We start from the raw sequence: 230,686 nt of genomic DNA, 5'->3' as shown, positions 1-230,686 counted from the left end.
AAGCTTGCTGAACGCATCGGTGTTACTGCCGCAGCCCGTGAACTCAGCCTGTATGAATCACAACTCTACAACTGGCGCAGTAAACAGCAAAATCAGCAGACGTCTTCTGAACGTGAACTGGAGATGTCTACCGAGATTGCACGTCTCAAACGCCAGCTGGCAGAACGGGATGAAGAGCTGGCTATCCTCCAAAAGGCCGCGACATACTTCGCGAAGCGCCTGAAATGAAGTATGTCTTTATTGAAAAACATCAGGCTGAGTTCAGCATCAAAGCAATGTGCCGCGTGCTCCGGGTGGCCCGCAGCGGCTGGTATACGTGGTGTCAGCGGCGGACAAGGATAAGCACGCGTCAGCAGTTCCGCCAACACTGCGACAGCGTTGTCCTCGCGGCTTTTACCCGGTCAAAACAGCGTTACGGTGCCCCACGCCTGACGGATGAACTGCGTGCTCAGGGTTACCCCTTTAACGTAAAAACCGTGGCGGCAAGCCTGCGCCGTCAGGGACTGAGGGCAAAGGCCTCCCGGAAGTTCAGCCCGGTCAGCTACCGCGCACACGGCCTGCCTGTGTCAGAAAATCTGTTGGAGCAGGATTTTTACGCCAGTGGCCCGAACCAGAAGTGGGCAGGAGACATCACGTACTTACGTACAGATGAAGGCTGGCTGTATCTGGCAGTGGTCATTGACCTGTGGTCACGTGCCGTTATTGGCTGGTCAATGTCGCCACGCATGACGGCGCAACTGGCCTGCGATGCCCTGCAGATGGCGCTGTGGCGGCGTAAGAGGCCCCGGAACGTTATCGTTCACACGGACCGTGGAGGCCAGTACTGTTCAGCAGATTATCAGGCGCAACTGAAGCGGCATAATCTGCGTGGAAGTATGAGCGCAAAAGGTTGCTGCTACGATAATGCCTGCGTGGAAAGCTTCTTTCATTCGCTGAAAGTGGAATGTATCCATGGAGAACACTTTATCAGCCGGGAAATAATGCGGGCAACGGTGTTTAATTATATCGAATGTGATTACAATCGGTGGCGGCGGCACAGTTGGTGTGGCGGCCTCAGTCCGGAACAATTTGAAAACAAGAACCTCGCTTAGGCCTGTGTCCATATTACGTGGGTAGGATCAAGTATGCAGCGGAGACTGAAGCGCCGCAATGCAGGCTTGCCGTGTTGTGAGGTAAGGAGATTTTGGCTTGGTTGGATCTTTACGTGTTGCCTGTAGGCGGCCTGTTCGTATCCAGTTGGTGGCGGTTGGTCTGGATATCTTAAGAAACTGACAGGCCTCATCGAGTGTGAGGCTGTATGATTCCATGGTTACCTCTGCTTTTTGAACGCATGTCACGTAACTTCTTAATGTGTTCTGCCGTTTCGATCTCTTCTGCTATCCGATCTGCATCAGCTTTATTCACAGGTTCAAAGTCATGATTAAAGCGGAACATGCTGGCGATACATGTTCTGCCTTTTCGGATGTAGTGAACTTTGTTGTGGGTAGAACGCAGGATTTTGCAGGGAGTGCCGTGGTGGTCGACGTACCAGGTGTTAGGGTATCGAAAGTCTCCGTGCTGATGTTTCTGCTGGGCGTAAGCGCCTGCAAGTCGCCGCCACCTGTGCAAAGTCAACGACCGGAGCCAGCGGCATGGGCGATGGAGAAAGCCCAGGACTTACAGCAGATGCTGAACTCAATTATTACCGTCTCCGAAGTGGAATCGACAAGATAACCGCGCAGGTTAACTACCTGCAGGAATACATCAGGACGCAATGCCTGAAATAATTTTTTTGCAAATCACAAAGTCCATTTAATGAGCCTCGCGATGCGGGGCTTTTTTTACATCTGAATTTCACAGCGCATCTCACGCGCATATTACATCACCCGAGCCTTTCAGAAAGTTGAGCCTGAGAACTGCCGTATATGGTGGCGACCATCTCGGGGCGGCTTTTCTGTGAGACAGGCTCACTTTCTAAAAGGTAAAGACGCTATGAACCAATTAGAAGAAAAGCTTCAAAGAATGATTTCCTTATACAAGGAAGATAACTGCCAAAAAGTTCCTGAAAACATCGCAGAGTTAATGGAATTGGCAAGTGAATTTTCTGGCATGCTTAAGTCGTCAGGTGTTCGGTCAGCGTTCTTTGTTGAAATGCTGATGCACGGCGGACTTATGGCAACAATGAGACGTGTAATGGAAGACCAGAGAAAAGAACCTCCTCAGGTATACGTTTTGTCATCGAAGAAAACTGGGCTAACCAAAATTGGGTATTCATCCAACATTCCACAACGCATCAAATCGCTTGGCAACTCTGGACCAGACTGCTTGAAGCTTGAGTGCCTGATCCCTGGTGGAAGAGAAACTGAAAACATGCTTCATCGCAAATTTGCCGCAAAGAGAAAGCACGGTGAATGGTTCGCCCTGTCCAAGGATGACATTGAGGGATTGAAATCTGTAGCGATTACTTCTGATGGCTATTAATGCTTGTTTAGAGCAATTTTCATAACAACTCTTCATTACAAAGCCCATCTACTGGTGGGCTTGATAATGAAACCGTGATTTACATCCCCACAATCCGGGTATGTAAAAGATAGTTCAGGCGAGAACGGATTTAACTAAATCTGTGCGCCACCAGTTAACGGCAGTACCACGAAACAACCCAAGCCAGTAAGTGGGGAAATAACACCGGCAGCCACTGAAAGATGAACCTCCTGCCTTATGGCAAAAAAGATTCTTTGTGGTGGCGGACTGATGGAAAGACATCCTAATTTCAGCCAAACATTGAAGGAGTTGTTATGTCAGCAGAAGGTTTCAATAACCCATCAAAATTCCGGGATGAGTGGGATAGCAGCGTAAAGAGTAAGTGATGCCATCACAAAAGCCATTCCCTACAGAGTGGCTTTGATAATGGCTTATACCCTACACGGGATAACTTAACTGATATCCCTTTTAAAGGATAAAGGTATTCAAGCCTGACACATCATGCGCTGTATCGTCGCCGTATTCCCGTATTAACAGAGACCGTAGCCCGACGGGGAACTCCTTCTGCGCGAGTGTGCGGGAATAATCAAAAACGATGCACACCGGGGTTACCGGGTACACATATTTCATCATGCCAGCGAGTCCGGTTCTGGCACGGAAGAAACCGGACGTTATGATTTAGTGCGGAAATATTTGTGTAGTGTTCTGAATGTTCTCAGTAAAGAGTAATGAATTATCAAAGGTATAGTAATACCTTTTGTTTTCGTGGATATTTGTAATCCATCTGAAAACCCCTGCTGTAGCAAGATTTTTCCTGTATTCGTAAAATGATAACTCTCCTGATTTGAATCCTTTTAATGTGGCTTCTATAAGGCATTTATTTTTTGAAAATCTTACATTTACAACCTTACCCTGTCCTTTTATTAAAACCGTATTATCGTTTTCAAGAACAAGATGAATATTCTCTGTGGCTAAATAGTAAATGTAATGTGAGACATTGTGACGTTTTAGTTCAGAATAAAACCAGTGATAGTTTAAATTATTTCGCACTTTATCGAATATTTGTTTAAAAATGGCAACCTGAGCCATTGTAGTACCTTCCATGTGATATGAAGGTACCTAGTCTGCACGATTATCTAAATTGCTTCAATCTGGTCTGACCTGCTTTCTGAGCAATTCAGTAATGTCACTCTTTTCTTTGTTTGCTTCAGGCGAAACTCTTTTTTCTGAGCACAGTCTTCGGCGGCAGGCTTCAATGACCCAGGCTGAGAAATTCCCGGACCCTTTTTGATCAAGAGCGATGTTAATTTGTTCAATCATTTGGTTAGGAAAGCGGATGTTGCGGGTTGTTGTTCTGCGGGTTCTGTTCTTCGTTGACATGAGGTTGTCCCGTATTCAGTGTCGCTGATTTGTATTGTCTGAAGTTGTTTTTACGTTAAGTTGATGCAGATCAATTAATATGATACCTGCGTCATAATTGATTATTTGACGTGGTTTGATGGCGTAGATGCACGTTGTGACATGCAGATGATAATTATTATCATTTTGCGGGTCCTTTCCGGCGATCCGACAGGTTACGGGGCGGCGACCTCGCGGGTTTTCGCTATTTATGAAAATTTTCCGGTTTAAGGTGTTTCCGTTCTTCTTCGTCGTAACTTAATGTTTTTATTTAAAATACCCCCTGAAAAGAAAGGAAACGACAGGTGCTGAAAACGGGCTTTTTGGCCTCTGTCGTTTCCTTTCTCTGTTTTTGTCCGTGGAATGAACAATGGAAGTCAACAAAAAGCAGCTGGCTGACATTTTCGGTGCGAGTATCCGTACCATTCAGAACTGGCAGGAGGCTCAGATTGCGTCCATCAGCCAGAGTGTGGCGCGTTTCTCCTCTGCATCCGGCGTGGAGGTGGACAAGGTCGCTGAAGCCTTCGGGAAGCTGACCACAGAGGGGAATACCAATATCTCCGGTGTCACGGTGGTGTTCCGGGCCGGTGAGCAGGAGCAGACACCGCCGGAGGGATTTGAATCCTCTGGCTCCGAGACGGTGCTGGGTACGGAAGTGAAATACGACACGCCGATCACCCGGACCATCACGTCGGCAAACATTGACCGTCTGCGTTTTACTTTCGGCGTGCAGGCACTGGTGGAAACCACCTCAAAGGGGGACAGGAATCCATCGGAAGTCCGCCTGCTGGTTCAGATACAACGTAACGGTGGCTGGGTGACGGAAAAAGACATCACCATTAAGGGCAAAACCACCTCACAGTATCTGGCCTCGGTTGTGGTGGATAACCTGCCGCCGCGCCCGTTTAATATCCGGATGCGCAGGATGACGCCGGACAGCACCACAGACCAGCTGCAGAACAAAACGCTCTGGTCGTCATACACCGAAATTATCGATGTGAAACAGTGCTACCCGAACACGGCACTGACGGAGGATGATGCCCGTCCGGAGGCTCTGCGCCGTTTTGAACTGATGGTGGAAGAGGTGGTGCGTAACGCGTCCGCGGTGGCACAGAACACGGCAGCCGCGAAGAAGCCAGCCGGCGATGCCGGCACATCTGCCCGTGAGGCGGCAACCCATGCGACTGATGCTGCAGGCTCAGCACGCGCAGCCAGCACGTCAGCAGGACAGGCCGCGTCGTCGGCTCAGTCAGCGTCTTCCAGCGCAGGAACGGCATCAACAAAGGCCACTGAAGCGGAAAAAAGTGCTGCCGCTGCAGAGTCCTCAAAAAGCGCGGCGGCCACCAGTGCCGGTGCGGCGAAAAAGTCAGAAACGAATGCGGCAGCGTCACAACAATCAGCAGCCACTTCTGCATCCACCGCGACCACGAAAGCGTCAGAAGCTGCCACCTCAGCCCGGGATGCGGCGGCCTCAAAAGAGGCAGCGAAATCATCAGAAACGAACGCATCCTCGAGCGCCAGTAGCGCAGCTTCCTCGGCAACGGCGGCAGGAAATTCCGCGAAGGCGGCAAAAACGTCCGAGACGAACGCCAGGTCTTCTGAGACGGCAGCGGGACAGAGCGCCTCAGCTGCGGCAGGCTCAAAAACAGCGGCTGCGTCGTCTGCCAGTGCCGCGTCAACAAGTGCCGGGCAGGCCTCAGCCAGTGCCACCGCCGCCGGAAAATCGGCAGAAAGTGCCGCATCGTCTGCTTCAACAGCCACAACGAAGGCTGGCGAAGCCACTGAACAGGCCAGCGCAGCAGCGAGGTCAGCTTCCGCAGCGAAGACATCCGAAACGAACGCGAAAGCGTCGGAAACCAGCGCAGAATCCTCAAAAACGGCTGCCGCATCGTCCGCCAGTTCGGCGGCGTCATCGGCCTCATCGGCGTCTGCTTCAAAAGATGAGGCGACCAGACAGGCATCAGCAGCGAAAGGCAGCGCCACGACGGCATCCACGAAAGCAACAGAGGCGGCAGGCAGTGCGACGGCAGCATCTCAGAGCAAAACTACTGCTGAATCCGCTGCGACCCGTGCGGAAGCTGCTGCTGATCGTGCTGAAGAGATTGCCGGTGCAGTTGCGATGGAAGACGCAAGCCTTACAACTAAAGGTGTTGTGAAACTTAGCAGTGCTGTTGATAGCACCAGTGAATCGCTGGCCGCAACGCCAAAAGCAGTTAAAGCAGCCAATGACAATGCGAATAGCAGGGTGCCATCTAACCGAAAAGTTAACGGAAAAGCACTGACTGCGGATATAACATTAACGCCGAAAGATATTGGTACTTTAAATTCAGTAACGATGTCTTTCTCTGGCGGGGCTGGGTGGTTCAAACTGGCTACGGTTACCATGCCACAAGCGAGTTCCATCGTTTACATCGCATTGATTGGTGGCGCTGGTTACAACGTCGGTTCCCCACATCAGGCAGGCATTTCAGAACTGGTTCTACGAGCAGGCAATGGAAACCCCAAAGGAATTACCGGGGCTTTGTGGAAGCGTACAGCCGTCGGATTAACGAATTTCGCCTGGATCAACACATCCGGCGATACATATGATATTTACGTTGAGATTGGCAATTATGCGACGAGTGTAAATATCCATTGGGATTGTACTGCAAATGCGTCAGTTTCTGTTTATACCTCGCCAACATATTCAGCGAGTAAGCCTTCCAGCGTTACCTATGGTGTTGTTTATACGATGTATAGCTCACATCAGAAACCTACACCATCAGATATTGGTGCTCATACGCACTCCGTTGCGATTGGTTCACATGGACACACCATCACCGTTAACGCTGCTGGTAACGCGGAAAACACCGTCAAAAACATCGCATTTAACTATATTGTGAGGCTTGCATAATGGCATTCAGAATGAGTGAACAACCACGGACCATAAAAATTTATAATCTGCTGTCCGGAACTAATGAATTTATTGGTGAAGGTGATGCATATATTCCGCCTCATACAGGTCTGCCAGCAAACAGTACCGATATTGCACCGCCAGATATTCCGGCTGGTTTCGTGGCTGTTTTCAACAGTGATGAGGCATCGTGGCATCTCGTTGAAGACCATCGGGGTAAAACGGTTTATGACGTAGCGTCAGGGGACGAGTTATTTATTTCTGAACTCGGTCCGTTACCGGAAAATGTTACCTGGTTATCGCCGGAAGGGGAGTTTCAGAAGTGGAACGGCACAGCCTGGGTGAAAGATGCAGAAGCAGAAAAACTGTTCCGGATCCGGGAGGCGGAAGAAACAAAAAACAGCCTGATGCAGGTAGCCAGTGAGCATATTGCGCCACTTCAGGATGCTGTAGATCTGGAAATCGCAACGGAGGAAGAAACCTCATTGCTGGAAGCCTGGAAAAAGTATCGGGTGTTGCTGAACCGTGTTGATACATCAACTGCACCTGATATTGAGTGGCCTACGAACCCTGTCAGGGAGTAATCATTGGGATTATGCCGCAGCACGTCTTAAGCAAGAACGTGCTGCGGTTGGATGCTATTTTTTCCCTGAAGCGGAAAACATTACTACAGTACCTTGAACCTTGGTTTTAACATTCTCGAAATGCTCTGAGAGTATATGTGTTAAGCCTTCTTCGGAATCTTTTGTGTTTGAAAAGATGCATTTCTGATTGTAAATGTGCATCAGTTTTTGACCGAAGCTATTGTGCACAACTCCATCGCCAAGAATTGTGGCTCCGTATAGAGTTCCATCGTCAGTTAAGGCCTGCGCCGCATTGCGTATTACACAGCTTTTTGTAGATATATTTCCAGGCAGGCAGTGAAGAAGGTAAAACATGGAAATGGAATCAAATTGACCATGTAACGCCGCGGGATAAGGTTCAAAAACATCATGGCTAATTTTATGTTTAATTTTTGATTCCCCAGCCCTTGTAGATGCCGCGTTCAGGCTAGCTTCGTTCAAATCCATTAAAGATATCAGACTACTCTCAGGTACGTGAGTAAGGTAAAACCCAGTTCCAACACCAATATCCAGATGGTTGTTACCTAAATGTTCCAGAAAGTGTGGAAGAAGGTGTTCCTTTGTAGGACATCCCCATGCAAGCCGATTTGATACTCCCAAAACCCACCAGTCATAAAGCTTTAGGGTAAGTGGTGTGTAAATTCTAGCCCCATCATCTGTGTTTTTTTTCATTAATTTCACCATGTTATAGTTTTATTTGTGAATTAAATCAATTATGGCAATGAATTACAAGGGGTTAAATGCTGCCGCAGCATAGCGATATTGAAATAGCCTGGTATGCTTCAATACAGCAGGAGCCGAATGGCTGGAAGACCGTCACCACACAGTTCTACATCCAGGAATTCAGTGAGTATATTGCGCCACTGCAGGATGCTGTAGATCTGGAAATCGCAACGGAGGAAGAAAGATCGTTGCTGGAAGCCTGAAAAAAGTATCGGGTGCTGCTAAACCGTGTGGACACTTCCGTAGCACCAGATATCGAGTGGCTTATTCAACCATAATAAACAGTATGTATATCATAGGTTATTAATTGTGAGTTTTTTCGGTGTGTTATTTGTTTGTTTGATGTTATGCTTTTGCGCCCCAAAAGGTTGTTTAGATGTATTTTATCAATTGATTTTCAATATCGTTTAATAAAGAAAAATTAAGCAAGCTGGATGTTGGTTTTTTGTTAATTGAATGGTTCTAATAATGTTTTTTTACTGTTGTTGAATGTGACTTGATAAGAAATGCAAGTAAAAATGATACTCTTTTTATTTTAAATTCAAACGGTTGACATATATAGCAAGAGGTTTCAGGTGCGTTGTAGTGAGTTTATGTTAATAAAAAGCATAGTAAGCGTTGAAAAATGTAACTTTGAAATACGTTGGAATAAAAAACGATATACATATAATAATTTAATCTTAAATGAAATTTATTAAAATTTGCAAACTATAATTTTGTGTATAAAAATATAAATGCACATCATCCTGATTATGCTTGTGTATTTAATTGGTTGTTATTTGACTACTATCAACTTGTTTTAATTTTATGATAGGTGCAAGATGGATTATGTTTGCTCCGTAGTTTTCATCTGTCAATCATTTGATTTAATTATAAACAGGAGAGTTATCTCGTTCAAAAAAAATTCATTGTTTATTGTAAGCGACAAAATTAGAAGGGAGTTACCAGTATGCCCCTCTAAACTAAGAATTGTTGATATAGATAAGAAAACATGTTTATCCTTTTTTATCGACGTGAATAATGAGCTGCCTGGCAAATTTACTCTTGATAAGAATGGCTATATTGCTGAAGAGGAACCTCCATTATCGCTTGTTTTTTCTCTGTTTGAAGGGATTAAAATAGCAGACTCACACTCCCTTTGGTTAAAAGAAAGACTATGTATATCCTTACTTGCCATGTTCAAAAAACGCGAAAGTGTAAATTCATTTATACTAACAAATATAAATACATTTACCTGTAAAATTACTGGAATAATCAGTTTTAATATTGAGCGGCAATGGCATTTAAAAGATATTGCGGAATTGATTTATACGAGTGAAAGTTTAATAAAAAAAAGATTAAGGGATGAAGGAACGTCATTTACTGAAATATTGAGAGATACTAGGATGAGGTATGCAAAAAAACTCATAACTTCAAACTCTTATTCTATCAATGTCGTAGCCCAGAAATGTGGCTATAACAGTACTTCATATTTCATATGTGCATTTAAAGATTATTATGGTGTCACGCCATCTCATTATTTTGAGAAAATAATCGGCGTCACAGATGGAATAAACAAAACAATTGACTGATAATGTTTATTACAAGTTGTCTACATGTTAATTATAATATTATACAGCGTTTTTTTTGATGTGATATTCTGGAACCATTAATTTTTAATTGGGTTGCTGTCGCCTATTTTATACATACTATAATTGATGGTTTTCTATGTGATTTAGTTAATAACCTTCTGGGTTTATTTTAAGGGTTAATTGTTACATTGAAATGGCTAGTTATTCCCCGGGGCGATTTTCACCTCGGGGAAATTTTAGTTGGCGTTCTTAAAATGTGTACTTAAGACCAGCAGTAGTGATGAAGTTATAGTTTTCTATACCTGCTCCATTTTTGCTGTAGTCTGAAGTGTTATTATTGTGATCATAAAGTGAAGTATTGCCTTTTTTATTCGTAACCCGATTCCATGCGCCTTCAACATAAACTTTTGCGTTAGGTGTGACGTAATAACCTGCATTGACTGCAACAGAATAGTAATTTTGGTCTTTGACCTTACTGCGATAAGTGATTCTTTTTCCCGGGTCATAGTGTTCATCGTTATCAGATGATTCCACCCAGCCGCTGTATTTAAATGTGCCACCGAGTTCAAAATCTTCATAACGATAACTTCCAGTCAAGCCAATGTAGGGCATTTTAAAACGTTGTTTGTAGCCGATTGCCCTTTCTCCATTCGGGAAGGAGCCGATATCATCTCTGAATCCCTCCTCAGAACTGTAGATATAGGAACCACCTCTGGCTGTAAAGCTATAACGGCTTTCCTGATATCCGGCCATGAGTCCCAGGCGGTAATTGGGTTCGTTGAGGAGCCAGCCTTTGATATTCAGATTAAATTCGTTGGCATAATTGAGTTGTGTATCAGGGTGTCTACTTTCATCCGTCCAGGTTCCGGGGTTACTGGAATCCATCCAGTCCTGATCGACCATATTGCCACTTCGGCTGCCGAGAGTTGTCCAGCCAGCAGCCCCGATAGATATCTGGGGCATCAAATCCCAATTAATTGCACCTTTAATAATTGCAGCGTTATTGAATTTCCAGTCGAGTTGACTGACTTTTCGGCCTCCTTCTTCGGCTAGATAAACACGCTCTTTTGTTTTTCCGCTCAGAGTTCCAAGACTAATGTCCGCATTTATGTTGTCAGGAGTAAACGATAAAGTCTCGGTAGAAGCAAAAGAGCTGATCGCAATAGGGGTTGTCAGGAATATTCCCAGAAGTTTCGCCCGCATAAAAGTTCTCCATTCAATCGTTTTAATGATTGAATATGTATTTTTTATATCTAACTTAATGAGTCAATTACATATTGCTCCACTGTTTATATTTTGTTTAGTATTGAATGATTATCACAATGCGCTATCTGTTTTTGGTTTAATTATCTGTTATTGTTTCATATTGCGGTTTTACTGTGTGGTTTTTTTATGCTTTTGTGGTGCTTTTATCTATTTAAGTGCCATGCCTTTAGAGGCATATAAGCGAAAATAGCATGAGGTTTATCCTCAATTACTATGTTTTTTAGTACAAAAAAGAGGGACAAAACTGAGACACATAAGGCCTCACAATGGCTTGCAAGGCTTTACATGTTTTGAGGTAGTGGGACGTGTGAGCGCAGAGATGGCGCGGTAAGTTGTTGACTTAAAATGTCGTTCTAGGAACTTCTAAGTCGTGGGCCGCAGGTTCGAATCCTGCAGGGCGCGCCATTTCTTCTTCATTTATGCCCGTCTTATCCGTTTCCGCTTTGCCCTTCACCACATCACTTTTTGTCGCTGTTTGGCGAGATAATTCAACGGTGTCAGGCCGTAAAACGCCTTAAAAACAGAGATAAAGTACGACGTGCTGCTATAGCCACATAATTGCGCCACCTGAGTGATATTTTTGTTATCCATCAATAACATCTGTACGGCGTAACGCATACGACACTCTGTGACAATCTGGCTATAGCTGGTATTTTCGTTTTTTAATTTCTTTTTGAGCAGGCTGGGGCTTAAACATAGCGAACTGGCGACAATTCGCAGATTCCAGTAGTGCTGAATATCGCTTTGAATAATGCGGCAGACGCTGTCGCGGACGCTGCTGCGTAAGATATACATCAGTAGGGCAATAACCGCGATTGCTCAAGAAAGTTAGACAATACGGTAAAAAGCAATGCGCGCGTCAACTCCGCTTCGCAGGGTTTGCTGGGTTGCTGCTTGCTGTGGTTGGCGGCTAGCCGGAACACTTCCGGTGTACGGCTATGACAAGCGATAACCGGGGTAGCCAGCCGCGACCAGGGCTTTACACAGGTTAAGTTCTTATTTAAAAACAACAGATAATCGTTGATGATGTTACGGTTGATGTGGGTGATTAATACGTGATTTAACGTTGAGAGTTCAATGACGTTATTGTTGCACGCGAAGGCGGCCAGGTAGTTTTTCGGAAGGGTAAACGTAGCATGGTTATTGACGCTTACCTCTACCTCTTTTTCGGTCAGGATCACCACGCAAGGTTTACTGCTGCTCAATTGCATTTCGCACTCCTCAGATATCAGAAACTCCGCTCAAAGGATCTATGCTTCCTGCATGAGTGATCGGCCCGTTCGCCGATAACGATCTTCTTTCTTTAGCACGCTTTTTAGCAATTAATCTTGATGGAATTCTGACGAGAGCGAAAGAGGTAAGCCAGGTCGTACCCGACTTACCTGGAGGAGATTTAATACTCGAGAATGCCGTGCGCGACGGGCAAATAGCGCAGAGAGAAATAGAGAGTGTCTTTACCGCAAGAGGAACGTTTCGCTAACAGCGAGGCAATTTCTGCGTCCGGTTTCGGTTTCGCTGTAAAGGTTTTGCCTTTGCCGGCGACAAACAGTTCATAAACAATGCCGCTTGCTGGGGCGGAGCTTTGGCAATCGGCGCTGGCCTGTAGATAACGTTCACGCTGTTCAGCGGTAAGTTTATCCACGCCGCTGCCATCCTGTACCCAGACATTAACGCCGGTTGCTTTAACGTGTTCCAGCAGTTGGCGATAGCCATCGGGCGACATGTTTCCGGCGAAAAAACTACTGATATAAACCGGTTTTGCTGAAACATCGCTAATCAGCCGCTGCTCGTTGTTTAACCATGTTAGCAAAGGCTGACGGGCGGCTTCGCTGCGCCAGTTCAGGTCGTCAATTTCCGCGCTGATGTACCAGCCATCCGGCGTTACGCCAGGCGCGGCGCTCCATAATCTGGCTTGCTGGAGATCGGCAGCCAGCAGGCGATTAAGATAGCTTTCCAGCGCTGCGGACGACTGTTTCTGGTGCATAAAAAATTCCGGATCGGCGTTCAGCCCGACAATCAGCTTCAGGCCAGCCTGTTGCGCAGCTGCGGCCCGCTTAAACAATAACGCGCGCTGTTCTGGCTGGGTGAATGCATCGCCGTAACGGGTCCATTGCAAAACCAGGGTATCGAAGCCTTGCAAACGTAACTGACTCATCAGCCCCTGCCACTGGGTATCGGTAACCTGACTATCACGGTTTTGTGGTTGCCAGATAATACCTTTCATCGCAAAGGAAAAAGGGCTGACCAAAAGCAGTGTCAGCAATACGAAAATGAACTTACGCATTTACCAGTGCACTCCAATGGTGAGAAACGCGTTGTTGCGCTCTCCGTTACGTTGATTAATCGCCTTAAAGGTATGTTGATACTCGACGCCGAGACTGACTTTGTGCGGCCAGGCGTCGTAGTGCGTCTCGCCGGTCCAGATATTCCAGCGGACCCCGACACCGCCAAGCTGCGCGCCCTGAGTGCCTTTATCACGATAGCCGTTGTCCTGAACGTGAGCGTAAGGCTCAATAGTCTGTCCGTTAGCTACCTTCTGATGCCAGCTGACGCGATAATCTGCCGTCCACGCCTGAATATCCTGGCGGATATATTGCGCCGCATCGAGGTACAGGTTTTGGGCAAACCAGCCTGAACCGTTCGGGTGCCATTCGTCGCTGTATTTGCCGCCATTAAAGAATGAGGCGCTGGCGCGCAGCATGGTATCGGATGCGCCATTTTGCCCGTTCAGCGGCAACTGCTGTTCGACGGCGAGGAAAAAGATCTGATCGCGCAGCGGCTTCCAGCGTAGACCGGTGCCGGACATCGGATTTTTCACCGGCATCATCACCCCGTTTTCTCCGGTATCGGCAAAGACGCGGCTATAAACTGAGAGCAGGTCGCCTTCCAGCAGCATATTGCGTCCGATGCGGTACTCGGCTTCCAGTTGCCCGTAGCTACGATAGCTTTTCCCTGGCGCTGCGCCGCCGACATTATTGTTAGCGGTGCTCATTGCCCCGGAACGCAAGCCGATAGAAGAATCGAAACTGAACGTCCAGCGGCGACCGACCTCCTCATGCAGACGGCGGAAATTGAAGCGTTGCTGATTTTGCTCTGGGGTGAGTGGGTTTATCAGCGCCTGATTATCAATGTCATCAATCACCAGGCGGGCGTAGTGCTGCGTCGCAGGCATGTCATCCAGACGCTGGTTCACATAGGCCAGTTGTCGGATCAGTGCCGGATCGTCCGGTAGCCCTTTATGCGCCTGTTCGAGCATTTCCCGCGACTGTGCGATATCACCGCTATCCCACAAGGCGTAACCAAGCGCTGCATGGATGTTGCTATTATTCGGTTCCAGTTCCAGCGCGGCGCGCAAATCACTCACCGCCGCCGGGACATTATGACGTTGGCGATAAATTGTCGCCCGCGCAACGTAAGCGTTGGCAGAAGGCGCAATATTGATTGAGCGCGTGAGATCGCTCAGTGCGAGTTCCGGCTGACCAGGAATGTAACGTTGCGCATGCAGCCACCAGTAGAGGGCATTGTTTCCCAGTCCACGTTGTTCTGCCTGTTGTAGCCAGCGATCGCGAGCTGCACCATTTCCTGCCGCCTGGGCGGTATTGGCAGCAGCAAGCAGATCCTCATTGCTCATGTCGTGAAGACTGATTTTCTGCCAGGCCGCCAGTGCGGTGGCGTAGTCCTCAACCTGATACGCCTGATAGGCTACCGCACGATGTTGCCAGGCGTTCGGTTGTCGTTGTTCGGCCTGAAGCCATGCATACAAGGCCACACCGGGTAGCGTGTCCCGATAACACTTTGCCAGACGGTTCCAGGCGGCGGCATCGTAGGAAGGCGACATATCGCCCAGCAAGCGAACTATTGCCGGGCAATTATCTGCAATACCCGGCAACTGGCTTTGCCACTGACGTTGCGCCGCCAGCGGCAAGGGTTTTGATAAAATCGCCACCTTCGCTGGAGTTGCCAGGTAAGGATGACTTTCCAGCAGAGACGCCAGTCGCGCCATTAAAGTCTGGCTGACACGCGCATCGCCCTGGAAAGGATAGCGTTGCAGCAATAAATCGGCAGCTTCGCGTGACTGCTCGTTCTGCATCAGTTGCCAGGTCAGTTGATCCAGGCGGGTAAGATTTGCCGGTTCTTGCTGATACAGCAATCGTGCCAGACGCAGAGATTCAGCCTTGTTACGGGTCGCCACGCTGACAGCATAACGCTCCTCAAGCATTTCATTGGCGGGGAGGGTGGCGAGCAGTTTTTGCGCTGCGTCGTACTGACCTTCTTTTAACAGCACCGGTAGCGTCGCGCCAACAACATACTGGCGGTTATCGGCAAACTGCACCGTATAATTCGCCAATGCCTGAACGGGGTTGGCGCTGTATTTAGATAACAGATAGAGCCAACTTTTCTCTTGTGCGTCCGTGGTAAACAGCGGCTTATTTTCAATGAGATAATGCTGGAGGCGTGCTTTTTCGCCACGATAAGCCAGCGCGGTCGCGTAAGTAATATATGACTGAGGATCGGTGAAGATCCCCTGTGATTGCAGTGCCAGGATCCGATCGTCCAGCTGCCCGGCAAGAAGCACGTCAAACCACTGACGGCGTTCTGCCGCGCTTAATGTGTTCTGCTGGCGTGCTTCATTGTATAGCGTATCTGCCTGGGACCATTGTTTCAGGTAGATTGCCCGTTGCAGCAGATCGGTTCGCAGCGTTTTTCCTTCCGGCGATGCAGCAAACGTCGCATCGTTCAGTTGCGCTCTGGCGACAGGTAACTGTGCCAGCCGCAGGGCATTCTGCCCGACTTCACTGCGACAACGCAGGGTCGGCGCAGCATCGCACGCTTTTTGCTGGGCAAGCAGTTCTTCAACAGTCGTAACGCTTTTCACTTCAACTGGAATAGCCGCCAGACTGCGCTCAAGTCGGGCATCTCCTGGGTGACGTTTCAGTTGATCCTCCAGCAACAGCCGCGCCCGGTCATCATGACCAAAATGGCGATAGGCTTCCGCAAGGTATAAAGTCAGCGGAATATTATCCGGCACCTGCTGGTGTATATATTCAAATTCGCGGATGGCGGTTGCTTCGTCGTTATTTTTCTGTGCCTTCAGCGCCTTATCGAGACGGGGATAAATAACAAAATGGCGATAATCGCTCAGCCCCAGCTCTTCTGCGCTGGTGCCGATATTGTCTGCGAGTGCGCTGGTACTCAATAAAGACGTCAGCAGTAAACCAGACCATCCGATGACGCGATTAAGGTTATTCTCCTTCATTTTCGGACTCCAGTTGCGCAACCTGTTCTGTGTTTAAACCTGCTTTGAGTAATAGTGATTGCATCGAAACTTGTAATTCGCGTTGAATTGTCAGGACGCGATCCAACGTTTCCTGGCTGATAACGCCTTCGGTGACCAAAAACTTGCCGAGCGGCAGAGAACTGCGTTCATGGCGCAATAGCAACACGTTAATTGCTGAACGATTAATATGACCGAGCGTGGTCAGTATTTCGGCGAACAGGAACTGATGCGGCACATATTGCCGCCAGATTTCACCGGTCTGCTGTTCCGTGAGCCACTGATGCTGAACCGCATTGTACAACATTGCCCGCGGATCGTGACCGCGTCGGCGTGCATACCAGTGACGTAACCCCGTGACAATTTGTCCCCGCAGAACAATGACGTAACGCACTTTGCGTCCGACTTTACGCGTCAGGGCCGCCAGCGAAACAGGGTCAATACCATCTTCACTGCCGACAATTAACTCATCATTTTCCAGACGCAGCGGCAGTACTGCATAATGCAGCGCCACGGAGGCCGGCATTTCGGCAATCAGCGAGGAAGGGATCTGCCAGGCATCGATGGATTCCCACGCCACGCCGTTTTGCTCTGCCAGCGCCTGTGCCAGCTGCTCGGCGCTAATCAGCCCCTGCATCAGCATTGAACCGCCCAGGCGTAGACCTTCGACGCGATTACGCAGTGCTGTATCGAGTTGTTCTTCAGTGATGACCTGATTTTCCAGCAGAATTTGACCTAACGGGCGCAACGAGCGGGTATCGCCAGTGACGCTGGGGAAGTCATGCGTTGTTTTATCCCACGCGACGCGACGTGGATCGCCGTGTTGAAGTACCTGTTTTAGCGCGCGCCAGTTGGCCATAAAGTTAATCAGGTTGCCCCAGAAAAGACGCAGGACAGATAGCAGCCCCTGCGTCAGACCGTAGTAGCCAGTGACGAAAATCACCCGCTGCACGATGCGGTTAACCATCAAGCCAAAGTTTAGCCACAGCAGGGTCATTAACCATGCGCTGCCGCTAAAAATAGAAAGGAAATGCCAGGCATCGGGCCACAAACTTTCATACGCCAGCAACAGCAAAAGCTGGAGCATCACCAGCATCGCGAGGAAGCTGACAAAGTTACTGATTGCCCCTTTGCGGTCGCGCCAGAGAAAGTAGTTCAGCGTCAGGCTGGAGGTCCATTTGTGGGTTTTAAAGCCCTGGAAAACAATGCCGATGATCCAGCGAGATTTTTGTCGAACTGCAGTCGAAAAGGTATCGGGGAAATATTCGCGCACGCAGATCATGTTTGACGTCCGTGCGTGCTGTAAAAATTTACGCTGCTCGCGTTCTTTGGCTTCGTCCACCACCGGAAAACGGACAAAAATTTCCGTCATACCTTTCTCTTTCAGGCGGAAACCAATGTCGTAATCTTCAGTCAGACTCTGCACGTCGAAAGCAATACCGTCACCGTCAGCTAACAGAGCGGTCACGGCGCGGCGGCTGAAACAGGTGCCGACGCCTGCGCTGGGCACTTGTCCGGCGAGGGCTTCACGCACCGGAACATCTTTGCCATGCAGCTCTGAAAACTCATCAATGTAAGTCATGCTGGTGAAGTGCGTCCATTCGCGTTCGAACGGATACACCGGGATCTGAATCAGATCTTTACGCTCGACCAGATAGTTGAACAGACGCAATTCCATCGGTGAAATCACATCTTCGGCGTCATGCAGAATAAAACCAGCAAAAGCGAAATTGGCGCTACGCTCAAATTGGGTGATGGCGTCCAGCACGTTGTTCAGACAGTCGGCTTTGCTGGTGGGGCCAGGACGCGCGCAGACTACCTTATGCACATTCGGGAAGCGAGCGCACACTTCGTCAACATCACGCTGAGTATCGGGGTCGTTGGGGTAGGTGCCAACAAAGATATGATAGTTTTCGTAGTCGAGCGTGGTCGCCGCCAGCTCGGCCATATTGCCGATGACGCCCGTTTCATTCCATGCCGGAACCATAATCGCTAACGGTTTTTCATCTGGTTTATACAGTTCGCGGTAACTCATTCGCGGGTAGCGGCGATAAACACTCAACTTGCGTTTAATGCGGCGTACCCAGTAGACGACATCAATAAAAAAATCGTCCAGCCCGCTGATGAACATGATGACCGCTAACGTTATCGCGATTACTTTTAAGCCGTAGAGCCAGGTAGCAAAAACATCAAGAAGCCAGTCCACACAAAAACCTTACATTAACGCTGGTTATGTTTAGGGTGGCGTATATTAAGGTTTTTTATGAATTGTGACAGCTTTTTACCATTAATAGGTATGACTATTGCGGCACGTTATTTTTACACTGGTTATAAAAGTTGCCGTTTGCGTAGAATGTAGACAAAAGCATGGTGTCCTGGGACGGGGAGGTTAACGTCATAGTGAAAAGGAGCGGTGGCACCGAGCAGGTCATCATGTAGTGGAAGTGCCTGGAGGAGGTGAGCAGGCAGGGCAAGATTACGAAAGCCTGTTCCCCGCAAGGACTGACGCCAGATAGTTTCTCTCCATGGCTGCTTTTTGCATCTTACGTCTTAACCCTGCCTTGAATACCTTATCATTAGTCAAAATATTAATAGCGATGTGCCGTATCCCTGAAAATAATTCTGCTGCATTTCCTCTTCTTATTTTGCAGTCGTCTTCATTCATTACCACGTCCAGACGCCAGTGCAGCTTATTCTCCACGTGCCAGTGGTTTCGGATTGCTGTGGCGAACTTCTCTGCGGTTAAATCAACAGAACTGATATAATATCTGACCGTCATTTCTGGCTCTTTCTTTTGTTCTGCTATTATGGACCGAAAGGAGACTGCCACGCATAATTTCTTTAGCCCTTTCCATTCAAACGTGAAATCAATAAGTTCATCAGGGACATCGCAAACAATATGAAGACGGATTTCTTCTCTGCCGTGACTCTTTTCACTCATTGCGTAACTGTCATGCTCTGGATTATTTAATTCTTTCAGCGGAAATTTTTCCTCAAAGGCTTTATTTAGCCGCCCCTGGTTTCCTTTTACCGCGAATAAATAATCACATCCCTGTTTTTGTATCTTCTCTGCAATATCTTTCTGGCAACCCATCGCATCGGTTGTGATGATTTTTCCTTTAATATCCAGCATGTTAATAAGTTCAGGGATAGCTGTAATCTCATTAGATTTCTTATCCGTCTTGATCTGTCCGATGACCAGACTGTGCATTGTTGAGAACGCACTAATGACATGAATCGCTCCCCTGCGGTGACTCTTGTCAGAAGAGTGCCGGAGCGTTTTTCCATCAATTGCAATGACGTCTTTATCATCTGAAGAATGACAATCACGCATCAAGTTAATAAAGCACTCGTGAAATTTTGCAGGACTGATACAGGATACAACTCTGGCAATGGTATCGTGAACAGGAATACCATTTTCAAAATCACCATATTGCTTCAAAAAATCGAGATGTGTTTCCCCAAAATCCTCTATATCTTCCCAACCTTCTGCACCAGAAATAACGGCACAAATAGTCAACAGTAGAATATCCGATAATTTATGTTCCACTTTCCAGGGTTGTCTGTAATCGGGGATAATAGAAATATGTTCCATCAATTTTTTAAGTTCCATTTTGTTCTCCTTAATTATGTAAGAAGTATTTGATCATGTATAAGCAATAAAAAACAGCTTCAGGTAATAAGGAATATCTCAATTTTTAAACATAAAATGCGAATTATTTAGTACAAAAAGTGAACTTCTGATGATCTTTCCCTGGTTAATATCCAGGCATCATGTTACGTGACATGGTGTAGCTATTGAAAAACTACGTTAGCGGATATTTGTTTGCCTCCTTTTTTTTACCCAGCATACCCCATCCCAACAATTTGAATTAAATGTCGTAAAATTGATAACTTCTTTACCTTTTGAAAAATATGTTATTGGGCAAAACTCATCTCCACTTAATGGTTTAAAGCTGGTTATTATGTCACAATTTAATTGTTGTGATAGTGATTGAGCGATGAAATCAGTTAGAGATGGAAGATACTTGCTTTCAATCGATGTTGTTGATGTGCCGAAATCAACTTCATAAGAAAAATCAATCTTCGCTAGTAATTCAATATATTCTGCATCTTTGTCAATAAAAGATGTGTCATAAGTAATGTTTTTTTATACTCATTTACATCAAAGTAGTCATATTTTAATATCGAAAAGTCAATGTCTAGAGCATTTACAAACTTATAAATACTATCGGTTAGTTTACTTTTATCTTTATACTCTATGAGTATACTTGATTTGGTGATCATATTTTTAAAATCTCCAAAAAGGTTCTAAAACGGATTGATCAATCACTTCAACTCGAGCTGTTGAATTATTAGGTTTGAAGTTTCCAAAGAATTCATGAAATTCCTCAAGTGTATTTTTGGAATTGGAACTTCTAATTACCAGGACGATACCATTATCTCCCACCAGGCCAACTCCCTTGTTAACATTTTTTACCTCATGATATACCTCATATAATGTAGCATTATTTCTAAGATAAAAATTACGAAGTTCATTGTTAAAAGATGGGTATTGTCCCGTTCTACATATTGGATTAATCTTTTTTTATTTCTTTTTGTAATAAGGCCAATGCACACTCGCCAGCAATAATTTCATCAAATAAGTATTCCAATGTTCCTCTTAACACTAAAGCACGACAATCATTTTCCGTAGTGCGTTTAATAAATAACTCTTTTTCAATATATAACTCTTGCATAACTTCAGAATTTGAAGATAGTAATTGGCAGCGGCATGGGAACTCAAGATGTTCATTGTATAAAACGCTAAAAACTATGTTTCCCGCAATAATAAATATATCTTTTATCGGCAGAATTATATTCATCACAACCCCTTGTCTTTCAATATTTTGAGTATTGCTACATCCTCATCAGATAACCCAAGCATTTTTTTGTGTCTTATCATGAAATCCTTAACGTGCGTTTCTGCACTCCCTAGTCCATAACGTCCTAATTTTTCAGCTATTCCTAGTTTCTCTTGTGTACCATGTAAAAACTCTTCAAGAATAGCGGCTTTACTCGGATTTGAACGAACAATAATCGTCATGTCTAATACCGAAGCTTCGGCTCCAAAATGTTCAAGCATTCTGAATTCATCTGAGCCTGGTAATGCTATTATTAAATGTCTTTTCCGCGATATAGCCGCCAGAAGTTCTGGGGCTGCCTTCTCAACCCCATGAGATCACTGGAGCTATTCATCATTTTAGATAATGAAGCTCCTTTATTTAATCCTAAGGGATCTATCCATCTTAAAGGATTCGGCACATACCGGTAAGTCTGCTCCCCTCCCTGCAACCCCAGTGGATCACTCACCAGGTACATCCCGCTCTCCGGCTCGTAATACCGGAACCGGTTATAGCACAGCCCCGATTCCGCATCCCGCCACTGCCCCGCATACAGCAGGCCGGGGTCGGCTTCCGGGTCCAGTTCCCCGCGCGGGTCCGGGTAGCCGGTGTCTGCGGGCAGGCTGAGTGCCAGCCCCCACAGGCTGGTCTGTCCCGGTCGCCAGACGGTTTTACCTTCACTGTTAAAGAGCATCAGCGGGCGGCCCGTCAGGTCGCTCACCGCATGATTCGTCCGCGTCACCCACTGCGGGGCCACCGACGGATGCGCCTGCCGTACCCGGCTGAACTGCTGGCTTATCAGCTCAAAGCCGTTAAACACCAGGTGCCGTACGCTGTACAGTTTATCATCGCGGTATTCCCGGATTTCCGCAATACTGTCGCCGTCCCACAGGTACGTGAAGCGGATTTTCTTCCGGTCGCAGCGTTTCTCTGTTCGTCTGCCGCTGGCGTCGTGGCGGTATTCCCACTGCTCCCCCTGTGCGCTGCAATACCCGGTCAGCTGGTCCCGGCTGTCCCACCGGAACCGCTCTGTTTCCGGGCGGTAGCCGTCACGGTGTCTGGTGCGGCTGACCATCCGGCCTGCGGCGTCATAGTCATACTGCGTGTTTCCGGCCTGTTTCAGCCGGTGGCCTCCGGCATACTGGTCAGTCTCTTCACTTATCCGGTGCCTGCCCGCAGACTGCGCCTTCAGGTAGCCACAACTGTCATAGCCATAGGACTCATCGCCTTCGCCATAGCCCAGCCCGGTGCCTGAGGCTGTCACCGCCGTGACCTGGCCGTTCCGGTCCAGCCGGTATTCCCGCCGTGTTTCCCGTCCGTAATCTTCCCGGCTGGTGACAGCCGACACATTGCCCGCGCTGTCGTAACGGTACTCCCGTACCAGTGAGGGGAGCAGCCCGCCCCATGTGGTTTCCTCCGGGAAAAATCCGGCGCGCTGGGTGACAAGCTGGCTGGCTGCATTCCAGCCCTGCTCACAGGCAAAACCCCGGTTACTGTGCCGGAACACTTCACGTCCCGCCTCATCACGGCTGAACGTCAGCGTCTCATCCCCCGGCAGAATGACCTCTGTCAGTTCTCCGGCGGCGTTGTAGCGGTACGTGGTTTTCAGCAGGGATTCATCGGGGTGTCTGTCGCGTTCATCTTCCGGTGGCAGGATACAGCGGATATCTGGCTAATCCGCCCCTGATTCCCCTCATCTTCCGGACCGTTCCAGGAATAATCCAGCAGCCAGGCCGGGGCCTCTGCCAGAGTGATTTCCCGGCAGGCATGTTCGGTGTACCCATCAAGTTTGCCCTGGTACAGCGCCAGCGTTTCCTGGTACAGCTCTGGTGTCAGGGTTCCCTGTGGAACGGCTTCGCGGGTAATGACCAGGTTGATGCCACTGTTATCTGTGGACACCAGGACCTGCATTGACTGATCCTGCCATTGAGACGGCAGTTGAATGTGGCCTTCATTAAAAGTGAACTGCATAAAATACTCCCTGATAATCTGAGTGAATCAGTTGATGAAAACAGAACCGCCCACGATGGTGATGCCATCCTTCGACAGCCTGATTACCGTCGATTCCCCGACCTGTAGCTGAATGCCATCCGGCGTCAGCGCAATTTTGCTTTCCTCCACAGCCAGCAAAATTTCCTTAATCGCCGTATAAGCCTGTATACCGTCGCCTTCGCCACCATTGTTTACAGCGTCAACATGCACCGAACCGGCAATCGTGCCTCTGTCCTGAAAGACATCCTCAGATAAAGACCCTTTCAGTACTCCGGTGATCTTGTGGCCTTTTTCCACCGTAAGAAGGCGGTTACCTTCCTGGATCGTGACCGTCTGGTCATTTTTTACGGTTTCGCGGTGATCGTGTTTTACGGTGGTGGTACGGTCGTTGAGCACTTCGGTATCCATGTTCTTCTGCGCGTGGATGTAGACCTGTTCTCTCCCTGTCGCATCATCAAACTTCAGCTCATTAAATCCGCTGCCCATGTACGTTTTGGAGCGGATGGTCATCTGCATCTTTGTTCCCGGCAGGCTGCCGGGGGTGCGGTTTTCCTGGTGGTAGGTGCGCCCCATAATGATCGGCTGGTCCGGATCGCCGTTGAGGAAGTCTACAATCACCTCCTGACCCACACGCGGTATCGCCAGGTGGCCAAAACCGGTGCCTGCCCACGCCTGTGCCACACGGATCCAGCACGAACTGTCTTGGTCTGCCGGGTTATAACGGTCCCAGTTGAACTTCACCCGCACGCGACCATGTTCGTCGCAGAAGATTTCCTCGCCTGCCGGTCCTGTCACGACAGCGCTCTGCGGGCCGTCGACCAGCGGTTTCAGCAACGGCTGTGGTCGCCATGTTCTGTCTGCCGGGATCACCGCAAAATGGTTCTCCAGCGCCGTCCCCGCTCCCTGCCGTCCTGGCACCGCCTGTGGCTGTTCGCCGTGCAGTTCACTTGCCACCACCTGCCATTCCCGGTTCAGGTTCGCCTGCGGATGCCCCGTCAGCACAATTCGCCGTCCCGGCCATATCTCCGGCGAGCGGCCCATTCCCCGCGCGGTTTCTGCGTTGTTTCGCCAGCCGTCCATCTGCCAGCGGGCAAAGTTCTGCCCGTGGGCGCTCTTGAAACGTCCGGGGTAGTCATACACTTCATACTGCGTGCGCTGGTAGTCCTGGTGCTGGCCTTCCTGTTCAAAACGTCCGGCCCAGCCGGGGCGTTTAAAGGTGTAGTCTTTTGTCACCACGGAAGAAGGGCGGATTTGTGCGCTGTAGCGGAACTGGCTGATGCAGAGGGTGCTCACCTCGGTACGGGTGTTCGGGTTCCATGGGATTTCAAAAGATTCGGGCAGATGGCGGACTGTGTCGCACAGCACCAGGCTCTGGTCGGTACTTTTGTAAGCATGCTCCTCATAAAAGAAGATGCCTTCCTCCGCCGCCATCCGGCACAGAAAATCGTAATCAGTCTCACCGTACTGGACACAAAACTCACGGGAAGGATGCGGCTCGCTGAACAGCGGACTCCATTCGGTCACCCCGTTTTCCTGCAACATCGTGCCGAGGATGCTTTTGATGTCCTCGTTCTGGAAGATACGGAAGTTCTGGCGCAGACCGGCACGCCACAGCGGCGGGTGCACCTTCATGCTGTACAGCATCTGGTTTTTGTCGTTCTCCCCGAGTTCAAACCAGGTCACCACGCCTTTCACCCGGCGCTGTACTTCATCGCCCTGCCATATCGTCAGGTAGGCCATTTTGTCCAGCACCTGCGCAAATTCAAGGGAGAGAAACTGCTGGCTGACCAGGGAGAGATCGAGGGAAAAGAGCGAAGAGAGTGACTGGTTCAGATGAAAGGAAACCACCGCAAAAGCATCCGGCGGCAGACCGTCCACTTCCAGTGTGAAACGTAATCCGGTTGACATAGCAACCTCCAGTAAAATGAATAATGATCCGTACCGTACAACTGCGGATAATGTGATAAGCGGGACGACTTCAGACGTTATTAGGGAAGGAACAGAAAATGCTATGGTTATGTGAGAATTTTGTTTAAATATTACTTTACAGAAACGGGTGTCTGTTCAGTCAAAAAAATAATCACAAGCTCAACCTCTTGTTTCTTGGCGTTATTCAGGACAGGTACGCATATCACAACGAGTAACAAAAACGTAAAGTCAAACCAATATTCATAATATATTTTTATTCACAGCAATAAATAATCCAATTAACATTATTAAAATGAATGATTGCATAAGAAATATATGCTACCGCTCCACCCTGATAACATGATCTGCACATTGCACATCTTAACGTTGTTAAATACTGGCTCAATAGTGGATATTTTAAATTAGGAATTTATCAAATTCACTTGATAAATAGATTGAGTGAATAATATAACAATTAATGATGATTAATCGTGATTAAATTATTCATTGCTTTATATGATAGATGGCTTGTTTATAACGATGAAAATTTAGAAAGGGCATTGTGATCTACAATTGGAAGAAACACAGATTTAACTAAGTTTCATATACAAACATCTCGTGAAACTTTGAAAAATAAAAGCCTTCGATATTTCATATGTTTAATAAGTTTTTCTCTAATTTGTTGATCAACAATACCAGGAGGTGATGCACCACGCCCTGAATTTGAACTTAATAATCACTCTCTCTCCGGCAGCATAATCACAAACCTTGTCCCCCGCGCATCTGACGTTACTGCAACCGTGCCTTTATGCGCGACAACAATCGATTTCACTATCGCCAGCCCAATGCCGCTACCTTCGCCTTTTCGCTGGCGGGAAGGGTCAACGCGATAGAAACGGTCAAACAATCGCGGTAAGTGCTCGGGCGCAATGGGCGTACCGGGGTTTTCGACGGAAACTTGCACCTGATGATTGACCGTCTGGCAGCGCACTACAATAGCCTCACTGGGTGGCGTATAACGCAGGGCATTAGAAAGCAGGTTGCTTAACGCCCGACGCAGCATCAGCGGATCGCCCGCAACCTGACATTTGTCGCCAACAAATCGCAACTCCACGCCGCGATCTTCCGCTAACGCCTCGAAAAAATCGAACACTTTGCCGACTTCATCCGCCAGGTTGAGCATTTTCTTTTCGGGGATTAGCTGGTTGTTATCGGCCTGAGCGAGAAACAGCATATCGCTGACCATTTTCGCCATTCGCGTCAGCTCTTCGAGATTAGAGTAGAGCACATCTTCCAGCTCCTTCTGGCTGCGAGACTGGCTGAGGGCGATTTCCGTTTGCGTGATGAGATTGGTAATCGGCGTGCGAATTTCGTGAGCGATATCCGCTGAGAAATTGGACTGGCGGGTAAAGACATCCTCAATACGCTCGATCATATGGTTGAACGACAGTACCAGCTGTTCCAGCTCAATCGGCACGGTCTGCGGGTCGAGGCGAACGTCGAGATCTTTCGAGGTAATATTCTGGATTTGACGGCTGACGCTGCGGATCGGCGCGTGACCTTTATGTACCGCCAACAGTACGATAAAGACGATCAGGATGCTGATTACCGATGCGGTCATAATAAGTTTATTCATCAAATCATTTATGTAATGAAGATGAAAATCGATCGAAAGCGCGATGTAGAGCGTATAAATCGGTTTGCCGTCCACCAACGGGCCAACCGGCAAGTTAATCATCCGCCAGTTGCTGTGTTCCATATGCCCGTGACCGTGGCCTGGCATCATCATCGTCGGGCCGGAAAGGAGATACACCTCGCCACCCTGAGCGTCTTTATCGGGTATGGCGTCACGCGTAAACTCGCGGATATCCGGCGCACCGGGGGAGTGATACACCGTTTTACCCTGACTATCTGCCAGGGAAATCAACACATTGGAATAACCACTGACGATATCTTCCAGCGTCATTAAGCGTCGGGCTTGCGTTTCGTCAGGGTGATTTAGTACCCGTTCAAGGGTGGCGCTAATCTCTTTTAAATCATTAATATCCTGCTCGGCAAAATGAACTTTTACTGAGTGGATCATGATCCATGCAAAGGCGAAAAACGCCGCGATGGTGGCCAGGCTGATAAAAAAGGTCAGGCGGGTTGCCAGCGAAAACGGGCGCTGAAATGGCTTACTGACCATCCGGCACCTCAAGCATGTAACCCACGCCGCGCACGGTCTGAATTAGCTTCGGCTCAAAGTCGTTGTCGATTTTGCCGCGCAGCCGCTTCACCGCCACATCAATAGCATTGGTATCGCTGTCAAAATTCATGTCCCATACCTGCGAGGCGATAAGCGAGCGGGGCAGCACTTCGCCCTGATGGCGAAGGAAGAACTCCAGCAGAGTAAACTCTTTACTGGTCAAAGTGATGCGCGTGCCGCTGCGGGTGACTTTGCGGCTGACGAGATCGACCATCAAATCGGCAACCTGAAACTGACTTTCGATAATCACCGCCGCCCCGCGCCGCAGTAATGTGCGCACCCGCGCCAGCAGTTCAGCAAAAGCGAATGGCTTCACCAGGTAGTCATCTGCCCCCAACTCCAGCCCCTTGACGCGATGTTCAATGGTGCCAAGCGCGGTAAGCAACAGAATCGGCATCCCTTTATTGGCGGAGCGTAACATGCGCACGATATCCCAGCCGTTCACGTCCGGCAGCATAATATCGAGGATTATCAGATCATAATCACCGGTCATCGCCAGATGGTAGCCATTCAGCCCGTTGTCGGCCAAATCGACCACAAAACCGGCTTCGGTTAACCCTTTGGTCAAGTATTCTCCGGTTTTCTTTTCATCTTCGACAATCAACAGTTTCATATTTCCTCCGCATGTTGCCCGGGCAATTCTAGAGTAGCGGGATCAGATGGCAATCGCTTATTGGCAAAATGACAATTTTGTCATTTTCCTGTCACCGGAAAATCAGAGCCTGGCGAGTAAAGTTGGCGGTATAAAATCACCAGAAATTATGAGCCTATGTCTCCTTGTAAACTTCTGCCATTTTGTGTGGCCCTTGCGCTAACCGGTTGTTCACTGGCACCGGATTATCAGCGTCCGGCAATGCCCGTGCCGCAGCAGTTCTCACTCAGCCAGAACGGCCTGGTTAACGCAGCAGATAACTATCAGAACGCGGGCTGGCGCACCTTTTTTGTTGATAATCAGGTGAAGACGCTGATTAGCGAGGCGCTGGTGAATAATCGGGATTTGCGCATGGCGACGCTGAAAGTGCAGGAGGCACGGGCGCAATATCGTCTGACCGATGCCGACCGCTACCCACAGCTCAATGGCGAGGGCAGCGGCAGCTGGAGCGGTAATCTTAAAGGGAATACCGCCACGACACGGGAGTTTTCGACCGGCCTTAACGCCAGCTTTGATCTCGATTTTTTCGGTCGCTTAAAGAACATGAGCGAAGCCGAGCGCCAAAATTATTTAGCCACTGAGGAAGCCCAGCGCGCGGTGCATATTTTGCTGGTTTCTAATGTCGCGCAAAGTTATTTCAATCAGCAGCTAGCGTATGCGCAATTGCAAATAGCCGAAGAAACGCTGCGTAATTATCAGCAGTCATATGCGTTTGTCGAAAAACAACTGTTGACAGGTAGCAGTAATGTTCTGGCGCTGGAACAGGCTCGCGGGGTGATTGAAAGTACCCGCAGCGACATCGCTAAACGTCAGGGGGAACTGGCGCAGGCGAATAATGCATTGCAACTGTTATTGGGAAGCTACGGCAAGCTGCCGCAAGCGCAGACAGTAAACAGCGACAGCCTGCAAAGCGTTAAATTACCGGCGGGATTGTCGTCGCAAATCTTATTGCAGCGCCCGGATATTATGGAAGCTGAACACGCGTTAATGGCGGCTAATGCCAATATTGGCGCTGCACGCGCGGCATTTTTCCCGTCTATCAGCCTGACCAGCGGAATATCAACCGCCAGCAGCGATCTGTCGTCATTATTTAACGCCAGCAGCGGGATGTGGAATTTTATTCCTAAAATTGATATCCCCATTTTTAATGCCGGACGCAACCAGGCCAATCTGGATATCGCCGAAATTCGCCAGCAGCAGTCGGTGGTGAATTATGAACAGAAAATCCAGAACGCCTTTAAAGAAGTGGCAGATGCGCTGGCATTACGTCAAAGCCTGAACGATCAAATTAGCGCCCAGCAGCGTTATCTGGCATCGCTGCAAATTACTTTGCAACGGGCGCGGGCATTATATCAGCACGGCGCAGTAAGTTATCTGGAAGTGCTGGATGCCGAGCGTTCTTTATTTGCAACCCGACAAACTTTACTCGACCTGAATTATGCCCGTCAGGTTAACGAAATTTCTTTGTATACCGCACTTGGTGGCGGTTGACAGCAATATACTCGTCATACTTCAAGTTGCATGTGCTGCGTCTGCGTTCGCTCACCCCAGTCACTTACTTATGTAAGCTCCTGGGGATTCACTCGCTTGTCGCCTTCCTGCAACTCGAATTATTTAGAGTATGACTTTTAACTCCAGGAGAGAATAAATGAAAAAAGCACTGCAAGTCGCAATGTTCAGTCTGTTTACCGTTATTGGCTTTAATGCCCAGGCTAACGAACATCATCATGAAACCATGAGCGAAGCACAACCACAGGTTATTAGCGCCACTGGCGTGGTAAAGGGTATTGATCTGGAAAGCAAAAAAATCACCATCCATCACGATCCGATTGCTGCCGTGAACTGGCCGGAGATGACCATGCGCTTTACCATCACCCCGCAGACGAAAATGAGTGAAATTAAAACCGGCGACAAAGTGGCGTTTAATTTTGTCCAGCAGGGCAACCTTTCTTTATTACAGGATATTAAAGTCAGCCAGTAACCCAGGTTTAATGAGATGAAAAAAATCGCGCTTATTATCGGCAGCATGATCGCGGGCGGTATTATTTCTGCGGCAGGTTTTACCTGGGTTGCAAAGGCGGAACCGCCTGCAGAAAAAACGTCGACCGCAGAACGTAAAATCTTATTCTGGTATGACCCAATGTATCCCAATACGCGGTTCGATAAACCAGGTAAATCGCCGTTTATGGATATGGATCTGGTGCCGAAATATGCCGATGAAGAGAGTTCTGCGTCTGGTGTGCGCATTGACCCGACTCAGACGCAGAATCTGGGGGTGAAAACGGCTACCGTCACGCGCGGACCGCTGACTTTTGCCCAGAGTTTCCCGGCGAATGTCAGTTACAACGAGTATCAGTATGCCATTGTGCAGGCTCGCGCTGCCGGGTTTATCGACAAGGTGTATCCGCTTACCGTGGGCGATAAAGTACAAAAGGGCACACCGCTTCTCGACCTGACCATTCCTGACTGGGTGGAAGCGCAGAGTGAGTATTTACTGCTGCGCGAAACCGGCGGTACGGCGACCCAGACTGAAGGCATTCTTGAGCGGCTGCGACTGGCGGGAATGCCGGAGGCGGATATTCGCCGCCTGATCGCCACGCAAAAAATCCAGACTCGCTTTACGCTCAAAGCGCCCATTGATGGCGTGATCACCGCGTTTGATCTGCGCGCGGGAATGAATATCGCCAAAGATAACGTGGTAGCGAAAATTCAGGGTATGGACCCGGTGTGGGTCACTGCTGCGATCCCGGAGTCTATCGCCTGGCTGGTGAAAGATGCCTCGCAGTTTACCCTCACCGTTCCGGCGCGACCGGATAAAACACTCACCATCCGCAAATGGACGCTGCTACCTGGCGTGGATGCCGCGACCCGCACGCTGCAGCTGCGTCTGGAAGTCGACAACGCCGACGAGGCGCTAAAACCGGGCATGAACGCCTGGTTGCAACTCAACACCGCCAGCGAACCGATGCTGCTCATTCCGTCACAAGCGCTGATTGATACCGGCAGCGAACAGCGGGTGATTACCGTTGATGCCGACGGGCGCTTTGTACCGAAACGCGTTGCTGTTTTCCAGGCATCGCAAGGCGTCACCGCATTACGCTCTGGTCTGGCGGAAGGTGAAAAGGTGGTTTCCAGCGGCCTGTTCCTGATTGATTCCGAAGCCAATATTTCTGGCGCACTGGAGCGGATGCGCTCTGAAAGTGCTACCCATGCGCATTGAGGGAATAACCAATGATTGAATGGATTATTCGTCGCTCGGTGGCGAACCGTTTTTTGGTGCTGATGGGCGCGTTGTTTCTGAGCATCTGGGGCACCTGGACCATCATTAATACGCCAGTGGATGCGCTGCCGGATCTCTCCGATGTGCAGGTTATTATTAAAACCAGCTATCCCGGTCAGGCACCACAAATCGTTGAAAATCAGGTGACTTATCCGCTAACCACCACCATGTTGTCGGTGCCTGGCGCGAAGACTGTGCGCGGTTTCTCACAGTTTGGCGACTCTTATGTGTATGTCATTTTCGAAGATGGCACCGATCCGTACTGGGCGCGTTCGCGGGTGCTGGAGTACCTCAACCAGGTACAGGGTAAGCTGCCTGCGGGAGTCAGCGCCGAGCTGGGGCCAGATGCCACGGGTGTTGGCTGGATCTATGAATATGCACTGGTGGATCGCAGCGGTAAGCACGATCTGGCCGATTTACGCTCATTACAGGACTGGTTTCTCAAATATGAGCTGAAAACCATCCCTGACGTTGCGGAAGTGGCGTCGGTGGGCGGTGTGGTGAAAGAGTATCAGGTGGTTATCGATCCCCAGCGCCTGGCGCAGTATGGCATCAGTCTCGCCGAAGTAAAAAGCGCGCTGGATGCTTCAAACCAGGAAGCGGGCGGTTCGTCGATCGAACTGGCGGAAGCGGAATATATGGTGCGCTCCAGCGGCTATCTGCAAACGCTCGACGACTTTAATCACATCGTTTTAAAAGCCAGTGAAAATGGCGTGCCCGTTTATCTGCGCGATGTTGCGAAGGTCCAGATTGGCCCGGAGATGCGCCGGGGCATTGCCGAACTAAACGGCGAAGGCGAAGTGGCGGGCGGGGTGGTGATCCTGCGATCCGGCAAAAACGCCCGAGAAGTGATCGCCGCCGTGAAGGACAAACTGGAAACGCTGAAAAGTAGTCTGCCGGAAGGCGTGGAGATAGTTACAACATACGATCGCAGCCAGCTCATTGACCGCGCCATCGACAACCTCAGCGGCAAGTTGCTGGAAGAGTTTATTGTGGTGGCGGTAGTCTGTGCGCTGTTTCTCTGGCATGTGCGCTCGGCGCTGGTGGCGATTATTTCGTTGCCGCTGGGGTTGTGTATTGCTTTTATTGTCATGCACTTCCAGGGACTGAATGCCAATATTATGTCGTTGGGTGGCATTGCGATTGCCGTCGGGGCGATGGTCGATGCTGCTATCGTCATGATCGAGAATGCGCATAAACGGCTGGAAGAGTGGCAGCACCAGCATCCTGACGCCACGCTGGATAATAAAACGCGCTGGCAGGTGATCACCGATGCGTCTGTTGAAGTGGGGCCGGCGCTATTTATCAGTCTGCTGATTATCACGTTGTCGTTTATCCCGATCTTCACCCTGGAAGGGCAGGAAGGGCGTCTGTTTGGCCCGTTGGCGTTCACCAAAACGTATGCGATGGCGGGTGCGGCGCTGCTGGCGATCGTAGTGATCCCGATCCTGATGGGCTACTGGATCCGTGGCAAAATTCCGCCGGAAAGCAGTAACCCGCTCAATCGCTTTTTGATTCGTGTTTATCATCCGCTGTTGCTGAAAGTACTGCACTGGCCGAAAACCACGCTGCTGGTGGCGGCGCTTTCGGTGCTGACGGTTCTCTGGCCGCTCAATAAAGTTGGCGGGGAATTTTTACCGCAGATCAATGAAGGCGACTTGTTGTATATGCCATCGACGCTGCCGGGGATTTCCGCAGCAGAGGCGGCGAGTATGCTGCAAAAAACCGACAAGCTAATTATGAGCGTACCTGAAGTGGCGCGGGTATTTGGCAAAACCGGGAAAGCGGAAACCGCCACCGATTCTGCTCCGCTGGAGATGGTAGAAACGACCATCCAGCTTAAGCCGCAGGAGCAGTGGCGGCCAGGCATGACGATGGACAAAATCATTGAGGAACTGGATAACACCGTGCGGCTGCCGGGGCTGGCGAATCTGTGGGTGCCGCCAATTCGTAACCGTATCGATATGCTCTCAACCGGCATTAAAAGCCCCATCGGCATTAAAGTTTCCGGCACTGTGCTGGCGGATATCGACGCGATGGCTGAGCAAATTGAAGAAGTAGCGCGAACGGTGCCAGGCGTAGCTTCTGCGCTTGCCGAGCGGCTGGAAGGTGGGCGCTATATCAACGTTGAGATTAACCGTGAAAAAGCCGCACGTTACGGTATGACGGTGGCGGATGTGCAGTTGTTTGTGACTTCTGCGGTGGGCGGGGCGATGGTTGGCGAAACGGTGGAAGGGATTGCCCGTTATCCAATTAATCTGCGTTATCCGCAAAGCTGGCGCGATAGTCCGCAGGCACTGCGCCAGCTGCCGATCCTGACGCCGATGAAGCAGCAAATCACCCTGGCAGACGTGGCCGACATTAAAGTCTCTACCGGACCGTCGATGCTGAAAACCGAGAATGCGCGCCCGACGAGCTGGATTTATATCGATGCCCGCGATCGTGACATGGTGTCGGTGGTTCACGATTTGCAAAAAGCGATAGCTGAAAAAGTGCAGTTAAAACCGGGCACCAGCGTGGCATTCTCCGGGCAGTTCGAGCTACTGGAGCGCGCCAACCATAAGCTTAAACTCATGGTGCCGATGACGTTGATGATTATCTTCGTGCTGTTGTATCTGGCGTTCCGTCGGGTGGGCGAAGCGTTGCTGATTATCAGCAGCGTACCGTTTGCGCTGGTGGGCGGCATCTGGTTGCTGTGGTGGATGGGCTTTCATCTTTCCGTGGCGACGGGCACTGGCTTTATCGCCCTCGCCGGGGTCGCCGCCGAATTTGGCGTGGTGATGCTGATGTATTTACGTCACGCCATAGAGGCCGTGCCGTCGTTGAATAATCCACAAACATTCAGCGAGCAGAAGCTGGATGAGGCGTTATATCACGGCGCGGTCCTGCGCGTGCGCCCGAAAGCGATGACGGTGGCGGTGATTATCGCCGGTCTGCTGCCGATTCTGTGGGGAACGGGGGCTGGTTCAGAGGTGATGAGCCGGATTGCCGCGCCGATGATTGGCGGCATGATCACCGCACCTTTGCTGTCGCTGTTTATTATCCCGGCGGCGTATAAGCTGATGTGGCTGCACCGACATCGGGTACGGAAATAAAAGCAGGATACCCCGTTTAACCGTGTGGATTGTGTCTTGCGACGATGGGCACTAAATGTTAAAAGGTGCCCCTCAACAAAAAAGACACACAGGGGAAAGGCGTGAAAAACGCGTCAACCGTATCGGAAGATACTGCGTCGAATCAAGAGCCGACGCTTCATCGCGGATTACATAACCGTCATATTCAACTGATTGCGTTGGGTGGCGCAATTGGTACTGGTCTGTTTCTTGGCATTGGCCCGGCGATTCAGATGGCGGGTCCGGCTGTATTGCTGGGCTACGGCGTCGCCGGGATCATCGCTTTCCTGATTATGCGCCAGCTTGGCGAAATGGTGGTTGAGGAGCCGGTATCCGGTTCATTTGCCCACTTTGCCTATAAATACTGGGGACCGTTTGCGGGCTTCCTCTCTGGCTGGAACTACTGGGTAATGTTCGTGCTGGTGGGAATGGCAGAGCTGACCGCTGCGGGCATCTATATGCAGTACTGGTTCCCGGATGTTCCAACGTGGATTTGGGCTGCCGCCTTCTTTATTATCATCAACGCCGTTAACCTGGTGAACGTGCGCTTATATGGCGAAACCGAGTTCTGGTTTGCGCTGATTAAAGTGCTGGCGATCATCGGTATGATCGGCTTTGGCCTGTGGCTGCTGTTTTCTGGTCACGGCGGCGAGAAAGCCAGTATCGACAACCTCTGGCGCTACGGTGGTTTCTTCGCCACCGGCTGGAATGGGCTGATTTTGTCGCTGGCGGTAATTATGTTCTCCTTCGGCGGTCTGGAGCTGATTGGGATTACTGCCGCTGAAGCGCGCGATCCGGAAAAAAGCATTCCAAAAGCGGTAAATCAGGTGGTGTATCGCATCCTGCTGTTTTACATCGGTTCACTGGTGGTTTTACTGGCGCTCTATCCGTGGGTGGAAGTGAAATCCAACAGTAGCCCGTTTGTGATGATTTTCCATAATCTCGACAGCAACGTGGTAGCTTCTGCGCTGAACTTCGTCATTCTGGTAGCATCGCTGTCAGTGTATAACAGCGGGGTTTACTCTAACAGCCGCATGCTGTTTGGCCTTTCTGTGCAGGGTAATGCGCCGAAGTTTTTGACTCGCGTCAGCCGTCGCGGTGTGCCGATTAACTCGCTGATGCTTTCCGGAGCGATCACTTCGCTGGTGGTGTTAATCAACTATCTGCTGCCGCAAAAAGCGTTTGGTCTGCTGATGGCGCTGGTGGTAGCAACGCTGCTGTTGAACTGGATTATGATCTGTCTGGCGCATCTGCGTTTTCGTGCAGCGATGCGACGTCAGGGGCGTGAAACACAGTTTAAGGCGCTGCTTTATCCGTTCGGCAACTATCTTTGCATCGCCTTCCTCGGCATGATTTTGCTGCTGATGTGCACGATGGATGATATGCGCTTGTCAGCGATCCTGCTGCCGGTGTGGATTGTATTCCTGTTTGTGGCATTTAAAACGCTGCGTCGGAAATAAGGCATTCACGCTACATCCGACAAAACGATGTCCGCTCTCATCCATTCGATGAGAGCGGTTTTTTTAATTACTGCTTAAATGCACCCGCCAGAGAGCGAATATCATTGCCGGTTGGCGACTGATGAAGTCGCAGACCAAACTCTTCGACAATCGCAAATATGTGATCGAATATATCAGCCTGAATGCTTTCATATTCCAGCCACACCACGGTGTTGGTAAACGCATAGATCTCGAGCGGTAAACCATTATCACCTGGAGCCAGTTGGCGTACCATTAAAGTCATATCTTTACGAATCCGCGGATGGTTACGCAGATATTCGTTCAGATAGGCACGAAAGGTTCCAATATTGGTCATTCGGCGCAGGTTTAATACCGACTCCGTAGAACCTTGCTGGCGATTCCACTCATTAATTTCCTGATGGCGGCTGGTTAAATAAGGCTTTAACAAATGCGCTTTATTCAGACGTTGCATTTCGTCTTCATCAAGAAAACGAATACTGGTGACATCAATACTGATACTGCGCTTAATACGTCGCCCGCCAGATGCTGACATCCCGCTCCAGTTTTTAAAGGAGTCAGAAACCAGAGACCAGGTGGGAATAGTGGTAATGGTATTGTCCCAGTTACGCACTTTGACGGTGGTTAACCCAATATCGATCACCGCGCCATCCGCGCCGTATTTCGGCATCTCCAGCCAGTCGCCCAGTTTCAGCATATCGTTCGCGGAAAGCTGAATACCTGCCACCAGACCAAGAATCGGATCTTTAAATACCAACATCAGCACGGCAGCCATTGCACCAAGACCGCTGATCAGAATCGCTGGCGACTGACCAATCAGCAGCGAGATCATCAAAATGCCGACCAGAATCGCGCCGATCAGTTTAATCCCCTGAAATATCCCTTTCAGCGGTAACTGAGATGCTGCCGGGAATTTCTGCGCCAGATTCAAAATAACATCCAGCAACGAGAAGACTGAAAGCAGCGCATACATCATGATCCACAACTGCGCGCAGGTAGTCAGAATATCTGCCGCTTCGGTGCCTTTTTGCAGCCAGAATACCGCCTGAATATTGACGATAATCCCCTGCAGGGTAAAAGCTAAACGGTGGAAGAGTTTATTCTGGGTAATGATTTGCAACCAAAGCCGTGAACTGGCGATGGCACGTTTTTCGAAGGTCCGCAGTACCACCCAATGCAAAATAATATGCACCACGACGGCGGTCAGAAAAATAATACCGAAAATCATCACCATCGAGGTGGTGTGATCGATCTCAATACCCGCTAAATCTTCAACCTGGGATATTAAATCCTGCATAACGTCTCCTTTATACAACAGCAGCCTATGATGACGGCTGAAACAGGGTTATGCAAATCAGGAGAATCTGAGGGGAAATAGCCGGGCAGATGCCCGGCAAGAGAGAATTACACTTCGGTTAAGGTGATGTTTTGCGGCAGACGTGATTTCGGCAGCGTAGCGTTAAAATCTTCAACGCTGTGATGACCTACCGGAACAACCACCAGACTGGTGTAGCCTTTCTCTTTCAGACCAAATTCTGCATCGAGGATGGCGGCGTCAAAACCTTCGATGGGTACCGCGTCCAGACCCAGCGCCGCCACGCCGAGCAGGAAGTTACCGACGTTGAGATAAACCTGTTTTGCCATCCACTCTGCATCATCATGCAGATCTTTACGGTGCATATCAGCGAAGAACTTGCGACCTTTATCGTTCGCGGCTTTCGCTTCCGGCGTGGCAAAGCGGCCATCAGCATCTTCCTGGTCAACAACCAGCTTCAGCCAGGCATCGTCCATCGCGGTTTTTGCACAGAACACCACGACGAGCGAGGCATCAAGTATTTTACGTTCGTTGAACACATAATTACCGGCAGCGGATTTGGCAACACGCGCTTTACCTTCTTCCGTGCTGGCAACAATAAAATGCCACGGCTGGGAGTTGGTGCTGGATGGGCTGTATTGCAGGAGAGTTTTGATCTGCTCGGCCTGTTCCGGGGTAAGTTTTTTGCTGGCATCAAATGCCTTAGTGGAATGACGCTTTAAGGCGACAGAAATGATATCCATAAAGACTCCATGTGAAAGTAATTTTGCGTGCCAGCAGATTACAAGGTTCAACGAGAAATGGTAAGCGAGAAAAATGCGCTATAGATTTCCGCTTTAGCCTGGACGCACTCTTTTTTGATCGCGTTTAGCCAGACCATCAACCACCAGATTCCACGAATCGTTGATCAGATCGCGAAGTAACGCTTCGGAGATTTCTTCGCCGGGATACACCGAAATCCAGTGCTTTTTATTCATGTGATACCCTGGCTTGATGCTTGGGAATATTTGCTGATTTAGCAGGGATTTTTGTGGATCGGACTTCAGATTGATAAAGGGGACGCCGCGCAGCTCCGACGACAACATAAAAATCTTGCCGCCAATTTTAAAAACATCGAACTCCGGGCCAAAAGGCCAGCAAAGCTCGACAAAGGGTAACTCAAGGGCCAGGCGTTTCGCCGTTTCGTGCAGTGATTGCTTATCCATAAACGTTCCTTTAGGCGAAGGAGAATAAGCAAAGTATGCCGCGAAGTACGGCGATAATCGACGTTTAATCCGCCAGCGAGAACCAGCGTCGCCAGAAAAAGCGCAGAACAAAATACTCAATAGCGCCCAGCACTAAAAACCACAGACAAAACAATAAAGTGTAAAGCTGACTAAGATCCATCAGATGGAATGTGGTCACCAGTTTTTGTGCCAGCGTCAGCCCCAGTGCGGGGGCGGGCAGCAGCAGACAAGAGAGGAAAGCCATCAGCAAAATGCCTGCTGCGGTGGTCAAGGTTTCTAAAGGGTGTTTCATAACATTGTTAAATGTAAGTTAAAACACCATTGTCAGGGATATTCTTCTGTAAGGCAATTCCCGGCTTAGTCACCGGCCCAGATCTCACAATGCTTTTTCACCAGCCCAATCAGCGAGCCGCCATCGGCGACGAAATCGCGCATCAGCTGCGCTTCATTCAGACCGCTGACGACCTGGCGATGCAGTGCTTCAATTGCGCTCGATGCGCCAATTTTATGTGCGGAAGGGGCGATTTTTTCCAGCAATCGCAAGGTATCTTCCGTTAGCGGTCGACGATCACCAGTGTGCGGATCGGTAATGACGCCTTCCAGCCCATAGCGACAGGCCTGGAAACGGTTGAATTTATACAGCAGGTAATCTTTCTCCTGATGTTTGAACGGGCGTTCCGTCAGTAACCAGTGGGCGGTGGCCTGAATTAATCCCGCCATATTTACCGCGTGGCTAAGGGTTAACGGGGTATCCATCACCCGAACCTCCACCGTGCCAAAATGAGGACTGGGGCGAATATCCCAGTGCAGATCTTTAATGCTGTCGATCATCGTGGTGTAACTCAAACAGCGAAATAGGGCTTCAAATTGTTGCCAGTTACTGACCCACGGCATCGGGCCATTATCAGGAAAGGCGGAAAAAATATTCGGTCGTGAGGAGGCAAAACGCGTATCCGTTCCCTGCATATATGGCGACGCGGCGGAAAGGGCGATAAAGTGCGGCACAAATCGTGACAAGCCGTGCAGCAAATAAATGGCGTCATCGCCACTGGCGCAGCCAACATGGACATGCTGACCAAAAACGGTCGCCTGCTGAATGAGATAACCAAAGTTTTCCAGCGTGCGTTGATAACGTTCGTTATCGCATACCTCCTGACGCTGCCATTTCTGAAACGGGTGCGTGCCACCGCCGCAAATTTCCAGATGATGGTCTGTGGCTGCCTGCAATACGACTTTCTGCATCGCTGAAAACTGCCCGGCAGCCTGGTTGATATCACGGCAAACATCCGTCGCCAGCTCCAGCATACTTTCGGTGATATCGTGCTTTACCTCTCCGGCCGTGATCTTATTTTTAACCGCGTCAATCAGCATTGAAGAGTCCTGGCTTAAGTCATAGCCCGGCGGATTAACCACCTGCATTTCCAGTTCAATACCGAGGGTAAAAGGTTCAGAAACATGAAAATCGGGTAATGGCATAGGTTTCTCTTATGTTGGCGTTTTCTATTCAGTATAGAAGTCGGAGCGGCTGGGCGAGATGCGGAAGTTCTGGAATGTTTCTTTTTTTTGGTGATGGTGAACTGATGGTGCCTGAAGCAATTTGGCTACTTTTGCAATGTGACAAGTTATGGCAGTGCTGACTGGTGGCGAAGAATTTTGACGATTGAGTCATGCAGAAAAAAACGGGTTCAGCTTCAGTTGTACTGCACCCATTTTGTTGGACGATGAAATGGAATAGCCCCTAATATGTCAAAGCCAAAATACCCTTTTGAAAAGCGCCTTGAAGTCGTGAATCACTACTTCACAACTGATGATGGTTACAGGATCATCTCGGCACGTTTTGGTGTCCCCCGAACCCAGGTCAGGACATGGGTTGCCCTCTATGAAAAACATGGAGAAAAAGGTTTAATTCCCAAACCTAAAGGCGTTAGTGCTGATCCAGAGTTGCGTATTAAGGTCGTGAAAGCTGTGATCGAGCAGCACATGTCCCTTAATCAGGCTGCTGCTCACTTTATGCTTGCTGGTAGTGGTTCTGTAGCCAGGTGGCTGAAGGTCTATGAAGAGCGCGGAGAAGCTGGTTTACGCGCGCTCAAGATTGGCACCAAAAGAAACATTGCAATATCAGTTGATCCAGAAAAAGCGGCATCAGCATTGGAGCTGTCAAAAGACCGACGCATTGAGGATCTTGAAAGGCAAGTTCGATTTCTTGAAACGCGGCTTATGTATCTAAAAAAGCTGAAAGCCTTAGCTCATCCCACGAAAAAGTGAAAGTACTCAACGAGCTAAGGCAGTTTTATCCTCTTGATGAGCTTCTCAGGGCTGCGGAGATACCGCGCAGTACGTTTTATTATCATCTAAAGGCTCTCAGCAAGCCTGACAAGTATGCGGACGTTAAAAAGCGTATTAGTGAGATTTATCACGAGAATAGAGGCCGATACGGATACCGTAGGGTAACGCTGTCTCTTCATCGAGAAGGGAAACAGATTAACCATAAAGCTGTTCAGCGCCTGATGGGAACCCTCTCACTTAAAGCAGCGATTAAGGTCAAGCGATACCGCTCTTACAGAGGAGATGTAGGGCAAACCGCCCCTAATGTTCTCCAAAGAGATTTCAAGGCTACGCGGCCAAACGAGAAGTGGGTTACCGATGTTACTGAATTTGCAGTCAATGGGCGCAAGCTGTATTTGTCTCCAGTAATAGATCTCTTCAACAACGAAGTTATTTCTTACAGCCTTTCGGAAAGACCAGTGATGAACATGGTTGAGAATATGCTCGATCAGGCATTCAAAAAGCTTAATCCTCACGAGCATCCTGTTCTGCACTCTGACCAGGGATGGCAGTATCGTATGAGAAGATATCAAAATATCCTTAAAGAACATGGTATTAAACAAAGCATGTCCAGAAAAGGCAATTGTCTGGATAATGCTGTGGTGGAGTGTTTCTTTGGAACCTTAAAGTCGGAGTGTTTTTATCTTGATGAGTTCAGTAATATAAGCGAACTGAAGGATGCTGTTACGGAATATATTGAATACTACAACAGCAGAAGAATTAGCCTGAAATTAAAAGGTCTGACTCCAATTGAATATCGGAATCAGACCTATATGCCTCGTGTTTAACTGTCCAACTTTTTGGGGTCAGTACACCCTGGGGCTGCCACTCCAAACCCGAACAATTTGGATGGTAGTCCCTTCTTCGCATGGAGGCAATATAAACATGCTGACGAAATATGCCCTTGCGGCAGTCATAGTGCTGTGTTTAACGGTGCTGGGATTTACGCTTCTGGTCGGAGACTCGCTGTGTGAGTTTACGGTGAAGGAACGTAATATTGAGTTTAAGGCTGTTCTCGCTTACGAACCGAAGAAGTAGCCGTTGTGCGGGGAGTAATCCCATAAGCGCTAACTTAAGGGTTGTGGTATTACGCCTGATATGATTTAACGTGCCGATGAATTACTCTCACGATAACTGGTCAGCAATTCTGGCCCATATTGGTAAGCCCGAAGAACTGGATACTTCGGCACGTAATGCCGGGGCTCTAACCCGCCGCCGCGAAATTCGTGATGCTGCAACTCTGCTACGTCTGGGGCTGGCTTACGGCCCCGGGGGGATGTCATTACGTGAAGTCACTGCATGGGCTCAGCTCCATGACGTTGCAACATTATCTGACGTGGCTCTCCTGAAGCGGCTGCGGAATGCCGCCGACTGGTTTGGCATACTTGCCGCACAAACACTTGCTGTACGCGCCGCAGTTACGGGTTGTACAAGCGGAAAGAGATTGCGTCTTGTCGATGGAACAGCAATCAGTGCGCCCGGGGGCGGCAGCGCTGAATGGCGACTACATATGGGATATGATCCTCATACCTGTCAGTTCACTGATTTTGAGCTAACCGACAGCAGAGACGCTGAACGGCTGGACCGATTTGCGCAAACGGCAGACGAGATACGCATTGCTGACCGGGGATTCGGTTCGCGTCCCGAATGTATCCGCTCACTTGCTTTTGGAGAAGCTGATTATATCGTCCGGGTTCACTGGCGAGGATTGCGCTGGTTAACTGCAGAAGGAATGCGCTTTGACATGATGGGTTTTCTGCGCGGGCTGGATTGCGGTAAGAACGGTGAAACCACTGTAATGATAGGCAATTCAGGTAATAAAAAAGCCGGAGCTCCCTTTCCGGCACGTCTCATTGCCGTATCACTTCCTCCCGAAAAAGCATTAATCAGTAAAACCCGACTGCTCAGCGAGAATCGTCGAAAAGGACGAGTAGTTCAGGCGGAAACGCTGGAAGCAGCGGGCCATGTGCTATTGCTAACATCATTACCGGAAGATGAATATTCAGCAGAGCAAGTGGCTGATTGTTACCGTCTGCGATGGCAAATTGAACTGGCTTTTAAGCGGCTCAAAAGTTTGCTGCACCTGGATGCTTTGCGTGCAAAGGAACCTGAACTCGCGAAAGCGTGGATATTTGCTAATCTACTCGCCGCATTTTTAATTGACGACATAATCCAGCCATCGCTGGATTTCCCCCCCAGAAGTGCCGGATCCGAAAAGAAGAACTAACTCGTTGTGGAGAATAACAAAAATGGTCATCTGGAGCTTATAGGTGGCCATTCGTGGGACAGTATCCCTGACAGCCTACAAAACGCAATTGAAGAACGCGAGGCATCGTCTTAACGAGGCACCGAGGCGTCGCATTCTTCAGATGGTTCAACCCTTAAGTTAGCGCTTATGGGAGCAATCCCCGCATATCCGGTTGTCAGGTCAGGATGGTAAGGCACCTGCTTTACACTTTCGCCCGTGGTCAGTGATGGCTGCGGGCGAATCGTACCAGATGTTGTCAATTAATCGTGTTGGCACAGCGTTATGACTATCTTTTCTTTTATCTGCCAGTGCACAGCAAACATCTCATTCTCACGATGAATGATGACCTGCTGTTTATTCCAGCTAATTATCTGATAGTCCAGAAAACCTGCATCAGTTTGGATCTCACTTGCCTTAAATGCGCTCTCTTTGGCGGAAAATGCCAGTGTCAGCGCCAGAGAAAAGGCTAAACCGCAGTCTGCGAGTCGCTCGTGTTCTGCTGGTGTAATAATGTTGTCTGTCAATTCGGTCGCTGTTTGCGCAGAAAAAATTTCTTCGATATCAACGCCAATCGGTTGACGGGAAACCACGGCCAATGCCGTAGCCCCGCAGTGGCTAATACTGCCGTATACCTCCGCAGGCCACACCGGTTGGCGTAGCTCGCCGATTGCGGGCACACATTTATAGCCATATTCCCGCAAAGCATAAACAGCAGCGATCCGTCCGGCTAAATGCTCTGTTTTACGTTTACGTCCAGCGTGTTGCAGTTGTGCGTAGTGCGGCAGCCAGAGTAAATCCTGCTCACAAAAATTCGCCGGATCGAACTCAACAAAATGCAGCGTATGTCCGGCAAAGGGGAGGGAGGTATGCGTAGTTTTCATATCGACCATATTCGAGACTGATGACAAACGCAAAACTGCCTGATGCGCTACGCTTATCAGGCCTACATGGTCCTGCAATATATTGAATTGGCAAGATTTTTGTAGGCCGGATAAGGCGTTCACGCCGCATCCGGCATGAACGACGCGCACTTTGTCAACAATCTGACGTTAGCATCAGAAGTGAGTGTTTACGCTCATATACCACGTACGTCCCGGCTCGTTATAGGTATACGCCCCGGCACCGGCGATATAGTTGGCCCCTGCCAAATCGCCCGTGGTCTGGGCATTACCCGCACGCCACAAACGTTTGTCGAACAGATTGTCCACGCCGCCGGTCAGACTGACATTCTTCGTCACATCCCAGGTCGCGCTCAGGCCAACAATGCTGTAAGGACTAATTTCTTTGGTTTCCGGTCCAACCGCTGGCTGACCTTTATAGTTGTACTTCTTCGGCTGCTGCTTGCCGTACCAGGTGAAGGTCGTTTGCATCGACAAATCTTCCCGTGCCTGCCAGCTCAGCGTTGAGTTCAACGTATACTCCGGGATGATCGACAAACGGTCGCCCGTGGTTTTGTTTTCACTCTTCAGCATATAAGTGATGTTATTGGTCCACATCACCGTTTCGCTAACCGGTACGTTTAACGATCCTTCCAGACCTTCAACCACCGCTTTCGGCACGTTATCCCACTGATAGAGATCGGTGCCGACTGCGTTTTGCCCTACAGCCACATAGCCCGCTTCAATCTTATTGCGATAATCGTTACGGAACCAGGTGACGCCCGCCAGCCAGCCGTCGCGTTTGAACTCCAGACCAATCTCTTTGTTGATGCTGGTTTCTGCTTTCAGGTCATCGTTACCTTGCAGATAGCAGCCGCCCGCGCTGGCATAGCAACCCTGACCTTTACTGTAGAGAATGTAGTTCGGGTTAGTCTGGTACAGGCTCGGCGCTTTATAAGCACGGGCGATGCCCATTTTCAGCGTGAAGTCATCGCCTAAACCTTGCGATATGTTCAGCGCCGGGCTCCAGTTATTGCCGACAATACTGTGATGATCGAAACGCAGCCCCGGCGTTACGATGGTGCTGTCAGTCAGCTCCATGTTGTTTTCGGCAAACAGCGAGAAAATTTCTGCTTTTGAATACGGGCTACGGTCGGTGGCACTCACGCCATCAATAGCGCCACCGGTATTCGTTCCGGTCAGTGCCTGGGTGTTGGAACTTAAGTCCTTCATCCGTTGCTGATTCCACTCCGTACCCAGCGTCAGCGTCTGGTTAACGAGGAAATCAATCGGCAGGTTAACTTCGCTATGCAGCATCACGTCATCAAGATCGATATCGACGAAATCCTGTGTCGCTTTTTCGTTAAATTTCCCTTCGGTACCGCCCGCCAGACCTTCCGGAATACGCGAGTTACGGGTGTGTTCGTACTGCACCCAGTTGCTGGTGGTCACGCCGTTATCCCAGCCACCGTTCCAGGTCAGCGCGTAGTTCTGGCGATACAGACGGTTGGTTTCATCGCCATATTTCGAGCGGGTATAGGAATCGGAGTTGGTATTCTGGGTGTCGCCCGCATACAGGTTACCCTGGCGGCTGTAACCTGCTTCCAGTTCCAGCGATTGCAATGGCGCGAAATCCCAGCGCACCACGCCATTAATATCTTTGTTGATTACCCCTTCGCGCCCGGCTGGTAACGTCGTGGCATACGTTCCGGCACGCGCGGACTGATGGCCCTGGTTGATATCCCACGCGTCAGCCTGGGTTTTGTCGAGGTTGCCATACAAACGGAAGCTGAATTCGTCGCCCAGCGGACCGGTCAGGCTAAAGTTAGTGCGTTTGGTGGCACCTTCCTCTTTATGTTCTGGCGCATTGAAATATGCGTCCCAGGAGCCGTGCCACTCGCCGCTGCCTTTTTTGGTAATGATGTTAACCACGCCGCCCGCCGCGCCGTTGCCATAACGCGCAGCTGCCGGACCACGCAGAACTTCAATACGTTCAATCATTTCAGGTGGCACCCAGGAAGTATCACCACGGGTATCGCGCTCGCCACGCCAGCCCTGACGCACCGAGTTACGGCTGCTTACCGGCTTGCCGTCAATCAAAATCAGCGTGTTTTCCGGACCCATACCGCGAATATCAATCTGTCGGTTATTCCCACGCTGACCACTGGTGGAGTTACCGGTCAGGTTAACGCCTGGCATGGTACGGATGATCTCCGACACATCGCGGGCAACCGGGTTTTTGCGGATTTCATCTGCGGTGATGGTCGAAACGCCAGGCGCCTGTAAGTTCTGCTCGGCGGCGGTAACGACAATAGTATCGTCATGTGAAACAGGAGTATCGGTCGGCTCTTGTGCCTGCGCTACCCCATAAATCCCCAGATTGACCAACAAGGCCAGGGAATGAATCTTCTTGTTCATTGTTTTATTCCTGCATTTTTGCCACGAATTGCAACTGTCGGGCATGGTCGTCATCAACACGACGCATCCCGCTACCGCGAAAACCTTTGATCCTGAAAGACACGCAGTGCAGTTGGTTAATTAATGTCCGCGCTTCCCACGGCGCGCCATTACGCTATTGCAAATGCAAATAGTTATCAATAATATTATCAATATATTTCTGCAATCAATGAAAAATTGCACAGTAAACATGGGGTTATGGTGTGACGGCGTTAAAAGTAGGAAGTGAGAGCTGGTGGCAGTCGAAACATGGCCCGGAATGGCAGCGTCTGAATGACGAAATGTTTGAGGTCACTTTCTGGTGGCGTGATCCCCAAGGTTCTGAAGAATACTCGACGATAAAGCGCGTATGGGTCTACATCACTGGTGTGACCGATCACCATCAGAACAGCCAGCCCCAGTCGATGCAGCGAATTGCAGGCACTAACGTCTGGCAGTGGAAGACACAACTCAATGCCAACTGGCGCGGCAGCTACTGCTTTATTCCCACCGAACGCGATGACATTTTTTCTGTACCATCCCCCGATCGCCTCGAATTGCGCGAAGGCTGGCGAAAACTATTACCCCAGGCGATAGCCGATCCGCTGAACCTACAAAGCTGGAAAGGCGGGCGAGGGCACGCTGTTTCTGCACTCGAAATGCCGCAAGCGCCTCTGCAACCGGGATGGGATTGTCCGCAAGCGCCAGAAATACCTGCCAAAGAAATTATCTGGAAAAGTGAACGGTTGAAAAAGTCACGGCGTGTATGGATTTTTACCACCGGCGATGCAACAGCAGAAGAACGCCCGCTGGCAGTTTTGCTCGATGGCGAATTTTGGGCGCAAAGTATGCCCGTCTGGCCAGTGCTGACTTCGCTGACCCATCGTCAGCAACTTCCTCCCGCCGTGTATGTGTTGATCGACGCTATCGACACCACGCACCGCGCCCACGAACTGCCGTGTAATGCGGATTTCTGGCTCGCAGTACAGCAAGAGTTATTACCCCTGGTGAAAGCTATTGCCCCTTTTAGCGATCGTGCCGATCGCACCGTGGTTGCCGGGCAGAGTTTTGGTGGGCTTTCCGCGCTGTATGCCGGACTGCACTGGCCTGAACGCTTTGGCTGTGTATTAAGCCAGTCAGGATCGTACTGGTGGCCGCATCGGGGCGGGCAGCAAGAGGGCGTGTTACTTGAAAAGCTAAAAGCTGGTGAAGTTAGCGCCGAAGGTCTGCGCATTGTGCTGGAAGCGGGTATTCGCGAGCCGATGATCATGCGGGCCAATCAGGCGCTGTATGCGCAATTACACCCCATAAAAGAATCCATTTTCTGGCGTCAGGTTGACGGCGGACATGATGCGCTTTGTTGGCGCGGTGGCTTGATGCAGGGGCTAATCGACCTCTGGCAACCACTTTTCCATGACAGGAGTTGAATATGGCATTCAGTAATCCCTTCGATGATCCGCAGGGAGCGTTTTACATATTGCGCAATGCGCAGGGGCAATTCAGTCTGTGGCCGCAACAATGCGTCTTACCGGCAGGCTGGGACATTGTGTGTCAGCCGCAGTCACAGGCGTCCTGCCAGCAGTGGCTGGAAGCCCACTGGCGTACTCTGACACCGACGAATTTTACCCAGTTGCAGGAGGCACAATGAGCCAGCATTTACCTTTGGTCGCCGCACAGCCCGGCATCTGGATGGCAGAAAAACTGTCAGAATTACCCTCCGCCTGGAGCGTGGCGCATTACGTTGAGTTAACCGGAGAGGTTGATTCGCCATTACTGGCCCGCGCGGTGGTTGCCGGACTAGCGCAAGCAGATACGCTGCGGATGCGTTTTACGGAAGATAACGGCGAAGTCTGGCAGTGGGTCGATGATGCGCTGACGTTCGAACTGCCAGAAATTATCGACCTACGAACCAACATTGATCCGCACGGTACTGCGCAGGCATTAATGCAGGCGGATTTGCAACAAGATCTGCGCGTCGATAGCGGTAAACCACTGGTCTTTCATCAGCTGATACAGGTGGCGGATAACCGCTGGTACTGGTATCAGCGTTATCACCATTTGCTGGTCGATGGCTTTAGTTTCCCGGCCATTACCCGCCAGATCGCCAATATTTACTGCACATGGCTGCGTGGCGAACCAACGCCTGCTTCGCCATTTACGCCTTTCGCTGATGTAGTGGAAGAGTACCAGCAATACCGCGAAAGCGAAGCCTGGCAGCGTGATGCGGCATTCTGGGCAGAACAGCGTCGTCAACTGCCGCCGCCCGCGTCACTTTCTCCGGCACCTTTACCGGGGCGCAGCGCCTCGGCAGATATTCTGCGCCTGAAACTGGAATTTACCGACGGGGAATTCCGCCAGCTGGCTACGCAACTTTCAGGTGTGCAGCGTACCGATTTAGCCCTTGCGCTGGCAGCCTTGTGGCTGGGGCGATTGTGCAATCGTATGGACTACGCCGCCGGATTTATCTTTATGCGTCGACTGGGCTCGGCGGCGCTGACGGCTACCGGACCCGTGCTCAACGTTTTGCCGTTGGGTATTCACATTGCGGCGCAAGAAACGCTGCCGGAACTGGCAACCCGACTGGCAGCACAACTGAAAAAAATGCGTCGTCATCAACGTTACGATGCCGAACAAATTGTCCGTGACAGCGGGCGAGCGGCAGGTGATGAACCGCTGTTTGGTCCGGTACTCAATATCAAGGTATTTGATTACCAACTGGATATTCCTGATGTTCAGGCGCAAACCCATACCCTGGCAACCGGTCCGGTTAATGACCTTGAACTGGCCCTGTTCCCGGATGTACACGGTGATTTGAGTATTGAGATCCTCGCCAATAAACAGCGTTACGATGAGCCAACGTTAATCCAGCATGCTGAACGCCTGAAAATGCTGATTGCCCAGTTCGCCGCGGATCCGGCGCTGTTGTGCGGCGATGTCGATATTATGCTGCCAGGTGAGTATGCGCAGCTGGCGCAGCTCAACGCCACTCAGGTTGAGATTCCAGAAACCACGCTTAGCGCGCTGGTGGCAGAACAAGCGGCAAAAACACCGGATGCTCCGGCGCTGGCAGATGCGCGTTACCTGTTCAGCTATCGGGAAATGCGCGAGCAGGTGGTGGCGCTGGCGAATCTGCTGCGTGAGCGCGGCGTTAAACCAGGGGACAGCGTGGCGGTGGCACTACCGCGCTCGGTCTTTTTGACCCTGGCACTCCATGCGATAGTTGAAGCTGGAGCGGCCTGGCTACCGCTGGATACCGGCTATCCGGACGATCGCCTGAAAATGATGCTGGAAGATGCGCGTCCGTCGCTGTTAATTACCACCGACGATCAACTGCCGCGCTTTAGCGATGTTCCCAATTTAACAAGCCTTTGCTATAACGCCCCGCTTACACCGCAGGGCAGTGCGCCGCTGCAACTTTCACAACCGCATCACACGGCTTATATCATCTTTACCTCTGGCTCCACCGGCAGGCCGAAAGGGGTAATGGTCGGGCAGACGGCTATCGTCAACCGCCTGCTTTGGATGCAAAATCATTATCCGCTTACAGGCGAAGATGTCGTTGCCCAAAAAACGCCGTGCAGTTTTGATGTCTCGGTGTGGGAGTTTTTCTGGCCGTTTATCGCAGGGGCAAAACTGGTGATGGCTGAACCGGAAGCGCACCGCGACCCGCTCGCTATGCAGCAATTCTTTGCCGAATATGGCGTAACGACCACGCACTTTGTGCCGTCGATGCTGGCGGCATTTGTTGCCTCGCTGACGCCGCAAACCGCTCGCCAGAGTTGCGCGACGTTGAAACAGGTTTTCTGTAGTGGTGAGGCCTTACCGGCTGATTTATGCCGCGAATGGCAACAGTTAACTGGCGCGCCGTTGCATAATCTATATGGCCCGACGGAAGCGGCGGTAGATGTCAGCTGGTATCCGGCTTTTGGCGAGGAACTGGCACAGGTGCGCGGCAGCAGTGTGCCGATTGGTTATCCGGTATGGAATACGGGTCTGCGTATTCTTGATGCGATGATGCATCCGGTGCCGCCGGGTGTGGCGGGTGATCTCTATCTCACTGGCATTCAACTGGCGCAGGGCTATCTCGGACGCCCCGATCTGACCGCCAGCCGCTTTATTGCCGATCCTTTTGCCCCAGGTGAACGGATGTACCGTACCGGAGACGTTGCCCGCTGGCTGGATAACGGCGCGGTGGAGTACCTCGGGCGCAGTGATGATCAGCTAAAAATTCGCGGGCAGCGTATCGAACTGGGCGAAATCGATCGCGTGATGCAGGCGCTGCCGGATGTCGAACAAGCCGTTACCCACGCCTGTGTGATTAACCAGGCGGCTGCCACCGGTGGTGATGCGCGTCAATTGGTGGGCTATCTGGTGTCGCAATCGGGCCTGCCGTTGGATACCAGCGCATTGCAGGCGCAGCTTCGTGAAACATTGCCACCACATATGGTACCGGTGGTTCTGCTGCAACTTCCACAGTTACCACTTAGCGCCAACGGCAAGCTGGATCGCAAAGCCTTACCGTTGCCTGAACTGAAGGCACAAGCGCCAGGGCGTGCGCCGAAAGCGGGCAGTGAAACGATTATCGCCGCGGCATTCTCGTCGTTGCTGGGGTGTGACGTGCAGGATGCCGATGCTGATTTCTTCGCGCTTGGCGGTCATTCGCTACTGGCAATGAAACTGGCAGCGCAGTTAAGTCGGCAGGTTGCCCGCCAGGTGACGCCGGGGCAAGTGATGGTCGCGTCAACTGTCGCCAAACTGGCAACGATTATTGATGCTGAAGAAGACAGCACCCGGCGTATGGGATTCGAAACCATTCTGCCGTTGCGTGAAGGTAATGGCCCGACGCTGTTTTGTTTCCATCCTGCGTCCGGTTTTGCCTGGCAGTTCAGCGTGCTCTCGCGTTATCTCGATCCACAATGGTCGATTATCGGCATTCAGTCACCGCGCCCCAATGGCCCCATGCAGACGGCGGCAAACCTGGATGAAGTCTGCGAAGCGCATCTGGCAACGTTACTTGAACAACAACCGCATGGCCCTTATTACCTGCTGGGGTATTCCCTTGGCGGTACGCTGGCGCAGGGTATTGCGGCGCGACTGCGTGCCCGTGGCGAACAGGTGGCATTTCTTGGCTTGCTGGATACCTGGCCGCCAGAAACGCAAAACTGGCAGGAAAAAGAAGCTAATGGTCTGGACCCGGAAGTGCTGGCGGAGATTAACCGCGAACGCGAGGCCTTCCTGGCAGCACTGCAGGGAAGTACTTCAACGGAGTTGTTTACCACCATTGAAGGCAACTACGCTGATGCTGTGCGCCTGCTGACGACTGCTCATAGCGTACCGTTTGACGGTAAAGCGACGCTGTTTGTTGCTGAACGCACACTTCAGGAAGGTATGAGTCCCGAACGCGCCTGGTCGCCGTGGATAGCGGAGCTGGATATCTATCGTCAGGATTGTGCGCATGTGGATATTATCTCTCCAGGGACGTTTGAAAAAATTGGGCCGATTATTCGCGCAACGCTAAACAGGTAAATTAATATTATTTATAAACCCATAATTACAGAAAATAATTATGGGTTTTTTATTTGTTTGATTTATAGGTTTGATGAATATTTCTCTTAAATAGAGTGAATGTTGCATTCAGTGGAAGGAATTTACAAACTTCAGCTTCGGATAATTATCACCAACTGGTAAAGTGAGCGCCGTGGAGATTTCCCCCTATTGGACTCATTTTCAGGTTATACCCCATGTCATCACTGAATATTAAACAGGGAAGTGACGCTCATTTTCCCGATTATCCTCTGGCGTCGCCCAGTAATAATGAAATTGATTTACTTAATCTAATCTCAGTTTTATGGCGGGCCAAAAAAACGGTCATGGCGGTCGTTTTTGCGTTTGCCTGCGCAGGCTTGCTGATCTCTTTCATCCTGCCGCAAAAATGGACCAGCGCGGCGGTTGTCACGCCTCCAGAACCTGTTCAGTGGCAAGAGTTGGAGAAATCATTCACTAAGCTTCGTGTGCTGGATCTGGATATCAAAATTGATCGTACAGAAGCATTTAACCTGTTTATCAAGAAGTTTCAGTCGGTTAGCTTGCTGGAAGAGTACCTGCGTTCATCACCTTATGTGATGGACCAATTAAAAGAGGCGAAAATCGACGAACTGGATTTGCATCGCGCAATTGTCGCATTGAGCGAAAAAATGAAAGCGGTTGATGACAATGCCAGTAAGAAAAAAGATGAACCGTCACTGTATACCTCCTGGACGCTAAGTTTTACCGCGCCAACCAGTGAAGAGGCGCAGACCGTTTTGAGCGGGTATATCGATTATATCTCTACGTTGGTGGTGAAAGAGTCGCTAGAAAACGTCCGTAATAAACTGGAGATCAAAACCCAGTTTGAAAAAGAAAAACTGGCTCAGGATCGCATTAAAACGAAAAATCAACTTGATGCAAACATTCAGCGCCTCAATTATTCACTCGACATTGCCAACGCGGCAGGAATTAAAAAGCCCGTTTACAGTAATGGTCAGGCCGTTAAAGATGACCCCGATTTTTCTATTTCTCTCGGTGCAGACGGTATTGAACGCAAACTGGAAATAGAAAAAGCGGTCACTGACGTTGCGGAACTGAACGGTGAATTACGTAATCGGCAGTATCTTGTCGAGCAATTAACAAAAGCACATGTCAACGATGTGAATTTTACGCCGTTTAAATATCAGTTAAGCCCGTCATTGCCAGTGAAAAAAGACGGTCCGGGTAAGGCGATTATTGTGATCCTTTCCGCGTTGATCGGCGGGATGGTGGCTTGTGGTGGCGTGCTGTTGCGCTATGCGATGGCATCCAGAAAACAGGATGCCATGATGGCAGACCACTTAGTTTAACTATTTGCGGTTGAAGGTGCCGTTCGTCCGAGCGGCACCACAAGCGGCGTTCCGGCAACTGGATCGTCAATGATCATGCAGCGCAGACCATAAATGCGCTCAATCAGTTCAGCAGTGACAATCTCCTTCGGCGCTCCCTGAGCAACAATTTTCCCTTCCCGCAATGCAATCAAATGGCTGGCGTAACGACAGGCCTGATTAAGATCGTGCAGCACCGCCGCCAGGGTATAGCCTTTTTCGCGGTTCAGTTCGCTTAACAACTCCAGCAAATCAATCTGATGACTGATATCCAGCCAGGTCGTGGGTTCGTCGAGCAGCATAATTGCCGTTTCCTGGGCCAGCACCATCGCGATCCACGCTCGCTGGCGTTGTCCGCCAGAAAGGGTATCCACGCTTTGATCTGCCAGATGAGTTATTCCCGTGGCCTGCATTGCTTTCGTTACCGCTTCTTCATCCTCTTTGCGCCAGCGGGTAAACAGCGGTTGATGCGGATAACGTCCACGCGCCACCAGCTCCTGCACGGTGATATCGCCCGGCGTGGTAGCATTTTGCGCCAACAGACCAATCCGGCGTGCAACCTCTTTACTGGCGTAATGTTGAATGTGCTCGCCATCCAGCCAGACATGCCCATGAGCAGGCGTCATCAGGCGGCTTAAGGTACGCAGTAACGTGGATTTACCGCAGCCATTTGGCCCGATAATTGCCGTGAAGTGACCATCAGGTATTTCTACAGTCAGATTTTCCGCAACGGTATATTTGCCATATCCCAGGGTTAACTGTTCGCCGCGCAAACGGGCTACTGATTCGGTCATTTTTTGCGAGACTCCTGAATTAACAAGACGATAAGGTAAATACCGCCGAGGCTGACGGTAACGACGCCAACCGGAAGTTGATACGGCATAAACAGTTGTTGGGCGCAGAGATCGGCCGCCAGCAGTAACAGCGCCCCGCATAGCGCCGCCTGGGTTAGCCCCCAGCGAGCGGTGCCGCTAATGCGTCGGGCAATGTGCGGTGCGACTAAAGCAATAAAGGAAATCGGCCCGGCAAGCGCTGTTGCCGCAGCGGTAAGCACCACTGCAACCAGCATCATTAACAGACGCGAACGTTCGACGCTGACGCCCAGCGCACACGCGGTATCATCGCCCATTTCCAGCAAGCGCATCCGGCGTACCAGTAAGGCGGCGGCAATGAGCATCAATATAATGATGGGTGCGGAAGGCGAGGTTTTTGCCCACGTCAGGCCGTTGAGCGATCCGGCATTCCACAAACCTGCTGTTAGCGCCGTTTCTAAAGACGCTTTCAGCAACAGCCAGGTATTAAAGGCCACCAGCATGGCGCGAACGCCGATACCGATAATAATCAACCGAAAGGTGTCGATGCCGTTGCGCCAGGCGAGCAGCCAGACCAGCAGCGAAGTGACAATGCCGCCCACCATTGCTGACAGCGCGATAGCCGTCAGGTCCTGACCAAACAGCACCATCGCCACCAGCACGCCGCTCCACGCCCCGGTGTTAAAGCCCATTACGTCAGGGCTGCCGAGCGGGTTACGCATCAGCGACTGAAAAATCGCGCCACTGACGCCCAGTGCTGCGCCAATCAACAGCGCCATCAGCACGCGTGGTAAACGCCATTCGGTGACCACCATCGTCATACTGCGCGGCGCATCGCCCATCAGCGCGGCGAATACCTGCGAGGTTTCCAGCGTGACGGCACCGCTGCGTAATCCCCAGATACCTGCAACCACACAGGCGGAAACCAGCAGCAAACAGGTGATGAGTAATCGGCGAGAGACGTAAATCATGCACCACCTCGCGTTTTACGTCGCACGAGGAAGATCAGCACCGGTGCACCAATAAACGCACTGACCACAGAAACGCGCAGTTCGCCGGGCACAATCACCCGCCCGATGATATCGGCAAACAGCAGCAGGGCAGGGGTAGCAAGTAGCGTGACGGGCAGCGACCAGCGATGATCGGCACCTACCAGCCAGCGCGCCATGTGCGGCATCATCAGGCCAATAAAGGCAATCGGGCCAACTACCGCCGTCGCACTACCACAAAGCACGGTAATCGCCAGCAGACCAATCAACTGTGTGCGCGCCACGCGACTGCCCAGCGCCGTCGCGGTGTCGCTGCCAAGGCTTAAACTGTTCAGCGCGCGACTCAGTAATAGCGCAGTTGCTCCGGCGATCAGCACCGGGATCAGCACCACTTTTAAGGTGTGCAGATTACGAATATCCAGCGAACCGGCTTGCCAGAAACGCAGTTGATCGTAGACGTCAGGATTAAGCAGGGCGATGCCGCTGGTCAGCCCTTCCAGCACCGCCGCCAGCGCCACGCCCGCCAGGGTTAAACGCACCGGACTTAACTGCCCGCCGCCCTGGCTGCCGGTAAAGGCAACAATCAACGAGGCCACCAGCGCCCCGGCGAAGGCCATCGCCAGTTGTTCCTGCGCGGATGAGTAACCAAACAGCGCCGCACCCAGCACAATGGCAAAGCTGGCTCCGGCGTTCACGCCAAGCAAGCCGGGGTCGGCAAGTGGATTTCGGGTGAGGGTTTGCATCAACGCCCCGGCAAGGCCAAGCGCGCCGCCTGCAAGTAAACCGGCAAGGGTGCGCGGCAGTCGCGCGTCGAGCACGATGGTGCAGTCGGCGCTCTGGCAGGTGCCGGAGAGGGCCTCCAGCACTACGGAAGCGGGGAGTGATTTTGCCCCAATGAGCAGGCTTAATGCCGTCGCGATAATCAGTAATAACAGCAATCCGGGCACGGCAATGGCGCGTGTCACGGCAACAGAACCAGACATACGAACTTCCATGATAATGAAATTAATTATCGTTATCGATCTTATTTGGATATGTTAGCATGTGCAGCCTAAGAATAGGTATTTAAAATATTTGATGGCAAGGCATTGTAATGAATAAACAATCCTGGCTGCTTAACCTCAGCCTGTTGAAAACGCACCCGGCGTTTCGCGCAGTATTCCTCGCTCGTTTTATCTCAATTGTGTCTCTGGGTTTGCTCGGCGTCGCGGTGCCGGTGCAGATCCAGATGATGACGCATTCTACCTGGCAGGTGGGGCTTTCGGTGACGCTGACCGGCGGCGCGATGTTTGTTGGCCTGATGGTTGGCGGTGTGCTGGCGGATCGCTATGAACGCAAAAAAGTGATTTTGCTGGCGCGCGGCACCTGTGGCATTGGCTTCATTGGACTGTGCCTGAACGCGCTGCTGCCGGAGCCGTCATTGCTGGCAATCTATTTACTTGGTTTATGGGATGGTTTTTTCGCATCACTTGGTGTTACGGCGCTACTGGCGGCAACACCTGCACTGGTAGGGCGTGAAAACTTAATGCAGGCCGGGGCGATCACCATGTTGACCGTGCGTCTGGGGTCGGTGATTTCGCCCATGATTGGCGGTTTATTGCTGGCGACCGGCGGCGTAGCCTGGAACTACGGGCTGGCGGCGGCGGGCACGTTTATTACCTTGCTACCGTTGTTAAGCCTTCCGGCGTTGCCACCGCCACCGCAGCCGCGCGAGCATCCGTTGAAATCATTACTGGCAGGATTTCGTTTTCTGCTCGCCAGCCCGCTGGTAGGAGGGATTGCGTTGCTGGGTGGTTTATTGACGATGGCGAGCGCGGTGCGGGTACTGTATCCGGCGCTGGCTGACAACTGGCAGATGTCGGCGGCACAGATTGGTTTTCTCTATGCGGCGATCCCGCTCGGTGCGGCTATTGGCGCGTTAACCAGTGGGAAGCTGGCACATAGTGCGCGACCAGGGTTATTGATGCTGCTCTCCACGCTGGGATCGTTCCTCGCCATTGGTCTGTTTGGCCTGATGCCGGTGTGGATTTTAGGCGTGGTTTGTCTGGCGCTGTTCGGCTGGTTGAGTGCGATCAGCTCGTTGCTGCAATACACAATGCTGCAAACGCAAACCCCGGAAGCGATGTTAGGGCGGATTAACGGTTTGTGGACGGCGCAAAACGTGACGGGCGATGCCATAGGTGCGGCGCTGTTAGGCGGTCTGGGAGCGATGATGACACCGGTTGCTTCTGCAAGCGCGAGCGGTTTTGGTTTGTTGATTATCGGCGTGTTGTTGTTGCTGGTGCTGGTGGAGTTGCGACGTTTTCGCCAGACGCCGCCGCAGGTGACAGCGTCCGACAGTTAATGCTTAAAACAGCGCCTTAAGTCGTTCCAGCACTTGCGTGGCGCTGTAGTAATCCAGACGGAACGTCTCGGTTCCCAGCGCATAAACCTGCTTGTTTTGTACTGCGGGCAGGTGCGCGAGCAGTGGATTGGCATAAATCGCATCGGCGTCTTTCTGATCACCGGCGAACAGGAATAGCGATTCACCGTTTAACCCCGCAGCCAGATTTTCCCCACCAAGCTGAATGATGTCATGGCGTTTGCCCTGGCTTTGGCTGGCGTTTAACCCTGCGGGCAACTTCGCCAGCGTAAAGCCGAGTTGTTCCAGCATCTGCCCTTGTGCTGATTCCGGCGTCCAGAGATTGGCACTGTGTGCAGCGGCGGTATAGACAATGGCAGTGACCGGCTGCGGCGGTAATTTGATTTGCTCTTTCGCCGCTGCCAGTTGCTTATCAAACTGTGCAATCCGCTCTGCCGCTTGTTTCTCATGCCCGGTAATTTCGCCAAGCTGCGTTAACAGCGACTGCCAGCTTTTGTCGTCGTAATTGATGATTAATGTCGGGGCGATAGTGGAAAGCTGATCATACAGTGCCAGCGCCGAATCCCCGCCGGTTGCGCTAATTAAAATCAGATCCGGCATTTGTGCGGCAACGGCTTCGGCGCTCGGTTCGCCGATATAGAGCCGTTGCAGTTTGCGTTCTTTCGCCACCTTGCTCCACTGGCGTAAAAAGCCCTGGTCATCCGCGACGCGGTTATTCGGCGTGGTCGCGCCGCTGGCGATCACCGGAGCATCAATCGCCAGCAGTGAGCCGGTCAGGGTGACGCTGGTGGAAACAATACGCTGCGGCTGGCTTTCCAGTGTATGTGTGCCACGGCTGTCAGTAATCTGACGCGGCCAGTCAGCGGCCTGAACTGCGGCTATTCCTGAAAGCAAAAGTCCTGTTAATAGAAGGGCGTTGCGGTAGAGCGGGGCGAGTCTCACAAATCAGCTTCCTGTTATTAATAAGGTTAAGGGCGTAATGACAAATTCGACAAAGCGCACAATCCGTCCCCTCGCCCCTTTGGGGAGAGGGTTAGGGTGAGGGGAACAGCCAGCACTGGTGCGAACATTAACCCTCACCCCAGCCCTCACCCTGGAAGGGAGAGGGGGCAGAACGGCGCAGGACATCACATTGCGCTTATGCGAATCCATCAATAATGCTTCTCATTTTCATTGTAACCACAACCAGATGCAACCCCGAGTTGCAGATTGCGTTACCTCAAGAGTTGACATAGTGCGCGTTTGCTTTTAGGTTAGCGACCGAAAATATAAATGATAATCATTATTAAAGCCTTTATCATTTTGTGGAGGATGATATGGATACGTCACTGGCTGAGGAAGTACAGCAGACCATGGCAACACTTGCGCCCAATCGCTTTTTCTTTATGTCGCCGTACCGCAGTTTTACGACGTCAGGATGTTTCGCCCGCTTCGATGAACCGGCTGTGAACGGGGATTCGCCCGACAGTCCCTTCCAGCAAAAACTCGCCGCGCTGTTTGCCGATGCCAAAGCGCAGAGCATCAAAAATCCGGTGATAGTCGGGGCGATTCCCTTCGATCCACGTCAGCCTTCGTCGCTGTATATTCCCGAATCCTGGCAGTCGTTCTCCCGCCAGGAAAAACAGACCTCAGCCCGCCGTTTTACCCGCAGCCAGTCGCTGAACGTGGTGGAACGCCAGGCAATTCCTGAACAAACCACGTTTGAACAGATGGTTGCTCGCGCTGCCGAACTTACCGCCACGCCGCAGGTCGACAAAGTGGTGTTGTCACGGTTGATTGATATCACCACTGACGCCGCCATTGATAGTGGCGTATTGCTGGAACGGTTGATTGCGCAAAACCCGGTTAGTTACAACTTCCATGTCCCGCTGGCTGATGGTGGCGTCCTGCTGGGGGCCAGCCCGGAACTGCTGCTACGTAAAGACGGCGAGCGTTTTAGCTCCATTCCGTTAGCCGGTTCCGCGCGTCGTCAGCCGGATGAAGTGCTCGATCGCGAAGCGGGTAATCGTCTGCTGGCGTCAGAAAAAGATCGCCATGAACATGAACTGGTGACTCAGGCGATGAAAGAGGTACTGCGCGAACGCAGTAGTGAGTTACACGTTCCCTCCTCTCCACAATTGATTACCACGCCGACGCTGTGGCATCTCGCAACTCCCTTTGAAGGTAAAGCGAATTCGCAAGAAAACGCACTGACTCTGGCCTGTCTGCTGCATCCAACCCCCGCGCTGAGCGGTTTCCCGCATCAGGCCGCGACCCAGGTTATTGCTGAACTGGAGCCATTCGACCGCGAACTGTTTGGCGGCATTGTGGGTTGGTGTGACAGCGAAGGTAACGGCGAATGGGTGGTGACCATCCGCTGCGCGAAGCTGCGGGAAAATCAGGTGCGTCTGTTTGCCGGAGCGGGGATTGTGCCTGCGTCGTCACCGTTGGGTGAGTGGCGCGAAACAGGCGTCAAACTTTCTACCATGTTGAACGTTTTTGGATTGCATTAAGGAGCGAGGATGAGCATTCCATTCACCCGCTGGCCGGAAGAGTTTGCCCGTCGCTATCGGGAAAAAGGCTACTGGCAGGATTTGCCGCTGACCGACATTCTGACTCGCCACGCTGCGAGTGACAGCATCGCGGTTATCGACGGCGAGCGACAGTTGAGTTACCGGGAGCTGAATCAGGCGGCGGATAACCTCGCGTGTAGTTTACGCCGTCAGGGCATTAAACCTGGTGAAACCGCGCTGGTACAACTGGGTAACGTCGCTGAATTGTATATTACCTTTTTCGCGCTGCTGAAACTGGGCGTTGCGCCGGTGCTGGCGCTGTTCAGCCATCAGCGTAGTGAACTGAACGCCTATGCCAGCCAGATTGAACCCGCATTGCTGATTGCCGATCGCCAACATGCGCTGTTTAGCGGGGATGATTTCCTCAATACTTTCGTCACAGAACATTCCTCCATTCGCGTGGTGCAACTGCACAACGACAGCGGTGAGCATAACTTGCAGGATGCGATTAACCATCCGGCTGAGGATTTTACTGCCACGCCATCACCTGCTGATGAAGTGGCCTATTTCCAGCTTTCCGGCGGCACCACCGGCACACCGAAACTGATCCCGCGCACTCATAACGACTACTACTACAGCGTGCGTCGTAGCGTCGAGATTTGTCAGTTCACACAACAGACACGCTACCTGTGCGCGATCCCGGCGGCTCATAACTACGCCATGAGTTCGCCGGGATCGCTGGGCGTCTTTCTTGCCGGAGGAACGGTTGTTCTGGCGGCCGATCCCAGCGCCACGCTTTGCTTCCCATTGATTGAAAAACATCAGGTGAACGTCACCGCGCTGGTGCCACCGGCAGTCAGCCTGTGGTTGCAGGCGCTGACCGAAGGTGAAAGCCGGGCGCAGCTTGCCTCGCTGAAACTGTTACAGGTCGGCGGCGCACGTCTTTCAGCCACCCTTGCGGCGCGTATTCCCGCTGAGATTGGCTGCCTGTTGCAGCAGGTGTTTGGCATGGCGGAAGGGCTGGTGAACTACACCCGACTTGATGATAGCGCGGAGAAAATTATCCATACCCAGGGTTACCCAATGTGTCCGGACGATGAAGTATGGGTTGCTGATGCTGAAGGAAATCCACTGCCGCAAGGGGAAGTTGGACGCCTGATGACGCGCGGGCCGTACACCTTCCGCGGTTATTACAAAAGTCCGCAGCACAATGCCAGTGCCTTTGATGCCAACGGTTTTTACTGTTCCGGCGATCTGATCTCTATTGATCCAGAGGGTTACATCACCGTGCAGGGGCGCGAGAAAGATCAGATCAACCGTGGCGGCGAGAAGATCGCTGCCGAAGAGATCGAAAACCTGCTGCTGCGCCATCCGGCGGTGATCTATGCCGCACTGGTGAGCATGGAAGATGAGCTGATGGGCGAAAAAAGCTGTGCTTATCTGGTGGTAAAAGAGCCGCTGCGCGCGGTGCAGGTGCGTCGTTTCCTGCGTGAACAGGGTATTGCCGAATTTAAATTACCGGATCGCGTGGAGTGTGTGGATTCACTTCCGCTGACGGCGGTCGGGAAAGTCGATAAAAAACAATTACGTCAGTGGCTGGCGTCACGCGCATCAGCCTGAAGGAGAGAACACGATGGCTATTCCAAAATTACAGGCTTACGCACTGCCGAAGTCTCACGATATTCCGCAGAATAAAGTCGACTGGGCCTTTGAACCGCAACGTGCCGCGTTGTTAATCCATGATATGCAGGACTATTTTGTCAGCTTCTGGGGCGAGAACTGCCCGATGATGGAGCAAGTGATCGCGAATATTGCGGCACTACGCGACTACTGCAAACAGCACAATATCCCGGTTTATTACACCGCCCAGCCGAAAGAGCAGAGCGATGAAGATCGGGCGCTGTTGAATGATATGTGGGGGCCAGGCCTGACCCGTTCGCCGGAACAGCAAAAGGTGGTGGATCGCCTGACGCCAGATGCCGACGACACGGTGCTGGTGAAGTGGCGCTACAGCGCGTTTCATCGTTCTCCGCTGGAGCAAATGCTCAAAGAGAGTGGACGTAACCAGCTGATTATTACCGGGGTATATGCCCACATTGGTTGTATGACCACCGCAACCGACGCATTTATGCGCGATATTAAACCGTTTATGGTGGCAGATGCGCTGGCCGATTTCAGCCGTGACGAGCATTTGATGTCGCTGAAATATGTGGCCGGACGTTCTGGCCGGGTGGTGATGACCGAAGAATTGCTGCCAGCACCTATCCCCGCCAGCAAAGCGGCGCTGCGTGAGGTGATCCTGCCGTTGCTGGACGAGTCCGATGAACCGTTCGATGACGACAACCTGATCGACTACGGTCTGGATTCGGTGCGCATGATGGCGCTGGCGGCGCGCTGGCGCAAAGTGCATGGCGATATCGACTTTGTCATGCTGGCGAAAAACCCGACCATCGACGCATGGTGGAAGCTACTCTCCCGCGAGGTGAAATAATGGATTTCAGCGGTAAAAATGTCTGGGTAACCGGCGCAGGTAAAGGTATCGGCTACGCCACGGCGCTGGCGTTTGTTGAGGCGGGAGCGAAAGTTACAGGTTTTGATCAAGCGTTCACTCAGGAGCAATATCCCTTTGCGACCGAAGTAATGGATGTTGCCGACGCCGGGCAGGTGGCGCAGGTATGTCAGCGACTGTTAGCTGAAACGGAGCGACTGGACGTGCTGATCAATGCGGCGGGAATTTTGCGCATGGGCGCGACCGATCAGCTCAGTAAAGAGGACTGGCAGCAGACTTTTGCGGTTAACGTCGGCGGTGCGTTTAACCTGTTCCAGCAAACCATGAACCAGTTTCGCCGTCAGCGGGGCGGGGCGATTGTCACTGTGGCGTCCGACGCCGCACACACGCCGCGTATTGGTATGAGTGCTTATGGCGCATCGAAAGCGGCGCTGAAAAGCCTGGCGTTGAGCGTCGGGCTGGAACTGGCGGGTAGCGGCGTGCGCTGTAATGTGGTTTCGCCTGGCTCCACCGACACCGATATGCAACGCACGCTGTGGGTGAGCGATGACGCCGAAGAACAGCGTATTCGCGGCTTTGGCGAGCAGTTTAAACTCGGCATTCCGCTGGGGAAAATCGCCCGTCCACAAGAGATCGCCAACACGATTTTGTTCCTCGCCTCTGACCTCGCCAGCCATATCACCCTACAGGATATTGTGGTCGATGGCGGCTCAACGCTGGGGGCATAAGCATGATCTGGAAACGCCATTTAACGCTCGACGAACTGAACGCCACCAGCGATAACACAATGGTGGCGCATCTGGGAATTGTGTATACCCGTCTGGGAGATGATGTGCTGGAAGCCGAAATGCCGGTTGATACCCGTACTCATCAGCCGTTTGGCCTGCTGCATGGCGGCGCGTCGGCGGCGCTGGCTGAAACGCTGGGATCGATGGCCGGATTTATGATGACCCGTGACGGGCAGTGTGTGGTGGGTACGGAACTTAACGCCACCCATCATCGCCCGGTGTCTGAAGGCAAGGTACGCGGCGTCTGCCAGCCGCTGCATCTTGGGCGGCAAAATCAGAGCTGGGAAATCGTCGTTTTCGATGAACAGGGGCGGCGTTGCTGCACTTGTCGGCTGGGTACGGCAGTTTTGGGATGAGCCCGACAGAATTAAATGAGATTGCAGGAAAACTCGGTTAACGGAGTGATCGAGTTAACATTGTTAAGTTAAATATTGGTTTCAACTCCGATTTACATGGTTACCGTGTTGTTAAATCGTACAAAGATGTTATAGAAACAAAATGTAACATCTCTATGGACACGCACACGGATAACAACTATGAACAAATCAGGGAAATACCTCGTCTGGACAGTGCTCTCTGTAATGGGAGCATTTGCTCTGGGATACATTGCTTTAAATCGTGGGGAACAGATCAACGCGCTGTGGATTGTGGTGGCGTCGGTCTGTATCTATCTGATCGCTTACCGTTTTTATGGGCTGTATATCGCCAAAAATGTGCTGGCGGTTGACCCGACGCGTATGACGCCAGCGGTGCGCCATAACGACGGGCTGGACTATGTGCCGACGGACAAGAAAGTGCTGTTCGGTCACCATTTTGCGGCCATTGCCGGAGCAGGTCCGTTGGTTGGGCCGGTACTGGCGGCGCAAATGGGTTACCTGCCAGGGATGATCTGGCTGCTCGCCGGGGTGGTTCTCGCTGGTGCGGTGCAGGATTTCATGGTGCTGTTTGTTTCTACGCGCCGTGACGGTCGATCGCTGGGTGAGCTGGTCAAAGAAGAGATGGGGCCAACTGCCGGGGTGATTGCGCTGGTAGCCTGCTTTATGATCATGGTCATTATCCTTGCAGTACTGGCGATGATCGTGGTGAAAGCCCTGACTCATAGCCCGTGGGGAACGTATACCGTTGCGTTCACCATTCCGCTGGCGATTTTTATGGGAATCTACCTGCGCTATCTGCGTCCGGGCCGCATTGGCGAAGTGTCAGTGATTGGCCTGGTGTTCCTGATTTTCGCCATTATCTCTGGCGGCTGGGTGGCAGAAAGTCCGACCTGGGCACCGTACTTTGACTTTACCGGCGTGCAGCTGACCTGGATGCTGGTGGGCTACGGTTTTGTGGCGGCGGTGCTGCCGGTGTGGTTGCTGCTGGCCCCGCGTGACTATCTCTCGACCTTCCTGAAAATCGGGACTATCGTCGGTCTGGCGGTAGGCATTTTGATTATGCGCCCGACGCTGACCATGCCTGCGCTGACCAAATTTGTCGATGGCACTGGCCCGGTATGGACCGGTAACCTGTTCCCGTTCCTGTTTATCACCATCGCCTGTGGTGCGGTGTCTGGCTTCCATGCGCTGATCTCTTCCGGCACCACGCCGAAGATGCTGGCGAACGAAGGGCAGGCGTGCTTTATCGGCTACGGTGGGATGTTGATGGAATCCTTCGTGGCGATTATGGCGCTGGTTTCCGCCTGTATCATCGATCCGGGCGTTTACTTTGCCATGAACAGCCCAATGGCGGTGCTGGCTCCGGCAGGGACGGCGGATGTGGTCGCTTCTGCCGCGCAGGTGGTGAGTAGCTGGGGCTTTAGCATTACACCAGATACGCTCAACCAGATTGCCAGCGAAGTGGGTGAACAGTCGATCATTTCCCGTGCGGGCGGTGCGCCGACGTTGGCGGTGGGGATGGCTTACATCCTGCACGGTGCGCTGGGTGGTATGATGGATGTGGCGTTCTGGTATCACTTCGCCATTCTGTTTGAAGCTCTGTTTATTCTGACGGCGGTAGATGCGGGTACGCGTGCTGCGCGCTTTATGTTGCAGGATCTGCTGGGCGTGGTGTCTCCTGGCCTGAAGCGGACCGATTCACTGCCTGCTAACCTGCTGGCAACGGCGCTGTGCGTACTGGCGTGGGGCTACTTCCTCCATCAGGGCGTGGTCGATCCGCTGGGCGGTATTAACACTCTGTGGCCGCTGTTTGGTATTGCCAACCAGATGCTGGCAGGGATGGCGCTGATGCTCTGTGCCGTGGTGTTGTTCAAGATGAAACGTCAACGTTACGCCTGGGTGGCGCTGGTACCAACGGCCTGGCTGCTGATTTGTACCCTGACCGCTGGCTGGCAGAAAGCGTTTAGCCCGGATGCGAAAGTCGGCTTCCTGGCCATTGCTAACAAGTTCCAGGCAATGATCGACAGCGGCAATATTCCGTCGCAGTATACTGAGTCACAGCTGGCGCAACTGGTGTTCAACAACCGTCTGGATGCCGGGTTAACCATCTTCTTTATGGTGGTCGTGGTGGTTCTGGCACTGTTCTCGATTAAGACGGCACTTGCGGCATTGAAAGATCCGAAGCCAACGGCGAAAGAAACGCCGTATGAGCCGATGCCGGAAAATGTCGAGGAGATCGTAGCGCAGGCGAAAGGCGCGCACTAAAGTCAGAGTGAGGGGGGATGTTGGCGAATGTTGGCATAGTGCCGAGGGTTCCCCCTCACCCTAACCCTCTCCCCGATGGGGCGAGGGGACTGACCGAGTGCGTTGATAGCATTTGTAGGCCGGATAAAGCGTTCACGCCGCATCCGGCACTCTTTCAGCAACATGGTTAGCGGAGGCCAAGATGTTTGATTCACTGGCAAAAGCCGGAAAATATTTAGGTCAGGCGGCGAAGCTGATGATTGGTATGCCTGATTACGACAACTATGTCGAACATATGCGGGTTAATCATCCCGATCAAACGCCGATGACCTACGAAGAGTTTTTCCGTGAGCGGCAGGACGCGCGCTACGGTGGAAAAGGCGGCGCGCGCTGCTGCTAAATTTGCATGTCAGGCTTTAAACGATTCCACTTTTTCGAACGCTGCACGTAACGCATCTGGTGTCAGCGTGACCGGCAGGTAATGAATGGATTCCACCGGACGTAAGGTGTGGGCAATGACTTTGTCGATCTCCGCCTGATTATTGATATCCACGTCCAGCTCCGCCAGCGTAGTCGGCAGATGAAAACGCTGATACGCTCCAGTTAATTGCGCGAGCACATCATCCTGACCCAGCAAAGCGCTTTGCACCAGAATTCCGTAGGCGACTTTGGTGCCGTGAAGAAACTTCTCGGTTTGCGGCAGGACAGTCAGACCGTTATGCACGGCATGAGCCGCCGCCACACGCGTAAAACGATCGCCCAGACCACCGACCATCCCACCACCAGCAATAATAGCATCCACCACATCGCAAAATGATTGCGTTAACTGCTGATTTTGCTGATCGGCAAGTGCCTGTTCGCTACTGTTTAACAAGACGTCGCGAATGGCCTGCGCATTATTGATCCCCAGCCGCACGGTTAGCGGCAACGTTTCTGGTTGCGGAGCCAGCACCACCGCTTCATACCATTTCGCCAGCGTGTCACCGATCCCCGCCAGCAGATATTGTTGCGGTGCATTGAGGATAATCTCCGGTTCCACAAGCACCATAAAATTGGCGTCGTCGAAAATCTCATAATGCAGCGCCTGTCCGGCATCGTTATACCAGACGGAGAGCGGTGTCCAGGCTGCGCAGGTGGCGGCGATCGTCGGAGCGGCAACAAATGGCAGACCGAGACGGCGGGCGAGGGCTTTCGCGGTGTCGAGCAGTGCGCCGCCGCCGACGCCAATCACCACGCTGCGATCGTCACCGGACTCAGCCGCCAGTTGCTGTACATCGCTTTCGCTGCAATGACCACGAAACAAAATATGCTTTGCCCCTGGAAGTGCAAACGCTGGCGGAAGTTTGGTTTGCGCCGCAGCAATGGCGCGTTTGCCGTAGATCCACACCGCGCGAGAAAGTTGTTCATCAGTGAAAAAATCGTTCAGGTGATTGAAACTTCCTGGATGTGAAAAGTAGTTAGCCGGGCCGACGACCACGCGGATAGGATTGTGAGGCATGTTGTGTTGTCCTTATTGTTTTATTTAGACATCTAAACGTCTTGATTGCCAAATACTAGCATCGTGTTATAGTGCCTTCAACACGCAACTTCGTCAGGTACAATAAAAATGACAAATAACCCTCTGATTCCACAAAGCAAACTTCCACAACTTGGCACCACTATTTTCACCCAGATGAGCGCGCTGGCGCAGCAACACCAGGCGATTAACCTGTCGCAAGGCTTTCCTGATTTTGATGGTCCGCGCTATTTACAGGAGCGGCTGGCGCACCACGTTGCCCAGGGGGCAAACCAATACGCGCCCATGACCGGCGTGCAGGCCTTGCGCGAGGCGATTGCTCAGAAAACGGAACGTTTGTATGGCTATCAACCAGATGCCGATAGCGATATCACCGTAACGGCAGGGGCGACGGAAGCGTTATACGCGGCGATTACCGCATTGGTGCGCAATGGCGATGAAGTGATTTGTTTTGATCCCAGCTATGACAGTTACGCCCCTGCCATCGCGCTTTCGGGAGGAATAGTTAAACGTATTGCACTGCAACCACCGCATTTTCGCGTTGACTGGCAGGAATTTGCCGCATTGTTAAGCGAGCGCACCCGACTGGTGATCCTCAACACCCCGCATAACCCCAGTGCTACTGTCTGGCAGCAGGCTGATTTCGCCGCTTTGTGGCAGGTAATTGCCGGGCACGAGATTTTTGTCATTAGCGATGAAGTCTACGAGCACATCAACTTTTCACAGCAGGGCCATGCCAGTGTGCTGGCGCATCCGCAGTTGCGTGAGCGGGCGGTGGCGGTGTCATCGTTTGGCAAGACCTATCATATGACCGGCTGGAAAGTGGGTTATTGCGTTGCGCCAGCGCCCATCAGTGCCGAAATTCGCAAGGTACATCAGTATCTGACCTTTTCTGTAAATACCCCGGCACAGCTGGCACTTGCCGATATGCTACGTGCAGAACCTGAGCATTATCTTGCGTTACCGGACTTTTATCGCCAGAAGCGCGATATTCTGGTAAATGCCTTAAATGAAAGCCGGCTGGAGATTTTACCGTGTGAAGGTACATACTTTTTGCTGGTGGATTACAGCGCGGTATCTACCCTGGATGATGTTGAGTTTTGCCAGTGGCTGACGCAGGAGCACGGCGTAGCGGCGATCCCGCTGTCGGTATTTTGCGCCGATCCCTTCCCCCATAAACTGATTCGTCTCTGTTTTGCCAAGAAGGAATCGACGTTGCTGGCAGCAGCTGAACGCCTGCGCCAGCTTTAGTTATTTAACCGTCCAGGCGCGGGAATATTGACGGTCGGCAAACAACTCTTGCAGGCCGTTAATTTGCTTCAGGCGCAGCACTTCGTCGCTGTCCATTCCCAGCTCTTTGCCAATTTTATTATCGTCCCATCCCAACTGGCTAAGTTCACGGACGATTTCCGACATGGCGGTGATTTGATGGCGTCCACGAGCGCGATTATGACGAATAGTCGCGGCGATGCGTTGATTACGCGTACCTTCCAGACAGGTCACCGGCAAATAACCTTTTAAGCGTAATTTTAACGATGATGAGCCTTTACCAATTTCATGGCGGTGAAAACCATCCACGATTTCCAGGGCATTTTTATCCGTATGCGTGACCACAATGGGTTGGGTAAAACCATCTATTTCAATGGATTTTTTCAGCAGTTTTTTTTCGGGTGGTGCCACGTTGTTTGGGTTGTAATCATTCGGCACAAGCTGATCATTTTTGACCCACAAAACACAATCTACCGGTTCTTCCCGAAAAGGACTTACCTGATGGATCGCCATGCGGATTTCATTAATCGCTTTGATGCGATCGTCTTCCGGCAAGCTGGCGAGAAATTGCGTTAAATCCTGCGTTAATCGTTGTTGCATAGTATCCCCCATTCCTGACGTTTTCCTTTTATCCGTTCGTTATAACGCTGATAGTTCTTCGATTTTGTGGGGCTAAATGATAATGCCCGACACCAGTAATCGTTATTGAGTAAAACTTTGCATATCCGCCGCCAGGAGGGGATATCTTTCGCGCCAATGTCCCCTTGCTGGGTTTGTGGAACCTCGATGCCTTTTTTCTGATACCAGTGCAAATAAATGGCGATTTTATTGCGGTAATGCTCAGCTGTTTTTTCCGGCATGCTATTGAGCAGCAATAATGCATATTCTTGCCAGTCTAAATGTTCTGGCTTGAGGATTTTCCGATGCCCATAGAAATGATTGTCATGTCCGGCGTAAATGCCGCCACTTTTTACCCCGCTGACTCGTGCGCACATAGCAGCCCAGCGATCCGGTTCGATAACGTGATAGAGCCATAATCCTTGTCGTTGCTCCGGGCCAAAAGGTTCGCAAATTCGCATATGACGCAGAGGAACGCCTGCCTGATACATTAGGTTATACAGTGGGTTGCAGAGACTTTGATGATTTGCATACCAGGTCCAGATATCAGCCACTTTCCAGTCGTAAATGGGGTAAATGTACCAGCTATGACCGCCTGGTGCGGCCGTAGTCCAGGGTTTATCGTCGGCAAAACGTTGTTTATTTAAACTGGCGATGGCGACAAAACGGTTGTAGGACTCATCCGCACGGATGCCGATCATCATCGCCGCCGGACGTTTTTGTGAAAACCATTCGGCAAACTCACGTACAAATTGTTCGAAGGTCATGCCTGGCTGGTAAAAGGAGAAAAAGTCAGGGTCGGTTATCGCATCTTGGGGAGGTTGACGTACCCATTCGACATCAGGTTCCCAGCACTGCCATTCGGGTTGGTATTGTGAAAGGGAATTTTGCGTCGTAAGCGGGAGCGCAACCCAGTAAAACTCTTCGATGACATCGGTGTACAACTCGCGCAGGGACTGAACATAGTTAATGGTGCAAGAGAATTGCGCCTCCCAGTCGATAAACAAAACGCAGATTTTTTTGCCCATTTGTCGGGCAAGTTCGGCTGTCAGATGCAGCATTAAACCAGAGTCTTTGCCGCCAGAAAATGAGACACAAACGCGGGGTAGGGTGTTGAGTGTCCAGGTAATACGCTCTCGTGCAGCTTCCAGAATATTGAGCGGAAGAGGAATTTTATAAATAGACATCTGAAGACGCTCTCTGAACGTTACAGGGTGATCAGTGAGATAAGTCTGTTAATTATAAAGTAAACACTGTAAAGCAGAGTGTTTTATTTTTCATTCGCGCCGTGAATAAATAGGTGAAAGTTATAGTAGCTTTCTGAAGTTATATATCAAAAACACTCATTTAGGCGGTCAATAAATCGTGAGAATACCAGATTGTTTAAAGAAGATTTATTATAGGAAATGTAAAGCTTTATTGAAGGTAACGGATCTTCCAGTTTTATCTCTTTTAAATTAAGAAAGTCACGGTAGGAATTATAAAGTTCATAGGGGACTATTCCCAGTAAATCTGTAACTGCAATGCTATTAATGATTGTCAGCAAAGAGGAACCACGAAATGAGATTTTGCGATTCATAAATCTCTCGTCTATTTCCATTTGAATATCATCAACCCCTGCTGATTTAGATATTAATTGGGTGAACTCTTCTGCCATAATTTGTTCATAAGTGCTATTGTCAGTAATTCGTGGATGCCTATTACTACAAATTAGAGTATTGCGAATCGTATGCAATGGCATGCAAATGACGGAACGGCTGATCACTGGCATTTGGGTGATCACCAGATCGGCTTTGCGGTGAACCAACAGTTCTTCAGCATTCTCTGCTGACATGAGGATATCATGGCACTCAATCTCGACAGAGGAATCTTGCCGTAGGCAGCGGATCAGCATACTATTATTAGAGCAAGAAATGAGCTGAGGGCCGTAGATAATAAAGTTTTTCTTTAGTTCGGACTTATTGACTATATTAATTGTTTGTTCAAGGCCTCTGAGATTTTTCTCAAGATGGTGATGCAGATTTAACCCTGTTGTCGTCGGCGCGATACCTTTTCCTGAGCGAATGAATAAAGGGTCATTAAATTGCGCACGTAAGCGTTGTAACGACTGGCTCACGGCTGATGGGGTGATATATAGTGATTCAGCAGCTTTGCTAATGCTTAAATGCTGGTAAATACACTCAAATATGACAAGAAGATTTAAGTCGAACTTTTTCAAGTCGTAGAGATTGGCCATACACTACTCCGGTTATATTTTTCTTCCATGATATATTCACTTAATCAATGTTTTTTGCGTATATATTTTTATTGATTATGTTTTTTTGCTTAACTCAGGATTAAGTTTTTCTAAAATAGCACAGCCACTTAGGGCAGAGCGAGCAATTCATGCTTTTTTAGGATGGTTGAAAAGCAGGGATATAGTTCAACCATCCATGAATTACCTTTTATTTATTCCCCATAATGATATTAAGCGTTTTCTGATCGGGCAACCCCACGGCCTGTTGTAGCGTATTTTCCTTACTCATGTAATAGATAGCCGGTGTGACATTTGCCCCCAGATCGTCCATGAGTTTCTCGTTATCGCTTAACACTTTCATTTGCTCTGTACTTACGTTTGCAGGCACGTTTAGCTTAAGCTTGCCACCAGAGGCTTCATATTGTTGCCAGGTTTTTGCGGGATCTTTGGAGGCAAGAATTGCCGCTGCTGTCGCCGGGCTTTCTGGCTTGATAACCCCAACCAACAATGTTCTTAATTGCACTTTGCCAGAATCTACCCACGGGCGCGCCTGCTGCCAGAACTGTTTACAATATGGGCAGAACGGATCGGCGAAGACGTAGACAATGACCGGCGCATCTTTTTTACCGTCGAGGAGCCAGTGGGATTGTTCCATCCGTTGCCACATTTCGCGTCCGGCTGGTGCGTAAATTTCTTTTTCGATAAGTGTGTTACTCAGGTTTTCACCTTTCTCGTTGTACATGTAACCAGAGATAGCGTGCTTACCATCTGGAGTCAGGTAGATGGTGACGCCCATATCCTGATACTTTCCGAGATAACCTTTCATTCCTCCGGGGGCATCGAATGTTTTGATGATTGTAATGCCCTGTTTTTCAATCGCTTTTACTGGAGCAGGAAGTTCCTCTGCGAAGGCGATTGCAGGAAGCAGAGCCAGTAAAAGTATCTTTTTTAACATTAATTTGTCCTTTTCAGTCAGTGCAAAAGTCGAGTAAAAGGCATAACCTATCACTGTCATAGGTAAGAGCTTAGATCAGGTGATTGCCCTTTGTTTATGAGGGTGTTGTAATCCATGTCGTTGTTGCATTTGTAAGGGCAACACCTCAGCCTGCAGGCAGGCACTGAAGATACCAAAGGGTAGTTCAGATTACACGGTCACCTGGAAAGGGGGCCATTTTACTTTTTATCGCCGCTGGCGGTGCAAAGTTCACAAAGTTGTCTTACGAAGGTTGTAAGGTAAAACTTATCGATTTGATAATGGAAACGCATTAGCCGAATCGGCAAAAATTGGTTACCTTACATCTCATCGAAAACACGGAGGAAGTATAGATGTCCTTGATTAACACCAAAATTAAACCTTTTAAAAACCAGGCATTCAAAAACGGCGAATTCATCGAAATCACCGAAAAAGATACCGAAGGCCGCTGGAGCGTCTTCTTCTTCTACCCGGCTGACTTTACTTTCGTATGCCCGACCGAACTGGGTGACGTTGCTGACCACTACGAAGAACTGCAGAAACTGGGCGTAGACGTATACGCAGTATCTACCGATACTCACTTCACCCACAAAGCATGGCACAGCAGCTCTGAAACCATCGCTAAAATCAAATATGCGATGATCGGCGACCCGACTGGCGCCCTGACCCGTAACTTCGACAACATGCGTGAAGATGAAGGTCTGGCTGACCGTGCGACCTTCGTTGTTGACCCGCAGGGTATCATCCAGGCAATCGAAGTTACCGCTGAAGGCATTGGCCGTGACGCGTCTGACCTGCTGCGTAAAATCAAAGCAGCACAGTACGTAGCTTCTCACCCAGGTGAAGTTTGCCCGGCTAAATGGAAAGAAGGTGAAGCAACTCTGGCTCCGTCTCTGGACCTGGTTGGTAAAATCTAAATTTCCTTCGTCTTTCACGTCATAGCGGCGTTGGCGTCGCCCGCTCACCCCGGTCACTTACTTGTGTAAGCTCCCGGGGATTCACAGGCTAGCCGCCTTGCTCTGACGCGAAATACTTCGGAAATTCACCTAATTCTTCGGGTGCTGCGGCACCCGATTTTCTTCCCCGCACCATGATGCAAGCTGCATCCAGGTAGCCGCAGAGGCCGCTTGCATGATGATGTTTAAAGCCCAGGAGATAAACATGCTCGACACAAATATGAAAACTCAACTCAAGGCTTACCTTGAGAAATTGACCAAGCCTGTTGAGTTAATTGCCACGCTGGATGACAGCGCTAAATCGGCAGAAATCAAGGAACTGTTGGCTGAAATCGCAGAACTGTCAGACAAAGTCACCTTTAAAGAAGATAACAGCTTGCCGGTGCGTAAGCCGTCTTTCCTGATCACCAACCCAGGTTCCAACCAGGGGCCACGTTTTGCAGGCTCCCCGCTGGGCCACGAGTTCACCTCGCTGGTACTGGCGTTACTGTGGACCGGTGGTCATCCGTCGAAAGAAGCGCAGTCTCTGCTGGAGCAGATTCGCCATATTGACGGTGATTTTGAATTCGAAACCTATTACTCGCTCTCTTGCCATAACTGCCCGGACGTGGTGCAGGCGCTGAACCTGATGAGCGTATTGAACCCGCGCATCAAGCACACTGCAATTGACGGCGGCACCTTCCAGAACGAAATCACCGATCGCAACGTGATGGGCGTTCCGGCAGTGTTCGTAAACGGGAAAGAGTTTGGTCAGGGCCGCATGACGTTGACTGAAATCGTTGCCAAAATTGATACTGGCGCGGAAAAACGTGCGGCAGAAGAGCTGAACAAGCGTGATGCTTATGACGTATTAATCGTCGGTTCCGGCCCGGCGGGTGCAGCGGCAGCAATTTACTCCGCACGTAAAGGCATCCGTACCGGTCTGATGGGCGAACGTTTTGGTGGTCAGATCCTCGATACCGTTGATATCGAAAACTACATTTCTGTACCGAAGACTGAAGGGCAGAAGCTGGCAGGCGCACTGAAAGTTCACGTTGATGAATACGACGTTGATGTGATCGACAGCCAGAGCGCCAGCAAACTGATCCCAGCAGCAGTTGAAGGTGGTCTGCATCAGATTGAAACAGCTTCTGGCGCGGTACTGAAAGCACGCAGCATTATCGTGGCGACCGGTGCAAAATGGCGCAACATGAACGTTCCGGGCGAAGATCAGTATCGCACCAAAGGCGTGACCTACTGCCCGCACTGCGACGGCCCGCTGTTTAAAGGTAAACGCGTAGCGGTTATCGGCGGCGGTAACTCCGGCGTGGAAGCGGCAATTGACCTGGCGGGTATCGTTGAGCACGTAACGCTGCTGGAATTTGCGCCAGAAATGAAAGCCGACCAGGTTCTGCAGGACAAACTGCGCAGCCTGAAAAACGTCGACATTATTCTGAATGCGCAAACCACGGAAGTGAAAGGCGACGGCAGCAAAGTCGTTGGTCTGGAATATCGAGATCGTGTCAGCGGCGATATTCACAACATCGAACTGGCCGGTATTTTCGTCCAGATTGGTCTGCTGCCGAACACCAACTGGCTCGAAGGCGCAGTCGAACGTAACCGCATGGGCGAGATTATCATTGATGCGAAATGCGAAACCAACGTGAAAGGCGTGTTCGCAGCGGGTGACTGTACGACGGTTCCGTACAAGCAGATCATCATCGCCACTGGCGAAGGTGCCAAAGCCTCTCTGAGTGCTTTTGACTACCTGATTCGCACCAAAACTGCATAAGAAGAAGTAAGATTCACCTGCAATTGCTTAGCCGCCGGGGTCAAACCTGGCGGCTTTTTTATGGCATTAAAAAGCCCCGCCGGGATGGCTCCGGGCAGGGCGGGATACTTATTCTGGCAATTAACGCACAACCAGCACCGGCAGATTGGCGTGGCGGATCACGCTCGAGGCGTTAGAACCTAACAGATGGGTCGAAATCGATGGGTTGCGAGAACCAATAACTACAACATCAGCCCCCAGTTCTTCTGCCAACTCATTGACTTCATCCCGCACGCTACCAAAACGGACATGTTGTTTAATGCGGGAAGGATCGATGGTGAAGTGGCTGACCATCGTTTGCAGACGTTCTTGTGCTTCATGTTGCAGATGCTCTTCAAAACGACGCACATCAGCGGCAAAACGGTGCAGGCTCAGGCTGGCTGACCCGGGTAGTACGTGAAGTAGATGAATAACTCCGTCATCCTGGGCGAGGAATTCAGCGTGGCGAACAGCTTTGTCGCTCAATTCCATTTCAAATACATCAACTGGCATAATGATTGTCTTATACATAACCCTTTCTCCCTGTTAATCATGAACAAATCATTCGCCATGATTATAATATTTATCCCTGATATTTGTCTGGTTCTTTTTCCTTACGAACTGTTTCTGTGATGAATATATTCTCACTGAACACCAGGAATTCTCCCAAAACCTGTGGTACCGCCCGTTTTCCCGCTGTGATAGCTACCCTTAAAGACTGACTCTTTTTTGAACTGTCTCTGGAGGTTGCATGAAAGCATTGACTTATCACGGCCCACATCACGTTCAGGTAGAAAATGTTCCCGATCCGGGCGTTGAACAGGCAGATGATATTATTCTGCGTATTACGGCAACGGCGATCTGTGGCTCTGACCTCCATCTTTATCGAGGCAAAATACCTCAGGTTAAACATGGCGATATTTTTGGTCATGAATTTATGGGGGAAGTAGTTGAAACCGGAAAGGACGTAAAAAATTTGCAAAAAGGCGACCGAGTGGTAATTCCGTTCGTCATTGCTTGTGGCGACTGTTTTTTCTGTCGATTGCAACAATATGCCGCCTGCGAAAATACCAATGCGGGTAAAGGCGCTGCGCTCAATAAAAAACAGATACCAGCTCCAGCGGCATTGTTTGGTTATAGTCACCTGTATGGCGGCGTTCCTGGTGGGCAGGCGGAATATGTCCGCGTCCCTAAAGGGAATGTGGGGCCGTTTAAAGTACCGCCTTTGCTTTCAGATGATAAAGCGCTTTTCCTTTCTGATATTCTGCCAACGGCATGGCAGGCAGCAAAAAATGCGCAGATCCAACAAGGTTCAAGCGTTGCAGTCTATGGTGCTGGTCCTGTGGGATTGTTGACAATCGCCTGTGCACGGTTGCTCGGTGCGGAACAGATTTTTGTTGTTGATCATCATCCCTACCGCTTGCATTTCGCCGCCGACCGCTACGGCGCGATCCCGATTAATTTTGATGAAGACAGCGATCCGGCACAGTCAATTATTGAACAAACGGCAGGTCACCGGGGCGTGGATGCAGTAATAGACGCCGTCGGTTTTGAAGCGAAAGGCAGCACCACGGAAACGGTGCTGACTAACCTGAAACTGGAGGGCAGCAGCGGTAAAGCGTTGCGTCAGTGTATTGCGGCGGTCAGGCGTGGCGGCATTGTTAGCGTACCGGGCGTCTACGCTGGATTTATTCACGGTTTCCTGTTTGGCGACGCCTTTGATAAAGGGTTGTCGTTTAAAATGGGACAGACCCACGTTCACGCATGGCTGGGAGAATTATTACCGTTAATTGAGAAAGGATTACTGAAACCAGAAGAAATTGTTACCCACTATATGCCGTTTGAAGAGGCCGCCCGGGGATATGAGATTTTCGAAAAACGTGAAGAGGAGTGCCGTAAGGTGATTCTGGTACCCGGTGCACAAAGCGCAGAGGCGGCGCAGAAGGCGGTTTCAGGTCTAGTGAATGCGATGCCGGGGGAACAATATGATCGTCAGGAGTGGTTTTCGAGGTAAAGGACAGCCATGACGATAATCGCCGCCATAATCAGAAATCCTATCAGGATGTAAAATGCTTCTGCCATGGTTATTCCCACAAACGAAACGGAATAATTTTGCAGCAAAAGTGAACAGTGAGAACCAGGAAAAATTGCTGATTTTGCGTAAAGAGGATGCGAGTGCATCCTCTGGGCAAAGCGAGTTATCGCTTGTGCAGATGGGATTAAAGCAGGTAGTCGCCAGCAGCTTCTGGCTGGTATTCGAGTTCCAGCACTTCAAGGTGGGTTGCAACGCCGCCCGGAAGTTCCCAGTGAATGGAATCGCCAACGCGCAGCCCCAGCAGTGCGGCACCTACCGGAGCCATAACGGAAAGCTGAGTATTGCTATCGGTCATTTTTGCCGGATACACCAGCGTGCGCACACGCACTTCGCCATCGCTAAGATTGCGGAATTTAACCCGGCTGTTCATTGTCACCACGTCGTGTGGCATCTCTTCTGGCGAACACATTTGGGCGCGATCCAACTCTGCGTTTAACGCGTCGGCGATTGGCAAACCAGCATAGGCGGGTTGCTCCAGCAGAATATCGATGCGTTCGGCATCCAGGTCGTTAATGATGATAGTTGGTCTGGACATTTTTACTCCATGTCGTCGGTGCTGCGAGTGTCGCAGATAAACATACCCAAAAGAAAACCCTCACCGTCAGGCGGCGAGGGTTTAACTCACATGATGATACTGACTGTTGCTCACTCTTTGAAGTGATTTGCGTCACATTCAGGGAATTCCTCAATGCAGCGCATTATGTATAAATCTTAATCGCCTTGGTTTATGGAAGACGAATTAGCGTGTTTTGTAAATCAGATGATTAATAACCCGCTTTATCAATCACAAAGGTTTTGCCACAGTTACCTGGGTGAGGTTGTGGCAAGAATGAGTTTGCAGAAAGCGGAGCGTTGATGGCGTCAGCTTTGATCGAGATCTGAATTTCAGTCAAATACGCAGGGTTACCCTGGCACGTTAGCTTAACTGCTTTCACGTTCTCTTTTCCCCAGCTTTTGGCAAAGGCGGCGTCAAAGTCACGGCGGCTCACTGTTTTACCGTAATTATCCGCAAGGAATTTTCCGGCTTCGCTCTCTTTAATTTCTTGATTCAGGCGTACCATCGTACCGAAGTATGCGTCCGGATCAAAACCAAAGCAGGCACCGTGTTTGGCATATTCGTAGCGTTCCAGGCAGGAACGTCCGCCAGCTCCTGGCATGACTTCACTTAGTTTAGCGGCCGTTTCCAGTGATAATCCGGTTTCCGGCGATGAACACATTCGGCTGGCGCGCGCTTCTGGTAGATTCGGGATTGGGCGAGTAGCGCAACCGAAGCGCATCCAGCGGCGTTCATCAACACCACGGGCAGCAACCGATTTAGGCAATCCTGGCCACAGACCATGTACGGTCAGAAAATCAGCTTTGTTGGTCGTTTCGGTTTGCAGGCGACATTCATCTCGTTCGTTACGATTTCGATCGTGTTGACTCTGGCAAAATCCGGTTTGCCAGGAGAGGGCCAGGACATAGCGATCAAAATCGCCATACTGTTTTGCCTGCAACGCTAAGGCGTTGGCAGAAGAGAAGGGAAGCAGAGAAACCGCGAGCAACGCGGCGTTACGCCAGAATGCTTTCATAATGGGTGTGGAACTCATACATACACTGAATACTATCTATTAAATCATAAAAAAGCCCGCCAGGTGGGCTTACCTGGCGGGCGTGATGATTTATTCAGCGTTTGGCGAACGTATTAGTTCCACATGGCGAGAATCGGCCAGCCAACCAACAGCAACATAGAGATGTAAATCACCCCGAAGATTGCGCCAAGACGCCAGTAATCTTTTGATTTCACATAGCCACAGCCGTAAATAATCACCCCAGGACCGGTTGCATACGGCGTCAGACAGCCCATGATACCGATAGACAGCACCAGCAGGATACACAGTTGTTCCATTGGTACGCCCGGAATACCTTTACCGACGGCCAGAATAACCGGCAGCATGGTTGCGGTGTGCGCAGACAGGCTGGCAAACAGGTAGTGTGCAAAGTAGAACACCAGAACCAGTACAATCACCGTTGCGTTTGGTGAGAATCCTTCCAGGTGCGTACTCATGGTACCGGCGAACCAGTCAATAAAACCAGAACGAGTCAGGCCGTTAGCCATCACAACCAGAGTTGCCAGGTTGACCAGTGTGTTCCATGCGCTGTTATAGCGGGTAATGTCTTTCCACGGCACAACGTGCAGAGCCAGCATTAGCGAAACTGCCAGCAGACCAACCGCAGTAGCATTAATGACTTCACTGCCAAATACCCACAAACCTAAGCTGAGCAATACAAGGCCAATCAGCGTCCACTCTCTGCGTGTCAGCGCACCCATGGTTTTTAGTTCATCACCCGCCCAGGTTGCCACTTCTTCACTGTGTGTGATTTCCGGTTTGTACAGCACGTAGGAAAGCCACGGCGCAATGATAAGCAAGATAACCCCAACCGGCAGGAAGCAGAGGAACCACTGCAACCAGCTAATCTGGATACCGGCAATTTTGCTGACGAACTCCAGACCCAGCACGTTTGGTGCCGCACCGGTGACAAACATGGACGAACTCAGACTGGTACTAATGACCATCATCCACATCAAATAGCCGCCAATACGACGCGCGGACGGATCGTTCGGGAATGATTTAAACAACGGCGGCAGGTTTTTAATGACCGGAAAAACCGTACCCCCGGTACGCGCGGTGTTGGAAGGTGTAAACGGTGCCAGCAGAATGTCGATAATGACAATCGCATAACCCAACGTCAGCGTGCGTTTGCCCATGAATTTCACCAGGAAAAGGGCAATGCGACGACCTAACCCGGAAACTTCATACCCTAATGCAAAAATAAATGCGCCAAATACCAGCCATACCGTGGTGCTGGAAAAACCAGCCAGGCCCCATTTCAGCGCCTGTTTTTGCGCATTAAACGCTGGGTCAGCTAATTCTTTGGCATCAAAGAGCAGGTAATTACTGCCAATAACGCAAATAGTAACCGCAATAAAACTGATCGCTGTTGCCGGAATTGGCTCGAGGATCATGCCGACAATCATTGCCACAAACACAGCGAAGTAATGCCATGCCTGCGGCGGCATACCGTCGGGGACAGGGATAAGAAACATGACACCCATCACCACCAGTGGGGCCAATAGTTTCCATATATTATCTTTTGCTAAAGACATACGGGTTCTCCGAAAATTAATATTTCCAAATTAATCAAGTGCTTAAATAATTAAATCTGTGCTAAAAACCAGGTAAGGATCAGTAGGTCAGCACTGCCGCCTGGACTGAGATTTCGTTCGATACACTCCCTGTCGAACTGCCGGAGATAATCGAGATCGGCGGGGGTTCGAATGCCCCCTTTTTGCAATAATGTTTGCGCCTCGCGCTGTAGCCAGCGCAGGCCCCCCTCGCCACCGCGCGATGCAACGTTGGTATCGCCGTTGATCGCCATCAGTAGGAGCAAGGTATCGAGCAATGCCAGTTCAGGATCTAACCCCTGATCCAGCAGAGTGAGGTAATGCGGCAAGGCGTGATTGATCACCAGTGGATAACCCGCTTCGGCTTCACCGCGTGCGCCGGTAAGGCCAAGCTGTTGGTACAACCGTTGACCTGCCGTCAGTTGTGAATTATTGGTACGCAGTTCGCGATCGGTCAGGCCACGGCAGAAACTTGCCGCCGTAGAACAAACGGTTGTTGGCGTTACCGGCTGGTTGAGCTGAAGCAAACGGCCAATTGCCGCACATAGCAGCCCTAAAGAAAAAATGCTGCCTTTATGCGTGTTTACGCCCGCAGTGGCGCGGAACATATCACCTTCGCAAGCCATACCAATTGGGCGTAATCCGTGGAGTACCGCTTCCGGTGCCATTTCTGCACTACAGGCACCAAATTCAATGAAACGGGGTAACCAGCCCTGAATCGCCAGCGCGCTGCGGTGGAAATCTTCCAGCGCCATATCTTTGTGCGCACCGCAGTTAATGCGATCCACGAGGCCTGGTTTCGGTGACAGATTGACTTCAGTCAGCATGGCGCGCCAGCCCAAGAGGGCGTACTCATCGATTAATGACGTCGCAAGCTTTGTGGTTTTAGTTGACGTTGCAGGCATCGACATCGTTCAGCAGTGCCTCCATGCGGTTGAGTAAATCGGTCAGTTGATGGGTTTTTCCACGCGCGCAGACGGCTGCGCTTTGCTCGCACAACAGGCAGCGGCGAGGCGGCAGTGAATAGTCGCGGCGGGAGAGAATTTCGCCTTCGGGCGTCAGGACATCGATATCCCATAACCGCCCGAGAGGATGACTATGTTCAAGCTCAATGGTGGCGAGCTTGAGGTCGCGAGCCGGGGCGGCAATGCTCAACATGCCCTCCGGCCCGCTGGCGGAAACCAGTGCAGCCTGCTCCTGAATTTGCCAGCCCTGTTTTGCGGCTAAGGCACGCAAGGCTGTCACGCCATGATTAAAAATTCGGCGTGTGACCTCGCAGTCTTTAATCGGCCCAGGCGCAACCACGGTAAAGGAGACCAGTGGAACAGGATGGCGCTTGAGCCAGACGTGTTGCCGTGCTTGCCTTTCATCCCGGCTGACGAGCAGCTCGGGAATTGATACCGCATGGTGGCTGGCGAGTTCAGGAAGCAGGTGCATGGCTTATTCCTTCACCTGATGCACAACATCGATCACCGAGCCATCGCGGTAACGCACAACGGCAACGACGCGGTCGGTGAATTCAATCGGCTGTGGTTCACCGGTCAGCAGACGCGCACGTTCGCGCAGCCACTCAATGGAAACCACTTTAATGCCCGCTTCCTGCAGACGTTCTGCCAGTTCCGGACGTGCCGGGTTAACTGCGATACCGTGGTCTGTGACCAGAATATCGACACTGGAGCCCGGGGTGATGCAGGTCAGCACGTTATCCACCAGAGTCGGAATACGACCGCGTACCAGCGGCGCGACGATGATGGAAAGCGCAGAGGCAATTGCGGTATCGCAGTGACCACCGGAAGCACCACGCAGTACGCCGTCAGAGCCGGTCAGCACGTTAACGTTGAACTGGGTGTCAATTTCCAGCGCGCTCAGTACCACCACGTCGAGACGATCAACCGATGCGCCTTTCGAACCCCAGTTAGCGTACTGGTTGGCGCTGATTTCGATGTGATTGGGGTTACGGGCCAGCGATTGCGCAGCATGGCTGTCAAAGCTCTGCACATCCAGCAGTTTGCGGATCAGACCTTTTTCGTGCAGGTCAACCATCGTCGCGGTAATACCGCCAAGGGCGAAGTCGGCGCGAATATCGCGGCTACGCATTTTGTCTTCCAGGAAACGGGTTACCGCCAGCGATGCGCCGCCGGTGCCGGTTTGCATGGAGAAACCTTCTTTGAAGTAGCCAGAGTTGACAATCACATCCGCAGCGCTACGGGCAATAAGCAGTTCGCGCGGGTTAGTGGTCATACGGGTAGCGCCAGCGCCGATTTTTGCAGCATCGCCAACGCGATCAACTTTGACGATCAGATCAACCTGATCTTGCTCAATGCTTGCCGGATTATGCGGATAAGGCAGCAGTTCTTCGGTAAGCATCACAACCTGTTTTGCGTTGTCGGCATCAACCATTGCATAGCCGAGGGAGCCGCAGCAGGCTTTACCGGTGTAGCCGTTGGCATTACCGAATTCATCACAGGACGGGACGCCGAGGAAAGCCACGTCGATATTCAGTTCGCCGCTCTGTACCAGATGCACACGTCCGCCGTGAGAGTGGATCTGCACCGGTTCCGCCAGCAGACCACGGGAGATCTCTTCCGCCAGTGGACCACGCAGGCCGGAGGTATAAATGCGGGTAACCACGCCCTGGCGAATGTGTTCTACCAGCGGCGCATGGCAATCACTCAGGGAGCTGGACGCCAGGGTCAGGTTTTTAAAGCCCATCTTCGCGATGACGTCCATCACCATATTGACGGTCAGGTCACCGCCACGGAAAGCGTGATGGAAGGAAACCGTCATGCCGTCCTGTAAACCAGAGCGACGAATCGCTTCTTCCAGGTTGGCGCACAGTTTGCGATCGCGCGCTTTTTCAGCCTGGTAGGTTTGCTTTGGCGAGTTCTGGAAAGCGGCAAGATCGCATTCAGCGCGACGATTCCAGGCCGCTACCCGTTCTTGTCGTTGAGATTGTTCAATTTTCTGCGTCATTTTGATTGCCTTATTCTTCGCGGATGCCGGAAAGTTCTGCACGAGAGAGCACCAGACGGGCGCGATCGATAACCGGACCGTCCACCATCTTGCCGTTCAGGGAAACCACGCCGAGGCCTTCGCGAGCGGCGGCTTCAGCGGCTTCTACGACGCGGCGGGCGTGATCCACTTCTTTCTGGGTCGGTGCGTAGAGGTTGTGCAGCAGATCAATCTGACGCGGGTTGATCAGCGATTTGCCGTCAAAGCCCAGCTGTTTGATGTGGGCGGCTTCTTGCAGGAATCCGGCTTCGTTGTTAGCGTCGGAATAGACGGTATCGAACGCCTGAATACCCGCAGAGCGCGCGGCCTGCAAAATGGAACAGCGTGCGAACAGCAGTTCAGTTCCTTCCGGGGAGCGTTCTGTACGCAGGTTGCGCACATAGTCTTCTGCACCGAGGGCGATACCGATCAAACGCTCGGAAGCGTGAGCGATTTCCACTGCGCGGGTAATGCCCAGCGGAGATTCAATCGCCGCCAGCAGGCCGGTGCTGCCGGGTTCACGACCACAGGCTTTTTCGATACGCAGGATCTCTTTTTCAATATCCAGAACATCCTGAGCGGTATCGGTTTTCGGCAGACGCACAACGTCCGCACCACCGCGAACGACGGCTTCCAGGTCGTTAACACCCCATTCGGAATCCAGCGCGTTGACACGCACAATGGTTTCAATATCGCGATACAGCGGATGTTGCAGCGCGTGATAAACCATGCGGCGGGCGGTGTCTTTTTCACGTAATGCCACGGAGTCTTCGAGGTCAAACATCAGGGCATCAGCCGGGTAGATGAAGGAGTTGCTGACCATCGCGGCATTGGCACCAGGCACAAACAACATGCTGCGGCGGGTGCGAGTTTTACGTTGTTGCAGCGAAGCGGAAATCATTGGCAATCCTCCCATGGCAGAGCCGGGATACCGCTGGCGCGTGCCAGCAGGGCTTCCAGTCGTGCACGTAAAATGCAGTCCAGTGCGCCTTTGTCATCGACATTCAGCTGTACGCCGCGCACGTTGTAGCGGGCGAGAACGTCCAGAATGGTGGTGCGAATTGCATCGCCAAACTGTTTCTCAACGCTGCTATTGATTTGCAGGTCGATATCCTGCGTATCGAGTGGGGCGATGCGTATCATCACATCCCCAGACTCAAGGGTGCCTGCAACGGCGGGCTGGTTTATTTTCATTTTTCACCTGTTTCTCATGCGGGGGTCTTTTGACGAGCTGCCGCGTCCTGGCGGGAGTGCTCAAGCAGGTTCTGCAAATAATGCAGCGTGACTGCAGGGACCAGCGGCGCGATAGCCGTGAGATCGTTTTTCGCCAGCAGTTGACGTACCCGGGAAGCGGATATCGGCATCTCCTGGTAACGCAGCCGCTCAATTTCAACCAGTTCGATGGGCGGTGCGGAGATAGTCGGCGTTTCCAGCCAGTAGCGCATATCCTGGTTGTACTGGGCGGTAACGCGACAAAAGGGTTCAGTACCGACAAAGCGGTGAGTTACACCCAGCGCGGGAGCGAGGTACTGACGGAAAATCTTCAGATCAATTTCGGTGTAACAATGGTTAATGACGCTCTGTTCTTTAATGAAGTAGCAAGGGAACGTAGCGCGGGAGATGATGTATTCGGAGCCGCGATGCACAGTCAGGCGTGGAATATCGGCGGTGCCTTTTAACACCAGATCCAACCGGTCTTCATAGGGGAAGCGTGAAGAATCTTCTTTGACTAAAAACAGATGCAACCAGTCGCACTGTGCCGCAGCTTGTTGAATCAGATAACGGTGACCATTCGTGAAGGGATTGGCGTTCATCACAATGCAGCCAATCTTGTTCCCTGGATGACGAAATTTTTTCAGCGATTCGGCATAGCGTTTCAGTCGCGTGGCGCTGTTTTCCATCAGCACCATCACGCCGGGTACGCTGGTCAGCGTGGAAAAACCGCACTGGCGGAACAGCGCCTCGTATTCGGTTTTGGTATAAATAAACAGATGCGTGCTGTGCCGCTCATAGGCGAGGTTTATCAGTTCAGTGGCTAATGTCAGCGCCAGTCCTTCACCGCGAACGGATTCACTGATAGCAACGCATTTAATAATATTTCCGGCAATTCCACCGCACGCGATAAGCTTTTCATCGCGGGTTACGGTAATAAATACTTCGACTGTGGTGTCAACGCTCAAATCATTTTCATGCAGGAATTGGGCGATTTCCGCCATTTTTTTATTTTCTGAACGTTTTACGCGGGTGAAAATATCATTGCCGAACATAATAAATAGTATCCTGAAGGTGCATGTTGTTATCGATTTGCAACGAATGTTGTTCAATGTTGCAAACTGATAACCTTTTATTTTCACTTGGGAGAAAGGGGGGTGATCGAGGTATATCTTTTTCTCCTTTCGCTATACATCCTAAGGAGTATTGCAGCGTGAAATTTTGATTTATTTCACATAGAGTTAGTGGTTTTTTATTTATTTAATGGTTTTAAGTTTTTTAATTAATGTAATTACGAAATGACCTGCAGGTTTAAGTGATTTAATTGATTTAATGAATAAAATTTGCCACGATCATAATTAATATCTATGTATTTTGATTCAACATTTTAATTACATCCGTCAAAGAGGCTCGGGACAACCCGCAAGGAAAACAATGTTGCAGCTTAACGAGAATAAACAGTTTGCATTTTTCCAAAGACTGGCATTTCCGCTGCGTATCTTTTTGCTGATTCTGGTGTTCTCAATATTTGTCATTGCAGCCCTGGCGCAATATTTTACGGCCAGTTTTGAGGACTATTTAACGCTTCATGTACGCGACATGGCAATGAATCAGGCGAAAATTATTGCCTCCAATGACAGTGTCATCTCTGCGGTGAAAACGCGTGACTACAAACGGCTGGCGACCATCGCTAACAAATTACAAAGAGATACCGATTTTGATTATGTGGTGATTGGGGACCGGCACTCGATCCGCCTTTACCATCCTAATCCGGAGAAAATTGGTTATCCTATGCAGTTCACCAAACAGGGCGCGCTGGAGAAAGGGGAGAGCTACTTCATTACCGGGAAAGGGTCAATGGGGATGGCGATGCGCGCCAAAACGCCAATCTTTGATGACGATGGAAAAGTCATCGGCGTGGTGTCGATTGGCTACCTGGTGAGTAAAATCGATAGCTGGCGGGCTGAGTTTTTATTACCGATGGCAGGCGTGTTTGTCGTGCTGTTAGGGATTCTGATGTTGCTGTCGTGGTTCCTGGCAGCGCATATCCGTCGGCAAATGATGGGCATGGAGCCAAAGCAAATCGCACGCGTGGTCCGTCAGCAAGAGGCGCTGTTTAGTTCGGTTTATGAAGGGCTGATTGCGGTGGATCCGCATGGTTACATTACCGCCATCAATCGTAACGCAAGAAAGATGCTGGGGCTGAGCTCTCCCGGACGGCAATGGTTGGGTAAACCCATTGCTGAAGTGGTCAGGCCCGCCGATTTCTTTACCGAACAGATTGATGAAAAACGTCAGGATGTGGTGGCTAACTTTAACGGTCTGAGCGTTATTGCCAATCGGGAAGCTATTCGTTCAGGTGATGATTTGCTGGGGGCCATTATCAGCTTTCGTAGTAAAGACGAAATTTCCACCCTCAATGCGCAACTGACGCAAATAAAACAATACGTCGAGAGCCTTCGTACATTGCGACACGAGCATCTCAATTGGATGTCGACGCTCAATGGTCTGTTGCAGATGAAAGAGTATGATCGCGTGCTGGCGATGGTGCAGGGGGAGTCTCAGGCCCAGCAACAGCTTATTGACAGCCTGCGTGAGGCGTTTGCCGATCGCCAGGTGGCGGGGCTGCTTTTTGGTAAAGTGCAGCGCGCCCGGGAACTGGGGCTAAAAATGATCATTGTCCCCGGTAGCCAGCTTTCGCAACTGCCGCCAGGACTGGATAGCACCGAGTTTGCAGCCATTGTGGGCAATTTACTTGATAACGCCTTCGAAGCCAGCCTGCGTAGCGATGAAGGAAACAAGATCGTTGAATTATTCCTCAGCGATGAAGGCGATGATGTGGTGATTGAAGTCGCCGATCAGGGCTGCGGCGTTCCAGAGTCTCTACGAGACAAAATATTTGAGCAGGGGGTCAGTACGCGTGCTGACGAGCCCGGTGAACATGGCATTGGGTTGTACTTGATTGCCAGCTACGTAACGCGCTGCGGTGGTGTTATCACTCTCGAAGATAATGATCCCTGCGGTACCTTGTTTTCAATCTATATTCCGAAAGTGAAACCTAATGACAGCTCCATTAACCCTATTGATCGTTGAGGACGAAACGCCGCTGGCAGAGATGCATGCGGAATATATTCGTCACATTCCCGGATTCAGTCAGATATTACTGGCGGGAAACCTGGCGCAGGCCCGAATGATGATCGAGCGTTTTAAGCCGGGGCTAATCTTGCTCGATAACTATCTTCCTGACGGCAGAGGGATTAATTTATTGCATGAACTGGTGCAGGCGCATTATCCCGGCGACGTGGTGTTTACCACTGCAGCCAGCGATATGGAAACGGTGTCTGAAGCCGTACGTTGTGGTGTATTTGATTATCTCATTAAGCCCATTGCCTATGAACGGCTGGGGCAAACGCTAACCCGTTTCCGCCAGCGTAAACATATGCTGGAAAGTATTGATAGCGCCAGCCAGAAGCAAATTGATGAGATGTTTAATGCCTATGCTCGCGGTGAACCTAAAGACGAACTGCCGACCGGCATTGATCCCTTGACGCTAAACGCGGTGCGAAAACTGTTTAAAGAGCCTGGTGTGCAACATACGGCAGAAACGGTGGCGCAGGCACTGACCATCAGTCGCACCACTGCCAGGCGTTATCTTGAATATTGCGCCAGCCGCCATCTGATTATTGCTGAAATTGTTCACGGCAAAGTTGGCAGACCACAACGCATATACCACAGTGGGTGACATGATAAAGCCGGAGGAAACTTGCCTCCGGCATTACTATTTACTTGCCTGTGACCGCTGCTGCCGTTCCTGGCACCATCAGCTCTGTAGCAACGATAACAATCACTAGCCCAACAAGCACCGGCACCGAGGTGCGTTTTACGACTTCAAATGGTGAGATTTTCGCCATCCCGGCAACCGCAACGACTACGCCAGAAACGGGTGATAGGGTACGACCCAGGTTTGACGCCTGCAGCATCGGGATAGTCAAATACGCCGGGTTAATGCCGGAAGAGTGCGCCAGTTTCGGGATCATCTCAACAAACGCATAAAACGGCGCATTGCCTGAACCGGTCGTGACTGCCGCCAGCATGGTCAGAATCACCAATACCAGCATCAGGATGATACTCGCCGAACCAAACGAGGTAGCGATAGAAATCAGACTTTGAATAAAGCCGATGGTGCTAAGCCCCTGAGCGAATACCCCAGCGGCAACCAGCAGCATCACCACGTTAGCAAACGCATCTGCCATCCCGCGATAAGCCACTTCCAGACCAGAGAAAACTTTCTGGGTATTAAAGCTGCGGAGGAACTCCAGAATGGAGGCAATCAGCATACAAATCACCAGAATAGTGATGATGTGTAATTGCGGACCCCATTTACCGTCAAAAATCAGTACACCGATGATCGGCGTGAACGGCAAAATTGCATAAAACGCAGGAGCAGTGGTGGTGATTTCACTGACATCTAACATTTCATGAGAGATGTGCTCTTTTTTATCCAGATAACGTTGCCAGAAGAAGTGGGCGATCGCCATGCCGATAATTGCAGCAATTGAGATAGGCAGCGTCGTTTTGAAGGCGAAGTCAATCAGCGACATTTCGGAAGCTTGCGCCGCCAGCACCACATCCCCTGAAGTCGGTGCGAGAATAATCGCCGCCGGGGAGGCACAAATGGCAGCAGCTGCGCCACGACTGATACCAACGTTTACCATCACCGGAAATAGGGTTGCCATCAGCAAAACACCCAGACCGGTTGCGGAAGAGACGGCCAGAGACATCAGACAGGCGACAAAATAGGCGGCAATCATCAGCAGGTAAGGGGAGTTAATATACTGCAATGGTTTTGACGCCAGCTTGACCACCATATCATTCGCGCCGATATGGGTCATGTAAGCGGCAAATCCACACAGCATCATAATCATCATGCCGAGGTCGCCGCCGCGGCTCATTAGTAATATTTTAACGTATTCAACGATATCCGTGGCGCTGTAGCCTGTTGAAGCCTGGCTGGACGGTAACACTTTGTGCCCCATAATGGCACTGATAATCAGCAATAACAGGCCACCGACAAATAACACACCAGTGGCGGAATACCCTTTAATGATGTAGCGAGCTACACCCACAATAACCACAACCCCAATAAGGAGTTCAATGAATGTCAGCATAATTTTTCCTGTCTCCAGGCCCCAAAGTAAATAATAAAAAATTCCTAAAGCTTAAGGAAAAAATATGCCCAATAAATTGTCGATGAATGCTGATTAAAATCAAGAAAAACTGCCATTAAGACATTGAAGTTGCTGTTTTTATACATAGATAACAAAACGCATATTTAGCGGTTGGCAATTATCACATAATAATGTGTGCAAATTGATGGTGGATTGATGCAAATTTGTTAATTGCAATGGTGTTAGCTGCGGCTGTGCGCTCAAAAAATAATCTAATATGAGCACAGGTTGACGATATATATTATATACTTCGTTAAGATGATTGTTGTATCTCGTTAAAAAATAAAATAATTTTTCCTTGATTGCATTTTGTCATCAAAAAAGACTTGGTTTTTCTTTTTTGACTATTCCCATCGCAGAAAACGACGCATCATCTTTAATCGATGCGCGGAAATATTTAACTTGAACAAGCGGAAATAAATGAGCAGCTATTCAGATTATTCTTTATGTTGGGTCTATTAAGGTTATGTTAATTGTAGCTTTGCTATGCTAGTAGTAGATTTTTGATAAATGTTTTATGGTCACAAATGATCGTGAGTAAATATGTCGCTATCTTTTCCTTTGTTTTTATTCAGTTAATCAGCGTTGGTAAAGTTTTTGCTAACGCAGATGAGTGGATGACAACGTTTAGAGAAAATATTGCACAAACCTGGCAACAGCCTGAACATTATGATTTATATATTCCTGCCATCACCTGGCATGCACGTTTCGCTTACGACAAAGAAAAAACCGATCGCTATAACGAGCGACCGTGGGGTGGCGGTTTTGGCCTGTCGCGTTGGGATGAAAAAGGAAACTGGCATGGCCTGTATGCCATGGCATTTAAGGACTCGTGGAACAAATGGGAACCGATTGCCGGATACGGATGGGAAAGTACCTGGCGACCGCTGGCGGATGAAAATTTTCATTTAGGTCTGGGATTCACCGCTGGCGTAACGGCACGCGATAACTGGAATTACATCCCTCTCCCGGTTCTACTGCCATTGGCCTCCGTGGGTTATGGCCCAGTGACTTTTCAGATGACCTACATTCCGGGTACCTACAACAATGGCAATGTGTACTTTGCCTGGATGCGCTTTCAGTTTTGAGACAAATGAAGTTTTAGTAACTTCTTTAAAATCAATAGCTAAAATAAGTAACATCAAAAATAACGCGACTTTTATCACTTTTTAGTAAAGTTGCACTGGACAAAGCGTACCACAATTGGTGTACTGGTAACCGACACAGCATTTGTGTCTATTTTTCATGTAAAGGTAATTTTGATGTCTAAGATTAAAGGTAACGTTAAGTGGTTTAATGAGTCCAAAGGATTCGGTTTCATTACTCCGGAAGACGGCAGCAAAGACGTGTTCGTACACTTCTCTGCAATCCAGACTAATGGTTTTAAAACTCTTGCTGAAGGTCAGCGCGTAGAGTTCGAAATCACTAACGGTGCCAAAGGCCCTTCTGCTGCAAACGTAATCGCTCTGTAAGATACGTCAGCAAGAATTCAAAACCCGCTTAATCAGCGGGTTTTTTTTGGTCTTTAGTGTGCGGTTGAGGCCGAAAACAGCCAGAAAGCCAGTGCTGTCATGGCAAAAGACCCCAGAAGGTTGACGAAAACGTTCAGTAATGCCCAGCCAAAGCGACCCTCTTGTAACAAAAACACCACTTCTGCCGAAAATGTTGAGAAGGTTGTTAGACCGCCACAAAATCCGGTGGTGATTAATACTTTCCACACTGGATCAATGTTCGTCATCCTGCTGAACCATGCGAATCCCATTCCTATGATGAATGCCCCAATCAGGTTTGCTGCCAGCGTCCCCAACGGAATCGCCTGATGCAGCGGGTTAAATCGCATACTTAACAGCCATCTCGCCACGCTTCCCGTACCACCGCCAATAAAAACTGCTAAAAGAAGTTGTAACACTGCAAAATCCTGCTATTTGATTTGTATGAGTGATAAGTGTAACGCCGAATAATCGTCGTTGGCGAATTTTACGACTCTGACAGGAGGTAGCAATGCTGGTTGCCGCAGGACAGTTTGCTGTTACATCTGTGTGGGAAAAGAACGCTGAGATTTGTGCCTCGTTGATGGCGCAGGCGGCGGAAAACGACGTATCGCTGTTCGTCCTGCCGGAAGCATTGCTGGCGCGCGATGATCATGATGCAGATCTATCGGTTAAATCAGCACAGCTGCTGGAAGGCGAATTCCTCGGACGTTTACGGCGAGAAAGTAAACGTAACATGATGACGACAATTCTGACGATTCATGTTCCTTCAACGCCGGGGCGCGCATGGAATATGCTGGTGGCGCTACAGGCAGGAAACATCGTCGCCCGTTATGCCAAATTGCATCTCTATGATGCATTTGCCATTCAGGAATCACGCCGTGTTGATGCTGGTAATGAAATCGCTCCGTTACTCGAGGTGGAGGGGATGAAGGTCGGTCTGATGACCTGTTATGACTTACGCTTTCCAGAGCTGGCGCTGGCACAGGCATTACAGGGAGCTGAAATCCTGGTACTTCCTGCCGCCTGGGTTCGCGGGCCGCTCAAAGAGCATCACTGGTCAACGTTGCTTGCCGCTCGTGCGCTGGATACCACCTGTTATATGGTGGCGGCGGGGGAGTGCGGGAACAAAAATATCGGTCAAAGCCGGATTATAGATCCCTTTGGCGTCACCATTGCGGCAGCGTCAGAAATGCCTGCACTCATTATGGCGGAAGTGACGCCCGAACGTGTGCGTCAGGTGCGCGCGCAACTGCCCGTCTTAAACAACCGTCGCTTTGCGCCGCCGCAATTATTATGATGTTTTTTTACTCGGCGCTTGATTCACCTTGTTACAGATTGCTATTGTGTGCGCGCGTCGAATGACCGTTAATATTCTCTGGTTTTTAAGGCGCGTTCTGTTGCCGGTTATATGTCAAGAAGGTATCTATGGGTGAGATTAGTATTACCAAACTGCTGGTAGTTGCGGCGCTGGTCGTTCTGCTGTTTGGGACTAAGAAGTTACGTACGCTGGGCGGAGACCTTGGAGCGGCCATTAAAGGGTTCAAGAAGGCGATGAATGATGACGATGCTGCGGCGAAAAAAGGCGCAGACGTTGATCTTCAGGCTGAAAAGCTCTCTCATAAAGAGTGACGTGGCGAGCAGGACGCTCCCTCAATATCTTGTTCGATACAAAAAACCCGCTTCAAAAAGCGGGTTTTTTATCAGACAGATGTAAGTAATTATTACAGGATTACTTAACTTCCATCCCTTTCGCCTGCAAATCGGCGTGGTAAGAAGAGCGGACAAACGGACCGCATGCAGCATGGGTAAAGCCCATCGCCAGCGCTTCGGCTTTCATTTCGTCGAACTCATCCGGGCTAACGTAACGTTGAACCGGCAGGTGATGGCGGCTTGGCTGCAAATATTGCCCCAGCGTTAACATCGTCACACCATGACGGCGCAGGTCGCGCATTACCTCAATAATTTCTTCATTGGTTTCACCCAGTCCCACCATCAGACCAGACTTGGTCGGGATTTCCGGATGCGCTTCTTTAAAGCGTTCCAGCAGCTTCAGCGACCAGTTGTAATCTGCACCAGGCCGTACCTGACGGTAAATACGCGGTACGTTTTCCAGGTTATGGTTGAACACATCTGGTGGCGTTGCAGTCAGAATATCCAGAGCACGATCCATACGACCGCGGAAATCCGGCACCAGAGTTTCAATTTTGATTTGCGGGCTTTTTTCCCGAATGGCAGTAATGCAATCCGCAAAGTGCTGGGCACCGCCATCGCGCAGGTCATCACGGTCAACGGAGGTGATAACCACATAACGCAGCGCCATATCGGCAATGGTCTGCGCCAGTTTCACTGGTTCATTGGCATCAGGAGCTACCGGGCGACCGTGGGCAACATCACAGAACGGACAACGGCGGGTACAAATAGCGCCGAGGATCATAAACGTTGCTGTGCCGTGGTTGAAGCATTCCGCCAGGTTAGGGCAGGAGGCTTCCTCGCAGACAGAATGCAGGCCATTTTTGCGCATTGCGGCTTTGATGCCCTGGATACGTGTAGAGTCCGCTGGAAGCTTGATTTTCATCCATTCCGGCTTGCGCAGCAGGGCTTCGCGCTCTGTTGCCACGTTTTTAACCGGGATAAGGGCCATCTTATCGGCATCGCGGTATTTAACACCGCGTTCCATCACAATGGGTTTACTCATAGCGTGCGTGTTCCAGTTGCGAATTACGAAGGAAAGCGTTTCAATTCAATAGATTGTTGTAATTATCAACTATTTTTGAATTAACGACTGGCAGTATATCATTGAAACGGACCTGAAAGCAGCCAAAGCGGTCGCGAAAATGTAAAATTGTTGTTGGATTGTGCCATTTTATCGTTCTGCGCTGTGATCTGGCTGTAACAATACTTTTTCAAAATGCATTACGGATAACATCTATTACTCCGTGCAGGATGGGATCACGCAGGCTGAATTTGTTGTAGTGGATAGAGAAATCTATTTGCTCCTCATTTAAGGACGGAAAAGGCAGTTTTTCCAGCGGCCAGCAGCGGCTAAACAGGTTATAAAAACGGCTGGGAATAATCGCTAACATGTCACTGTTGGCAACCAGTGCAGCGATTGTCAAAATGTTGTAGCTGGTGAAATTGATTTGCCGGTCCGGAAACATTTCTTGAACTCTCTGCCGCAGACCGCTGAAATTTTGCTCTTCCGGTAACAGAAGTACATGCGCAGCGTTGTCGATAGTCTCTCTGTCATCTTCTAAAGAGAGTAGTGGATTTCCCTCGCGGCAAATTAACACCATATTGTCGGTGAACAGAACATGATGTTGCACCGTACGATTGGTGCAAAACATGTTATCGATGATGAGATCGGTTTGAAACTGACTGAGTTGGTTTTCCGCGTCGCTGATGGGCGGGTTGCGCAGTAAAAGCTGCGGATAGTGAGTTTTAATCGCCCGATAGATGACAGGAAGGACCAGGGCTCCGACCGAGGGAGTGGTCGCAATAGTTATCGTTCGTTGCTTATCATAGCTTCCTTCGATATCCAGCGCGCCAAGAATGGACTCAAGGCCCTGACTGATATACTCATGTAGATGCATCGCAAATGCGGTAGGAGTGACACCCTGGCCTTTGCGAATAAACAATGGGTCAGGGAATATAACGCGCAGTTTCTGAATAGACTGACTGATTGCCGAGGGGGTCAGATTAAGCACTTTCGCTGCATTAACGATCCCTTTATGTACATATACAGCTTCAAAAATAGTCAGAAGGTTAAGATCAATATTTCGTAAGGTTGTAAATATTTGTGGTTTACCTTCTGACGACTTTCTGCTTAAACAGGGTTCAATTTGATTATTACTATCCACGCACTTACTCCAATTTTATTCATGGAAAAATAATATTTAAAAAATTACAATAATCTTATGTCTAATTGGAACGGAACGCTTTTGCTCACCATAATCAACTATTTCAATAGGTTAATCAATGGGGTGAGTTACGGAGCAAGGCGTGGCACCGCATTTCTGCAAGTGATAAAGAAAATATACAAACGCGAAGGAGATGTAAAGCATTAGCAGGTATTATGAGTAATGACCCAGTGTAAATTGGGCCATTGAGGTATGCAATTAAGCGGTAATATATTCGAAGTCAGGATTGTTTAGTAGCGCTAAAATATTTTCCAGTAAACGTGGTGCAATATTATTAGTCGTCGCTTCGGGTTTCCATTGTGATATTTTAGCCATTTCCATTCCGGCATACCCACAAGGATTAATACGTAAAAATGGTGAAAGATCCATATTGACGTTTAATGCCAGACCGTGGAATGAACAACCGCGTCGAATACGTAAACCCAGTGAGCAAATTTTCTTTTCCCCGACATAGACACCAGGCGCGTCAGCCCGAGGATGCGCTTCTATACCCAGTTCAGCCAGGGTATTCACCACTGTTTGCTCAAGCAAGGTCACCAGTTCACGCACACCGAGTTTACGGCGTTTCAGGTTAAGCAACACATACATCACCTGTTGCCCCGGCCCGTGATAAGTCACCTGCCCACCGCGATCGCTCTGAATCACCGGAATATCACCCGGCATTAAAATGTGCTCCGCCTTTCCTGCCTGCCCTTGGGTGAATACCGGATAGTGCTCGACCAGCCAGATTTCATCAAGGGTACTATCATCGCGGGTATCGGTGAATTCATGCATAGCCTGGGAGATTGGCTCGTAAGGCTGAAGACCGAGCTGGCGGACAAGAATTTTATCCTGATACAAAACGGCATCTCCGTGGAGAATGAGTAAAAGTGGGGGAAAAGTATATCACAGCGAGGAGAGGGGAGTTACCCGACCAGGGGCCGGGTAACGGAGAAGCGAGTTACAGAACCATGCGGACAATATCGATTTTGCCCAGTTCTTCATACAGTGTTTCAACCTGCTCGATATGAGTGGCGTTGATAGTGATAGATACCGAGTGGTAGTTGCCTTTGCTGCTTGGTTTTACCGTTGGGGTGTAGTCACCTGGCGCATGGCGCTGTACCACTTCAACCACCTGATCAACCAGCTCAGGTAACGCCTGCCCCATAACTTTGTAAGTAAAAGGAGTAGGGAATTCAAGCAGTTCGTTAAGTTTGGTTTTCATGTCAGCTCCGGCGTAACGTAATTAAATAGCAACTCCCGCCAGAAGGCGGGAGTTTTTTACTGATGCTTAGTATATGGGGACGGAAATTACACTTTCAAGTGTTCAATTTTTAGCCAAACCAGTGATGGAACATTAATTTAATGTAATCAATGATTTTGCCGAAGAAGTTACCTTCCGGGATTTCTTGCAACACAACCAGCGGGCGTTGCTCGATCGTTTTGCCATCAAGCTGGAAGTTGATAGTTCCGACGACCTGATTCTTTTGCAGCGGCGCATGCAATTCACTGCTGTTCAGCACATAGCTGGCTTTCAGATCTTTCATGCGACCACGCGGAATGGTCAGGTACACGTCTTTATCAACCCCTAACGAAGCGCGATCAGAATCACCAAACCAAACCGGTTCAGAGGCGAACTCTTTACCTACTTTCAGTGGGTTAACGGTTTCGAAGAAACGGAAGCCCCAGGTTAGCAGTTTTTTACTTTCGGCTTCACGGCCTTTAAAAGTACGTCCGCCCATCACCGCAGAGATCAAGCGCATCTGGCCTTCAGTCGCAGAAGCAACAAGGTTGTAACCTGCTTTGTCAGTGTGTCCGGTTTTGATGCCGTCGACATTCAGGCTGTTATCCCATAACAGGCCGTTACGGTTCAGCTGGCGAATACCGTTAAACGTAAATTCTTTTTCTTTATAGATCGAGTATTCATTCGGTACGTCACGGATCAACGCCTGGCCGATCAGCGCCATATCTCGCGCGGAGCTGTACTGACCATCAGCATCCAGACCATGTACCGTCTGGAAGTGGGTATTTTTCAGGCCCAGTGCGTTAACGTAGCTGTTCATCAAGCCAACAAAAGCGTCCTGGCTACCAGCGGCAAAATCGGCCATGGCGACACAAGCATCGTTACCCGATTGCAGGTTAATACCGCGGATCAGCTGAGAAACCGGAACCTGCATGCCCGGTTTGAGGAACATCAGCGAAGAACCTTTAAACACCGGGTTACCGGTGGCCCATGCGTCGTTGCCGATAGTGACTAAATCAGTTTCTTTAAATTTACCGGCTTTCATTGCCTGGCCGATAACGTAACTGGTCATCATTTTGGTCAGGCTGGCAGGATCGCGGCGGACATCTGCGTTCTGTTCGGCGAGCACTTTGCCGGAGTTATAGTCAATCAGGATGTAGGACTCCGCATCGATCTGCGGTACACCCGGGATCATAGTTTTGATATTCAGGTCATCGGCATGTGCAGCAGAGATAAAGGCTGTGCAAAGAGCCGTGGTGAGCGCCAGGCGCTTCATGATACGAGCGGAAAAAATGGTATTCATGGTCTGAACTACGACATCCGTGATGGAATTAAAAAAAGTGCCCTACTATAGCAAATGCACTACCGGCAGGCATCTGACTTTCCGCGTGACTTTGTTAACGTCATTTACAGAAATTGACACATCAGATGCCTGCTTTACGCTACTGCGCGGTGGTAATAAATGACTGTAATTGGGCTTCGGTTTGCAAACGTTGCTGCAAGGTACTGGCTTCGGCTTTGCTGGCGAATGGGCCAAGCTGGATCCGCCAGACCGCGCCATTTTGAGTTACGCGACCGGGGACGCCGAACTTCTGTCCCAGTTGCTGTTGGTACTGTTGCGCACGAGCCTGATCGCTAACGGCCCCGACTTGCACCATAAAGTTGCCGCTGGCGCTTTGCGAGGCGGCTTGCGGTGTCACCATTGCAGGCGAGGTTGCAGGCGTTGTCGACGGAGCTGTAACAACGGGCTGTGGTGCAGGTGTCGGTTCGCTGCCTTCCAGTACACCAGGCGCTAAGGTCGTTGGTGCGCCGAGGAAACCGCTGCTGGTTACCGGCGCGCCGGTCGGATCTTCGCTTTTTAGCGTCGAATTACTGACCGGAAAAATGTCACCCTGCGGGCCAGATACTGAACTTGTTCCCGCGCCACCGCTTAAATCGGGAGGTGCAGGCAGGGCGTAAGTCTGTTTGGCGACAGTGGTACAAGCCATACCAGGACCAGAAAGCGAACCATCCTGGGCGACAATAATCGGATCGATACGAACTTTGGTGTTGTTTGATGTGTTAAGACGGTCAGCTGCTGCGCGAGAAAGCGAAATAACGCGGTCGTTGCCGTAAGGACCGCGATCATTAATGCGCACCACGATCATTCGCCCGTTAGCCAGGTTAGTGATTCTGGCGTAGCTGGGGATCGGAAGCGTTGGATGGGCCGCCGTCAACTGTGTCGGATCGAAAGCTTCGCCAGAGGCCGTCAGGTTACTGCCAGGTTCGGCGTCATAGATTGCCGCCAGTCCCGCCTGGCTAAATCGAGACGGATCCTGCACGATTTTGTAGCTTTTACCGTCGCGCTGGTAATCCTGATTTGCCGTCGCGTTCAGTGGTTCGAAACGCGGGTCCGCCCCGCTAATTTCAACTATGGGGCTGTTACATACCGCAGGCTGCGGTACACTTACCGTCTGTTGCTGACCATCATCGCTTGTACATGCCGCGAGCATTCCTGCCGCGATGCAGATCCCGAGCCACTGCTTACGCATTGCGCACCTCTTACACGCTTTTCGACAACATTTTCCTGTGGGTGTGGATTGACATTACAATCCCGAACCCAGCCATCAGCACAATTAGCGCCGATCCTCCATAACTGACCAGTGGGAGCGGAACCCCTACAACCGGCAGAATACCGCTTACCATACCAATATTTACGAAGACATAAACGAATAATATCAGCATTAAGCCGCCAGCCATGACGCGACCAAAGGTGGTTTGCGCTCTGGCGGCTATCCACAGCCCGCGCATGATCAGCAGAATGTAGAGAGCGAGCAGAATCAGAATGCCCACTAATCCCAGCTCTTCCGCCAGTACCGCGAAGATAAAGTCAGTATGGCGTTCGGGGAGAAATTCAAGCTGTGACTGAGTGCCGTGCAGCCAGCCTTTGCCGCGTAATCCGCCGGAGCCAATAGCAATTTTAGACTGAATAATGTGATAGCCCGCGCCGAGTGGGTCTGATTCCGGGTCCAGGAGCATCATTACGCGCTGGCGCTGGTAATCATGCATCAGGAAGAACCACAGAATCGGAATGAACGCCGCTACCAGTACTACTGCGACGCCAATCAGACGCCAGCTAAGGCCAGAGAGGAACAGTACAAACAGACCGGAAAGCGCAACGAGGATTGATGTTCCCAGGTCAGGCTGTGCAGCCACCAGCAGCGTGGGCATAAATATCAGCACCAGCGCGATGCCAGTGTTCTTCAACGATGGCGGGCAAACGTCGCGGTTGATAAAGCGCGCAACCATCAGTGGTACGGCTATTTTGGCAATTTCCGACGGCTGAAAACGAACAATACCGAGGTCCAGCCAGCGTTGAGCACCTTTAGAGATGGCACCGAAAGCATCTACCGCCACCAGCAAAATAATACAGATGATATAGAGATAGGGGGCCCAGCCTTCATAAACGCGTGGAGGAATTTGCGCCATCACCACCATGATGACCAGACCCATCGCGATTTGGCCGATTTTACGCTCCATCATGCCAATATCCTGACCGCTGGCGCTCCAGATAACCAGGGCGCTGTAAACCAGCAATGCCAGTAAGATCAGCAGCATTGTGGGATCGAGATGGACTTTATCCCAGAATGTTTTTTTATTCGGATTATCCGTCATGATTAATGGTCCTCCGCTGCGGCAACCGCTGGATTTTCCGCAGGCAGATCGGTGTTGTTATCACCCAGCATAATGTGGTCGAGGATCTGGCGCATCAGTGTACCAACCGCCGGACCCGCACCACCGTTCTCCAGAATCATGGCGACAGCCACTTGCGGATTGTTGTATGGCGCAAAGGCGGTCATCAGTTTGTGGTCACGTAAACGCTCGGCAATTTTGTGCGCATTATAGGTTTCGTTCGCTTTCAGACCGAAGACCTGAGCGGTACCGGATTTCGCCGCAATTTTGTACGGTGCGCTAGCAAAGTATTTATGCGCCGTACCGTTAGGGCGGTTAGCAACACCGTACATACCGTCTTTCGCCAGCTCCCAGTAACCGGAATGAATATCGCCGACGGGCGGTTCATGCGGCTGTACCCATGGCACCTGTTTGCCGTCTTCGGCGGTGCTCATCAGCAAATGAGGAACCTTCACGATACCGTCATTAATCAGGATCATCAGTGCCTTACTCATCTGGATTGGGGTCGCTGTCCAGTAACCCTGACCGATACCAACCGGAATGGTGTCACCCTGATACCACGGTTTTTTAAAGCGTTTCTGTTTCCATTCGCGGGTAGGCATGTTGCCGGAACGTTCTTCCGCCAGGTCGATACCGGTGTAATGACCATAACCGAATTTACCCATCCATTCGGAGAGGCGATCGATCCCCATATCGTAGGCCACCTGATAGAAGAAGGTATCCGCAGATTCTTCCAGCGATCTTGTGACATTCAGACGCCCGTGGCCCCATTTTTTCCAGTCACGATAACGTTTTTCCGAACCTGGCAGTTGCCACCAGCCTGGGTCAAACAGCGTCGTATTGCGCGTGATCACCCCGGCGCTCAATGCCGAAACCGCCACATAGGGTTTAACTGTAGACGCGGGAGGATAAACCCCCTGTGTGGCGCGGTTCACCAGCGGTGTATTCGGATCGTTCAACAAGGCGGAATAATCTTTGCTGGAGATACCGTCAACAAACAAGTTTGGGTCATAACTAGGCGTGGAAACCAGCGCCAGCACCCCACCTGTACGCGGATCGGTGACTACCACAGCTGCGCGGCTACCCGCCAGCAGCGTTTCAATATATTGCTGGAGTTTGAGATCCAGCGTCAGGTAAATATCGTGTCCGGCTTGCGGTGGTACTTCTTTTAACTGGCGAATAACACGCCCACGGTTGTTAACTTCAACCTCTTCATAACCGGTCTGACCGTGCAGCACATCTTCATAGTAACGCTCAATGCCCAGCTTACCGATATCATGCGTTGCCGCATAGTTGGCCAGTTTGCCGTCATTATTCAGGCGTTCGACGTCTTTATCGTTGATTTTCGACACATAGCCGATGACGTGGGTCAACGCCGAACCGTAAGGATAGTAACGACGTTTATAGCCTTTAACTTCAACACCCGGAAAACGGTACTGATTGACGGCAAAGCGAGCTACTTGTACTTCGGTCAGGTTAGTTTTCACCGGAATAGAGGTGAAACGGTGTGAACGTGCGCGCTCTTTTCGGAATGCAGCAATATCGTCATCGGTCAGATCAACCACGCTGCGCAAAGCGTCCAGCGTTTGCTGCACGTTATCGACTTTCTCCGGCATCATTTCTATCTGGTAGATAGTGCGGTTGAGTGCCAGAGGGATACCGTTACGGTCGTAGATAATGCCGCGGCTGGGCGCGATAGGCACCAGCTTAATGCGGTTTTCATTAGAGCGGGTCTGGTAGTCGGTAAAGCGAACAATTTGCAGATTATACAGGTTGGCGATAAGCACGCCGGTCAGCAGCAAAATCCCCAAAAAGGCGACCAGCGCCCGGCGCACAAACAGCGCGGACTCTGCCGTATAGTCGCGAAAAGAGTTCTGTAGTTTCATCCGCTGCGTTTTCTACTCAAAGCTCCCTTATCACTCACGGTGATAAGGATGGTTGGTGGTGATGCTCCACGCCCGGTACAGACTCTCTGCGACCAGCACGCGAACCAGCGGATGGGGGAGGGTAAGCGCCGACAGCGACCAGCTCTGCTCCGCCGCCGCTTTACAGGCAGGCGACAACCCTTCAGGCCCGCCAATCAGTAGACTGACGTCGCGACCATCCAGCTTCCAGCGTTCCAGCTCAGCGGCTAACTGCGGCGTATCCCAGGGCTTGCCTGGAATATCGAGGGTGACAATGCGGTTTTTGCCTGCGGCCGCCAACATCTGCTCACCCTCTTTGTCGAGTATGCGCTTGATGTCCGCATTCTTGCCGCGTTTTCCGGCCGGAATTTCAATCAGCTCGAAGGGCATATCTTTCGGAAAACGACGCAGGTACTCGGTAAAACCGGTTTGTACCCAGTCCGGCATTTTCGTTCCCACGGCGACAAGTTGCAGCTTCACGCATTAACTCCAGAGTTTTTCCAGTTCATACAGGCGACGGCTCTCTTCCTGCATGACATGGACAATCACATCGCCCAAATCCACGACAATCCAGTCGGCGCTGTTTTCACCTTCTACGCCGAGCGGTAACAGGCCCGCTGCGCGAGACTCCTGCACAACGTGGTCAGCAATGGACATAACATGACGGCTGGACGTACCCGTACAGATGATCATGCAGTCGGTGATGCTGGATTTGCCCTGAACGTCTAAGGCGATGATGTCCTGACCTTTGAGGTCATCAATTTTGTCGATAACAAAATCCTGGAGTGCTTTACCCTGCAAGTTTTCCCCCTGGGTGAATCAAATAGATAAAAATGGTCTGTCAGTATACCTGAACCAGAGGCGATTTCGGGACAATTGTCGCCGAATCGGCTTTCGAAAGTGGGCTATCATCCCACCCCGCGCCGCAGATTGCATCGCCATTTTTGTAAAACAATTTCTACAAAGTCGTGTCTGGCGGAAAAAGTCTGGCTGCGGAGAATATCAGCCTGCCCGGGGCTGTCAATGGTCGTTGCGGCTTACCCGTAAAAAAACAGAAAAGTCATGCATTCTCGACCCCGATGGCACGGCTATTGAGGACGCGTAGCGTCGCGAATTTTTGGTTGATATCAATGGCGCTCCAACACCCCTGGTCAACGCGAAAATGCCACATAGCCTCGGCAGGCATGCCAATTAAACGGGCGATTAACAGACTCAGTACACCCTGATGGCTGACGACTAAAATATTCTGATAGTGCTGAAATTCACTAAGCCTTGCGATAAAGCGTTCCACACGTTGCGAAAATGCCTGAAATCCTTCACCGTTCGTGGGGATTGCATGCTGCCAGTCATTGCACCACGCGCTATAGTTTTCGGCATCTTCTTGCATGAGGTCGCGATGATGTCGCATCTCCCAGTCGCCAAAAAACATTTCGTTGAGTTCAGGTATGATTTGCACGGGGAGCTGGCGGTCACTGAGAACCAGTCGCGCGGTATGCTGTGCCCGTTCCAGTTCACTGCATAAAACCAGATCAAAGGAAACACCATGTAGCAGCGTATGCAGATTTTGCGCTTGCTCAATACCGCGCGCGGTCAGGGGGTTGGGCGCATGACCGCTGTAAAGACCATCGATATTCGCTTGCGTTTCACCATGACGAATTAACCACAGTCGCATCATGCCCTCCGTAACGACAGGTATCAGCGATACAAGCCTTGTTGGTTAATGTAAGTCAATACCGGTTCCGGCAATAAATCCTCACACGATTCACCGTTTTGCAAACGTTCGCGGATGATGGTCGCCGAGATGTTAAACCACGGTGTTTCAGCCAGATAAATTTTACCGGCAGGCTGAAGGTGAAGATCTTCCGGGTTATGTGTCAAATGATCTTCCAGCCATTGCTGGTATTGCGGTTGCGCCATTTCAAGTGGGTAACCTGGACGCCGACAGACGATCAAATGTGCATTGTCGAGTATCGTTTCGTATTCGTACCAGGTCGGAAAGGTCAGCAATGAATCCTGACCAATAATAAACGCCAGCGGCACGTCCGGCCCTTGTTCCTGCCGCCACTCTTTCAGTGTTTGCGCAGTGTAAGAGGGGGCATTGCGCTTTAGCTCGCGTTCATCAAGAGTAAATAATGGCTTGTCGGCAATCGCCAGTTCAAGCATGTGTTTACGCTGCACGCTGTTCGCTTCCGGCTGGGGACGATGCGGAGGAACATTATTAGGGATTATTGTGACCCGCGTCAGACCAATCAAATTCGCCAGCGTTTCCACGGGTTTAAGATGACCATAGTGCACCGGATCAAAGGTGCCGCCAAACAGAGCCTGTAAAGATTTCATATCAACCGTCGATAAATACGTCCGCCAGGGGTTTATGGCACAACAGAAGAGATAACCCTTCCAGCTCTGCCCACACTGACTGACCGTAATCTTGTTTGAGGGTGAGTTCCGTTCGTGTCAGGAGTTGCACAGCCTGACGTAACTGCGGCTGGCTTAAGCGATTTAACGCCTCGCCCATCATGCCCCGGCGGTTCTGCCATACCCGATGCTTATCAAACAACGCACGCAGTGGCGTATGGGCAGACTGGCGTTTCAGGTTAACCAGTAACAACAGTTCACGTTGTAATGTGCGCAACAAAATAACCGGCTCGCTGCCTTCCAGACGCAGTTGCTGAAGAATATGCAACGCGCGCTTACTTTTTCCCATCAACAAAGCATCAACCCAATGAAAAGGGGTGAAATGCGCGGCATCATTCACCGCCTGTTCAACGCGCGGTAATGTCAATTTGCCGTCTGGCCAGAGCAGCGATAAACGCTCCAGTGCCTGAGCCAGCGCCAGCAGGTTACCTTCATAACAGTAGCAGAGCACCTGATTCGCCGCGTCATCCAGTTCTAAATTGAGCTGTTTTGCGCGCGCAGCAACCCAGCGGGGAAGCTGAGCCTGCTCCGGTGTCTGACAGGTCACCTGCACGCTGCGATTCGCAAGAGCAGTAAACCAGGCGGAATTTTCTTGCGCTTTGCTTAATTTATTACCGCGGACGATCAACAGCAGGTCGTCATGCAGAAGTCCGGTGAGTGTGAGAAGTTGTTCATTGATCGCCGCATTCGGTCCGTTTTCTGGTAACAACAGCAATAGCGTTTGTCGACTGGCAAACAGACTCATGGCCTGGCATAACGAAAAGATCGCATTCCAGTCAGTGTTGGGATCAATGGAAAAAGTGTGGTGTTCTTCGAATCCTTGTGCCGCAGCTACCTGACGAACAGCGTCCTGGCTTTCCTGCAATAACAGAGGATCGTTACCAAGTAAAAGATACGCCGCGCGCAGCCCTTCATTGAGCTGCGCGCGGAGTTGTTCCGGGTACAACCGAATCATCAGTTACCCAGCGTGGTGGAGACGCGTGCAGGCGTTGCCGGAGTATCCGTTGTGGTCGACGTCTGTTCTTCGTCGGAACGAATATCCGCAGCACGGATGCTTGGCAGCTTACGAATCAGCTGTTCGGCAGCACGGTCGTACATCTCTTTTACGATCATGTCTTGTTCGTTATCTTTCGCTAACGCCATTTGCGGGTTATCAAAGAACGAACGGAAGACTTTGGCGCTAATCGGGTAGATATCACGGCCGGGGATCAACACGGTCGCATTCACCGTCATGATCATCTGATACTCTGCTGTTTGACCGTTACGGAATACCGATGCGGTATCTTTCGCGATGCTCACTTTACCCAAACGCAGGGATGGAACGTCCTTACGCGTGGTTTCTTTATCAAGCAACTCGACACCATTCAGACGTAACTGGTTACGCACCGCACGGCTTAATGGCCCGTTCGGATCGCCTGAGTCCAGGATCATGACCTTCATAGTGGAAGGAACCTGCGTGGTATCACGCAGATGCCAGCCACACCCGGCGGTGATTAACACCGCCAGAGATAACAACAATGTTGCCAGATATCGCACGCTTCCTCCCGCGCTTAGCCAACGACCAGATTGAGGAGTTTACCTGGTACGTAAATCACTTTACGTACAGTAACGCCATCAAGATATTTTGCTACCAGATGTTCCTGGCCAGCACGTTCGCGAACCTGTTCTTCCGTTGCGTCCACCGGAACGGTGATTTTGGCACGGACTTTACCGTTAACCTGCACCACGACCAGCGTGGAGTCTTCCACCATCGCTTTTTCGTCAGCAACCGGCCACGGCGCGTTGTCGATATCGCCTTCGCCTTTCAGTTCCTGCCACAGCGTGAAGCAGATGTGCGGGGTGAACGGGTTAAGCATACGGACAACGGCCAGCAGTGCTTCCTGCATCAGAGCGCGATCCTGCTCGCCATCGGTTGGTGCTTTCGCCAGTTTGTTCATCAGCTCCATAATCGCCGCAATTGCGGTGTTGAAGGTCTGACGACGGCCGATATCATCGGTCACTTTAGCGATCGTTTTATGCACATCGCGACGCAGCGCTTTCTGATCTTCAGTCAGCGCATCAACGTTCAGTGCCGCAACATCACCTTTTGCTGTGTGCTCGTAAACCAGTTTCCAGACACGTTTCAGGAAGCGGTTAGCCCCTTCCACACCGGATTCCTGCCATTCAAGAGTCATATCAGCCGGAGAAGCAAACATCATAAACAGACGAACGGTGTCCGCGCCGTAACGTTCAACCATCACCTGCGGGTCGATACCGTTGTTCTTCGACTTGGACATTTTGCTCATGCCGGTATAAACCAGTTCATGGCCTGCCGCATCTTTCGCTTTCACGATACGGCCTTTCTCGTCACGTTCAACGATAGCATCAACCGGGGAAACCCAGTTACGTTCGCCGTTTTCGCCAACATAGTAGAAGGCATCTGCCAGCACCATACCCTGACACAGCAACTGTTTCGCTGGTTCGTCAGAGTTCACCATGCCTGCATCACGCATCAGTTTGTGGAAGAAGCGGAAGTAGAGCAGGTGCATAATGGCGTGTTCAATACCACCAATGTAGATATCCACCGGCAGCCAGTAGTTAGCCGCTTCGGAATCCAGCATACCTTCTTTGTACTGCGGGCAAGTGTAGCGCGCATAGTACCAGGAGGACTCCATAAAGGTGTCGAAAGTGTCGGTTTCACGCAGTGCTGGCATACCGTTAACGGTAGTTTTCGCCCACTCCGGATCTGCTTTAATCGGGCTGGTAATGCCGTCCATTACCACATCTTCCGGCAGGATCACCGGCAGCTGGTCGTCCGGGGTCGGCATTACGGTACCGTCTTCCAGCGTCACCATCGGAATCGGCGCGCCCCAGTAACGCTGACGGGAAACACCCCAGTCGCGCAGGCGGTAGTTCACTTTACGCTCGCCAACGCCCATCGCAGTCAGTTTATCGGCGATGGCGTTGAAGGCCGCTTCATGGTCAAGACCGTTGAACTCGCCAGAGTTGAACAGCACGCCTTTTTCAGTCAGGGCTTGCTGAGAAAGATCTGGCTCAGAGCCGTCAGCCGCCAGGATAACCGGTTTGATGTTCAGGCCGTATTTAGAGGCAAACTCGTAGTCGCGTTGGTCGTGCCCCGGAACCGCCATTACTGCGCCCGTGCCGTACTCCATCAATACGAAGTTTGCTGCCCAAACGGGAATTTCTTCGCCCGTTAATGGGTGAACAGCTTTAAAGCCAGTATCGACGCCTTTTTTCTCCATCGTTGCCATTTCAGCTTCGGCAACTTTGGTGTTACGGCATTCGTCAATAAAGGCCGCCAGTTCAGGATTATTTTCCGCCGCTTTCTGCGCCAGCGGATGACCCGCTGCTACCGCTAGGTAGGTACAACCCATAAAGGTGTCCGGGCGGGTAGTGTAAACGGTCAGCGTGTTGTCATAGTCGTTAACGTTGAAGGTGATTTCCACGCCTTCGGAACGACCGATCCAGTTACGCTGCATGGTTTTAACGGTGTCTGGCCAGTGATCCAGTTTATCCAGATCGTTGAGTAGTTCGTCAGCGTAAGCGGTGATTTTGATAAACCACTGCGGGATCTCTTTACGTTCAACTTTGGTATCGCAGCGCCAGCAGCAGCCGTCGATAACTTGTTCGTTCGCCAGTACGGTCTGGTCATTCGGGCACCAGTTGACCGCAGAAGTCTTTTTATATACCAGGCCTTTTTTATACAGCTCGGTGAAGAATTTTTGTTCCCAACGGTAGTATTCCGGCGTACAGGTTGCCAGCTCGCGGCTCCAGTCATAACCAAAGCCCAGCATTTTGAGCTGGTTTTTCATATACGCGATGTTGTCGTACGTCCACGGTGCCGGTGCAGTGTTGTTTTTCACCGCCGCGCCTTCCGCAGGCAGACCAAACGCGTCCCAGCCGATCGGCTGCAGAACGTTTTTGCCCAGCATGCGCTGGTAACGGGCGATCACGTCACCGATGGTGTAGTTACGTACGTGGCCCATGTGTAGTCGACCAGAAGGATAGGGAAGCATAGACAGGCAGTAATACTTCTCTTTGCTCTCGTCTTCGGTTACTTCAAATGTGCGCTTCTCATCCCAATGAAGCTGTACTTTGGATTCTATCTCTTCCGGGCGGTATTGCTCTTGCATGGCAGCCAGTGGTCCTGTTTTCATTACGGCTACAAAAGTAGCGTTAGAGGTGGTTTTTCAGATCCGCATAGCATAGCCCAAACGTCCGCGTCAAAACAGCCTTTCGCGCACTCGACGTTGAAATGATGCCCGGATTATTCATACATTAATTTACAGAGTTTGTGGGCGTATTAGCAAAGCAAGGAACAAAGAACGTCTATTATTATAGTCAGTTAACGACCCGGGAGATGAAACGATGAACAAGGTTGCTCAATATTACCGTGAACTGGTTGCGTCACTGAGCGAACGCCTGCGCAATGGCGAACGTGATATCGACGCACTGGTGGAACAGGCGCGCGAGCGCGTAATAAAAACAGGGGAGTTAACGCGAACCGAGGTCGATGAGCTGACGCGAGCTGTCAGACGTGACCTGGAAGAGTTCGCCATGAGCTATGAAGAGAGCCTGAAAGAAGAATCTGACAGCGTCTTTATGCGGGTGATTAAAGAAAGCTTGTGGCAGGAGCTGGCAGACATCACCGATAAAACGCAGCTTGAATGGCGCGAAGTTTTCCAGGACCTCAATCATCATGGGGTTTATCACAGCGGAGAAGTGGTCGGGCTGGGAAATCTGGTCTGCGAGAAATGTCACTTCCATCTCCCGATCTACACACCGGAAGTGCTGACGCTATGCCCGAAATGTGGTCATGACCAGTTCCAGAGACGCCCGTTTGAGCCGTAATAGTCTGATTTCGCACAGCAATAAAGAGAATATGGGCCGAATGAAATTCCCCGGCCCTTGTTTTTATCTCTACAGTAAATCTTCAGTCTCACGAATTTCCTGACTGACATCTCTGGTTCCGGATGACTGAACTTTACGATACAGGTCGAGAGCCTGTCGGAGATCGACAGGTCTTCCTTCTCCGTAGTGATACATAATGGCCAGGTTATACCAGGCAGTGGCGTCATTGCATTCAGCGGCTTTCGTAAACCATTCAAAGGCAGCCTGATAATCTTTCTCAACGCCTTGTCCGTGTTTATACATATAACCGATGTTGACGTAAGCGCCGACGCTCCCCTGAGCGGCAGCCTTCAGATACCAGTACATCGCTTGCTTATAGTCCTGGTCCACCCCTTCGCCAGCGTTATAATCCCATGCAATTTGAAACTGGGCGTGCCGATTACCCTGCTGTGCGCTTTTCAAATACCAGAATGCGGCGAGTGTCTTGTTTTGAGCAACGCCTTTTCCGTCTTCATAAAGATCGGCCAGATTGTTTTGCGCGTCACTATGGCCTTGTAATGCAGCTTGTTTGTACCAGAAAAATGCCAGCGCATAGTCTTTTGCGACTCCGTTGCCATTTCTGTACATCCACCCAAGATTATTTTGCGCATAAGACATTCCGCTCTCCGCGGCTATCTGATACCAGACAACCGCTTCTTTATAATTGGGGGCTTCTCCACGATCCAGTGTCCAGCCAAGGGCGTTGGAAGCGAAAGTATGGCCTTGTAGGGCAGCTTTTTTCAGCCAGAAGATGGCTTGCTCATTATCTTTATGACGGCTTTTATCCTCGGTATACTTTTGCCCTAAGGAATACTGTGCTTCACAATGACCTTGCTCAGCGGCCAGCTTCAGCCAGTAAAAGGCTTTTTCGTCGTCCGGAGAATCAATTGCGCTATCGCGATTATAATAAAACCCAACAATATATTGAGCCTCGCAATCGCCTTTTTCAGCACGTTCGATAATCTCATCTATTGATAAATTATCGCAGCAACTTGACGTGAAAATCATTATCATTTCCTTATGGTTGCAGATAAAACATATTATATTTTTATGTGTTCCATTTTTGCGTAAGCCTTATTTTATGCGTATTATGTCGCGTCAGAAAAGTATAAATAAACGAGCCTCGCAATGCGGCTAATATTCATTTAATGAATATTTAAGGATAAATTATATGGACATGGAGTCGCAAAAAATATTGTTTGCACTTTCCACTCCGATGGAAATACGCAATGAATGCTGTTTACCTTCGCATTCATCACCCAAAATGTATTTAGGTACATGCTTTTTTGACCTTTCTTCCTCATGGGGAATTGATGACCGTGATGACCTGCTGCGCACAATTCACCGAATGATCGATAACGGTCATGCCGCTCGGTTGGCAGGGTTTTATCACCGCTGGTTTCGTTATTCGCCATGTGAATGGCGTGACTATCTTGCTGAACTAAATGAGCAAGGTCAGGCTTATGCGCAATTTGTCGCCAGCACCGCCGAATGCTGTGGCGAAGGGGGAATCAAAGCCTGGGATTATGTCCGGATGGGTTTTTTAAGCCGAATGGGCGTACTTAATAACTGGTTGAGCGAAGAAGAAAGTCTATGGATCCAGTCGCGCATTCATCTACGGGCTCTACGTTATTATAGTAACTGGCGGCAATACTTTGCCGGTTATACCTTTGGTCGGCAATATTGGCAGTCTCCCGAAGATGATCATCTGCCTTTATTACGCGAATTCTTAGCGCGTAAAGAATACGACGATTCCGGCAATGATATGTTTTATCAATTATTTGCCAGTGATGATGCGTATTACCCTACCTTGTCCTGGCAACCATTGGCTTACTATTCTGCATGCCCGGAAACGCTTAAGGATATGAGCGACCTATGAAAAATTGCTGGAAGATCCTCGATATAGAGGAAACGACTGACGTCGATATTATCCGCCGCGCTTATCTGGCGCTGTTACCGTCCTTTCATCCAGAAACCGATCCGCAGGGTTTTAAACAACTTCGTCAGGCGTATGAGGAGGCGCTACGGATTGCGCAGTCGCCTGCTAAATCTGTTTGGCAACCAGAAGAATATGAGGTAGCAGAACATGAAATTCTGCTCGCCTTTCGTGCGTTACTTGCCTCTGATAGTGAACGTTTTCTGCCCTCCGCCTGGCAGCGATTCATTCAGCAATTAAATTATTGCTCGATGGAGGAGATTGATGAATTACGCTGGTCGCTGTGCACAATCGCCATGAACACTGCCCATTTATCCTTCGAGTGCGTGGTGTTATTAGCAGAAAGATTGCGGTGGTTACAGGAGGAAAATACCGGGGAAATAGACGAAGAAGAACTGGAATCCTTTTTATATGCCATTGCGAAGGGGAATGTTTTTAACTTCCAGACCATTCTGCATCTGCCCGTTGCCGTGCAAAATGACACCATCGATTTTTACCAAATGTTCGCTCGGATTTGGTCATCGCATCCACAATGGCTGACATTGTATTTAGCGCAACATCGCGCAGTGATTATCCCCGATGATGCAAAACTGCACAGAAATTTACTCCGCTGGTATAGCGCAGGTCGCCTGGATATCCCCGAACTTCTGGATTACGCCCAGTCATGGCGGGAAACTGAACCTGATAATGAAGATGCGCCTTATTATGAATACGCGCAACGCGTCTATTGTGGAGAAGGCGAAAGCCTGTTGGCAGAACTTTGTGACTACTGGCGCGAGTATCCCTCCACCCAGGCGGATGCTTTAATGTTGCAATGGTGCCGTCAGCATCGGGTCGATTATTACCCATTACTGGTGATGATGATTGAAGCGCGTGATCTGGTTAACGATCAGGGAAAACCGCTACTTTATGTCCCCGGCGACAGCGCCCGTACGCGTTTTCATTTATACGAAATACTCAGCGATGAAAAACTCTCTGCGCTGGGGCGTTCACTGGTCGAGATGGTTTTGCACAAAGGACGTAAGCCGCGGATCTCACTCACGCGTGATACAGAACATACCTTATGGCCATTATATCTAGTTGCCAAACAATTAGTGCAGGCCTGCCAACCTACAGAAGAATCATTAATGCCGATTGTGAGCCGCCTTGATGCAGAAAATCGTTGTCCACTGGAAGCATTAATTATTCGTCGATTATTAATTCAGGCGGCGAATTTTACCGAGAAGCAAACTGTTGAACCGGAGCCGCAACCGCAGCCAATGCCCGTTGACGATGGTGGGCCAGGCTGTCTGGGCATCATTAAAATTATTTTCTATATTTTTATCTTTGCTGGTTTGATAGGGAAAATACTCCATCTGTTCGGGTGACAGTCGACGTTAATGTGCGGGAAGCCCGGCAAGTAATCTTTCCGCATTTTTGTAATGTTGTTTGGCGGCCAGTTTTAACCATTTTTGAGATTCATAATGGTTAACATTAATACCTGAGCCATTTCTGTAGATCAAACCTAAAGTATATTGAGCATGAGCATACCCTTGTTCAGCTGCTTCCTTATACCAGAGAATTGCTTTACGGGTGTCGGGTTTGACCCCCAGACCTTTGAGGTAGATCCACCCCAGTTTACTTTGCGCGCGTGGATTTTCCTGTTCCGCTGATTGCTCATACCAGTATCTCGCCTGTGTATAATCCAGTGGTTTACCGTCGCTACCATGAAGATAAAATTCTCCAAGGCGATATTGCGACGTTGAGTGACCATGAATCGCGGAAAGCTCCGTGGCTGCCGTGGTGAATGGAAGACTGCCCGGTGAGCTTAAATAATCAAAGGCATAATTCACCATGGCTTTATCACGCAACGTCGTTTTCTTGGGTTGGCTAATACAGGTAATTGCTGCAACTATAAAAATTGCGAATATATACATTAATTTTTTATTCATGTGTGAATGCTTCGATTTTCTTTTTATTTTGAAAGCGTCAAGTTTATACTCATCAATAATAAAAAAGTAGTCAGTTAATGCACTTAAGGGATTATTAACAAATGAATAAGGAAGAACAATATCTTCTTTTTGCGCTTTCTGCGCCCATGGAAATACTTAATCAGGGTTGCAAACCCGCGCATGACTCGCCAAAAATGTATACTGGGATAAAAGAATTCGAGCTCTCATCATCCTGGGGAATAAATAATCGTGATGATTTAATTCAGACTATTTATCAGATGACTGATGATGGTCATGCCAATGATTTAGCTGGCTTATATCTGACATGGCATCGCTCTTCCCCTGAAGAGTGGAAAGCATTAATTGCTGGTGGCTCGGAGAGAGGGTTGATTTATACCCAATTCGTTGCCCAAACCGCTATGTGCTGTGGGGAAGGGGGAATCAAAGCCTGGGATTATGTTCGAATGGGGTTTCTGTCACGGGTCGGTGTGCTCAACAAGTGGCTGACGGAAGAAGAGAGTTTATGGCTGCAATCGCGCGTCTATGTACGAGCTCACCATTACTATCACAGCTGGATGCACTATTTTTCCGCCTATTCGTTAGGACGTCTCTACTGGCAATCTTCTCAGTGCGAAGACAACACTTCGCTACGCGAGGCGCTAACCCTGTACAAATACGATAGCGCCGGGAGTCGTATGTTCGAAGAGCTGGCAGCGGGAAGCGATCGTTTCTATGCCACGCTTCCCTGGCAGCCATTAACTGTCCAGTCTGAATGCCCGGTAACGCTTAAGGATGTGAGCGACCTATGAAAACATGTTGGCAAATCCTCGAAATTGAAAGCACGACGCAAATAGACATTATCCGCCAGGCTTATCTTGCTCGCTTACCGTTGTGTCATCCCGAAACCGATCCGCAAGGGTTTAAAGCATTACGCCAGGCCTATGAAGAGGCCCTGCGACTGGCGGTAAATCCTGTCGAGGAAGCAGATGATGAAGAAAAAGATGCTGCCGCTGAACATGAAATACTACGTGCATTCAGGACATTACTGGATTCAGAAAGTGATCGTTTTCAGCCTTCCGCCTGGCAGAAATTTATTCAGCAATTAAATACCTGGAACATGGAGGATGTCGATCAATTACGCTGGCCGCTGTGTGCAATCGCCATAGAAGCGCGATATCTTTCATTAAATTGTGCTTCTTTGCTGGCAGAGCGTTTGAACTGGCATTCATTTAATGACAGCGAAGGAATGGATGAGGAAGAAAGGGAGGCTTTTCTTGAGGCCATTCAGGCTGGTGATTGTTTCGATTTCCTTAGCCTTCTGGAATATCCCATTGCGTTGCAGAACCAGACTGTTGAGTATTACTTCGCGCTGGAACGTTGCTGCCGTTATCATCCTGACTATGTCACTGCGTTTTTGGCGATGGAAGGTCCGTGGTTAATTCCTGATGATGCAAAGTTACATCGCAAACTGTTGCGCTGGTACAGCTCGGTGCAAACAGGTATGGCGGAACTCATTCCTGTCGCTCAACAGTGGCAAACGGAAGAACCAGAAAGCGAAGATGCCCGGTATTACTTGTGTGCACAACGTTTGTACTGCGGCGAGGGGGAAAGCCTGCTTGCCGATCTCTGCGCGTACTGGGAAAGTTACCCATCTACACAAGCTGATAATTTGTTGTTGCAGTGGAGCAAGCGTCATTGCCCGGATTATTTCGCGTTATTAGTGATGGTTATCGAAGCGCGGAGCATGGTAGATGCGCAAGGTCAACCGCTGAAATATGTTCCTGGTGAGAGCGCCCGGACGCGGCTGTTATGGGCGGAGATTTTACATAGCGGAAAATTATCGCCGTTAGGTCAATCGTTTATTGAGTCGTTATTCTTCAAGCGCAAAGCATGGGCGTGGTGGAAATCGAGAGTCGGTAGCGAGACAGAGCAAGATTCACCGTTCCTGGATTTGTATCGGGTAGCGGAACAGGTAGTACTTGAAGCGTTTCCGAAACAAGAGATGCTGGCCCGTCTTAATACAAGGCTGGAAGGCGGAGATGCTCATCCATTAGAGGCCATTGTCACCCGGATGCTTTTGACGAAAGTGAAACTCGAGCCGGAGGATGAAGATGTCGATGAGCCAACACCTGAAAATCATGAAGAAAAAAATGATGAGGGTGAAAAACCACAGAGCATTACCAGCATTATCAAAATCAGTTTAACGGTGCTGGTGATAGGTTATGCTCTCGGCAAAATCGCGATGTTGTTTAGCTGACGATGTGTTTTTTGCGCCGATGCCGGATGCAGCGTTTACGCCGCATCCGGCAGCCGTGTTTATGGGATCTCAATGGCTAAATAATCGCTCGCCCGCCGCCGAACTTCATCCACGCGGGCCATATCGTTTGACTGCAACGCCGCATCAAAATCGGTGATCACCCGGCCGATCTCTTCTCGCTCGTCACCCAGCGCCCGCGCCCACAACTCTTCCAGTTTGGCTTTAAAGGTGCGATTGATGAGCATATCGCGCGGATAAATTTTCAATGCGGATAACCGCGTCCGACTCTCTTCAATCTGCTGCGCGCTCAATGTTACCGGGCTGTGGTTAATCACTCTGGACTTAACGCTGCCGTCTTCCAGAAGCACGTCAACTTCAAGCAACCCGTTGATATCATAACTAAAGCGAATATCAATCGACTGATAAGCCCCGGTTTTCTTCAACGGCACATCGAAGGATTCCACCAGAATGTTGTTTTTAACTTTGTGGTTTTCTCCCTGATAGACGTTAACCGTAATTGAATCCTGTTCCGGGTGCATGGTTGAATAAGTTTCTACACGCGACACGGGCACAGTGGTGTTTCGTTCAATAATCGGCGAGAAAATGCCGGAAACGCCCTGGCGGTTAACTTCAACGCCCAACGAGTAAGGGCAAATATCAGTGAGGATTACCTCTTCAATATCTTCACTGCGTAAGCGGCAGGCAGCCTGGATTGCTGCGCCCAGCGCGACAATGGTGCTCGGATCGTAACTTTGATACGGTAATTTGCCAAACAGACGCACGGCGATTCGCTGCACCAGCGGCATTTGTGACGCGCCGCCAACCAGCACCAGACTGTCGATTTGACTCGGCTTCAGACGCGCATCGCGCAACGCCTGTTCAATCGGCACTCGCAAGCGATTGAGCAGCGGCAACCACAAATCTTCCAGTTCGTTCTCGTAAAATTCGCATTCCCGCGTTTCTTCCTGATACTGCCAGCGAATGTGCAATGGCGATTGATTGCTACATTTTGCCGCTTCCACACAGGCGTACAAGGCTGCCAGTTCACTCTCGTTAAGCGTGGTCCTGGCGACATCCGCGCGTTTTAAAACCTCATCGACCAGCATATGGGTAAAATCTTCGCCACCAAGAAAGTTGTCGCCAGCGGAGGCGTGAACTTCAATCACCGGCGTGGCGTACTCAAGCACCGTAACGTCAAACGTGCCGCCACCGAGATCAAACACCAGCGAACGGGTATTTTGTTGGGTATGCAGGCCATACGCCATCGCAGCTGCTGTGGGTTCATTAATTAAGCGTACCGCATTTAACCCGGCTAACTCCGCTGCTAAACGGGTATGCTTGCGTTGTTCATCGCTGAAATAAGCCGGAACGGAGATCACCACATCTTTAATCGGACGTTGCAGAAATTCTTCGGCATCTTCTTTTAATGAGCGTAATACCAAAGAGGACAGTTCTGGCGCGTTAAATGTGTCGCTGCCTAACCGCCAGTTGGTATTACTGCCCATTGCACGTTTAAATAACGCTGCCGTTTTATCCGGATGCGAAGTACGCCGTGATACAGCCGGTTTTCCGACTAAAATATGATTATTTTCATCCATGCTAATTATGGATGGTGTTAAATATTCACCGAACTTATTTGGAATTAATTGCGCGGCACCGTCTTTCCAGACGGCAATTAAACTATTGGTAGTACCGAGATCGATACCAATGGCGAGTTCTGCATTATCCATTGCATTTATATCTTGAAAGAAAAAGAGATAAACAGATTAAGACCACCCAGGTAACGCGTGGTGATCTTAATCAATGACGTGTGTTAAGCGTAAAATTTCAGACGATCAGCCAGTAAATCAACAAAGCCCTGACGATCAACATCGACCATTACGGTGGCATTCGGTTTATTGCCTGTCAGATAATAATAATCAACAACCGTCATACCCTGGGTATATTTCCCCTGTGTTTCCACGCCAACCCAGCGCTCAACAGAGGTAAATAACTCCGGTTTCAACAGCCAGGCGATGGTGCATGGGTCATGCAGTGGTGCGCCGACAAAGCCCCATTTTTCGTCTTTATGATATTCGAGGAAGAAATCCAGCAGTTCGGCAACAATGGTTGAAACAGGGTTACCAATCGCGCGGAAACGCTCGGTGTCTTCAACGTGGATTTGTGCTTTATGAGTAACATCCAGACCGGCCATCACCACCGGGATCCCTGACTGGAAGACAATTTCTGCCGCTTCCGGGTCAACGTAAATATTAAATTCAGCCGCAGGCGTCCAGTTACCCAGCCCCATAGCGCCACCCATAATCACGATACGGGCAATTTTGCTATGCAGTTCCGGATGGCTATTGAGCAGCAAGGCAACGTTAGTTTGCGGTCCGGTAGACACAATGGTGACAGGTTCCGCACTTTCACGCAGCGTTTTCGCCATCAGCTCTACCGCCGTACAGTTTTGCGGTGCGAATGTCGGTTCCGGTAATGCCGGGCCGTCGAGACCGCTTTCGCCGTGCACATTGTCCGCGATAATCAACTCACGCATTAACGGTTTTACCGCGCCGCCTGCTACCGGAATATCGGTGCGATTAAGCAAGGTCAGCATACGCAGAACATTGCGTAAGGTTTTTTCTGGTGTCTGGTTTCCGGCGGAAGACGTAATTGCTTTGACATCAAGCTCTGGTGAGGCGAGGGCGAGAACTATTGCGATAGCGTCGTCATGACCTGGGTCGCAATCTAACAGAATTGGCAGTGCCATTGTTGCTCCTTGTTGTGTGCTTCTTTGCGACAAGGGTAACGCCAGGATGTAACAGATACGAGGGGCGAAACGATAAAGCGTGAGATGGCGCGCAATTGGGTATGCGCGCCAGAGTGATTAATGCAGGATTTTCGCGAGGAAGTCTTTTGCGCGGTCCGATTTCGGATCATCGAAGAAAGCGTCTTTCGGCGAGTCTTCGACAATTTTACCCTCGTCCATAAAGATCACCCGATTCGCCACTTTACGGGCAAAGCCCATTTCGTGGGTCACCACCATCATGGTCATTCCTTCGTTCGCCAGTTCCACCATCACGTCCAGTACTTCGTTGATCATCTCCGGATCCAGCGCCGATGTCGGTTCGTCAAACAGCATCGCAATAGGATCCATACACAACGCGCGAGCGATTGCCACACGCTGCTGCTGACCGCCGGAAAGCTGCGCCGGAAACTTATTGGCGTGAGCAGAAAGCCCGACACGCTCCAGCAGTTTCAGGGCTTTTTCACGAGCCGGCGCTTTATCGCGTTTAAGCACTTTCACCTGCGCCAGGGTCAGGTTTTCGATAATCGACAGATGAGGGAACAGCTCGAAATGCTGGAATACCATCCCGACGCGGGAACGCAGCTTTGCCAGATCGGTTTTCTTGTCGTTAACCACGATACCATCGACGGTGATTTCACCTTGCTGCACCGGTTCGAGGCCGTTGACGGTTTTAATCAGCGTTGATTTGCCGGAACCAGACGGGCCGCAAACCACCACCACTTCGCCTTTTTTCACTTCGGTTGAGCAGTCGGTCAGCACCTGAAAGTGACCATACCATTTTGAAACATTTTTCAGGGTAATCATTATGCTGTCCTTCTTTTCAAGTAGCTGACCAACAACGACGCGCTAAGACTAATAACGAAATAAACAAATCCGGCAAACAGGATCATCTCAACCTGCGTACCATCACGCTCACCAATGGTTGAGGCGGTACGGAAGAAATCGGCCAGGGATAACACATACACCAGTGAGGTATCCTGGAACAGTACGATGCCCTGAGTGAGCAGCAGCGGCACCATCGCGCGGAACGCCTGCGGCAGAATAATCAGTTTCATCGACTGCCAGTGAGTCATTCCCAACGCCAGCGCGGCGCTCGATTGACCACGAGAAATACTTTGAATACCAGCACGGATAATCTCTGAATAGTAGGCCGCTTCAAACATCGAAAACGCCACCATCGCCGAAATTAAACGGATATCATTTTTTGGCGATAATCCCAGCACGTTTTGCAGAAAACCCGGCACGATCAGGTAAAACCACAGCAAAACCATAACTAAAGGAATCGAGCGGAATACGTTAACGTAGGCTTTGGCAAACCACGCCACGGGCGCAAAGCTGGATAAACGCATCACCGCCAGCATCGTGCCCCACAAAATACCAATCACTACCGCCGTGACGGTGATTTTCAGGGTGATCACCAGCCCGTCGAGCAGATATGGCAGGGAAGGGACAATGGAACTCCAGTCAAACTCGTACATTATTTGCCCCCCATGTTGCCAGGCAGGCGAACTTTACGTTCAACCAGCGTCATCACCAGCATGATAAAAGCGTTAATCAACACATACGCCAGCGTAATGGCGGTAAACGACTCCCAGGCATGGGCTGAGTAATCGAGCAATTTACCCGCCTGCGCCGCCATATCCACCAGACCGATAGTCGAGGCGATGGCGGAGTTTTTCACCAGGTTCATCATCTCTGAGGTCATCGGCGGGACGATAACGCGATAAGCATTAGGCAGCAGTACGTATCGATAAGCCTGCGGTAGCGTCAGGCCCATCGCCAGCGCGGCATTTTTTTGCCCTCGCGGCAGCGACTGAATCGCGGCGCGTACCTGTTCGCAAACACGGGCGGCGGTAAACAGCCCCAGGCAGAGCATGGATGAAAGGAAAAACTGAATATTGGGATCCAGCTCGGCCTTAAACCACATGCCGATTTTCTCCGGCAGTAGCTCCGGGATCACCAGATACCAGGTAAAGAATTGCACAATCAACGGCACGTTGCGGAACAGTTCGACATACAACGTACCCAGACCAGAGAGAAAACGGTTTGGAACGGTACGTAAAATGCCGAAAAATGAACCGACGAGGAAAGCGATAATCCAGGCGCAGATCGACAAAGCGATCGTCACCTGAAAACCACTCCAGATCCAACCAAGATAGGTGGTGTTGCCGAACGGGGCTTGTTGTAAAAAAATACCCCAGTTCCAGTCTATAGACATAAATCTACTCCAGAAAAAAGAGGGTAGCAGCGTTAACTGCTACCCTCGAAGATTGTTACCCAGCGTATTGCGGTTTTCAGGCCCGATGGGGAACGACCATCAGGCGTATAGTCTGTCCGTGCTACGTAACAATCGAGAGGGCTGGAATTTCCGCCCCTGGTTCTTGTAATTAGTTCAGTGCCTTGTCATTCGGTTCTTTGAACAGTGCTTTCATTTCGTCTGACAGTTCGAAATTCATGTTCAGGTTTTTCGGCGGAATTGGATTTTTGAACCACTTATCAAACCATTTTTCCGCTTCACCGGAGGTCTGCACCTGAGCGATGGTGTCATCCATCAGCTTTTTGAACTGCGGATCATCTTTACGCAACATACAACCGTAGGCCTCCTGAGACTGCGGCTTGCCGACGATTTCCCAGTTGTCTGGTTTCTTCGCTTTCGCACGTTCACCGGCCAGCAGAGCGTCATCCATCATAAAGGCAACGGCACGACCGCTTTCCAGGGTGCGGAAAGAGTCACCGTGATCTTTGGCGCTGATGATGCGCATATTCATTTTTTGCTCTTCATTCAGTTTGTTGAGCAAAACTTCAGAGGTAGTGCCGGAAGTGACGACTACGGCTTTGTCTTTCAGGTTGGCAAAATCTTTGATATCGCCACCCTTTTTGGTCAACAGGCGCGTACCGACCACGAAAATAGTGTCAGAGAAAGCCGCCTGTTTTTGGCGTTCGACGTTGTTGGTGGTAGAACCACATTCAAAATCGAAAGTGCCGTTTTGCAGCAGTGGAATACGGTTTTGTGAGGTAATCGGAATCAGTTTTACCTGCAAGTCCGGTTTGTTGAGTTTCTTTTTCACTGCTTCAACAATGGCGTTGGAGTAATCCTGCGAGTAACCCACCACTTTTTGCTGATTGTCGTAATAAGAGAAAGGCACTGAAGATTCACGGTGACCGACGACAATCACACCGTTTTTGGCGATTTTGTCCAGAGTACTGCCCGCTGCCGGGGCGGCGTCATCTGCCTGTGCCAGTCCTGCGGAAAGCGCCAGGGCGAGGATTGCTGTGGCAGGTTTACGTAATTGCATATCCAACTCCTTTATCTTCTGCGTTAAGAACGCATGGATACCCGTTGTGAGTGTTTGTGTTGTTATCGTCTGCAACTTTATTGTGCAGTGTTGTGCCTGTTAGGTAACATTTAGTTTGGCTAAATGTAAAGATATTGCTGTTTTATTGTTTGTTTTTGCGAGATGCGCCGCACCATTCCGAAGCAAAATTCTTAAAATGCACTCTTTTAGTGCTACCGCTGGATTACTGTGGTGCAACTAGGTTGTACTGATGCTGATTCAGGGTTTGCCTTGTATAACAAAGCAATAGATGTGCCAAAGTTGGATAGGAGAATATTGTTATCCGGATAATGCACTGATGCCGCATCCGGTGAGCGTGCCGAAATATGGGATGTATTCCGGCACGATAAGAAGGGATTATTTACGTCGCTGACGCAGACTCATCAACACAGCAGCAAAACCAAACAATGCCGTCAGCACCCACAGCGGCCAGTTGCCGGTACGTGCGTATGGTGTGAGTCCGGTGGTCGGCGTCACGTTAGTGGTTAACACCTCGCGGGTGAACTGCGGGATCATCGCCTGAATCTCACCCTGCGGGCCAATCACCGCCGTAATGCCGTTGTTGGTGCTGCGCAACAGTGGGCGCGCCAGCTCCAGCGCACGCATTCGCGCCATCTGGAAGTGTTGCCATGGACCAATAGATTTACCAAACCACGCATCGTTGGAGATAGTCAGCAGATAGTCGGTATCCGGGCGGAAGTTATCGCGCACTTGCTCGCCGAGAATGATCTCGTAGCAAATAGCCGCAGTAAGCTCAATACCATTTGCCGACAGCGGCGGCTGGATATATGGCCCACGGCTGAACGACGACATCGGCAGATCAAAGAACGGTGCTAACGGACGCAGAATCGACTCCAGCGGGACAAACTCGCCAAACGGCACCAGATGGTTTTTGTTATAGCGATCGGCTGATTCGTAGCTGTACGGCGCACCTTTACCCAGCGTGATGATGGTGTTGTAGGTATCGTAGCGGTTCTGCTTATTGAGACGCGCGTCGACAATCCCGGTTACCAGCGAGCTACCTTTATCACGCAACTCACCGTCCAGTGCTTTGAGGAACGGTTGCTGATTAATTTCCAGATCGGTTATCGCCGACTCCGGCCAGATAATCAACGATGATTTGCCCATCAGCGGTGCCGTTGCGTTGTAGTAAATCTTCAGCGTATTAAGAAGCTGGCCTTCGTCCCATTTCAGCGATTGCGGAATATCGCCCTGAACCATCGAAACCTGAATGGTTTTCTCCGGTTGTGGGGTAAACCACTGGATGTAACGCAGCGGGAAGGGAAGGGCAAACAGCACGACGGCCACCACCAGCGGACGCCAGTTGCGTTTGACCAACGCCAGTGCCAGCAGGCCACTAACCATCATCAGCAGGAAGTTAATGGCTTCCACGCCCATTATCGGTGCCAGCCCTTTTAACGGGCCATCAATCTGGCTATAGCCGAACTGTAACCACGGGAAGCCGGTCAGTACCCAACCGCGCAGAAACTCGGTCACTTGCCAGAGGGCAGGGGCGGCAATCGCTACGCGCAGCCAGGTGGTTTTCGGCCACAGACGCGACAGCACGCCAGCAAACAGTCCGGTATACAGCGACAAATACGCCGCCAGCAGCACCACCAGGAAGATGTTAACCGGGCCAGGCATTCCGCCAAAGGTCGCGATGCTGACATAGACCCAGTTAATACCGCTGCCAAAGAGGCCAAATCCCCAGCAAAAGCCAATAGCGGCAGACTGGAGTGGACGGCGGTTAAAGGTCAACGCCTGAAGCCCCATCAGCGAAATAATCGCCGCAGGCCAGACGTCGTAAGGAGAGAAGGCCAGCGTTCCGCAGGCACCGAATAATAACGCCAGCAGCAGGCGAATGCGCTGGCGTTCAATTAATGAGGCAAAAGCCATGTAGTTATCTATCCAGTTTCGGTTTTATTCATCCAGCTTCGGCTGGGGTGAGTCATCCGGGATTTTGACATGAACCTGAATAATACGCCGACTGTCGGCCATCGCCACTTTGAACTGGTAACCGTCGATGTCGATAGTTTCGCCACGCGCCGGAAGATGCCCAAATGCCTGCATCACCAGACCACCGATAGTGTCGACTTCTTCATCGCTAAAGTGGGTGCCGAACGCTTCGTTGAAGTCTTCAATGGAAGCCAGTGCGCGTACGGTCCAGGTATGACGACTCAGCTGACGGAAGTCGATATCATCTTCTTCGTCATACTCGTCTTCAATCTCACCAACAATCAGTTCCAGGATGTCTTCAATGGTCACCAGACCGGAAACCCCACCGAATTCGTCAATAACGATCGCCATGTGGTAACGCTGAGAGCGAAACTCTTTCAGCATCCGGTCTACGCGCTTACTTTCAGGAACGACAACCGCCTGACGTAACACTTTGTCCATGCTGAAGGCTTCAGCATCGCTGCGCATAAACGGCAGCAAGTCTTTCGCCATCAGAATCCCTTCAATGTGATCTTTGTCTTCGCTAATCACCGGGAAACGTGAGTGGGCGGACTCGATGATGACATCAAGACATTCGTCCAGCGTCTGGTTGCGTTTCAGGGTAATCATCTGGGAGCGGGGGATCATGATGTCGCGAACGCGTTGGTCTGCGATGTCCATCACCCCTTCGAGCATATCGCGCGTATCTTCGTCGATAAGGTCGTTCTGCCCGGAATCACGGATCAGCGCCAGCAGTTCGTCACGGTTTTTCGGTTCACCGTGGAAAAGTTGGCTGAGTAACAGGGAGAAAAATCCCTTCTTGTTGCTTATCGTGTCACTACTGTGTGAATTGTCGTCGCTCATGGCGTCGTATGGGTTCTCATGTTAGTTAATCAAAACGCCGTCGTTAATCACCAACGGCGGGGACGTCTGCCAGTCAAATGCCTGGCAAATTATTCTTTCTCGGCAATGTACGGATCCTCATAGCCCAGAGCAAGCATAATCTCTGTTTCGAGGGCTTCCATTTCTTCTGCTTCGTCATCTTCGATGTGATCGTAACCTAACAAATGCAGACTGCCGTGCACCACCATATGCGCCCAGTGCGCCTCCAGTGGTTTGCCTTGCTCCTGAGCTTCCTTCTCAACCACCTGACGGCAGATAACCAGATCGCCCAGTAGCGACATTTCCATGCCAGGCGGCACTTCAAACGGGAAGGAGAGCACGTTGGTCGGCTTATCCTTACCGCGATAGGTCAGATTCAGACTGTGGCTTTCGGCGGTATCGACCACGCGAATCGTCACTTCCGATTCTTCCTGAAACTGCGGGATCACCGCATTCAGCCATGTCTGAAACTGGCTCTCTTCCGGTAACCCGGAATTATCTTCACATGCCAGTTGTAAATCGAGGATCACCTGACTCATTTTTGTTCCTGTTCTTCGCGCTTGCGTTCTGCTGCCAGCGCCGCTTTTCGTTTTTGTTCGGCTTCTTCCCAGGCTTCATAGGCGTTAACGATACGCGCCACCACAGGGTGACGAACCACGTCTTCGCTGTGGAAGAAGTTAAAGCTGATCTCTTCGACATCGGCCAGCACTTCGATGGCGTGACGTAAGCCTGATTTAGTATTACGCGGCAGGTCGATCTGTGTGACGTCGCCGGTGATAACCGCTTTTGAGTTAAAACCGATACGGGTCAGGAACATCTTCATCTGTTCGATGGTGGTGTTCTGGCTCTCATCGAGAATGATAAACGCGTCGTTCAGCGTACGACCACGCATATAGGCCAGCGGTGCGACTTCAATAACGTTGCGCTCAATCAGTTTCTCGACTTTCTCAAAGCCCAGCATTTCAAACAGCGCGTCGTACAGCGGGCGCAGATACGGGTCTACTTTCTGGCTTAAATCGCCAGGCAGGAAGCCCAGTTTCTCACCGGCTTCTACTGCCGGACGAGTCAGCAGAATACGGCGAATTTCCTGACGCTCCAGGGCATCAACTGCCGCAGCCACTGCCAGGTAGGTTTTACCCGTACCCGCCGGGCCAACGCCGAAGGTAATGTCATGGTCGAGAATATTGGCGATGTACTGCGCCTGGTTTGGCGTGCGCGGCTTAATTACGCCGCGTTTGGTTTTGATATTGACCGCTTTGCCGTACTCCGGCACGCTCTCCGCGCTTTGCTCCAGTACCCGCGCTTCTTTAATCGCAAGGTGGATCTGTTCCGGTTCGATATCCTGAATCTGACCGCGCATCGGGGCAGTATCGACATACAGGCTACGCAGAATGTCTGCCGCAGCGGTGACGCAAATCGGACGGCCGGTCAGTTTAAAGTGGTTATCGCGGCGATTGATCTCGATGCCGAGACGGCGTTCGAGCTGCTTGATGTTGTCATCAAACGGGCCGCACAGGCTCAACAGACGCGCATTGTCTGCTGGCTCCAGGGTGATTTCGCGAGTGTCTATGTTCAAACCGTTCCTCTTATCTGTATGCCGCCGGAAGCTGAACATTCACCGGCCTATAAGGAAATTATTCACGCCACAGGAAAAAGGCGCAAGCATTGCAATAAAGATGGGGATAAAGAGAGAAAAACAAGGCCCACCGGAACGGCAGGCCTGAGAATTACGGCTGATAATAACCCACGCCAAGGTCGTTTTCTTTGCGGGTACGGGCAATCACTGATTCCGGTGTTTCTGCCACGCGCAGACCCATTTCATCTTCAGTACGCACCACTTTACCGCGCAGAGAGTTCGGGTAGACGTCGGTAATTTCTACATCGACGAATTTACCGATCATATCCGGCGTGCCTTCGAAGTTGACCACGCGGTTATTTTCCGTACGCCCGGAAAGCTCCATGATGCTCTTACGCGATGTACCTTCTACCAGAATACGCTGGGTGGTGCCGAGCATCCGGCGGCTCCACGCCATCGCTTGCTGATTAATGCGCTCTTGCAGAATATACAGACGCTGCTTCTTCTCTTCTTCCGGAACATCATCAACCATATCGGCGGCTGGTGTACCCGGACGTGCAGAGAAGATAAAGCTGTAGCTCATGTCGAAATTGACGTCGGCAATCAGCTTCATCGTTTTCTCGAAGTCTTCGGTGGTTTCGCCAGGGAAGCCAACGATGAAATCAGAACTGATCTGAATATCTGGACGCGCCGCACGCAGTTTACGGATGATCGCTTTGTACTCCAGCGCCGTATGGGTACGGCCCATCAGGTTCAGAATGCGATCGGAACCGCTCTGTACCGGCAGATGCAGGAAGCTCACCAGCTCCGGCGTGTCGCGATACACTTCGATGATATCGTCGGTGAATTCGATCGGATGGCTGGTGGTAAAGCGAATACGATCGATCCCGTCGATCGCAGCAACCAGACGCAGCAGATCGGCAAACGATCCGGTGGTGCCGTCGTAGTTTTCACCACGCCAGGCGTTCACGTTCTGACCGAGCAGGTTGACTTCACGCACGCCCTGAGCCGCAAGCTGGGCAATCTCAAACAGAATATCGTCGGACGGACGGCTTACCTCTTCACCACGGGTGTAAGGCACCACGCAGTAGGTGCAATATTTATTGCAGCCTTCCATGATGGAGACAAACGCGGTCGGCCCTTCGGCGCGCGGTTCCGGTAGACGGTCAAACTTCTCGATTTCCGGGAAGCTGATATCTACAACCGGGCTGCGGTCGCCACGCACGGAGTTGATCATCTCCGGCAGACGGTGCAGCGTTTGCGGCCCAAAAATAATATCGACATAGTGGGCGCGCTGGCGAATGTGCTCGCCTTCTTGCGATGCCACGCAGCCACCGACGCCGATAATCAGGTCTGGATTCTTCTCTTTTAACAGTTTCCAGCGACCCAACTGATGGAAGACTTTTTCCTGAGCCTTCTCGCGGATTGAGCAGGTGTTCAGCAGCAGCACATCCGCTTCTTCCGCCACGTCGGTCAGTTGATAGCCGTGGGTGGCATCCAGCAGATCGGCCATCTTCGATGAATCGTACTCGTTCATCTGACAGCCCCAGGTTTTAATATGGAGTTTTTTGGTCATCGACTTGCTCTTGCGAAATAGTAGCCAGGAATGCAGGGCGCATAGTGTAATGCTTTGCTGCCGTTGTGACCAGTATGAGCGTTATCAGCCCTTAGGGGTAAAAATCCTGTAAACTTAAAGCATATTGCTAACAGGATGATTGACCATGACAAATCAACCAACGGAAATTGCCATTGTCGGCGGAGGAATGGTCGGCGGCGCACTGGCGCTGGGGCTGGCACAGCACGGATTTGCGGTAACGGTGATCGAGCACGCAGAACCAGCGCCGTTTGTCGCTGATAGCCAACCGGACGTGCGGATCTCGGCGATCAGCGCGGCTTCGGTATCATTGCTTAAAGGGTTAGGGGTCTGGGATGCAGTACAGGCTATGCGTTGCCATCCTTACCGCAGACTGGAAACGTGGGAGTGGGAAACGGCGCATGTGGTGTTTGACGCCGCTGAACTTAAGCTACCGCTGCTTGGCTATATGGTGGAAAACACTGTCCTGCAACAGGCGTTGTGGCAGGCGCTGGAAGCGCATCCGAAAGTAACGTTACGTGTGCCAGGCTCGCTGATTGCGCTGCATCGCCATGATGATCTTCAGGAGCTGGAGCTGAAAGGCGGTGAAGTGATTCGCGCGAAGCTGGTGATTGGTGCCGACGGCGCAAATTCGCAGGTGCGGCAGATGGCGGGAATTGGCGTTCATGCATGGCAGTATGCGCAGTCGTGCATGTTGATTAGCGTCCAGTGCGAGAACGATCCCGGCGACAGCACCTGGCAGCAATTTACTCCGGACGGACCGCGTGCGTTTCTGCCGTTGTTTGATAACTGGGCATCGCTGGTGTGGTATGACTCTCCGGCGCGTATTCGCCAGTTGCAGAATATGAATATGGCACAGCTCCAGGCGGAAATCGCGAAGCATTTCCCGTCGCGTCTGGGTTACGTTACACCGCTTGCCGCTGGTGCGTTTCCGCTGACGCGTCGCCATGCGTTGCAGTACGTGCAGCCAGGGCTTGCGCTGGTGGGCGATGCCGCGCATACCATCCATCCGCTGGCGGGGCAGGGAGTGAATCTTGGTTATCGTGATGTCGATGCCCTGATTGATGTTCTGGTCAACGCCCGCAGCTACGGCGAAGCGTGGGCCAGTTATCCTGTCCTCAAGCGTTACCAGATGCGGCGCATGGCGGATAACTTCATTATGCAAAGCGGTATGGATCTGTTTTATGCCGGATTCAGCAATAATCTGCCACCACTGCGTTTTATGCGTAATCTCGGGTTAATGGCGGCGGAGCGTGCTGGCGTGTTGAAACGTCAGGCGCTGAAATATGCGTTAGGGTTGTAGCCTTACAACATTGCCGGATGCGTGCCAACCGTAGGTCGGATAAGACGCGGCAGCGTCGCATCCGACATTGAAGGATAAGACGTGTCAACATCGCATTCGACATTGAATGAACGCAGAAAAGCAAAAAGCTCGCCGAAGCGAGCTTTTTTAATGTGGCTGGGGTACGAGGATTCGAACCTCGGAATGCCGGAATCAGAATCCGGTGCCTTACCGCTTGGCGATACCCCAACTGGGTGCACTTACAAGGTAAGCGTCTTGAATAAATTGGCTGGGGTACGAGGATTCGAACCTCGGAATGCCGGAATCAGAATCCGGTGCCTTACCGCTTGGCGATACCCCAACAAATTGGTTTTGAATTTGCCGAACATATTCGACACATTCAGAATTTGGTGGCTACGACGGGATTCGAACCTGTGACCCCATCATTATGAGTGATGTGCTCTAACCAACTGAGCTACGTAGCCAGATTGTTTCTTCGATGGCTGGGGTACCTGGATTCGAACCAGGGAATGCCGGTATCAAAAACCGGTGCCTTACCGCTTGGCGATACCCCAATAACCGGGCGGTGAACCGCTTACTCGAAGAAGATGGCTGGGGTACCTGGATTCGAACCAGGGAATGCCGGTATCAAAAACCGGTGCCTTACCGCTTGGCGATACCCCATCCGTACAACGCTTTCTGGTGAATGGTGCGGGAGGCGAGACTTGAACTCGCACACCTTGCGGCGCCAGAACCTAAATCTGGTGCGTCTACCAATTTCGCCACTCCCGCAAAAAAAGATGGTGGCTACGACGGGATTCGAACCTGTGACCCCATCATTATGAGTGATGTGCTCTAACCAACTGAGCTACGTAGCCATCTTTTTTTTCGCGATACCTTATCGGCGTTGCGGGGCGCATTATGCGTATAGAGCCTTGCAGCGTCAACCTCTTTTTCAAGGAAAATTGCTCGAAAGTGACTGTTTGGTTAGGTTGCGAACAGCGTGGCGCTATATTCGTCAATTATTGTTTACTTTGTGTTTTTTCCCACCCTACAGCCATTCTTTTGTCATACAGGATGAAATTCGGAATTTAACAATAGTGGTGGGAAATTAATCTATGAAATACTGGCCTACAGTGATGAGTTGTCAAACAGTGATGTGGCAAACCCGGAACATTTCCTTACTGCATATCAGAATCAACAAGCACCTCAATAACTGAAACAGCCCCGGATTTCACCGGGGCTGTTTCGCATTTCTTACTTATATGCCGACTGGTGAACACCAACCGCACGACCAGATGGATCGTCCATTTTCTTGAACGCTTCATCCCATTCGATCGCTTTAGCGGAAGAACACGCGACGGAAGGACCGCCAGGCACGCACTCAGCGGCGCTCGGAAGCGGGAACAGTTCTTCAAAGATCTCCCGGTACAGATACGCTTCTTTTGAGGTTGGCGTGTTGTACGGGAAGCGGAAGCGGGCAGTTTCCAGTTGCTGATCAGAAACCTGCTGCGCCGCCACTTCTTTCAGGGTGTCGATCCAACTGTAACCGACGCCATCGGAGAACTGCTCTTTCTGCCGCCAGGCCACGCTTGCGGGCAGGTATGACTCAAAACATTCACGCAGGATGTGTTTTTCCATTTTGCCGTTACCGCACATTTTATCCTGCGGGTTAATGCGCATCGCCACATCAAGGAATTTTTTGTCGAGGAACGGAACGCGTGCTTCCACGCCCCAGGCTGACATCGCTTTGTTGGCGCGCGCGCAGTCATACATATGCAGGGCCAGCAGTTTACGCACCGTCTCTTCATGCAGTTCTTTAGCGTTGGGCGCTTTATGGAAGTAAAGATAACCGCCAAACACTTCATCAGAACCTTCACCGGACAGCACCATTTTAATGCCCATCGCCTTGATCTTACGCGACATTAAATACATCGGTGTTGAAGCGCGAATTGTGGTCACATCATAAGTTTCGATGTGGTAAATCACGTCGCGGATGGCATCCAGACCTTCCTGTACAGTGAAGTGAATTTCGTGATGCACCGTGCCCAGATGGTTTGCCACTTCCTGGGCTGCTTTAAGATCCGGTGAACCCGGCAGACCTACAGCAAAGGAGTGTAACTGCGGCCACCAGGCTTCAGAGCGTTCCTGATCTTCCACGCGACGGGCTGCGTATTTCTTGGTGATAGCGGAAATAATTGAGGAATCCAGACCACCAGAAAGCAGCACACCGTAAGGCACATCAGACATCAGATGGCTTTTAACGGAATCTTCAAGGGCCTGACGCAGCTCGTTTTTGTCGGTTACGTTATCTTTCACCGCATCGTAGTCGAACCAGTCGCGATGATAATAAGAACGGATTTCGCCGTCCTGGCTCCACAAATAGCTCCCCGCCGGGAACTCTTTAATCGTGCGGCAAACTGGCACCAGGGCTTTCATTTCTGAGGCCACATACAGCTGACCGTGTTCGTCATAGCCCATATACAGTGGGATGATCCCCAGATGGTCGCGACCAATCAGGTAGGCATCTTTTTCGCTGTCGTACAGTGCAAAGGCAAACATGCCCTGCAAGTCGTCGAGAAATTCCGGCCCTTTTTCCTGATACAGCGCGAGGATCACTTCACAGTCAGACCCGGTCTGGAACTGGTAACGATCGCCATATTCGGCGCGCAATGCCTGGTGGTTGTAGATTTCACCGTTTACCGCCAGTACGTGGGTTTTTTGTTGGTTGTAGAGAGGTTGCGCCCCCGCGTTAACGTCAACAATTGACAGACGTTCGTGGGCGAGAATGGCGTTATCGCTGGCATAAATACCGGACCAGTCCGGGCCACGATGACGCATCAGGCGTGACAGCTCGAGGGCTTTCTTACGCAGCTCAACTGCGTCTGTTTTGATATCGAATACGCCAAAAATTGAACACATAACCTTCTCCGTTAACCTGGTATTTGTTGCTTGTTGTGTTTGCTTGTTTAAAAAAATGCCGCAAAGCAGCACTGTGCGCAAGCGATTTGGCGGTGAAAAAATAAAAAACGTAATGGTGATTGTCGATTGGTGAAAAAAGGTCTGGTGTGAGGATATATTTATTGATGAATCGATAATTTTTAGCGGGTTTTATTGAATGTTTATATTTTACGGGGGCCAAATTGCTGACAAAGTGCGATTTGTTCATGCCGGATGCGGCGTGAACGCCTTATCCGGCCTACAAAAGCATGAAAATTCAATATATTGCAGGAGCTGCGTAGGCCTGATAAGCGTAGCGCATCAGGCAGTTTGGCGTTTGTCATCAGAGCCAACCACGTCCGCAGACGTGGTTGCTATTCAGATAACGTCGATTTCAGCGACTGACGGGTAAATCCAGCTGGGGCGGAAAGGCATACTGTCGATATCGTCGAGCGACGAAACACCAGAAAGCACCAGAATCGTCTCCAGACCTGCCTGGAAGCCGGCCAGAATATCGGTACGCAGGTTATCGCCGACAATCACCGTTTCTTCCGAATGCGCCTGCATTTTGTTTAATGCTGCGCGGATGATCCACGGGCTGGGCTTACCAACATAGAACGGTTTGCGCCCGGAGATTTTCTCAATCCCTGCACACAACGCGCCACAAGCGGGATAAAAACCGCGCCCGTGGGTGTCCGGATTGGTGGCGATAAAACGTGCACCGTTAGCGACGAAATAGGCTGCTTTATGCATCATGTCCCAGTTGTAGGAACGCGTTTCGCCAACAATCACGAAATCAGGGTTCACATCGGTAATAGTGAAACCGGCTTTGTACAGTTCATGAATCAGTGCGCCTTCGCCCACCACATACGCTTTCTTGCCTTCCTGGCGACGCAGGAAATCGGCAGTCGCCATCGCAGAGGTATAAAACACGCTGTCAGGTACATCGACACCTGCGGTGGCAAAGCGGTTCGCCAGATCTTGCCCAGTCTGCGAAGGATAGTTGGTCAGCAACACCAGCGGCAGGCCTTTATCCATAATCCCGTGCAAAAATTCCGCTGCACCCGGTACGGCGACGTTATCGTGCATCAGCACGCCGTCGATATCGCAAATTACATTTTTAATGGTCATGGACTACCCAGAATATTGACAACAATAAGCGCCACTATAAAAGCACATTAATTTTCCAGCAAATGCTGGAGCAAAATACCGTTGAGCATGGCGCGTTTTACCAGCGCAAAAGCGCCGATTGCCGAGCGGTGATCCAGCTCAGAACGTACCACCGGCAGATTAGTGCGAAACGCCTTCAGCGCCTGGGTATTAATGCAGCTTTCAATAGCAGGGAGCAGCACTTTATCGGCTTCGGTGATTTCACCGGCAATAACAATTTTTTGCGGATTAAATAAGTTGATAGCAATGGCGATGGTTTTACCCAGATGACGACCGACATACTCAATTACTTCCGACGCCAGACTATCGCCTTTGTTCGCGGCTTTGCAGATAGTTTTGATGGTGCAGTCGTCCAGCGGCACGCGGCTCTGGTAGCCCTGCTTTAACAGATTCAACACCCGTTGTTCAATGGCAGCGTTGGCGGCGATAGTTTCCAGGCAGCCAAAGTTGCCGCAGTGGCAGCGTTCACCCAGCGGTTCGACCTGAATATGGCCAATTTCACCGACGTTGCCGTTGCGGCCAATAAAAATGCGCCCGTTAGAGATGATTCCGGCCCCGGTTCCGCGATGGACACGCACTAAAATGGAGTCTTCGCAATCCTGACTTGCACCGAAGTAGTGCTCTGCCAGCGCCAGACTACGGATATCGTGACCAACGAAACAGGTCACTTTAAAACGCTCTTCCAGTGCTTCTACCAGCCCCCAGTTTTCCACCTGAATATGCGGCATGTAATGAATTTTGCCGCTGTCCGGGTCAACAAGTCCAGGCAGGATCACGGAAATGGCGATCAGCTCGCGCAGCTTGCGTTGGTAGCTATCAATAAACTGAGCAATGGCATTCAGCAGGGCATGTTCCAGCGTCTGCTGGGTACGTTCCGGCAGCGGGTAATGTTCTTCTGCCAGCACTTTGCTGCTGAGATCAAACAGAGTAATGGTGGCGTCGTGACGACCAAGCCGTACACCGATTGCGTGGAAATTGCGGGTTTCGGTGACGATAGAGATAGCGCGGCGGCCACCGGTGGAGGCCTGCTGATCAACTTCTTTGATCAGCCCGCGTTCGATAAGCTGACGCGTAATTTTGGTTACGCTGGCGGGGGCAAGCTGGCTTTGCTCGGCAATCTGAATCCGCGAGATTGGCCCGTACTGGTCAATCAGGCGATAAACCGCCGCGCTGTTAAGCTGTTTTACGAGATCAACATTACCTATCTGAGCTTGTCCGCCTGGTGTCATACTTTCTCTTATTGAGTTACGACCTCGTTACCGTTAACGATGGTCCTGGTGATTTTAAAATCAGGTGTGAATGCGGTCAGGTTGGCTACTTTACCTGCGGCGAGTGTGCCGAGACGTTTCTCAACGCCAATCGCACGCGCCGGATAGAGCGTCGCCATACGCAGCACTTCATCCAGTGCGATACCGCAATGTTCGACCAGATTACGCACGCCTTCAATCATGGTTAAGGATGAACCGCTTAACGTACCGTTCTCATCCACACAAAGTCCGTTACGGTAGTATATTGTTTTACCCGCAAAAATGAACTGTTCAATGTTGGCACCTGCTGGCGCGGTGGCGTCGGTAACCAGACACAGTTTGTCGCCTTTCAGGCGTTTAGCGTTACGAATGTTGGCGTAATCAACATGCAGGCCATCAGCGATAATACCGCAATAAATGTCAGCTTCGTCGAGGATCGCGCCCGCCAGGCCCGGTTCACGACCGGTAATATACGGCATCGCGTTGTACAGATGGGTGGCAAAGGTAATCCCCGCGCGGAAACCGGCTTTCGCTTCTTTCAACGTCGCGTTGGAGTGACCGGCAGAAACCACAATCCCGGCATTTGCCAGTTTGCTGATGACTTCTGCAGGAACCATTTCCGGTGCCAGGGTCACTTTAGTAATGACGTCGGCGTTCTTACACAGGAAATCGACCAGCGCGGCATCAGGCTTACGCACAAAATTCGGATTATGGGTGCCTTTTTTTACCAGATTCAGCCACGGACCTTCCAGATGCAGACCTAACGCCTGATTCGGATGTTTTGCCAGGTACTCGCGCATAACGCGCACGCCCTGTTTCATCAGCTCATCGCTGGTGGTGATAAGCGTCGGCAGATAGTTAGTACAGCCTGATTTCTCATTGGCGTTCTGCATGATTTCCAGCGTTTCCACGCTGACCGCTTCAGCGGTGTCGTTAAACTGTACGCCGCCGCAGCCGTTTAACTGCACATCGATAAAACCGGGGGAGAGAATGGCCCCGTTCAGTGAACGTTGTTCGATCTCTGGCGGCAGTTCCGCTACCGGACAGACGCTTTTAATCAGGCCATCAGCGATAACAACCGCGTGGTCATCAAGAAATTCGTGGCCGGTAAAGATCCGGCCCTGGGTTAATGCATACATTCTGACCCCCGATTTTAAAAAATATTGCCCTGAGCAAGGAGCCAGGGCAGGGATAACAATTACAGACCTTTGATATTTTCTGCTTCTAATTCATTGAAATATCTTAAAGTCTTAACTTTCAGCTCCATGGTGGAAGGTTCATCGCATACCATGATCGCTTTTGGATGCAGTTGCAGACAGCTGATGGTCCACATGTGGTTCACGCAACCTTCAACGGCGGCCTGCAGTGCCAGTGCTTTCTGGCTACCCAGCACCAGAATCATCACTTCTTCGGCATCCAGCAATGTACCAACACCGACAGTCAGGGCATATTTTGGCACCTGATTGACATCGTTATCAAAGAAACGAGAGTTCGCGACGCGAGTGTCATGAGTCAGGGTTTTGATACGAGTACGAGAAGCCAGAGAAGACGCCGGTTCGTTAAATGCAATATGACCGTCGTTACCTACACCGCCCATAAACAGATGAATTTTTCCGTAAGAACGGATTTTTTCTTCATACTGGCGGCACTCGGCGTCGATATCCGGGGCGTTGCCGTTGAGAAGGTTGATGTTTTCTGCTGGAATATCAACGTGATCGAAGAAATTACGGTGCATAAAGCTGTAGTAGCTTTCCGGATGCTCTTTCGGCAGACCGACATATTCGTCCATGTTGAAGGTGACAACGTGCTTAAAGCTGACCTGGCCTGCTTTATGCATTTCGACTAGGGCTTTATAGGTGGTCATTGGCGTGCCGCCAGTTGGCAGGCCCAGAACAAACGGACGATCGGCAGTCGGTTTGAACGCATTGATACGATTGACGATATGGCGAGCAGCCCATTTACCGACCTGTTCAGCGGTAGTCAGGGGGATCAGTCTCATTATTCACCTCAATAAGTAAAATGTAAGCCGTTGGCGGATTAGGCATCTTTAAGCGTAACCTGGATTTGCGCAGACAGGCGTCAATCCGACCTGATTTTTTGAATGATAAAATAAGTTTTCTGGTTTAGCCAGTAAAAGGGAGTGATGATAACGATATTTGGTGACAAAACTCACAAAAGACACGCGTTTAATTTGCGATACGAATTAAATTTTCACACACTCTGTAGCAGATGATCTAACAATCTGATTACAGAACATCGGCAGTACAATTTGCAGCAAAATAAAAATACGGCTTTAAACGAGCCAAATAGGGTTCTCGTAGGGGGAATAAGATGAATATTTTAGGTTTTTTCCAGCGACTCGGTAGGGCGTTACAGCTCCCTATCGCGGTGCTGCCGGTGGCGGCACTGTTGCTGCGATTCGGTCAGCCAGATTTACTTAACGTTGCGTTTATTGCCCAGGCGGGCGGTGCGATTTTTGATAACCTCGCATTAATCTTCGCCATCGGTGTGGCATCCAGCTGGTCGAAAGACAGCGCAGGTGCGGCGGCGCTGGCGGGTGCGGTAGGTTACTTTGTGTTAACCAAAGCGATGGTGACCATCAACCCAGAAATAAACATGGGTGTACTGGCGGGTATCATTACCGGTCTGGTTGGTGGCGCAGCCTATAACCGTTGGTCCGATATTAAACTGCCGGACTTCCTGAGCTTCTTCGGCGGCAAACGCTTTGTGCCGATTGCCACCGGCTTCTTCTGCCTGGTGCTGGCGGCCATTTTTGGTTACGTCTGGCCGCCGGTACAGCACGCTATCCATGCAGGAGGCGAGTGGATCGTTTCTGCGGGCGCGCTGGGTTCCGGTATCTTTGGTTTCATCAACCGTCTGCTGATCCCAACCGGTCTGCATCAGGTGCTGAACACCATCGCCTGGTTCCAGATTGGTGAATTCACCAACGCGGCGGGTACGGTTTTCCACGGTGATATCAACCGCTTCTATGCCGGTGACGGCACCGCGGGGATGTTCATGTCCGGCTTCTTCCCGATTATGATGTTCGGTCTGCCGGGTGCGGCGCTGGCGATGTACTTCGCAGCACCGAAAGAGCGTCGTCCGATGGTTGGCGGGATGCTGCTTTCTGTTGCTGTTACTGCGTTCCTGACCGGTGTGACTGAGCCGCTGGAATTCCTGTTCATGTTCCTTGCACCGCTGCTGTACCTCCTGCACGCACTGCTGACCGGTATCAGCCTGTTTGTGGCAACACTGCTGGGTATCCATGCTGGCTTCTCTTTCTCTGCGGGGGCTATCGACTACGCGTTGATGTATAACCTGCCGGCCGCCAGCCAGAACGTCTGGATGCTGCTGGTGATGGGTGTTGTCTTCTTCGCTATCTACTTCGTGGTGTTCAGTTTGGTTATCCGCATGTTCAACCTGAAAACGCCGGGTCGTGAAGATAAAGAAGACGAGATCGTTACTGAAGAAGCCAACAGCAACACTGAAGAAGGCCTCAATCAACTGGCGACCAACTATATTGCTGCGGTTGGCGGCACTGACAACCTGAAAGCAATTGACGCCTGTATCACCCGTCTGCGCCTTACAGTGGCTGACTCTGCCCGCGTTAACGATACGATGTGTAAACGTCTGGGTGCTTCTGGTGTAGTAAAACTGAACAAACAGACTATTCAGGTGATTGTTGGCGCGAAAGCAGAATCCATCGGCGATGCGATGAAGAAAGTCGTTGCCCGCGGTCCGGTAGCAGCTGCGTCAGCTGAAGCAACTCCGGCAACTGCCGCGCCTGTAGCAAAACCGCAGGCTGTACCAAACGCGGTATCTATCGCGGAGCTGGTATCGCCGATTACCGGTGATGTCGTGGCACTGGATCAGGTTCCTGACGAAGCATTCGCCAGCAAAGCGGTGGGTGACGGTGTGGCGGTGAAACCGACAGATAAAATCGTCGTATCACCAGCCGCAGGGACAATCGTGAAAATCTTCAACACCAACCACGCGTTCTGCCTGGAAACCGAAAAAGGCGCGGAGATCGTCGTCCATATGGGTATCGACACCGTAGCGCTGGAAGGTAAAGGCTTTAAACGTCTGGTGGAAGAGGGTGCGCAGGTAAGCGCAGGGCAACCGATTCTGGAAATGGATCTGGATTACCTGAACGCTAACGCCCGCTCGATGATTAGCCCGGTGGTTTGCAGCAATATCGACGATTTCAGTGGCTTGATCATTAAAGCTCAGGGCCATGTTGTGGCGGGTCAAACACCGCTGTATGAAATCAAAAAGTAATCTGCTTTATGCCTGATGCGACGCTTGACGCGTCTTATCAGGCCTACAAAAGCTCAGTCCAGGTTGGATAAGACGCTTAAGCGTCGCATCCAACAATGACGCAGGACTGGCAAAATCGGTGGAGATCTTCTCTGCCGCTTTTTTTTTCATCAATCATCCCCATAATCTCAGTGAGATTTTCGATTTTCACTAACTAACAGTTGTCAGCCTGTCCCGCTTATAAGATCATACGCCGTTATACGTTGTTTACGCTTTGAGGAATCCACGATGAGTGAGGCAGAAGCCCGCCCGACTAACTTTATCCGTCAGATCATCGATGAAGATCTGGCCAGTGGTAAGCACACCACAGTACACACCCGTTTCCCGCCGGAGCCGAATGGCTATCTGCATATTGGCCATGCGAAATCTATCTGCCTGAACTTCGGGATCGCCCAGGACTATAAAGGCCAGTGCAACCTGCGTTTCGACGACACTAACCCGGTAAAAGAAGATATCGAGTATGTTGAGTCGATCAAAAACGACGTAGAGTGGTTAGGTTTTCACTGGTCTGGTAACGTCCGTTACTCCTCCGATTATTTTGATCAGCTCCACGCCTATGCGATCGAACTGATCAATAAAGGCCTGGCGTACGTTGATGAACTGACGCCGGAACAGATCCGCGAATACCGCGGCACCCTGACGCAACCGGGTAAAAACAGCCCGTACCGCGACCGCAGCGTTGAAGAGAACCTGGCGCTGTTCGAAAAAATGCGTGCCGGTGGTTTTGAAGAAGGTAAAGCCTGCCTGCGTGCGAAAATCGACATGGCTTCACCGTTTATCGTGATGCGCGATCCGGTGCTGTACCGTATTAAATTTGCTGAACACCACCAGACTGGCAACAAGTGGTGCATCTACCCGATGTACGACTTCACCCACTGCATCAGCGATGCCCTGGAAGGTATTACGCACTCTCTGTGTACGCTTGAGTTCCAGGACAACCGTCGTCTGTACGACTGGGTACTGGACAACATCACGATTCCTGTTCACCCGCGCCAGTATGAGTTCTCGCGCCTGAATCTGGAATACACCGTGATGTCCAAGCGTAAGTTGAACCTGCTGGTGACCGACAAGCACGTTGAAGGCTGGGATGACCCGCGTATGCCGACCATTTCCGGTCTGCGTCGTCGTGGTTACACTGCGGCTTCTATTCGTGAGTTCTGCAAACGCATCGGCGTGACCAAGCAGGACAACACCATTGAGATGGCGTCGCTGGAATCCTGCATCCGTGAAGATCTCAACGAAAATGCGCCGCGCGCAATGGCGGTTATCGATCCGGTGAAACTGGTTATCGAAAACTATCAGGGCGAAGGCGAAATGGTTACCATGCCGAACCATCCGAACAAACCGGAAATGGGCAGCCGTCAGGTGCCGTTTAGCGGTGAGATTTGGATTGATCGCGCCGATTTCCGCGAAGAAGCTAACAAGCAGTACAAACGTCTGGTGCTGGGTAAAGAAGTGCGTCTGCGTAATGCTTATGTGATTAAGGCAGAACGCGTCGAGAAAGATGCCGAAGGTAATATCACCACCATCTTCTGTACTTATGACGCCGATACCTTAAGCAAAGATCCGGCAGATGGTCGTAAAGTCAAAGGTGTTATTCACTGGGTGAGCGCGGCACATGCGCTGCCGGTTGAAATCCGTTTGTATGACCGTCTGTTCAGCGTGCCTAACCCAGGTGCTGCGGATGATTTCCTGTCGGTGATTAACCCGGAATCGCTGGTGATCAAACAGGGCTTTGCTGAACCGTCGCTGAAAGATGCGGTTGCGGGTAAAGCATTCCAGTTTGAGCGTGAAGGTTACTTCTGCCTCGATAGCCGCCATTCTACGGCGGAAAAACCGGTATTTAACCGCACCGTTGGGCTGCGTGATACCTGGGCGAAAGTAGGCGAGTAATTTTAAGTTTCGCTATGCCGGATGGGGCGTTTACGTCGCATCCGGCAAGGAACAGACAAACAGTTTCAAACGCTAAATTGCCTGATGCGCTACGCTTATCAGGCCTACATGATCTCTGCAATATATTGAGTTTGCGTGCTTTTGTAGGCCGGATAAGGCGTTCACGCCGCATCCGGCAAGAAACAGCAAACAATCCAAAACGCCGCGTTCAGCGGCGTTTTTTCTGCTTTTCTTCGCGAATTAATTCCGCTTCGCAATTTATCCATAAAATAAATTTAAAATAACAAAACATAATTAAATAAAATGTAACCGCTTTCATCTTGCTGGAATTTCACGCTTTTATTCTTCTGCAAGCCTTTCAACCGCAAACTTAAGCCTTGTAACAAAAATCATCAAAATATGTGCGGTTGCTCATGTTCTTACATTCTGGTTACAGAAAGAGATTGATAATTCGCGTCGCGAAAAATAGTCTGTTCCTGTAGTCAGCGAGACTTTTCTCAACGCTACTTTTTTAATTTTTATTTTTTCGCTGTTCACCTTTGGTGCAGCAATTTATACGTCAAAGAGGATTAACCCATGCGTACGTTTAGTGGCAAACGTAGTACGCTGGCGCTGGCTATCGCCGGTGTTACAGCAATGTCGGGCTTTATGGCAATGCCGGAGGCTCGCGCCGAAGGATTCATCGACGATTCAACCTTAACCGGCGGTATATATTACTGGCAGCGTGAACGCGACCGTAAAGATGTTACCGACGGCGACAAATACAAAACCAACCTTTCTCACTCCACCTGGAATGCCAACCTCGATTTTCAGTCTGGTTATGCTGCTGATATGTTCGGCCTTGATATTGCCGCGTTTACGGCGATTGAAATGGCGGAAAACGGCGACAGCTCTCACCCGAACGAAATCGCGTTTTCAAAAAGTAATAAAGCCTATGACGAAGACTGGTCCGGCGACAAAAGCGGTATAAGCCTGTATAAAGCAGCGGCCAAATTTAAATACGGTCCGGTTTGGGCGAGGGCAGGTTATATTCAGCCAACCGGTCAGACGCTGTTAGCGCCTCACTGGAGCTTTATGCCGGGTACTTATCAGGGTGCGGAAGCCGGAGCGAATTTTGATTACGGCGATGCCGGTGCGTTGAGTTTCTCCTACATGTGGACCAACGAATACAAAGCGCCGTGGCATCTGGAAATGGATGAGTTTTATCAGAACGATAAAACCACCAAAGTTGATTATCTGCACTCCCTTGGGGCGAAATACGACTTCAAAAATAACTTCGTACTGGAAGCGGCTTTTGGTCAGGCGGAAGGGTATATCGATCAATATTTTGCCAAAGCCAGCTACAAATTTGATATCGCCGGTAGCCCGTTAACCACCAGCTACCAGTTCTACGGTACCCGCGATAAAGTTGACGATCGCAGCGTCAACGACCTTTATGACGGCACCGCCTGGCTGCAGGCGTTGACCTTTGGTTACCGGGCGGCTGACGTAGTGGATTTGCGCCTCGAAGGCACCTGGGTTAAGGCTGACGGTCAGCAGGGATACTTCCTGCAACGTATGACTCCAACCTACGCTTCCTCAAACGGTCGCCTGGATATCTGGTGGGACAACCGTTCTGACTTCAACGCCAACGGCGAAAAAGCAGTCTTCTTCGGTGCGATGTATGACCTGAAAAACTGGAATCTTCCAGGCTTCGCCATCGGCGCTTCCTACGTTTACGCATGGGATGCTAAACCTGCGACCTGGCAGAGCAATCCGGATGCGTACTACGACAAAAACCGGACTATTGAAGAGTCTGCATACAGCCTGGATGCGGTCTATACCATTCAGGACGGTCGCGCCAAAGGCACGATGTTCAAACTGCACTTCACCGAATACGACAACCACTCCGACATCCCAAGCTGGGGCGGTGGTTACGGCAACATCTTCCAGGATGAGCGTGACGTAAAATTTATGGTAATCGCACCATTCACCATCTTCTGATGCCCGACGCGGCAGGTTTTGTGCCTGCCGCACGTTTGAGGAATTTGCTATGAAAAAACTGATTCTCATCGCCATGATGGCATCGGGGCTGGTAGCTTGTGCGCAATCAACCGCACCACAGGAAGACAGCCGTCTGAAAGAGGCATACAGCGCCTGTATCAACACCGCGCAAGGTTCGCCGGAAAAAATTGAAGCCTGCCAGAGCGTGTTAAACGTGCTGAAGAAAGAGAAACAACATCAGCAGTTTGCCGACCAGGAAAGTGTCCGCGTACTGGATTATCAGCAGTGTCTGCGTGCAACGCAAACCGGAAATGATCAGGCGGTGAAAGCCGATTGTGATAAGGTCTGGCAGGAAATTCGCAGTAATAACAAATAAGTGAGAGCTGTAACTCTCGCTTTTCTTATTTCCCTTGCATAAAAAAGCCAACCCGCAGGTTGGCTTTTCTCGTTCAGGCTGGCTTATTTGCCTTCGTGCGCGTGCTCATCTTCGCGGCAATCGCCTTCGGCACAGTGACCGTAAAGATAGAGACTGTGGTTAGTCAGGCGAATGCCATGTTTTGCGGCAATTTCACGCTGACGCGCTTCGATGGAATCATCACTAAATTCGATAACCTTGCCGCAGTCGAGGCAGATCAGGTGATCGTGGTGATGTTGCTGTGTCAGTTCAAATACGGATTTACCGCCTTCAAAATTGTGGCGGGTGACGATACCAGCGTCGTCAAACTGGTTCAGTACGCGATATACCGTAGCCAGACCAATTTCTTCACCCATATCGATCAGACGTTTGTATAAATCTTCCGCACTGACGTGATGGTTGTCCGGCTCCTGAAGAACTTCCAGGATTTTTAAACGAGGAAGCGTTACTTTCAGGCCAGCTTTCTTTAGGGCGGTATTGTTATCAGTCATGCGGAATCTGTCCTGTTACTAAGCGGTTCACTTCATTAGAAGAAGTGACAGAATTTGCTCTTGAGATAATGCGTATCATTATAGAATTGCCACGCCTAAATGAAAACCACAAGTCCCTGGCAAATATTGTTAATAAAAACGTGGCATAGCTTACATTTACAACGGCAAGGCCACTTGAACACCGGGACATTGTACAGGTACAACAGCAAAAGTTACAAATTTGTAGCAATTATTTTGATTGGCATTATCTATTAATACGGCGTAGACATGAGTCTACGCCGCATCACATCAGGCATTGAGAATTTCGTCGAGATGCAACTCTTCAGAAATCTGTTTAACCCATTTTTCTACACGTTCAGCGGTCAGTTCCGGCTGACGGTCTTCGTCGATAGCCAGACCGACAAAGTGGTCGTCATCTGCCAGACCTTTTGATGCTTCGAAATGATAGCCCGCAGTTGGCCAGTGACCAACGATGGTTGCACCGCGCGGTTCAATGATGTCGCGGATGGTGCCCAATGCGTCGCAGAAATATTCGGCGTAATCTTCCTGGTCACCACAACCAAACAGCGCAACCAGTTTGCCATTGAAATCAATCTCTTCGAGAGTCGGGAAGAAGTCATCCCAGTCACACTGCGCTTCGCCGTAATACCAGGTTGGGATGCCCAGCAGCAGAATGTCATAAGCTTCCAGATCTTCTTTGCTGCTTTTTGCAATGTCATGGACATCGGCAACGTCTTTACCAAGCTGTTTTTGAATCATTTTTGCGATATTTTCGGTATTACCGGTGTCGCTGCCGAAAAAGATGCCAGTGATAGCCATGAGTGAAATAACCTCTTGAAACTTATTGAAATGGGGGTGGAAAATTGCCCACGGATAAAGGCAATCATAGCAGAACAGGCAGTCTTGCGGAATCAGTAAACGAGCAGGACTGCACACTGTGCTACATGAAAGTGGAAATTTAAACGATGCCCTGACTACGCAGCGCCGCCAGTTGCTGCATTAACATCTCTTCGATCAGTTCGCTACGGCTCATATTGCGCGATTCCGCCAGCTCGTTCAGCGCCTCGACAGCTTCCGCGTTCAGCTTCAGTTCGACACGCTTAAGGCCACGTACTTTGTCGCGTTTTAGTTGGTTGCGTTTATTAATACGCAGCTGTTCATCGCGCGAAAGCGGATTAGTTTTCGGTCGTCCCGGTCGACGCTCGTGCGCGAACAGATCTAATGTCGTACGGTCCGTTTGTTCTTTGGCCATGATCTTGGTGACTTCGGGGGAAACAATCAGCCAGGCCTCTGCCCGGATGGATAGCGCGCCATAATACATCAGCGCGATGAGTCACGCCAACGCCCACGCGCGGAAAGCGACGCGGACGCTGGGTTTTTAATCAGTTGCGTTAATCATTGAGATAGCGACGGATAGCGCGTAATACCGCATCTGGTTTTTCAGCATGGACCCAGTGACCCGCGCCTGCAATGACATGCGCCCGTGCCTGTGGAAATTGTGCCAGTAAATCATCACGGTACTGCTCGCTAACATACGGAGAATTACCACCAGGGATAAACAGGGCAGGGTGATCCCATGCCGGGATTTTCTCCCAACCCACAATATGCGGATACTGATCCCACAATACCGGCACGTTAAAGCGCCACTCCCCGTCAACAAAAGATTTCAACAGAAACTGAATCACCCCTTCTTCATTAAGATGCTGGCGCATTATTGCTGCTGCTTGCTGGCGAGTTTGTGCGTCCGATTCACTGACCGCGTTGATAGCTGCGAAAATCTCATCATGACGGCGTACGTGATAGTCGACCGGTGCGATATCGATCGCCACCAGTTTATCGATGCGATCGGGGGCCAGTGCAGTAAGTGCCATTACCGCTTTACCGCCCATGGAGTGACCGATAAATGTTGCTTTGTCGATCTGCAGTGCATCCAGGGTATCAACAAGATCCTGCGCCATCGCCGGGTAATTCATTACCGGCTCTCTCGGTGAAAGACCGTGGTTACGCATATCAACCTGGATGATATTGTGATCGTTTACCAGATCGCGAGCCAGTACGCCAAGGTTGTCGAGGCTACCAAACAGACCATGGACAAGAACGATGGGAGAATTATTGTGCTGGTTTTGTGCAGTTTGCGCGCGGATATTCAATTTCATGGCAAAGTTCTTTTTTTCGCGTTGTCGGGTTAGGGTATTATGTTGACCATTGTGCCACAGGGCTGCAACAAATAAGGTTTATTCCGAGTTTTTCTGCAAGCCAGGCTTGACGCTATCCGCTGCCGGGATTTATTCATATACTCCTGGCGACTTGTATTCAGCTAAGACACTGCACTGGATTAAGATGAAAACGATTGAAGTTGATGATGAACTCTACAGCTATATTGCCAGCCACACTAAGCATATCGGCGAGAGCGCATCCGACATTTTACGGCGTATGTTGAAATTTTCCGCCGCATCACAGCCTGCTGCTCCGGTGACGAAAGAGGTTCGCGTTGCGTCACCTGCTATCGTCGAAGCGAAGCCGGTCAAAACGATTAAAGACAAGGTTCGCGCAATGCGTGAACTTCTGCTTTCGGACGAATACGCAGAGCAAAAGCGAGCGGTCAATCGCTTTATGCTGCTGTTGTCTACACTATATTCTCTTGACGCCCAGGCGTTTGCCGAAGCAACGGAATCGTTGCACGGTCGTACACGCGTTTACTTTGCGGCAGATGAACAAACGCTGCTGAAAAATGGTAATCAGACCAAGCCGAAACATGTGCCAGGCACGCCGTATTGGGTGATCACCAACACCAACACCGGCCGTAAATGCAGCATGATCGAACACATCATGCAGTCGATGCAATTCCCGGCGGAATTGATTGAGAAGGTTTGCGGAACTATCTAAAACGTTGCAGACAAAGGACAAAGCAATGGCAATCCACAATCGTGCAGGCCAACCTGCACAACAGAGTGATTTGATTAACGTCGCCCAACTGACGGCGCAATATTATGTACTGAAACCAGAAGCAGGGAATGCGGAGCACGCGGTGAAATTCGGTACTTCCGGTCACCGTGGCAGTGCAGCGCGCCACAGCTTTAACGAGCCGCACATTCTGGCGATCGCTCAGGCAATTGCTGAAGAACGTGCGAAAAACGGTATCACTGGCCCTTGCTATGTGGGTAAAGATACTCACGCCCTGTCCGAACCTGCATTTATTTCCGTTCTGGAAGTGCTGGCAGCGAACGGCGTAGATGTTATTGTGCAGGAAAACAATGGCTTCACCCCGACGCCTGCCGTTTCCAATGCCATCCTGGTTCACAATATAAAAGGTGGCCCGCTGGCAGACGGTATCGTTATTACACCGTCCCATAACCCGCCGGAAGATGGTGGTATCAAGTACAATCCGCCAAATGGTGGCCCGGCTGATACCAACGTCACTAAAGTGGTGGAAGATCGTGCCAACGCACTGCTGGCCGATGGCCTGAAAGGCGTGAAGCGTATCTCCCTCGACGAAGCGATGGCATCCGGTCATGTGAAAGAGCAGGATCTGGTGCAGCCGTTCGTGGAAGGGCTGGCCGATATCGTTGATATGGCGGCGATTCAGAAAGCGGGCCTGACGCTTGGCGTTGATCCGCTGGGCGGTTCCGGTATCGAATACTGGAAGCGCATTGGCGAGTATTACAACCTCAACCTGACTATCGTTAACGATCAGGTCGATCAAACCTTCCGCTTTATGCACCTTGATAAAGACGGCGCGATCCGTATGGACTGCTCCTCCGAGTGTGCGATGGCGGGCCTGCTGGCACTGCGTGATAAGTTCGATCTGGCGTTTGCTAACGACCCGGATTATGACCGTCACGGTATCGTCACTCCGGCAGGTTTGATGAATCCGAACCACTACCTGGCGGTGGCGATCAATTACCTGTTCCAGCATCGTCCGCAGTGGGGCAAAGATGTTGCCGTTGGTAAAACGCTGGTTTCTTCTGCGATGATCGACCGTGTGGTCAATGACTTGGGTCGTAAGCTGGTAGAAGTCCCGGTAGGTTTCAAATGGTTTGTTGATGGTCTGTTCGACGGCAGCTTCGGCTTTGGCGGCGAAGAGAGCGCAGGGGCTTCCTTCCTGCGTTTCGACGGCACGCCGTGGTCCACCGACAAAGACGGCATCATCATGTGTCTGCTGGCGGCGGAAATCACCGCTGTCACCGGTAAGAACCCGCAGGAACACTACAACGAACTGGCAAAACGCTTTGGTGCGCCGAGCTACAACCGTTTGCAGGCAGCTGCGACTTCCGCACAAAAAGCGGCGCTGTCTAAGCTGTCTCCGGAAATGGTGAGCGCCAGCACCCTGGCAGGTGACCCGATCACCGCGCGCCTGACTGCTGCTCCGGGCAACGGTGCTTCTATTGGCGGTCTGAAAGTGATGACTGACAACGGCTGGTTCGCCGCGCGTCCGTCAGGCACGGAAGACGCATATAAGATCTACTGCGAAAGCTTCCTCGGTGAAGAACATCGCAAGCAGATTGAGAAAGAAGCGGTTGAGATTGTTAGCGAAGTTCTGAAAAACGCGTAAACACATTTAATAAAAAAAGGGCGGTCGCAAGATCGCCCTTTTTTACGTATGACAAACACAGAATTGCCTGATGCGCTACGCTTATCAGGCCTACGAGGATGGTGCAATATATTGAATTTAAGCGATTTTGTAGGCCGGATAAGGCGTTCACGCCGCATCCGGCAAAAACAACGAACACTTTGTCAACAAACTGAGTAGCTCAAGGAAATCCCAATGAAGACCAACAGGAGTCTGGTCGTCATAGTGTCACTAATTACCGCCACATTACTGCTGACTGCATGCGCCCAACCTGAACAATCATCATTAGCTGGCGACTGGTTACTGACCCCTAAAGATAAAACCAGAGGATTAACGGGTAGCATTGCGGTAAATATTGCACCTTTCCGGTGTAAGACAAATTGCCGTGGTGATAACTTACCTGATAATACCCGCCGCTGGCAGTTGTCAGGCGGGAACGAAAAAGAACTTACTTATCTTCATAATATGTCAGCACAAGAAAAGGTCGGTTTAAATCCCGGTTGGCAATGCTACACCTCATTTTTTATGCGGGTTTGCCAGGGCAAGCCCGGCACTCGACCGATAGTCAATGAGGATTATGTCAGCGAAAGCGGATTTTTTGGCTCGATGATGCATGTCGGGATTATTGAGTTACGACGCTGCCAGTCAGAAAATTGCCAGCAAGAATTGAAAGCGATAAATACACATTAAAATAGTGAGTCCGGGAATGAAACCCGGACCTGAACATGTCTTATTGCGTGAATGTTTCTTTCATTTGATACTGCATTTCCCAGAGTTCAGTAAGCGAAATAACTTTTCTTGTTCTTGCTTCTTCACTTTGTACCCATAAGAAAGGGTAGAACGTGAAGGCTTCCGTTGCCGATAATTTTATTACGTCTTCTCGCCATTGCTGCCATCGTACATTTTCATAGAAGGTATCTAAATCACCGGATAATGCCCACTGAAGAAACTCAGAATATCCAACTTCCAGACTTTCCCAATTCAGCGTATCTGGCGCAAAATAATAAACGCAGCCAGTATCTTCCCCAAGATCGCCACCATTAAGAGCAAAAATTCCCCCTGCGACATCGTCAGCGATGGGTAAAGCCCGCACGCCTGCGAATTCAGGGCGTTGTGTCCAACTTACTGGATCTCGTGGCAACCGGGGGTGACCAGATCCTGCTATGCGTAACCAACCATTATCAATCAGCAGACCTCCGGAGCCATAGACAAGCGCACCCATCGGTGATTTTGTTGTCACCTGTAATTGATAAAGTGCGGTTTCGGCTAAATCTTTATTAACCGGTAAGAGTTCGGTATGGTTTGTGGCGTCTTTTAACCAGTTCTGGATTATTGGCCAGGCTGAATCTTCAGTATTTACTAACTGATTCATTTCACGCATCGCTACTTGCTCCTTGTGTGCTACGGTGTCATTTATGATGAGGAATTGTATGGAACATTTTTTAAATATTAAGTTCCTTATATTTGAATAAAAAATGACTTTATCCATACATTGCCACTTTTTTCAAAGCATAAACCGATACCCAATACCGGTTTCAGTAATAAAATGGCGAGGCCGGGCCGGATCCTGTTCCAGTTTTTGTCGCAGATGCCCCATATAATTACGCAAATAGTTGCTGTGTTCGATCGCGTTTAGACCCTACATCTGCCGGATGCGGCATAAATAACGAACTATTTGCCAACAAACAGAAAGGGCGATCATTCAATCGCCCTTTTTTACTTTGTTTTATTAACCGTGTTTATTTTTCAGTTCAAAGCGTGGTGATACCAGACCATACAGTGTCCAACCAAGGAAGGTCACGATGGAACCGTACAGCATGGCTTCTTCCCCGGATGAGTACAGCGCATAGAAACTGTACATCGCGCCAACAAAAGCAACAAAGTTTGCAACTTTCGCTTTTGAGGGGGGCACATTAGCGACCTTCTGAATAATGACTAATGCCGCCATTGACAGAATATACGGAATGATATTGGTCACCACGGCCAGGTTAACCAGCACGTTGAACTGACTGTTTAGCGACGGGCTAATCGTCATCAGCGCCAACCCGCTCTGGATAATCACAATGGTCAACATTCCCTGCACCGGTGCATCCACTTTGGTTACACGGGAGAAAATTTTAGGGAAGTAGCCTTCATCAGATGAAGATTTAAACACCTGGGCAATGGTGAACTGCCAGCCAAGTAGCGAACCGCAGCAGGACATCACCATCAGCGCCATAATGACTTTACCCACTTCCGGCGTGAACATCTGCGCGAAGGCCAGACCAAATGGTGCCGTTGAATTTGCCAGCTCCATATTTGGCACAATCCCGGCAATCACGTTGGTGGAGACGATATAAATCACCGCCGCACCTAACGTACCGCCGAGTACCGCGATTGGCACATTACGTTCCGGGTTTTCCACTACATCAGTATTTGCACACGCAGACTCCAGACCAAGAAAAGCCCACAGCGTCATAGCGATGGAAGAACCTACCGCACTGAAGAACGGTGCATGATGCGGATTCCAGGAATCAACGTACAGCGTCGGGCTAAACCAGAACCAGCCAATAATGCACAGACCGACGACCGGAATAATGACCCCCCACACGGTAATGCTACTGATTTGCCCGGTAATGCGCGCACCACCAAAGTTAGCCACGGTACAAATCCACAGCACCCCGATGGTCGCAAGACCAATCTGCACTGGCGACAAACTCGCGCCGAGCAGTTCGGTGCCGTAACCAACCGCCGAAATAGCAATCGCGACGTTAGCAATCAGCAGTGAGACGCCGTAGGTATAGTTCGCCATAAAGTTACCGGATTTACCGAAAGCATACTCGGCATAACCGCCCATACCGCCTGATTTACGGCTGAACATACCGCATTTTGCGAATGCCCATGCCAGTGCCATTGAGCCTACGGCTGTCACCAGCCAGGAGATAATTGAGATTGTCCCGACTTCGGCAAGCTTTGTCGGCAGCATGATGATACCGGAGCCCATCATGTTGACCATCGTCAGTATGGTTAACTGAACGACGCCCATTTTGTTCGATTTAGCCTGACTCATAATTTTTCCCCTTTCAACAGGGTGCTTTGCGCATCACGAGGCTTGATGACATAGCACCAAACTTGCTTACGACCATCATGTTCTTCGATATAGACACCCTGCAGCTCCGGTGCAAAACCTGGCAGCAGGTTGATCCCTTCTTCCAGAGCGCTGAAGTAACGCAGAACAGCACCACCCCAGATTTCACCCGGAACAACACACAGCACACCCGGAGGATAAGGAAGCGCACCTTCGGCAGCGATACGGCCTTCTGCATTCGGCAGACGAACCAGTTCCACTTCACCGCGTAAATAGGCGTAGTTGGCTTCTTGCGGATTCATGCTGACGCGTGGGAAGTGCTCCTTACGGAACATCTCTTTTTGCAGTTGTTTCACGTTGTGGCGGGCATACAAATCATGCATTTCCTGACACAACTGACGCAGGGTATAACCGGCGTAGCGCTCTTCATGCTGTTTGTAGATGGAAGGTAGCACTTCTGCTAATGGCGCGTCGGACTCAAGCAGTTTTTCGAAGCGTACCAGCAGGGCAACAAGTTGCTGAAGTTTGGCCATATCTTCTGCCGGAGTCAGCAGGAAGAGGATGGAGTTAAGATCGCATTTTTCCGGCACTACGCCATTTTCGCGTAGGAAGTTAGCAAGAATCGTCGCGGGTACACCGAACGCTTCATATTCGCCGTTACGTGCATCAATACCTGGGGTTGTCAGCAACAGTTTGCATGGATCGACAAAGTATTGATTCTCTGCATAGCCTTCAAAAGAATGCCAGTGTTCCCCTGGTACAAACTGGAAGAAGCGCAGATCAACCGCAATTTGCGCTGTTTCATACGACTGCCAGGGTTTACCATCCACCAGTTCAGGTACGAACGGACGAATATGCTGACAGTTATCGAGGATCAGTTTGCGGGCATTAATGCCATTTACCACACAATCCATCCACATATTACGACCGCTGACACCTTCATGCATTTTGGCGTTGATATCCAGTGCGGCAAACAGCGGATAGAACGGGCTGGTGGAGGCGTGCATCATAAAGGCGTTGTTCATGCGTTTGTGCGGTACATAACGCTGTTGCCCTTTGATGTGGCTGTCTTTTTTATGAATTTGTGAAGTCTGAGAAAAACCAGCCTGTTGTTTATGCACAGATTGCGTAACCAGAATACCCGGATCGTTCTCATTAAGATCCAGCAACAGCGGCGAACAGTCCGCCATCATCGGAATAAACTGTTCATAGCCGACCCATGCTGAGTCAAACAGGATGTAGTCACACAGATGACCAATTTTATCCACCACCTGGCGGGCGTTATAAATCGTACCGTCGTAGGTGCCTAACTGAATCACAGCGAGGCGGAAAGGACGAGCCTCTTTTGCCCGCTGCGGTGCGACTTCCGCGATCAGCTCACGCAGGTAACTTTCTTCAAAACAGTGCGCATCAATGCCACCGATAAAGCCATACGGGTTACGTGCCGTTTCCAGATAAACCGGTGTTGCACCAGCCTGTAGCAACGCTCCGTGGTGGTTAGATTTGTGGTTATTGCGGTCAAACAGCACCAGATCACCCGGTGTTAGCAGGGCGTTTAAAACCACTTTGTTAGAAGATGAAGTGCCATTTAAAACGAAGTAGGTTTTATCGGCATTAAACACTTTTGCCGCATGTTGCTGTGCAATGCATGGCGCGCCTTCGTGAATCAGCAGATCGCCCATCGCTACGTCGGCGTTGCACAAGTCGGCACGGAACAGCGCCTCACCAAAGTATTCCACAAACTGATTCCCCGCCGGATGGCGACGGAAAAATTCGCCGCCCTGATGACCAGGGCAATCAAACGCGCTGTTACCTTGATTGACATAATCGACCAGTGCGCGGAAGAAAGGTGGGCGCAGTTGAGTTTCATAATGGCTGGCAGCGGTTTCTAACTGGCGACCATAAAATTCTTTACGTGCTTCGCTAGGTTCGAAGACACCAGAAATACGTGAAAGATATTCTGCTGGTATACGTTCTTCATTTTCCGTTGCAATAAAAACAGGAATGCCATAGCCAGTAGCGTCTATTTCATCGAGTTTTCCACGTTCCACATCATTGACCGATAAAATAATGGCGGCAACGTCAATATAATTACTTTCGTCAATATTCACGCATGTACGATGAGTGGAAAAACAATCCGGGCAAGAACGACTAACGGCAATTTTTAATTCTGACATTTTGTTCATCTCTTTATTTCAGGTAATAGCAGGTCCTCAATTTCTCAAAGGAGAAATCGATCACGCCGGAAAAAAAGCAAAGCTCCACCGCTGATAAATAAATCAGTAGTTTGCTTTTTGCAGATGCAATAACCCAGACCAGCCCGGTAACTGGCTATACTCGTCATCCTTCAAGTTGCATATGCTGCGACTCGAATTATTTAGAGTTTAAAAGGGTTAGCAGTATATGAGCACCGAGGAATACAGGTATTAACCTGTAATGCTTAAAGTCAGGGAGACCTGTACGCTGGGGTGCCCTTTAGTCAGAAGACTAGCGGGCATTAAAGAAATGAAAGTCAAAACTATTACGATGGGCAAACTTCATGATATGGGTTGTCCGCCTTATATGAGGCATTAAGCGGTTATTATTTTCCATTTACCTTTACCTCTTGCTGTGTCAGTTGAAGGTAGAGTTATTCTATCCATGAAATGGCTATAATCTGTGAAGAAGATCAACAAAAAACGATCATACCCCAGATAATAAATCATTAATTATGAATAGCGCCATATTAGACGCTGTTTTGTTATTTAAATGTTGTAATTTTGTGTTTTATATTTGCGTTAAGAAATTAAACCTGCCAAATAATAATATTTGGTGCAGGTTTAATAATAAATTAATCACTATTTAAGCGAATTTATTGAATAACAATTCAAAGCATAAACCGATAGCCAATACCGGTTTCAGTAATGAAATGGCGTGGGCGGGCGGGATCCTGTTCCAGTTTTTGTCGCAGATGTCCCATATAAATACGCAAATAGTGACTGTGTTCGACCGCGTTTGGCCCCCACACCAGGTTGAGGAGCTGGCGCTGGGTGAGTACTTTTCCGGCATTGTTGAGCAGCACCGCCAGCAGGCGGAACTCAATTGGTGTGAGATGCACCTCTTCCTCACCCCGGTGAATCACGCGGGCGGCTAAATCGACGGTAACATCGGAAAATTTCACCAGCGGATCGGGTGCGGTGGTGGCAGAGTGGCGGCGTAATGCGACGCGCAGACGGGCCTGCAATTCGCCAATGCCAAACGGCTTACTCAGATAATCATCCGCTCCGGCATCCAGCGCGGCGATTTTGTCGCTCTCTTCGCTGCGTGCGGAAAGCACAATCACCGGCACCGCACTCCACTGGCGCAGGTCGCGGATAAACTCAATCCCATCACCATCGGGCAGGCCGAGATCGAGAATAATCAAATCTGGCTTACGGGTAGCCGCTTCCAGCAAGCCGCGTTGCAGCGTTTCGGCCTCATAGACGCGCATCCCGTCGCCCTCCAGCGCCGTGCGCAGAAAGCGACGAATAGCCTGTTCATCTTCAACAATCAGAACGTTTGTCACATATCCTCATGAAATTCTTCAAGTTCAGGGGCAGTTTGCTGGGGAAGTGTAACACGAAAACAGGCACCACCTTCCGGTCGGTTGAACGCGGTAATAGTGCCCCCGTGTACATCCACTATCGCCCGACAAATTGCCAGTCCAAGCCCTACCCCCGGTACTGCCGACTCTTTATTCCCGCGAGCAAACTTATCAAATATCGTCTGCTCCTGGCCTGGCGGAAGACCGGGGCCGTTATCCCAGACATCCAGTTGTAGATTTTCGCCCTCAACGTGGGCATCGATACCAATTTCGGCCTGCGCACCCGCATATTTCACCGCGTTCTCCAGCAGATTAATCAGCACCCGTTCAAAGAGTGGCCCGTCAACGTGGATTAAGGTCAGCGGTTCTGGCAGAGAAAGATTGATGGGCGACGATAAACCCGGTTCCAGCATTTGCAGCGCGCTGCCGACTACTTCTTCCAGCGTTAACCACTCTTTCTTCAAATTAAAGCCGCCGGACTGAATTCGCGCCATATCCAGTAGATTATTCACCAGTCGGGTAGTGTTCAGCACGTGCTGACGGATCTCGCTGGCCTGGCGGGCGTGGGGTGATCCTTCGCTTGCCAGATCGAGCGTTAAGATTTCTGCCTGACCAAACAGCACCGTAAGCGGCGTGCGTAAATCATGCGAAAGCGCCGCCAGCAGGGCGTTGCGGATCTGTTCACGTTCGCTTGCCATCCGCGCCTGTTCTTCGCTGGCGGTTAGCGTCAGCCGCTCAAGGGCATTGGCGACTAACAGCGTAAACGTCTCCAGCAGGCGCTGCTGTTCCGGGATCATCAACTGGCGCAGATTCCCCGGCTCCACCACCACCAGCCCGTAGGTTTTCTCGCCGCTTTTTAGCGGCAAAATCTGGTACGGTACACCGGGTAACGTGTCGGTGCCCGCGCCCGCAGGCAGGCCTTTATCAAAACTCCACTGCGCGATGGCATCGTCCCACGGCGTCATTCCTTGCGGATGTGTTAACGGCTGCAATTTACCGTTGTCATCGGGCAACAACACCTGACTGCGGGCATGAAACGTGGAGGCAATAAATTGTTCGCTGGTGGCAGCGATATCCTGCGGACTGCGGCCCACCGCCAGAGCTTTCGACATTTCATATAAGTGCCGTGTGCGTTGCTCGCGGTAACGGGCTACCCGCGCCTGATAACGCACGCCAGCAGTAAGGTTCCCGATCACCAGCCCGACGGTTAACATCACCGCGAAGGTCAGCAGATATTGCACATCAGAGACGGCGAGCGTGCCGCGTGGGGCGATAAAAAAGAGATCGAAACTCACTACATTAATGACGGTGGCAACCACTGAAGGCCAGCGTCCATAAAATAGCGCCACCACCACCACGCCAAGCAGATACAGCATCACCAGGTTGGCGGCATCAAACGCCATCAGCCACTGCATGGCAATTAAGGTGATAACGGCGCATAACGCGGCGGCAACCACGCATCCCTGAATTTGTACACGCCACTTGTCTTTAAAAGAGCGGTTATCCGGCGCGTTGTTAATCGTGCGGGCGGGTGGTTCATCAAGCGCGACCAGCACCTGATCGAGATCGGGGGCGATGCGCGCCAGTCGGTCAGCAAACGTTTCCCGACGCCACCAGCGGCGCGAGGCCGGGCGACCGAGAATAATCTTGCCGAGATTATGTTCACGGGCATAACGCACTACCGCTTTCTCTTCCGCTGGATCAGAAAGTGTTGCCGTCTCCGCGCCCAGTTCCTGCGCCAGACGTAAGGCGCTGAGAATTGCCCGACGTTTTTTTTCCGGTAAGCGGTGCAGGGCAGGGGTTTCAACATACACCGCGTGCCAGACGCTACCCAGCCGTGACGCCAGCCGCGCCGCTGCGCGGACCAGTTTTTCGCTGCCGGTGTTATGGCCGATGCATAAAAGGATCGCGTCGCGCGTGTGCCACACTTTCTCTTCGCCAGGATGCCCCCGCCAGGCGCGCATTTGCTCATCAACGCGATCGGCAGTACGGCGCAGTGCCAGTTCGCGCAGGGCGATCAGATTACCTTTGCGGAAAAAATGTTCAATGGCGCGCTCCGCCTGCCCGGCAATATAGACTTTGCCTTCTTTCAGCCGCTGGCGCAGATCGTCCGGGGGCAAGTCCACCAGCACCACGTCGTCGGCGGCATCGAAAAAAGGATCGGGCACGGTTTCCCGTACCTGAATTCCGGTGACGCCGCTGACCACATCATTCAGACTTTCCAGATGCTGAACGTTGACGGTAGTGAAAACATCAATGCCAGCTTCCAGCAGTTCTTCGATATCCTGCCAGCGTTTGGGATGACGGGAACCTGGCGCATTACTGTGCGCCAGTTCGTCCATTAAGATCAGCGCCGGGCGGCGGGCGAGGGCGGCATCGAGATCAAACTCGCTGATATGCCGCCCACGGTACGCCTGGCGTTTTAACGGCAGAACAGCCAGCCCTTCCAGCATGGCGGCGGTATCTTTTCGCCCGTGGGTTTCTACCACGCCAACCACAATATCCAGCCCTTGCGCCCGCAGTCGCTGGGCTTCTGCCAGCATCGCCCAGGTCTTCCCGACGCCTGCACAGGCACCGAAGAAAACTTTCAGCTTCCCCCGATGCGGCGCGGCAGTTTGTTCCAGCAGACGATCGGGGTCGGGACGTAAGGGTTCGTTATTCATCAAGTTTATCCAGCGCCAGATTGAGTTCAACAATGTTGACAACCGGCTGGCCGATATATTTCACCAGCGGTTGTTGGCTGTATTTTGCGATCAGTTGCGTGAGCTGTTCAACGCTGAGATTACGCGCTTTCGCCACGCGTGGGATTTGCCAGGCCGCCGCTTGCGGGGTGATATTATTGTCCAGCCCGCTTGCCGATGCCGTCACCAGTTCAACCGGAACGCTCGCGCTGGCATCCGGGTTAGCGGCCCGTAATGCAGCAACGCGTGCGGCTATTAGTTTATCCAGCTCAGGGTTACTGACCGCCAGATTGCTCCCGCCAGAAGCCTGTGGATTATAGGGCATTTCTGCCGTTGCCGACGGGCGACCATGAAAATAGCCGTTGCCGGTAAAATTCTGCCCGATTAATGCCGAACCGCGCACCGTATCACCTTCACGAATCAACGAACCATTGGCCTGCCAGGGAAACCACCATTGCCCCAGTACGGTGGTCAGCAGCGGGTAAACGCCGCCAGTAATCAATAACAGAAAGATAAATGTTGATAATGCCGGACGTAATCCACTCATGGTAAACCTCACACCAGACCGCAAACGGTCAGCAGTAAATCAATGACTTTGATACCGATAAACGGCACCAGCAGCCCACCCAGACCGTAAATCCATAAGTTACGGCGCAACATGGCAGAAGCGGTAAGCGGTTTATAACTCACGCCTTTTAACGCCAGGGGAATCAAAAAGACGATAATCAAGGCGTTGAAAATCACCGCACTGAGGATTGCGGAGTCGGGCGAATGCAGGCACATGATGTTCAGCGCATTTAACTGCGGATACGTTGCCGCGAATGCCGCCGGAATAATGGCGAAGTATTTCGCCACATCGTTGGCAATGCTGAAGGTGGTCAGCGAGCCACGGGTCATCAGCATCTGTTTGCCAATGTGCACCACCTCGATCAACTTGGTCGGGTTAGAGTCGAGATCGACCATATTGCCCGCCTCTTTCGCCGCCTGGGTGCCGGAGTTCATCGCCACCGCGACATCTGCCTGCGCCAGCGCCGGAGCATCGTTGGTGCCGTCGCCGGTCATCGCTACCAAACGACCTTCCGCCTGATACTGACGGATCAATGCCAGCTTGGCCTCCGGTGTCGCTTCGGCGAGAAAATCATCGACACCCGCTTCCGCAGCAATCGCGGCGGCAGTCAGACGGTTATCGCCGGTAATCATCACCGTTTTAATGCCCATTTTGCGCAGCTGGGCGAAGCGCTCTTTAATACCGCCTTTGACGATATCTTTCAGCGCAATAACGCCCAGCACACGAGAACCTTCCACCACCACCAGCGGCGTGGCTCCCTGACGCGCAACCTGATCGACTTTTTGATCAACATCGGTAGGGAAGTGACCACCGTTAGCCTCAACATGGCGACGAATGGTATCGACAGAACCTTTACGGATCATGCGGTTGTCGATGTTGATCCCGCTCATCCGGCTTTGCGCAGTAAACGGTACAAAGGTGGCATGGAGCGACTGCACATCGCGCTCGCGCAGGTTAAAACGCTGCTTGGCGAGGATCACAATACTGCGGCCTTCCGGCGTTTCATCAGCCAGCGAAGCCAGTTGTGCGGCGTCAGCCAGCGTTTTTTCATCCACGCCCTGCGCGGGGATAAACTCCGACGCCTGACGGTTACCGAGTGTGATGGTGCCGGTTTTATCCAGTAGCAGAACGTCAACGTCACCTGCCGCTTCAACTGCACGTCCGCTGGTGGCAATCACATTCGCGCCTAGCATCCGGCTCATCCCGGCGACGCCGATCGCTGACAACAGGCCGCCAATAGTGGTTGGGATCAGACAGACCAGCAGCGCCACCAGTACCGTTACGCTGACTGCATTACCGCCCCACGCGGAAAACGGCCACAGCGTGGCGGTTGCCAGTAAAAAGACGATAGTCAGGGCAATCAGCAGAATGGTCAGGGCAATTTCGTTCGGCGTTTTGCGTCGCTGTGCGCCTTCCACCATCGCGATCATCCGATCCAGAAATGTCTCGCCGGGGTTAACGCTACACTCAATCACCAGCCAGTCAGAAAGAATACGCGTGCCGCCGGTGACGGAGGCAAAATCGCCGCCGGATTCACGGATCACCGGTGCCGATTCCCCGGTGATGGCGCTTTCATCGACCGATGCACCCCCTTCAATAACTTCACCATCGCAGGGGATAATATCGCCAGCTTCTACCAGTACGATATCGCCTTTACGAAGTTGGTCGGCAGGAACTTTGTCCGCCGCAGCGCCATATTTCGGCTCACGCAGCTTGCGGGCAAAGGCAGTTTTTTTCACCCCTTTCAGACTGTTGGCCTGCGCTTTACTGCGGCCTTCTGCCAGCGCCTCGGCGAAATTAGCGAACAGTACGGTGATCCACAGCCAACCGCTAATGGCCGCGCTAAACAGCGCATTGCCGGGCATCGCACCGCTTGCCATCGCGATGCTAATACAGGTGGTCAGCAGACTGCCGATCCAGACGATAAACATCACCGGATTGCGCCATTGCGCCTGCGGGTTTAATTTTTTCACCGCTTCTTTCAGCGCCTGAACGACAAGTGTTGGTTCGAATAGCGCCAGTTGTTTACGACTCATATTCAGTGCTCACTCAATATCATCAGGAGAGATATTCCGCCACCGGACCAAGCGCCAGGGCAGGGATAAAGGTCAGTGCGCCAACCAGCAACACGGTGCCGATTAACAGGCCAACAAACAGCGGGCCGTGCGTTGGCAGCGTGCCGGAGCTGGCGGCTTGGCTCTTTTTACTCACCAGCGAACCGGCAATTGCCATCACCGGGATAATCACCCCGAAGCGACCGACAAACATGCAGAACGCCAGTAAACAGTTCCAGAACGGAGAGTTGGCGCTTAATCCGGCAAAGGCGCTGCCGTTGTTGTTAGCGGCGGATGACACGGCGTACAGCACTTCGCTAAAACCATGCGGGCCAGGGTTGAGCATGGCGCTACGTCCGGCGTCGGTCATCATCGCCAACGCCGCGCCCATCAGCACCAGCGTCGGGGTAACCAGAATTGCCAGTGCAGTCAGTTTCATCTCGCGTACGTCGATTTTTTTACCCAGATATTCCGGTGTACGACCAATCATCAGCCCGGCAATAAACACCGCCAGCAGGACAAACAGCATCATGCCGTAAAGACCAGAACCGACACCGCCGAACACCACTTCACCAATTTGCATCAGCCACATCGGCACCATGCCACCGAGAGCGGTAAACGAATCATGCATCGCAATCACCGCGCCACAGGAAGCCGCCGTCGTCACGACCGCAAACAGGCTACTGACCAGCACGCCGAAACGGCTCTCTTTACCTTCCATATTGATGCTGCTGTCCGTGCCCAGTGCCAGCAGATGAGGATTACCCTGAACTTCTGCCCACATCACCACGCCTACGCAGATGACAAAAATCACTGACATCGCCCACAGCAACATGCGCCCCTGGCGGCGATCGCCCGTCACTTCACCAAAGGCAAAGCACAGCGCCGTTGGGATCAAGAAGATCGCCAGCATCTGCACGAAGTTGGTCAGTGCGGTTGGGTTTTCAAACGGATGCGACGAGTTGGCATTAAAGAAGCCACCGCCGTTAGTACCGAGCATCTTGATCGCTTCCTGAGAAGCTACAGGCCCCATGGGTAACAGCTGTTGCGCTCCTTCAACGGTATTCACAGCCTGATAAGGCAGAAAGTTTTGCAGCGCACCTTGTTGAATAAAAAACAGTGCAATCAACAACGCCACAGGGACTAGCACCCATAACGTGATGCGTAGCAGATCGACCCAGGCATTCCCGAGCGTGCTCATGCTCTGGCGGGTAAACGCACGGATGAGGGCAAAAATCACCGCAATCCCGCTGGCGGCAGAAAGAAAGTTTTGCACCGTTAAGCCCGCCATCTGGCTGAAATAGCTCAACGTGGTTTCACCGCTATAAGATTGCCAGTTGGTATTGGTGACAAAGCTGACGGCGGTATTCAGCGCCAGATCCCACGACAGCCCTGGCAACTGCTGTGGATTAAGCGGCAGATAGTGCTGACCGAGCAACATAAAAAACAGCACCGCCAGCCCCAGCATGTTCAGGCCGAGAATGGCACAAAGATATTGCTTCCAGTTCATCTCACGGTCAGAGACGCCAAGTGCGCGAAAAAGTACGCGCTCAACGCCCGTTGTACCGGGAAGAGGAATGTCATTAATCAGCCGCGCCAGCCCGCTGCCTAAAGGACGCGCCAGCACCATTAACACCAGTAAAAACGTGGCGATCAGTAAGAACCCTTGCGCAGCCATCAGAACGCCTCCGCATTGATCAGGGCATAAACCAGATAACCCAGTAATAAAAACACCAGCAATACGCCGGTTATCACGCCTGCACTCACAGTGCACCTCCAGTGGCCTAAAAGTGATACCGGAAGGGTAGAATTCTGGCTGCAAAGATTTCGCAAAAATCTGCGGGCGGGGTGTAAAAAAAGTATAAAAATGGCAAAAGCCATGATTTAACTAATGTTTAGTATTAATTTAACTTTTGTGTAACTTAATTACAGGATGAATGTAAATAAACCATCAATAAGCAAAAATAAGTGGTCGGATGAGTAGTAAAATTACACAAAAGGCGGTACTATTTTCATCAGATAAACAAATTCATTTTTCCGGTGCCATTCACCGGGTAGATACAAAAGGGGGAGAAAAGTATGGAACTCTACAGAGAATATCCTGCATGGCTTATCTTTTTACGCCGTACTTATGCGGTTGCAGCGGGCGTTCTGGCGCTGCCTTTCATGCTTTTCTGGAAAGACCGCGCCCGCTTTTACAGCTACCTGCATCGCGTCTGGTCGAAAACCAGCGATAAACCGGTGTGGATGGATCAGGCCGAAAAGGCAACTGGTGATTTTTATTGATTGCTGAGTTTTGAATACATTGAAAACCGCCAGCGGAAACGCTGGCGGTTTTTTGTATCAGGAAGATGTTCAGAGGAATATTTAGACATCGTTATACCAATCGAAACATATATTCATGAAATATATATAAATATTTTCCTAATTGTTCTTATCTGACAGATATCTCACTTAAGGCTTTCTTATAAATCTGTAGGGTTTCGCCTGTCAGCAGACAAATAACCCGATAAAACAAGGATGAGCAGATGAGCGGAAAACCGGCGGCGCGTCAGGGCGACATGACGCAGTATGGCGGTAGCATTGTCCAGGGTTCAGCCGGGGTACGCATCGGTGCCCCCACCGGCGTGGCCTGTTCGGTGTGCCCCGGCGGGGTGACGTCCGGCCATCCGGTCAATCCGCTGCTCGGTGCAAAGGTCCTTCCCGGTGAAACCGACATCGCCCTGCCCGGCCCGCTGCCGTTCATTCTCTCCCGCACCTACAGCAGTTACCGGACAAAAACGCCCGCGCCGGTGGGGAGCCTCGGCCTGTACTGACCCCAAAAAGTTGGACAGTTAAACACGAGGCATATAGGTCTGATTCCGATATTCAATTGGAGTCAGACCTTTTAATTTCAGGCTAATTCTTCTGCTGTTGTAGTATTCAATATATTCCGTAACAGCATCCTTCAGTTCGCTTATATTACTGAACTCATCAAGATAAAAACACTCCGACTTTAAGGTTCCAAAGAAACACTCCACCACAGCATTATCCAGACAATTGCCTTTTCTGGACATGCTTTGTTTAATACCATGTTCTTTAAGGATATTTTGATATCTTCTCATACGATACTGCCATCCCTGGTCAGAGTGCAGAACAGGATGCTCGTGAGGATTAAGCTTTTTGAATGCCTGATCGAGCATATTCTCAACCATGTTCATCACTGGTCTTTCCGAAAGGCTGTAAGAAATAACTTCGTTGTTGAAGAGATCTATTACTGGAGACAAATACAGCTTGCGCCCATTGACTGCAAATTCAGTAACATCGGTAACCCACTTCTCGTTTGGCCGCGTAGCCTTGAAATCTCTTTGGAGAACATTAGGGGCGGTTTGCCCTACATCTCCTCTGTAAGAGCGGTATCGCTTGACCTTAATCGCTGCTTTAAGTGAGAGGGTTCCCATCAGGCGCTGAACAGCTTTATGGTTAATCTGTTTCCCTTCTCGATGAAGAGACAGCGTTACCCTACGGTATCCGTATCGGCCTCTATTCTCGTGATAAATCTCACTAATACGCTTTTTAACGTCCGCATACTTGTCAGGCTTGCTGAGAGCCTTTAGATGATAATAAAACGTACTGCGCGGTATCTCCGCAGCCCTGAGAAGCTCATCAAGAGGATAAAACTGCCTTAGCTCGTTGAGTACTTTCACTTTTTCGTGGGATGAGCTAAGGCTTTCAGCTTTTTTAGATACATAAGCCGCGTTTCAAGAAATCGAACTTGCCTTTCAAGATCCTCAATGCGTCGGTCTTTTGACAGCTCCAATGCTGATGCCGCTTTTTCTGGATCAACTGATATTGCAATGTTTCTTTTGGTGCCAATCTTGAGCGCGCGTAAACCAGCTTCTCCGCGCTCTTCATAGACCTTCAGCCACCTGGCTACAGAACCACTACCAGCAAGCATAAAGTGAGCAGCAGCCTGATTAAGGGACATGTGCTGCTCGATCACAGCTTTCACGACCTTAATACGCAACTCTGGATCAGCACTAACGCCTTTAGGTTTGGGAATTAAACCTTTTTCTCCATGTTTTTCATAGAGGGCAACCCATGTCCTGACCTGGGTTCGGGGACACCAAAACGTGCCGAGATGATCCTGTAACCATCATCAGTTGTGAAGTAGTGATTCACGACTTCAAGGCGCTTTTCAAAAGGGTATTTTGGCTTTGACATATTAGGGGCTATTCCATTTCATCGTCCAACAAAATGGGTGCAGTACAGCCCCGGCTGGAAAATGCCTGCGGATATCCGCTTACAGCTGCGCGATAACACACTGATACTCAGTGATAACGGCGGCAGAAGCCTGTATTTTGAGCACCTGTTTCCCGGTGAGGACGGTTACAGCCGCAGCGAGTCACTGTGGCTGGTGCGCGGCGGCGTGGCGAAACTGGATGAAGGTCACCGGCTGGCCGCACTCTGGCAGGCGCTGCCGGAAGAACTCCGCTTAAGTCCGCATCGTTATCTGGCGACAAACAGTCCGCAGGGGCCGTGGTGGCTGCTCGGCTGGTGTGAGCGGGTGCCGGAAGCGGATGAGGTGCTGCCTGCGCCGCTGCCGCCGTACCGGGTACTGACCGGGCTGGTGGACCGCTTCGGGCGCACACAGACGTTCCACCGCGAAGCCGCCGGTGAATTCAGCGGCGAAATCACCGGCGTGACGGATGGTGCCGGGCGTCACTTCCGGCTGGTACTGACCACGCAGGCGCAGCGGGCAGAAGAAGCCCGGCAGCAGGCCATTTCCGGCGGGACGGAACCGTCCGCTTTTCCTGATACCCTGCCGGGTTACACCGAATATGGCCGGGACAACGGCATCCGTCTGTCTGCCGTGTGGCTGACGCACGACCCGGAATACCCGGAGAATTTACCTGCCGCGCCGCTGGTGCGCTATGGCTGGACGCCCCGCGGCGAACTGGCGGCGGTGTATGACCGCAGCAATACACAGGTGCGCAGCTTTACTTACGATGATAAATACCGGGGCCGGATGGTGGCGCACCGTCACACGGGCCGGCCGGAAATCTGTTACCGTTACGACAGCGACGGGCGGGTGACAGAACAGCTAAACCCGGCAGGCTTAAGTTACACGTATCAGTATGAGAAGGACCGCATCACCATCACCGACAGCCTGAACCGCCGTGAAGTCCTGCACACGCAGGGTGAAGGCGGGCTGAAGCGGGTGGTGAAAAAGGAACACGCGGACGGCAGCGTCACGCAGAGTCAGTTTGACGCGGTGGGCAGGCTCAGGGCACAGACGGATGCCGCAGGCAGGACAACAGAATACAGTCCGGATGTGGTGACGGGCCTCATCACGCGCATCACCACGCCGGATGGCAGGGCATCGGCGTTTTACTATAACCACCACAGCCAGTTAACGTCAGCCACCGGGCCTGACGGGCTGGAAATACGCCGGGAATATGATGAATGGGGCCGTCTGATTCAGGAAACTGCCCCTGACGGCGATATCACCCGCTACCGTTATGATAATCCACACAGTGACTTACCCTGCGCAACGGAAGATGCCACCGGCAGCCGGAAAACCATGACGTGGAGCCGTTACGGTCAGTTGCTGAGCTTCACTGACTGTTCCGGTTATGTAACCCGCTATGACCATGACCGTTTTGGTCAGGTGACGGCGGTGCACCGCGAGGAAGGGCTGAGTCAGTACCGCGCATACGACAGCCGTGGACAGTTAATTGCCGTGAAAGACACGCAGGGCCATGAAACGCGGTATGAATACAACGCCGCCGGTGACCTGACCGCCGTCATTGCCCCGGACGGCAGCAGAAACGGGACACAGTACGATGCGTGGGGAAAGGCCGTCCGTACCACGCAGGGCGGGCTGACGCGCAGTATGGAATACGATGCTGCCGGACGGGTCATCCGCCTGACCAGTGAAAACGGCAGCCACACCACCTTCCGTTACGATGTACTTGACCGGCTGATACAGGAAACCGGCTTTGACGGCCGCACACAGCGTTATCACCACGACCTGACCGGCAAACTTATCCGCAGCGAGGATGAGGGTCTGGTCACCCACTGGCACTATGACGAAGCAGACCGCCTCACGCACCGCACCGTGAAGGGTGAAACCGCAGAGCAGTGGCAGTATGACGAACGCGGCTGGCTGACAGACATCAGCCATATCAGCGAAGGGCACCGGGTGGCGGTGCATTACAGGTATGATGAGAAAGGCCGGCTGACCGGTGAGCGCCAGACGGTGCATCACCCGCAGACGGAAGCACTGCTCTGGCAGCATGAGACCAGACATGCGTACAACGCGCAGGGACTGGCGAACCGCTGTATACCGGACAGCCTGCCCGCCGTGGAATGGCTGACCTACGGCAGCGGCTGGCTGGCAGGCATGAAGCTCGGCGACACACCGCTGGTGGATTTCACCCGCGACCGCCTGCACCGGGAAACGCTGCGCAGCTTCGGTCGTTATGAACTCACCACCGCTTACACCCCTGCCGGGCAGTTACAGCGTCAGCACCTGAACAGCCTGCAGTATGACCGCGATTACACCTGGAACGACAACGGCGAACTCATCCGCATCAGCAGCCCGCGCCAGACCCGGAGTTACAGCTACAGCACCACCGGCAGGCTGACCGGCGTTCACACCACCGCAGCGAATCTGGATATCCGCATCCCGTATGCCACGGACCCGGCGGGCAACCGCCTGCCCGACCCGGAGCTGCACCCGGACAGCCCCCTCAGCATGTGGCCGGATAACCGTATCGCCCGTGACGCGCACTATCTTTACCGGTATGACCGTCACGGCAGGCTGACAGAGAAAACCGACCTCATCCCGGAAGGGGTTATCCGCACGGATGATGAGCGGACTCACCGGTACCATTACGACAGTCAGCACCGGCTGGTGCACTACACGCGGACACAATATGAAGAGCCGCTGGTCGAAAGTCGCTATCTTTACGACCCGCTGGGCCGCAGGGTGGCAAAACGGGTATGGCGGCGTGAACGGGACCTGACGGGCTGGATGTCGCTGTCACGGAAACCGCAAGTGACCTGGTACGGCTGGGACGGCGACCGGCTGACCACAATACAGAACGACAGAACCCGCATCCAGACGATTTATCAGCCGGGGAGCTTCACGCCACTCATCAGAGTTGAAACCGCCACCGGTGAGCTGGCGAAAACGCAGCGCCGCAGCCTGGCGGATACCCTTCAGCAGTCCGGCGGCGAAGACGGTGGCAGTGTGGTGTTCCCGCCGGTGCTGGTGCAGATGCTCGACCGGCTGGAAAGTGAAATCCTGGCTGACCGGGTGAGTGAGGAAAGCCGCCGCTGGCTGGCATCGTGCGGCCTGACGGTGGCGCAGATGCAAAGCCAGATGGACCCGGTATACACGCCGGCGCGAAAAATTCACCTGTACCACTGCGACCATCGCGGCCTGCCGCTGGCCCTTATCAGCACGGAAGGGACAACAGCGTGGTACGCAGAATACGATGAATGGGGTAACCTGCTGAATGAAGAGAACCCGCATCAGCTGCAGCAGCTTATCCGCCTGCCGGGGCAGCAGTATGATGAGGAGTCCGGCCTGTATTACAACCGCCACCGCTATTATGACCCGCTGCAGGGGCGATATATCACTCAGGATCCGATTGGGCTGAAAGGGGGATGGAATTTTTATCAGTATCCGTTGAATCCGATCTCAAATATAGATCCATTAGGATTAGAAACACTAAAATGCATTAAGCCACTGCATTCAATGGGCGGAACTGGTGAAAGAAGCGGTCCAGATATATGGGGGAATCCGTTCTATCATCAATATCTTTGTGTCCCAGATGGTAAAGGGGACTATACTTGTGGTGGCCAAGACCAACGGGGAGAATCAAAAGGAGATGGTCTATGGGGGCCAGGTAAAGCAAGTAATGATACAAAAGAAGCTGCTGGCCGTTGTGACCTCGTTGAAACCGATAATAGTTGTGTGGAGAACTGTTTAAAAGGGAAGTTTAAAGAGGTAAGGCCGCGTTATTCTGTATTGCCTGATATATTCACACCTATAAATTTAGGGCTATTTAAAAACTGCCAAGACTGGTCTAATGATTCTTTAGAAACATGTAAGATGAAGTGCTCCGGAAATAACATTGGACGTTTTATTAGATTTGTATTCACCGGAGTGATGTAATGAAATATATTATTTTTTTATTCAGAGCTATATGGCTGGCTTTATCGCTTTTAATACTATTCTTTTCCATGCATAGACTTTCACTATTAGACTCCACTCGTGATGTGAGCGAGTTAATTAGTCTCATGTCTTATGGAATGATGGTAATATGTTTTCCAACAGGCATAGTATTCTTTATTGCTCTAATATTTATAGGGACTGTATCAGACATTATTGGCGTAAGGATTGATAGTAAGTATATTATGGCGATAATAATATGGCTTTATTTTCTGTCAGGAGGGTATATTCAATGGTTTGTATTAAGTAAGCGCATTATAAACAAATAAATTAAGTTAATTGCTCTTATTATTATATGTAACCTGGGCATTGATATCCCGTATGCCACAGACCCGGCAGGTAACCGCCTGCCCGACCCGGAGCTGCACCCGGACAGCACCCTCAGCATGTGGCCGGATAACCGTATCGCCCGTGACGCGCACTATCTTTACCGGTATGACCGTCACGGCAGGCTGACGGAGAAAACCGACCTCATCCCGGAAGGGGTTATCCGCACGGATGATGAGCGCACCCACCGGTACCATTACGACAGTCAGCACCGGCTGGTGCACTACACGCGGACACAATATGCAGAGCCGCTGGTCGAAAGCCGCTATCTTTACGACCCGCTGGGCCGCAGGGTGGCAAAACGGGTGTGGCGACGTGAACGGGACCTGACGGGCTGGATGTCGCTGTCACGGAAACCGCAAGTGACCTGGTACGGCTGGGACGGCGACCGCCTGACCACGATACAGAACGACAGAACCCGCATCCAGACGATTTATCAGCCGGGGAGCTTCACGCCACTCATCAGGGTTGAAACCGCCACCGGTGAGCTGGCGAAAACGCAGCGCCGCAGCCTGGCGGATACCCTTCAGCAGTCCGGCGGCGAAGACGGTGGCAGTGTGGTGTTCCCGCCGGTGCTGGTGCAGATGCTCGACCGGCTGGAAAGTGAAATCCTGGCTGACCGGGTGAGTGAGGAAAGCCGCCGCTGGCTGGCATCGTGCGGCCTGACGGTGGAGCAGATGCAAAACCAGATGGACCCGGTGTACACGCCGGCGCGAAAAATCCACCTGTACCACTGCGACCATCGCGGCCTGCCGCTGGCGCTTGTCAGCACGGAAGGGGCAACAGAATGGTGCGCAGAATACGATGAATGGGGCAACCTGCTGAATGAAGAGAACCCGCATCAGCTGCAGCAGCTTATCCGCCTGCCGGGGCAGCAGTATGATGAGGAGTCCGGCCTGTATTACAACCGCCACCGCTATTATGACCCGCTGCAGGGGAGGTATATCACTCAGGATCCGATTGGGCTGAAGGGGGGATGGAATTTTTATCAGTATCCGCTGAATCCGGTTCAGTATATAGATTCAATGGGACTGGCATCAAAATATGGACACTTAAATAATGGCGGATATGGAGCGAGACCCAACAAACCGCCTACGCCCGATCCAAGTAAATTGCCGGACATAGCGAAACAATTAAGACTGCCATATCCTATTGACCAGGCCAGTAGTGCGCCTAATGTTTTCAAAACATTCTTCAGAGCATTAAGCCCTTACGACTACACACTGTATTGCAGGAAGTGGGTAAAACCAAATCTGACTTGTACGCCACAGGATGATTCCCAGTATCCAGGGATGGATACAAAGACAGCAAGTGATTACCTGCCACAGACAAATTGGCCAACAACTCAATTACCACCAGGATATACTTGTGCAGAACCCTATTTATTCCCAGACATTAATAAACCCGATGGGCCAGCAACAGCAGGGATAGATGATTTGGGTGAAATTTTAGCTAAGATGAAACAGAGAACATCGAGAGGAATAAGAAAATGAAAAGAGTTTTGTTCTTTTTGTTGATGATATTTGTTAGTTTTGGTGTTATAGCTGATTGCGAAATACAAGCTAAAGATCATGATTGTTTTACTATTTTCGCTAAGGGTACTATTTTTTCCGCGTTTCCTGTCTTAAATAATAAAGCCATGTGGAGATGGTATCAGAATGAGGACATCGGTGAGTATTATTGGCAAACAGAACTGGGTACATGTAAAAATAATAAATTCACACCAAGCGGGGCGAGACTCTTAATTCGCGTCGGGTCACTACGCCTTAATGAAAATCATGCCATCAAAGGAACGTTGCAGGAGTTGATAAATACAGCAGAAAAAACGGCGTTTCTCGGCGATCGGTTTAGAAGTTATATAAGAGCGGGTATCTATCAAAAAAAGAGCAGTGATCCAGTTCAGTTGTTGGCAGTCCTTGATAATTCAATCATGGTAAAATATTTTAAAGATGAGAAACCAACTTATGCTCGAATGACAGCACATCTCCCGAACAAAAATGAGTCTTACGAATGTTTAATAAAGATACAGCATGAACTAATTCGTAGTGAAGAGAAATAAAATCTCTTCCTGAGAAAACAAATTAATCATTGTGAAAAATTATATAACTCATGGAATAGGTGTTTATTTTGCGTTCCATTTGCAGGGAAAGATCACGTAACGCTACTTTTTTGTACTAAATAATTCGAATTTTAAGTTCAACAATTGAGATACTACTTATTGTCTAAAGCTGTTTTTCATAGCTTATACATGATCAAATACTCCTTACATAAATAAGGTGAACAAATGGAACTTAAAAAATTGATGGAACATATTTCTATTACACCCGATTACAGACAAGCCTGGAAAGTGGTGCATAAATTGTCAGATATTCTACTGTTGACTATTTGTGCCGTTATTTCTGGTGCAGAAGGTTGGGAAGATATAGAGGATTTCGGGGAAACACATCTCGATTTTTTGAAGCAATATGGTGATTTTGAAAATGGTATTCCTGTTCACGATACCATTGCCAGAGTTGTATCCCAGGGAAAGATCACGTAACGCTACTTTTTTGTACTAAATAATTCGCATTTTATGTTTAAAAATTGAGATATTCCTTATTACCTAAAGCTGTTTTTCATAGCTTATACATGATCAAATACTCCTTACATAAATAAGGTGAACAAATGGAACTTAAAAAATTGATGGAACATATTTCTATTATTCCCGATTACAGATAAGCCTGGAAAGTAGAGCATAAATTGTCAGGCATCCTACTATTGACTATTTTTGCCGTTATTTCTGGTGCAGAAAGTTGGGAAGATATAGAGGATTTCGGGGAAACACATCTCGATTTCTTGAAGCAATATGGTGATTTTGAAAATGGTATTCCTGTTCACGATACTATTGCCAGAGTTGTATCCTGTATCAGTCCTGCAAAATTTCACGAGTGCTTTATTAACTGGATGCGTGATTGCCATTCATCAAATGATAAAGACGTCATTGCAATTGATGGAAAAACGCTCCGGCACTCTTATGACAAGAGTCGCCGCAGGGGAGCGATTCATGTCATTAGTGCGTTCTCAACAATGCACAGTCTGGTCATCGGGCAGATCAAGACGGATAAGAAATCCAATGAGATCACAGCTATCCCTGAACTTCTTAACATGCTGGATATTAAAGGAAAAATCATCACAACTGATGCGATGGGTTGCCAGAAAGATATTGCAGAGAAGATACAAAAACAGGGAGGTGATTATTTATTCGCTGTAAAAGGAAACCAGGGGCGGCTTAATAAAGCCTTTGAGGAAAAATTTCCGCTGAAAGAATTAAATAATCCAGAGCATGACAGTTACGCAATGAGTGAAAAGAGTCACGGCAGAGAAGAAATCCGTCTTCATATTGTTTGCGATGTCCCTGATGAACTTATTGATTTCACGTTTGAATGGAAAGGACTGAAGAAATTATGCGTGGCAGTCTCCTTTCGGTCAATAATAGCAGAACAAAAGAAAGAGCCAGAAATGACGGTCAGATATTATATCAGTTCTGCTGATTTAACCGCAGAAAAGTTCGCCACAGCAATCCGAAACCACTGGCACGTGGAGAATAAGCTGCACTGGCGTCTGGACGTGGTAATGAATGAAGACGACTGCAAAATAAGAAGAGGAAACGCCGCAGAATTATTTTCAGGGATACGGCACATCGCTATTAATATTTTAACGAATGATAAGGTATTCAAGGCAGGGTTAAGACGTAAGATGCGAAAAGCAGCCATGGATAGAAACTATCTCGCGTCAGTCCTTGCGGGGAGCGGGCTTTCGTAATCTTTCCCTGCTTTTTGTACTAAATAATTCGCATTTTATGTTTAAAAATTGAGATATTCCTTATTACCTGAAGCTGTTTTTTATTGCTTATACATGATCAAATACTTCTTACATAATTAAGGAGAACAAAATGGAACTTAAAAAATTGATGGAACATATTTCTATTATCCCCGATTACAGACAAGCCTGGAAAGTGGAACATAAATTATCGGATATTCTACTGTTGACTATTTGTGCCGTTATTTCTGGTGCAGAAGGCTGGGAAGATATAGAGGATTTTGGGGAAACACATCCCGATTTTTTGAAGCAATATGGTGATTTTGAAAATGGTATTCCTGTTCACGATACCATTGCCAGAGTTGTATCCTGTATCTGTCCTGCGAAATTTCATGAGAGCTTTATTAACTGGATGCTTGACTACCATTCTTCAGATGATAAAGACGTCATCGCAATTGATGGAAAAATACACCGGCATTCTTATGACAAGAGTCGCCGTAAGGGAGCGATTCATGTCATTAGTGCGTTCTCAACAATGCACAGTCTGGTCATCGGACAGATCAAGACGGATAAGAAATCCAATGAGATCACAGCTATCCCTGAACTTCTTAACATGCTGGATATTAAAGGAAAAATCATCAAAACCGATGCGATGGGTTGCCAGAAAGATATTGCAGAGAAGATACAAAAACAGGGAGGTGATTATTTATTCGCTGTAAAAGGAAACCAGGGGCGGCTAAATAAAGCCTTCGAGGAAAAATTTCCGCTGAAAGAATTAAATAATCCCAAGCATGACAGTTACGCAATTAGTGAAAAGAGTCACGGCAGAGAAGAAACCCGTCTTCATATTGTTTGCGATGTCCCTGATGAGCTTATTGATTTCACGTTTGAATAGAAAGGGCAGCTATGGTTAGAAACTACCTGACGTCAGTCCTTGCGGGGAGCAGGCTTTCGTAAATTTGTCCTGCTACAACAGGATTAACTTCACAAATATCATTTCTCAACGTCTACACTTACTCCTGTAAACCGCTCAGGAGCAGTAATGAATCTACAACGATTTGATGACAGCACCCTAATCCGTATCTTTGCCCTTCATGAGTTACATCGACTGAAAGAACATGGCTTAACGCGCGGGGCGCTTCTCGATTATCACAGCCGCTATAAACTCGTCTTTCTGGCGCATTCTCAGCCGGAGTACCGCAAACTTGGCCCGTTCGTGGCTGATATTCACCAGTGGCAAAATCTGGATGACTATTACAACCAGTACCGCCAACGCGTAGTTGTTTTGCTTTCTCACCCCGCCAACCCGCGCGATCACACCAATGTTTTGATGCACGTTCAGGGTTATTTTCGCCCGCATATTGATTCCACAGAACGCCAGCAGCTGGCTGCGCTTATCGACAGTTATCGCCGTGGCGAGCAACCACTTCTTGCGCCGCTGATGCGTATCAAACACTATATGGCGCTTTATCCTGACGCCTGGCTTTCAGGGCAGCGTTATTTCGAACTTTGGCCGCGTGTGATTAACTTGCGCCATTCAGGAGTTTTATGACTACCCATCTGGTCTGGTTTCGCCAGGATTTACGTCTGCACGATAATCTCGCACTGGCTGCCGCCTGCCGCAATTCGTCTGCACGCGTGCTGGCGTTGTATATCGCTACACCACGCCAGTGGGCGGCGCATAACATGTCGCCGCGTCAGGCTAAACTTATCAATGCTCAACTGAATGGGCTACAAATCGTGCTGACGGAAAAAGGTATTCCTTTATTGTTCCGTGAAGTGGATGACTTTGTCGCCAGCGTCGAAATAGTTAAACAGGTGTGCGCGGAAAACAGCGTTACTCATCTTTTTTATAACTATCAGTATGAGGTGAATGAGCGGGCGCGGGATGTGCAGGTTGAGAGAACGCTGCGTAACGTGGTGTGTGAAGGATTTGATGACAGCGTGATCCTGCCGCCTAGCGCGGTGATGACCGGTAATCACGAGATGTACAAAGTCTTTACGCCTTTTAAGAATGCCTGGCTGAAACGGCTGCGGGAAGGGATGCCGGAGTGCGTCGCTGCACCAAAAGTTCGTAGTAGCGGATCGATAAAGCCCGCGCCATCCATTACGCTGAATTATCCTCGTCAGTCTTTCGATACTGCGCATTTTCCGGTGGAAGAAAAAGCGGCGATTGCGCAATTACGCCAGTTTTGCCAGAACGGTGCCGGAGAATATGAGCAACAACGAGATTTTCCGGCAGTGGAAGGCACCAGCCGTTTGTCGGCCAGCCTGGCAACGGGCGGGTTATCGCCTCGCCAGTGCTTGCATCGCTTGTTGGCTGAACAGCCGCAGGCGCTGGACGGTGGGGCCGGTAGTGTCTGGCTTAATGAGCTGATCTGGCGCGAGTTTTACCGTCACCTGATAACGTATCACCCCTCGTTGTGTAAACATCGTCCATTTATTGCCTGGACGGATCGTGTACAGTGGCAGAGCAATCCCGCACATTTACAGGCCTGGCAGGAAGGCAAAACGGGATACCCGATTGTTGATGCCGCTATGCGTCAGCTTAACAGCACTGGCTGGATGCATAACAGGCTACGGATGATTACAGCCAGTTTTCTGGTGAAAGATTTATTGATCGACTGGCGCGAAGGCGAGCGATATTTCATGTCGCAGCTGATTGATGGTGATTTGGCAGCCAATAACGGTGGCTGGCAGTGGGCCGCTTCAACCGGAACCGATGCAGCGCCGTATTTTCGTATTTTCAACCCGACAACCCAGGGCGAGAAATTTGATCATGAGGGCGAGTTTATCCGCCAGTGGCTACCGGAACTGCGCGATGTGCCAGGGAAAGTGGTGCATGAGCCGTGGAAGTGGGCGCAGAAAGCAGGTGTGACGCTGGATTATCCGCAACCGATAGTCGAGCACAAAGAAGCGAGAGTACAAACGTTGGCAGCGTATGAGGCGGCGCGGAAGGGGAAATAACAGACGCGTCAGGCAATCGAGCCCAGATGCCGGATGCGGCGTGAACGCCTTATCCAGCCTACAAATTTGTGCAAATTCAATAAATTGCAGGAAATACGTAGGCCTGATAAGACGCGTCAAGCGTCGCATCAGGCATCGGTGCTGGCCTATTAAGACTCCAGCGCCAGCGCGCGGTTTCTGAATTTCAGCGCCTGATACAGCCAAATCATCAGTACCAGTCCTACACACGCCAGTGCGCCCCAGGTAATTTGATCAAATACTTCAATATATGCATTGATGGAGTAGTTGATCGCCCCGGAAGCATCAAACGAAGCCTGCGATGTCTGATCGGCAATCACGCCCGCCAGATAGTTCGCGATCGCGCCAGAAAGCAGCATGTAGATGCCGGTTAATACGCCGGTCACACCGGGGATTTCAATGCGCGTAATTTGCGACATGGCAACCGGGTCGATAAACAGTTCCGCAAAGCCCATCACCGCCAGGCCTAATACCATCAGTGGCAGAGAAGAGTGACCATACATTGCGGACCAGCGGGCGCTTAAGGTCAGAATGCAGAATCCGGCGCTCATCAGGCCAAGGCCAAGAGCAAATTTCCCCCAGATGCGCACGGTACGATTACCCGCGACACTCTCTTTTACCACCCACGCCAGGAACACACCGCACAGCATAACTGCGAAGGCATTAATCGACTGGAACATCGCGGTCGGAACGGTATAACCAAACATATCGCGGTTAACGAAGCGGTCGATATAAAGGCTAATCGAGCTACCGCCCTGTTGTGCGAAGGCCCAGAACAACATACTGAAGAAGGTGAGCGTCACAATCAGCCCCAGCTCCTTCCGCTGTTTCTGGTTTTCTGCTTTGCGATAAATTTTTGCCAGTACACCCAGGCCAATAATAGTCGCGACAATTAAGGCGTATACCGACCACTCTTTCCAGAACAGTATGGTAATCAGTGCAGGCGTTGCCACCAGCAGAACCAGCAGCCATCCCCAGTTCGGCAGGAGAAAGTTTGTCGCACGCAGTACTTTTTTGTTAACGCCGCGGGTATGAGTGAAATGACGATTGCCACATAAGAAAATGACCAGACCCGCGATCATGCCAACCGCCGCCAGGCCAAAGCCCATCGCCCAGCTGTACTCTTCCTGGGCGTAACCACAGGCGATAGGTGCGATAATAGACCCCACGTTACCCGCCGCATACATCAGCGAGAAACCGCCATCACGACGCGGATCGGTTGGCTCATACAGCTCGCCGAGCAGACAGCTTACGTTAGATTTAAACAGGCCATAGCCGCAGACGATAATCGCCAGGGACAGATAGAGGAATGACGGATGGATCTCACTGGCACCCAGCACCACATGACCGATCGCCATCAACAACGCCCCCAGCATCACCGCCATGCGATTGCCGAGAACTTTATCCGCCAAAAAGCCACCGAGGATTGGCGTGACATACACCAGCGAACAGTAGGCGCTAAATAACTCGTAGGCGTGAGTATCGTTGTATTTTAGTTGATTGGTGAGATAGAGAATCAGCAGGGCACGCATGCCGTAAAAGCTAAAATATTCCCAGATTTGCAGCGCAACGACATAGTAAATAGCGCGCGGCTGTGATGCGTGTTTATTCATAATAATTCCACAATTGACGGCAACGTCACGTAATAGTTGCGCGGCGTGCTTGTGTTTCCTTAAAGTTAAAACTTTGATACAGATCTGATTATTTATGCAATATGCTGTCTGATTGCATAAATATACATTAGCTGAAGCGTGATGATATAAACAATTTGCGTCTTTTGGCGTCGGGTTTGTTTCTTAATATGTCAAAAGATTGGCTATCGACGAACTGGCGAGGTAACGCTATGTTAACGGTGTAGCTATCAGAATACGGAAGGCGCGAAGATGAAAAACACCGAACTGGAACAACTGATTAACGAAAAACTGAACAGCGCGGCGATTAGTGATTACGCGCCGAATGGTTTGCAGGTGGAAGGCAAAGAGACGGTGCAAAAAATTGTTACCGGTGTCACCGCCAGCCAGGCTTTGCTCGATGAGGCAGTGCGTCTGGGCGCGGATGCGGTCATTGTGCATCATGGCTACTTCTGGAAAGGAGAGTCTCCGGTCATTCGCGGAATGAAGCGTAACCGTTTAAAAACGTTGCTGGCGAATGATATCAACCTGTATGGCTGGCATTTGCCGCTTGACGCACATCCTGAGCTGGGCAATAACGCACAGCTGGCGGCGTTACTGGGGATCACGGTCATGGGCGAAATTGAGCCGTTGGTGCCGTGGGGCGAACTGACCATGCCTGTGCCGGGACTGGAGCTGGCTTCCTGGATTGAAGCGCGTCTGGGACGTAAGCCGTTATGGTGTGGCGATACCGGACCTGAGGTGGTCCAGCGCGTCGCCTGGTGCACGGGCGGCGGGCAAAGTTTTATCGATAGCGCCGCGCGTTTTGGCGTGGATGCTTTTATTACTGGCGAAGTTTCTGAACAGACCATTCATTCAGCCCGCGAGCAGGGATTGCATTTTTATGCTGCAGGTCACCATGCCACTGAACGTGGTGGTATTCGCGCATTGAGCGAGTGGCTGAATGAAAATACCGATCTTGATGTGACCTTTATTGATATTCCTAATCCTGCATAACGAATAATCAGAGGGATCGAAAGTGCAACGAGCGCGTTGTTATCTGATAGGTGAAACGGCGGTAGTGCTGGAACTGGAACCGCCGGTGACGCTGGCTAGCCAGAAACGGATCTGGCGACTGGCGCAGCGTCTGGTGGATATGCCGAATGTGGTTGAAGCCATTCCCGGCATGAACAATATCACGGTGATTTTGCGTAATCCTGAGTCGCTGGCGCTGGATGCCATAGAGCGTTTGCAACGCTGGTGGGAGGAGAGCGAGGCGCTGGAGCCGGAGTCTCGCTTTATTGAAATTCCGGTGGTTTACGGTGGTGCAGGCGGACCGGATTTGGCGGTGGTCGCGGCGCATTGCGGGTTGAGCGAAAAACAGGTTGTTGAATTGCACTCCTCCGTGGAATACGTGGTCTGGTTTTTAGGTTTTCAACCGGGCTTCCCGTATCTCGGGAGTTTGCCGGAACAACTACACACGCCACGGCGCGCTGAACCGCGCTTACTCGTTCCGGCAGGTTCTGTCGGGATCGGCGGGCCGCAGACTGGTGTTTATCCGCTGGCAACGCCGGGTGGCTGGCAGTTGATTGGTCATACCTCACTCAGCCTGTTTGATCCGGCGCGTGACGAACCCATCTTATTACGTCCGGGAGACAGCGTGCGCTTTGTACCGCAGAAGGAGGGAGTATGCTGAAGATTATTCGTGCGGGCATGTATACCACTGTGCAGGATGGCGGTCGTCACGGTTTTCGCCAGTCGGGTATCAGCCACTGCGGCGCACTGGATATGCCCGCGTTACGCATTGCTAACCTACTGGTGGGTAATGACGCCAATGCCCCCGCGCTGGAGATCACGCTCGGTCAGTTAACTGTTGAGTTCGAAACTGATGGGTGGTTTGCTCTGACGGGTGCCGGTTGCGAAGCGCGGCTGGATGATAATGCCGTCTGGACCGGCTGGCGATTGCCGATGAAAGCAGGCCAGCGTTTAACGCTTAAACGCCCGCAGCACGGGATGCGCAGTTATCTGGCGGTCGCGGGTGGTATTGATGTTCCGCCGGTAATGGGCTCATGCAGCACCGATCTCAAAGTGGGGATTGGCGGGCTGGAAGGCCGTTTACTGAAGGATGGTGACCGACTCCCGATTGGCAAATCGAAGCGTGATTCTATGGAAGCGCAGGGCGTTAAACAGCTGCTGTGGGGCAACCGCATTCGCGCCTTGCCGGGGCCGGAATATCATGAGTTCGATCGCGCCTCGCAGGATGCATTCTGGCGTTCGCCCTGGCAGCTTAGCTCGCAAAGTAACCGCATGGGCTATCGCTTACAGGGGCAAATTTTAAAACGCACCACCGATCGCGAACTGTTATCTCACGGTTTGTTACCGGGCGTGGTGCAGGTGCCACATAACGGGCAGCCGATTGTGTTGATGAACGACGCACAGACCACCGGTGGTTACCCGCGTATTGCCTGTATCATTGAGGCTGATATGTACCATCTGGCGCAAATTCCGCTCGGTCAGCCGATTCATTTTGTCCAGTGTTCACTGGAAGAGGCACTAAAAGCACGGCAAGATCAGCAACGTTATTTTGAACAATTAGCGTGGCGGCTGCACAATGAAAATTGACCTGAACGCCGATCTGGGCGAAGGCTGCGCCAGCGACGCAGAGCTATTAACGCTGGTTTCCTCTGCCAATATTGCCTGTGGATTTCATGCAGGCGATGCGCAAATCATGCAGGCTTGCGTGCGTGAAGCAATAAAAAATGGTGTCGCGATTGGCGCTCACCCGAGTTTTCCCGACAGGGAAAATTTTGGTCGCAGCGCCATGCAGCTGCCGCCAGAAACCGTTTACGCCCAGACGCTGTATCAAATTGGCGCGCTGGCAACGATTGCCCGTGCGCAAGGCGGCGTAATGCGTCATGTCAAACCGCACGGCATGTTGTACAACCAGGCGGCGAAAGAAGCACAACTGGCAGACGCCATCGCCAGAGCGGTATACGCTTGCGATCCAGCATTGATTCTCGTCGGGCTGGCGGGAAGCGAGCTGATTCGTGCAGGCAAGCAATATGGTCTGACAACGCGCGAGGAAGTGTTTGCCGATCGCGGTTATCAGGCTGACGGCTCGCTGGTGCCGCGAAGCCAGTCAGGCGCGTTGATTGAAAACGAAGAACAGGCGCTGGCGCAAACGCTGGAGATGGTGCAACACGGCAGAGTCAAAAGTATCACCGGCGAATGGGCAACGGTCGCGGCGCAAACGGTCTGCCTGCATGGCGACGGCGAGCACGCACTGGCGTTCGCCCGCCGACTACGCTCTGCATTTGCCGAAAAGGGGATTGTTGTCGCAGCATAACCCCGATTAATAAAGAATGAAAAAAGGATATCACCATGCCTGAAGGCCCGGAGATCCGCCGTGCAGCGGATAACCTGGAGGCGGCGATCAAAGGCAAACCACTAACTGATGTCTGGTTTGCCTTCCCGCAGTTAAAACCTTATCAATCACAACTTATCGGTCAACACGTTACCCATGTGGAAACGCGTGGTAAGGCGTTGTTAACTCATTTTTCCAACGACTTAACGCTCTACAGCCATAATCAGCTTTACGGCGTCTGGCGCGTGGTTGATACCGGCGAAGAGCCGCAGACCACGCGAGTATTGCGGGTAAAACTGCAAACGGCTGACAAAACCATTCTGCTTTATAGCGCCTCGGATATTGAGATGTTGACCCCGGAACAACTGACCACGCATCCGTTTTTACAACGCGTTGGTCCCGATGTGCTGGATCCGAATCTGACGCCGGAGGTGGTGAAAGAACGATTATTGTCGCCGCGCTTTCGTAACCGTCAGTTTGCTGGATTACTGCTCGATCAGGCGTTTCTGGCTGGGCTTGGCAATTATTTGCGGGTGGAGATCCTCTGGCAGGTTGGGTTGACTGGAAATCATAAAGCGAAAGATCTCAATGCGGCGCAACTGGATGCACTCGCACACGCGTTACTGGAGATTCCTCGATTTTCCTACGCTACGCGGGGGCAGGTGGATGAGAATAAGCATCATGGGGCGCTGTTTCGCTTTAAGGTTTTTCATCGAGATGGCGAACCGTGCGAACGTTGTGGCAGCATCATTGAGAAAACCACGCTGTCATCTCGCCCGTTTTACTGGTGCCCTGGCTGCCAGCACTAGGCCGACCGCTTCGGCGCATAGGTTGAAATAAACCGCGCAATGGCAGGCCCTGTCAGCAAAATACTGAACAGGCGTAGGGTTTGCATCGCCATAATGAGCGCCATATCGGCATTGCTCCCTGCGGCGATGACCGCCACGGTATCAAGCCCGCCGGGGCTGGTGGCGAGGTAGGCAGTCATAAAATCAATGTGCATAAACCGGGTCAGCCCCCACGCCATACCCGCACAAATAGCCAGCAGAGCAAAAATCGACAGCAGGATTTGCGGTAGCGGGCGTAGTGCCCGCAGTAAGATTTGTTTATCGAAACCGGAACAACTGACCACGCATCCGTTTTTACAACGCGTTGGTCCCGATGTGCTGGATCCGAATCTGACGCCGGAGGTGGTGAAAGAACGATTATTGTCGCCGCGCTTTCGTAACCGTCAGTTTGCTGGATTACTGCTCGATCAGGCGTTTCTGGCTGGGCTTGGCAATTATTTGCGGGTGGAGATCCTCTGGCAGGTTGGGTTGACTGGAAATCATAAAGCGAAAGATCTCAATGCGGCGCAACTGGATGCACTCGCACACGCGTTACTGGAGATTCCTCGATTTTCCTACGCTACGCGGGGGCAGGTGGATGAGAATAAGCATCATGGGGCGCTGTTTCGCTTTAAGGTTTTTCATCGAGATGGCGAACCGTGCGAACGTTGTGGCAGCATCATTGAGAAAACCACGCTGTCATCTCGCCCGTTTTACTGGTGCCCTGGCTGCCAGCACTAGGCCGACCGCTTCGGCGCATAGGTTGAAATAAACCGCGCAATGGCAGGCCCTGTCAGCAAAATACTGAACAGGCGTAGGGTTTGCATCGCCATAATGAGCGCCATATCGGCATTGCTCCCTGCGGCGATGACCGCCACGGTATCAAGCCCGCCGGGGCTGGTGGCGAGGTAGGCAGTCATAAAATCAATGTGCATAAACCGGGTCAGCCCCCACGCCATACCCGCACAAATAGCCAGCAGAGCAAAAATCGACAGCAGGATTTGCGGTAGCGGGCGTAGTGCCCGCAGTAAGATTTGTTTATCGAAACCAAGACCAATCCGCCAGCCAATTGCCATATACGCCATCGCCAGCAGCCATTCCGGTAGTTCGATGGTGATGAGCTGACCAGACTGGAGCACTGCGCCCGCCAGCATCGGGATGAGCATCGTGCCGGAAGGAAGACGCAGCAGGCATCCCACTGTACCGGCAACGACCGCGAGCAAAATAGTAAGCAGGAGATTAATGCTCACTGGCGGGAACCAGACGATATGCTGGTTAACCGCTTCAGCGTTATCGCCCAGCATCATGCGGGTGACCAGAACAGCGGCCCCCGCGACGAACAGCACTCGCAGATATTGCATAAACGCCACCAGGCGAATATCTGCGCCGTAATCTTGCGCCATAGCGACCATTGCCGCCGCGCCGCCAGGAGAGGAGCCCCAGGCACCGGTATTTCCAGGCAATGAGCTATAGCGCACCAATAACCAACCCACAATGGCGCTGGAAAGCAGCGTTACCAGTAAAATTGCAAGCACGATCGGCCAGTTGACGGCCAGGGTGGTGAGAATCGAACCAGTGAGGTTTTGCGCAATCATGCAGCCAAGAATGGCCTGGGCGGCGAGAAAAGCAGAGCGGGGAAGTTGCAGAGTAATTCCGCGCATACTAAAGATGATCCCGGCGATCATCGGCCCAAGTAATAGCGCCGCCGGGAGATGTACCGCGAGGAAACCAATAGAAAGGAGAAGTGATAGCACACATAACATTCCCCACTGCAAAACTGGCATCCTTCGCTCCCTCATTATTTTCTCTTTGGTGTATCGATACAGCATAAAGAAAGCTGGGCCAGGAAAAAATAACAGCAATCAAGGAAAAGGGGAAAATCAGCAATTTTCTGAAAGAGATGCCCTTTCCGGCGGCAAAGGGCATCATGGTAAATCAGTTATAGTTAATCTTAAAAAGCACCACTGTATCGAAGGGGCCAGCCTCGATGGGGGTGCCTGGAATGGACGAAAGTTCAGCCGTATAGGTTTTTTCGTAGACCAACATGTCACTGGTGAAATCGGCGTATTCAGCATATTTATTGAAGGTATAAGGCGAGGCGTTTTCATCCAGTAAACGTAGCTTCAGACCATTACCAATCAACAATGCTTTATCTTCTTCAACCAACGTTTCTTCGGTATAAAAGGAGGAACTGACTTTAAATCCGTCGGTGCATTGATCGTTTTGGCTCTTGGTCGTTTTAATACTGAACGTTTTCGACATTGTGTGGCGACGTATATCCAGCAAATTAAATTTACCAAAATCAATCACCTGTGTTTCCGGTGAAATGGAAAAATTGACGCTGCAATCCAGCACGCGAATGTTTTCCAGACCAGTAATATGATATTTCAGGTTTTGGGCAGTAGGGTCTTCGTTAACGCTACCGGCACCGTCAAATTGCACGACGATATAGTCGCTAAGCGTACTTTGATAATCATGCGGCGGCATTTCTCGTATTTTGACGTATAACCCGCATGCGAGCGAGAAAGGTACGCGACATATGAATATTAGCGGGATCGCCCGAGCAAATTTTGTTCTGCCATCCCATCGCGATGATCTGCTCAGGGGTATAAATATCAATGTTCTTACTGTCGATACACTGGTTAGTGTCGATGCGACTTTTTCCCAGACTGGCATCGTAATCGACACCGTTGTATGTCACGCCGAGTTGATAATAACGATCCTGCACCCCCGGATAGGGGTTTACCCAGGCGTAGACATGCTCGCTTTCAAAGTTGCCGTTGGTATTGTTGTCACAATAGACGGGAATTTTAATATCGTCAGATTCCCAGATCTTATCACCGGGTTTGGCATTGCCTGGTACAGCAAACGGTTGAATCGCTTCTGATTTTTCTACTGCGCCACCAGATGTACCAAAATAGCAGTTCAGCGCCATTGCAGACTTCAACGGCAGAAATAACAGGCAGATGACGAGCAACAATCCCTTGCCAGCACTCATTTCGCCTCCACTGCTTGTAAACGGCATTGTCCGCTGCAGTTGAGCGTCGTCATGCGTAATGCGCCGTAATCATCCATGTAACCGAGATAAAACTGGCTGCCGCTATAACTTCCGGTGTTTGTGTTGACCGTACTAAAAGGTGCAACCATCACGGTTTTGAAGCCTGGGAGAACGCCTTTTTCATTTCTCCCCAGATAGGCAATGGTCAGATAATACGCGGTAGGATTTTTCAGTGTCAGTTGGTTGCCCTGCTGGCTGACCTGTAACTGCAGTTCGACCTTTTCTCCTGCTTTCTTGCGTAATGCAGCCGGTCGCCAGAACAATTTAATACGACTTTGAATAGCGACCTGAAGTATCGCATGGTCGCTGCTTTTATCCGGAGCGGGAGGAATTTCGCGCATATTGTAGAAAAATAGCGTTTCGCGATCGCCAGGTAATTGTGTGGTTGAGGCTTGTTTCACAACCCGCACCTGCGATGTCGCTTTCGGTTCCAGACGTTGTATCGGTGGCAGGGCAACCAGAAGATCATCGCTTTTCTCCCCTTTTTCATTTTCGAGCCAGGAATAAGCGAGGTAGGGGAGTTTATCGCTACGATTATCCACGCGCAGACTGGTAGCTTTATCATTAGCGTTAAACACAATACGAGTGCGATCGGGTTGTAGTGCAGCGTGGCTGCACAGACTGGCAACCAACAACAAAAGGGGTAGTCCTTTCATAAATGTCATTTTCATTTCCTTAATTAATGACAAGGTAAAATCAGGCGATTTGCGGTGTCTTCCATATGTTCAGGAAGATGGAGCGAGCAATGCTGACTATCACCCCAGACCACGGTAAACTTTTGATTTTCAGCGACTCCGCTTAACCAGGCATGTCCTTCCTCGCCAACCATCCCCACGCTAATGCCGCTGTCATCCTGGCGGATATCCGCTCCGAGGGGAGGAAACTGACCGCTGGCGTTGCGAATGATGACGTTAACGTCTTTACCGGAACGGGAAGCCAGTGATTTGTAACCTATCGCGCCTTCAATCCACGTTTCTTTGATAACGTTTTCTGCAACTGTTACGCCGTCGGGTAAGTCATTCATGTTCACCGCCACGGTGGAAGGCTGGTAACTGGAAATCAACGGCACCACCGCAATGCCAAAATGGTTGGTGTAGTCGAGATTGCCCTGAACCGGAATATCTGCCACGCCATCGGTGCTGACCATCAGGCGTGGTTCATTGGTGGAGCTGCGGCGATGAAACGCTGCACCATATTGGGTTGCGGTGAAAGAACCGCTCCAGCTGCTGCTGACGGAACTGTAATCATTGGCGGCATAGGTACCAGAAATATCCCACTCACCCGCTGAACTCAGGTGCTGATAGTTACCGCTCACCTGGGCTCCATTGTCAGGACGGTCGGATTGCAGTCCGGCAGACATGCCCCAGCTATTACGTTCATCCAGCGTATCGTTCCACGACATGCGGTGTGTGGTGCTGTGGCTACTGTTTTGCATGTCATAGCCAACCCGACCACCGTTACCGAAGGGGAGCGAAATCGACAGGTAAATCTGGTTGTCGCGATCTTTATCTTCGTAATGGGTTGTATTGAATGACGTCGAAATAGAGATATCTCTCCAGTCACCAATATCAACATTAAAACCTGCCGTGATGTTGGCGGTCGTGGAGGCGTCTGCATTCCACCAGGTTTGATGTAGCAGGTTGGCGTAAAGATTGAGGTTTAGTGGGGTAATCGGTTGGCCCACAGATAAGCTGATCGTCTGTTTTTCGTCCTGCGCATCGCTGTCGTTGTATTTGTGATCCAGATAGTTGGCGTAGCTGTGAAAATGACGATCGGAGAAACGATAAGCGGCGAGGGAAATCGTGCTGTTAGTGGCATCCACTTGTTTGCTGTAATTAAAACGGTAGCTTAAGCCCCGCTCGTCCTGCTGAGTATCAAAATGGCTACTGGCCCACGTGACATCAAACGACAGCGCACCAAGCCACAGCATATTTTGCCCAATACCCATTGCGGCAGAATGGTAGTCATCACCAGAAAGCAGCAGGCCGCCGTACAGCGAGGTGTTTGACAGCATCCCCCAGGAAACTTCATTGCTAAAAAAGGTTTCATTTTCAGTTTGATGTGACATGGAGGGCCGTGGCTGACCCGCGGCCAGTTTATAGCGAACCTGTCCCTGACGAGTCAGGAAGGGCGTCGATGCTGCCGAAACTTGGAAATTGTTCACCCGACCATCTTCTTCCGTCACTTTGACATCAAGCGTGCCCTGAACAGACTGATTGAGGTCATCAATAATAAACGGTCCCGGAGGGACTTTTTTCTGGTAAATGACGCGACCTGATTGACTGATCGTCACCGTGGCATTGGTCTGTGCAATACCGCTAATTTGTGGGGCGTATCCGCGTAGCTCCCATGGCAACATTCGATCGTCACTCGCCAGTGCCGCGCCAGTATAAGAAAAACCATCGAAAATATTGGAACTGAAATCGGTTTCGCCGAGGGTTAATTTAGAGCCTAATTGCGGTAATGGACGAAAAAGATAGGTGCGCGATATTCCGCCTGACTGTTCATGGCTATCTTCGCTATCGGTGTTATTAAGCTGGTAATCACTGCGTAAGCGCCATGACCCGGCGTTAATTCCGGTGGTACCGTAGGCGTTCAGGTTAGTGCTGCTGCTGCCGTCCTGTGGGCGGTAGTTGCTGGCAAACAGGTTATAATCCATCAGGACCCCGGCAACACCTTCTTTCCATGTAGAGGGGGGAGCCCAGTTTTCTGAGTGCCACGCCAGCCAGGCTTGCGGAATACTAATATTCAGTTGCTGATTGGCTTGATCGAAATTGAAGAGCATTTCAGGTCGGGAACTGAAATCAATACACCGATCTATCTGTGGCAAGGACTGACGGATATCTGGTTTTAAACCAAATTTATCGACCAGTGAATCATTGATGCATGGAATGGTTTTGTCACCCTTTTTTTGCCAGTTGATTTTTTGCCCATTACTGATTTGGTTGTTATTCACCGCAACGCTAACAAAATATTCACCGGGAGCAATGACTCCTTTTTCCTTTAATAATGAAATATCAATGCGGTCGCGCATTGATTTATCGAGAACATTCAGATTAAATTCGACCGCCAATGCGCAAGGCATCGCCATGACCAGGCAGGATACAAAAGAGAGTCGATAAATATTCACGGTGTCCATACCTGATAAATATTTGAAGAAAGGCGGCGATAGCGCCGCCAAAGTAATACTTATTTATAATCCAGCACGTAGGTCGCATTCGCTGTAACTGCGCCTGGCGTTACAGGTGTAGCCTGATCAATTTGTTCCATCCAGGCAAAGAAATTCAGCGTTTGTTCGCTGGAGGTCGGAGCCAGGTCGATATCTGGAGTAGCGGTGCCTAAAACGATATTGCTTTGATCTTTATTCATTAAACGTACGCCGACGCCGGTGGCTTCACCCGTGCTGGTGTTGTTGAGAATCGGATCTGCGCCGGTGGTTTTCGCTGAGCTATCAAAGGTGACTGCAACTTTAGAAATCTTGCCACCGGAACCGTTGCTGGAGTTTTCCAGATCACAGTTGACTAAGCGCAGGTCGACAGCAACGGCATCGCTGTGATGTGACTGATTAATGTGGCTGGTGGTCACCTGACCGAGTTCAACCTCTTTATCAATATCATCCTGATGTATTTCACACGGTGCTTCAATAACTTCACCTTTAAAGTGAATTTCACCGGATCCTTCATCAGCTGCATAAACAGGTGCAGTGAATAGCAGAGATATGGCCAGAGCGGTCAATGTTTTTTGTCCTTTAAACATAACTGAGTCCTTTAAATAATGAGATAGAGTGTTGCGTGGCAAGAATATATAAAATGACAATTGAATGTATTTGGTTTTATTTAATAATATTAAAAAGCTTGTGATATAAAGAATGGAATAATTGAGTGCATAAATTTATTGTTTAATGAGATGAAGGATGGGGTGGGATGGATATGCATAATTTTCATTGGGTTAACAATGTTACCGGCAGGGAAGTATAAAAATAAACTTATCATTCTGCTCAGTATGTGACTTGTCTCATTTTTTCACCTTATTAATGGGTATTTGCATCTGGTTTAATTTTTACAATTTTTTATGTTCAGCCATATAAAAAAGAACCCGCTCTATTAAAGGCGGGTCCGGAAAGTAAACGGCTTAGCAATCAATCATTAACGCTTGATATCGCTTTTAAAGTCGCGTTTTTCATATCCTGTATACAGCTGACGCGGACGGGCAATCTTCATACCGTCACTGTGCATCTCGCTCCAGTGGGCGATCCAGCCAACGGTACGTGCCATTGCGAAAATGACGGTGAACATGGAAGACGGAATACCCATCGCTTTCAGGATGATACCAGAGTAGAAATCGACGTTCGGGTACAGTTTCTTCTCGATAAAGTACGGGTCGTTCAGCGCGATGTTTTCCAGCTCCATAGCCACTTCCAGCAGGTCATCCTTCGTGCCCAGCTCTTTCAGCACTTCATGGCAGGTTTCACGCATTACGGTGGCGCGCGGGTCGTAATTTTTGTACACGCGGTGACCGAAGCCCATCAGGCGGAAAGAATCATTTTTATCTTTCGCACGACGAACAAATTCCGGAATGTGTTTAACGGAGCTGATTTCTTCCAGCATTTTCAGCGCTGCTTCGTTAGCACCACCGTGCGCAGGTCCCCACAGTGAAGCAATACCTGCTGCGATACAGGCAAACGGGTTCGCACCCGAAGAGCCAGCTGTACGCACGGTGGAGGTGGAGGCGTTCTGTTCATGGTCAGCGTGCAGGATCAAAATACGGTCCATAGCACGTTCCAGAATCGGATTAACTTCATACGGTTCGCACGGCGTAGAGAACATCATATTCAGGAAGTTACCGGCGTAGGAGAGATCGTTGCGCGGGTAAACAAATGGCTGACCAATGGAATACTTGTAACACATCGCTGCCATGGTCGGCATTTTCGACAGCAGGCGGAACGCGGCAATTTCACGATGACGAGGATTGTTAACATCCAGCGAGTCGTGATAGAACGCCGCCAGCGCGCCGGTAATACCACACATGACTGCCATTGGATGTGAGTCGCGACGGAAAGCGTGGAACAGACGGGTAATCTGCTCGTGGATCATGGTATGACGGGTCACCGTAGTTTTAAATTCGTCATACTGTTCCTGAGTCGGTTTTTCACCATTCAGCAGGATGTAACAAACTTCCAGGTAGTTAGAATCGGTCGCCAGCTGATCGATCGGGAAACCGCGGTGCAGCAAAATACCTTCATCACCATCAATAAAAGTAATTTTAGATTCGCAGGATGCGGTTGAAGTGAAGCCAGGGTCAAAGGTGAACACACCTTTTGAACCGAGAGTACGGATATCAATAACATCTTGACCCAGCGTGCCTTTCAGCACATCCAGTTCAACAGCTGTGTCCCCGTTGAGGGTGAGTTTTGCTTTTGTATCAGCCATTTAAGGTCTCCTTAGCGCCTTATTGCGTAAGACTGCCGGAACTTAAATTTGCCTTCGCACATCAACCTGGCTTTACCCGTTTGTTATTTGGCTCGCCGCTCTGTGAAAGAGGGGAAAACCTGGGTACAGAGCTCTGGGCGCTTGCAGGTAAAGGATCCATTGATGACGAATAAATGGCGAATCAAGTACTTAGCAATCCGAATTATTAAACTTGTCTACCACTAATAACTGTCCCGAATGAATTGGTCAATACTTCCACACTGTTACATAAGTTAATCTTAGGTGAAATACCGACTTCATAACTTTTACGCATTATATGCTTTTCCTGGTAATGTTTGTAACAATTTTGTTGAATGATTGTCAAATTAGATGATTAAAAATTAAATAAATGTTGTTATCGTGACCTAGATCACTGTTCAGGATAAAACCCGACAAACTATATGTAGGTTAATTGTAATGATTTTGTGAACGGCCTATACTGCCGCCAGGTCTCCGGAACACCCTGCAATCCCGAGCCACCCAGCGTTGTAACGTGTCGTTTTCGCATCTGGAAGCAGTGTTTTGCATGACGCGCAGTTATAGAAAGGACGCTGTCTGACCCGCAAGCAGACCGGAGGAAGGAAATCCCGACGTCTCCAGGTAACAGAAAGTTAACCTCTGTGCCCGTAGTCCCCAGGGAATAATAAGAACAGCATGTGGGCGTTATTCATGATAAGAAATGTGAAAAAACAAAGACCTGTTAATCTGGACCTACAGACCATCCGGTTCCCCATCACGGCGATAGCGTCCATTCTCCATCGCGTTTCCGGTGTGATCACCTTTGTTGCAGTGGGCATCCTGCTGTGGCTTCTGGGTACCAGCCTCTCTTCCCCTGAAGGTTTCGAGCAAGCTTCCGCGATTATGGGCAGCTTCTTCGTCAAATTTATCATGTGGGGCATCCTTACCGCTCTGGCGTATCACGTCGTCGTAGGTATTCGCCACATGATGATGGATTTTGGCTATCTGGAAGAAACATTCGAAGCGGGTAAACGCTCCGCCAAAATCTCCTTTGTTATTACTGTCGTGCTTTCACTTCTCGCAGGAGTCCTCGTATGGTAAGCAACGCCTCCGCATTAGGACGCAATGGCGTACATGATTTCATCCTCGTTCGCGCTACCGCTATCGTCCTGACGCTCTACATCATTTATATGGTCGGTTTTTTCGCTACCAGTGGCGAGCTGACATATGAAGTCTGGATCGGTTTCTTCGCCTCTGCGTTCACCAAAGTGTTCACCCTGCTGGCGCTGTTTTCTATCTTGATCCATGCCTGGATCGGCATGTGGCAGGTGTTGACCGACTACGTTAAACCGCTGGCCTTGCGCCTGATGCTGCAACTGGTGATTGTCGTTGCACTGGTGGTTTACGTGATTTATGGATTTGTTGTGGTGTGGGGTGTGTGATGAAATTGCCAGTCAGAGAATTTGATGCAGTTGTGATTGGTGCCGGCGGCGCAGGTATGCGCGCGGCGCTGCAAATTTCCCAGAGCGGCCAGACCTGTGCGCTGCTCTCTAAAGTCTTCCCGACCCGTTCCCATACCGTTTCTGCGCAAGGCGGCATTACCGTTGCGCTGGGTAATACCCATGAAGATAACTGGGAATGGCATATGTACGACACCGTAAAAGGGTCGGACTATATCGGTGACCAGGACGCGATTGAATATATGTGTAAAACCGGGCCGGAAGCGATTCTGGAACTCGAACACATGGGCCTGCCGTTCTCGCGTCTTGATGATGGTCGTATCTATCAACGTCCGTTTGGCGGTCAGTCGAAAAACTTCGGCGGCGAGCAGGCGGCACGCACTGCGGCAGCGGCTGACCGTACCGGTCACGCACTGTTGCACACGCTTTATCAGCAGAACCTGAAAAACCACACCACTATTTTCTCCGAGTGGTATGCGCTGGATCTGGTGAAAAACCAGGATGGCGCGGTGGTGGGTTGTACCGCACTGTGCATCGAAACCGGTGAAGTGGTTTATTTCAAAGCCCGCGCTACCGTGCTGGCGACTGGCGGGGCAGGGCGTATTTATCAGTCCACCACTAACGCCCACATTAACACTGGCGACGGTGTCGGCATGGCTATCCGTGCAGGCGTACCGGTGCAGGATATGGAAATGTGGCAATTCCACCCGACCGGCATTGCCGGTGCGGGCGTACTGGTCACCGAAGGTTGCCGTGGTGAAGGCGGTTATCTGCTGAACAAACATGGCGAACGCTTTATGGAGCGTTATGCGCCGAACGCCAAAGACCTGGCGGGCCGTGATGTGGTGGCGCGTTCCATCATGATTGAAATCCGTGAAGGTCGCGGCTGTGATGGTCCGTGGGGGCCACACGCGAAACTGAAACTCGATCACCTGGGTAAAGAAGTTCTCGAATCCCGTCTGCCGGGTATCCTGGAGCTTTCCCGTACCTTCGCTCACGTTGATCCGGTGAAAGAGCCGATTCCGGTTATCCCAACCTGTCACTACATGATGGGCGGTATTCCGACCAAAGTGACCGGTCAGGCGCTGACTGTGAATGAGAAAGGCGAAGATGTGGTTGTTCCGGGGCTGTTCGCGGTAGGTGAAATTGCCTGCGTATCGGTACACGGTGCTAACCGTCTGGGCGGTAACTCGCTGCTGGACCTGGTGGTCTTTGGTCGCGCAGCGGGTCTGCATCTGCAAGAGTCTATCGCCGAGCAGGGCGCATTGCGCGATGCCAGCGAGTCTGATGTTGAAGCATCTCTGGATCGTCTGAACCGCTGGAACAATAATCGTAACGGTGAAGATCCGGTGGCGATTCGTAAAGCGCTGCAAGAATGTATGCAGCATAACTTCTCGGTCTTCCGTGAAGGTGATGCGATGGCGAAAGGGCTTGAGCAGTTGAAAGTTATCCGCGAGCGTCTGAAAAATGCCCGTCTGGATGACACTTCCAGCGAGTTCAACACCCAGCGCGTTGAGTGTCTGGAACTGGATAACCTGATGGAAACGGCGTATGCAACGGCTGTTTCTGCCAACTTCCGTACCGAAAGCCGTGGCGCGCATAGCCGCTTCGACTTCCCGGATCGTGATGATGAAAACTGGCTGTGCCACTCCCTGTATCTGCCAGAGTCGGAATCCATGACGCGCCGAAGCGTCAACATGGAACCGAAACTGCGCCCGGCATTCCCGCCGAAGATTCGTACTTACTAATGCGGAGACAGGAAAATGAGACTCGAGTTTTCAATTTATCGCTATAACCCGGATGTTGATGATGCTCCGCGTATGCAGGATTACACCCTGGAAGCGGAAGAAGGTCGCGACATGATGTTGCTGGATGCGCTTATCCAGCTGAAAGAGAAAGATCCCAGCCTGTCGTTCCGCCGCTCCTGCCGTGAAGGTGTGTGCGGTTCCGACGGTCTGAACATGAACGGCAAGAATGGTCTGGCCTGTATTACCCCGATTTCGGCACTCAACCAGCCGGGCAAGAAGATTGTGATTCGCCCGCTGCCAGGTTTACCGGTGATCCGCGATTTGGTGGTAGACATGGGACAATTCTATGCGCAATATGAGAAAATTAAGCCTTACCTGTTGAATAATGGACAAAATCCGCCAGCTCGCGAGCATTTACAGATGCCAGAGCAGCGCGAAAAACTCGACGGGCTGTATGAATGTATTCTCTGCGCATGTTGTTCAACCTCTTGTCCGTCTTTCTGGTGGAATCCCGATAAGTTTATCGGCCCGGCAGGCTTGTTAGCGGCATATCGTTTCCTGATCGATAGCCGTGATACCGAGACTGACAGCCGCCTCGACGGTTTGAGCGATGCATTCAGTGTATTCCGCTGTCACAGCATCATGAACTGCGTCAGTGTATGTCCGAAGGGGCTGAACCCGACGCGCGCCATCGGCCATATCAAGTCGATGTTGTTGCAACGTAATGCGTAATTAAATGTTGATGCCGGGGAAATCCCCCGGCTATTCAGGAAATCTTTAAAAACTGCCCCTGACACTAAGACAGTTTTTAAAGGTTCCTTCGCGAGCCACTACGTAGACAAGAGCTCGCAAGTGAACCCCGGCACGCACATCACTGTGCGTGGTAGTATCCACGGCGAAGTAAGCATAAAAAAGATGCTTAAGGGATCACGATGCAGAACAGCGCTTTGAAAGCCTGGTTGGACTCTTCTTACCTCTCTGGCGCAAACCAGAGCTGGATAGAACAGCTCTATGAAGACTTCTTAACCGATCCTGACTCGGTTGACGCTAACTGGCGTTCGACGTTCCAGCAGTTACCTGGTACGGGAGTCAAACCGGATCAATTCCACTCTCAAACGCGTGAATATTTCCGCCGCCTGGCGAAAGACGCTTCACGTTACTCTTCAACGATCTCCGACCCTGACACCAATGTGAAGCAGGTAAAAGTCCTGCAGCTCATTAACGCATACCGCTTCCGTGGTCACCAGCATGCGAATCTCGATCCGCTGGGACTGTGGCAGCAAGATAAAGTGGCCGATCTGGATCCGTCTTTCCACGATCTGACCGAAGCAGACTTCCAGGAGACCTTCAACGTCGGTTCATTTGCCAGCGGCAAAGAAACCATGAAACTCGGCGAGCTGCTGGAAGCCCTCAAGCAAACCTACTGCGGCCCGATTGGTGCCGAGTATATGCACATCACCAGCACCGAAGAAAAACGCTGGATCCAACAGCGTATCGAGTCTGGTCGCGCGACTTTCAATAGCGAAGAGAAAAAACGCTTCTTAAGCGAACTGACCGCCGCTGAAGGCCTTGAACGTTACCTCGGCGCAAAATTCCCTGGCGCAAAACGCTTCTCGCTGGAAGGCGGTGACGCGTTAATCCCGATGCTTAAAGAGATGATCCGCCACGCTGGCAACAGCGGCACCCGCGAAGTGGTTCTCGGGATGGCGCACCGTGGTCGTCTGAACGTGCTGGTGAACGTGCTGGGTAAAAAACCGCAAGACTTGTTCGACGAGTTCGCCGGTAAACATAAAGAACACCTCGGCACGGGTGACGTGAAATACCACATGGGCTTCTCGTCTGACTTCCAGACCGATGGCGGCCTGGTGCACCTGGCGCTGGCGTTTAACCCGTCTCACCTTGAGATTGTAAGCCCGGTAGTTATCGGTTCTGTTCGTGCCCGTCTGGACAGACTTGATGAGCCGAGCAGCAACAAAGTGCTGCCAATCACCATCCACGGTGACGCCGCAGTGACCGGGCAGGGTGTGGTTCAGGAAACTCTGAACATGTCGAAAGCGCGTGGTTATGAAGTTGGCGGTACGGTACGTATCGTTATCAACAACCAGGTTGGTTTCACCACCTCTAATCCGCTGGATGCTCGTTCTACACCGTACTGTACTGATATCGGTAAGATGGTTCAGGCACCGATTTTCCACGTTAACGCGGATGATCCGGAAGCCGTTGCCTTTGTGACCCGTCTGGCGCTCGATTTCCGTAACACCTTTAAACGTGATGTCTTCATCGACCTGGTGTGCTACCGCCGTCACGGCCACAACGAAGCCGACGAGCCGAGCGCAACCCAGCCGCTGATGTATCAGAAAATCAAAAAACATCCGACGCCGCGCAAAATCTATGCTGACAAGCTGGAGCAGGAAAAAGTGGCGACGCTGGAAGATGCCACCGAGATGGTTAACCTGTACCGCGATGCGCTGGATGCTGGCGATTGCGTAGTGGCAGAGTGGCGTCCGATGAACATGCACTCTTTCACCTGGTCGCCGTATCTCAACCACGAATGGGACGAAGAGTACCCGAACAAAGTTGAGATGAAGCGCCTGCAGGAACTGGCTAAACGCATCAGCACGGTGCCGGAAGCGGTTGAAATGCAGTCTCGCGTTGCCAAAATTTATGGCGATCGCCAGGCGATGGCTGCCGGTGAGAAACTGTTCGACTGGGGCGGCGCGGAAAACCTCGCTTACGCCACGCTGGTTGACGAAGGCATTCCGGTTCGCCTGTCGGGTGAAGACTCCGGTCGCGGTACCTTCTTCCACCGCCACGCGGTGATCCACAACCAGTCTAACGGTTCCACTTACACGCCGCTGCAACACATCCATAACGGCCAGGGCGCGTTCCGTGTCTGGGACTCCGTACTGTCTGAAGAAGCAGTGCTGGCGTTTGAATACGGTTATGCCACCGCAGAACCACGCACTCTGACTATCTGGGAAGCGCAGTTCGGTGACTTCGCCAACGGTGCGCAGGTGGTTATCGACCAGTTCATCTCCTCTGGCGAACAGAAATGGGGCCGGATGTGTGGTCTGGTGATGTTGCTGCCGCACGGTTATGAAGGGCAGGGGCCGGAGCACTCCTCCGCGCGTCTGGAACGTTATCTGCAACTTTGTGCTGAGCAAAACATGCAGGTGTGCGTACCGTCTACCCCGGCACAGGTTTACCACATGCTGCGTCGTCAGGCGCTGCGCGGGATGCGTCGTCCGCTGGTCGTGATGTCGCCGAAATCCCTGCTGCGTCATCCGCTGGCGGTTTCCAGCCTCGAAGAACTGGCGAACGGCACCTTCCTGCCAGCCATCGGTGAAATCGACGAGCTTGATCCGAAGGGTGTGAAGCGCGTAGTGATGTGTTCTGGTAAGGTTTATTACGACCTGCTGGAACAACGTCGTAAGAACAATCAACACGATGTCGCCATTGTGCGTATCGAGCAACTCTACCCGTTCCCGCATAAAGCGATGCAGGAAGTGTTGCAGCAGTTTGCTCACGTCAAGGATTTTGTCTGGTGCCAGGAAGAGCCGCTCAACCAGGGCGCATGGTACTGCAGCCAGCATCATTTCCGTGAAGTGATTCCGTTTGGGGCTTCTCTGCGTTATGCAGGCCGCCCGGCCTCCGCCTCTCCGGCGGTAGGGTATATGTCCGTTCACCAGAAACAGCAACAAGATCTGGTTAATGACGCGCTGAACGTCGAATAAATAAAGGATACACAATGAGTAGCGTAGATATTCTGGTCCCTGACCTGCCTGAATCCGTAGCCGATGCCACCGTCGCAACCTGGCATAAAAAACCCGGCGACGCAGTCGTACGTGATGAAGTGCTGGTAGAAATCGAAACTGACAAAGTGGTACTGGAAGTACCGGCATCAGCAGACGGCATTCTGGATGCGGTTCTGGAAGATGAAGGTACAACGGTAACGTCTCGTCAGATCCTTGGTCGCCTGCGTGAAGGCAACAGCGCCGGTAAAGAAACCAGCGCCAAATCTGAAGAGAAAGCGTCCACTCCGGCGCAACGCCAGCAGGCGTCTCTGGAAGAGCAAAACAACGATGCGTTAAGCCCGGCGATCCGTCGCCTGCTGGCTGAACACAATCTCGACGCCAGCGCCATTAAAGGCACCGGTGTGGGTGGTCGTCTGACTCGTGAAGATGTGGAAAAACATCTGGCGAAAGCCCCGGCGAAAGAGTCTGCTCCGGCAGCGGCTGCTCCGGCGGCGCAACCGGCTCTGGCTGCACGTAGTGAAAAACGTGTCCCGATGACTCGCCTGCGTAAGCGTGTGGCAGAGCGTCTGCTGGAAGCGAAAAACTCCACCGCCATGCTGACCACGTTCAACGAAGTCAACATGAAGCCGATTATGGATCTGCGTAAGCAGTACGGTGAAGCGTTTGAAAAACGCCACGGCATCCGTCTGGGCTTTATGTCCTTCTACGTGAAAGCGGTGGTTGAAGCCCTGAAACGTTACCCGGAAGTGAACGCTTCTATCGACGGCGATGACGTGGTTTACCACAACTATTTCGACGTCAGCATGGCGGTTTCTACGCCGCGCGGCCTGGTGACGCCGGTTCTGCGTGATGTCGATACCCTCGGCATGGCAGACATCGAGAAGAAAATCAAAGAGCTGGCAGTCAAAGGCCGTGACGGCAAGCTGACCGTTGAAGATCTGACCGGTGGTAACTTCACCATCACCAACGGTGGTGTGTTCGGTTCCCTGATGTCTACGCCGATCATCAACCCGCCGCAGAGCGCAATTCTGGGTATGCACGCTATCAAAGATCGTCCGATGGCGGTGAATGGTCAGGTTGAGATCCTGCCGATGATGTACCTGGCGCTGTCCTACGATCACCGTCTGATCGATGGTCGCGAATCCGTGGGCTTCCTGGTAACGATCAAAGAGTTGCTGGAAGATCCGACGCGTCTGCTGCTGGACGTGTAGTAGTTTAAGTTTCACCTGCACTGTAGACCGGATAAGGCATTATCGCCTTCTCCGGCAATTGAAGCCTGATGCGACGCTGACGCGTCTTATCAGGCCTACGGGACCACCAATGTAGGTCGGATAAGGCGCTAGCGCCGCATCCGACAAGCGATGCCTGATGTGACGGTTAACGTGTCTTATCAGGCCTACGGGGACCACCAATGTAGGTCGGATAAGGCGCAAGCGCCGCATCCGACAAGCGATGCCTGATGTGACGTTTAACGTGTCTTATCAGGCCTACGGGTGACCGACAATGCCCGGAAGCGATACGAAATATTCGGTCTACGGTTTAAAAGATAACGATTACTGAAGGATGGACAGAACACATGAACTTACATGAATATCAGGCAAAACAACTTTTTGCCCGCTATGGCTTACCAGCACCGGTGGGTTATGCCTGTACTACTCCGCGCGAAGCAGAAGAAGCCGCTTCAAAAATCGGTGCCGGTCCGTGGGTAGTGAAATGTCAGGTTCACGCTGGTGGCCGCGGTAAAGCGGGCGGTGTGAAAGTTGTAAACAGCAAAGAAGACATCCGTGCTTTTGCAGAAAACTGGCTGGGCAAGCGTCTGGTAACGTATCAAACAGATGCCAATGGCCAACCGGTTAACCAGATTCTGGTTGAAGCAGCGACCGATATCGCTAAAGAGCTGTATCTCGGTGCCGTTGTTGACCGTAGTTCCCGTCGTGTGGTCTTTATGGCCTCCACCGAAGGCGGCGTGGAAATCGAAAAAGTGGCGGAAGAAACTCCGCACCTGATCCATAAAGTTGCGCTTGATCCGCTGACTGGCCCGATGCCGTATCAGGGACGCGAGCTGGCGTTCAAACTGGGTCTGGAAGGTAAACTGGTTCAGCAGTTCACCAAAATCTTCATGGGCCTGGCGACCATTTTCCTGGAGCGCGACCTGGCGTTGATCGAAATCAACCCGCTGGTCATCACCAAACAGGGCGATCTGATTTGCCTCGACGGCAAACTGGGCGCTGACGGCAACGCACTGTTCCGCCAGCCTGATCTGCGCGAAATGCGTGACCAGTCGCAGGAAGATCCGCGTGAAGCACAGGCTGCACAGTGGGAACTGAACTACGTTGCGCTGGACGGTAACATCGGTTGTATGGTTAACGGCGCAGGTCTGGCGATGGGTACGATGGACATCGTTAAACTGCACGGCGGCGAACCGGCTAACTTCCTTGACGTTGGCGGCGGCGCAACCAAAGAACGTGTAACCGAAGCGTTCAAAATCATCCTCTCTGACGACAAAGTGAAAGCCGTTCTGGTTAACATCTTCGGCGGTATCGTTCGTTGCGACCTGATCGCTGACGGTATCATCGGCGCGGTAGCAGAAGTGGGTGTTAACGTACCGGTCGTGGTACGTCTGGAAGGTAACAACGCCGAACTCGGCGCGAAGAAACTGGCTGACAGCGGCCTGAATATTATTGCAGCAAAAGGTCTGACGGATGCAGCTCAGCAGGTTGTTGCCGCAGTGGAGGGGAAATAATGTCCATTTTAATCGATAAAAACACCAAGGTTATCTGCCAGGGCTTTACCGGTAGCCAGGGGACTTTCCACTCAGAACAGGCCATTGCATACGGCACTAAAATGGTTGGTGGCGTAACTCCAGGTAAAGGCGGCACTACCCACCTCGGCCTGCCGGTGTTCAACACCGTGCGTGAAGCTGTTGCTGCTACTGGCGCTACCGCTTCTGTTATCTACGTACCAGCACCGTTCTGCAAAGACTCCATTCTGGAAGCCATCGACGCAGGCATCAAACTGATTATCACCATCACTGAAGGCATCCCGACGCTGGATATGCTGACTGTGAAAGTGAAACTGGACGAAGCAGGCGTTCGTATGATCGGCCCGAACTGCCCAGGCGTTATCACTCCGGGTGAATGCAAAATCGGTATCCAGCCGGGTCACATTCACAAACCGGGTAAAGTGGGTATCGTTTCCCGTTCCGGTACACTGACCTATGAAGCGGTTAAACAGACCACGGATTACGGTTTCGGTCAGTCGACCTGTGTCGGTATCGGCGGTGACCCGATCCCTGGCTCTAACTTTATCGACATTCTCGAAATGTTCGAAAAAGATCCTCAGACCGAAGCGATCGTGATGATTGGTGAGATCGGCGGTAGCGCTGAAGAAGAAGCGGCAGCGTACATCAAAGAGCACGTTACCAAGCCAGTTGTGGGCTACATTGCTGGTGTGACTGCGCCGAAAGGCAAACGTATGGGCCACGCGGGTGCCATCATTGCCGGTGGGAAAGGGACTGCGGATGAGAAATTCGCTGCTCTGGAAGCCGCAGGCGTGAAAACCGTTCGCAGCCTGGCGGATATCGGTGAAGCACTGAAAACTGTTCTGAAATAAATATCTGTAATAAGAAATAGCCCTCGCCGCTTCCCTCTACAGGAATGGCGAAGGGCTGTCGGTTTCGACATGGTTGGCCATCGTATGATGGCCTTTTTTGTGCTTATCGCGATGATTTTCGCTGCGCTATCAGGGTAAATTTATAGTCATCGGTATTAAAAGCGTTGCGGCTATATTCAAACACCCGACCATCAACTAAATATCCACGCGATACTTTTTCAAGAATCGGCTTTGTCTGGCTGATATTAAGCAGACGGCTCATCTCTTCGGTTGGCATCAGAGGAATGATTTCCTGTTCGCTACGCTCGATAACCATTTTCTTCACTTCTTCAATAAAGTGATATTTCGAATTTTCCATGACCTGCCAGGTGAGATCCGGGAACAACGCAAGCGGCATCCAGGTTTCTTCCAGCGCCATTGGCTTTTGCTTGCGATAGCGCACGCGCTTCACATGCCACACACGATCCTGCGCGGTGATTTGTAGCTGTTGCTGAAGAAAATCGTCAGCCGGAATCACTTCAAATATCAGGACTTCACTGTGTGTATCGACGTGACGGTCCGACAGTTTTTCATCAAAACTGGTTAACTGAAAAATATCGTAATTGACCCGCTCTTCTTTGACGTAAGTCCCGCTGCCCTGAATGCTTTCGAGGATCTGCTGCTCGACTAGCTGGCGCAAAGCCTGACGCACCGTAACCCGGCTGACGCCAAACTCTGTTTGTAATGCAGATTCGGTAGGTAACGCATCGCCAGGTTTAAGCTCCCCACGCGCAATTTGCTCACGAATGCGATCGGCAATCTGCCGGTATAAGGGTTTGTGTCCCATTTTTAGTATCTCATTAATACGAATTTAGCCATTATGCCCGATAAATTCATCCTGTAAATAATACAAATACAATACAAATAATTTCAATCAAGTGAAATTGATCACATAATAGTATTGTTTTATCGGGCACGCTGGCGCGACTATAAAAACGATCAAGTGAGGATCATGATGAATCTGACGACTCTGACCCACCGCGATGCGTTGTGTCTGAATGCGCGCTTTACCAGCCGTGAAGAGGCCATCCACGTGTTGACTCAACGTCTTGCTGCTCTGGGGAAAATTTCCAGTACTGAGCAATTTCTGGAAGAAGTGTATCGCCGTGAAAGCCTTGGCCCGACCGCCTTAGGTGAAGGGTTGGCTGTGCCGCATGGCAAAACTGCTGCGGTAAAAGAAGCGGCGTTTGCGGTCGCCACACTCAGCGAGCCGCTTCAGTGGGAAGGCGTTGATGGCCCGGAAGCAGTTGATTTAGTGGTGCTGCTGGCGATTCTCCCCAATGAAGCGGGTACTACGCATATGCAACTGCTGACAGCGCTGACCACGCGCCTTGCGGATGATGAGATTCGGGCGCGTATACAGTCGGCGACGACGCCTGATGAGTTGCTCTCGGCGCTGGATGACAAGGGAGGCACGCAACCTTCTGCCTCTTTTTCCAACGCGCCAACTATCGTCTGCGTAACGGCCTGTCCGGCGGGTATTGCTCACACCTATATGGCTGCGGAATATCTGGAAAAAGCCGGACGCAAACTCGGCGTAAATGTTTACGTTGAAAAACAAGGCGCTAACGGCATTGAAGGGCGTTTAACGGCGGATCAACTCAATAGTGCAACCGCCTGTATTTTTGCGGCTGAAGTCGCCATCAAGGAGAGTGAGCGTTTTAATGGCATTCCCGCGCTTTCAGTGCCTGTTGCCGAGCCGATTCGCCATGCAGAAGCGTTGATCCAACAAGCGCTTACCCTCAAGCGTAGCGATGAGACGCGTACCGTACAGCAAGATACGCAACCGGTGAAAAGTGTCAAAACGGAGCTGAAACAGGCACTGTTGAGCGGAATCTCTTTTGCCGTACCGTTGATTGTCGCGGGGGGCACGGTGCTGGCGGTCGCGGTATTACTGTCGCAAATCTTCGGGCTACAAGATCTGTTTAATGAAGAAAACTCCTGGCTGTGGATGTACCGCAAGCTGGGCGGCGGGCTGCTCGGAATTTTGATGGTACCGGTGCTCGCGGCCTATACCGCCTATTCTCTGGCAGATAAACCGGCGTTAGCGCCAGGCTTTGCGGCTGGACTTGCCGCCAACATGATCGGCTCCGGGTTTCTCGGCGCGGTCGTTGGCGGATTGATAGCCGGTTACTTGATGCGCTGGGTGAAAAATCACTTGCGTCTTAGCAGTAAATTCAATGGATTCCTGACTTTTTATCTCTACCCGGTGCTCGGTACGTTGGGAGCGGGCAGTCTGATGCTGTTTGTGGTGGGGGAACCTGTCGCCTGGATCAATAACTCGCTTACCGCCTGGCTGAACGGTCTGTCAGGAAGTAACGCGCTGTTGCTGGGTGCCATTCTCGGTTTTATGTGTTCCTTTGACCTTGGAGGGCCAGTGAATAAAGCCGCTTATGCATTCTGCCTGGGCGCAATGGCGAACGGCGTTTACGGCCCGTATGCCATTTTCGCCTCCGTCAAAATGGTTTCGGCATTTACCGTAACCGCTTCCACGATGCTCGCACCGCGCCTGTTTAAAGAGTTTGAAATTGAGACCGGGAAATCCACCTGGCTGTTAGGGCTGGCAGGTATTACCGAAGGGGCGATCCCGATGGCGATTGAAGATCCGCTGCGGGTTATTGGTTCGTTTGTGCTGGGCTCTATGGTAACGGGCGCTATTGTCGGTGCGATGAATATCGGCCTTTCGACACCCGGTGCCGGCATTTTCTCGCTCTTTTTACTTCATGATAATGGCGCGGGCGGTGTTATGGCGGCAATTGGCTGGTTTGGCGCGGCATTGGTGGGGGCTGCAATCTCGACTGCAATTCTCCTGATGTGGCGGCATCACGCGGTTAAGCATGGCAACTATCTGACTGATGGCGTAATGCCATAAACAAAAAGGAAACGACGATGGAAGCAGTATCTCGCGTTCACATCACCCCGCATATGCACTGGGATCGAGAGTGGTATTTCACCACCGAAGAGTCACGTATTCTGCTGGTCAATAATATGGAAGAGATCCTGTGCCGACTGGAACAGGACAACGAATACAAATATTACGTACTCGACGGGCAAACGGCGATCCTCGAAGATTATTTCGCGGTGAAACCGGAAAACAAAGACCGTGTGAAGAAACAGGTAGAAGCCGGCAAGTTGATTATCGGCCCCTGGTATACCCAGACCGATACCACGATTGTTTCTGCGGAATCCATCGTCCGTAATCTGATGTACGGAATGCGTGACTGCCTCGCGTTTGGCGAGCCGATGAAAATAGGTTATTTACCAGATTCCTTTGGCATGTCCGGGCAACTGCCGCATATCTACAATGGATTTGGCATTACCCGCACCATGTTCTGGCGCGGATGTTCGGAGCGCCACGGTACTGATAAAACCGAGTTTTTGTGGCAAAGCAGTGACGGTAGCGAAGTGACGGCGCAGGTGCTGCCGCTGGGCTACGCCATCGGTAAGTACTTACCTGCCGACGAAAACGGATTACGTAAACGCCTCGACAGTTATTTTGACGTGCTGGAAAAAGCGTCTGTAACCAAAGAGATTTTGCTGCCGAATGGGCATGACCAGATGCCATTGCAGCAAAATATCTTCGAAGTGATGGATAAGCTACGTGAGATCTACCCTCAACGTAAGTTTGTGATGAGCCGCTTTGAAGAGGTATTTGAGAAGATCGAAGCGCAGCGAGATAATCTGGCAACCCTGAAAGGGGAATTTATTGATGGCAAATATATGCGCGTGCATCGCACCATCGGTTCTACGCGTATGGATATCAAAATTGCCCACGCGCGTATTGAAAATAAGATTGTTAATCTGCTGGAACCGCTGGCAACACTGGCCTGGACGTTGGGTTTTGAATACCACCACGGCTTGCTGGAGAAAATGTGGAAAGAGATCTTAAAAAATCATGCCCACGACAGTATCGGCTGCTGCTGTAGTGACAAAGTTCATCGCGAAATCGTCGCCCGCTTCGAACTGGCTGAAGACATGGCGGATAATCTGATTCGTTTCTACATGCGCAAAATTGCCGACAACATGCCGCAGAGCGACGCCGACAAACTCGTCCTGTTTAACCTGATGCCCTGGCCGCGTGAAGAAGTTATCAACACCACTGTGCGGCTGCGCGCCAGCCAGTTTAATTTGCGGGACGATCGCGGTCAGCCTGTACCGTATTTTATTCGCCATGCCCGTGAGATCGATCCAGGCCTAATCGATCGGCAAATAGTTCATTACGGTAATTACGATCCCTTTATGGAGTTTGATATACAGATCAACCAGATTGTCCCTTCTATGGGCTATCGCACGCTTTATATCGAAGCGAATCAGCCTGGCAACGTAATTGCGGCAAAAAGTGACGCTGAAGGGATACTGGAAAATGCTTTCTGGCAAATTGCGCTCAATGAGGATGGTTCTCTGCAACTGGTAGATAAAGACAGCGGTGTGCGCTATGACCGGGTATTGCAAATTGAAGAAAGCTCTGATGATGGTGATGAATATGACTATTCACCCGCAAAAGAAGAGTGGGTAATTACCGCAGCGAACGCGAAACCGCAATGCGATATTATTCATGAAGCCTGGCAGAGCAGGGCTGTTATCCGCTATGACATGGCAGTGCCGCTCAATTTGTCAGAACGCAGCGCCCGGCAATCCACTGGCAGAGTAGGGGTGGTGTTGGTTGTCACTCTTAGTCATAACAGCAGGCGTATTGATGTGGATATCAATCTTGATAACCAGGCTGACGATCATCGCCTTCGTGTCCTGGTCCCTACACCTTTTAACACCGACAGTGTTCTGGCAGATACGCAGTTTGGTTCGCTAACGCGCCCCGTGAACGACAGTGCAATGAACAACTGGCAGCAAGAAGGCTGGAAAGAAGCGCCGGTTCCGGTATGGAATATGCTCAACTATGTTGCCTTACAGGAAGGGCGTAACGGCATGGCTGTCTTTAGCGAAGGGTTACGTGAATTTGAAGTCATCGGTGAAGAGAAGAAAACCTTTGCCATTACGTTGCTGCGTGGCGTGGGCTTACTGGGCAAAGAAGATCTGCTTTTAAGGCCTGGGCGGCCTTCGGGAATTAAAATGCCAGTCCCGGACTCACAACTACGTGGTCTGCTTTCTTGTCGCCTAAGTTTATTGAGTTATACCGGTACGCCAACCGCCGCTGGTGTAGCTCAGCAGGCGCGAGCATGGCTGACTCCAGTACAGTGTTACAACAAAATCCCATGGGATGTGATGAAGCTCAACAAAGCCGGATTCAACGTGCCGGAAAGTTATAGTTTGTTGAAAATGCCCCCAGTGGGATGCCTGATAAGCGCACTTAAGAAAGCTGAAGACCGACAAGAAGTGATTTTACGGCTGTTTAATCCGGCTGAATCAGCAACCTGTGATGCGACTGTTGCTTTCAGTCGCGAGGTGATTTCTTGCTCAGAAACGATGATGGATGAACACATTACCACCGAGGAAAATCAAGGTTCAAATCTATCGGGGCCTTTTTTACCCGGCCAGTCACGGACGTTCAGTTACCGGCTTGCCTGAATAGCAATCAAACCGAAGCCACATATGCGCGGCCAGATTGTTGACAAAGGGCGCTTTGTTCATGCCGGATACGGCATGAACGCTTTATTCGGTCTACAAAAGCAGGCAAATTCAATATATTGCAGAGATGATGTAGACACTGGCAAGCGTAGCGCATCAGGTAATTTTGCGTTTATCTTCACTCTCAAGCCACGTATATGTGGCTTTATTTTTAACAAAATAATAACCCTGGGTGAGTTAATTATAATATAATTATAAGTTAATTAAATGTTAATATTGGCGGGGTGGATTTATGCCTTTATTAGTAATCCTGAAACTCTGCGTCGTATTAGCCAGTGACCAAAAAAAGAATTAAGGTCAACCGTGCTGTTTTTGCTTCGTCTCTTTTTATCTTTAATTGCCAACCGAAACTAATTTCAGCCTTATAACTCACACATTTTAAACATAAATGTCACTAAAGTTACCTTATTGAAACATGATTAACATAATTTGTGGGAATTGATATTTATCAATGTATAAGTCTTGGAAATGGGCATCAAAAAGAGATAAATTGTTCTAGATCAAATTGGCTGAAAGGCGGTAATTTAGCTATAAATTGATCACCGTCGAAAAATGCAAATTTGCTTCAACAAAAACCTGTTTATTGTAAGGATTTTGCGGCGTAATATATACGTGGGATCAATTTGAGTTTTTATTAACATGTTTGCAACCTTTCTTTACGCCGTTTTTGTGTGCATTCACATGGTATGATGAAAGTGTTCAAACAAATTTCTATTGGGGCATGCGTGTGACCCTTTCTAACGGGGTTCACTCTCGGAGTCTTCATGCGATGAGCAAGGAGTCATGATGTTAGATATAGTCGAACTGTCGCGCTTACAGTTTGCCTTGACCGCGATGTACCACTTCCTTTTTGTGCCACTGACGCTCGGTATGGCGTTCCTGCTGGCCATTATGGAAACGGTCTACGTCCTCTCCGGCAAACAGATTTATAAAGATATGACCAAGTTCTGGGGCAAGTTGTTTGGTATCAACTTCGCTCTGGGTGTGGCTACCGGTCTGACCATGGAGTTCCAGTTCGGGACTAACTGGTCTTACTATTCCCACTATGTAGGGGATATCTTCGGTGCGCCGCTGGCAATCGAAGGTCTGATGGCCTTCTTCCTCGAATCCACCTTTGTAGGTCTGTTCTTCTTCGGTTGGGATCGTCTGGGTAAAGTTCAGCATATGTGTGTCACCTGGCTGGTGGCGCTCGGTTCAAACCTGTCCGCACTGTGGATTCTGGTTGCGAACGGCTGGATGCAAAACCCAATCGCGTCCGATTTCAACTTTGAAACTATGCGTATGGAGATGGTGAGCTTCTCCGAGCTGGTGCTTAACCCGGTTGCTCAGGTGAAATTCGTTCACACTGTAGCGTCTGGTTATGTGACTGGCGCGATGTTCATCCTCGGTATCAGCGCATGGTATATGCTGAAAGGTCGTGACTTCGCCTTCGCTAAACGCTCCTTTGCTATCGCTGCCAGCTTCGGTATGGCTGCTGTTCTGTCTGTTATTGTTCTGGGTGATGAATCCGGCTACGAAATGGGCGACGTGCAGAAAACCAAACTGGCTGCTATTGAAGCCGAGTGGGAAACGCAACCTGCGCCTGCTGCCTTTACTCTGTTCGGCATTCCTGATCAGGAAGAGGAGACGAACAAATTTGCGATTCAGATCCCTTACGCACTGGGCATCATTGCAACGCGTTCCGTGGATACCCCGGTTATCGGCCTGAAAGAGCTGATGGTGCAGCATGAAGAACGCATTCGTAACGGGATGAAGGCGTACTCTCTGCTCGAACAACTGCGTTCTGGTTCTACCGACCAGGCGGTTCGTGACCAGTTCAATAGCATGAAGAAAGACCTCGGTTACGGTCTGCTGCTGAAACGCTATACGCCAAACGTGGCTGATGCGACTGAAGCGCAGATTCAACAGGCAACCAAAGACTCCATCCCGCGTGTAGCGCCGCTGTACTTTGCGTTCCGTATCATGGTGGCGTGTGGCTTCCTGCTTCTGGCAATCATCGCGCTCTCTTTCTGGAGTGTCATCCGCAACCGCATTGGCGAGAAAAAATGGCTTCTGCGCGCCGCGCTGTACGGTATTCCGCTGCCGTGGATTGCTGTAGAAGCGGGCTGGTTCGTGGCTGAATATGGCCGCCAACCGTGGGCTATCGGTGAAGTGCTGCCGACAGCTGTGGCGAACTCGTCACTGACCGCAGGCGATCTCATCTTCTCAATGGTGCTGATTTGCGGCCTGTATACCCTGTTCCTGGTGGCAGAATTGTTCTTAATGTTCAAGTTTGCACGCCTCGGCCCAAGCAGCCTGAAAACCGGTCGCTATCACTTTGAGCAGTCTTCCACGACTACTCAGCCGGCACGCTAAGACAGGAGTCGTCAAATGATCGATTATGAAGTATTGCGTTTTATCTGGTGGCTGCTGGTTGGCGTTCTGCTGATTGGTTTTGCAGTCACTGACGGTTTCGACATGGGGGTGGGCATGCTCACCCGTTTCCTCGGTCGTAACGACACCGAGCGTCGAATTATGATTAACTCCATTGCACCACACTGGGACGGTAACCAGGTTTGGCTGATCACCGCGGGCGGCGCACTCTTTGCTGCCTGGCCGATGGTCTATGCCGCTGCGTTCTCCGGCTTCTATGTGGCGATGATCCTCGTGCTGGCGTCTTTGTTCTTCCGTCCGGTCGGTTTTGACTACCGCTCCAAGATTGAAGAAACCCGCTGGCGTAACATGTGGGACTGGGGCATCTTCATTGGTAGCTTCGTTCCGCCGCTGGTAATTGGTGTAGCGTTCGGTAACCTGTTGCAGGGCGTACCGTTCAACGTTGATGAATATCTGCGTCTGTACTACACCGGTAACTTCTTCCAGTTGCTTAACCCGTTCGGCCTGCTGGCAGGCGTGGTGAGCGTAGGGATGATCATTACTCAGGGCGCAACCTATCTGCAAATGCGTACCGTGGGCGAACTGCACCTGCGTACCCGTGCAACGGCTCAGGTGGCTGCGCTGGTGACACTGGTCTGTTTCGCACTGGCTGGCGTATGGGTGATGTACGGTATCGATGGTTATGTCGTGAAATCGACAATGGACCATTACGCAGCCTCTAACCCACTGAATAAAGAAGTGGTTCGTGAAGCTGGCGCATGGCTGGTTAACTTCAACAACACGCCAATTCTGTGGGCTATTCCGGCACTGGGTGTGGTTCTGCCGCTGCTGACCATCCTGACTGCACGTATGGATAAAGCCGCGTGGGCGTTTGTGTTCTCCTCCCTGACGCTGGCCTGCATCATCCTGACAGCTGGTATCGCAATGTTCCCGTTTGTGATGCCGTCCAGCACCATGATGAACGCAAGTCTGACAATGTGGGATGCAACTTCCAGCCAGCTGACGCTTAACGTCATGACCTGGGTTGCGGTGGTTCTGGTACCGATCATTCTGCTCTACACCGCCTGGTGTTACTGGAAAATGTTCGGTCGTATCACCAAAGAAGATATTGAACGTAACACCCACTCTCTGTACTAAGTAAGGAGCTAAAAATGTGGTATTTCGCATGGATTCTGGGAACGCTTCTTGCCTGTTCGTTTGGGGTAATCACCGCGCTGGCGCTTGAACACGTCGAATCAGGCAAAGCCGGTCAAGAAGACATCTGATGAGTAAGATTATCGCGACTTTGTATGCGGTAATGGACAAGCGCCCCCTGCGGGCGCTTTCCTTCGTGATGGCGCTTCTGTTAGCAGGATGTATGTTTTGGGACCCATCTCGTTTTGCCGCGAAGACCAGTGAACTGGAAATCTGGCATGGTTTATTGCTGATGTGGGCCGTCTGTGCTGGTGTGATTCACGGCGTGGGCTTTCGTCCGCAGAAGGTTCTTTGGCAAGGGATTTTTTGCCCATTGCTTGCCGATATTGTTCTCATTGTCGGGCTGATTTTCTTCTTCTTTTAAATCAGAATTCTCTTTAAAAAATTATGGGCCGCTCCAGGCCCATAAATTTTTACGCTCCCTTAACTTGCCCTCATTCCCAAACCTCAATCGCGCGCGTATAGTAGCAGCGTTTAAAAGCTCTAACTTTTGTTGCATTACCGGGATGTAAAGTGAATACAACGCTGTTTCGATGGCCGGTTCGCGTCTACTATGAAGATACCGATGCCGGTGGTGTGGTGTACCACGCCAGTTACGTCGCTTTTTATGAAAGAGCACGCACAGAGATGCTGCGTCATCATCACTTCAGTCAGCAGGCGCTGATGGCTGAACGCGTTGCCTTTGTGGTACGTAAAATGACGGTGGAATATTACGCACCTGCGCGGCTCGACGATATGCTCGAAATACAGACTGAAATAACATCAATGCGTGGCACCTCTTTGGTTTTCACGCAACGTATTGTCAACGCCGAGAATACTTTGCTGAATGAAGCAGAGGTTCTGGTTGTTTGCGTTGACCCACTCAAAATGAAGCCTCGTGCGCTTCCCAAGTCTATTGTCGCGGAGTTTAAGCAGTGACTGACATGAATATCCTTGATTTGTTCCTGAAGGCTAGCCTTCTGGTTAAACTTATCATGTTGATTTTGATTGGTTTTTCAATCGCATCTTGGGCCATTATTATCCAGCGGACCCGTATTCTTAACGCAGCGGCGCGCGAAGCCGAAGCGTTTGAAGATAAATTCTGGTCTGGAATCGAACTCTCTCGCCTCTATCAAGAGAGCCAGGGGAAACGGGATAATCTGACTGGTTCGGAACAAATCTTTTACAGCGGGTTCAAAGAGTTTGTGCGCCTGCATCGTGCCAATAGCCATGCGCCGGAAGCCGTAGTGGAAGGGGCGTCGCGTGCTATGCGTATCTCCATGAACCGTGAACTTGAAAATCTGGAAACGCACATTCCGTTCCTCGGTACGGTTGGCTCCATCAGCCCGTATATTGGTCTGTTTGGTACGGTCTGGGGGATCATGCACGCCTTTATCGCCCTCGGGGCGGTAAAACAAGCAACACTGCAAATGGTTGCGCCCGGTATCGCAGAAGCGTTGATTGCGACTGCAATTGGTCTGTTTGCCGCTATCCCGGCAGTTATGGCCTACAACCGCCTCAACCAGCGCGTAAACAAACTGGAACTGAATTACGACAACTTTATGGAAGAGTTTACCGCGATTCTGCACCGCCAGGCGTTTACCGTTAGCGAGAGCAACAAGGGGTAAGCCATGGCCAGAGCGCGTGGACGAGGTCGTCGCGATCTCAAGTCCGAAATCAACATTGTACCGTTGCTGGACGTACTGCTGGTGCTGTTGCTGATCTTTATGGCGACAGCGCCCATCATCACCCAGAGCGTGGAGGTCGATCTGCCAGACGCTACTGAATCACAGGCGGTGAGCAGTAACGATAATCCGCCAGTGATTGTTGAAGTGTCTGGTATTGGTCAGTACACCGTGGTGGTTGAGAAAGATCGCCTGGAGCGTTTACCACCAGAGCAGGTGGTGGCGGAAGTGTCCAGCCGTTTCAAGGCCAACCCGAAAACGGTCTTTCTGATCGGTGGCGCAAAAGATGTGCCTTACGATGAAATAATTAAAGCACTGAACTTGTTACATAGTGCGGGTGTGAAATCGGTTGGTTTAATGACGCAGCCTATCTAAACATCTGCGTTTCCCTTGCTTGAAAGAGAGCGGGTAACAGGCGAACAGTTTTTGGAAACCGAGAGTGTCAAAGGCAACCGAACAAAACGACAAGCTCAAGCGGGCGATAATTATTTCAGCAGTGCTGCATGTCATCTTATTTGCGGCGCTGATCTGGAGTTCGTTCGATGAGAATATAGAAGCTTCAGCCGGAGGCGGCGGTGGTTCGTCCATCGACGCTGTCATGGTTGATTCAGGTGCGGTAGTTGAGCAGTACAAACGCATGCAAAGCCAGGAATCAAGCGCGAAGCGTTCTGATGAACAGCGCAAGATGAAGGAACAGCAGGCTGCTGAAGAACTGCGTGAGAAACAAGCGGCTGAACAGGAACGCCTGAAGCAACTTGAGAAAGAGCGGTTAGCGGCTCAGGAGCAGAAAAAGCAGGCTGAAGAAGCCGCAAAACAGGCCGAGTTAAAGCAGAAGCAAGCTGAAGAGGCGGCAGCGAAAGCGGCGGCAGATGCTAAAGCGAAGGCCGAAGCAGATGCTAAAGCTGCGGAAGAAGCAGCGAAGAAAGCGGCTGCAGACGCAAAGAAAAAAGCAGAAGCAGAAGCCGCCAAAGCCGCAGCCGAAGCGCAGAAAAAAGCCGAGGCAGCCGCTGCGGCACTGAAGAAGAAAGCGGAAGCGGCAGAAGCAGCTGCAGCTGAAGCAAGAAAGAAAGCGGCAACTGAAGCTGCTGAAAAAGCCAAAGCAGAAGCTGAGAAGAAAGCGGCTGCTGAAAAGGCTGCAGCTGATAAGAAAGCGGCAGCAGAGAAAGCTGCAGCCGACAAAAAAGCAGCAGAAAAAGCGGCTGCTGAAAAGGCAGCAGCTGATAAGAAAGCAGCGGCAGAAAAAGCCGCTGCAGCAAAAGCGGCCGCAGAGGCAGATGATATTTTCGGTGAGCTAAGCTCTGGTAAGAATGCACCGAAAACGGGGGGAGGGGCGAAAGGGAACAATGCTTCGCCTGCCGGGAGTGGTAATACTAAAAACAATGGCGCATCAGGGGCCGATATCAATAACTATGCCGGGCAGATTAAATCTGCTATCGAAAGTAAGTTCTATGACGCATCGTCCTATGCAGGCAAAACCTGTACGCTGCGCATAAAACTGGCACCCGATGGTATGTTACTGGATATCAAACCTGAAGGTGGCGATCCCGCACTTTGTCAGGCTGCGTTGGCAGCAGCTAAACTTGCGAAGATCCCGAAACCACCAAGCCAGGCAGTATATGAAGTGTTCAAAAACGCGCCATTGGACTTCAAACCGTAATCGCGATGTTGACTGTTCGGACGGTCAACATCAGGCACCGGTTGCCACGGGGTTCTGGTAGTTTTGTGTATTTTAGTTTGTTAACATTCTGCTAAATTATCGTGGGCCATCGGTCCAGATAAGGGAGATATGATGAAGCAGGCATTACGAGTAGCATTTGGTTTTCTCATACTGTGGGCATCAGTTCTGCATGCTGAAGTCCGCATTGTGATCGACAGCGGTGTAGATTCCGGTCGTCCTATTGGTGTTGTTCCTTTCCAGTGGGCGGGGCCTGGTGCGGCACCTGAAGATATTGGCGGCATCGTTGCTGCTGACTTGCGTAACAGCGGTAAATTTAATCCGTTAGATCGCGCTCGTCTGCCACAGCAGCCGGGTAGTGCGCAGGAAGTACAACCAGCTGCATGGTCCGCACTGGGCATTGACGCTGTAGTTGTCGGTCAGGTCACTCCGAATCCGGATGGTTCTTACAATGTTGCTTATCAACTTGTTGACACTGGCGGCGCACCGGGTACTGTACTTGCTCAGAACTCGTACAAAGTGAACAAGCAGTGGCTGCGTTATGCTGGTCATACCGCCAGTGATGAAGTGTTTGAAAAACTGACCGGCATTAAAGGTGCGTTCCGTACTCGTATTGCCTACGTTGTTCAGACCAACGGCGGTCAGTTCCCGTATGAACTGCGCGTATCTGACTATGACGGTTACAACCAGTTTGTCGTTCACCGTTCACCGCAGCCGCTGATGTCTCCGGCGTGGTCACCAGACGGTTCTAAACTGGCTTATGTGACCTTCGAAAGCGGTCGTTCCGCGCTGGTTATTCAGACGCTGGCAAATGGCGCTGTACGTCAGGTGGCTTCATTCCCGCGTCACAACGGTGCACCTGCATTCTCGCCAGACGGCAGCAAACTGGCATTCGCCTTGTCGAAAACCGGTAGTCTGAACCTGTACGTAATGGATTTGGCTTCTGGTCAGATCCGCCAGGTGACTGATGGTCGCAGTAACAATACCGAACCGACCTGGTTCCCGGATAGCCAGAACCTGGCATTTACTTCTGACCAGGCCGGTCGTCCGCAGGTTTATAAAGTGAATATCAACGGCGGTGCGCCACAACGTATTACCTGGGAAGGTTCGCAGAACCAGGATGCGGATGTCAGCAGCGACGGTAAATTTATGGTAATGGTCAGCTCCAATGGTGGGCAGCAGCACATTGCCAAACAAGATCTGGCAACGGGAGGCGTACAAGTTCTGTCGTCCACGTTCCTGGATGAAACGCCAAGTCTGGCACCTAACGGCACTATGGTAATCTACAGCTCTTCTCAGGGGATGGGATCCGTGCTGAATTTGGTTTCTACAGATGGGCGTTTCAAAGCGCGTCTTCCGGCAACTGATGGACAGGTCAAATTCCCTGCCTGGTCGCCGTATCTGTGATAATAATTAATTGAATAGTAAAGGAATCATTGAAATGCAACTGAACAAAGTGCTGAAAGGGCTGATGATTGCTCTGCCTGTTATGGCAATTGCGGCATGTTCTTCCAACAAGAACGCCAGCAATGACGGCAGCGAAGGCATGCTGGGTGCCGGCACTGGTATGGATGCGAACGGCGGCAACGGCAACATGTCTTCCGAAGAGCAGGCTCGTCTGCAAATGCAACAGCTGCAGCAGAACAACATCGTTTACTTCGATCTGGACAAGTACGATATCCGTTCTGACTTCGCTCAAATGCTGGATGCACATGCAAACTTCCTGCGTAGCAACCCGTCTTACAAAGTCACCGTAGAAGGTCACGCGGACGAACGTGGTACTCCGGAATACAACATCTCCCTGGGTGAACGTCGTGCGAACGCCGTTAAGATGTACCTGCAGGGTAAAGGCGTTTCTGCAGACCAGATCTCCATCGTTTCTTACGGTAAAGAAAAACCTGCAGTACTGGGTCATGACGAAGCGGCATACTCCAAAAACCGTCGTGCGGTACTGGTTTACTAAGAGAATTGCATGAGCAGTAACTTCAGACATCAACTATTGAGTCTGTCGTTACTGGTTGGTATAGCGGCCCCCTGGGCCGCTTTTGCTCAGGCACCAATCAGTAGTGTCGGCTCAGGCTCGGTCGAAGACCGCGTCACTCAACTTGAGCGTATTTCTAATGCTCACAGCCAGCTTTTAACCCAACTCCAGCAACAACTTTCTGATAATCAATCCGATATTGATTCCCTGCGTGGTCAGATTCAGGAAAATCAGTATCAACTGAATCAGGTCGTGGAGCGGCAAAAGCAGATCCTGTTGCAGATCGACAGCCTCAGCAGCGGTGGTGCAGCGGCGCAATCAACCAGCAGCGATCAAAGCGGTGCGGCGGCATCAACGACGCCGACAGCTGATGCTGGTACTGCGAATGCTGGCGCGCCGGTGAAAAGCGGCGATGCAAACACGGATTACAATGCAGCTATTGCGCTGGTGCAGGATAAATCCCGCCAGGATGACGCAATGGTGGCATTTCAGAATTTCATCAAAAATTACCCTGATTCAACTTACCTGCCAAACGCCAATTATTGGCTGGGTCAGTTAAACTACAACAAGGGTAAAAAAGATGATGCGGCATACTATTTTGCTTCGGTAGTGAAAAACTATCCGAAGTCACCAAAGGCTGCTGATGCGATGTTTAAAGTCGGCGTCATCATGCAGGACAAAGGTGACACCGCAAAAGCGAAAGCCGTATACCAGCAGGTTATCAGTAAATACCCTGGTACTGATGGCGCTAAACAGGCACAAAAACGTCTGAACGCGATGTAATGCATAACACACGACCAGAAGTCGCATTATTTCTGGTCGTGTCGTGCGAATCATAAGCAGTTGAGTGATCTGCATCGAAATTTTTGTTGCGCTCAAGTCTGAAATCAGTAATATATGCCGCCGTTGCCACGGGATATCAAACAAACCGAAAGCAACGAAAAAGTGGGTCGTTAGCTCAGTTGGTAGAGCAGTTGACTTTTAATCAATTGGTCGCAGGTTCGAATCCTGCACGACCCACCAATCGCTAAGGTGGAAGCGGTAGTAAAACGTGAAGGATAACGTTGCATCAGCAACGGCCCGAAGGGCGAGACGAAGTCGAGTCATCCTGCACGACCCACCACTAACATAGTTAGTTGTAGTATCCAGCGTAGTATTGGGTGATTAGCTCAGCTGGGAGAGCACCTCCCTTACAAGGAGGGGGTCGGCGGTTCGATCCCGTCATCACCCACCACCGGGTCGTTAGCTCAGTTGGTAGAGCAGTTGACTTTTAATCAATTGGTCGCAGGTTCGAATCCTGCACGACCCACCACTAATTACGGTGGGTTCGGTGGAAGTAGTTTGTAGTATCCAGCGCAGTATCGGGTGATTAGCTCAGCTGGGAGAGCACCTCCCTTACAAGGAGGGGGTCGGCGGTTCGATCCCGTCATCACCCACCACTCGGGTCGTTAGCTCAGTTGGTAGAGCAGTTGACTTTTAATCAATTGGTCGCAGGTTCGAATCCTGCACGACCCACCAGTTTTAACATCAAACTCAGATGTTAAGCGTGAAGGATAACGTTACGCCAGCAACGGCCCGTAGGGCGAGCGAAGCGAGTCATCCTGCACGAGCCACCAATTTTAAAGATTGGTTCCGAGTAGAAATCTTTCAGGTAACACCCATATGGGTCGTTAGCTCAGTTGGTAGAGCAGTTGACTTTTAATCAATTGGTCGCAGGTTCGAATCCTGCACGACCCACCAATTTAAAGGTGGTTACTGGTAGAGAACGTGAAGGATAACGTTGCGTTAGCAACGGCCCGAAGGGCGAGACGAAGTCCAGTCATCCTGCACGACCCACCATCCTGAATGATTAAAGCAGCATAATCCCGCAAGGGGTCGTTAGCTCAGTTGGTAGAGCAGTTGACTTTTAATCAATTGGTCGCAGGTTCGAATCCTGCACGACCCACCAATGTAAAAAAGCGCCCTAAAGGCGCTTTTTTGCTATTCAGGCATCTCTCAATTTCAATTCTTGACCCTGATGACATACTCCGCGCTTGCTGCGTAAACAACTTTACGTCGGAGGAATAAGACGCAAAGTGTGGCATTCGGCATCTCATACGTAATTCGAGTGACTTTTCCCCACCATTCGACTATCTTGTTTAGCATATAAAACAAATTACACCGATAACAGCGAATATTACGCTAATGTCGGTTTTAACGTTAAGCCTGTAAAACGAGATGGTAAGATGAGCGTAATGTTTGATCCAGACACGGCGATTTATCCTTTCCCCCCGAAGCCGACGCCGTTAAGCATTGATGAAAAAGCGTATTACCGCGAGAAGATAAAACGTCTGCTAAAAGAACGTAATGCGGTGATGGTTGCCCACTACTATACCGATCCCGAAATTCAACAACTGGCAGAAGAAACCGGTGGCTGTATTTCTGATTCTCTGGAAATGGCGCGCTTCGGTGCAAAGCATCCCGCTTCTACTTTGTTAGTCGCTGGGGTGAGATTTATGGGAGAAACCGCCAAAATTCTCAGTCCGGAAAAAACAATTCTGATGCCGACACTTCAGGCTGAATGTTCACTGGATCTCGGCTGCCCTGTTGAAGAATTTAACGCATTTTGCGATGCCCATCCCGATCGTACTGTCGTCGTCTACGCCAACACTTCTGCTGCGGTAAAAGCGCGCGCAGATTGGGTGGTAACTTCAAGCATTGCCGTCGAACTTATTGATCATCTTGATAGTTTGGGTGAAAAAATCATCTGGGCACCCGACAAACATCTGGGGCGTTACGTGCAAAAACAGACGGGTGGAGACATTCTATGCTGGCAGGGTGCCTGTATTGTGCATGATGAATTTAAGACTCAGGCGTTAACCCGCTTGCAAGAAGAATACCCGGATGCTGCCATACTGGTGCATCCAGAATCACCACAAGCTATTGTCGATATGGCGGATGCGGTCGGTTCCACCAGTCAACTGATCGCTGCTGCGAAAACATTGCCACATCAGAGGCTTATTGTGGCAACCGATCGGGGTATTTTCTACAAAATGCAGCAGGCGGTGCCAGATAAAGAGTTACTGGAAGCACCAACCGCAGGTGAGGGTGCAACCTGCCGCAGCTGCGCGCATTGTCCGTGGATGGCCATGAATGGCCTTCAGGCCATCGCAGAGGCATTAGAACAGGAAGGAAGCAATCACGAGGTTCATGTTGAAGAAAGGCTGCGAGAGAGGGCGCTGGTGCCGCTCAATCGTATGCTGGATTTTGCGGCTACACTACGTGGATAACGAATAATAAGGCGTAACGTTACGCTTTGGGGGAAAGATGGATTTTTTTAGTGTGCAGAATATCCTGGTACATATACCAATAGGGGCAGGCGGTTATGATCTCTCATGGATCGAAGCGGTAGGCACGATCGCTGGGTTGCTGTGTATTGGCCTTGCCAGTCTGGAGAAGATCAGCAACTACTTCTTTGGCCTGATCAACGTCACCTTGTTTGGCATTATTTTCTTTCAGATTCAGCTGTATGCCAGCCTGCTATTACAGGTGTTTTTCTTTGCCGCGAATATTTACGGTTGGTATGCGTGGTCGCGACAAACCAGTCAGAACGAGGCGGAGTTGAAAATTCGCTGGTTGCCATTGCCGAAGGCACTCAGCTGGTTGGCGGTTTGCGTTGTTTCGATTGGTCTGATGACGGTATTTATCAATCCGGTGTTTGCATTTTTGACCCGCGTGGCAGTCATGATCATGCAAGCATTAGGATTACAGGTTGTGATGCCTGAACTGCAACCGGACGCTTTCCCGTTCTGGGATTCATGCATGATGGTGTTATCTATCGTGGCAATGATTCTGATGACGCGTAAGTATGTGGAAAACTGGCTGTTGTGGGTGATTATTAACGTGATTAGCGTCGTTATTTTTGCACTTCAGGGCGTTTACGCCATGTCTCTGGAGTACATCATCCTGACCTTTATTGCGCTCAACGGCAGCCGGATGTGGATCAACAGCGCACGTGAAAGAGGCTCACGCGCGCTGTCCCATTAATGGTGATGATGTGAATGGCCAGACACCCCTTCATTCAGGTGGCAGTCTGGCCCATGACAAGGTTGATATTCCATCTGAATGGTGGCGTGCTCAATCTGATAGTGATCCATCAGGTAGTGTTGGATCTGATCCAACAAGGCATCGTGATCGTGTGGCGGGATCACCTGCACATGCAACGTCATCACCGGCTTCTCGCCTACCATCCATACATGTACATGGTGCACATTGCGGACTTCCGGGATTTCCCGGCACATACGACGCTTCAGTTCAGCGATATCCAGCGATACCGGTGCACCTTCAAGTAATTCATTCACGCTATCTTTCAACAGTCGCCACGCGCTACGCAGAACCAGAAGCGACACCAGTATCGAGAGAATGGGGTCAGCAGGTGTCCAGCCAGTCCAGATAATAATCAACGCGGCAATAATAGCCCCAACCGAACCCAGCAGGTCCCCGAGCACATGCAGTGCCGCTGCTCGTACGTTGAGGTTTTTCTCTTCGCTGCCGTGATGAAGTAACCAGAAAGAAAGTATATTTGCCAGCAACCCAGCCACGGCAATTGCCATCATCATGCCGCCCTCGACCGGACGCGGCGTGCGGAAGCGTTCTATCGCCTCCCAGACAATCAAAATGGTAATTACCACGAGGGCTATGGCATTCACAAACGCCGCGAGCGTGGTCAGTCTTAGCCAACCGAAAGTGTGGCGAATGGTGGGAGGACGACGTGAAAATTGCACGGCGAGTAGGGCGAAAAGCAGGGCGGCAGTATCGGTCAACATATGACCCGCATCGGCCAGCAATGCCAGAGAACCAGAAAGAAAACCACCAACGACTTCTACCAGCATAAACCCGGCAGTCACGCCGAAAGCATACAACAAGCGACGAGCATTATTATCTTCTGGCAGGTGTGAGGACGTGTGTGAGTGTGAGTGCGCCATGACGAGTCATCCCTTAATTATTCTCACTTAACTTTATGACATCATACTGCTTTTAGAAGTGAAAAATTAAAAGGGAGAGACTCCGCTCTCCCATTATTGGCTATTTTGCAGGGTTACTGCGTGGTACCGTCGGTTTTGGTATCGACATCATTATTGATGCCATCACCGGTTTGTACCTTTTTATTGATATCCGGACAGCGACCATCTTTGCACATGGTGTTCTTGTGCTCTTCATCTTTGGTCATTCCGTCATTGTTCATTGAAGAACCATCCGAATGCAGCATTGTGCCGCCAGAACCGGTATTTACCCCGTTATTGTCGACGTTATTTGGCGCGACATTTTCACGGGCGTCAGGGGCTACCTGGCCCGCATCAGCTGCGGCGTTTGCCTGGCCGTTATTAGTTTGCGCTCCGCTATCGGCAGCCAGTGCGGCACCGCTGGCAAGGCTTAGAGTGGCAGTCAGAAATAATGTGGCCAGTTTTGTCATTTTCATAGGATGCTCCTGTTATGGTCGTTATGTCGGATAACCTCTTCCAACAGTGCATTTGCAGGTGAATATAAGGCATTGGTTTAAGATTTCAGCCAGGTTATGAAACGCAGCAGAGAATCTTGAAATAATTAACAAACAAAGGAGTTACAGTTAGAAATTGTAGGAGAGATCTCGTTTTTCGCGACAATCTGGCGTTTTTCTTGCTAATTCCAGGATTAATCCGTTCATAGTGTAAAACCCCGTTTACACATTCTGACGGAAGATATAGATTGGAAGTATTGCATTCACTAAGATAAGTATGGCAACACTGGAACAGACATGAATTATCAGAACGACGATTTACGCATCAAAGAAATCAAAGAGTTACTTCCTCCTGTCGCATTGCTGGAAAAATTCCCCGCTACTGAAAATGCCGCGAATACGGTTGCCCATGCCCGAAAAGCGATCCATAAGATCCTGAAAGGTAATGATGATCGCCTGTTGGTTGTGATTGGCCCATGCTCAATTCATGATCCTGTCGCGGCAAAAGAGTATGCCACTCGCTTGCTGGCGCTGCGTGAAGAGCTGAAAGATGAGCTGGAAATCGTAATGCGCGTCTATTTTGAAAAGCCGCGTACCACGGTGGGCTGGAAAGGGCTGATTAACGATCCGCATATGGATAATAGCTTCCAGATCAACGACGGTCTGCGTATAGCCCGTAAATTGCTGCTTGATATTAACGACAGCGGTCTGCCAGCGGCAGGTGAGTTTCTCGATATGATCACCCCACAATATCTCGCTGACCTGATGAGCTGGGGCGCAATTGGCGCACGTACCACCGAATCGCAGGTGCACCGCGAACTGGCATCAGGGCTTTCTTGTCCGGTCGGCTTCAAAAATGGCACCGACGGTACGATTAAAGTGGCTATCGATGCCATTAATGCCGCCGGTGCGCCGCACTGCTTCCTGTCCGTAACGAAATGGGGGCATTCGGCGATTGTGAATACCAGCGGTAACGGCGATTGCCATATCATTCTGCGCGGCGGTAAAGAGCCTAACTACAGCGCGAAGCACGTTGCTGAAGTGAAAGAAGGGCTGAACAAAGCAGGCCTGCCAGCACAGGTGATGATCGATTTCAGCCATGCTAACTCGTCCAAACAATTCAAAAAGCAGATGGATGTTTGTGCTGACGTTTGCCAGCAGATTGCCGGTGGCGAAAAGGCCATTATTGGCGTGATGGTGGAAAGCCATCTGGTGGAAGGCAATCAGAGCCTCGAGAGCGGGGAGCCGCTGGCCTACGGTAAGAGCATCACCGATGCCTGCATCGGCTGGGAAGATACCGATGCTCTGTTACGTCAACTGGCGAATGCAGTAAAAGCGCGTCGCGGGTAAGGTTTAATTGTCGGATGCGCCGTCAGAGTGGCGTATCCGATGAATCACCACAGGCCTGATAAGTCGCGCAGCGTCGCATCAGGCAATGTGCTCCATTGTTAGCAACAAAAAAGCCGACTCACTTGCAGTCGGCTTTCTCATTTTAAACGAATGACGTTTACTTCGCTTTACCCTGGTTTGCAACCGCCGCTGCTTTCGCTGCGATCTCGTCAGCATTACCCAGATAATAGCGTTTCAGCGGTTTGAAATTCTCGTCGAACTCATACACCAGCGGCACGCCAGTCGGGATATTAAGCTCAAGAATCTCTTCTTCGCTCATGTTATCAAGATATTTCACCAGCGCACGTAAAGAGTTACCGTGTGCAGCGATGATCACGCGCTCACCGCTCTTCATACGCGGCAGAATAGTTTCATTCCAGTAAGGGATCACGCGGTCAATGGTCAGCGCCAGGCTTTCCGTCAGCGGCAGTTCTTTCTCGCTCAGTTTCGCGTAACGCGGATCGTGACCCGGATAACGCTCATCATCTTTAGTCAGTTCCGGCGGAGTCACTGCAAAACCACGACGCCACTGTTTCACCTGCTCGTCGCCATACTTTTCAGCAGTTTCCGCTTTGTTCAGACCCTGCAACGCACCGTAGTGACGTTCGTTCAGTTTCCAGGATTTCTCAACGGGCAGCCATGCCTGATCCAGTTCGTCCAGCACATTCCACAGGGTATGGATAGCGCGTTTCAGCACAGAAGTGTAAGCAAAGTCAAAGCTGTAACCTTCCTCTTTCAGCAGCTTACCTGCTGCTTTTGCTTCGCTTACGCCTTTCTCAGACAGATCCACGTCGTACCAACCGGTGAAACGGTTTTCTTTGTTCCACTGACTTTCGCCATGACGAACCAGAACCAGCTTAGTTACAGCCATATACTTACTCCTCAAATCATCTTTTAATGATAATAATTCTCATTATATTGCCGCGACGAAGCAACAGCAATGCTTACGCATAACCATAGCGAAAATAGTGGCGCAGTGTAAGGTTGTTGTGAATATTGAGTTGCAAATATGTCGGTGTTTGCTGGTGATTTGAACAATATGAGATAAAGCCCTCATGACGAGGGCTTAACATTACTCAGCAATAAACTGATATTCCGTCAGGCTGGAATACTCTTCGCCAGGACGCAGGAAGCAGTCCGGTTGCGGCCATTCAGGGTGGTTCGGGCTGTCCGGTAGAAACTCGCTTTCCAGAGCCAGCCCTTGCCAGTCGGCGTAAGGTTCGGTTCCCCGCGACGGTGTGCCGCCGAGGAAGTTGCCGGAGTAGAATTGCAGAGCCGGAGCGGTGGTGTAGACCTTCAGCTGCAATTTTTCATCTGCTGACCAGACATGCGCCGCCACTTTCTTGCCATCGCCTTTGGCCTGTAACAAGAATGCGTGATCGTAACCTTTCACTTTGCGCTGATCGTCGTCGGCAAGAAACTCACTGGCGATGATTTTGGCGCTGCGGAAATCAAAAGACGTTCCGGCGACAGATTTCAGGCCGTCGTGCGGAATGCCGCCTTCATCAACCGGCAGATATTCGTCCGCCAGAATCTGCAACTTGTGATTGCGCACGTCAGACTGCTCGCCGTCAAGATTGAAATAGACGTGATTAGTCATATTCACCGGGCAAGGTTTATCAACTGTGGCGCGATAAGTAATGGAGATACGGTTATCGTCGGTCAGACGATATTGCACCGTCGCGCCGAGATTACCCGGGAAGCCCTGATCACCATCATCTGAACTCAGGGCAAACAGCACCTGACGATCGTTCTGGTTCACAATCTGCCAGCGACGTTTGTCGAACCCTTCCGGCCCGCCGTGCAGCTGGTTAACGCCCTGACTTGGCGAAAGCGTCACGGTTTCACCGTCAAAGGTATAACGGCTATTGGCGATACGGTTGGCATAACGACCAATAGAGGCCCCCAGAAACGCGGCCTGATCCTGATAGCATTCCGGGCTGGCACAGCCGAGCAGCGCCTCGCGGACGCTGCCATCGGAAAGCGGAATACGGGCGGAAAGTAAAGTCGCACCCCAGTCCATCAGCGTGACTACCATCCCTGCGTTGTTACGCAAAGTTAACAGTCGGTACGGCTGACCATCGGGTGCCAGTGCGGGAGTTTCGTTCAGCACTGTCCTGCTCCTTGTGATGGTTTACAAACGTAAAAAGTCTCTTTAATACCTGTTTTTGCTTCATATTGTTCAGCGACAGCTTGCTGTACGGCAGGCACCAGCTCTTCCGGGATCAACGCGACGATACAGCCGCCAAATCCGCCGCCGGTCATGCGTACGCCACCTTTGTCGCCAATCACAGCTTTGACGATTTCTACCAGAGTGTCAATTTGCGGCACGGTGATTTCGAAATCATCGCGCATAGAGGCATGAGACTCCGCCATCAACTCGCCCATACGTTTCAGGTCGCCTTGCTCCAGCGCGCTGGCAGCTTCAACGGTGCGGGCGTTTTCAGTCAGGATATGACGCACGCGTTTCGCCACGATTGGGTCCAGCTCATGTGCAACAGCGTTGAACTCTTCAATGGTGACATCGCGCAGAGCTGGCTGCTGGAAGAAACGCGCACCGGTTTCACACTGTTCACGACGGGTGTTGTATTCGCTGCCAACCAGGGTACGTTTGAAGTTACTGTTAATGATGACGACAGCCACACCTTTCGGCATGGAAACTGCTTTAGTCCCCAGTGAGCGGCAATCGATCAGCAAGGCATGATCTTTCTTGCCGAGCGCGGAAATTAGCTGATCCATGATCCCGCAGTTACAGCCTACAAACTGGTTTTCTGCTTCCTGACCGTTAAGCGCGATTTGTGCGCCGTCCAGCGGCAGATGATAAAGCTGCTGCAATACGGTTCCGACCGCGACTTCCAGTGAAGCGGAAGAACTTAACCCGGCACCCTGCGGCACATTGCCGCTGATCACCATGTCCACGCCGCCGAAGCTGTTGTTACGCAGTTGCAGATGTTTCACCACGCCACGAACGTAGTTAGCCCATTGATAGTTTTCATGTGCGACAATGGGCGCATCGAGGGAAAACTCGTCGAGCTGATTTTCATAATCGGCTGCCATCACGCGAACTTTACGGTCATCGCGTGGTGCACAACTGATCACGGTTTGATAATCAATCGCGCAGGGCAGAACGAAACCGTCGTTGTAGTCGGTGTGTTCACCAATCAAATTCACGCGGCCAGGCGCCTGAATGGTGTGAGTGGCAGGGTAGCCAAATGCGTTGGCAAACAGAGATTGTGTTTTTTCTTTCAGACTCATTTCTTACACTCCGGATTCGCGAAAATGGATATCGCTGACTGCGCGCAAACGCTCTGCTGCCTGTTCTGCGGTCAGGTCTCGCTGGGTCTCTGCCAGCATTTCATAACCAACCATAAATTTACGTACGGTGGCGGAGCGCAGCAGAGGCGGATAAAAGTGCGCGTGCAGCTGCCAGTGTTGATTCTCTTCGCCATTAAATGGCGCGCCGTGCCAGCCCATAGAGTAGGGGAAGGAGCACTGGAAGAGGTTGTCATAACGACTGGTCAGCTTTTTCAACGCCAGCGCCAGATCGCTGCGCTGGGCGTCGGTCAAATCGGTGATCCGTAAAACGTGGGCTTTGGGCAGCAGTAGCGTTTCGAACGGCCAGGCAGCCCAGTAAGGCACGACGGCTAACCAGTGTTCGGTTTCGACAACGGTACGGCTACCGTCTGCCAGCTCGCGCTGAACATAATCCACCAGCATTGGTGATTTCTGTTCGGCAAAATATTCTTTTTGCAGGCGGTCTTCGCGCTCAGCTTCGTTAGGCAGGAAGCTATTTGCCCAAATCTGACCGTGCGGATGCGGGTTAGAGCAGCCCATCGCCGCGCCTTTGTTTTCAAAAACCTGCACCCATGGGTACGTTTTCCCCAGTTCTGCGGTTTGCTCCTGCCAGGTTTTGACGATTTCCGTCAATGCTGCAACGCTGAGCTCTGGCAGCGTTTTACTGTGATCCGGTGAAAAGCAGATCACCCGGCTGGTGCCGCGCGCGCTCTGGCAACGCATCAGCGGATCGTGACTTTCTGGCGCATCTGGCGTGTCAGACATCAAAGCCGCAAAGTCATTAGTGAAAACGTAAGTCCCGGTGTAATCGGGGTTTTTATCGCCTGTCACCCGCACATTACCTGCGCAGAGGAAGCAATCTGGATCGTGCGCAGGTAACACCTGTTTGGCTGGCGTTTCCTGCGCCCCCTGCCAGGGGCGCTTAGCGCGGTGCGGTGAAACCAGAATCCATTGCCCGGTGAGCGGGTTGTAGCGGCGATGTGGATGATCAACGGGATTAAATTGCGTCATGGTCGTTCCTTAATCGGGATATCCCTGTGGATGGCGTGACTGCCAGTGCCAGGTGTCCTGCGCCATTTCATCGAGTGTGCGCGTTACGCGCCAGTTCAGTTCACGGTCGGCTTTGCTGGCGTCCGCCCAGTAGGCCGGAAGGTCGCCCTCGCGACGCGGTGCAAAATGATAATTAACCGGTTTGCCGCAGGCTTTGCTGAAGGCATTAACCACGTCCAGCACGCTGTTGCCTACGCCAGCGCCGAGGTTGTAGATGTGTACGCCTGGCTTGTTCGCCAGTTTTTCCATCGCCACGACGTGACCGTCCGCCAGATCCATTACGTGGATGTAATCGCGTACGCCAGTACCATCTTCGGTCGGATAATCGTTACCAAAAATCGCCAGCGAGTCGCGACGGCCTACAGCAACCTGGGCGATGTATGGCATCAGGTTATTCGGAATGCCTTGCGGATCTTCGCCCATATCGCCCGACGGATGCGCGCCAACCGGGTTGAAGTAGCGCAGCAGGGCAATGCTCCAGTCCGGCTGGGCTTTTTGCAGATCGGTGAGGATCTGTTCCACCATCAGCTTGCTTTTGCCGTAAGGGCTTTGCGGTGTGCCGGTCGGGAAGCTTTCAACGTATGGAATTTTGGGCTGATCGCCATAAACGGTGGCGGAGGAGCTAAAAATAAAGTTTTTGACGTTAGCGGCGCGCATGGCGCTAATCAGGCGCAGAGTGCCGTTGACATTGTTGTCGTAATATTCCAGCGGTTTTTGTACCGATTCGCCCACGGCTTTCAGCCCGGCGAAGTGGATCACGGTGTCGATAGCGTGATCGTGCAGGATCTCGGTCATCAACGCTTCGTTACGAATATCGCCTTCAACAAACGTTGGATGTTTGCCGCCTAAACGCTCGATAACAGGCAGTACGCTGCGCTTACTGTTACAGAGGTTATCAAGAATGATGACATCATGACCGTTTTGCAGTAATTGCACACAGGTATGACTTCCAATGTAACCGCTACCACCGGTAACCAGAACTCTCATAATTCGCTCCATTAGGCTTATGGTATGAAATAACCATAGCATAACAAAGATGCGAAAAGTGTGACATGGAATAAATTAGTGGAATCGTTTACACAAGAATTTAGCCGTTTTTTATGCGCGATTAAGTGATTATAAAACAGAGGGTTTATGAATGATTGCGCTTTTTATCTGAAAAAAGACGCGGTTTCATGCCTGCATGCGTCGAACCGTTGGCCGGAGAGGGCGCTAAGGCCGCCTCCGGCAAGGTCAGCACTACCGACTCAATATATTTTTGTCAGCACATAGCGATAGAGTCCACCGTCCGGCACGAACTCAAGACGATGGGTAATACAGGCAGGCGCATCTTCAGCGTGGTGCGAAACAAACAACAATTGCGTTTCACCTTCGCTAATCAGCACATCAACAAAACGGCGGATAAGCTGGCGATTCAGCGGATCAAGCCCCTGTAGTGGTTCATCGAGAATAAGCAACGTCGGATGTTTCACCAGTGCGCGGACAATCAGCGCCAGACGCTGCTGTCCCCAGGAAAGACTATGGAACGGAGCGTCAGCCGTGCGTTTATCAATGCCGAGAATATCCAGCCACTGCTGCACCAGTTTTTGCTGGCGATCCGAAACGGCCTGATAAATGCCAATCGAATCAAAATAGCCAGAAAGAATCACATTACGCACGGTAGTGCTGACCCGGTAATCCAGATGCAAACTACTGCTGACGTAACCGATATGCTTTTTGATATCCCAGATGGTTTCGCCGCTGCCGCGACGTCGTCCGAAAAGCGTCAAATCGTTGCTGTAACCTTGCGGATGATCGCCAGTAACCAGGCTTAATAACGTCGATTTTCCTGCACCATTTGGCCCGACAATTTGCCAGTGTTCGCTTGGATTCACCTGCCAGCTAAGGTTATTAAGAATGGGGCGATCGTTATAAGAAACCACGCCATTGTTCAGCACAATGCGCGGTTCGTTGGCGGGTAAGGCGTGACGTGCTGAAGGTTCATCCGGCTCCGGCAGTTGCACACCTTCAAGCTGTTCACTATGCGCCAGTTGCGCGACGAGTGCTTGTTGGAGCAGTTCCTCTTTAGCGCCAGTTTCCGCTAACGTGCAATCCGCCAGCACGCCAGCAAACTGGACAAACTCCGGGATCTCATCGAAGCGATTGAGCACCAGTACCAGAGTAATACCGGACTGATGTAACGAGGCGAGTCGCTCAGCCAGCTGCTGACGTGAGGCAACATCCAGGCCATCGAACGGCTCATCAAGAATCAACAAGTCAGGCTCCGACATCAGCGCCTGACACAGCAGGGTTTTTCGCGTCTCGCCAGTGGAAAGGTATTTAAAGCGTCGGTCGAGGAGGGCGGTAATACCGAACTGCTGCGCCAGTTGCATGCAACGCGGTGCATCCTTTACTTCATCCTGAATGATCTCAGCCGTAGTGCGTCCGGTGTCATCTTCGCCAGGGCCGAGCATATCGGTGTTATTCCGCTGCCATTCGTCGCTGACGAGTTTTTGCAATTGCTCGAAGGAGAGACGAGTGATGTGGGAAAACTGGCTTTGCCGTTCACCTTTCAAAAGCGGAAGTTCCCCCGCCAGCGCGCGGGCCAGGGCCGATTTCCCGCTTCCATTCGAACCGACAAACGCCCAACTATCACCCGCGTTTAACGTTAGCTGAGGCAATTGCAGCGTTTTTGTGTCGCTAAGACGAAACGTGCCTTGCAAAATTTGCAACGATGACATTTTATATCCCACTTTGTGCAGCGATTACTGACAGGGATACGTGTTTCATAACAAATTGTCAACACGCTTAGCACAGCGTGGCGATAATCACGCTGTCGGCATTAAAGTAGGCCGTGACATTCTGTCCTTGCTGAAGAGAAGTCGCTTCATTTACCGGCACTGTGGCGCACAGTGTTTGCCCGTCGGGTAGCGCCATTAATACTTCGCACTGCTCTGCGCCGCGCTCAATATGACTAATAATACCCGGTAATTGGTTGTCAGCGTTTTGCGCGACCGCCTCGTCCTGAGTAATACCTACCCACGGCGCTTTTAGCAATATCAACACTTCTTTGCCTTCATCCAGCCCCAGACGCGCGCCGCTTTGTGCGGTAATTGCGACTTTCAGGCGTGTTTTTCCGTCAGCCAGTAAGACATCAACATGCTGTTGAACGTCATCATGATCGCGGGCGGTGATGGTACCGAACCACTGGTTACGGGCGCTGGTTTGCAGTGAAAAACGTGAGATCGCGGCCAGCAGGCTGTTCAGCGGCAGGGCGTCATCGTCACTTAACACATCAAAGGCTTTTTGCTGGATTTGCGCCAGTAAGTCATAGAGCTGAATCAGTCGCTGACCATAGCGGGTCAGTACTGCGCCGCCGCCACCTTTACCGCCTGTTGCGCGCTCGACCAGAATATGCTCACTTAACTGATTCATCTCGTTAATGGCATCCCAGGCGCTTTTATAGCTAATACCGGCATCTTTCGCTCCCTGGCTAATGGAACCGGAAAGCGCAATGTGTTTTAGTAGCGAAATGCGGCGCGGGTCGGCGAATAATTTTTGTTGGAGCTTAAGGGTGAGAAGGATTTCGGCCTGCATAACAATGTCCTGGCAAAAGTCTTATTGTGACGGAAAACGAACGCCACGCAAAGCTGACCGCACAAAAGGGGAGTGCTTTTCTGTGCTTAGCGGTTAGAATAGTCTCATGACTATATCTGGAGTTGACCATGTTAGAGTTATTAAAAAGTCTGGTATTCGCCGTAATCATGGTACCTGTCGTGATGGCCATCATCCTGGGTCTGATTTACGGTCTTGGTGAAGTATTCAACATCTTTTCTGGTGTTGGTAAAAAAGACCAGCCCGGACAAAATCATTGATTCCCTGAATGCCCGCTTAGTCGGGCATTTTCTTTTTCTCAACTTCCTGCTTTTCCTGCCGATATTTTTTCTTATCTACCTCACAAAGGTTAGCAATAACTGCTGGGAAAATTCCGAGTTAGTCGTTATATTGTCGCCTACATAACGTTACATTAAGGGGTTACCAATGGCTCGTAAATGGTTGAACTTGTTTGCCGGGGCGGCACTCTCTTTCGCTGTTGCTGGCAATGCACTGGCAGATGAAGGGAAAATCACGGTGTTCGCCGCCGCATCACTGACTAACGCAATGCAGGACATTGCTACGCAGTTTAAAAAAGAGAAAGGCGTGGATGTGGTTTCTTCTTTCGCTTCGTCATCTACTCTCGCCCGTCAGATTGAAGCGGGTGCGCCTGCGGATCTGTTTATTTCTGCCGATCAGAAATGGATGGATTATGCGGTTGATAAAAAAGCGATCGATACAGCTACGCGTCAGACACTGCTCGGCAATAGCCTGGTCGTTGTAGCACCGAAAGCCAGCGTGCAGAAAGATTTCACCATCGACAGCAAAACCAACTGGACTTCACTGCTGAATGGCGGTCGCCTGGCGGTTGGCGATCCGGAACATGTTCCCGCTGGCATTTATGCAAAAGAAGCACTGCAAAAACTGGGCGCATGGGATACGCTCTCTCCGAAACTGGCCCCAGCGGAAGATGTTCGTGGGGCGCTGGCGCTGGTCGAACGTAACGAAGCGCCTCTGGGCATTGTCTACGGTTCTGACGCAGTTGCCAGCAAAGGGGTAAAAGTGGTTGCCACCTTCCCGGAAGATTCACATAAAAAAGTGGAATATCCGGTTGCTGTTGTGGAAGGGCATAACAATGCGACAGTGAAAGCATTTTATGATTATCTGAAGGGACCGCAGGCAGCGGAAATCTTTAAACGTTACGGATTTACAATCAAGTAATGATACTGACCGATCCAGAATGGCAGGCAGTTTTATTAAGTCTGAAAGTTTCTTCCCTGGCTGTGCTGTTTAGCCTGCCGTTTGGGATCTTTTTTGCCTGGTTACTGGTGCGTTGCACGTTTCCGGGCAAAGCTCTGCTCGACAGCGTACTGCATCTACCGCTGGTGTTACCGCCCGTGGTCGTCGGTTACTTATTATTAGTTTCGATGGGACGGCGCGGATTTATCGGTGAACGTCTGTATGACTGGTTTGGTATTACCTTCGCCTTTAGCTGGCGCGGCGCGGTTCTC

The 230,686-nt window shown here is 50.8% G+C and carries 194 protein-coding genes, 14 tRNA genes and 22 pseudogenes (2 of these 230 cut by a window edge); 106 read left to right on the top strand and 124 right to left on the bottom strand.

All coding sequences use genetic code 11. The annotated features are described in order from the left end of the window. Window positions 1-1,091 (top strand): IS3-like element IS3 family transposase gene (locus AB4H76_RS16750; protein ID WP_085947771.1). Its coding sequence is split into 2 segments (ribosomal slippage): window positions 1-190 and window positions 190-1,091, totalling 1,164 coding nucleotides; it begins 72 nt to the left of the window's first position; the frame shifts between segments, so codons are not numbered across the junction. A 30-nt stretch (window positions 1,092-1,121) separates the two neighbouring features. Here AB4H76_RS16750 and AB4H76_RS16745 read toward each other — a convergent pair. Together AB4H76_RS16745 and AB4H76_RS16740 are read right to left on the bottom strand one after the other, a co-directional pair. Beyond that, window positions 1,122-1,307, bottom strand: a pseudogene (locus AB4H76_RS16745) (helix-turn-helix domain-containing protein); the annotation flags it as partial. Beyond that, complete coding sequence (locus tag AB4H76_RS16740; RefSeq protein ID WP_044081341.1) at window positions 1,279-1,497, bottom strand: DUF4222 domain-containing protein; 219 nt, start codon at window positions 1,495-1,497, stop codon at window positions 1,279-1,281. The pseudogene AB4H76_RS16745 and the gene AB4H76_RS16740, both read right to left, overlap by 29 nt. Between AB4H76_RS16740 and AB4H76_RS16735 the strand changes: the two are divergent. The 3 genes and pseudogenes from AB4H76_RS16735 to AB4H76_RS16725 all read left to right on the top strand — a co-directional run. Beyond that, window positions 1,417-1,647, top strand: a pseudogene (locus AB4H76_RS16735) (Rz1 family lipoprotein); the annotation flags it as partial. The gene AB4H76_RS16740 and the pseudogene AB4H76_RS16735 overlap by 81 nt on opposite strands. After that, a pseudogene (locus AB4H76_RS16730) lies at window positions 1,542-1,766 on the top strand (lysis protein); the annotation flags it as partial. The pseudogenes AB4H76_RS16735 and AB4H76_RS16730, both read left to right, overlap by 106 nt. Window positions 1,767-1,971: 205 nt before the next feature. Beyond that, window positions 1,972-2,460 carry a GIY-YIG nuclease family protein gene (locus AB4H76_RS16725; protein WP_016245257.1) on the top strand — a complete coding sequence of 163 codons (489 nt, stop codon included), beginning with the start codon at window positions 1,972-1,974 and terminating at the stop codon, window positions 2,458-2,460. Between the two features lie 678 nt (window positions 2,461-3,138). Here the strand turns inward: AB4H76_RS16725 and AB4H76_RS16720 are convergent. After that, complete coding sequence (locus AB4H76_RS16720) at window positions 3,139-3,549, bottom strand: DUF1398 domain-containing protein (protein WP_000079508.1); 411 nt, start codon at window positions 3,547-3,549, stop codon at window positions 3,139-3,141. Window positions 3,550-3,606: 57 nt separating this feature from the next. Then, window positions 3,607-3,840, bottom strand: coding sequence for a YlcI/YnfO family protein (locus tag AB4H76_RS16715; RefSeq protein ID WP_001309326.1), 234 nt, complete (start codon window positions 3,838-3,840; stop codon window positions 3,607-3,609). Window positions 3,841-4,228: 388 nt separating this feature from the next. Between AB4H76_RS16715 and AB4H76_RS16710 the strand changes: the two are divergent. The 6 genes and pseudogenes from AB4H76_RS16710 to AB4H76_RS16685 all read left to right on the top strand — a co-directional run. Continuing rightward, window positions 4,229-4,300, top strand: a pseudogene (locus AB4H76_RS16710) (terminase small subunit); the annotation flags it as partial. Further along, a pseudogene (locus AB4H76_RS16705) lies at window positions 4,298-4,403 on the top strand (hypothetical protein); the annotation flags it as partial. The pseudogenes AB4H76_RS16710 and AB4H76_RS16705, both read left to right, overlap by 3 nt. Continuing rightward, window positions 4,397-6,097, top strand: a pseudogene (gene gpJ, locus AB4H76_RS16700) (TipJ family phage tail tip protein); the annotation flags it as partial. The pseudogenes AB4H76_RS16705 and gpJ, both read left to right, overlap by 7 nt. A 525-nt stretch (window positions 6,098-6,622) precedes the next feature. Further along, a pseudogene (locus AB4H76_RS16695) lies at window positions 6,623-6,751 on the top strand (hypothetical protein); the annotation flags it as partial. Then, window positions 6,751-7,335, top strand: a complete 585-nt coding sequence (locus AB4H76_RS16690; RefSeq protein ID WP_001704483.1) for a tail fiber assembly protein — start codon at window positions 6,751-6,753, stop codon at window positions 7,333-7,335. The pseudogene AB4H76_RS16695 and the gene AB4H76_RS16690, both read left to right, overlap by 1 nt. Beyond that, entirely contained in the window at window positions 7,308-7,445 is a 138-nt protein-coding gene (locus AB4H76_RS16685) for a hypothetical protein (protein WP_001309429.1), read from the top strand. Before AB4H76_RS16690 ends, AB4H76_RS16685 begins: the two co-directional genes overlap by 28 nt. On the opposite strand, the gene AB4H76_RS16680 is transcribed toward AB4H76_RS16685, so the two are convergent. After that, window positions 7,390-8,058: a class I SAM-dependent methyltransferase gene (locus AB4H76_RS16680; protein WP_159189441.1), complete on the bottom strand. Its 669-nt coding sequence runs from the start codon at window positions 8,056-8,058 to the stop codon at window positions 7,390-7,392. The two genes, AB4H76_RS16685 and AB4H76_RS16680, sit on opposite strands and share 56 nt — an antisense overlap. Window positions 8,059-8,207: 149 nt before the next feature. On the opposite strand from AB4H76_RS16680, the pseudogene AB4H76_RS16675 reads away from it, so the two are divergent. Then, window positions 8,208-8,375, top strand: a pseudogene (locus AB4H76_RS16675) (tail fiber assembly protein); the annotation flags it as partial. Window positions 8,376-8,918: 543 nt separating this feature from the next. After that, window positions 8,919-9,668 (top strand): DNA-binding transcriptional activator AppY, encoded by a 750-nt coding sequence (appY, locus tag AB4H76_RS16670; RefSeq protein WP_000386784.1) that lies wholly within the window; start codon window positions 8,919-8,921, stop codon window positions 9,666-9,668. Window positions 9,669-9,917: 249 nt separating this feature from the next. Here the strand turns inward: appY and ompT are convergent, their stop codons facing one another. From ompT to cusR, 13 genes and pseudogenes are all read right to left on the bottom strand, one after another. Continuing rightward, the gene (ompT, locus tag AB4H76_RS16665) at window positions 9,918-10,871 is read right to left on the bottom strand and encodes an omptin family outer membrane protease OmpT (RefSeq protein WP_004030176.1); all 954 of its coding nucleotides are present in this window, start codon (window positions 10,869-10,871) and stop codon (window positions 9,918-9,920) included. A 513-nt stretch (window positions 10,872-11,384) separates the two neighbouring features. Beyond that, window positions 11,385-12,145: pseudogene (envY, locus tag AB4H76_RS16660) on the bottom strand (DNA-binding transcriptional regulator EnvY). Between the two features lie 182 nt (window positions 12,146-12,327). Then, window positions 12,328-13,218 (bottom strand): DUF4434 family protein, encoded by an 891-nt coding sequence (locus tag AB4H76_RS16655; RefSeq protein ID WP_001224575.1) that lies wholly within the window; start codon window positions 13,216-13,218, stop codon window positions 12,328-12,330. After that, window positions 13,219-16,191 (bottom strand): bacteriophage adsorption protein NfrA, encoded by a 2,973-nt coding sequence (gene nfrA, locus AB4H76_RS16650; protein ID WP_077492817.1) that lies wholly within the window; start codon window positions 16,189-16,191, stop codon window positions 13,219-13,221. After that, a complete protein-coding gene (nrfB, locus tag AB4H76_RS16645; RefSeq protein ID WP_000383946.1) occupies window positions 16,178-18,415 on the bottom strand; it encodes a cyclic di-3',5'-guanylate-activated glycosyltransferase NrfB in 2,238 nt (745 codons plus the stop codon). The genes nfrA and nrfB overlap by 14 nt, the downstream gene beginning before the upstream one ends. A 270-nt stretch (window positions 18,416-18,685) precedes the next feature. Continuing rightward, the gene (locus AB4H76_RS16640) at window positions 18,686-19,822 is read right to left on the bottom strand and encodes an ISAs1 family transposase (protein WP_052916495.1); all 1,137 of its coding nucleotides are present in this window, start codon (window positions 19,820-19,822) and stop codon (window positions 18,686-18,688) included. Window positions 19,823-20,786: 964 nt separating this feature from the next. Then, a complete protein-coding gene (locus AB4H76_RS16635; RefSeq protein WP_001021473.1) occupies window positions 20,787-21,074 on the bottom strand; it encodes a hypothetical protein in 288 nt (95 codons plus the stop codon). Continuing rightward, window positions 21,074-21,334 carry a hypothetical protein gene (locus tag AB4H76_RS16630; RefSeq protein WP_000889443.1) on the bottom strand — a complete coding sequence of 87 codons (261 nt, stop codon included), beginning with the start codon at window positions 21,332-21,334 and terminating at the stop codon, window positions 21,074-21,076. Before AB4H76_RS16630 ends, AB4H76_RS16635 begins: the two co-directional genes overlap by 1 nt. A gap of 32 nt (window positions 21,335-21,366) precedes the next feature. Then, a pseudogene (locus AB4H76_RS16625) lies at window positions 21,367-22,758 on the bottom strand (RHS repeat domain-containing protein); the annotation flags it as partial. Continuing rightward, window positions 22,755-23,063, bottom strand: a pseudogene (locus tag AB4H76_RS16620) (DcrB-related protein); the annotation flags it as partial. The pseudogenes AB4H76_RS16625 and AB4H76_RS16620, both read right to left, overlap by 4 nt. 27 nt (window positions 23,064-23,090) lie before the next feature. Then, entirely contained in the window at window positions 23,091-24,992 is a 1,902-nt protein-coding gene (locus AB4H76_RS16615; protein WP_112902313.1) for a type VI secretion system tip protein VgrG, read from the bottom strand. A 736-nt stretch (window positions 24,993-25,728) separates the two neighbouring features. Next, the gene (cusS, locus tag AB4H76_RS16610; protein ID WP_000253838.1) at window positions 25,729-27,177 is read right to left on the bottom strand and encodes a Cu(+)/Ag(+) sensor histidine kinase CusS; all 1,449 of its coding nucleotides are present in this window, start codon (window positions 27,175-27,177) and stop codon (window positions 25,729-25,731) included. Beyond that, window positions 27,167-27,850, bottom strand: a complete 684-nt coding sequence (gene cusR, locus AB4H76_RS16605; RefSeq protein WP_000770953.1) for a copper response regulator transcription factor CusR — start codon at window positions 27,848-27,850, stop codon at window positions 27,167-27,169. The genes cusS and cusR overlap by 11 nt, the downstream gene beginning before the upstream one ends. 156 nt (window positions 27,851-28,006) lie before the next feature. Here cusR and cusC point away from each other — a divergent pair, with 156 nt between their 5' ends. The 5 genes from cusC (at window position 28,007) to pheP (ending at window position 35,742) form a co-directional block, all read left to right on the top strand. Then, window positions 28,007-29,380, top strand: a complete 1,374-nt coding sequence (gene cusC, locus AB4H76_RS16600; protein ID WP_000074231.1) for a Cu(+)/Ag(+) efflux RND transporter outer membrane channel CusC — start codon at window positions 28,007-28,009, stop codon at window positions 29,378-29,380. A gap of 157 nt (window positions 29,381-29,537) precedes the next feature. Beyond that, on the top strand, window positions 29,538-29,870 hold the full coding sequence (cusF, locus tag AB4H76_RS16595) for a Cu(+)/Ag(+) efflux RND transporter periplasmic metallochaperone CusF (protein WP_000709870.1): 333 nt from the start codon (window positions 29,538-29,540) through the stop codon (window positions 29,868-29,870). Between the two features lie 15 nt (window positions 29,871-29,885). After that, entirely contained in the window at window positions 29,886-31,109 is a 1,224-nt protein-coding gene (gene cusB, locus AB4H76_RS16590) for a Cu(+)/Ag(+) efflux RND transporter periplasmic adaptor subunit CusB (protein WP_000717157.1), read from the top strand. Window positions 31,110-31,120: 11 nt separating this feature from the next. Beyond that, the gene (gene cusA, locus AB4H76_RS16585) at window positions 31,121-34,264 is read left to right on the top strand and encodes a Cu(+)/Ag(+) efflux RND transporter permease subunit CusA (RefSeq protein WP_085452621.1); all 3,144 of its coding nucleotides are present in this window, start codon (window positions 31,121-31,123) and stop codon (window positions 34,262-34,264) included. A 101-nt stretch (window positions 34,265-34,365) separates the two neighbouring features. Further along, entirely contained in the window at window positions 34,366-35,742 is a 1,377-nt protein-coding gene (pheP, locus tag AB4H76_RS16580) for a phenylalanine transporter (protein WP_000786320.1), read from the top strand. 67 nt (window positions 35,743-35,809) lie between these two features. Here the strand turns inward: pheP and ybdG are convergent, their stop codons facing one another. From ybdG to AB4H76_RS16555, 5 genes are all read right to left on the bottom strand, one after another. Beyond that, window positions 35,810-37,057 (bottom strand): mechanosensitive ion channel YbdG, encoded by a 1,248-nt coding sequence (gene ybdG, locus AB4H76_RS16575; protein WP_001153148.1) that lies wholly within the window; start codon window positions 37,055-37,057, stop codon window positions 35,810-35,812. 107 nt (window positions 37,058-37,164) lie between these two features. Then, the gene (gene nfsB, locus AB4H76_RS16570) at window positions 37,165-37,818 is read right to left on the bottom strand and encodes an oxygen-insensitive NAD(P)H nitroreductase (protein WP_000351475.1); all 654 of its coding nucleotides are present in this window, start codon (window positions 37,816-37,818) and stop codon (window positions 37,165-37,167) included. A gap of 93 nt (window positions 37,819-37,911) precedes the next feature. Continuing rightward, window positions 37,912-38,280 (bottom strand): MmcQ/YjbR family DNA-binding protein, encoded by a 369-nt coding sequence (locus AB4H76_RS16565; protein WP_077492015.1) that lies wholly within the window; start codon window positions 38,278-38,280, stop codon window positions 37,912-37,914. A gap of 64 nt (window positions 38,281-38,344) precedes the next feature. Continuing rightward, a complete protein-coding gene (locus AB4H76_RS16560; RefSeq protein ID WP_077492017.1) occupies window positions 38,345-38,593 on the bottom strand; it encodes a DUF1158 domain-containing protein in 249 nt (82 codons plus the stop codon). A 65-nt stretch (window positions 38,594-38,658) separates the two neighbouring features. Then, the gene (locus AB4H76_RS16555; RefSeq protein ID WP_001130654.1) at window positions 38,659-39,777 is read right to left on the bottom strand and encodes a YbdK family carboxylate-amine ligase; all 1,119 of its coding nucleotides are present in this window, start codon (window positions 39,775-39,777) and stop codon (window positions 38,659-38,661) included. Between the two features lie 267 nt (window positions 39,778-40,044). Between AB4H76_RS16555 and AB4H76_RS16550 the strand changes: the two genes are divergently transcribed. The 3 genes from AB4H76_RS16550 (at window position 40,045) to AB4H76_RS16540 (ending at window position 42,853) form a co-directional block, all read left to right on the top strand. Continuing rightward, a protein-coding gene (locus tag AB4H76_RS16550) for an IS3-like element IS150 family transposase (RefSeq protein ID WP_088538165.1) occupies window positions 40,045-41,414 on the top strand; the annotation gives its coding sequence in 2 pieces (ribosomal slippage) (window positions 40,045-40,525 and window positions 40,525-41,414; 1,371 coding nt in all). A 97-nt stretch (window positions 41,415-41,511) separates the two neighbouring features. After that, window positions 41,512-41,664 (top strand): type I toxin-antitoxin system toxin HokE, encoded by a 153-nt coding sequence (gene hokE / locus AB4H76_RS16545; RefSeq protein WP_000956455.1) that lies wholly within the window; start codon window positions 41,512-41,514, stop codon window positions 41,662-41,664. A 76-nt stretch (window positions 41,665-41,740) separates the two neighbouring features. Next, window positions 41,741-42,853 carry an IS4-like element IS421 family transposase gene (locus AB4H76_RS16540; RefSeq protein ID WP_001300563.1) on the top strand — a complete coding sequence of 371 codons (1,113 nt, stop codon included), beginning with the start codon at window positions 41,741-41,743 and terminating at the stop codon, window positions 42,851-42,853. Window positions 42,854-43,134: 281 nt separating this feature from the next. Here AB4H76_RS16540 and entD read toward each other — a convergent pair whose 3' ends face one another. Both entD and fepA read right to left on the bottom strand, forming a co-directional pair. Beyond that, window positions 43,135-43,755, bottom strand: a complete 621-nt coding sequence (gene entD, locus AB4H76_RS16535; RefSeq protein ID WP_001506608.1) for an enterobactin synthase subunit EntD — start codon at window positions 43,753-43,755, stop codon at window positions 43,135-43,137. A 174-nt stretch (window positions 43,756-43,929) separates the two neighbouring features. Then, a complete protein-coding gene (fepA, locus tag AB4H76_RS16530; RefSeq protein WP_001034911.1) occupies window positions 43,930-46,170 on the bottom strand; it encodes a siderophore enterobactin receptor FepA in 2,241 nt (746 codons plus the stop codon). 242 nt (window positions 46,171-46,412) lie between these two features. Here fepA and fes point away from each other — a divergent pair, with 242 nt between their 5' ends. From fes to wzz(fepE), 4 genes are all read left to right on the top strand, one after another. After that, window positions 46,413-47,615, top strand: a complete 1,203-nt coding sequence (gene fes, locus AB4H76_RS16525; RefSeq protein ID WP_000125832.1) for an enterochelin esterase — start codon at window positions 46,413-46,415, stop codon at window positions 47,613-47,615. 2 nt (window positions 47,616-47,617) lie between these two features. Beyond that, window positions 47,618-47,836 (top strand): enterobactin biosynthesis protein YbdZ, encoded by a 219-nt coding sequence (gene ybdZ / locus AB4H76_RS16520; protein ID WP_000885798.1) that lies wholly within the window; start codon window positions 47,618-47,620, stop codon window positions 47,834-47,836. Then, complete coding sequence (gene entF, locus AB4H76_RS16515) at window positions 47,833-51,714, top strand: enterobactin non-ribosomal peptide synthetase EntF (protein ID WP_085452622.1); 3,882 nt, start codon at window positions 47,833-47,835, stop codon at window positions 51,712-51,714. Before ybdZ ends, entF begins: the two co-directional genes overlap by 4 nt. Window positions 51,715-51,929: 215 nt before the next feature. Further along, complete coding sequence (wzz(fepE), locus tag AB4H76_RS16510) at window positions 51,930-53,063, top strand: LPS O-antigen length regulator Wzz(fepE) (RefSeq protein WP_000096692.1); 1,134 nt, start codon at window positions 51,930-51,932, stop codon at window positions 53,061-53,063. On the opposite strand, the gene fepC is transcribed toward wzz(fepE), so the two are convergent. From fepC to fepD, 3 genes are read right to left on the bottom strand one after another with little or no spacing between them, the layout of a single operon-like run. Further along, window positions 53,060-53,875 carry an iron-enterobactin ABC transporter ATP-binding protein gene (gene fepC, locus AB4H76_RS16505; RefSeq protein ID WP_000140647.1) on the bottom strand — a complete coding sequence of 272 codons (816 nt, stop codon included), beginning with the start codon at window positions 53,873-53,875 and terminating at the stop codon, window positions 53,060-53,062. The genes wzz(fepE) and fepC overlap by 4 nt on opposite strands. Next, a complete protein-coding gene (gene fepG, locus AB4H76_RS16500) occupies window positions 53,872-54,864 on the bottom strand; it encodes an iron-enterobactin ABC transporter permease (RefSeq protein ID WP_000640988.1) in 993 nt (330 codons plus the stop codon). The genes fepC and fepG overlap by 4 nt, the downstream gene beginning before the upstream one ends. After that, window positions 54,861-55,865: a Fe(3+)-siderophore ABC transporter permease gene (gene fepD / locus AB4H76_RS16495; RefSeq protein WP_001295314.1), complete on the bottom strand. Its 1,005-nt coding sequence runs from the start codon at window positions 55,863-55,865 to the stop codon at window positions 54,861-54,863. Before fepD ends, fepG begins: the two co-directional genes overlap by 4 nt. Before the next feature lie 110 nt (window positions 55,866-55,975). Between fepD and entS the strand changes: the two genes are divergently transcribed. Further along, on the top strand, window positions 55,976-57,226 hold the full coding sequence (gene entS / locus AB4H76_RS16490; RefSeq protein ID WP_085452623.1) for an enterobactin transporter EntS: 1,251 nt from the start codon (window positions 55,976-55,978) through the stop codon (window positions 57,224-57,226). 3 nt (window positions 57,227-57,229) lie between these two features. Here entS and fepB read toward each other — a convergent pair whose 3' ends face one another. Beyond that, on the bottom strand, window positions 57,230-58,186 hold the full coding sequence (fepB, locus tag AB4H76_RS16485; protein ID WP_001234314.1) for a Fe2+-enterobactin ABC transporter substrate-binding protein: 957 nt from the start codon (window positions 58,184-58,186) through the stop codon (window positions 57,230-57,232). 374 nt (window positions 58,187-58,560) lie between these two features. Between fepB and entC the strand changes: the two genes are divergently transcribed. The 7 genes from entC to AB4H76_RS16450 all read left to right on the top strand — a co-directional run bounded on the left by entC (window position 58,561) and on the right by AB4H76_RS16450 (window position 66,054). After that, window positions 58,561-59,736, top strand: a complete 1,176-nt coding sequence (gene entC / locus AB4H76_RS16480) for an isochorismate synthase EntC (protein ID WP_001301140.1) — start codon at window positions 58,561-58,563, stop codon at window positions 59,734-59,736. A 9-nt stretch (window positions 59,737-59,745) separates the two neighbouring features. Further along, window positions 59,746-61,356 (top strand): (2,3-dihydroxybenzoyl)adenylate synthase EntE, encoded by a 1,611-nt coding sequence (entE, locus tag AB4H76_RS16475; protein ID WP_000026804.1) that lies wholly within the window; start codon window positions 59,746-59,748, stop codon window positions 61,354-61,356. A gap of 13 nt (window positions 61,357-61,369) precedes the next feature. After that, on the top strand, window positions 61,370-62,227 hold the full coding sequence (gene entB / locus AB4H76_RS16470; protein ID WP_001007155.1) for an enterobactin biosynthesis bifunctional isochorismatase/aryl carrier protein EntB: 858 nt from the start codon (window positions 61,370-61,372) through the stop codon (window positions 62,225-62,227). Then, a complete protein-coding gene (entA, locus tag AB4H76_RS16465; RefSeq protein ID WP_000347664.1) occupies window positions 62,227-62,973 on the top strand; it encodes a 2,3-dihydro-2,3-dihydroxybenzoate dehydrogenase EntA in 747 nt (248 codons plus the stop codon). Before entB ends, entA begins: the two co-directional genes overlap by 1 nt. 2 nt (window positions 62,974-62,975) lie before the next feature. Continuing rightward, window positions 62,976-63,389: a proofreading thioesterase EntH gene (gene entH, locus AB4H76_RS16460; RefSeq protein ID WP_000637953.1), complete on the top strand. Its 414-nt coding sequence runs from the start codon at window positions 62,976-62,978 to the stop codon at window positions 63,387-63,389. A gap of 180 nt (window positions 63,390-63,569) precedes the next feature. Further along, complete coding sequence (gene cstA / locus AB4H76_RS16455; protein ID WP_001043134.1) at window positions 63,570-65,675, top strand: pyruvate/proton symporter CstA; 2,106 nt, start codon at window positions 63,570-63,572, stop codon at window positions 65,673-65,675. Window positions 65,676-65,856: 181 nt separating this feature from the next. Then, a complete protein-coding gene (locus AB4H76_RS16450) occupies window positions 65,857-66,054 on the top strand; it encodes a YbdD/YjiX family protein (protein ID WP_000460431.1) in 198 nt (65 codons plus the stop codon). Window positions 66,055-66,063: 9 nt separating this feature from the next. Here the strand turns inward: AB4H76_RS16450 and hcxA are convergent, their stop codons facing one another. Beyond that, complete coding sequence (gene hcxA / locus AB4H76_RS16445) at window positions 66,064-67,152, bottom strand: hydroxycarboxylate dehydrogenase HcxA (RefSeq protein ID WP_420062608.1); 1,089 nt, start codon at window positions 67,150-67,152, stop codon at window positions 66,064-66,066. 108 nt (window positions 67,153-67,260) lie between these two features. Here hcxA and ybdL point away from each other — a divergent pair, with 108 nt between their 5' ends. Then, on the top strand, window positions 67,261-68,421 hold the full coding sequence (ybdL, locus tag AB4H76_RS16440) for a methionine-oxo-acid transaminase (RefSeq protein ID WP_000183906.1): 1,161 nt from the start codon (window positions 67,261-67,263) through the stop codon (window positions 68,419-68,421). Here ybdL and AB4H76_RS16435 read toward each other — a convergent pair whose 3' ends face one another. The 4 genes from AB4H76_RS16435 to dsbG all read right to left on the bottom strand — a co-directional run bounded on the left by AB4H76_RS16435 (window position 68,422) and on the right by dsbG (window position 72,248). Then, the gene (locus AB4H76_RS16435) at window positions 68,422-69,051 is read right to left on the bottom strand and encodes an IbrB-like domain-containing protein (RefSeq protein WP_000502936.1); all 630 of its coding nucleotides are present in this window, start codon (window positions 69,049-69,051) and stop codon (window positions 68,422-68,424) included. Then, complete coding sequence (locus AB4H76_RS16430) at window positions 69,024-70,244, bottom strand: phosphoadenosine phosphosulfate reductase (RefSeq protein WP_000029825.1); 1,221 nt, start codon at window positions 70,242-70,244, stop codon at window positions 69,024-69,026. Before AB4H76_RS16430 ends, AB4H76_RS16435 begins: the two co-directional genes overlap by 28 nt. Before the next feature lie 146 nt (window positions 70,245-70,390). Continuing rightward, window positions 70,391-71,293, bottom strand: coding sequence for a DNA-binding transcriptional repressor CitR (citR, locus tag AB4H76_RS16425; protein ID WP_000002471.1), 903 nt, complete (start codon window positions 71,291-71,293; stop codon window positions 70,391-70,393). 208 nt (window positions 71,294-71,501) lie between these two features. After that, complete coding sequence (dsbG, locus tag AB4H76_RS16420; protein WP_000913829.1) at window positions 71,502-72,248, bottom strand: thiol:disulfide interchange protein DsbG; 747 nt, start codon at window positions 72,246-72,248, stop codon at window positions 71,502-71,504. Window positions 72,249-72,619: 371 nt separating this feature from the next. On the opposite strand from dsbG, the gene ahpC reads away from it, so the two are divergent. Beyond that, window positions 72,620-73,183, top strand: a complete 564-nt coding sequence (ahpC, locus tag AB4H76_RS16415; protein ID WP_000052796.1) for an alkyl hydroperoxide reductase subunit C — start codon at window positions 72,620-72,622, stop codon at window positions 73,181-73,183. 244 nt (window positions 73,184-73,427) lie between these two features. Beyond that, window positions 73,428-74,993, top strand: coding sequence for an alkyl hydroperoxide reductase subunit F (gene ahpF, locus AB4H76_RS16410; RefSeq protein ID WP_000887629.1), 1,566 nt, complete (start codon window positions 73,428-73,430; stop codon window positions 74,991-74,993). Between the two features lie 120 nt (window positions 74,994-75,113). On the opposite strand, the gene uspG is transcribed toward ahpF, so the two are convergent. Further along, window positions 75,114-75,542 carry a universal stress protein UspG gene (gene uspG / locus AB4H76_RS16405; RefSeq protein WP_000278509.1) on the bottom strand — a complete coding sequence of 143 codons (429 nt, stop codon included), beginning with the start codon at window positions 75,540-75,542 and terminating at the stop codon, window positions 75,114-75,116. 220 nt (window positions 75,543-75,762) lie between these two features. On the opposite strand from uspG, the gene AB4H76_RS16400 reads away from it, so the two are divergent. Next, entirely contained in the window at window positions 75,763-77,025 is a 1,263-nt protein-coding gene (locus AB4H76_RS16400; protein WP_107188769.1) for a zinc-dependent alcohol dehydrogenase, read from the top strand. On the opposite strand, the gene AB4H76_RS16395 is transcribed toward AB4H76_RS16400, so the two are convergent. The 10 genes from AB4H76_RS16395 to citC all read right to left on the bottom strand — a co-directional run bounded on the left by AB4H76_RS16395 (window position 77,004) and on the right by citC (window position 85,530). Beyond that, the gene (locus tag AB4H76_RS16395) at window positions 77,004-77,054 is read right to left on the bottom strand and encodes a hypothetical protein (protein WP_349809465.1); all 51 of its coding nucleotides are present in this window, start codon (window positions 77,052-77,054) and stop codon (window positions 77,004-77,006) included. The genes AB4H76_RS16400 and AB4H76_RS16395 overlap by 22 nt on opposite strands. A 176-nt stretch (window positions 77,055-77,230) precedes the next feature. Then, entirely contained in the window at window positions 77,231-77,641 is a 411-nt protein-coding gene (rnk, locus tag AB4H76_RS16390; protein ID WP_000089731.1) for a nucleoside diphosphate kinase regulator, read from the bottom strand. A 229-nt stretch (window positions 77,642-77,870) separates the two neighbouring features. Continuing rightward, window positions 77,871-78,677 carry a ribonuclease I gene (gene rna / locus AB4H76_RS16385; protein ID WP_000643397.1) on the bottom strand — a complete coding sequence of 269 codons (807 nt, stop codon included), beginning with the start codon at window positions 78,675-78,677 and terminating at the stop codon, window positions 77,871-77,873. A 113-nt stretch (window positions 78,678-78,790) separates the two neighbouring features. Beyond that, a complete protein-coding gene (gene citT / locus AB4H76_RS16380; protein WP_000050323.1) occupies window positions 78,791-80,254 on the bottom strand; it encodes a citrate/succinate antiporter CitT in 1,464 nt (487 codons plus the stop codon). A 50-nt stretch (window positions 80,255-80,304) separates the two neighbouring features. After that, on the bottom strand, window positions 80,305-81,183 hold the full coding sequence (gene citG, locus AB4H76_RS16375; protein ID WP_000062457.1) for a triphosphoribosyl-dephospho-CoA synthase CitG: 879 nt from the start codon (window positions 81,181-81,183) through the stop codon (window positions 80,305-80,307). Then, entirely contained in the window at window positions 81,158-81,709 is a 552-nt protein-coding gene (gene citX, locus AB4H76_RS16370) for a citrate lyase holo-[acyl-carrier protein] synthase (RefSeq protein WP_000550414.1), read from the bottom strand. The genes citG and citX overlap by 26 nt, the downstream gene beginning before the upstream one ends. Before the next feature lie 3 nt (window positions 81,710-81,712). After that, a complete protein-coding gene (citF, locus tag AB4H76_RS16365; protein ID WP_000192245.1) occupies window positions 81,713-83,245 on the bottom strand; it encodes a citrate lyase subunit alpha in 1,533 nt (510 codons plus the stop codon). 10 nt (window positions 83,246-83,255) lie between these two features. After that, window positions 83,256-84,164 carry a citrate (pro-3S)-lyase subunit beta gene (gene citE, locus AB4H76_RS16360; protein ID WP_000622357.1) on the bottom strand — a complete coding sequence of 303 codons (909 nt, stop codon included), beginning with the start codon at window positions 84,162-84,164 and terminating at the stop codon, window positions 83,256-83,258. Next, on the bottom strand, window positions 84,161-84,457 hold the full coding sequence (citD, locus tag AB4H76_RS16355) for a citrate lyase acyl carrier protein (protein ID WP_000700703.1): 297 nt from the start codon (window positions 84,455-84,457) through the stop codon (window positions 84,161-84,163). The genes citE and citD overlap by 4 nt, the downstream gene beginning before the upstream one ends. Window positions 84,458-84,471: 14 nt before the next feature. Beyond that, window positions 84,472-85,530, bottom strand: a complete 1,059-nt coding sequence (citC, locus tag AB4H76_RS16350; protein WP_000467705.1) for a [citrate (pro-3S)-lyase] ligase — start codon at window positions 85,528-85,530, stop codon at window positions 84,472-84,474. Window positions 85,531-85,909: 379 nt separating this feature from the next. Between citC and dpiB the strand changes: the two genes are divergently transcribed. Beyond that, window positions 85,910-87,568, top strand: coding sequence for a sensor histidine kinase DpiB (gene dpiB, locus AB4H76_RS16345; RefSeq protein ID WP_000939766.1), 1,659 nt, complete (start codon window positions 85,910-85,912; stop codon window positions 87,566-87,568). Beyond that, window positions 87,537-88,217 carry a two-component response regulator DpiA gene (gene dpiA, locus AB4H76_RS16340; RefSeq protein ID WP_000126500.1) on the top strand — a complete coding sequence of 227 codons (681 nt, stop codon included), beginning with the start codon at window positions 87,537-87,539 and terminating at the stop codon, window positions 88,215-88,217. The genes dpiB and dpiA overlap by 32 nt, the downstream gene beginning before the upstream one ends. A 40-nt stretch (window positions 88,218-88,257) precedes the next feature. Here the strand turns inward: dpiA and dcuC are convergent, their stop codons facing one another. Further along, complete coding sequence (dcuC, locus tag AB4H76_RS16335) at window positions 88,258-89,643, bottom strand: anaerobic C4-dicarboxylate transporter DcuC (RefSeq protein ID WP_000955063.1); 1,386 nt, start codon at window positions 89,641-89,643, stop codon at window positions 88,258-88,260. A 587-nt stretch (window positions 89,644-90,230) separates the two neighbouring features. Between dcuC and pagP the strand changes: the two genes are divergently transcribed. Both pagP and cspE read left to right on the top strand, forming a co-directional pair. Further along, the gene (gene pagP, locus AB4H76_RS16330) at window positions 90,231-90,791 is read left to right on the top strand and encodes a lipid IV(A) palmitoyltransferase PagP (RefSeq protein ID WP_001752260.1); all 561 of its coding nucleotides are present in this window, start codon (window positions 90,231-90,233) and stop codon (window positions 90,789-90,791) included. 174 nt (window positions 90,792-90,965) lie between these two features. Further along, a complete protein-coding gene (gene cspE, locus AB4H76_RS16325) occupies window positions 90,966-91,175 on the top strand; it encodes a transcription antiterminator/RNA stability regulator CspE (protein ID WP_000034825.1) in 210 nt (69 codons plus the stop codon). A 53-nt stretch (window positions 91,176-91,228) separates the two neighbouring features. On the opposite strand, the gene crcB is transcribed toward cspE, so the two are convergent. Continuing rightward, complete coding sequence (crcB, locus tag AB4H76_RS16320; RefSeq protein ID WP_000939738.1) at window positions 91,229-91,612, bottom strand: fluoride efflux transporter CrcB; 384 nt, start codon at window positions 91,610-91,612, stop codon at window positions 91,229-91,231. A 92-nt stretch (window positions 91,613-91,704) separates the two neighbouring features. Between crcB and AB4H76_RS16315 the strand changes: the two genes are divergently transcribed. Together AB4H76_RS16315 and tatE are read left to right on the top strand one after the other, a co-directional pair. Next, window positions 91,705-92,493, top strand: a complete 789-nt coding sequence (locus AB4H76_RS16315; protein ID WP_000959109.1) for a deaminated glutathione amidase — start codon at window positions 91,705-91,707, stop codon at window positions 92,491-92,493. A gap of 128 nt (window positions 92,494-92,621) precedes the next feature. After that, window positions 92,622-92,825, top strand: a complete 204-nt coding sequence (tatE, locus tag AB4H76_RS16310) for a twin-arginine translocase subunit TatE (protein ID WP_000503931.1) — start codon at window positions 92,622-92,624, stop codon at window positions 92,823-92,825. A 100-nt stretch (window positions 92,826-92,925) separates the two neighbouring features. On the opposite strand, the gene lipA is transcribed toward tatE, so the two are convergent. The 15 genes from lipA to leuS form a co-directional block, all read right to left on the bottom strand. Further along, complete coding sequence (gene lipA / locus AB4H76_RS16305) at window positions 92,926-93,891, bottom strand: lipoyl synthase (RefSeq protein WP_000042632.1); 966 nt, start codon at window positions 93,889-93,891, stop codon at window positions 92,926-92,928. A gap of 208 nt (window positions 93,892-94,099) precedes the next feature. Further along, on the bottom strand, window positions 94,100-95,053 hold the full coding sequence (locus AB4H76_RS16300) for a YbeF family transcriptional regulator (RefSeq protein ID WP_000378026.1): 954 nt from the start codon (window positions 95,051-95,053) through the stop codon (window positions 94,100-94,102). Window positions 95,054-95,311: 258 nt separating this feature from the next. Beyond that, complete coding sequence (gene lipB / locus AB4H76_RS16295; RefSeq protein WP_000284027.1) at window positions 95,312-95,953, bottom strand: lipoyl(octanoyl) transferase LipB; 642 nt, start codon at window positions 95,951-95,953, stop codon at window positions 95,312-95,314. Between the two features lie 100 nt (window positions 95,954-96,053). Next, window positions 96,054-96,317, bottom strand: a complete 264-nt coding sequence (ybeD, locus tag AB4H76_RS16290; protein WP_000850550.1) for a DUF493 family protein YbeD — start codon at window positions 96,315-96,317, stop codon at window positions 96,054-96,056. 109 nt (window positions 96,318-96,426) lie between these two features. Next, window positions 96,427-97,638, bottom strand: a complete 1,212-nt coding sequence (gene dacA / locus AB4H76_RS16285) for a D-alanyl-D-alanine carboxypeptidase DacA (RefSeq protein WP_001092082.1) — start codon at window positions 97,636-97,638, stop codon at window positions 96,427-96,429. Between the two features lie 139 nt (window positions 97,639-97,777). After that, the gene (gene rlpA / locus AB4H76_RS16280) at window positions 97,778-98,866 is read right to left on the bottom strand and encodes an endolytic peptidoglycan transglycosylase RlpA (RefSeq protein WP_077491853.1); all 1,089 of its coding nucleotides are present in this window, start codon (window positions 98,864-98,866) and stop codon (window positions 97,778-97,780) included. A 10-nt stretch (window positions 98,867-98,876) separates the two neighbouring features. Continuing rightward, the gene (mrdB, locus tag AB4H76_RS16275) at window positions 98,877-99,989 is read right to left on the bottom strand and encodes a peptidoglycan glycosyltransferase MrdB (protein ID WP_000131719.1); all 1,113 of its coding nucleotides are present in this window, start codon (window positions 99,987-99,989) and stop codon (window positions 98,877-98,879) included. A 2-nt stretch (window positions 99,990-99,991) separates the two neighbouring features. Continuing rightward, a complete protein-coding gene (mrdA, locus tag AB4H76_RS16270; RefSeq protein ID WP_000776191.1) occupies window positions 99,992-101,893 on the bottom strand; it encodes a peptidoglycan DD-transpeptidase MrdA in 1,902 nt (633 codons plus the stop codon). A 30-nt stretch (window positions 101,894-101,923) separates the two neighbouring features. Further along, on the bottom strand, window positions 101,924-102,391 hold the full coding sequence (gene rlmH, locus AB4H76_RS16265; RefSeq protein WP_000776104.1) for a 23S rRNA (pseudouridine(1915)-N(3))-methyltransferase RlmH: 468 nt from the start codon (window positions 102,389-102,391) through the stop codon (window positions 101,924-101,926). Between the two features lie 3 nt (window positions 102,392-102,394). Next, on the bottom strand, window positions 102,395-102,712 hold the full coding sequence (gene rsfS / locus AB4H76_RS16260) for a ribosome silencing factor (RefSeq protein ID WP_001161664.1): 318 nt from the start codon (window positions 102,710-102,712) through the stop codon (window positions 102,395-102,397). 259 nt (window positions 102,713-102,971) lie between these two features. Then, window positions 102,972-103,583 carry an adenosylcobalamin/alpha-ribazole phosphatase gene (locus AB4H76_RS16255; protein ID WP_077491847.1) on the bottom strand — a complete coding sequence of 204 codons (612 nt, stop codon included), beginning with the start codon at window positions 103,581-103,583 and terminating at the stop codon, window positions 102,972-102,974. 23 nt (window positions 103,584-103,606) lie between these two features. Continuing rightward, window positions 103,607-104,248 carry a nicotinate-nucleotide adenylyltransferase gene (gene nadD, locus AB4H76_RS16250; RefSeq protein WP_000838889.1) on the bottom strand — a complete coding sequence of 214 codons (642 nt, stop codon included), beginning with the start codon at window positions 104,246-104,248 and terminating at the stop codon, window positions 103,607-103,609. A 1-nt stretch (window position 104,249) separates the two neighbouring features. After that, a complete protein-coding gene (gene holA, locus AB4H76_RS16245; protein WP_000620549.1) occupies window positions 104,250-105,281 on the bottom strand; it encodes a DNA polymerase III subunit delta in 1,032 nt (343 codons plus the stop codon). Next, window positions 105,281-105,862: an LPS assembly lipoprotein LptE gene (lptE, locus tag AB4H76_RS16240; RefSeq protein ID WP_001269673.1), complete on the bottom strand. Its 582-nt coding sequence runs from the start codon at window positions 105,860-105,862 to the stop codon at window positions 105,281-105,283. The genes holA and lptE overlap by 1 nt, the downstream gene beginning before the upstream one ends. Window positions 105,863-105,876: 14 nt before the next feature. Then, on the bottom strand, window positions 105,877-108,459 hold the full coding sequence (gene leuS / locus AB4H76_RS16235) for a leucine--tRNA ligase (protein WP_001297565.1): 2,583 nt from the start codon (window positions 108,457-108,459) through the stop codon (window positions 105,877-105,879). 235 nt (window positions 108,460-108,694) lie between these two features. Between leuS and AB4H76_RS16230 the strand changes: the two genes are divergently transcribed. Then, window positions 108,695-109,177, top strand: a complete 483-nt coding sequence (locus AB4H76_RS16230) for a zinc ribbon-containing protein (protein WP_001044880.1) — start codon at window positions 108,695-108,697, stop codon at window positions 109,175-109,177. Between the two features lie 69 nt (window positions 109,178-109,246). On the opposite strand, the gene ybeQ is transcribed toward AB4H76_RS16230, so the two are convergent. Further along, window positions 109,247-110,224: a Sel1 family TPR-like repeat protein YbeQ gene (gene ybeQ, locus AB4H76_RS16225; RefSeq protein ID WP_000578178.1), complete on the bottom strand. Its 978-nt coding sequence runs from the start codon at window positions 110,222-110,224 to the stop codon at window positions 109,247-109,249. A 163-nt stretch (window positions 110,225-110,387) separates the two neighbouring features. Between ybeQ and AB4H76_RS16220 the strand changes: the two genes are divergently transcribed. Beyond that, window positions 110,388-111,095: a DUF1266 domain-containing protein gene (locus AB4H76_RS16220; protein ID WP_000367023.1), complete on the top strand. Its 708-nt coding sequence runs from the start codon at window positions 110,388-110,390 to the stop codon at window positions 111,093-111,095. Then, complete coding sequence (locus tag AB4H76_RS16215) at window positions 111,092-112,519, top strand: J domain-containing protein (RefSeq protein ID WP_000786572.1); 1,428 nt, start codon at window positions 111,092-111,094, stop codon at window positions 112,517-112,519. The genes AB4H76_RS16220 and AB4H76_RS16215 overlap by 4 nt, the downstream gene beginning before the upstream one ends. Before the next feature lie 9 nt (window positions 112,520-112,528). Here the strand turns inward: AB4H76_RS16215 and AB4H76_RS16210 are convergent, their stop codons facing one another. Beyond that, complete coding sequence (locus AB4H76_RS16210; RefSeq protein ID WP_001035673.1) at window positions 112,529-113,083, bottom strand: tetratricopeptide repeat protein; 555 nt, start codon at window positions 113,081-113,083, stop codon at window positions 112,529-112,531. 101 nt (window positions 113,084-113,184) lie between these two features. Between AB4H76_RS16210 and AB4H76_RS16205 the strand changes: the two genes are divergently transcribed. Together AB4H76_RS16205 and djlC are read left to right on the top strand one after the other, a co-directional pair. Beyond that, window positions 113,185-113,892: a DUF1266 domain-containing protein gene (locus AB4H76_RS16205; RefSeq protein WP_001030934.1), complete on the top strand. Its 708-nt coding sequence runs from the start codon at window positions 113,185-113,187 to the stop codon at window positions 113,890-113,892. Then, window positions 113,889-115,340, top strand: a complete 1,452-nt coding sequence (gene djlC, locus AB4H76_RS16200) for a co-chaperone DjlC (RefSeq protein ID WP_001300403.1) — start codon at window positions 113,889-113,891, stop codon at window positions 115,338-115,340. Before AB4H76_RS16205 ends, djlC begins: the two co-directional genes overlap by 4 nt. Window positions 115,341-115,399: 59 nt before the next feature. Here djlC and hscC read toward each other — a convergent pair whose 3' ends face one another. From hscC to miaB, 11 genes are all read right to left on the bottom strand, one after another. Then, window positions 115,400-117,070: a molecular chaperone HscC gene (gene hscC / locus AB4H76_RS16195; RefSeq protein WP_000367875.1), complete on the bottom strand. Its 1,671-nt coding sequence runs from the start codon at window positions 117,068-117,070 to the stop codon at window positions 115,400-115,402. An 83-nt stretch (window positions 117,071-117,153) separates the two neighbouring features. After that, on the bottom strand, window positions 117,154-118,089 hold the full coding sequence (gene rihA, locus AB4H76_RS16190; RefSeq protein ID WP_001207520.1) for a pyrimidine-specific ribonucleoside hydrolase RihA: 936 nt from the start codon (window positions 118,087-118,089) through the stop codon (window positions 117,154-117,156). Between the two features lie 117 nt (window positions 118,090-118,206). Next, complete coding sequence (gene gltL, locus AB4H76_RS16185) at window positions 118,207-118,932, bottom strand: glutamate/aspartate ABC transporter ATP-binding protein GltL (protein WP_000631384.1); 726 nt, start codon at window positions 118,930-118,932, stop codon at window positions 118,207-118,209. After that, complete coding sequence (gene gltK, locus AB4H76_RS16180; protein WP_000272824.1) at window positions 118,932-119,606, bottom strand: glutamate/aspartate ABC transporter permease GltK; 675 nt, start codon at window positions 119,604-119,606, stop codon at window positions 118,932-118,934. The genes gltL and gltK overlap by 1 nt, the downstream gene beginning before the upstream one ends. Beyond that, on the bottom strand, window positions 119,606-120,346 hold the full coding sequence (gene gltJ / locus AB4H76_RS16175; protein WP_000020941.1) for a glutamate/aspartate ABC transporter permease GltJ: 741 nt from the start codon (window positions 120,344-120,346) through the stop codon (window positions 119,606-119,608). Before gltJ ends, gltK begins: the two co-directional genes overlap by 1 nt. Window positions 120,347-120,515: 169 nt before the next feature. Continuing rightward, the gene (gene gltI, locus AB4H76_RS16170) at window positions 120,516-121,424 is read right to left on the bottom strand and encodes a glutamate/aspartate ABC transporter substrate-binding protein GltI (protein ID WP_001177086.1); all 909 of its coding nucleotides are present in this window, start codon (window positions 121,422-121,424) and stop codon (window positions 120,516-120,518) included. A gap of 396 nt (window positions 121,425-121,820) precedes the next feature. Beyond that, window positions 121,821-123,359, bottom strand: coding sequence for an apolipoprotein N-acyltransferase (gene lnt, locus AB4H76_RS16165; RefSeq protein ID WP_000853021.1), 1,539 nt, complete (start codon window positions 123,357-123,359; stop codon window positions 121,821-121,823). A gap of 24 nt (window positions 123,360-123,383) precedes the next feature. Further along, window positions 123,384-124,262, bottom strand: coding sequence for a CNNM family magnesium/cobalt transport protein CorC (gene corC / locus AB4H76_RS16160; RefSeq protein WP_001278605.1), 879 nt, complete (start codon window positions 124,260-124,262; stop codon window positions 123,384-123,386). Between the two features lie 89 nt (window positions 124,263-124,351). Then, a complete protein-coding gene (ybeY, locus tag AB4H76_RS16155) occupies window positions 124,352-124,819 on the bottom strand; it encodes an rRNA maturation RNase YbeY (RefSeq protein ID WP_000084469.1) in 468 nt (155 codons plus the stop codon). Further along, window positions 124,816-125,856 (bottom strand): PhoH family protein, encoded by a 1,041-nt coding sequence (locus tag AB4H76_RS16150; RefSeq protein WP_001018040.1) that lies wholly within the window; start codon window positions 125,854-125,856, stop codon window positions 124,816-124,818. The genes ybeY and AB4H76_RS16150 overlap by 4 nt, the downstream gene beginning before the upstream one ends. 151 nt (window positions 125,857-126,007) lie before the next feature. Next, window positions 126,008-127,432 (bottom strand): tRNA (N6-isopentenyl adenosine(37)-C2)-methylthiotransferase MiaB, encoded by a 1,425-nt coding sequence (miaB, locus tag AB4H76_RS16145; RefSeq protein WP_000162740.1) that lies wholly within the window; start codon window positions 127,430-127,432, stop codon window positions 126,008-126,010. A gap of 145 nt (window positions 127,433-127,577) precedes the next feature. Between miaB and ubiF the strand changes: the two genes are divergently transcribed. Further along, the gene (gene ubiF / locus AB4H76_RS16140; RefSeq protein WP_000184541.1) at window positions 127,578-128,753 is read left to right on the top strand and encodes a 3-demethoxyubiquinol 3-hydroxylase; all 1,176 of its coding nucleotides are present in this window, start codon (window positions 127,578-127,580) and stop codon (window positions 128,751-128,753) included. Between the two features lie 153 nt (window positions 128,754-128,906). Here the strand turns inward: ubiF and AB4H76_RS16135 are convergent. The 12 genes from AB4H76_RS16135 to nagB all read right to left on the bottom strand — a co-directional run bounded on the left by AB4H76_RS16135 (window position 128,907) and on the right by nagB (window position 136,088). Beyond that, window positions 128,907-128,981: transfer RNA gene (locus tag AB4H76_RS16135), tRNA-Gln, on the bottom strand. 37 nt (window positions 128,982-129,018) lie between these two features. Then, window positions 129,019-129,093, bottom strand: a tRNA-Gln gene (locus tag AB4H76_RS16130). Between the two features lie 47 nt (window positions 129,094-129,140). Beyond that, a tRNA-Met gene (locus AB4H76_RS16125) sits at window positions 129,141-129,217 on the bottom strand. A 15-nt stretch (window positions 129,218-129,232) separates the two neighbouring features. Further along, window positions 129,233-129,307, bottom strand: a tRNA-Gln gene (locus AB4H76_RS16120). A gap of 34 nt (window positions 129,308-129,341) precedes the next feature. Beyond that, window positions 129,342-129,416: transfer RNA gene (locus AB4H76_RS16115), tRNA-Gln, on the bottom strand. 23 nt (window positions 129,417-129,439) lie between these two features. After that, window positions 129,440-129,524: transfer RNA gene (locus AB4H76_RS16110), tRNA-Leu, on the bottom strand. A 9-nt stretch (window positions 129,525-129,533) separates the two neighbouring features. Next, window positions 129,534-129,610, bottom strand: a tRNA-Met gene (locus AB4H76_RS16105). Between the two features lie 379 nt (window positions 129,611-129,989). Further along, the gene (gene asnB / locus AB4H76_RS16100; protein ID WP_000337081.1) at window positions 129,990-131,654 is read right to left on the bottom strand and encodes an asparagine synthase B; all 1,665 of its coding nucleotides are present in this window, start codon (window positions 131,652-131,654) and stop codon (window positions 129,990-129,992) included. 396 nt (window positions 131,655-132,050) lie between these two features. Continuing rightward, a complete protein-coding gene (nagD, locus tag AB4H76_RS16095) occupies window positions 132,051-132,803 on the bottom strand; it encodes a ribonucleotide monophosphatase NagD (protein WP_000153129.1) in 753 nt (250 codons plus the stop codon). A gap of 47 nt (window positions 132,804-132,850) precedes the next feature. After that, window positions 132,851-134,071 carry a DNA-binding transcriptional regulator NagC gene (nagC, locus tag AB4H76_RS16090; protein WP_000187594.1) on the bottom strand — a complete coding sequence of 407 codons (1,221 nt, stop codon included), beginning with the start codon at window positions 134,069-134,071 and terminating at the stop codon, window positions 132,851-132,853. 8 nt (window positions 134,072-134,079) lie between these two features. Beyond that, the gene (gene nagA / locus AB4H76_RS16085; RefSeq protein WP_000271174.1) at window positions 134,080-135,228 is read right to left on the bottom strand and encodes an N-acetylglucosamine-6-phosphate deacetylase; all 1,149 of its coding nucleotides are present in this window, start codon (window positions 135,226-135,228) and stop codon (window positions 134,080-134,082) included. Window positions 135,229-135,287: 59 nt separating this feature from the next. Next, window positions 135,288-136,088 (bottom strand): glucosamine-6-phosphate deaminase, encoded by an 801-nt coding sequence (gene nagB, locus AB4H76_RS16080; protein WP_001237072.1) that lies wholly within the window; start codon window positions 136,086-136,088, stop codon window positions 135,288-135,290. A 332-nt stretch (window positions 136,089-136,420) separates the two neighbouring features. On the opposite strand from nagB, the gene nagE reads away from it, so the two are divergent. The 4 genes from nagE to chiQ all read left to right on the top strand — a co-directional run bounded on the left by nagE (window position 136,421) and on the right by chiQ (window position 142,658). Next, a complete protein-coding gene (gene nagE, locus AB4H76_RS16075) occupies window positions 136,421-138,367 on the top strand; it encodes a PTS N-acetyl glucosamine transporter subunit IIABC (RefSeq protein ID WP_001023104.1) in 1,947 nt (648 codons plus the stop codon). Between the two features lie 267 nt (window positions 138,368-138,634). Further along, complete coding sequence (glnS, locus tag AB4H76_RS16070; RefSeq protein WP_001287154.1) at window positions 138,635-140,299, top strand: glutamine--tRNA ligase; 1,665 nt, start codon at window positions 138,635-138,637, stop codon at window positions 140,297-140,299. A gap of 576 nt (window positions 140,300-140,875) precedes the next feature. Next, window positions 140,876-142,282, top strand: a complete 1,407-nt coding sequence (gene chiP, locus AB4H76_RS16065) for a chitoporin ChiP (RefSeq protein ID WP_001258839.1) — start codon at window positions 140,876-140,878, stop codon at window positions 142,280-142,282. Between the two features lie 49 nt (window positions 142,283-142,331). Then, window positions 142,332-142,658 (top strand): ChiQ/YbfN family lipoprotein, encoded by a 327-nt coding sequence (gene chiQ, locus AB4H76_RS16060; RefSeq protein ID WP_000733592.1) that lies wholly within the window; start codon window positions 142,332-142,334, stop codon window positions 142,656-142,658. Window positions 142,659-142,741: 83 nt separating this feature from the next. On the opposite strand, the gene fur is transcribed toward chiQ, so the two are convergent. The 5 genes from fur to ybfF all read right to left on the bottom strand — a co-directional run bounded on the left by fur (window position 142,742) and on the right by ybfF (window position 145,344). Then, on the bottom strand, window positions 142,742-143,188 hold the full coding sequence (gene fur / locus AB4H76_RS16055; protein WP_000131702.1) for a ferric iron uptake transcriptional regulator: 447 nt from the start codon (window positions 143,186-143,188) through the stop codon (window positions 142,742-142,744). Next, the gene (gene uof / locus AB4H76_RS16050; RefSeq protein ID WP_001406816.1) at window positions 143,181-143,267 is read right to left on the bottom strand and encodes a fur leader peptide; all 87 of its coding nucleotides are present in this window, start codon (window positions 143,265-143,267) and stop codon (window positions 143,181-143,183) included. The genes fur and uof overlap by 8 nt, the downstream gene beginning before the upstream one ends. A gap of 209 nt (window positions 143,268-143,476) precedes the next feature. Beyond that, window positions 143,477-144,007 (bottom strand): flavodoxin FldA, encoded by a 531-nt coding sequence (gene fldA / locus AB4H76_RS16045; protein ID WP_001018618.1) that lies wholly within the window; start codon window positions 144,005-144,007, stop codon window positions 143,477-143,479. Window positions 144,008-144,146: 139 nt separating this feature from the next. Continuing rightward, the gene (gene ybfE / locus AB4H76_RS16040) at window positions 144,147-144,440 is read right to left on the bottom strand and encodes a LexA regulated protein (protein WP_001300829.1); all 294 of its coding nucleotides are present in this window, start codon (window positions 144,438-144,440) and stop codon (window positions 144,147-144,149) included. A 139-nt stretch (window positions 144,441-144,579) separates the two neighbouring features. Continuing rightward, entirely contained in the window at window positions 144,580-145,344 is a 765-nt protein-coding gene (gene ybfF / locus AB4H76_RS16035) for an esterase (protein ID WP_000773301.1), read from the bottom strand. Window positions 145,345-145,528: 184 nt separating this feature from the next. On the opposite strand from ybfF, the gene seqA reads away from it, so the two are divergent. The 3 genes from seqA to AB4H76_RS16020 all read left to right on the top strand — a co-directional run bounded on the left by seqA (window position 145,529) and on the right by AB4H76_RS16020 (window position 148,448). Continuing rightward, complete coding sequence (gene seqA, locus AB4H76_RS16030) at window positions 145,529-146,074, top strand: replication initiation negative regulator SeqA (protein WP_000848387.1); 546 nt, start codon at window positions 145,529-145,531, stop codon at window positions 146,072-146,074. A gap of 25 nt (window positions 146,075-146,099) precedes the next feature. Next, on the top strand, window positions 146,100-147,740 hold the full coding sequence (gene pgm / locus AB4H76_RS16025; protein WP_420062607.1) for a phosphoglucomutase (alpha-D-glucose-1,6-bisphosphate-dependent): 1,641 nt from the start codon (window positions 146,100-146,102) through the stop codon (window positions 147,738-147,740). A gap of 213 nt (window positions 147,741-147,953) precedes the next feature. Further along, window positions 147,954-148,448, top strand: coding sequence for a lipoprotein (locus AB4H76_RS16020; protein ID WP_000856353.1), 495 nt, complete (start codon window positions 147,954-147,956; stop codon window positions 148,446-148,448). Window positions 148,449-148,488: 40 nt separating this feature from the next. Here AB4H76_RS16020 and AB4H76_RS16015 read toward each other — a convergent pair whose 3' ends face one another. The 12 genes and pseudogenes from AB4H76_RS16015 to kdpF all read right to left on the bottom strand — a co-directional run bounded on the left by AB4H76_RS16015 (window position 148,489) and on the right by kdpF (window position 161,457). Then, complete coding sequence (locus tag AB4H76_RS16015) at window positions 148,489-149,139, bottom strand: DUF2625 domain-containing protein (protein WP_001208814.1); 651 nt, start codon at window positions 149,137-149,139, stop codon at window positions 148,489-148,491. A gap of 123 nt (window positions 149,140-149,262) precedes the next feature. Next, a pseudogene (locus AB4H76_RS16010) lies at window positions 149,263-149,397 on the bottom strand (winged helix-turn-helix domain-containing protein); the annotation flags it as partial. Between the two features lie 90 nt (window positions 149,398-149,487). Then, on the bottom strand, window positions 149,488-150,807 hold the full coding sequence (gene potE, locus AB4H76_RS16005; RefSeq protein WP_000075845.1) for a putrescine-ornithine antiporter: 1,320 nt from the start codon (window positions 150,805-150,807) through the stop codon (window positions 149,488-149,490). Further along, window positions 150,804-153,002, bottom strand: coding sequence for an ornithine decarboxylase SpeF (speF, locus tag AB4H76_RS16000; protein ID WP_420062606.1), 2,199 nt, complete (start codon window positions 153,000-153,002; stop codon window positions 150,804-150,806). Before speF ends, potE begins: the two co-directional genes overlap by 4 nt. A gap of 310 nt (window positions 153,003-153,312) precedes the next feature. Then, entirely contained in the window at window positions 153,313-153,417 is a 105-nt protein-coding gene (gene speFL / locus AB4H76_RS15995) for a leader peptide SpeFL (RefSeq protein ID WP_001312672.1), read from the bottom strand. Beyond that, complete coding sequence (locus AB4H76_RS15990; RefSeq protein WP_001299172.1) at window positions 153,396-153,530, bottom strand: hypothetical protein; 135 nt, start codon at window positions 153,528-153,530, stop codon at window positions 153,396-153,398. Before AB4H76_RS15990 ends, speFL begins: the two co-directional genes overlap by 22 nt. Window positions 153,531-153,691: 161 nt before the next feature. Beyond that, entirely contained in the window at window positions 153,692-154,369 is a 678-nt protein-coding gene (kdpE, locus tag AB4H76_RS15985) for a two-component system response regulator KdpE (protein WP_032237698.1), read from the bottom strand. Beyond that, window positions 154,366-157,050 (bottom strand): two-component system sensor histidine kinase KdpD, encoded by a 2,685-nt coding sequence (kdpD, locus tag AB4H76_RS15980; protein ID WP_001310640.1) that lies wholly within the window; start codon window positions 157,048-157,050, stop codon window positions 154,366-154,368. Before kdpD ends, kdpE begins: the two co-directional genes overlap by 4 nt. After that, entirely contained in the window at window positions 157,043-157,615 is a 573-nt protein-coding gene (gene kdpC / locus AB4H76_RS15975) for a K(+)-transporting ATPase subunit C (protein WP_001300431.1), read from the bottom strand. Before kdpC ends, kdpD begins: the two co-directional genes overlap by 8 nt. A gap of 8 nt (window positions 157,616-157,623) precedes the next feature. After that, window positions 157,624-159,672: a potassium-transporting ATPase subunit KdpB gene (kdpB, locus tag AB4H76_RS15970; protein WP_001752279.1), complete on the bottom strand. Its 2,049-nt coding sequence runs from the start codon at window positions 159,670-159,672 to the stop codon at window positions 157,624-157,626. 22 nt (window positions 159,673-159,694) lie between these two features. Further along, window positions 159,695-161,368 (bottom strand): potassium-transporting ATPase subunit KdpA, encoded by a 1,674-nt coding sequence (gene kdpA / locus AB4H76_RS15965; protein ID WP_000741131.1) that lies wholly within the window; start codon window positions 161,366-161,368, stop codon window positions 159,695-159,697. Then, a complete protein-coding gene (gene kdpF, locus AB4H76_RS15960) occupies window positions 161,368-161,457 on the bottom strand; it encodes a K(+)-transporting ATPase subunit F (protein WP_001272653.1) in 90 nt (29 codons plus the stop codon). The genes kdpA and kdpF overlap by 1 nt, the downstream gene beginning before the upstream one ends. A 312-nt stretch (window positions 161,458-161,769) precedes the next feature. Between kdpF and AB4H76_RS15955 the strand changes: the two genes are divergently transcribed. Further along, window positions 161,770-161,976, top strand: a complete 207-nt coding sequence (locus AB4H76_RS15955) for a YbfA family protein (RefSeq protein WP_000424924.1) — start codon at window positions 161,770-161,772, stop codon at window positions 161,974-161,976. A gap of 242 nt (window positions 161,977-162,218) precedes the next feature. Continuing rightward, window positions 162,219-162,497: pseudogene (locus AB4H76_RS15950) on the top strand (DUF6531 domain-containing protein); the annotation flags it as partial. Window positions 162,498-162,524: 27 nt separating this feature from the next. Here AB4H76_RS15950 and AB4H76_RS15945 read toward each other — a convergent pair. Then, window positions 162,525-163,893: pseudogene (locus AB4H76_RS15945) on the bottom strand (IS3-like element IS150 family transposase). Window positions 163,894-163,942: 49 nt separating this feature from the next. Between AB4H76_RS15945 and rhsC the strand changes: the two are divergent. The 9 genes and pseudogenes from rhsC to phrB all read left to right on the top strand — a co-directional run. Then, window positions 163,943-167,857, top strand: a pseudogene (gene rhsC, locus AB4H76_RS15940) (rhs element protein RhsC); the annotation flags it as partial. Then, window positions 167,857-168,183, top strand: coding sequence for a protein YbfB (gene ybfB / locus AB4H76_RS15935; protein WP_000873944.1), 327 nt, complete (start codon window positions 167,857-167,859; stop codon window positions 168,181-168,183). The pseudogene rhsC and the gene ybfB, both read left to right, overlap by 1 nt. Window positions 168,184-168,213: 30 nt before the next feature. Next, window positions 168,214-169,734 (top strand): annotated as a pseudogene (locus AB4H76_RS15930) (RHS repeat-associated core domain-containing protein); the annotation flags it as partial. Further along, a complete protein-coding gene (ybfC, locus tag AB4H76_RS15925) occupies window positions 169,731-170,300 on the top strand; it encodes a protein YbfC (protein ID WP_000832338.1) in 570 nt (189 codons plus the stop codon). The pseudogene AB4H76_RS15930 and the gene ybfC, both read left to right, overlap by 4 nt. Window positions 170,301-170,525: 225 nt before the next feature. Next, a pseudogene (locus tag AB4H76_RS15920) lies at window positions 170,526-170,762 on the top strand (ISAs1 family transposase); the annotation flags it as partial. Window positions 170,763-170,905: 143 nt separating this feature from the next. Further along, window positions 170,906-172,042 (top strand): annotated as a pseudogene (locus AB4H76_RS15915) (ISAs1 family transposase). Between the two features lie 130 nt (window positions 172,043-172,172). Then, window positions 172,173-172,931: pseudogene (locus tag AB4H76_RS15910) on the top strand (ISAs1 family transposase); the annotation flags it as partial. Between the two features lie 150 nt (window positions 172,932-173,081). Further along, a complete protein-coding gene (locus AB4H76_RS15905) occupies window positions 173,082-173,591 on the top strand; it encodes a YbgA family protein (RefSeq protein WP_001053305.1) in 510 nt (169 codons plus the stop codon). After that, on the top strand, window positions 173,588-175,006 hold the full coding sequence (phrB, locus tag AB4H76_RS15900; protein WP_077492375.1) for a deoxyribodipyrimidine photo-lyase: 1,419 nt from the start codon (window positions 173,588-173,590) through the stop codon (window positions 175,004-175,006). Before AB4H76_RS15905 ends, phrB begins: the two co-directional genes overlap by 4 nt. A 149-nt stretch (window positions 175,007-175,155) precedes the next feature. Here the strand turns inward: phrB and dtpD are convergent, their stop codons facing one another. After that, window positions 175,156-176,637, bottom strand: coding sequence for a dipeptide permease DtpD (gene dtpD / locus AB4H76_RS15895; RefSeq protein WP_001032689.1), 1,482 nt, complete (start codon window positions 176,635-176,637; stop codon window positions 175,156-175,158). A gap of 270 nt (window positions 176,638-176,907) precedes the next feature. On the opposite strand from dtpD, the gene ybgI reads away from it, so the two are divergent. The 5 genes from ybgI to nei (AB4H76_RS15870) are packed head-to-tail and all read left to right on the top strand — an operon-like array spanning window position 176,908 to window position 180,807. After that, window positions 176,908-177,651, top strand: coding sequence for a radiation resistance protein YbgI (ybgI, locus tag AB4H76_RS15890; protein WP_000798871.1), 744 nt, complete (start codon window positions 176,908-176,910; stop codon window positions 177,649-177,651). A gap of 22 nt (window positions 177,652-177,673) precedes the next feature. Beyond that, entirely contained in the window at window positions 177,674-178,330 is a 657-nt protein-coding gene (pxpB, locus tag AB4H76_RS15885) for a 5-oxoprolinase subunit PxpB (RefSeq protein WP_001188343.1), read from the top strand. Continuing rightward, window positions 178,324-179,256 (top strand): 5-oxoprolinase subunit PxpC, encoded by a 933-nt coding sequence (gene pxpC / locus AB4H76_RS15880; protein WP_000912724.1) that lies wholly within the window; start codon window positions 178,324-178,326, stop codon window positions 179,254-179,256. Before pxpB ends, pxpC begins: the two co-directional genes overlap by 7 nt. Next, the gene (pxpA, locus tag AB4H76_RS15875) at window positions 179,246-179,980 is read left to right on the top strand and encodes a 5-oxoprolinase subunit PxpA (protein WP_000687112.1); all 735 of its coding nucleotides are present in this window, start codon (window positions 179,246-179,248) and stop codon (window positions 179,978-179,980) included. The genes pxpC and pxpA overlap by 11 nt, the downstream gene beginning before the upstream one ends. 35 nt (window positions 179,981-180,015) lie before the next feature. Beyond that, window positions 180,016-180,807 carry an endonuclease VIII gene (nei, locus tag AB4H76_RS15870; protein ID WP_001113989.1) on the top strand — a complete coding sequence of 264 codons (792 nt, stop codon included), beginning with the start codon at window positions 180,016-180,018 and terminating at the stop codon, window positions 180,805-180,807. On the opposite strand, the pseudogene AB4H76_RS15865 reads toward nei (AB4H76_RS15870), so the two are convergent. Continuing rightward, window positions 180,804-181,115, bottom strand: a pseudogene (locus AB4H76_RS15865) (AbrB family transcriptional regulator); the annotation flags it as partial. The gene nei (AB4H76_RS15870) and the pseudogene AB4H76_RS15865 sit on opposite strands and share 4 nt — an antisense overlap. On the opposite strand from AB4H76_RS15865, the pseudogene nei (AB4H76_RS15860) reads away from it, so the two are divergent. Beyond that, a pseudogene (gene nei / locus AB4H76_RS15860) lies at window positions 181,108-181,566 on the top strand (endonuclease VIII); the annotation flags it as partial. The pseudogenes AB4H76_RS15865 and nei (AB4H76_RS15860) overlap by 8 nt on opposite strands. On the opposite strand, the gene AB4H76_RS15855 reads toward nei (AB4H76_RS15860), so the two are convergent. The 7 genes and pseudogenes from AB4H76_RS15855 to AB4H76_RS15825 all read right to left on the bottom strand — a co-directional run bounded on the left by AB4H76_RS15855 (window position 181,563) and on the right by AB4H76_RS15825 (window position 189,625). After that, a complete protein-coding gene (locus AB4H76_RS15855; RefSeq protein WP_001336221.1) occupies window positions 181,563-182,609 on the bottom strand; it encodes an AbrB family transcriptional regulator in 1,047 nt (348 codons plus the stop codon). The pseudogene nei (AB4H76_RS15860) and the gene AB4H76_RS15855 sit on opposite strands and share 4 nt — an antisense overlap. Before the next feature lie 151 nt (window positions 182,610-182,760). Beyond that, window positions 182,761-183,823 (bottom strand): annotated as a pseudogene (locus AB4H76_RS15850) (fimbrial protein). Then, window positions 183,820-184,548: a molecular chaperone gene (locus tag AB4H76_RS15845; RefSeq protein ID WP_077492377.1), complete on the bottom strand. Its 729-nt coding sequence runs from the start codon at window positions 184,546-184,548 to the stop codon at window positions 183,820-183,822. The pseudogene AB4H76_RS15850 and the gene AB4H76_RS15845 overlap by 4 nt, the downstream one beginning before the upstream one ends. 14 nt (window positions 184,549-184,562) lie before the next feature. Next, complete coding sequence (locus AB4H76_RS15840; protein ID WP_000381918.1) at window positions 184,563-187,022, bottom strand: fimbria/pilus outer membrane usher protein; 2,460 nt, start codon at window positions 187,020-187,022, stop codon at window positions 184,563-184,565. Between the two features lie 50 nt (window positions 187,023-187,072). After that, window positions 187,073-187,639: a fimbrial protein gene (locus AB4H76_RS15835; protein WP_000472430.1), complete on the bottom strand. Its 567-nt coding sequence runs from the start codon at window positions 187,637-187,639 to the stop codon at window positions 187,073-187,075. Between the two features lie 389 nt (window positions 187,640-188,028). Further along, the gene (gltA, locus tag AB4H76_RS15830; protein ID WP_000785834.1) at window positions 188,029-189,312 is read right to left on the bottom strand and encodes a citrate synthase; all 1,284 of its coding nucleotides are present in this window, start codon (window positions 189,310-189,312) and stop codon (window positions 188,029-188,031) included. A 205-nt stretch (window positions 189,313-189,517) separates the two neighbouring features. Next, window positions 189,518-189,625, bottom strand: a complete 108-nt coding sequence (locus AB4H76_RS15825; protein WP_001305582.1) for a hypothetical protein — start codon at window positions 189,623-189,625, stop codon at window positions 189,518-189,520. Window positions 189,626-190,005: 380 nt separating this feature from the next. On the opposite strand from AB4H76_RS15825, the gene sdhC reads away from it, so the two are divergent. The 8 genes from sdhC to sucD all read left to right on the top strand — a co-directional run bounded on the left by sdhC (window position 190,006) and on the right by sucD (window position 199,884). Further along, window positions 190,006-190,410: a succinate dehydrogenase cytochrome b556 subunit gene (gene sdhC, locus AB4H76_RS15820; protein ID WP_000263347.1), complete on the top strand. Its 405-nt coding sequence runs from the start codon at window positions 190,006-190,008 to the stop codon at window positions 190,408-190,410. Next, entirely contained in the window at window positions 190,404-190,751 is a 348-nt protein-coding gene (sdhD, locus tag AB4H76_RS15815; RefSeq protein ID WP_000254365.1) for a succinate dehydrogenase membrane anchor subunit, read from the top strand. The genes sdhC and sdhD overlap by 7 nt, the downstream gene beginning before the upstream one ends. Continuing rightward, complete coding sequence (gene sdhA, locus AB4H76_RS15810) at window positions 190,751-192,517, top strand: succinate dehydrogenase flavoprotein subunit (protein ID WP_000775540.1); 1,767 nt, start codon at window positions 190,751-190,753, stop codon at window positions 192,515-192,517. Before sdhD ends, sdhA begins: the two co-directional genes overlap by 1 nt. Window positions 192,518-192,532: 15 nt before the next feature. Continuing rightward, window positions 192,533-193,249: a succinate dehydrogenase iron-sulfur subunit SdhB gene (sdhB, locus tag AB4H76_RS15805; protein ID WP_001235263.1), complete on the top strand. Its 717-nt coding sequence runs from the start codon at window positions 192,533-192,535 to the stop codon at window positions 193,247-193,249. Between the two features lie 200 nt (window positions 193,250-193,449). Next, window positions 193,450-196,251 (top strand): 2-oxoglutarate dehydrogenase E1 component, encoded by a 2,802-nt coding sequence (sucA, locus tag AB4H76_RS15800; RefSeq protein WP_001181473.1) that lies wholly within the window; start codon window positions 193,450-193,452, stop codon window positions 196,249-196,251. A gap of 14 nt (window positions 196,252-196,265) precedes the next feature. Beyond that, complete coding sequence (gene odhB / locus AB4H76_RS15795; protein WP_000099823.1) at window positions 196,266-197,483, top strand: 2-oxoglutarate dehydrogenase complex dihydrolipoyllysine-residue succinyltransferase; 1,218 nt, start codon at window positions 196,266-196,268, stop codon at window positions 197,481-197,483. 365 nt (window positions 197,484-197,848) lie between these two features. Further along, window positions 197,849-199,015, top strand: coding sequence for an ADP-forming succinate--CoA ligase subunit beta (gene sucC, locus AB4H76_RS15790; protein WP_001048602.1), 1,167 nt, complete (start codon window positions 197,849-197,851; stop codon window positions 199,013-199,015). Further along, window positions 199,015-199,884, top strand: a complete 870-nt coding sequence (gene sucD, locus AB4H76_RS15785; RefSeq protein ID WP_000025458.1) for a succinate--CoA ligase subunit alpha — start codon at window positions 199,015-199,017, stop codon at window positions 199,882-199,884. Before sucC ends, sucD begins: the two co-directional genes overlap by 1 nt. Before the next feature lie 103 nt (window positions 199,885-199,987). On the opposite strand, the gene mngR is transcribed toward sucD, so the two are convergent. Continuing rightward, entirely contained in the window at window positions 199,988-200,710 is a 723-nt protein-coding gene (gene mngR / locus AB4H76_RS15780; RefSeq protein WP_000509900.1) for a mannosyl-D-glycerate transport/metabolism system transcriptional repressor MngR, read from the bottom strand. 168 nt (window positions 200,711-200,878) lie between these two features. On the opposite strand from mngR, the gene mngA reads away from it, so the two are divergent. The 22 genes from mngA to pnuC all read left to right on the top strand — a co-directional run bounded on the left by mngA (window position 200,879) and on the right by pnuC (window position 218,419). After that, window positions 200,879-202,795: a PTS 2-O-a-mannosyl-D-glycerate transporter subunit IIABC gene (gene mngA / locus AB4H76_RS15775; protein ID WP_170996515.1), complete on the top strand. Its 1,917-nt coding sequence runs from the start codon at window positions 200,879-200,881 to the stop codon at window positions 202,793-202,795. A gap of 17 nt (window positions 202,796-202,812) precedes the next feature. Next, a complete protein-coding gene (gene mngB, locus AB4H76_RS15770; RefSeq protein WP_077491985.1) occupies window positions 202,813-205,446 on the top strand; it encodes a mannosylglycerate hydrolase in 2,634 nt (877 codons plus the stop codon). 846 nt (window positions 205,447-206,292) lie between these two features. Beyond that, window positions 206,293-207,861 carry a cytochrome ubiquinol oxidase subunit I gene (gene cydA / locus AB4H76_RS15765; protein WP_000884361.1) on the top strand — a complete coding sequence of 523 codons (1,569 nt, stop codon included), beginning with the start codon at window positions 206,293-206,295 and terminating at the stop codon, window positions 207,859-207,861. Between the two features lie 15 nt (window positions 207,862-207,876). Beyond that, complete coding sequence (gene cydB, locus AB4H76_RS15760; protein WP_000568275.1) at window positions 207,877-209,016, top strand: cytochrome d ubiquinol oxidase subunit II; 1,140 nt, start codon at window positions 207,877-207,879, stop codon at window positions 209,014-209,016. Window positions 209,017-209,030: 14 nt separating this feature from the next. Beyond that, entirely contained in the window at window positions 209,031-209,144 is a 114-nt protein-coding gene (gene cydX / locus AB4H76_RS15755; RefSeq protein ID WP_000270282.1) for a cytochrome bd-I oxidase subunit CydX, read from the top strand. Then, window positions 209,144-209,437, top strand: a complete 294-nt coding sequence (gene ybgE, locus AB4H76_RS15750) for a cyd operon protein YbgE (protein ID WP_000034602.1) — start codon at window positions 209,144-209,146, stop codon at window positions 209,435-209,437. Before cydX ends, ybgE begins: the two co-directional genes overlap by 1 nt. A 149-nt stretch (window positions 209,438-209,586) precedes the next feature. Further along, window positions 209,587-209,991, top strand: coding sequence for a tol-pal system-associated acyl-CoA thioesterase (gene ybgC / locus AB4H76_RS15745; RefSeq protein ID WP_001098384.1), 405 nt, complete (start codon window positions 209,587-209,589; stop codon window positions 209,989-209,991). Beyond that, on the top strand, window positions 209,988-210,680 hold the full coding sequence (tolQ, locus tag AB4H76_RS15740) for a Tol-Pal system protein TolQ (protein WP_000131314.1): 693 nt from the start codon (window positions 209,988-209,990) through the stop codon (window positions 210,678-210,680). Before ybgC ends, tolQ begins: the two co-directional genes overlap by 4 nt. A gap of 3 nt (window positions 210,681-210,683) precedes the next feature. Continuing rightward, the gene (tolR, locus tag AB4H76_RS15735; protein WP_000090097.1) at window positions 210,684-211,112 is read left to right on the top strand and encodes a colicin uptake protein TolR; all 429 of its coding nucleotides are present in this window, start codon (window positions 210,684-210,686) and stop codon (window positions 211,110-211,112) included. 64 nt (window positions 211,113-211,176) lie between these two features. Beyond that, on the top strand, window positions 211,177-212,394 hold the full coding sequence (tolA, locus tag AB4H76_RS15730; protein ID WP_000030635.1) for a cell envelope integrity protein TolA: 1,218 nt from the start codon (window positions 211,177-211,179) through the stop codon (window positions 212,392-212,394). A gap of 132 nt (window positions 212,395-212,526) precedes the next feature. Next, entirely contained in the window at window positions 212,527-213,819 is a 1,293-nt protein-coding gene (gene tolB, locus AB4H76_RS15725; RefSeq protein ID WP_001295307.1) for a Tol-Pal system beta propeller repeat protein TolB, read from the top strand. A gap of 34 nt (window positions 213,820-213,853) precedes the next feature. Then, window positions 213,854-214,375 carry a peptidoglycan-associated lipoprotein Pal gene (gene pal, locus AB4H76_RS15720; RefSeq protein ID WP_001295306.1) on the top strand — a complete coding sequence of 174 codons (522 nt, stop codon included), beginning with the start codon at window positions 213,854-213,856 and terminating at the stop codon, window positions 214,373-214,375. Between the two features lie 9 nt (window positions 214,376-214,384). Next, complete coding sequence (gene cpoB, locus AB4H76_RS15715; RefSeq protein ID WP_000097580.1) at window positions 214,385-215,176, top strand: cell division protein CpoB; 792 nt, start codon at window positions 214,385-214,387, stop codon at window positions 215,174-215,176. Between the two features lie 164 nt (window positions 215,177-215,340). Further along, window positions 215,341-215,416 (top strand) — tRNA-Lys (locus AB4H76_RS15710). Window positions 215,417-215,551: 135 nt separating this feature from the next. Continuing rightward, window positions 215,552-215,627 (top strand) — tRNA-Val (locus AB4H76_RS15705). A 2-nt stretch (window positions 215,628-215,629) separates the two neighbouring features. Continuing rightward, window positions 215,630-215,705: transfer RNA gene (locus tag AB4H76_RS15700), tRNA-Lys, on the top strand. A 51-nt stretch (window positions 215,706-215,756) separates the two neighbouring features. Beyond that, window positions 215,757-215,832 (top strand) — tRNA-Val (locus AB4H76_RS15695). A gap of 3 nt (window positions 215,833-215,835) precedes the next feature. Beyond that, a tRNA-Lys gene (locus AB4H76_RS15690) sits at window positions 215,836-215,911 on the top strand. Between the two features lie 146 nt (window positions 215,912-216,057). Further along, window positions 216,058-216,133: transfer RNA gene (locus tag AB4H76_RS15685), tRNA-Lys, on the top strand. Between the two features lie 132 nt (window positions 216,134-216,265). Further along, window positions 216,266-216,341: transfer RNA gene (locus AB4H76_RS15680), tRNA-Lys, on the top strand. 277 nt (window positions 216,342-216,618) lie between these two features. Further along, the gene (gene nadA, locus AB4H76_RS15675; protein WP_000115291.1) at window positions 216,619-217,662 is read left to right on the top strand and encodes a quinolinate synthase NadA; all 1,044 of its coding nucleotides are present in this window, start codon (window positions 216,619-216,621) and stop codon (window positions 217,660-217,662) included. A 37-nt stretch (window positions 217,663-217,699) separates the two neighbouring features. After that, window positions 217,700-218,419 (top strand): nicotinamide riboside transporter PnuC, encoded by a 720-nt coding sequence (gene pnuC / locus AB4H76_RS15670; protein ID WP_000345410.1) that lies wholly within the window; start codon window positions 217,700-217,702, stop codon window positions 218,417-218,419. Here the strand turns inward: pnuC and zitB are convergent. Further along, complete coding sequence (gene zitB / locus AB4H76_RS15665; RefSeq protein ID WP_000951292.1) at window positions 218,416-219,357, bottom strand: CDF family zinc transporter ZitB; 942 nt, start codon at window positions 219,355-219,357, stop codon at window positions 218,416-218,418. The genes pnuC and zitB overlap by 4 nt on opposite strands. A 113-nt stretch (window positions 219,358-219,470) precedes the next feature. Then, entirely contained in the window at window positions 219,471-219,851 is a 381-nt protein-coding gene (locus tag AB4H76_RS15660) for a YbgS-like family protein (RefSeq protein WP_000784351.1), read from the bottom strand. A 315-nt stretch (window positions 219,852-220,166) separates the two neighbouring features. Between AB4H76_RS15660 and aroG the strand changes: the two genes are divergently transcribed. After that, window positions 220,167-221,219, top strand: coding sequence for a 3-deoxy-7-phosphoheptulonate synthase AroG (gene aroG, locus AB4H76_RS15655; protein WP_001109196.1), 1,053 nt, complete (start codon window positions 220,167-220,169; stop codon window positions 221,217-221,219). Between the two features lie 157 nt (window positions 221,220-221,376). On the opposite strand, the gene gpmA is transcribed toward aroG, so the two are convergent. The 7 genes from gpmA to modE all read right to left on the bottom strand — a co-directional run bounded on the left by gpmA (window position 221,377) and on the right by modE (window position 229,178). Continuing rightward, complete coding sequence (gpmA, locus tag AB4H76_RS15650; protein WP_001295305.1) at window positions 221,377-222,129, bottom strand: 2,3-diphosphoglycerate-dependent phosphoglycerate mutase; 753 nt, start codon at window positions 222,127-222,129, stop codon at window positions 221,377-221,379. Between the two features lie 201 nt (window positions 222,130-222,330). Then, window positions 222,331-223,371 carry a galactose-1-epimerase gene (gene galM / locus AB4H76_RS15645; protein ID WP_000931389.1) on the bottom strand — a complete coding sequence of 347 codons (1,041 nt, stop codon included), beginning with the start codon at window positions 223,369-223,371 and terminating at the stop codon, window positions 222,331-222,333. Beyond that, window positions 223,365-224,513, bottom strand: coding sequence for a galactokinase (gene galK / locus AB4H76_RS15640; RefSeq protein ID WP_000053415.1), 1,149 nt, complete (start codon window positions 224,511-224,513; stop codon window positions 223,365-223,367). Before galK ends, galM begins: the two co-directional genes overlap by 7 nt. A gap of 3 nt (window positions 224,514-224,516) precedes the next feature. Next, complete coding sequence (galT, locus tag AB4H76_RS15635; protein ID WP_000191497.1) at window positions 224,517-225,563, bottom strand: galactose-1-phosphate uridylyltransferase; 1,047 nt, start codon at window positions 225,561-225,563, stop codon at window positions 224,517-224,519. A 9-nt stretch (window positions 225,564-225,572) separates the two neighbouring features. After that, window positions 225,573-226,589 carry a UDP-glucose 4-epimerase GalE gene (galE, locus tag AB4H76_RS15630; RefSeq protein WP_001265438.1) on the bottom strand — a complete coding sequence of 339 codons (1,017 nt, stop codon included), beginning with the start codon at window positions 226,587-226,589 and terminating at the stop codon, window positions 225,573-225,575. 260 nt (window positions 226,590-226,849) lie between these two features. Then, window positions 226,850-228,322: a molybdate ABC transporter ATP-binding protein ModF gene (gene modF / locus AB4H76_RS15625; RefSeq protein WP_000096875.1), complete on the bottom strand. Its 1,473-nt coding sequence runs from the start codon at window positions 228,320-228,322 to the stop codon at window positions 226,850-226,852. Window positions 228,323-228,389: 67 nt separating this feature from the next. Continuing rightward, window positions 228,390-229,178, bottom strand: coding sequence for a molybdenum-dependent transcriptional regulator (gene modE / locus AB4H76_RS15620; protein WP_001147439.1), 789 nt, complete (start codon window positions 229,176-229,178; stop codon window positions 228,390-228,392). A gap of 128 nt (window positions 229,179-229,306) precedes the next feature. Here modE and acrZ point away from each other — a divergent pair, with 128 nt between their 5' ends. The 3 genes from acrZ to modB all read left to right on the top strand — a co-directional run. Next, the gene (acrZ, locus tag AB4H76_RS15615; RefSeq protein ID WP_000891515.1) at window positions 229,307-229,456 is read left to right on the top strand and encodes a multidrug efflux pump accessory protein AcrZ; all 150 of its coding nucleotides are present in this window, start codon (window positions 229,307-229,309) and stop codon (window positions 229,454-229,456) included. A 166-nt stretch (window positions 229,457-229,622) separates the two neighbouring features. Next, on the top strand, window positions 229,623-230,396 hold the full coding sequence (gene modA, locus AB4H76_RS15610) for a molybdate ABC transporter substrate-binding protein (protein ID WP_000101984.1): 774 nt from the start codon (window positions 229,623-229,625) through the stop codon (window positions 230,394-230,396). Further along, window positions 230,396-230,686, top strand: partial view of a molybdate ABC transporter permease subunit gene (gene modB / locus AB4H76_RS15605; RefSeq protein WP_000604034.1) — the 5' portion only. The gene runs 399 nt beyond the window's last position; only the first 291 of its 690 coding nucleotides appear in the window; it begins with the start codon at window positions 230,396-230,398; the stop codon falls past the right edge of the window. Before modA ends, modB begins: the two co-directional genes overlap by 1 nt.

The organism is Escherichia sp. UTM R2, from assembly GCF_048593455.1.
GTDB lineage: Bacteria > Pseudomonadota > Gammaproteobacteria > Enterobacterales > Enterobacteriaceae > Escherichia > Escherichia coli.
The sequence above is the reverse complement of the archived record's forward strand: the minus strand, read 5'-3'. Positions and strand labels throughout refer to the sequence as shown.

Excerpts from the sequence above, each read along its gene's own strand:
- AB4H76_RS16725 (WP_016245257.1), top strand. The coding sequence starts at position 1,972 with ATGAACCAATTAGAAGAAAAGCTTCAAAGAATGATTTCCTTATACAAG.
- AB4H76_RS16720 (WP_000079508.1), bottom strand. The coding sequence starts at position 3,549 with ATGGCTCAGGTTGCCATTTTTAAACAAATATTCGATAAAGTGCGAAAT.
- AB4H76_RS16715 (WP_001309326.1), bottom strand. The coding sequence starts at position 3,840 with ATGTCAACGAAGAACAGAACCCGCAGAACAACAACCCGCAACATCCGC.
- AB4H76_RS16690 (WP_001704483.1), top strand. The coding sequence starts at position 6,751 with ATGGCATTCAGAATGAGTGAACAACCACGGACCATAAAAATTTATAAT.
- AB4H76_RS16680 (WP_159189441.1), bottom strand. The coding sequence starts at position 8,058 with ATGGTGAAATTAATGAAAAAAAACACAGATGATGGGGCTAGAATTTAC.
- appY (WP_000386784.1), top strand. The coding sequence starts at position 8,919 with ATGGATTATGTTTGCTCCGTAGTTTTCATCTGTCAATCATTTGATTTA.
- ompT (WP_004030176.1), bottom strand. The coding sequence starts at position 10,871 with ATGCGGGCGAAACTTCTGGGAATATTCCTGACAACCCCTATTGCGATC.
- AB4H76_RS16655 (WP_001224575.1), bottom strand. The coding sequence starts at position 13,218 with ATGCGTAAGTTCATTTTCGTATTGCTGACACTGCTTTTGGTCAGCCCT.
- nfrA (WP_077492817.1), bottom strand. The coding sequence starts at position 16,191 with ATGAAGGAGAATAACCTTAATCGCGTCATCGGATGGTCTGGTTTACTG.
- AB4H76_RS16640 (WP_052916495.1), bottom strand. The coding sequence starts at position 19,822 with ATGGAACTTAAAAAATTGATGGAACATATTTCTATTATCCCCGATTAC.
- AB4H76_RS16635 (WP_001021473.1), bottom strand. The coding sequence starts at position 21,074 with ATGAATATAATTCTGCCGATAAAAGATATATTTATTATTGCGGGAAAC.
- AB4H76_RS16630 (WP_000889443.1), bottom strand. The coding sequence starts at position 21,334 with ATGCTTGAACATTTTGGAGCCGAAGCTTCGGTATTAGACATGACGATT.
- AB4H76_RS16615 (WP_112902313.1), bottom strand. The coding sequence starts at position 24,992 with ATGTCAACCGGATTACGTTTCACACTGGAAGTGGACGGTCTGCCGCCG.
- cusS (WP_000253838.1), bottom strand. The coding sequence starts at position 27,177 with ATGGTCAGTAAGCCATTTCAGCGCCCGTTTTCGCTGGCAACCCGCCTG.
- cusR (WP_000770953.1), bottom strand. The coding sequence starts at position 27,850 with ATGAAACTGTTGATTGTCGAAGATGAAAAGAAAACCGGAGAATACTTG.
- cusC (WP_000074231.1), top strand. The coding sequence starts at position 28,007 with ATGTCTCCTTGTAAACTTCTGCCATTTTGTGTGGCCCTTGCGCTAACC.
- cusF (WP_000709870.1), top strand. The coding sequence starts at position 29,538 with ATGAAAAAAGCACTGCAAGTCGCAATGTTCAGTCTGTTTACCGTTATT.
- cusB (WP_000717157.1), top strand. The coding sequence starts at position 29,886 with ATGAAAAAAATCGCGCTTATTATCGGCAGCATGATCGCGGGCGGTATT.
- cusA (WP_085452621.1), top strand. The coding sequence starts at position 31,121 with ATGATTGAATGGATTATTCGTCGCTCGGTGGCGAACCGTTTTTTGGTG.
- ybdG (WP_001153148.1), bottom strand. The coding sequence starts at position 37,057 with ATGCAGGATTTAATATCCCAGGTTGAAGATTTAGCGGGTATTGAGATC.
- nfsB (WP_000351475.1), bottom strand. The coding sequence starts at position 37,818 with ATGGATATCATTTCTGTCGCCTTAAAGCGTCATTCCACTAAGGCATTT.
- AB4H76_RS16565 (WP_077492015.1), bottom strand. The coding sequence starts at position 38,280 with ATGGATAAGCAATCACTGCACGAAACGGCGAAACGCCTGGCCCTTGAG.
- AB4H76_RS16560 (WP_077492017.1), bottom strand. The coding sequence starts at position 38,593 with ATGAAACACCCTTTAGAAACCTTGACCACCGCAGCAGGCATTTTGCTG.
- AB4H76_RS16555 (WP_001130654.1), bottom strand. The coding sequence starts at position 39,777 with ATGCCATTACCCGATTTTCATGTTTCTGAACCTTTTACCCTCGGTATT.
- hokE (WP_000956455.1), top strand. The coding sequence starts at position 41,512 with ATGCTGACGAAATATGCCCTTGCGGCAGTCATAGTGCTGTGTTTAACG.
- AB4H76_RS16540 (WP_001300563.1), top strand. The coding sequence starts at position 41,741 with ATGAATTACTCTCACGATAACTGGTCAGCAATTCTGGCCCATATTGGT.
- entD (WP_001506608.1), bottom strand. The coding sequence starts at position 43,755 with ATGAAAACTACGCATACCTCCCTCCCCTTTGCCGGACATACGCTGCAT.
- fepA (WP_001034911.1), bottom strand. The coding sequence starts at position 46,170 with ATGAACAAGAAGATTCATTCCCTGGCCTTGTTGGTCAATCTGGGGATT.
- ybdZ (WP_000885798.1), top strand. The coding sequence starts at position 47,618 with ATGGCATTCAGTAATCCCTTCGATGATCCGCAGGGAGCGTTTTACATA.
- entF (WP_085452622.1), top strand. The coding sequence starts at position 47,833 with ATGAGCCAGCATTTACCTTTGGTCGCCGCACAGCCCGGCATCTGGATG.
- fepC (WP_000140647.1), bottom strand. The coding sequence starts at position 53,875 with ATGACCGAATCAGTAGCCCGTTTGCGCGGCGAACAGTTAACCCTGGGA.
- fepG (WP_000640988.1), bottom strand. The coding sequence starts at position 54,864 with ATGATTTACGTCTCTCGCCGATTACTCATCACCTGTTTGCTGCTGGTT.
- fepD (WP_001295314.1), bottom strand. The coding sequence starts at position 55,865 with ATGTCTGGTTCTGTTGCCGTGACACGCGCCATTGCCGTGCCCGGATTG.
- entS (WP_085452623.1), top strand. The coding sequence starts at position 55,976 with ATGAATAAACAATCCTGGCTGCTTAACCTCAGCCTGTTGAAAACGCAC.
- entC (WP_001301140.1), top strand. The coding sequence starts at position 58,561 with ATGGATACGTCACTGGCTGAGGAAGTACAGCAGACCATGGCAACACTT.
- entE (WP_000026804.1), top strand. The coding sequence starts at position 59,746 with ATGAGCATTCCATTCACCCGCTGGCCGGAAGAGTTTGCCCGTCGCTAT.
- entB (WP_001007155.1), top strand. The coding sequence starts at position 61,370 with ATGGCTATTCCAAAATTACAGGCTTACGCACTGCCGAAGTCTCACGAT.
- entA (WP_000347664.1), top strand. The coding sequence starts at position 62,227 with ATGGATTTCAGCGGTAAAAATGTCTGGGTAACCGGCGCAGGTAAAGGT.
- entH (WP_000637953.1), top strand. The coding sequence starts at position 62,976 with ATGATCTGGAAACGCCATTTAACGCTCGACGAACTGAACGCCACCAGC.
- cstA (WP_001043134.1), top strand. The coding sequence starts at position 63,570 with ATGAACAAATCAGGGAAATACCTCGTCTGGACAGTGCTCTCTGTAATG.
- AB4H76_RS16450 (WP_000460431.1), top strand. The coding sequence starts at position 65,857 with ATGTTTGATTCACTGGCAAAAGCCGGAAAATATTTAGGTCAGGCGGCG.
- hcxA (WP_420062608.1), bottom strand. The coding sequence starts at position 67,152 with ATGCCTCACAATCCTATCCGCGTGGTCGTCGGCCCGGCTAACTACTTT.
- ybdL (WP_000183906.1), top strand. The coding sequence starts at position 67,261 with ATGACAAATAACCCTCTGATTCCACAAAGCAAACTTCCACAACTTGGC.
- AB4H76_RS16435 (WP_000502936.1), bottom strand. The coding sequence starts at position 69,051 with ATGGGGGATACTATGCAACAACGATTAACGCAGGATTTAACGCAATTT.
- AB4H76_RS16430 (WP_000029825.1), bottom strand. The coding sequence starts at position 70,244 with ATGTCTATTTATAAAATTCCTCTTCCGCTCAATATTCTGGAAGCTGCA.
- citR (WP_000002471.1), bottom strand. The coding sequence starts at position 71,293 with ATGGCCAATCTCTACGACTTGAAAAAGTTCGACTTAAATCTTCTTGTC.
- dsbG (WP_000913829.1), bottom strand. The coding sequence starts at position 72,248 with ATGTTAAAAAAGATACTTTTACTGGCTCTGCTTCCTGCAATCGCCTTC.
- ahpC (WP_000052796.1), top strand. The coding sequence starts at position 72,620 with ATGTCCTTGATTAACACCAAAATTAAACCTTTTAAAAACCAGGCATTC.
- ahpF (WP_000887629.1), top strand. The coding sequence starts at position 73,428 with ATGCTCGACACAAATATGAAAACTCAACTCAAGGCTTACCTTGAGAAA.
- uspG (WP_000278509.1), bottom strand. The coding sequence starts at position 75,542 with ATGTATAAGACAATCATTATGCCAGTTGATGTATTTGAAATGGAATTG.
- AB4H76_RS16400 (WP_107188769.1), top strand. The coding sequence starts at position 75,763 with ATGAAAGCATTGACTTATCACGGCCCACATCACGTTCAGGTAGAAAAT.
- rnk (WP_000089731.1), bottom strand. The coding sequence starts at position 77,641 with ATGTCCAGACCAACTATCATCATTAACGACCTGGATGCCGAACGCATC.
- rna (WP_000643397.1), bottom strand. The coding sequence starts at position 78,677 with ATGAAAGCATTCTGGCGTAACGCCGCGTTGCTCGCGGTTTCTCTGCTT.
- citT (WP_000050323.1), bottom strand. The coding sequence starts at position 80,254 with ATGTCTTTAGCAAAAGATAATATATGGAAACTATTGGCCCCACTGGTG.
- citG (WP_000062457.1), bottom strand. The coding sequence starts at position 81,183 with ATGTCGATGCCTGCAACGTCAACTAAAACCACAAAGCTTGCGACGTCA.
- citX (WP_000550414.1), bottom strand. The coding sequence starts at position 81,709 with ATGCACCTGCTTCCTGAACTCGCCAGCCACCATGCGGTATCAATTCCC.
- citF (WP_000192245.1), bottom strand. The coding sequence starts at position 83,245 with ATGACGCAGAAAATTGAACAATCTCAACGACAAGAACGGGTAGCGGCC.
- citE (WP_000622357.1), bottom strand. The coding sequence starts at position 84,164 with ATGATTTCCGCTTCGCTGCAACAACGTAAAACTCGCACCCGCCGCAGC.
- citD (WP_000700703.1), bottom strand. The coding sequence starts at position 84,457 with ATGAAAATAAACCAGCCCGCCGTTGCAGGCACCCTTGAGTCTGGGGAT.
- citC (WP_000467705.1), bottom strand. The coding sequence starts at position 85,530 with ATGTTCGGCAATGATATTTTCACCCGCGTAAAACGTTCAGAAAATAAA.
- dpiB (WP_000939766.1), top strand. The coding sequence starts at position 85,910 with ATGTTGCAGCTTAACGAGAATAAACAGTTTGCATTTTTCCAAAGACTG.
- dpiA (WP_000126500.1), top strand. The coding sequence starts at position 87,537 with ATGACAGCTCCATTAACCCTATTGATCGTTGAGGACGAAACGCCGCTG.
- dcuC (WP_000955063.1), bottom strand. The coding sequence starts at position 89,643 with ATGCTGACATTCATTGAACTCCTTATTGGGGTTGTGGTTATTGTGGGT.
- pagP (WP_001752260.1), top strand. The coding sequence starts at position 90,231 with ATGATCGTGAGTAAATATGTCGCTATCTTTTCCTTTGTTTTTATTCAG.
- cspE (WP_000034825.1), top strand. The coding sequence starts at position 90,966 with ATGTCTAAGATTAAAGGTAACGTTAAGTGGTTTAATGAGTCCAAAGGA.
- AB4H76_RS16315 (WP_000959109.1), top strand. The coding sequence starts at position 91,705 with ATGCTGGTTGCCGCAGGACAGTTTGCTGTTACATCTGTGTGGGAAAAG.
- tatE (WP_000503931.1), top strand. The coding sequence starts at position 92,622 with ATGGGTGAGATTAGTATTACCAAACTGCTGGTAGTTGCGGCGCTGGTC.
- lipA (WP_000042632.1), bottom strand. The coding sequence starts at position 93,891 with ATGAGTAAACCCATTGTGATGGAACGCGGTGTTAAATACCGCGATGCC.
- ybeD (WP_000850550.1), bottom strand. The coding sequence starts at position 96,317 with ATGAAAACCAAACTTAACGAACTGCTTGAATTCCCTACTCCTTTTACT.
- dacA (WP_001092082.1), bottom strand. The coding sequence starts at position 97,638 with ATGAATACCATTTTTTCCGCTCGTATCATGAAGCGCCTGGCGCTCACC.
- rlpA (WP_077491853.1), bottom strand. The coding sequence starts at position 98,866 with ATGCGTAAGCAGTGGCTCGGGATCTGCATCGCGGCAGGAATGCTCGCG.
- mrdB (WP_000131719.1), bottom strand. The coding sequence starts at position 99,989 with ATGACGGATAATCCGAATAAAAAAACATTCTGGGATAAAGTCCATCTC.
- mrdA (WP_000776191.1), bottom strand. The coding sequence starts at position 101,893 with ATGAAACTACAGAACTCTTTTCGCGACTATACGGCAGAGTCCGCGCTG.
- AB4H76_RS16255 (WP_077491847.1), bottom strand. The coding sequence starts at position 103,583 with ATGCGACTGTGGTTAATTCGTCATGGTGAAACGCAAGCGAATATCGAT.
- nadD (WP_000838889.1), bottom strand. The coding sequence starts at position 104,248 with ATGAAATCTTTACAGGCTCTGTTTGGCGGCACCTTTGATCCGGTGCAC.
- holA (WP_000620549.1), bottom strand. The coding sequence starts at position 105,281 with ATGATTCGGTTGTACCCGGAACAACTCCGCGCGCAGCTCAATGAAGGG.
- leuS (WP_001297565.1), bottom strand. The coding sequence starts at position 108,459 with ATGCAAGAGCAATACCGCCCGGAAGAGATAGAATCCAAAGTACAGCTT.
- AB4H76_RS16230 (WP_001044880.1), top strand. The coding sequence starts at position 108,695 with ATGAACAAGGTTGCTCAATATTACCGTGAACTGGTTGCGTCACTGAGC.
- ybeQ (WP_000578178.1), bottom strand. The coding sequence starts at position 110,224 with ATGATTTTCACGTCAAGTTGCTGCGATAATTTATCAATAGATGAGATT.
- AB4H76_RS16220 (WP_000367023.1), top strand. The coding sequence starts at position 110,388 with ATGGACATGGAGTCGCAAAAAATATTGTTTGCACTTTCCACTCCGATG.
- AB4H76_RS16215 (WP_000786572.1), top strand. The coding sequence starts at position 111,092 with ATGAAAAATTGCTGGAAGATCCTCGATATAGAGGAAACGACTGACGTC.
- AB4H76_RS16210 (WP_001035673.1), bottom strand. The coding sequence starts at position 113,083 with ATGAATAAAAAATTAATGTATATATTCGCAATTTTTATAGTTGCAGCA.
- AB4H76_RS16205 (WP_001030934.1), top strand. The coding sequence starts at position 113,185 with ATGAATAAGGAAGAACAATATCTTCTTTTTGCGCTTTCTGCGCCCATG.
- djlC (WP_001300403.1), top strand. The coding sequence starts at position 113,889 with ATGAAAACATGTTGGCAAATCCTCGAAATTGAAAGCACGACGCAAATA.
- hscC (WP_000367875.1), bottom strand. The coding sequence starts at position 117,070 with ATGGATAATGCAGAACTCGCCATTGGTATCGATCTCGGTACTACCAAT.
- rihA (WP_001207520.1), bottom strand. The coding sequence starts at position 118,089 with ATGGCACTGCCAATTCTGTTAGATTGCGACCCAGGTCATGACGACGCT.
- gltL (WP_000631384.1), bottom strand. The coding sequence starts at position 118,932 with ATGATTACCCTGAAAAATGTTTCAAAATGGTATGGTCACTTTCAGGTG.
- gltK (WP_000272824.1), bottom strand. The coding sequence starts at position 119,606 with ATGTACGAGTTTGACTGGAGTTCCATTGTCCCTTCCCTGCCATATCTG.
- gltJ (WP_000020941.1), bottom strand. The coding sequence starts at position 120,346 with ATGTCTATAGACTGGAACTGGGGTATTTTTTTACAACAAGCCCCGTTC.
- gltI (WP_001177086.1), bottom strand. The coding sequence starts at position 121,424 with ATGCAATTACGTAAACCTGCCACAGCAATCCTCGCCCTGGCGCTTTCC.
- lnt (WP_000853021.1), bottom strand. The coding sequence starts at position 123,359 with ATGGCTTTTGCCTCATTAATTGAACGCCAGCGCATTCGCCTGCTGCTG.
- corC (WP_001278605.1), bottom strand. The coding sequence starts at position 124,262 with ATGAGCGACGACAATTCACACAGTAGTGACACGATAAGCAACAAGAAG.
- ybeY (WP_000084469.1), bottom strand. The coding sequence starts at position 124,819 with ATGAGTCAGGTGATCCTCGATTTACAACTGGCATGTGAAGATAATTCC.
- miaB (WP_000162740.1), bottom strand. The coding sequence starts at position 127,432 with ATGACCAAAAAACTCCATATTAAAACCTGGGGCTGTCAGATGAACGAG.
- ubiF (WP_000184541.1), top strand. The coding sequence starts at position 127,578 with ATGACAAATCAACCAACGGAAATTGCCATTGTCGGCGGAGGAATGGTC.
- asnB (WP_000337081.1), bottom strand. The coding sequence starts at position 131,654 with ATGTGTTCAATTTTTGGCGTATTCGATATCAAAACAGACGCAGTTGAG.
- nagD (WP_000153129.1), bottom strand. The coding sequence starts at position 132,803 with ATGACCATTAAAAATGTAATTTGCGATATCGACGGCGTGCTGATGCAC.
- nagC (WP_000187594.1), bottom strand. The coding sequence starts at position 134,071 with ATGACACCAGGCGGACAAGCTCAGATAGGTAATGTTGATCTCGTAAAA.
- nagA (WP_000271174.1), bottom strand. The coding sequence starts at position 135,228 with ATGTATGCATTAACCCAGGGCCGGATCTTTACCGGCCACGAATTTCTT.
- nagB (WP_001237072.1), bottom strand. The coding sequence starts at position 136,088 with ATGAGACTGATCCCCCTGACTACCGCTGAACAGGTCGGTAAATGGGCT.
- nagE (WP_001023104.1), top strand. The coding sequence starts at position 136,421 with ATGAATATTTTAGGTTTTTTCCAGCGACTCGGTAGGGCGTTACAGCTC.
- glnS (WP_001287154.1), top strand. The coding sequence starts at position 138,635 with ATGAGTGAGGCAGAAGCCCGCCCGACTAACTTTATCCGTCAGATCATC.
- chiP (WP_001258839.1), top strand. The coding sequence starts at position 140,876 with ATGCGTACGTTTAGTGGCAAACGTAGTACGCTGGCGCTGGCTATCGCC.
- chiQ (WP_000733592.1), top strand. The coding sequence starts at position 142,332 with ATGAAAAAACTGATTCTCATCGCCATGATGGCATCGGGGCTGGTAGCT.
- fur (WP_000131702.1), bottom strand. The coding sequence starts at position 143,188 with ATGACTGATAACAATACCGCCCTAAAGAAAGCTGGCCTGAAAGTAACG.
- uof (WP_001406816.1), bottom strand. The coding sequence starts at position 143,267 with ATGATACGCATTATCTCAAGAGCAAATTCTGTCACTTCTTCTAATGAA.
- fldA (WP_001018618.1), bottom strand. The coding sequence starts at position 144,007 with ATGGCTATCACTGGCATCTTTTTCGGCAGCGACACCGGTAATACCGAA.
- ybfE (WP_001300829.1), bottom strand. The coding sequence starts at position 144,440 with ATGGCCAAAGAACAAACGGACCGTACGACATTAGATCTGTTCGCGCAC.
- ybfF (WP_000773301.1), bottom strand. The coding sequence starts at position 145,344 with ATGAAATTGAATATCCGCGCGCAAACTGCACAAAACCAGCACAATAAT.
- seqA (WP_000848387.1), top strand. The coding sequence starts at position 145,529 with ATGAAAACGATTGAAGTTGATGATGAACTCTACAGCTATATTGCCAGC.
- pgm (WP_420062607.1), top strand. The coding sequence starts at position 146,100 with ATGGCAATCCACAATCGTGCAGGCCAACCTGCACAACAGAGTGATTTG.
- AB4H76_RS16020 (WP_000856353.1), top strand. The coding sequence starts at position 147,954 with ATGAAGACCAACAGGAGTCTGGTCGTCATAGTGTCACTAATTACCGCC.
- AB4H76_RS16015 (WP_001208814.1), bottom strand. The coding sequence starts at position 149,139 with ATGCGTGAAATGAATCAGTTAGTAAATACTGAAGATTCAGCCTGGCCA.
- potE (WP_000075845.1), bottom strand. The coding sequence starts at position 150,807 with ATGAGTCAGGCTAAATCGAACAAAATGGGCGTCGTTCAGTTAACCATA.
- speF (WP_420062606.1), bottom strand. The coding sequence starts at position 153,002 with ATGTCAGAATTAAAAATTGCCGTTAGTCGTTCTTGCCCGGATTGTTTT.
- speFL (WP_001312672.1), bottom strand. The coding sequence starts at position 153,417 with ATGGAAAATAATAACCGCTTAATGCCTCATATAAGGCGGACAACCCAT.
- AB4H76_RS15990 (WP_001299172.1), bottom strand. The coding sequence starts at position 153,530 with ATGATTTATTATCTGGGGTATGATCGTTTTTTGTTGATCTTCTTCACA.
- kdpD (WP_001310640.1), bottom strand. The coding sequence starts at position 157,050 with ATGAATAACGAACCCTTACGTCCCGACCCCGATCGTCTGCTGGAACAA.
- kdpC (WP_001300431.1), bottom strand. The coding sequence starts at position 157,615 with ATGAGTGGATTACGTCCGGCATTATCAACATTTATCTTTCTGTTATTG.
- kdpB (WP_001752279.1), bottom strand. The coding sequence starts at position 159,672 with ATGAGTCGTAAACAACTGGCGCTATTCGAACCAACACTTGTCGTTCAG.
- kdpA (WP_000741131.1), bottom strand. The coding sequence starts at position 161,368 with ATGGCTGCGCAAGGGTTCTTACTGATCGCCACGTTTTTACTGGTGTTA.
- AB4H76_RS15955 (WP_000424924.1), top strand. The coding sequence starts at position 161,770 with ATGGAACTCTACAGAGAATATCCTGCATGGCTTATCTTTTTACGCCGT.
- ybfB (WP_000873944.1), top strand. The coding sequence starts at position 167,857 with ATGAAATATATTATTTTTTTATTCAGAGCTATATGGCTGGCTTTATCG.
- ybfC (WP_000832338.1), top strand. The coding sequence starts at position 169,731 with ATGAAAAGAGTTTTGTTCTTTTTGTTGATGATATTTGTTAGTTTTGGT.
- AB4H76_RS15905 (WP_001053305.1), top strand. The coding sequence starts at position 173,082 with ATGAATCTACAACGATTTGATGACAGCACCCTAATCCGTATCTTTGCC.
- phrB (WP_077492375.1), top strand. The coding sequence starts at position 173,588 with ATGACTACCCATCTGGTCTGGTTTCGCCAGGATTTACGTCTGCACGAT.
- dtpD (WP_001032689.1), bottom strand. The coding sequence starts at position 176,637 with ATGAATAAACACGCATCACAGCCGCGCGCTATTTACTATGTCGTTGCG.
- ybgI (WP_000798871.1), top strand. The coding sequence starts at position 176,908 with ATGAAAAACACCGAACTGGAACAACTGATTAACGAAAAACTGAACAGC.
- pxpC (WP_000912724.1), top strand. The coding sequence starts at position 178,324 with ATGCTGAAGATTATTCGTGCGGGCATGTATACCACTGTGCAGGATGGC.
- pxpA (WP_000687112.1), top strand. The coding sequence starts at position 179,246 with ATGAAAATTGACCTGAACGCCGATCTGGGCGAAGGCTGCGCCAGCGAC.
- nei (WP_001113989.1), top strand. The coding sequence starts at position 180,016 with ATGCCTGAAGGCCCGGAGATCCGCCGTGCAGCGGATAACCTGGAGGCG.
- AB4H76_RS15855 (WP_001336221.1), bottom strand. The coding sequence starts at position 182,609 with ATGCCAGTTTTGCAGTGGGGAATGTTATGTGTGCTATCACTTCTCCTT.
- AB4H76_RS15845 (WP_077492377.1), bottom strand. The coding sequence starts at position 184,548 with ATGACATTTATGAAAGGACTACCCCTTTTGTTGTTGGTTGCCAGTCTG.
- AB4H76_RS15840 (WP_000381918.1), bottom strand. The coding sequence starts at position 187,022 with ATGGACACCGTGAATATTTATCGACTCTCTTTTGTATCCTGCCTGGTC.
- AB4H76_RS15835 (WP_000472430.1), bottom strand. The coding sequence starts at position 187,639 with ATGTTTAAAGGACAAAAAACATTGACCGCTCTGGCCATATCTCTGCTA.
- gltA (WP_000785834.1), bottom strand. The coding sequence starts at position 189,312 with ATGGCTGATACAAAAGCAAAACTCACCCTCAACGGGGACACAGCTGTT.
- AB4H76_RS15825 (WP_001305582.1), bottom strand. The coding sequence starts at position 189,625 with ATGCGTAAAAGTTATGAAGTCGGTATTTCACCTAAGATTAACTTATGT.
- sdhC (WP_000263347.1), top strand. The coding sequence starts at position 190,006 with ATGTGGGCGTTATTCATGATAAGAAATGTGAAAAAACAAAGACCTGTT.
- sdhD (WP_000254365.1), top strand. The coding sequence starts at position 190,404 with ATGGTAAGCAACGCCTCCGCATTAGGACGCAATGGCGTACATGATTTC.
- sdhA (WP_000775540.1), top strand. The coding sequence starts at position 190,751 with ATGAAATTGCCAGTCAGAGAATTTGATGCAGTTGTGATTGGTGCCGGC.
- sdhB (WP_001235263.1), top strand. The coding sequence starts at position 192,533 with ATGAGACTCGAGTTTTCAATTTATCGCTATAACCCGGATGTTGATGAT.
- sucA (WP_001181473.1), top strand. The coding sequence starts at position 193,450 with ATGCAGAACAGCGCTTTGAAAGCCTGGTTGGACTCTTCTTACCTCTCT.
- odhB (WP_000099823.1), top strand. The coding sequence starts at position 196,266 with ATGAGTAGCGTAGATATTCTGGTCCCTGACCTGCCTGAATCCGTAGCC.
- sucC (WP_001048602.1), top strand. The coding sequence starts at position 197,849 with ATGAACTTACATGAATATCAGGCAAAACAACTTTTTGCCCGCTATGGC.
- sucD (WP_000025458.1), top strand. The coding sequence starts at position 199,015 with ATGTCCATTTTAATCGATAAAAACACCAAGGTTATCTGCCAGGGCTTT.
- mngR (WP_000509900.1), bottom strand. The coding sequence starts at position 200,710 with ATGGGACACAAACCCTTATACCGGCAGATTGCCGATCGCATTCGTGAG.
- mngA (WP_170996515.1), top strand. The coding sequence starts at position 200,879 with ATGAATCTGACGACTCTGACCCACCGCGATGCGTTGTGTCTGAATGCG.
- mngB (WP_077491985.1), top strand. The coding sequence starts at position 202,813 with ATGGAAGCAGTATCTCGCGTTCACATCACCCCGCATATGCACTGGGAT.
- cydA (WP_000884361.1), top strand. The coding sequence starts at position 206,293 with ATGTTAGATATAGTCGAACTGTCGCGCTTACAGTTTGCCTTGACCGCG.
- cydB (WP_000568275.1), top strand. The coding sequence starts at position 207,877 with ATGATCGATTATGAAGTATTGCGTTTTATCTGGTGGCTGCTGGTTGGC.
- cydX (WP_000270282.1), top strand. The coding sequence starts at position 209,031 with ATGTGGTATTTCGCATGGATTCTGGGAACGCTTCTTGCCTGTTCGTTT.
- ybgE (WP_000034602.1), top strand. The coding sequence starts at position 209,144 with ATGAGTAAGATTATCGCGACTTTGTATGCGGTAATGGACAAGCGCCCC.
- tolR (WP_000090097.1), top strand. The coding sequence starts at position 210,684 with ATGGCCAGAGCGCGTGGACGAGGTCGTCGCGATCTCAAGTCCGAAATC.
- tolB (WP_001295307.1), top strand. The coding sequence starts at position 212,527 with ATGAAGCAGGCATTACGAGTAGCATTTGGTTTTCTCATACTGTGGGCA.
- pal (WP_001295306.1), top strand. The coding sequence starts at position 213,854 with ATGCAACTGAACAAAGTGCTGAAAGGGCTGATGATTGCTCTGCCTGTT.
- cpoB (WP_000097580.1), top strand. The coding sequence starts at position 214,385 with ATGAGCAGTAACTTCAGACATCAACTATTGAGTCTGTCGTTACTGGTT.
- nadA (WP_000115291.1), top strand. The coding sequence starts at position 216,619 with ATGAGCGTAATGTTTGATCCAGACACGGCGATTTATCCTTTCCCCCCG.
- pnuC (WP_000345410.1), top strand. The coding sequence starts at position 217,700 with ATGGATTTTTTTAGTGTGCAGAATATCCTGGTACATATACCAATAGGG.
- zitB (WP_000951292.1), bottom strand. The coding sequence starts at position 219,357 with ATGGCGCACTCACACTCACACACGTCCTCACACCTGCCAGAAGATAAT.
- AB4H76_RS15660 (WP_000784351.1), bottom strand. The coding sequence starts at position 219,851 with ATGAAAATGACAAAACTGGCCACATTATTTCTGACTGCCACTCTAAGC.
- aroG (WP_001109196.1), top strand. The coding sequence starts at position 220,167 with ATGAATTATCAGAACGACGATTTACGCATCAAAGAAATCAAAGAGTTA.
- gpmA (WP_001295305.1), bottom strand. The coding sequence starts at position 222,129 with ATGGCTGTAACTAAGCTGGTTCTGGTTCGTCATGGCGAAAGTCAGTGG.
- galK (WP_000053415.1), bottom strand. The coding sequence starts at position 224,513 with ATGAGTCTGAAAGAAAAAACACAATCTCTGTTTGCCAACGCATTTGGC.
- galT (WP_000191497.1), bottom strand. The coding sequence starts at position 225,563 with ATGACGCAATTTAATCCCGTTGATCATCCACATCGCCGCTACAACCCG.
- galE (WP_001265438.1), bottom strand. The coding sequence starts at position 226,589 with ATGAGAGTTCTGGTTACCGGTGGTAGCGGTTACATTGGAAGTCATACC.
- modF (WP_000096875.1), bottom strand. The coding sequence starts at position 228,322 with ATGTCATCGTTGCAAATTTTGCAAGGCACGTTTCGTCTTAGCGACACA.
- modE (WP_001147439.1), bottom strand. The coding sequence starts at position 229,178 with ATGCAGGCCGAAATCCTTCTCACCCTTAAGCTCCAACAAAAATTATTC.
- acrZ (WP_000891515.1), top strand. The coding sequence starts at position 229,307 with ATGTTAGAGTTATTAAAAAGTCTGGTATTCGCCGTAATCATGGTACCT.
- modA (WP_000101984.1), top strand. The coding sequence starts at position 229,623 with ATGGCTCGTAAATGGTTGAACTTGTTTGCCGGGGCGGCACTCTCTTTC.